The sequence below is a fragment of the Kiloniella sp. genome (genome assembly GCF_048259265.1).
Taxonomy (GTDB): domain Bacteria; phylum Pseudomonadota; class Alphaproteobacteria; order Kiloniellales; family Kiloniellaceae; genus Kiloniella.
Window position 1 is genome coordinate 1 of the sequence record NZ_JBLXHT010000001.1, and the last position, 230686, is coordinate 230686.

Below are 230686 nucleotides of genomic sequence, written 5' to 3' on the forward strand. Positions count from 1 at the left end.
GTTTTAGAAAAATAACAATAATTAATTTAATTTCGATAATTATAAATAAATTTCAAAAATCCAAAAAAAATGATTTTCTCAAAAATCCGACCCTAAGTTTTAAATACGTTAAAACTAAAAGGGATTTTTAAAATGAATACTAACCTAGTTGATACGTTTATTAATACGACCATTTGGGATTTGGTTTGGGAACTACCAAAAAATCTAAATAAAGCCGATAGGGATAAATTAGTACAGGCTGGGGAGTGGATGGAAGAAGCCTTCTCCCTTGCCCGTGGCATTCAAAGCACTCCAGCCAATAATCCTGCCGAAATATTTGCCCGCGAAGATGCCAAACAGATGGTCGTGGATTTAATTGAAGAATTTTATGGGGTGTTAGACCAATTAAATCTTCAGTCTGAGATATATTTGAAAACGTATAAGGTTTCTGATGTTGATTTTGACCTCTGTGGGTCAGAAAATTTCTTTAGAGTTAATTATTTAAATATTTCTATTTCAAAAATAAAAGAAGTTGCTCTTCGAGTAATTAAATAATCGAAAATCCACAGTCAACCTAGGCTGGCTGTGGGTTTTAATTTATTTTTGGGCGTAATTAAATTCGGAATTAAATAAAAAAACATTGAAAATTTCAGTTTTTTTATACCCAGAAAAATTTTTCAAAAAGACCCTAATTATTTTTCAAAGCAATTAACCTTTGGAGAAAATAAATGTTTGGACCTGGTCGTAAAAATATCGTTGTGAAGAAAAAAGCTACTTTTCGTGGTTACTTTCAAAGCAACAAATTGAATCGCAGGATAGCCTTTGAATCAAACAATGAATTTAATGCCTGTAAGCTTATAGAAGTTGATCCCGGCGTAACTGATTATAAAGAGCAGCCAGCCGCGATCCCCTATGAACTCAATGGTCGATCACATACATACTACCCAGATTTTTGGGTTAAGAAATACGGGCAGGAAACTTTTGTTGAAGTTAAGCCCGCTGAAATATTGAAAGACCCAGAAATTCGATCAAAGTATGGAGCGATAGAAGAGGCCCTTAAAGGGCAGGGGTATAAGTTTACATTACTAGCTGATGATGAAGCAGCTAAACAGCCACGCTTAAGAAATTCAGAGCTCTTACTTCGTTATGCTCGTTCTGAATACAGCTACCAAGATGTTGAAGCCATCAAGTCTCTCTTTATTCGAAGTCGTGAAGTCACTCTTCAGTGCTGTTTTCGAGCGCTGAAGTTTGAAAATTCAATTCAGAAAACTTACGCGATGGTCTGCGCTGGAGTGCTCTTAGTGAACACGGGTGAAGAAGACATTAATTCAAACACAATTGTGACGTTAGCAAAATAAGGGGGAATAAATAATGGTACAGGCAAAAAGAAATTCAACAGCTCTAAAATTCTCCGTTGGAGAAGCGATTCAAATTAAGAAAGCTCATTTTAAGGTGCTCCGTTTGGTTGGTGACGAAGTCTATTTGGAACAAGAAGAAACATCACATATCAAGCAATTTAACATGCACGATATTATCGATCTCTATTTTGATGGCCAAATCAGACTTGGAGAGTGGCGTCAGGTTGCTGGAAACGATAATTGGCAACGACCTTTTAGTAGCTTTACTGAGAGAGATCAAAAAGCGGCTCTTCGTACAGAGGCATATCTAAAAGCAGTTCATGAAGCTATGCCTGACAAGTTGAATGATCGTAAAATCGACGTAATTGTTAAATCTGTGAACCCTGCTGACAAGGGGATGTCCTCTCGGCAAATCAGAAGATGGTTGGTACGTTGGCTGAATGCTGGCAAGGATATTAAAGCTGTTGTTCCTGGAAATCGTTTCAAAGGAAATAGGACTGAACGGCACCCATCTCTATTAAATGACTTTATCAAAGAGGCAATTGATGAAGTTTACCTGGACCGCACAAAAGGGACGGTAGAGGCAGCTTATCTTTATGTCCGTAAGTGGATTAAGGCTTACAACAAACCGCTATCAGATTCTGAGCGTATGCCATTTCCATCCAAGTCAACTCTCTACAAAAAGATCAAAAAAATCGATCCATATGAAAAAGCCCTTAAAAGGGAAGGACCAGAGATCGCTGATAAGATCTTTGAGCCAATCTTTTCGATGAAACGTGCAACACGACCCATGCAAATTGTTCAAGTGGATCATACCAAAGTGGACATCATGGTTACAGTTAAAGGGGAAAATACTGTTCAAAGGGTTTGGTTAACGCTTGCAATAGATCAGTATTCCCGAATGGTTGTGGGGTTTCATCTGTCCTTAAAAGACCCTTCTTATAATTCACTTGCATCTTGTTTGAAGCACATGATCCGCCCCAAGACCAATTATAGACAAGAGTGGCCTTGCTTTGGTTGTGCTGAAGAGATCCTTGTTGATAACGGCGCAGATTTTCATTCTACGGCGTTTCAAGATCTTTGTGCCACTCTTGGGTCTAATCTTCGTTATTGTGAGGCGGCCCGTGGACGCCAAAAGCCTCATGTTGAGAGATTTTTTAAATCTCTAAATCATCGTTTATTCCACCTACTTCCTGGAACTACTTTTGAAAGCCCATTGAAACGAGGTGATTATAATTCTGTGGAGCAAGCGGTAATTGATTTTGATGCCATGGTGCAAATTCTCGAAGAACATATTGCCACTGATTATAACAAGAAGTGGCATAGAGGCATTAATGACAGCCCTCTAAATAAGTGGAACAAGGGGGTGGAATTATACCCTGTACATGTTCCATCCAGTGTTGCTGATCTAGATTTAATTTTTGCTCACTCTAGGCAACAAGTTGTTAGCCGAAAAGGTGTTGAGATTAACTGTACGCATTATAATTCGAACAAATTAAACGATCTTTATGCCCGGCATGTTGGTGAAAAGGGCAAAAAATTTGTCATCAAGTATAACCCGGAAGATATGACTAAAGTATGGGTACAGGATCCCGCTAGTGGACTCTACATTGAAGCTTATTGTCTGGATCATGACAGCATTGATGGCATCACTTACGATGATCAGAAGCGAGCAATGGCTCAAGTACAACTTCAGCGTAAAAAAGTTGAAGGACAATATTTTGATGAACTTCCAACGGAAAATCTTTCGGACAAATTCAAGGTTGGAAGACTGCGTGAAAAATCAACAAGAAAACCCCGTCGTCTACCAAACGACAAAGCCGTTCTTGGGCCAAGAAATACCCCTGATAATTTTGATGGGTTTCTAGGTATCGACGGTCCGGTTGAGGATGTCTTTGAAGATCCAGCTGACCCATATGATGACGGAAGTCGAGTTATAACCGAAGACGATGGTTTTGAGGATTTTTACCTCAATCAACCAGATCTAGACGATTAATAACAAAAATAATTTTAAGGAATTTTATAATGGAAAATAATTTTTATCAAAACATCCAAAAGCTTGGAACGTTGACTTCTTTGTACGTCGACAATCAGCAAACATTATTTGCAAAAGAAGATCTGAAGGCATTTTTAATTTCTGAAAAAGCTTCTGAAACCAGTAGTTATTATACGCTTCTGGGTGAGGCCGGGGCTGGAAAAACTATGTTCGTCAAGCAATTCTGCAAAGCGAATAGTCGTATTAATTCTTTATATGTGAAGTTGCCTTCTGCTTGCACAAGGAAGGCCGTTGCTCAAAGTATCCTGTTTGAATTAGAGGATCCAAATTATCTACGAACGGGTGCGACCAGTCACAATATGATGGCACGGACAAAGCATTGGTTACAAAAGAAAAACATTGGACTTATTTTTCTAGATGAAGCCCAGCAACTGATTGAAAGTAAAAATGAGAAAGTCATTTATGATACATCTGAGTGGTTAAAGGATGCGGTAAGCGATTGGGGAATTCCAGTTGTGTTTGTCGGCTTACCAAAGTTTATCGATGTAATAACATCTAACGATCAATTTAGCCGTCGTAGGTGGGGGCATACTGAGTTTCCTGAGGCGATATGGGAAAATATGACTGATCGTAAGGAATGGTGCTCATTCCTTCACGAAGTTGAAGGAGGCTTACCCTTTCCTACAGAAAGTAACTTGTCTTCACCTGCGATTGCACACGCTATATTACAAGCTACCGGGGGCATGAGAGGTATAGCAATTCAGTTGATTATTAGGGCTGCTAAATTCAGCCTTTCTGATGGAGAGTTCTCCCTCAGTGTACGGAAATTTTCCCGGGCATACCAAGATTTAAGTTTGGGTGTTCAAAACCCCTTTAGTGGTCTTCGCGAGAAGGCAGTAGCCTAATGAAATTATTAGAAACCCCTGCCCCGCACACTGATGAAAGCCTGCATGGCTACCTGATGCGGTTATCAGATCTTAGTATGTATGACTCTCTTCATTGGATCAGCGAGCTTGTAGACGCTAATACCTACTCTCCTGCGGGATTGATTAACTTGGCGCAGCATGCTGGTGCTCTAACAAGTTATGTTGGGCAGGATATAAATACCTTGATGGAGATTGGGTATACACGAGGAGCATCAAAGAAAGCCCCAATGCAGGCATTTGGGGGACAGTTGATCCGTCGGGATATTGTGGATCTGAAGGCCTCAAAAGTATGCCCTGAATGCCTAAAACAGTCTAGCCATCATCGTCAGCTCTGGGATTTGGCAATTTTTACACATTGTCCAGATCATGGATGTGCTCTTTTTAGCAACTGCCCATCTTGCAACACAAGGCTGACTTGGAGCCGTCAAACACTGGGACGTTGCAAGTGTGGCTTTGAGTTGCAAACGGCTTGTGATGTTGAAGAAGCCCACTCAGTCAGAGAATTGATGAAGACAATTAAAGTCAGCGCGGGAATACATGTTGATTATAAATTAGCAACTCCATTCCGGGAGCTGAGTGATCTCAGTGTTATGGATTTGAACAAGGTTATTTCTTTACTGGGATTTCTATTAGGTAAGGTAAATAGTTGCGATCTGTCTCGATTGATTGGGCTTTCGACGATAGATCGCAAAGAGTTACTTTTGGAAGCCTCAGAATTATTGGTGGATTGGCCAAATAATTTTTGGAAACAACTCGACAAATTTAAAGAGGGACGAGAAGCCCAGGGCTTCAAAACAGCTGGTCTACGTAAGATGTTTGGTACGGTTTATGTCCGCCTTTACGACTCAGAGAATACGACGGCCTTTAATCTGTTTCGAGATGCTTTCAAAAGTTATTTAACTAGCCGGGGATTGGCGGGGACAATCAAAAATCAAGGTTCTACTTTCGTATGGGGAGCCATTAGAGATAAGAAAACTCTCAATCGAAATGAAGTTGAAAAGCTTTTAAAGATTGGCCCAAAGAAAATTCAATGGCTCGAGGAGACTGGTGTTCTCAATCCAGTCACGTTGGAATCAATAGAGAAGAAATACCGTAACTACACTGCAGAGAATGTTAATCAGGCTAAGAGCTATCTTGATAGCCTGATAAGTTTGGATGACCTCTGTCGAATTATTGGTATCAGCCGTCAGGTCGGAGATGACTTGGCCGCCCATGGGCTGTTAAACGCAGTCCGTGGACCCAATGTGGATGGAAATAGGAACTGGGTCTTTTCTTCTACAGCACCACAGGACTTTCTAAATAGTTTGGCTAAGAAGACTGTAACTAGCAAAGGCATCTCATCTCAAGATTTGGTTAGCCTTAACGAGGCATTTTCAGGGCTGCGGCAATACGGAGTAAGCCACCTGGATGCGATAATGATGGTTCTAGGCGGTGAACTATCGGTCTATTTGCAAAGGGATCCGCCAAAGGTTCTTGGAGATATTCTCGTAAGAAGGGGGGATTTATCTGTCCAAGGCATTCTTCAAATGAAGTCAGGTATCCGGTCGCTTGTAACGACTTAGCTTTCATAACCACAGGAGATGAATTTGATCTGTGTTTTATTCGATAAATGGGGACTTACCGAGCAGGAAGGGTGTGAAATTCTCGGATGTACTCTAGGAGAATACCAAGTGTTGAAAACGGGTGAAGACGAAGGTGTTGAGGCTAAGGTTAAAGAGAGAATAACGGAGGTATCTAGAATAAATAAGGGATTGCGTTTGTTGTTTAAGGATCCAAAAAGAGGAGAGGCCTGGGTCAAGAAACCCAACAAAGCATTTGAAGGACGGTCAGCTTTTGAGATTATGAAATCCGACCTAGTAAGAGTAAGGAAATATCTAGAAGCAGAACTTTGGTAAGTGGGAGAATCATCAAGAGAAATAAATGAATGTTGGTTTTATTGGGAGTGAAGCGAATATGATTTTAGTAAAAATTGATGTGGTATCTGGCGGAGATTATGATCGGCAAAAACAAATCGGTGCCGTTGAAATTGCGAATATTACCGGGTTTGGAACCGGGAGAATAAGTTCCGATTATAAATATAGGCTTTTCTCTGAAGATGGTGAGAAGCAGTTTGAGGGAAAAATCCTTGATTCATATAATACCAACGTATTTCAACTCATTTCAGAATGTTTGAATGCTTGGCGGGATGGGTGGATTGAAACACCGGATCATCATGGATTAGGTGGAACTCGTATCTGAGTATTTATTTTTTATTTAATGGTTGAGTGATGACAAAATAGCTCGGGATTTCCCGGGCTATTTTTTTGTGCTTTTTCTGAGAAAGAAATTTGCTTATTCTTGTCTCGGACACATCTTAAAATAAGGCCCGGCTCCCTGAGCCGTGATTCGCATAATGTGCCTTATGTGGAGTAAATCAGAATAATTTTGTGAAATGACACTATTTGGGTTCAAGATTTAGGCGGGTGACATCTTATGTTTCATTTTTAGGCTTTGTTTAAGGTCTGAAATTGTCTAGAAACCTTAAATTCCGTTTTTTTTCGATGACAACTTATGTGACGGCCTGCAGCGAAAGCAATAAAATCGCCGCGTTATTTTACAAAGCATCAGGTTAAACTTCTCGAATCTCGTATTGCTGATGATTTATCGATGATTGAAGCTTCAAGAATCATGGGCTGCTCATATGCGCATGTAGATGTTTTCGTAAAAGCGGGCATGCTAGTTCGCCACAACAATGGTGCGGGTGCCGAGCACTTGTCGGCTGAGGAAATTCGAGCTTTTGTTGCCCCAATCGGCAAGTTGGAGGCAATAGGAAACAACGCTGATCTAGTGCCAATCACCAAAATCTATTCGCATTGTCAAAGAAGAATTTGTGAAACCTATAGCTGCTTTCTTGATGGCAAGCTTCAGCGCGCATATTCAAATCCTGATGTGAATGGGCTTTCCGGTTTAATGGTCGATGCAACTGAGGTGTTGAACGCATTGTCCGGCGGGGTAGAATGTGAACACACAAGACTCTGTGAGGTGATGACTGCGCAGCACACTGATGCTCGAACATTGCGCAGGCTGGCTGGGCAAAATATCCTGAGACTCTTCAAAGAACAACATCCAAGGACTCGGTTCATGCGCACCTATGTGGATAAGCATACCTTGGAGAAATTTAATGAATCTTACATCACTCTTGGCTGCCTAGCGAAAATTGCTCAAACAACTACCACAGGGCTTTCGAGTAGACTTGACGCAGCTTGGATAAAGCCTGTGTTCCCTATGGGGGTGAAAAACCGGGTTTATCTGAAAAACGATGTAAAAGATTATTACAAACCAAATTGTGAATAAGAGAAGCCTACGGTTTGATTTGGTATGGCAAGCAATGACCTGAATGCGGACTTTTCTGCCGTTGCTTCTTGGTATGTGAATGGCTGCTATCAGCCTATCTGACTCTAGGGAGCAGACAGAACTTTTCTTCGTCCGTCCCAAAAGTGAGGATCTTTTGTTAAACTTGGTTTATTTCAAACGCAGCCAATGGATGCGTCGTTAGCCGTTAAGACAGGTATTCAAAACCTTTAGCATCGACGATTTTTGAGAGTCAGTTGCACCGTCCCACATATCATTATGTTGAATAGCCTTTGCTTTCCAAATCATCATTCCTAGTGCTTCTTGATTTTCAACTGTTGGGAAAACTCCTTGATCTGCTTCATAATCACTAGAACGGAGTGAGCATATCCGCGGGGAACTTGTCCGTGGGACGGGCATACGTCTATGATCGAGAGTAAAAGCGATCTGGACGGCTTCCGGAAATTCAGTTGCATACAACATTGTTGTATCTCCCCCGTTTGAATGGCCAACTAATACAGTCATTGCTTCTGGTTGGACAATCCCCTTTGACTGGAACGATGCCACAACCGCGCGAATATCATCCACACCTGATTGCCAATTGGGTCGACGGGTCACTTTGGGATCACCTTCGATGACCAACGGTGGATCTCCAGGCAATGCATGTTGAATGCTCGCAACGATAAATCCTTGGTTAGCAAGGTGTTCAGCAACGAATGAATATGCCGTGTATTGCCCCCCGTATCCGTGAGAAATAACTGCCAATTTGGTTTTGTCTTGTTGCTGCGGGTTTTGATAAAGCATGACTGGAATAGTTCGATTACGCTGTGCGTCTATAACCTCCGTAGGGTGTAGGTTAACTTGTGCACTTGCAGTTGTGGTTGCGACTACAAGCGACGTAAAAGCCAGATACCAAGAGATTTTTTTCATAAAGTGAGCCTTGTTTTTGATACGCTATAGAATTTTTCAGATTTGGTGAGGTTCAATTAATTAGCAAACATGTCTTTAGGATTCAGTGTGCAAGTTTATTGTTAGGAGTAACATTATGTCGTAATGTAAAATCAGTCATCCATAAAGTTTCGAGTTTTCCCAATCTCCATAGTATCCAATATACATGCGAGAATCTCTGTCATCGATGTGGTGAGCAGTATTCAGCAATAGGGACTCCAAGCGGCCATTTAACGGAGTTACCAATAGTGTTAAATCAGCCTGTCGCCAATGTCGGCTGAGCGGACTAAGTAGCCTTTGGTATTCGATAGTAATCGATTTCATTCCAAATCGAGAGCTAGTGGCTTAACGGCATCCAAAGCGAATTCTGACAAAGCTTTAATCTGATCAGTGGGACAGATTGTCTCATTCATAACTCTGCAGAACCCTGCAACAGAGCAGCAAATCGAAATGTATACAGAATCGTAGTGAGCAATAATATTGTCTTTTTGATCCATGCCACAATTTTGGATTTTATTAAATAAGTCATAGCTATAATACGATCCATGAACGATTTCGGAACTAATGTCGTAAATCACGCCTTCAACGCCACTAAACATAACTCCTGCCGTCGGGGTCTTTGAGTTCAAGTCAATAATCATATCTTCTCGCCCCTCTTTGAAAGCTGATCGGCTCCGGTTTTTACCGGAGAACTCGCTAAGCGCCTCCCGTATAAGAGGGCTCCGCCGATCAAGTTCTAAAGATCGTGAGGCCTTTACCTCATACGAACCGACATTTCGATGTTTTGGTTGCGATTTGAAGGCCTTATACACGGAGTAGAGCTCTGCTCGTTTTGCGCGTTAGTGCACAGTAAGATCCAACCAAACAGGTTTCATAAAATATTCTTGCAAGCGCGATTGATTCACGCACCTGCAACCCAAGTGTCTACCTAGGTTTTAGTATGGAAAACAGAGTACTCACTGCTGATAGTAGGTGCGAGAAAACAACACGATATTGAGTAACACTCAGTTTCTCTGGGTTTAATTTAGATTCCAGAGTAACTAATACAGCGGTCCGATTTAGCTCCACTGCTATCTTTTCGAGAAGTTCATGCTGAACAGAGTGTTCTGGACTAGAAAATTGTTCAACCGATAATTTGATTTCATTTGGCATCGCAACACCAGTTCCGCTTCTTAGATCTTAAAATAGTTCAATAGTGTGTATTGTCGTCCAAGGGTGCCAACTAAGTTGAATTACACACTTCCAAGGAAGGTCCACCAAGGGCTCAAAGCAGCCATCTAATTCTCTCAGCAATTTATTCGCAACTGTTAGAATGGCTATTTTCGATGGGAATAGTGGTTATTTACTATGAGCGCTGATATTCTCAGAGGTTAGATATCATGCGTTTACCAATACTACAGGGCCAAATAACGTGGCATTTCACAGATACTTGAATAAATGGAACACGTTGCTGATTCTAAGTGTTTTAGAATATGATTAAGCTTGATAAATTTGTCAGAGTTTTGCGAGCTTCTTCCTGTAATATCCCCATCTTTAAGGTGCTTTTAAGGCTTGAATAGGTTCTTTTGGTCGGCTTTTTAAACTACGACACCAGCACATTTTGCTGTATTTTTGATATGTAGATTCATTGCTTTTTCTGCAGCATTCGCGTCGCGCTCGTGTAGTGCTTTGATTATTGCGCGATGTTCGGCGATAGATTCTGCCATTCTGTTCACTGCTGTAAAGGGTATCGGCTGGCGTTGCGTTTCTATAAGTAAAGGAACAATTGATTCATATTGCTGAGAAAGTAATACGTTACGGCATTTCCTTGCTATATGTTGATGAAATGCCTGATCTTCCTCTACATTGACAATCAGATCATTGTTTTCCCATGCCGCTTCCATTCTATCTGTCGCAGTTTTTAATATATTAATATCATCTGCTGTCGTTGTTTGGGCTGCATGCTTTGCAAGACGTCCTTCGAGTAACATCCGTACTTCAAATACGTCACTCATGTCATACCGTTTTGCGTAACGCCAATGAGTACTATCCGGGGGCGGATTGGCGTTTGGGTCACAGACAATGGTTCCGCTTCCTGAATACGTTTTGACAAAACCAAGTGTTTCAAGTGTCATTAATGCTTCACGGAGGGATGATCGTGAAACACCGAGTTTTTCTGCCAGTTGACGTTGTGATGGAAGTCGCTGTAATGCCTCTATCTCGCCGGATTGTATCATCTTTTGAATTTGGCGTGCAACGGTTTGTGACACCGGGGTCCGGTCAATCATAGTTTTGTCTAAATCCACTTTTGTGTTCATTCATTTATCCAAACTTTACAGTTTATATCTGTAACGGGAAATTATTTTCTTGACGCGGCATCGGATTGACTCCCTAATTGGTCCGACCGGTATGACCAATTATCGGATTAAAAACAAGTCAAAATTAGGGAGAAGTCGGAAATGCTATTTAAGAAATTAAAAACTGTATTCGCTACTGCTGCACTGGCGAGTGGGATTACAACGACTGTTTATGCCGATACGCTGCAAGTTGGAGCAAATATCGGGAATGTACCTTGGGAATTTCAAGACGAGACAGGCGCAAATGTAGGGTTTGAAGTTGATTTGGTGACAAAAGTTGCATCGCGCCTCGGTCATGATGTGGAAATTGTTAACATTCCTTTCAACGGACTGTTTTCTGCTGTTCAGTCAGGCCGAATAGATGTCGCGATATCTTCAATTACAATTACCAAAGAGCGTTTGGAATCTGTTTCTTTTGCACAGCCTTACTATGACAGTGACCAGTCCCTTACAGTTAAAGCAGGAGGCCCTGAGTCTGTAGCAGAAATGTCAGGTAAAGTTGCCGGTGTTGATACAGGTTCAACGGGTGATGTCTGGGCAACGAAGCACAATGCTGAAGTCGGGTTTTCTGAGATCCGTCGTTATGAAGGTTTGTCATCTGCGATGCTTGATCTTACAGCTGGACGAATAGACGGTTATATCTCTGATATTCCTGCCTTGTTATACTACGTCAAAGACAAGCCTAGCCTGAAAGTTGTCGCCCGTATTGAAACTGGCGAACGATATTCAATGATGTTCAAAAAAGATGCAGCACTTGTAGCGCAGGCGAACGATGTTTTGACCGAATTGAAGGCTGAAGGTTTCCTCGCTAGCTTACATGAAAAGTGGTTTGGTGTGACGCCTGAAGACACAACATCGACTGTAACTGTGATGGATATTCCTTGATCCTGAGAAGCTAAATCATGCCCGATCAGACATCCTGATTGGGCATTACTCTGAGTAATGGGAATATCATGGAACTTATCGAAACCTTTTTTAATTCTGAGGTCCTAATCAGAGCATTTCCAATGCTTATGAAAGGATTGTGGATCACGATAAAACTTGGAACTGTAAGTATTGTTGCAGGTCTGATTTTGGGTCTTCTTTTGTCGCTTGTTCGACTTTATGCACCGTCTTCGGTGCAATTTTTAGCGCGTGTTTATATTGATATATTCCGATCACTGCCGTTATTGGTTTTATTGATTATTGTTTATTACGCATTTCCGTTTATCGGTATTCGCTTGTCGCCGTTTTGGTCAGCGATGCTCGCCTTAACGTTAGTATCTGCTGCTTATACCGCGGAAATTTTCCGTGCAGGAATTCAGGCAATCCCAAATGGTCAGTTCGAAGCTTCACAAGCTCTTGGCCTAAGTTATCGGCATATGATGCTTGATGTAATCTTACCGCAAGCAGTTAAAATCGTTATTCCTCCGCTGACGAACAACTCTATTAATGTTGTCAAGGATACTGCGCTCGCTTCGGTTGTTGCGATGCCTGATTTGCTCAAGCAAGCAACCCAAGCTCAGGCTCTATCAGCAAATCCAAGCCCGCTAATCGGGGCTGCGATTATATATATTTTGTTTCTTTGGCCGTTGGTGGCCGCTGTGTCTCGAATGGAGCGCAGGTTTGGGGCAGGAGAAAGCTGATGACTGGTTTTGTAAGTATAAAAAACCTTGAGAAACACTATGGTGACTTCAAGGCTTTAAAAGGCATTGATCTGGATGTTGCCGAAGGTGAAGTTGTGTGCGTTGTTGGCCCGTCTGGTTCGGGAAAATCAACGCTAATTCGCTGCATAAATTGCCTTGAAAAGTTCGAACGCAGTAGTGAAATAATTGTGGACGAAACCCCTGTAATACCGGGGAAATCACTGGCTAAAATTCGCGCTGAAGTCGGTATGGTCTTTCAATCGTTCAATTTGTTTCCACACCTGAGCGTACGTCGAAATGTTATGCTGGCTCCTATGCGGGTGCGCGGAGCTAGTAAGGTGGATGCTGAAGCGCATGCTGATACGCTTTTGAAGCGTGTCGGAATTTTTGAACAGGCGGATAAATATCCAAAACACTTATCAGGTGGACAACAACAACGTGTAGCTATTGCGCGTGCGTTAGCAATGGAACCTCGCGTAATGCTATTTGACGAGCCAACGTCTGCGTTAGATCCAGAAATGGTGGGCGAGGTTTTGGATGTCATGAAGAGTTTGGCAGATACTGGCGTCACAATGATTGTGGTTACTCACGAGATGGGTTTCGCCCGCCAAGTTGCCGACCGAGTTATTTTTATGGATGGTGGTGAAATTATAGAATCGGGTACCCCTGACGATATATTTTCCAACGCTAAAGAAGTTCGAACACAGAATTTTTTGAGTGCTGTGTTGAACCATTGAGCGGAGAGAGAAGCAAAATGAGTGTAATAAAAAAACAAATAGATCAGGAATTTGTTCAATCACATTTCCCGGGACTAAAAAGTAAATGGACATTCTTTGATAATGCTGGCGGATCACAAACAGTGGCCGGTGCTATTGAAAAAATCACTGATTTTTTAACGCATCGTGATGTGCAGATAGGGGGAACTTACGACGTATCACTGGCTGCTGCCGAAGCACTTATGGATGGGCGTAAGGCTGTTCAGCTGTTAGTAAATGCGGATCGTGCCGAAGAAATTGTCTTTGGTCATTCGACGACCGCGCTGGTTCAAATTCTTGCGAACTCTATGCGTAGCCAGTTTGTTGAAGGTGACGAAATTATTATCTCGGTTGCGGACCATGAATCCAACATTGGGCCATGGGATCGTCTGCGAGAATTTGGTGTAAAGATAAAATTCTGGCCGATTGATCAAGAAACATTTGAACTGCGTCTCGAAGACTTAGCCGCGCTGATGACAGACCGGACAAAGTTAGTTTGCGTGCACCATGTGTCAAACATATTGGGACAAGTAAACCCAGTTGCAGATTATGCTCGGTTTGTTCATGAGCACGGCGCAAAAATTTGTGTAGATGCTGTTGCTTATGCTCCTCACCGCGCAATTGATGTCGTTGCGTGGGATGTCGATTATTATGTTTTTAGCATGTATAAATGCTACGGACCGCACACAGCTGTTATGTATGGTAAATATGACCTACTGTCTGAATTGGACGGGCAATATCACTACTTCTATGGAAAAGATAAAGTGCCGGGGAAGCTAGAGCCGGGCAATCCAAATTATGAATTGGCTTACAGCACAGTAGGCGTTGTCGATTACCTTATTGCTCTTGGGGAGCATGTTGGTGGAACGGGAACCCCACGTGAGAAGCTGGAGACCGCGTATAATGCCATTACAGAGCGTGAAAATGAGTTGACTGATCAGCTGCTGACGTACCTCAATGGGCGCAATGATTGCCGAGTGATTGGACCTGACAAGAATGTTGCTTCCACGCGTGTGCCGACAATATCTTTTAAACTCGACAACCTAGATTCCAATGATGTCTGTAAAAAGATGGACTCATTTGATATTGCAATCAGATTTGGCGACTTTCATGCACGCCGATTGGTGGAAAGTCTGGGTGAGCAAGGTGCCGGTGGTGTCATACGGGTATCGATGGTTCATTATAATACTACCGAGCAAGTCGATAGTCTCTGTAAGGCTCTTGATGAAATTACCAGCAACAATCTAGCGGCATGAGTGTGGTATGGCTAAATGTGATCTGACAATTCGAGGCGGTACAATTGTTACCGCGACTGATCGTTTCGTCGCGGATATTGGCATCCGAGATGGTGTGATCGTTGAGATATCTGAATCTATAACCGATACATCTGAGGTAATCGATGCCACTGGCTTGCATGTTCTTCCTGGCGGTATTGATGCGCATGTTCATTTAGATCAACCGACATCTGACGGTACCAAAATGGCTGACGACTTTGCAACGGGGACACTTTCTGCCGCGGCTGGCGGAAATACAACTGTGTTACCGTTTGCGATGCAGGTTAAAGGTACATCGTTACGACAATGTGTTGAGGATTATCATCGTAAAGCGGAGGGAAAATGTTTCACTGATGTGTCATTTCACCTTGTCATTTCTGACCCGACGCCTTTTGTGTTGGGGCAAGAATTGCCTGCATTGGTTCGTGATGGATATACATCATTCAAAGTATTCATGACGTATGATGATCTTGTACTGAACGATCAGGAGTTACTAGAAGTCTTTGATGTTGCGCGACAGGAAGAAGCCTTGGTTATGGTGCATGCTGAAGGCAATGACGCAATAAAATTCATGACTCAAAAACTTGAATCTGAAGGCCACAATGCGCCATATTATCACGCTGAAGCACATTCACAGATAGCAGAGCGCGAAGCTACTCACCGTGCAATCAGCCATGCCCAGTTAACAGATGTACCTGTTGTTATTGTGCATGTCTCTGGTCGTGACCCTATGGAGCAAATTCAATGGGCGCGACGTCGGGGAATGAAAGTCTTCGCTGAAACTTGCCCTCAATATATCGCCCTGACAAAAGAAGATCTAAAGGGGCTCAATATGGATTTTCAAGGCGCGAAATATGTTTGTTCACCACCACCGCGTGACACTGATAGTCAGAATGCGATTTGGGAAGGATTAAGCGATGGCACGTTTGATTTATTTTCTTCGGATCATTGCCCTTTTTACTTTGATGCTCCGAACGAAACGGGCAAAAATAACAATCGCGCTCGAACTTCATTCAAATGGGTGCCGAACGGAATTCCAGGTGTTGAAACAAGATTGCCAATTCTGTTTTCGGAAGGGGTAAGCAAAGGACGTATTAGTATTGAACGGTTTGTTGCCTTAACATCATCTAACCCTGCGCGGCTCTATGGACTGTATCCTAAAAAGGGAACGCTTACGATTGGTTCTGATGCGGACATTACATTGTGGGATGATTGCCGCGAGGTAACAATCAGACAAGACGATCTTCACCATGGATCTGATTATACACCTTACGAAGGAATGGTGGTGAAAGGTTGGCCGGTACGCACTATTCTTCGTGGTAAGACGATCATGGTAGAAGGAAAAGTCAGCGATGAAAAAGCAACAGGACAGCACCTGAGACGCGGTAAAAGTGAATTAGGTTATTCCAAAAAGTAACGGCTTTATTTAAGTCAATGTCTTTGGTGATCTCTAAAATTGTTTCTCTATTTACTTACTCCATTTGTGTTGTGCGGATGTGAAATAAATAGGTTAAATTTAGATAGTGAACCGATATGCTCCATTTTAAGGCTTGAAGTTAAGTCTTAAAATTGTTTAGAAGCCTTTAGGCTATGTTATTTCGATGACACCTGATTATGCGCTACTGGACACTACAAAGAAGTTATTTTCTATGTAACCTGTGTTTAGGTGCCTCTTATAGCATTTAATTTTGAGGATATTTCTCAATAAATGTTGAAGAGTGATGAGCGGGTCTTTTCAAAAATGGGGCGTAGAAAATGGATAAAATAAAAGTTGAAGGCGCTATTTACTTTGTTGCATTCCTTTTCTGTATACCATTTGCGAATTGGATGATCGGTAATGTTGGTACCGTTTGTGTCGTTGATGGCCCTTGTCTTTTGCCTGTTGGTCCAGACATCATGGCGCCAAGTGGAGTATTGATGATTGGAGCTGCTCTTGTCTTAAGAGATATGGTTCAGCGACGCTTAGGGAAGAAATGGGCCTTGATTGCAATAGTGATCGGAGCTGCACTATCTGCTTATGTTGCTCCCCCAGCGCTTGTTGTTGCTTCTGCTGTCGCGTTTTTGCTTTCAGAACTCGCAGATTTTGCTGTTTATACGCCGTTACAAGAACGCCGATTAGTGCTTGCCGTCTTAGCCAGTAGCGCGGTTGGCCTTGTTATCGATAGTGTCGTTTTTCTACAGCTTGCCTTTGGAAATTTGGATTTTCTTTTGGGCCAAGTGCTGGGCAAGTCATGGATGGTTTTACTTGCCTTGCCGTTAATTTCGTTGCTTCGAAAAAGAGACCAACGTCTCGGGGTGACTTCTGCATAATCCTTAACCTCGTCCCTATGTTTGGTCATTGACTAAGCGCTAATAAAATACGAGGAATGTTTCAGCCTGTTTTCTGCTTAGGTCTCTTTTCCACCAAACAATTTGTTCAGCAAAAACAAGCTAAACGCTACCGACGGTCCTATCAAAACAGCAAACAGCACAGTACCGAGGCCGACAACACCGCCGAGAGACCACCCGATGATTACGGCAGATAGCTCTATACCACTTCTGATCCAGGCAATTGGTAAATTGGTTTGTTGCTGTAGCCCGGTCATCAGGCCATCTCTTGGTCCCGGTCCTAGATTGGCGATCAGGTAAATGCCGCTGCCCAAGCCTGTTACCAGAATACCCAGAATGGTGAGCAAGACCTGGAAGATATAGCCATTGGGTGTGGGGATGTAGGGGAGAACAAATTCCAGAACAAGCGCAATGATAATAGCGTTCAGGATGGTGCCAATGCCCGGCACCTGTTTGAGTGGCCACCACAAAATAAGCACGGTCATGCTGACGATGAAGGTCGATAAACCTATGGTCCAGCCCGTCTGTTGGCTTACACCTTGTGCCAAGACGGTCCAGGGGCTTACGCCTGTTCCTGCTGCGATAAGAAGGGCTTCGCCAAGGCCAAATATTGTCAAGCCAACGATCAACAAGATCATGGTGACAAGGCCGGGCCGCAAATTCAATGGCTTCGGCGAACTCCAAGACAGGGTAGGAACACCCTTGATGGAGAGGAAGGAGAGGCGTGTGAAAATTTTCATAACAGGTCCAGTATCAGAGTGCGCGCATTATGCGTTTTTTATCTTAGATCTCTGATCATAGACTGCGCATAAACGGAGAGCGGCGTAGGTGGGTTTGGTCTTTTGCCGCTGTAATAATTTCCAATAGCTTGTTTTTATCTTTTGGTAAGTTGCCCGCCAGTGGTAAACAATTCGATGCATGGTTAGAACGAAAGATAATCGGCTTTTGCGGGTTCAGAAGTTTGAGCAGTTGTTCTTGTTCCAGAAGAATTGCATCGTCGTCTTGGAACGTAAAACCCTCTTCTTGCTCAGCCATAAACTCATCAACAGTCGCCTCATCAAGGGTGAGTTGCAAGGTTGAGAGATAGGTCGGTGGATGATCGTTGATCAATTGTGCGGTACTTGCGATATGATCTTCCCACCCCGCCTGTCCGGCGAGCCCGAGGATTACCGTGGCGGATACCTTCAACCCAGCCGCATTCGCATTGTCCAGAGCCATACCGTGGGTTTTGTGCGAGGCACCTTTGATCACGCGCTTGAGGACCTGTGTCGAGCCTGATTCTATGCCCATGTATACGAGGCTGAGCTTCATCGCTTTCAATTCGCGTAATTCATCAACAGATTTGTCGATCAGGTTCTTCGGCGTTGCATAGGCTGATACCCTTGTCAGCGCGGGGAATGTTTCGTGGAGCTTGTTTAAGATTGCGCGCAGATTGTCCATTGACAGGGTGAGGGCATCACCATCGGCGAGGAAGACGCGGTTTGCCGTGGGCCACTCTTGCGCAGCGCGGTCGATATCTGCGAAGACCTGATCTAGTGATCTGGCCCGGTATGTTTTTGTCTTATACATAGAACAAAAGGTGCAATAATTTGCAGAGCACCCAAGCGTCGCTTGTATGATCAGGTTGTTCCCTTCACTCGGAGGGCGATAGAGCGGCATATCGTAATAGATGGTTCTTCCTCCTGTTGGGGGACCGTATATGATTTATGCGTCAGTTTTAAATAATGCAATAGACTTTAACGGTAAGGATTATGGTCGCAATTTATGGAACGTCTAGTTGCTATCTCACCATCTTTTGTTGAATGCTGTACAGCATTACAATATTCACCTGTTTCCCGTCTGACGACAGGGGAACAAAAATTGTTTCATCCCTCTCCATAACACCGTTTGAATTTGGGATATTTGAATCGTCGTAGGCTATGCCTTTTTCATTGATGACGTGGCCGTAATTTCCCCACGCGTCTTCCCAGGAATTTGCATGAAAGTTATCTTTCACAGCCTCACCTGTCGGATCTTTCCCCCTCACTGCAACTTCGTTTGTTCCGACGAGGCGATAGGTGAGCTCTTTGGTTTCACTGTTGACGTCTACCAATGTAATGCCGGGTAAAAAGCGAACCATTTCGATTGGGTCAAAATTGCTCCGAGAAGGGACGGCACCATTTTTACACTTTGATTTCCACATTAGGTAAAATGCAGCAATTCTGTTGTCGCACTGATCTAGAAAGCTCTCTTCAAAAACCCGGGCATTAAATTTCATAGGTTTTGTCATGAAGGACTCTTTCGGAAGTGACGCGAATGTGACGTGATGTAGAGTGGAATTAAAGGTAAGCCGAAGTATGTGATAGTCTATATTTAACTAAACCTAAACCGTTTTGTAAGAGGGGAACATTTTGGTCGAGCTCTATTTGCATCCTTCGTTATTTTTTGTGATGACCTTCAATCGGATAATTTACTCCGAAGGTTCTCTTTGTATGCTGTAAAGCATAACAATATTTACGTGTTCTCCGTCAGAGGATAGTGGCAGAAATATCGTTTCATCACCGACGATGATGCCGTTTGAATTTGGTATGTCCAAATCATCAAAAACGATGCCTTGGTTATTGATGGCATGGTTATAATTTTGCCAGGTGTCTTCCCAAGTTGTTGCGTGGAAGTGTTCTTTCACACTATCGCCTGTGGGATCTTTCCCGCGAACAGTGACTTCGTTTGTCCCGACCAAGCGATAAGTTAAATTTTGGGTTTCTTTATCAACATCAACCAACGTAATGCCGGGCAAGAAACGGACCATATCGATTGGATCAAAGTCGCTTCGAGAAGGGATGCGGTCATCTTTACACTTTGATTTCCACATTTGATAAAAGGCAGCTATTCTATCGTCACATCTCTGCAGAAAACTCTCGTCAAAACCCCGGTTATAAAATTTTTTAGGTTTTGTCATTAAAAGTTGCCTTCAAATGTGAAACTCAAGAAAAACGTGTGTGCGGTGTGGCCCTCATAGCAGGAGTGTGATGCAAATAGGTTAAAATTTGTATTCAAAAAAGCCAAACAATTTTTGAGGAATGCTGATTAACTGTTGATGCTTTGCTGACTTCACGCTTTGATATACGTAAGGAATTTTTAGACCGTAATATCTTGAAACGAGGTAATGTTGGGTGATTGATAATGATTGATGAAGAGCTCAAAACAGCTGAAGCCCTGATTGATAAAGGGATTGAATTCGGGGTTGCCTATGGATTTCAGATCATCGGGGCCATCATTGTTCTAATTATCGGTTTGAAAATAGCGGGCTGGATTGGCGGTAAGGTTACCGGGTTGTGCCTGCGTAAAGAGTTTGATCAGACGCTGTCTGGCTTTGTCGGTAACATCGTCAAAGTTGTTTTGATCGTCTTTGTTATCATCATTACTCTTGGTAATTTCGGGATCAGTACAGCTCCGTTGATCGCACTGGCAGGGGCTGGTGCCTTTGGTGCGACCTTGGCAATACAGGGGCCTCTTTCCAATTATGGCGCAGGACTTTCTATTATTCTGACACGGCCCTTTACCATTGGCGATACTATTATTGTTAAGGGGGGCAGTGGGGTCGTGCACGAGGTCAAGTTGGCCTATACCCAATTAATTGGTGAAGACAAGGAACTGATTACGATCCCGAACAAGCGTATTGTTGGTGAAGTTATCACCAACTCACACAGCAACCGAATTGTCGAAACCCGTATCCCTTTGGCCGGATCAGTAGATGCAGACCGGGCCATTGATGTTTTACGAAGGGTTTTGGAGGGGGATGATCTGGTCCCGAATGAACCCCGTGCCCAGATTGGGGTGCACGATTTTACCTATGGCGGTATTGTTATCGGGTTGCGGTACTGGGTGCCTAGCCAGCGTTATTATCAAGAACGCTATCGTGTGAACACGGCTTTGTTGAGCGCCCTTAAGAGGGAGGAGATAGAGCTGCTGTCCGGCGGTGGTGCTGCCATTGCTTTGAACGATACTTCTGCCGATCTGGAAGAGATGTCGTAAGAGGGCTGCGTTTCTATTGGTCAGAAGTTTTTTGCGATCACTTAATCTTTGCGAGAGGACTGTTCTTCAGAATCTGATAATCGGTCGATCTTACTTTCCAGACTCTCAAAACGGTTGATCAGGGTGAGAAGGTCTTCGTGGGTGATGTTTGCCATCTCGGTGATCTTTTCATCTGTTTCATCGTGTGAAGTTTGCATGGCATCCACGATAATACCGATAAAGAGGTTCAGTACCGCAAAACTTGTGATGATGATAAAAGGAATGAAGAAAATCCATGAATGGGGAAAAATTTCCATCGTCGGGCGGACAATTCCCATGGACCAGCTTTCGAGTGTCATGATTTGAAACAGAGTATAGGCAGAGGACGATATCGTGCCAAACCATTCCTGCATATTCGGGTCAGGGTGTTGGCCAAATAGCTTTGTGGTCAGGACTGCGGCAACGTAAAAGACGATGGAAAGCACGCCGACCACTGAAAGCATACCGGGAACGGAGGCAACGATTGCGCCAATGACCCGACGCATTTGAGGGACCACAGAAATTAGTCGCAGTACACGTAGAATACGCAAGGCCCGTAACACCGCAAAAGCGCCGCTGGCAGGAACCCAGGCGATAGTCACGATCAGCAGATCAAAAATGTTCCAGCCGGATTTAAAGAAGTTTAGCCGGAACGCAAAAAATTTGAGTGTAAGCTCTAGAGAAAAGGCAATCAGGATAGCTTTATCGACCCAATAGAGAAGTTCGGTTTGCGGAAGCGTTAGGCTAGAATTTGTTTCCAATCCCAAAGTCACTGCATTAATCAAAATGAGTGAGGTAATTGCCCAGGTAAAGGTGTTGCCTTCTAAAAATGCGCGTAATTTTGTGTTTGATAGGCTTGGCGTATCAGCCTTTGTTTGGGGGGTGTTCTGCGTCATTTTGTCCAAAGTCATCGGATGCGGTGCTTACCTGTTGCTGTGCGGCGATCGTTTGAGTTCATTACTTAACGCAGGAAATCATTAGGTCAAGAGGTGGCTGGATGAAAAGCGGTAATGCTGCTGAGGCTGATAAAGCGATCGACCTGAATTATTTTGCCCACAGTATAAAGTTAAATTTTTAAGCAGATGTATGCTTTTTTAACCAAAGTGTGTTAGGAAAAAGCGCAACAAGAAAAATAACACTATATTTACATTTGTTTGAAATCATCGTTTTATAAGAAATATCACTCCACCATAGATTAAAAGATCTGTTCGATCCGTTGGTGCAAAAGGGTAGTGGGGGTAGTTTCGGTAATGTTGGCGTTCGGTAACCCCGAAGAGAAGCCCGGGGAAGAATTTGGCGCAAAACTTGGAATTGGAGAATTTATTTTAGGTCGGGGGACCGGTAACCAAAGCTTTGTTCTGCGCACGCTTGTGCCACGCTTTGTTGCCACAATCTGTTCGACTGAAAATGATGACTCCTGTGGGCACAAAGCCCGATTTTCTGATGTGATCTGGTGGGATGCGGAGCCTTCCGCCAAAGAGGTTGATGACCTGCTTACAAGGGCTTTGTCCTCTGTTCAAAAAATTGAAAAACATCAAGAAAACCAAATTAAACAAAAGATCAGCGATGCTTTGCTTCTGGCCGAAGAACACTTTGACATCGAACGTCATAATTTCCGTGATATCGGCGAGCGCCTTGAGGCGCAAGCGGAAGAGCTGGCAATTATCGCCGAAGAACAGCAGCTGAATATTGAAAAGAGAGTCGAAGCTGAAAAGGCTCTACGTTTGTCTGAAGAGCGGCTGCAGATTCAGGTCTCTGAATTGATCGATAGTGAAGAGCGGATGGCAGCGCAGGCTCAGGAAATGGTTTGGCTTGCCGAGGATTTACAAGCTGCAGAACAGAAAATGAAATTTCTGGCTAATCATGATGCGTTAACTTTATTACCCAGCCGCCGCCTTTGCTTGAAATATCTCAAGGATATCCTTGCCGAAGAAAGAACAGAGGGCGAGAAAACGGCGGTTTTCTTTATTGATCTTGATGGCTTCAAGGCCATTAATGATACGCTAGGGCACGAGGCTGGAGACGCTATTCTGGTCGGCGTAGCGGATCGTATTCGCGATCTATTGGCACCAGAAGATATGGCTGCACGTATTGGCGGTGATGAATTTATTATACTGTTAAAAGAAGTCACTAGCCGAGATTCGGTAAAGTTATTGGCCGAAACCTTGATTGAACAGGTGAATGTTCCTTTTTCTCTTGATGGCGAAGAAGCCCGTGTGGGGGCTTCAGTCGGTATTGCCTTCTCTCTTGATGATGGCACTACAGCAGAGCAGTTGTTGAATTGTGCAGACAAATCGATGTATGCGATCAAGAAAAAAGGTAAAAATAATTTTGGATTTTTCTCTGACCTTTGAGGGTGATCCTTGCTGTTTTATGAGGCAACGTAAATCAGAGCACAAATTGGTAAACGAACGAAACAGGCCCTGCTTTTGTTGAGCAGGGCCTGTTTGATTGGAGCGATTGTGAGAAGAGGGGATTAACTATCTCGTACTGTGGTTAAGAAGCTCTGTACTTCAGTACGTAGGTTCTCGGCCATGGATTGCATCTCACGAGAAGATTGCAACAGGTTGTTGGCTTCGGCACTGACTTGGGACGATGCCTTTGTCACAACTTCTACGTTGCTGGATACTTCTTGCGTACCCGCAGCTGCTTTTTGCACTGAGTTTGAAATCTCTTGTGTGGCAGCACCCTGTTCTTCAATCGCAGCGGCAATTGCATTAGCAAACTCGTTCATGCGTTCGATTGTTGAACTGATGTTGGTGATCTCTTGCACAGATTGGCTACTTGCGCCTTGAATGCCGTCGACCTGCGTTTGGATATCGCCTGTCGCTTGATCGGTCTGGTTCGCAAGCGTTTTCACTTCGGATGCAACAACGGCAAAGCCTTTGCCTGCATCTCCTGCTCTTGCCGCCTCAATTGTAGCGTTAAGTGCCAACAGGTTGGTTTGGCCGGCAACATCGGAAATCAGCTTCACGACTTCGCCAATACGCTGGGCTGCACCTGCAAGTTCGGTTACGGTTCCATTGGTTCTGTTAACACCATCAACAGCTTCCCCCGTGACTTGAATTGATTGGGTAACCTGAACGCCAATCTCGCGGATGGCCGCAGAAAGCTCTTCGGTTGCAGCTGCAACAGTTTGTACGTTCTGACTGGTTTGAATAGCGGCATTGGACACCGCTTGTGTTCTGGCGTTAGATTCTTCTGCGCTTGCAGTTAGTTGACTGGCGACATCCTGAGTGTTTGTTGATGCCTGTACGACAGCTTCAACAATAGACAGGACGGATTTCTCAAATGAATCAGCCATTTTATTTAACGTTTCCCGGCGGTCACGTGCATGTCGTTCTGTTGATTCCTCGTTTTCTTTTGCCAATCGTCGCATCTCAATCGCGTTGGTTTTGAAGACATCAACGGCAGCCGCCATAGAGCCGATTTCATCGTTTTTATCACTACCAGGAATTTCGACGTCCAAATTTCCACTAGCAAGGTTCGTCATTGCATCTGTCATACCTAGAACAGGCTTGGAAACCCAAAGACGTACAAGAATACCAAGAAGACCCATAATGGCGATCACGGCGACAATTGCTGTTATGATGGCTGTTATGCGGAAATTTGTAAGAGCTTGGAAAGCTGCATCCCGATCAATTGCCAGTCCTAGATACCAGTTGACGGTTGGTAGTCCATCAACCTTGAAGAAGGCAAACATGGTGTCGCCACTGCTTTCTGTGAAGTCAGTTGTTTCGGCACTTACCGTAGGTGTATCTTCCGGGAAAGCTTCTGCAATAGGTTTTAAGGTCCATTCTTTATCCGGGTGTATCAAGATGGTTCCTTGATCATTGACCAGAAAAGCATACCCGATACCACCAAGATCTACGGAACGAACAAGATCACCCAGAACTGTGATTTCAATGTCGCCGCCTGCGACCCCAACAACGTTGCTGCCGTCGATAACAGGGGTGGTGACTGTGACAATCAAATTACCTGTAGAAGCATCTTCATATGGTTCTGTTAGCGTGCTTGATTTTGCGTTAACAGCATCTTTATACCAAGGCCGCTCACGAGGATCATATCCTTCGGGCAAGGGGTCGTTCGGGTACATGGTCATTGTACCATCTTTGCTACCAAAATAGGTAAACATGAAAGTATCGTTCAGTACCTTTCGATCAACAAAGGTATTGATATTTTCAGAGGCAGGATTTGAAAGAATATTTTGTCCCACATTTTCAATAAGGGCTTGGCGTCCACCAATCCAGTTTGAAATCCCCGCTGTGGCTAAGCCACCGGTTTCATTGACATTGGATTTCAAGGATGTGCGAATTTCACTATTCTGATTGAAGTCAAAATACAAAATAAAAGCAGAGAAGGTAACAACAACAATCAGGGCTGCTGCTGCTAAAATTCTACTTCCAATGTTAAAGGACATAGCTCCAGTCTCCTCATGACCAATATTTTCGATCGTCTATCGGTAACTGAAAGCTATTATTTCTTGAATGTATAAAAAAAGTGATAAAATTTTGTAATTAAATCGAAGTTATATTTTTTTGATGAAGAGTAAAGATTGAGGTGGGTTTCGATAATTACTGAGGTTAATTTTTATTTTATTTCTGATGTTTAAGCTGGTTTTGGTATTTACTATTCCTTGTTTGTTATGACTGCGCAAAGATACCAGTTGGAAACGGGTAAATTCATTGTTTTATAAAAAAGTAGTGTTGTTCTTGCCGTTGTTTTCGCGAAAAAGCCCTTTGCAACCAGATCATTCATATCTTTGTTGTGAATTTTTATTAACTATTTGAGGAAATATCGGACTTAGACAATTGGAAAAGAGCAAGCGTTCTGACGGGTCTCTTCAGTGGTCAGGATATGATTTATTATCCTGCCAGCATCACTGTTAAAGAAAATTTTAGGGGCAACAAGCCAATATCCTCTCTCTGATGTCAGAGATTTTGTATGGAGTGGAACAAGGGCGCCACCTTCAATTAAGTCCTGAATAATCTGTGTCCAACCCAGAACAATTCCTTGTCCCTGAAGTGCTTGGTGTATGGCTAGGCCGTGATTTGTAACGGCGATACTATCCGAAGGTAATTTTACATTTGGGGCAAACTCTTTTTGCCAGTCCGACCAATCAAACCACCTTCTTTCAGTATCTTCCAGATGAATAAGGGGGGCGGCCGTTAGTATTTTTTCTGGTGAATAGGGCGCCAGCTGTTCGGCCAAAAGGGGTGCCGTGACGGGTAGCACGTCTTCAGATATTAATTTTTCACATTCATATCCTGGCCAATTGCCCGTTCCGAATAAAATAGCGCAATTGACTTGGTTCCAATTGATATCGCGCTCCTTGTCTATGGTTGTGATTTTTATCGACAGATTTTTTGTTTGTTCTCGACAGTCATGCAAGCGAGGAAAGGCCCAGTAAGCGGCGATGCCGGGATACGTTGCGAGATTAAGTGTCCTTCTGTTACTTCTGTCGCGGAGATTACGACTAATTTCAGCAATTCGTCCCAAAGCCTGAGAAATTTCCTGATAATAGTCATCAGCTTCGGTGGTTGCGGAAATCAATGACCCTTTTTTGATAAAGAGCTTGATGCCCAAGTCTTGTTCTAAAAGCCGAATTTGATGGCTGATCGCGGGTTGTCCGACATTAAGTGTTTCTGCTGCCCGCGTGTAACTTCGAAGACGGTAACAGGCTTCAAAAGCTCTCAAAGCTTTAAGAGGGGGGAGGTCACGCATTTTATTATCGAAATAATTGATGATGGTATGAATCTTATATGCCTTCACAGGTTCGGGCGCATCTGTTTTCTTTCTGGGTAAGAAAATACGCCTTGAAATTTTTTGAGTGTTTTGGATTTCGTATTAGGAATTAAATATTATGACTTCTATACCTGTGCTTTCGCCATTACCGACGCTTTCACCGACAACACGTGTGCGGCGGACCCCGTTTTCCGATCGTGTCGAGGCCTGTGGAGTAACGGCCTATACGGTGTATAATCATATGTTGTTAGCAACAGTTTTCCGCAGTGTTGAAGAAGATTACAGACATCTTTGCGAAGCTGTACAGGTTTGGGATGTGAGTTGTGAACGACAGGTCGAGATCAAAGGTCCTGACGCGGCTTGTCTAACACAATTGATGACTTGTCGTGATTTGTCGAAAGCGAAATATGGTCAGTGTTTTTACGCTCCCCTCGTCGATGAAGACGGCGGAATGGTTAATGATCCAATTATTTTAAAATTGGCGGAAGACAGATTCTGGTTATCCATTGCTGATAGCGATGTCATGCTCTGGGCAAAAGGACTTGCCCGGGGGTACAATCTGGACGTGAAGGTGTTTGAACCGGACGTATATCCCTTAGCAGTTCAGGGACCCAAAGCTGAAGAAGTGATGGCAGAGGTTTTTGGTAATAAGGTTCGTGACATCAGGTTTTTCCGCTTTGAAAAAATGGCGTTTGAGGGCCATGACATGGTGGTTGCGCGTTCAGGCTGGTCAAAACAAGGTGGTTTTGAGATCTATATAGACCGTCAAGAGCTTGCACTTCAGCTCTGGGATCAAATCTGGGCAGCAGGACAGGCATTCGATATTCGTGCAGGCTGTCCAAACGCTATCGAGCGGGTGGAAGGCAGCCTATTGTCTTATGGTAACGATATGACGATGGGAACATCCCCCTTTGAGTGCGGGTTAGAGAAATATGTAAATCTTGAAGCAGATATTGATTTTGTCGCCAGAGACGCTTTGCAAAAAGAAAAAGATCAAGGTTTGCAAAGGAAGGTATGTCATTTGTTGTTTTCTGAGAACCTTAATACAGGCGTTTTTGAAAGCTGGTCCGTGTTCGATAAGGCAGAGCAACAAATTGGTAAACTGACATCAGGGTGTGATTCCATCAGACACGGTGCTTTTCTTGCAATTGCAACGATTGCCAAGGAATACTGGCAAAATAATGAAACGGTTTTTGTGCAGACCCCGTTCGGTTCTCGCGAAGCCCGAATTGCTTCTTTTCCGATGGAATAGGGGGCTCGTCTTTCGCAGGCCTTGTAAAAATTCTCTCTTTCAGTTGTTTACAGGGCACAGTACTCTTTCGTGGTTCAATTATGTTCACGGATCCGGCCGTAAGTTCGGCGTGCAAACAGACCAACTGGCCACAGTAGATTATTAAGGAATGATTATGTTCAAAGCTCTTGTTGTTGATAAGTCCGAAGAAGGGGTTGTTAGTTCCGAAATTAAAGAGCTGGAAAATAGTAGCTTGCCGACCGAGGGGAATGTAACGGTGGCAGTAGAGTATTCCACTTTGAACTATAAAGATGGCCTTTGTATTACAGGTAACGGTGGTTTGGTGCGTAACTACCCCCATATTCCGGGAATAGATTTTGCTGGGACCGTCGAGCAATCGGACGATACGCGTTATAAAGCGGGGGACAAAGTTGTTCTGACCGGGTGGCGTGTTGGTGAAGCCTGGTGGGGCGGCTATGCACAAAAAGCGCGGGTGAAGGCTGATTGGTTGGTGCCATTACCTGATGGTTTGAGCACAAAACAGGCAATGGCCGTTGGAACGGCTGGGTTTACGGCAATGTTGGCTGTTATGGCCCTTGAAGATCATGGTCTGAAACCCGATCAGGGAGAGGTTCTTGTCACGGGGGCAGCGGGTGGTGTTGGTTCTGTCGCCACCTCTATTCTAGCTAATCTTGGCTATGGTGTTGCTGGGGTTACCGGACGTCCAGATACTGCAGATTATCTCAAAGAACTTGGCGCAAGCCGGATTGTGGCCCGGGAAGAATTGAACGAAACAGTGAAGCGTCCGCTTGAAAGCGAAACATGGGCAGGGTGTATTGATGCCGTTGGCGGGGCAATGCTCGCCCGTGTTCTCGGCCAGATGAAATATGGTGCTTCGGTCTCTGCTGTTGGCCTTGCCGGTGGGGCGGCGTTACCAGCAACCGTTATTCCCTTCCTGCTTCGTGGAGTGAATCTTTTGGGCATCGATTCAGTTATGCAGCCCTTTGAAAATCGTCAACGAGCCTGGCAGAGAGTTGTCTCGGATCTACCCATGGGGAAATTGGAAAAGATGGTGCAGCATGCGACCTTGAATGATTTGCCTGATTTGGGGGCTGCGATTTTAAAAGGGGCTGTTCAAGGACGTGTCGTTGTCGATGTTAATGGATAAAACCAAAGCGTTTTCACCCAAAGCGTTTTCATTTGAGGTTTTAACTCTTGATGATGTTCCCGCAATTTTGGATTTAATTGAAAGCCTTGGCTGGACGCATGTAGTGAAAGACCTTGAGGTCATGCTTCAGGTGGGTGTTTTTTTGGGGGCCAAAGATGAGCGAAGGAAGATAATCGCCACTGGTGCTCTTTTCCCATACGGTACTGAATTGGCGTCGATCGGGATGATCATGGTGCATCCGGAAAATCAGAAACAAGGCTATGGACGGGCAGTGATGGATGCCCTGCATGATCACGAAATTGCAAAAGGACGGACACTGTGTTTGATCGCCACTGAAGCGGGCGAGCCACTTTATAAAAAGTGCGGATATGAAGTTGCCGGACGGATACGAAAGTTTTTTGGTTCTCCGGAACAGTTTCTAAAAAAGAGTTCGTTGCCAGATTTTCCTCTAAATCAGCGTCGGGTTTCGCTAAGGGCGATGTATGCAAATGACCTTGAGAATGTTATCGACATGGATGCAAAGGCACTGGGGGCAAATAGACGTAGTTTGTTCGATCTAAGGTATTCTCAGTCTGATTATGCAGTCATTGCCGAGAACAAGCAGGGCGAGGTGGTTGGGTTTGTACTTGCCGTCCCTCAACGGGGACAGCACCATTTGGGGCCAATGGTTGCGCCTGATAGTAAAACAGCCTTGGCAATGATTAGATATATTGCTGAACGGTCCGATAAAGAGCTACGCATTGACGTTCCTGAAGATCAACAAGCCTTGCATGGGCAGTTACCTTCATTAGGGTTTCGTTTGATTGCTAATCCTCCGGCAATGATCCGTAATAATACCTTTCCAGGATGTCGTAAGCACTATTGGTCGATTATGAGCCAAGCCTATGCCTAAGCGATTCTTAATATAGCAGCCTTAAAAGGGTTTATGGATGACGTTGTTTTGCGGAGGTGCTTAGCGGAGGTGCTTAAAGGAGGGGAACACAAAAAAAAGCCAAAGACTGCGAAACGTTAAGTTTACACAGTCTTTGACCTTATTAGGACTTCAGTATGTAATTTAAATATATTCTGTTTCGGTGGGGCTCTGGTCGGTGGACGTGGCGCTGGTCGATCATGAGGGATGTCTGATAGCTCGAACCGATTATCCGCTATAGCAAAACTGGTTTGGTATAGAACGGGATCACTGACAGGTAGAGGAGCAAGGGTTACCGAAGCCAATGAACAAGCCGGACAAGAAATATCCAGCGTACTTTCAATTGGTTCACCATCGTTTGCAGAGTTTAAGGAAAGAACTCTGAGCCCACTTGGTGTGCAGATAACAAAAACATCTTCTGAATTGATATCCAGGTCCTGCGGTGGGTTTGCCCAACTCTGTTCCAGCGGGATGAGAATTTGTAAGCATAGAGACAGTATTGCTGTGAACGCAAAAAAACGACGACGGTACGAAAGGCGGGGTGAGATGCCGCTCTTTCTTTTTGTCGCTTTTTTTGTGTTGTTTAGCACAAGAGCCTCTTTAAGAATGCTTACGTGACAGTTATGAAAATGAACTGGCCAAATATATGACAGTCATTTTCAGCTTCCATCATAAGGAATATCAGACGCCTGACATTGATATTGATCAAAGGAGAGAACATTTTCTGGTATTGTAAGATTGTTTCTGGGTAAAACGGCAACCTGAACAGCCCTAAAGCTTTTTCTCGTGAGTTAATTTGTTGAAAACTAAAATCAAATCAGTGCTTTGTATTGGTGCGGCACATTGGGATGTGCGATCTCAGTGTCACACATCGGTTCAACAAGGCACGTCTAACCCCGTTACTGTTTCCCGATATCCCGGCGGGGTTGCACATAATGTTGCGATGAATCTTAACAGACTGGGCATTGATTCCGGATTGCTCAGCTATTGGGGACAGGATGTGGCTGGCGATGCGCTTGAACAGAAATTTAGCACTGATGGGTTGGATGTATTGTCACTGCCGAGATCGACAAATTTTTCGACGGCAACCTATACAGCTGTTTTGGAGCCAGATGGTGAGTTGGCATTTGGTCTGGCAGATATGGAAATTTATGACCATGTCAGACCCGAGATGTTTAAAAATATGAAAGAGCGTTTGTCTGAGTATCCTATCTGGTTTGTTGATACTAACATGCCTGTTGATGTCCTGCTTGCATTATCTGATCAGCGCGTTCCGGAACAATTCCTCGCGGCTGATGCGGTATCAGTTGCCAAGGCTCGAAAGCTTGAGCGAATCATCAATCGCCTTGATATCTTGTTTTGCAATGTCGATGAGGCAAGCGTTCTGACCGAAAAGGAAATCAAGACTGAAACTGATATTGTGACATCAGGTTTTGAATTGACGTCGAGAGGAGCCAAGTTCGTTGTGATTTCAGCTGGTTTACACGGTGCCTATTTCTTTGAGAAGGAGAATTATAAGCACTTCCCAGCAAGAAAAGTCGATGTCGTGGATGTTACAGGGGCGGGTGATTCATTAATCGCAGGTACTCTTAGCGGAATTTCCATGGGCTATACCCCTGAAGTTGCCTTGAAGAGAGGTCTCGATGCAGCGAGAATTACGCTCAAAGATCAGGGCGCGACATCTGAGAACTTGCGAGATCTCTCTATGGACGTTATTGGCTCTTGAACTCTAAAAATAAGTTATTGGTAAAAGTATGAATCCGAAATTGGAAAAACACCTTAATATTGCCCCTGAAGTTGCGAATGCCCTTGCAGAGGAAAAAGCCGTTGTTGCTTTGGAATCCACAATTATCGCGCACGGCATGCCCTATCCAAAAAATGTGGAAACGGCCCGTGAAGTCGAAGATTTGATTCGAGATCAGGGCGCCGTACCGGCAACGATCGCTGTGCTTGATGGTGTTATCCGGATTGGCCTGGATGAAGCCGCGTTGGAAAAACTAGGTAAAGCCGAGAATGTTGCGAAACTATCACGCAGGGATCTGCCCTTGATCGTAGCTCAAAAAGGTGACGGAGCCACAACTGTGGCGGCAACGATGATTTGTGCGGCAATGGCGGGGATTTTTGTTTTTGCCACGGGGGGCATCGGTGGTGTTCACCGGGGGGCAGAAAACGACTTTGATATTTCTGCGGACTTGGAAGAATTGGCAAAAACGCCTGTCGCTGTTGTTTGTGCCGGGGCAAAATCTATTCTGGATTTGCCAAAAACGCTCGAATTCCTAGAAACTAGAGGTGTTCCTGTTGTTGGTTACCAAACAAATCAATTTCCAGCCTTTTATTGTCGTGATTCCGGTCTGGATGCACCCTTAACGGCAGATACCGCGACTGAAATTGCTGGTATGCTGGCGGTGCAACATGACCTTGGGTATCAAGGGGGCGCCGTGATCGCCAATCCAATTCCCGAAAGCCATGCCATGGAAAGGTCTGAAATGGATAGCGTTATTGCATCTGCTTTGAATAGTGCCACCAAAGACGGGATTTTTGGTAAGGCGATTACGCCCTATCTTCTTGGCAAAATCGTTGAATTGACCAAAGGGCGTAGCTTGGAATCCAATATCGCACTTGTAAAAAATAATGCGGTGCTGGCGGCAAATATTGCTAAAGATTTAAGTCGGTTAAACTGACCATTCCCTAGAATAATATAACGCCACTTGTCTTAAATTGATCTGTGGCGTTATTTTTTTTTTGAATTCTGAACAGTGTTCATTATTGTATGTATAGTTTTAAAAACAAAAAGGCTTACCAGATGGCACGTCGTGTTGATCACAGTCCGGATGAATTGAAAAAAATGATTCTTGATGCTGCTGAGGTGTTGGTTGTGACTGGCGGACTATCGGAACTTTCAGCTAGAAAGATTGCGCAAAAAATCGGTTATGCGCCCGGTACGCTCTATAATGTTTATGCAAACATTGATGCGCTTATTCTTACGTTGAATGGTAGAACACTGGAACATTTATATGACAATCTGTCTAGGCTGCCGATGAATGAGATAGAGGATCTTGGTGCTGTTAACGAAAATATAGAGAAGCTTCTGGTTGGGTATCTGGCGTTTATTGACGATAACAGGAACCTGTGGCGCCTTCTTTTTGATCATGTTCCGGCAAGTGATGAGACATTGCCTGAATGGTATGACCAAAAGGTTTCGATGTTGTTGAACATTGTTGATGAGGCGTTGCGTCCGATTTTACCGGGGATAACGTCTGAAGAGCAAAGAGAAATATCTGCAACACTATGGGCTAGCCTGCATGGGATCATATCGCTTGCCGATAAAAAGAAACTGGGCGTGGTCATAAGTCAGTCTTCACACAAAGTGTGTAGCTTACTGATAACAACTTTCTTAAATGGCCTTAAAGATCACGAGGACTTTTCAGGCAATATTCCAAAAACCATCGGAGGTAAGTCCGATGATTGACAGTATTGAAAAATACCTGCGTCAGGGAATGGAATTCGCGACAGAAAACCTACGGTCGAATGAAGGCATACCGATTAATATTCAGTTGCCAACTTTGGGGGGAAAGCAGTTCTGGCGGGATGAATTCATCTATGCCAGTTGGCGCATACAGTTCAATCTTTACAGCGGTCATTTCCGTTTGTTGGACCCTGATGATAAGCGGCAGGCGTGGGGTACCTTTGAAGATTGTTTCTCTGTCTTTGAGCACTATAAAGTTCAAAAACAAATTATACCGCCTGTTCATCCTGATACTGAAGGCGTTCATTTGCTGGTGATGGTTCATGGCATCACCCGTTCAGGAGATACTTTTCAAAAGATGAAGCGTGTTTTTACGGATCAAGGATATGAAGTCGCCGCGATTACCTACCCTTCTACCAAGGCATTTATTCACGAACATGCTGATCAACTGGCGCGCATCTTATCCCGTCGTAATGATATTAAAGCGGTCTCGTTTGTTACTCATTCCATGGGGGGCTTGGTTGTCAGGCAGCTTTTGGCAAATCTGACATACTGGAAAGCACGTATAAACATTGACCGTTTGTTAATGATTGCTCCGCCAAATCAGGGCTCTGCCATTGCGGTATGGGCCAAACAGTTGGCGTTTTATAAAATCATCTACGGAAAATCGGGACAGGAACTGGTACCTGATTCTGTACAGAAAATACCTATGCCTGAATGTGAGACTGCGATAATCGCCGGGGGAAAGTCAGATGGCGAAGGGTACAATCCGTTTCTACCTGGCGATGATGATGGCGTGGTTTCAGTCGCAGAGGCCAGACTTCATGGGTGCGATCAAGTACTGGTTTTGCCCGGGCTTCATTCATCGTTATGTAATCGTAATGCCGTCGTCGATGCAGCTCTGCGATATTTCAAATCAGGAAAGCTAATTGGCTCAACACTAGAGAATGGAGTTCTTTAATATGACAATCGCTATTCTTCTTTGGTTGATATTTCTGTTTCGTCGCAGTTCGTTCCAAAATCAGCCTGAACTTCGACAGTGGCGTATGATGAAAGACAGGGCTTTGGACAAGCTGTTGACCTTGCCTGTAATGGCCAAGTGTTACGGGACGATCAATTATTTGTTTTTCACGAAGAGTCGAAAAATCAAATAAAAAGGAGCCCGAGAGCCCCTTTTTATCGATTGTAGCTGATAAATATTAAATACCGCCCATACAGAGGTATTTGATTTCAAGGAAGTCTTCCATACCGTATTTGGACCCTTCACGGCCGACACCGCTTTCCTTGACGCCACCAAAGGGGGCAACTTCGTTTGAAATAATGCCTTCGTTAATGCCGACGATACCGTATTCTAGGGCGCGAGAGACACGCCATACCCGCCCGATATCTCGGCTGTAAAAATAAGCGGCAAGACCGAAAGGCGTATCGTTTGCCATTTGAACGGCTTCATCTTCGGTTTTGAATTTATAGAGAGGCGCAACTGGTCCGAAGATTTCTTCGCTGAAAATACGCATGTCATCGGTTACGCCAGTGATGACTGTCGGCTCAAAGAAGGTGCCTCCGAGATCATGCGGGTTTCCGCCGATTTCAGTCTTTGCGCCTTTGCTGATGGCATCCTCGATAAGTTCGCTGACTTTGTTTGATGCCGCTGCATTGATCAGTGGTCCTTGTTGTGCACCATTTTCTGTACCAGGGGCAACTTTGAGCGCAGCAGTCTTTTCAATTAGCTTTTGCGTAAAAGCTTCATAGATACCTTCTTGTACCAGTATACGGTTTGAACAGACACATGTTTGTCCTGCATTGCGGAATTTACTCATCATCGCACCCTCGACAGCAGCATCCAGATCTGCGTCGTCGAAAACGATGAAAGGTGCATTGCCGCCGAGTTCCATAGAAGTCTTTTTGACCGTATCAGCACATTGTTTCATGAGAAGTTTGCCGACAGGTGTCGAACCCGTAAAGGTGAGTTTCCTGACTGCTTTACTTTCGGTCAACGCTTTGCCAATTTGCTGGGGAATGCCGGAAACAATGTTCATGACCCCTTTGGGGACGCCTGCACGTTCGGCGAGTTCCGCCAGCGCGAATGCACTCAAAGGCGTGTCTTCAGCAGGTTTGATGACAACGGTACAGCCCGCAGCAATTGCCGGTGCACACTTGCGGGTGATCATGGCAATTGGAAAGTTCCATGGGGTAATGGCGGCGACAACACCGATTGGTTCTTTTGTCACCACAAGCCGTCTGCCGGGGAGATGTTCTGGGATTGTATCGCCATAGATGCGTTTACATTCTTCGGCAAACCATTCAACAAAGCTTGCGCCATAAGCCACTTCGCCCATGGCTTCGGTCAGTGGTTTTCCCTGTTCAAGTGTCATCAATAGAGCAAGGTCGCTCTGATTTTCCATAATGAGTTCAAACCATTTACGCATGATTTGTGATCGCTCTTTGGCGGTTTTGTCTTTCCAAGGGCCAAAGGCTTCTTCGGCGGCTTGAATGGCGCGCAGAGTTTCTGTTTCACCCATCTTGGGGACCGAGGCCAGAACATCACCATTTGCGGGGTTTGTAACAGCAAAGGTTTCGCCACTGTCAGCATCAGCCCATACACCATTGATGTAGCATTTATCTCGTAACAAAGTGGGATCTTTAAGTTCCATACTGGCCTCGAGGATTTAGAAGGGAATTAGATAAACAAGAAAGCATCATAACCATAGCCATTAGTGGAGGACAACGACCCAGTATGAAATTTTGCTTAGTGCCACAAAACGGAATTGAGACGGTTTGCGCTTGGATAGGATTCTTCGCAGCTTGTCTTTCATATTTTTAATGTTACGGGTGTGTTATTAGGGCGCTTTTAAAGAAAAATGGTGCTTTTGATGCACTCGCATAGGTGATCTTCGATTCAGGAATTGCTCCTGCCCTTTGCTTTTTTCTTCTTCTGGGGTATATCGGGGTGCGCGATTTAAATCGAAACTGGAGCCATCCGCGCAATGTCAGGCTCCCCGGTCGCAGCCTACCCGGTAGAAAAACAAGGATTGGAACGAATGAAAACACTCGTCATCTGTTCAGGTGGCTTGGACTCGGTTACGCTTGCGCACAAGGTTGCTGCGGAGGCTGAGTTAACACGCCTGATATCTTTCGACTACGGTCAACGTCACAAGAAAGAACTCGATTATGCCCGCCGCTGTGCAGAACGTCTTGGTGTTCCGCACAACGTTATTGATATCGCCAATGTTGGGGCCTTGCTGTCTGGCTCTGCCCTTACGGACGATGTTGATGTGCCTGACGGGCATTATGAAGAAGAAAGCATGAAGGTTACGGTTGTGCCGAACCGCAATGCTATTATGTTGGCAATTGCCTTTGGTGCTGCGGCTGCTGAGAATGCAGACGCTGTTGCCGCTGCGGTGCATGGGGGAGATCACTTTATCTATCCCGACTGCCGCCCTGCTTTCATTGATTCTTTCGAAGAAATGCAGCGCCATGCGCTGGATGGCTACGCGGCTGTAAAACTTTACACTCCTTTTGTTCATCTTCCCAAAAGTGACATTGCCGCAGAAGGCAACCGTCTGAAGGTTCCTTTTGAGGATACATGGTCATGTTATAAGGGCTATGAACATCATTGTGGTCGTTGCGGCACCTGTGTGGAACGTCGCGAAGCCTTTCATGTTGCCAAGGTGAATGATCCGACAATTTATCAAGACCCTGACTATTGGCTTGAAGCAGTTGAAAAAGCCAAGGGAGTTTGATGGATGTACCGCATATCAAAACAATTTACCTTTTCAGCATCCCATCAGCTGATGGGGGTTCCCGAAGGGCACCCCTGTTCACGGTTGCACGGTCATAACTATATCGTTGAAATTGAACTCTCAGGCGAGACGTTGAATTCGGCGGGGTTTGTTCGTGATTATCTCGAATTGAGCGACTTAAAACAATATATTGATGATGTCTTGGATCATCGGCATCTCAATGAAGTCCTTGGTGATGATAATGTTACAGCCGAGCGTCTGGCCAAGCACTTGTTTGATTGGTCACTTGAACGCTGGTTAGAAGTCACAGCTCTTCGGGTGAGTGAGACGCCCAAGACCTGGGCTGAGTACAGACCATGATTACCGAAACATCAAACGACAACACATCGAGCATGAAAGTGTTTTCCGATGGGCCCCCTAATGCACGGACAATTCGCGTCAGTGAAATTTTTGGCCCAACCATACAGGGTGAAGGTGCTTTAACAGGCCTGCCCACCGTGTTTGTACGGATGGGTGGCTGTGATTATCGTTGTAGTTGGTGTGATACACTCTATGCCGTGGATTCAAGTTTTCGCGATCAGTGGAAGCCAATGTCTCCGACTGCGATTATGTCGGAAGTTGCGTCACTATCTGGTGGCAAGCCGTTGCTTGTCTCTTTGTCTGGTGGCAATCCGGCTATTCAGCCGCTCGGTGCTTTGATTGATTTGGGGCATGAACAAGGCTATCGCTTCGCTTTGGAAACACAGGGCAGCGTGGTCAAAGACTGGTTTTCAAAGCTGGATAATTTGACGCTAAGTCCGAAGCCGCCGTCGTCTGAAATGGAAACCGATTGGGATCTGTTAGCGAGCTGTGTGGCTGCTGCTGGATCTGATACAGAAACCATTATGAAAGTGGTGGTTTTTGGTGATCGCGACTATGCCTATGCCAAAGAAGTGCACCGACGGTTCCCGAGGTTAAGAATGTATCTACAACCTGGGAACCATACGCCGGGAACCGTGAAAGAAACAGAACCTACAATCGATATGTTGGGTGTTATGGATCGGATGCGGTGGCTCATAGACAAGGTGGTTGAGGACGAGTGGTACGACGCGACTGTTCTGCCGCAACTGCATGTTTTGATATGGGGTAATGAACGCGGCGTTTAATCTCGTCGAGATCTTATTAATAATATGAATTTGGCCACCCATACAAAAAAGGTGGCTGCTCTTAACATTGGAGCTTGAAAAGAAATGACAGAAGAAAGCATCTATTCAAATCTCACTCAACTGGGTGGGGACAGTAAGTTGCCAGATAACCCGGAAAACGCCGTGATGGAACGTGTTGCCAATCCGCAAAAGGGATCAGGCTACGTTGTGCGCTTTACGGCACCTGAGTTTACATCCCTGTGTCCTATTACGGGACAGCCGGACTTTGCACACCTAATGATCGACTATGTACCCGGTGATTGGTTGGTGGAAAGTAAATCGCTCAAGCTTTTCCTGGGATCCTTCCGGAATCACGGTGCTTTCCATGAAGACTGTACTGTTTCCATTGGCAAACGTATTGAAGAGCTTTTGGAACCAAAGTGGTTGCGTATCGGCGGTTATTGGTATCCGCGTGGGGGTATTCCGATTGATGTTTTCTATCAATCAGGCCCGGCGCCAGAAGGCATTTGGATTCCGGATCAGGGGGTTCCCCCTTATCGTGGGCGCGGGTAAACGAAGTTTTATTCGTATCTATAGGCTCTGTACTATTTGTACAGAGCCTTTTTTATTATGATATTAATTGATTATTTTGAGTAAGTGAAGAAAACAGAGGCGAGTTGCTCCATTCTCTATAAGGCCATGTTTTTGACGCGCTAAATTGAGCCGTTTGATCTGCCAAAAGTGAACAATTGACGATATGTTCCCGGCAACACAGTAGCATGTTAATTTTTTCTCCATCGCTTGAAAGAGGCCAAATACAACACATGAAGGGCTGTTTTTTTTCTCCGGTTTTGAAGCAACTGGTATAAGCTAGGGGTTCTTTTGTTTTTAATACCTCTTGGTACGCGATACGCATTTTTCGTAGAGATCCAGCCTCTGGAAACTCTTCAAGATTACGATTGGTATATGAGCCACCAATGCGTTCTTGAATGTTACTGCCGAGTAAACGGATTTTGTATACAGGGCTTTGGCAGCTTTCTGGTTGATCAACGTCAATCAGAGAAACATCACCAAGGGCATAATGGAAATCAATAGGGTCTAAATCGTCTCTAGCAGGAAAGGGGCGACGCTTTTTTTTCTCACTCCAATAGTTATGGAGTTTTTTCAAAGTTGCTATCAATACTGGATCCTGTTTTGTTGGCTCTATTTCCTGCCGCGCCTAGACATGTTCATATATTTTTTATGGTTAGTGCGTGTACTTATACAATTTAACGTAAAACTGAAACACAAAATCTCAATTAACACTCTTTTCTTGTGTGTAGGAAACCACGTGATATGGGAAAGATGTTTTTATGACGAGGTTTAAGCTAATATAGTGCGTTGTTTTTGTGTCCCAAGTCCCTCTATACCAAGTTCCATGGTCATGCCTGGTTTAAGGAAAAGCGGGGCTGGCTTTATCCCCATGCCTACGCCAGAGGGTGTTCCTGTCAAAATAACATCGCCGGGTAGAAGCGTCATGAAATGGCTGAGATGAGAAATTGTTTCCGGGATGCGATGGACAAGATTGCTTGTAGAGCTGTTTTGATGACGTGTGCCATCAACTTCTAGCCAAATTGGGAGTTGGTGTGGATCACCAATTTCATCTGGCGTGACCAGCCATGGGCCAAGAGGGCAAAAGGTGTCATGGCTTTTACCCTTTACCCATTGTCCGGATCGATGCATTTGAAAATCGCGCTCTGACACATCGTTGGCGAGGCAATAGCCAGCGATATGATCCATTGCTTGATCAATTTCGATGTATTTTGCTTTTTTACCGATGATGACGCCAAGTTCGACTTCCCAGTCTGTCTTTCCAGACCCCCTAGGGATTTCAACATTGTCATAGGGGCCGGAAATTGAAGAGCTTGCTTTCATAAAAATACGTGGCTCTGGCGTTGGTTTTGCTCCGACTTCCTTGGCATGGTCATGATAGTTCAAGCCAATACAAATGACTTTCCCCACGTTGGCAACACAAGGGCCTATTCGTGGTGTGCCCTCTACTAAAGGCAGAGAGTTGCTATCCAGTTCCTGTATTTTTGAAATAGCTTGGGAGTTAAGATTTTTACCATTTATATCATCAATGATTCCGGAAAGATCACGGATGTTACCTTGTAGGTCCAATAAGCCCGGTTTTTCCTGATCAATAGGGCCGTAACGCAGTAATTTCATGATCTCTATCCCTGTTTTCTATTAATTGATGACTACAATAGCGTCAGAAATTTAAAGAGACGACAGGAAAATTTGGGAAAAATTGTGAATGTTGATCACAAAAGGAGTTTGTTGACTTACATCTTTGTTGTGCAGAGGTGGTCTTGTTTGGGATCACCTCTGCACAAACCGTGTGCTTAGTTAGAAGTCGATAACGACATCTCCCAATGGGTTCGAGCAACACGCAAGAACGTAACCGTCGTCGATCTGTTCTTGTGTAATACCACCGTTGTGCATCATGTGAACTTCACCAGAGACTTTCTTGACTTTGCAGGTCCCGCAAACACCAAACTGACAAGCGCTTGGAATGTGAAGTCCTGTTTTCTTGGCCGCGGTCAGGATGGTATCGGACTCTTGAACCCGAGTATCTTTTTTAGATCTTTGGAAGCTGACAGATGATTTTGCATCGTCGTCAATAATAACGTCATCATGATCAGGACGGTCTTCTTCATCGGTGATTGGTGCCTCAAAGCTCTCTTCATGGTATTGATCCATGTTGAAGCCAGCTGTGTTGAGAATATCACGGACGGCCTGCATAAAAGGGCCTGGTCCGCAGCAAAAAATTTCTCGGTCCTGATAATCAGGGGAAATCAATTCCAGCATCAATTGATTGAGGCGTCCGGTATATCCGGTCCAGGCTCCGTATGGATCAGGCTCTTCACAGGCATATGCAACCTTGATGTCACTGACGCGCGCGCTCATACTTTCCAGCTCACGCCGTGCAATAATGTCTGAAGGCGTCCGGGCGCAGTGAATAAAATGTACGTCTGTATGGGTGCCTTGGTCAAAAAGCCAGCGAGTCATAGACAGGGTAGGGGTAATACCTGCGCCCCCGGAAATAAACAGGTATTTATCAGCCAGATGGTTATGCAGGGTAAAGAGACCAGCAGGACCATGGGCCTTGATTTTGTCGCCTTCTTTCAAATTATCATGTAGCCATTGAGAGGCATAGCCGTCTTTGTTTGCTTTGACCGTAATGGATATTGACAGGGGACGCGAAGGACTGGAAGACAGGGTGTAAGTCCGTAGAACAGGCTTGCCGTCAATTTCCAGCTCGATGGTGATGAATTGTCCCGGCAGGTAGCGGAACCAGCTGTTGTCCGTGGTTTGAAAGCAAAAGGTTTTGACGTCATGGGTATCTTGAAGAATCATCACGCACTCTAGCATTTGCGAGTGGCTATCCCACGGCGTCGTTGTGTTCAAATCTCTGATAGCCTGCTTAACAGCCATGTCAGCCATTTTAGATTTCCCCAATTATAGTTGCCCTTAATGGGCTTTATTGATTCTCAGAGAGCGCAGTTGTTGCGCCCTCTTCAGTTTGAAAAGTGATGTTTATTCGCTGGCAGCTAGCTTGAGCTTGGCGGGATCAAACAATTTGCCGAGCATGTGGGCGCTATACCAGTTGATGAAATTGATTACCCCAAACTCGGCACTCTCTGCATAGGGACCGGGTTGGTAAGCTTTTGAGTTGATGCCCAGTTGATTATTTTCGGCCAACTCTCTGTCCTGATGATTGGTGGCGTTCCAAACTTTGGTCATTTTCTCAAGATCGTAATCCACACCTTCGACGGCATCTTCGTGGACAATCCATTTGGTTGTCACCAATGTCTCTTGTGGGCCAACAGGCATTACGCGAAAGACGATTGAATGATCCCCCATGAAATGATTCCAAGTATTGGGCAGGTGCAGCAGGCGCATGGACCCCATATCCGGATCGGTAAAATCACCCATAAGCTTTTGACAGGCGACAGAACCATCCATGGTCATGGAATGAATTCCCTCTGCAAGTGGCATGCGCACAGCGCGGTATTCCAGATTGTGGGGAGTGCTTTCGTGGGCGATACCCAAAGAATCCCAGTCGCTGGATTTTTTTGCGACCAGTGCTTTGAATTCCGGGGTCGCACGGGGGTCATCGGTATTGTCGAATTCAAGAAGTGAATTCAGAAGCTCAGGATGTGAACCGTTGCAATGATAACATTCGCGGTTGTTTTCGATCACCAACTTCCAGTTTGCTTTTTCATTGATGGTGACTTCATGCGCAACTTTGGCTTTGTCCAATGCGTGCGGCCTTAAGAATGGTTCAACGGCTTCTTTAAAGTGATCAAAAGCGGGTGGATTTTCGTCAAGGCAGACAAAAATCATGCCGCCTACAATGCCGATATTTGCTTTCCTAAGGGGGAAGTCTGCGGGGTTGAAACCTTCGCCCATGTTGCCTGCAAACAACAGGTTACCATCAAGATTGTAGGTCCATTGGTGATAGGGACAGACCAGCTTTGCGGTATGGCCTTTTTCTTCCAGACAGACTTTGGATCCGCGATGGCGACAAGTGTTGTATATTGCGTGAATTTCGTTGTTATCGTCCCTGACAATAACCAAGGGATCATCACCGATTGACAGGGTGAAGAAATTTCCTGACTTCGGAATGTCGCAAACAAGGCCAGCAAAAACCCATGATTTCCCAAACACATGTTTCATATCAAGTTGAAAGAATTCCGGGTCGTTATAGAACTCTCGCGGCAGGCTATAATTTTGTTTTTTACTGCGAAGCAGATCAAACATTATGTCGTGGGCTGATACAGTCATCTCTCGGTCCTATCCAACAACAAGCGTTTATCTCAGATATTATTTTCTGAGCGATAAATTCTGACGTGCGATGAGGAAGGGAACAGTATTGTCTCTGGCATGCTTTTACACTGCTTAGAGATCAACAGGTCGTTCCAATCGCCCACCGCGACTTTTAGACTTGCCTCAGGCTGGTTTCCGGGCTCGAGAGGGCCATCTAAGATGGCGGAAATCACATCCTTCCCAGAGTTTATCCAGTGGATAGCTTGTGATCTCTATTCCTCTCCTACCGTTGCGGGGGCAGCGTCGGTTTTGCGCTGTGGTACGTAAGTTTGCGCGGACCGACTTCCCAATTATTTTCATGAAAACAAAGTATTAATTTCATGAAACACCTGGAGGAGTTGTCATTATTAAATTTATTTCTAAAGTTGATTTTATGAAACCATGATCCGTGGTCGCCTTGAAAAGCGACAGACAGATCTACGTTTGCGACACTATAATTTATGCTTGTCGAAATAGGTCGTTACTATGGTAAAAGGTGTCGTGAATATTTGAAAACAATGGATTTTTTTTATGAATTCCCGTCATGTTTCTATTACGGATGAGTTGCAGGAATATCTCATAAGCTTTGGCGGGCGCGAAGATTCCCTTTTGGCCCGGTTGAGAGCGGAAACCCTGCAAATGAGATTCGGTCATATGCAGGTGTGCCCCGAGCAAGGACAGTTCCTGTTCTTTCTGGTGAAGATGCTAAAGGCGCGATCCGTTCTAGAAATTGGTGTTTTCACCGGCTATAGCAGTCTGTGTATGGCCAAGGCATTACCTGATGACGGTGTGCTGCTTGGGCTGGATAATCAAAAGAAATTCACCGACATTGCCGAGGCTTTTTGGCTCGAGGCTGGTGTCGAAGACAAAATCGAACTTCGTCTGTGTGATGCCTTGGCTGAAGTCAGCAGATTACAGGATAAGGGACTTGAATTTGACCTTATTTTTCTTGATGCAGATAAAGAACGATATCCGGAATATTACGAGGCTTGCCTCAAGATTTTGAAGCCGAATGGTTTACTGGTGATTGATAATGTTCTTTGGTATGGGAACGTTGCCAAGCCATCGGTGCAAGAGCCGATTACAGATGCCATTCGTCGATTGAATGAAATTGTGGTCAAAGACAAGCGTGTGGAAATGGTCACGCTTCCCTTTTCGGATGGAATGACACTGGTGCGTAAAAAAGACATCTAAGTGCTTATGTAGATAGATCTTTAAGGGCCTGCACTATTCTGGCAAAGGCTTCAGCTGCCCTTGGGCTGCTGTTGCGGGCACGTAGCCAACCATGCATTAAACCGGGTTCGATAATGGACTTTACCTGAACGCCAGCGGCTTTTAATTTATCTGTGTAATCTGGTCCATCATCTGCCAAGGGGTCAAGCGCTGCTGCACTGATGAAAGCGGCGGGAAGCTTTGAAAAATCGTCAGCCTGAGCCGGAAATATTTTAAAATCTTGCTTGTCTTCTTCGGTAGCTTTGTGTCCGAGATAATAATCGATGAAGTTATCTAAATCAGGCGTGCTGAACAGAGGCGCTTGTGCCTGCGTGGTGCGTGAAGGTAGGTTTTCACTTGTCAGAGCCGGATAAATCAGCAACTGACCTTTGAGAGACGGGGAATTGAAGCCAAGAAGGTTTATATCTCGTGCTCTTAGTGCAACGCTCGCAGCCAGCGAAGCGCCAGCTGAATCTCCCCCGATGATTAAGCAATCACTATCCGCGCCAAAAATTTCCGGATTTTCCGTGATGGCCTGATAGACGGCCCAGCAATCATCTAAAGCTGCTGGATAGACATGCTCAGGGGCCAGGCGGTAATCGACGGCGATAACTTGTACTTTTGTCTGGCTGGCAAGATCAGCCGTAATGGCATCGTGGCTATCCAGATCGCCGAGAACCCAACCGCCCCCATGAAAATACAAGAGAGTTGGGTGTTTTTCAGTCGCATATGGAACCGCTTCATTAACCGTGTCGGTGGAGATCGCTTCAATGGGCCGATAAACCCGGATAGGGATGTCACCTTCCGGGCCTTCGACAGCGCCTTCCAAAACCCTAAGGTTATTGGGGTGAGGGGTATTATAATGCTGACACATCAGATTATAGCCGGCTCTGATATCTTGCAGGTCACTTGTTCCTGGTGTGGAAAAGCTTTCTGAGACAGAGACAAATTCCTGAAGCTCTTTATCCAACCCCTCACTCATAGGCATACCTTTGAAAAATTAAAGTGTCTTAGAGAATACAGTGTTTCGCGAAATCAGTTGCTTCATTCGCGGACCAATCGCCTTTTGGTTTTTCTTTCAGCGCATCACACCATTCCGTGCTGCCAACTTCTGGTGAGCAGGCGCTCAAGCCTGTAATGAAAAGAGCCGCAAGAACAAGTTTTAAATAGGTCATAAATTCCCCCAAAAAAGGTAAAGAGTGGGTAAAAGATTAAACTGCAAACATGATAAGTCAGAAAAACGTTTGATGCTACCTCGTGATTTTACTTAAGGAAAAAAGATCTTTCTTTACAGCATTGTATTAACAAAAAGATATCAAAGGTCTAGGGTCAACGTTGGTGTTTTTGCTCTGGAGCAACACACCATGATGTGTTGATTTTTCTGTTTTTCTGCCTCGGTTAATATCATATCGCGATGGTCCGCTTCGCCATCGATAAGGCCGGTTTCACAGGTGCCGCAGATACCTTCGCAACAAGCATGATCAATAAATATACCGTTTTCTTCCAGAACACTCAGGATGCTTTTATCTACGGGAACTTTTAAGACACGTCCCGTGCTTTGGATGATGACTTCAAAACTGCCATCATCGTCTTTAGGGCCAGTGTCTTCACTCACCGAGAAATGTTCAAACCTAACGCTTTCCTCTGGCCAGGAACAGGTGGCTGATTTTACAGCATCCATCAATCCTGTTGGACCGCAGCAATATATTTGTACATTTGGTTCGGGGCGCCCGAACAGAGCTCGTGTATTGAGGGGGCCGTGTACATCATCATAAGAAAGCACCACATGTTTCGATAGTTCTGTGGATCTCAGCTCGTCGATAAAAGCTGCGCGTTGTTCATCGCGACAGGCGTAATAGAGCTGAAAAGGTTTACCGATGGCTTTCAAACGGCGTGCCATGGACATGATCGGAGTGATCCCAATCCCGCCCGCGATAAGTTTGTAACGCTGTGCTGTTTCATCCAGTGGAAAGTGATTACGGGGTGCAGAGATCTCAATTTCATCACCAACTTTAAAATTATCATGGATCAAACGTGATCCCCCACGACCCTGTTCTTCTTTTTGAATGCCAACGATATATTTGTTCCTTTCTCGCGCAGAGTTCGACAAAGAATATTGTCTGATCACATTGTCGGGCAGGAAAAAATCAATATGTGCTCCGGGATTAAAGGGGGGAAGTGGCTCGCCATCAGGGCTGACGAGTTCATAGGTTTTGATATTGAGGGCTTGATCCTTGATTGCATTAATAACAACCTTGATCCTCTTTGCCATAGCCTCACTTGCTCCTGCAATATTCGTAATCTAGTTATATGTCTGTTTATTTAGGTGTGTCTTTTGGCGGTAGAGTACAATATACAATATTGATTGACTGTAACGTGTTCCTAATTAAGTATTTGTTTATATGGATGATTTCGATTTTATCATTATTGTTCACGATTCTAGCGTGCAAATGAATAGAAACTTTCTTCCCGTGCCTCCTGTGTTAATCTGATCGCATGAATACAGGAAAAAATAGATTGAGAACGTGGGGGCGCAGGCTCTTGTGGTTTGGGGCAGTGATGCTTTTGATCATTGGTTCCGCAATCTATTATCGCCTCCCACTTGCTCAGTATCTATTAGATCAAGTTGCAGACAATTTGGCATTACCCGGCTTTTCTGCCGAGGTTTCTGAAGTATCTCATCGTGAAGTGATTATACAGAATGTGGTTGTCGGAATTGAGAACGAGGTTATCCTTGACCGTCTTGTTTTATCCTACGATCTGACTGATTTGTGGCAAGGTGGCGAGCTGGCTGTTGACTTGGATCGTTTATTCCTGTCGCTTGATGTGACAGGACAACAGCCTGTTTTAGGATCTTTAGACAGTTTGTTCGCGGGTGACGAGCAAGGAGAATCTCAATCTTCCCTGCCGATACTCCCCTTTAAGCCTGCGCTTAAAATCAATAACAGTCGACTTCAAATTACGACTGAACTTGGGGTGGCACAGTTACCCTTTGCTGTCGAAGTTATGGGACATTCGGAAGATGATGTTCAAGGATGGATAAGCTTCGAAGGCGGATATCTGGCTGACTATGAACCGGAAGAATTTTATCTAGGGGCGATCTTTTCTAGTTCTGATTTGCAAATAGACTGGGATGTTAAGTGGCAGAAAATCGGTGTTTCAGGCGAAGGCGCCGCCTCTTTCTTTCTGGATGATCCCGGCCTGAACTGGAATGTTTTTGGGGATATAACGGGTAATATACCAAAAGCTTTTTTGCCGCCTGAGGTTGAAGATACTCGGATGACGGTTAATCTGGATGGTGTCGGACAGATTGACGTGGGGGAGAACCAATCTTCAAAGTGGCGTGAAGCAATTAATCCGCTGTTGCTAAATTTGGGTCAGGCAACGGTTGATTTGACGTCAGATGTTTGGGGTGAAGGTCGGCTGGTTTCAGGGGCTGAATTTAATGGAAAGGTGCCGTTGAAGCTTATCCAAAAAGGCCCGGAGACCAAAATTCACCTCAGAGATGTCGGGCAATTTAATGTAGCAAATTTGTCTACAGATGAAATCACGCCCTCTGCAATAAAAAAAATGTTCGGCTCGTCTTTGTCGGGGGAAATCGATCCTGCTGAAACTGAACTCATCTTTATTTTGAATGATGAACGACCTGTCGCAGGTAAAATAGGTGTGGCACTCCGCGGAGAAACACCTGTTGAGGTCACGTCTTTGTCGCAGGTAACGGGGAGTGTCGGCCAAGGGTATGATCAAGTACGACTTGATAACGCGGTTCTTGATGTCAGGGGCAAAGGATTAGAGCTTGCCGGATATAAAATATCTGATGGGTCATTAGCCGCGACTGTATCACAAGATACCACTGAGAGTTGGCGAGGTGATTGGCAAGTCAAAACAGGAGAAGTTGATAATACTCAATCTGAAGGACAGGCTGATTATCTGATCAAGGTGGTGCAAGGGGCAGCACAAGGGAGTTTTGGCTTAGATAAGAGTAAGTTGATCTTTACAGCAGATGGAGGGCAATTTGAGCTTGTAAAGTTCGAAGTTCCGGACGTTATCCAAACTCAGGCCAAAGAGGTTGTCTATTTATCAAACATCGAGAGTGAATTCCAAATTCTTTCAGATGAAACAGAAAATGTTGTGGAACTCAGGAAAGCCTCCGGTGACTTACACCTTAAAGCTCTTAAGCTCAATCTGATCAAAGAAAACAAAGATATCGTTGTTTCTAATTTTTTGACTAAGATTCTAGGAAGTGCGGGGGGCAAGTGGCATATCGGGACAACGATATCTGAAATTAAATTACCAGATCAAAAGCTAAAGATCAGCTCCGTTCGTAATGATGTCTCTACGCCATTTTTCCAACCTGCGAATGACTTTGATGTTCAGGAACTTATCCTTGATAGCCGATCAGAAGCGAACATCAAACAGGAAGATTCTGAACTTGGTTTACCCGCATTGTTCGTTAAGAGTAAGACATCAGGTTCCCTAGCAAAGACGGCTTTATCTGCTGATGTAAAACTTCTTGAGGGAACGCAATTGTTAAATCTTGAAGGCAATCTGGATTTAATCTCTCTTAATGGAAACATTGATATCGTTATCCCACTGATTTCATTTGATGAATATGGTATGCAGCCGAAATTTTTTACCCCCCACTTATCTGATCTGAAGGTTCGTGATGGTTCGGTTTCTGGCGGTGTTGAGGTGGTGATCAAAAAAGGTGTCCCTGAGGGGCAGGGGTATTTGAATGTGGATCTATCTGATGCAGAAATTAACGAACTTCCTTTTAAAGATTTAGTTGGACGGTTTTTCTTTCAGGGTATAACAGAACCCGTTTTACCGCCTGGGCAGAAGCTTGAGATTGCTTCTTTTGATGCCGGGGTTCCAATCTCGGATATTGAACTGGTGTTTGGTGTTGTGCCTGAAGTAGATGATTTTATCGTTGATCTTCGGACTGCCGAGTTAATGATTGCTGGTGGTCATCTTGGTTTTGTTCCTCAAAAAATTCCGGTTCTTGCAGATCAAAAATCAATACGGTTGCAGGTTAATAAGTTGGACTTAAAAGAACTTTTTACATTAATTGGGCGCGAAGATCTTAGTGGTACGGGGCAGTTAACAGGCGAAATCCCAATTAAATTTGAGGGAGAGCAAATTATTATTGAAAAGGGAGCCTTGGCAACAGAAGGGCCAGGTGTATTACAAATACGTTCCCAATTAATTGCGGATGCTTTGGCCGCCGGCGGCGAACAGGTTGAACTATTGGTGAAGGCTTTGCACAACTTTGAATACACTAAGCTCACGCTGGATATTAATAAGCCTATCAATTCCGCCGCTCAGGTGAGCCTTGGCATTAGTGGTGCAAATAAAGATGTTCTCGACGGGCATCCTTTCCAATTGAATATCAATCTTGAAACAAAGGTTGAGCCTTTGCTTGCTGTTCTTTTACAGGGGCAAAAAATTTCGAGGGGTTTGGTCTCTGGGTTGCTTAATAAGTAGGTCGTAAGGCTATTTGAAATGATGCCGAATTTGCAAAGAGGGTTAAAAATGCCTTTCCCTTGCCTTATTTCAGTGACTATTGTTGGGAAGATTTAATGTTTAATGGCAGAGGATAACGCCTTGGGTGGCCTTCTGAATGAAAATATAAACAAGCAGCTTGTTCTTGTTACCGCGGTTGTAATAGGGCTTCAGGCTTGTACGCCAACTGTTAAGGTCGAGGCACCGAGAGAGCCGATTACGATCAACCTTAATATCAAGTTGGATGCTGAAGTACGTGTTCGTCTGGAAGATCAGGCGAAAGATGACATCAATAATAATCCAAATCTCTTCTAGATTGCCGGTGGAGGAAACTGAAACAATGGTTTTGAATAGCATGAAAATGTTGAGAGTTCTGTTTCTGGCTTTTGCGTTTGCATCCGTCATTCCAGCAGCTTGGGCTGCTGATCTTGATAGTTTGCGCAGTTCGGGGGCTGTCGGTGAACGGTATGATGGTATGGCTGTTGCGCGTGATGGCTCCGCATCTGATTTTGTGTCTGCGACAAATGCAAAACGCACGCAGATCTATCAAGAGCGCGCAAACAAAGAAGGTGTTAGTGTCAAACAGGTCGGCATGGTTTATGCCAAGCAGATTATGAGTAAAGCCCCAAGTGGAACCTGGTTCCAGGCAGAAGACGGTTCCTGGGTGCAGAAATAAATGTATCTAGGCTTAAGTATTTAATATCGTTGTAAAATCCCGCTATTTGAGCGGGGTTTTTTCTTTGATTGAACAGGCGTATCCTTTTTAATGTGATTAATTAAGATGGTTCTCTTTGTTTATTTATTAGTTGGAATATCATCGTTCTTTTTGGTGATTGTTCCGATCTCGGGCGGGATAGTTCTTAATCCCTTATTGTCCCTGATCGTTGACCCCCATACGGCGATTAGTGTCACCGTGTTCTTCTTCATGATTAATAGTGGCATCAAAGCCATAATCTTTCGTAATGATATTATGCTGAAATATGTGATTGAAATGCTTCCAGTTTCAATTGTTGCGGCAATTATCGGTACATATGTTGTTGGCTTGTTCTCTGAAATGTTTTTGTATGTGTTGATGTTTTTGATGACATTATTCTTTGCATCAAAAAAATTGTTTCCAGCCTTATTTAAAAGTAGTGGCAGTGTCGAAAAGACTCATAGCGGTTCTATAATAACAAGCTTAATGTCAGGTTTTATGCAGGGTGTCGGTTTGGGGGGCGGTGGTTCTTTAAGAAAGATATATTTCTTATCAAATAATCTGTCACTGCAACAAATGCACGGCACAACGTCTGCTCTTAGCGTCATGTTGGGGACTGTTTCAACGTTTATTCGCTTAGAAACCGATCAGGTCACAACGGAAATATTGTTACCTGTATTATATTTAATACCTATAATGGTGGTCTCAATTATTTATGGGAAAAAAATACTCATTAAATTAAGTGATCGTACATCTGATGTTATTATTAAAATTACGTTGTCTCTAACTCTTTTATTCGTCGCATTTAAATTAATTTAATGGTGATTCGTCTGTCGAATGGGTCTTAAAAATATAATGTCAGATTCCTTTGCTTAATCTGACATGAAACTGAAACCTGGCCTTGTTAAGGCAATCAATCTGATTGTGTAAAAGGTTAGGAATTTACGATGGATGATCTGGCTGTTGACCTTCCGGATGCGACCCCCGAAGACTGTGAAACGAACACTGATCATCCCGGTTGTGATTGGCTGACTACAAAATCACCTAAGCGTTTCATTAATCGTGAACTGTCGTGGCTAGCGTTCAATTTTAGAGTGCTGGAAGAAGCGAGTAATCCGGAACATCCGCTATTAGAGCGCTTACGCTTTGCATCGATTTCTGCAAGTAATCTTGACGAATTTTATATGGTTCGTGTGGCGGGGTTGATGGGGCAGGTTGCTGCGGGTGTTACCAAGCTTAGTCAGGACGGTTTGACGCCTGCTGAACAATTACAGAAAATTTCTATCCAAGCCGGACGCTTGATGCAACAACAGCAGGTTGCGCTAGAAGATGTATTTACAAAGCTTAGATCCAAGAACCTTTTCCTTTTAAATCCAGATGAGTTGAAGGGGGATGAAAAAGAATGGCTGACGTCATGGTTTCAGACCCAGGTTTTCCCCGCGCTGACACCTTTGGCGGTTGATCCTGCCCACCCGTTTCCTTTTATTCCCAATAGGGGACTGGTTCTGGCCCTAGAGCTTTCTAGGCAACAAGATAACCACCTGATTAACGGTCTTGTGCCTATTCCTCACAATATCCAACGGTTTGTTAAGTTACCAGGTATGCAAGATCGTTTCATTGCCTTGGAGAATGTTATCCGAATGTTTATGGATACCTTATTCCCGGGTTTTGAGCTTTTGGGGAATGGTCTTTTCCGTATCTTGCGGGATTCTGATGTTGAGGTCGACGAGGAAGCGGAAGACTTGGTTCGAACGTTTGAAACCATGTTACGCCGTCGGCGTCGTGGTTCTGTGATCAGACTTCAGGTTGATGCTTCAATGCCGGAAAGCTTGCGTGCATTTGTCACAAAGCATCACGTTGTCAATGAGAATGATGTTTTTGTTTTGCCGGGTATGTTGGGTATTTCTGATGTGTCTCAGATGATCGTTTCTTCACGGCATGAATTGTTATTTGAAAGCTATACACCCCGCTTTCCGGAACGAATCAAGGATTTTGGGGGGGATTGTTTTGCTGCGATCCGGGCAAAAGATTTTATTGTTCACCATCCCTATGAAAGTTTTGATGTTGTGGTGCAGTTTGTGAAACAGGCTGCGCGTGATCCAAAGGTTGTTGCCATCAAACAAACACTTTACCGCACATCAAATCAGTCACCGATTGTTCGGGCATTAATTGATGCTGCAGAAGCGGGAAAGTCTGTTACCGCGCTGGTTGAATTGAAGGCACGGTTTGACGAGGCAGCCAATATTCGTTGGGCTCGTGACCTGGAACGTGCAGGTGTTCAAGTGGTTTACGGCTTTGTTGATCTGAAAACCCATTCCAAGTTGTCGATGGTTGTGCGACGTGATGGGGATGGGATGAAAACCTATGTTCATTTTGGAACGGGCAACTACCACCCGATTAATGCAAAAATCTATACTGATCTCAGCTTTTTTACCTGTAATGAAGAGCTGGCACGGGATGCGGCCTGTCTTTTTAATTTTACGACAGGATCGGCCGCACCAAAGGAGATGGAGAAGCTGGAATATGCCCCAAATACCTTGCGCCAGAGGATAAAAAAAGAGATTGCAGCTGAAATAAAACACGCCAATGAAGGAAAACCCGCAGCGATCTGGATCAAGGTTAACAGTCTTGTTGATACAGATATTATTGATGCGCTTTATGTGGCCAGTAACGCCGGAGTACAAATTGAAATTGTGGCCCGGGGTATTTGCTGTTTGAAGGCGGGTATCGCAGGCTTGTCAGAAAATATACAGGTACGCAGTGTCATCGGACGCTTCTTGGAACATAGTCGTATTTTTTGTTTTGGGAATGGTCACGATCTGCCATCACCAGATGCCAAAGTGTATATATCCTCGGCAGATTTAATGCCGCGAAACTTGGATCGTCGGGTCGAGGTGATGGTGCCGATCGAAAATGATACGGTAAAGCGTCAGGTATTGGATCAGGTAATGTTTGCCAATCTACAAGATGAAGCCCAGAGCTGGATTATGCAGGCGGATACAACTTTTAAACGAGTAGAGCCTGCCGGGGTTGGTTTCAGTGCGCATAACTTCTTTATGACGAACCCCAGCTTATCTGGACGTGGTAAGGCGCTTAAAAAGAGTATGGGTAAAAAGCGCCGTAAAAAATAGTGCCTTCAATGCGGTCGGTATTTCACGAGCGCAATATATTAGATTGAAGAAGTCATAACAAAAAACGGAACAATGATGTTCCGTTTTTTGTTGTTTCGTAAATGGTAGATTTATGCCGAGATTAACCATGGTTAAGGCCACAGTTGCACGCTTTATTTTGATATCTGGATTATTGATATCTGGTTTTCTTGATTGCGAGATCCCAACCCTCAAGGTTTTGTTTTCTGGTTGCGCCATCCATTTCTGGTGTAAAGCTTCGATCCAACGTCCAGTTTTCTTTAATATCTTCGAGTGATTTATAAATGCCGTGTTGAAGCCCTGCAAGATAGGCTGCGCCCAGTGCAGTGGTTTCTGGGACGGCAGGTCTGTCCACTTCCAAATTTAGTGTATCGGAAAGGAATTGCATGACCCAGTTGTTGGCAACCATGCCACCATCAACCTTCAGGGCTTTGGGCTTGATCCCGTCGTCTGCCATCGCCTCAAAAAGATCTCTGGTCTGATAACAAACCGCTTCCAATGTTGCTCGGACGATTTCTTCTGGTCCGCTGTCTCTTGTCAGCCCATAGATGGAGCCGCGGGCATGGGGATCCCAATAAGGGGCGCCAAGCCCCGTAAAGGCTGGAACAAGGTAAACGCCTTTGTTATCCGGAAGGCTTTTGGCAATCGCTTCAGTTTCGGATGCTGATTCAATTATTTTAAGGCCGTCGCGAAGCCATTGTACTGCTGCGCCGGACATAAAAATTGCGCCTTCTAAAGCATAGGATGTTTTGCCATTAATCCTATATCCAATAGTGGTGAGTAGCCGATTCTTTGAGGACAGAGGTTTTTCGCCTGTGTTCAGCAAAACAAAACAACCTGTGCCATAGGTGCTTTTGATATCCCCTGCATCATAACAGGTTTGGCCAAAACTTGCAGCTTGTTGATCGCCTGCAATGCCCTGTATTGGAATGGGAACTCCAAATATATCAGCGTTTGTTGTGCCGAAATCGGCTGCAGAATCTTTTACTTCTGGTAGGAGAGAAGCAGGAATATTGAACAATGCCAAAAGTTCATCATCCCATTTGAGGTCATGAATATTATAGAGCATAGTTCTAGAGGCATTTGTCACATCTGTTGCGTGCACTTTACCATTGGTTAAGCGCCAAAGCAGGAAACTATCAACGGTACCAAAGGCGAGTTCGCCACGGTTTGCTTTTTCACGAGCCCCTTCGATATTGTCTAAAACCCAGGCAACTTTTGTTGCAGAAAAATAGGGGTCGAGTAAAAGGCCCGTTTTGGCGGTTACTTTGTCTTCGTGATTTTGCTCTTTCAGTTTTGAACATAGTTCCGCTGTACGACGATCTTGCCAGACGATTGCATTGTAGATCGGCAACCCGGTTGATCTGTCCCAGATAACGGTTGTTTCCCGTTGATTGGTAATGCCGATGGTGACGACGTTTGCACCTTTTTCTTGTGCTGACTTAAGGACCTCGCGCGATACCTCAAGTGTTGAGGTCCAAATAGCCTCGGGATCATGCTCGACCCATCCGTCGTTTGGGAAAATTTGAGGAAATTCCTGTTGCGATGTTGCAAGGTTGTTGCCTTTGACATCAAAGATAATTGCCCGGCTGCTTGTTGTGCCCTGATCTATTGAAAGAATGTGTTGGTTTTCGCTCATTCCGGCTTCCCTTTTGACTCCCCTTGGAATTTGATCTTTACTTTCGTATGTTCGTTTATGAAAGTAAAGTGAACATCGGTTCCTTTTTTGTTAGAAATTGGGTAAAAGGGGCCAAGTGCTGATAAAAGCGCGAATTTGTTAGTGGGGAATGCAGATGAATCTGGAAAAACTTAGCCGTCGTCAAAGGCAGATTCTTGAATTGGCGAAGAATAATGGCTTCGTATCTATTGATTCAATGGCACAGGATTTTTCTGTAACAACCCAAACAATTCGGCGGGATATAAATGAGCTTTGTGATGCGAAGCTGCTGAACCGCTTTCATGGCGGAGCAAGTTTTAGTTCTTCTGTCCTTAATCTCGACTATACACAGCGTCAGGGAATTAACGCGCAGGAAAAAGAAGGTATTGCGCAACTTGTGGCGCGTGAGATTCCGAACAATGCATCGCTATTTATCAATATGGGGACGACAAACGAAAGCGTTGCCCAAGCTTTGATGGGACACACAGGGTTACGTGTCATTACAAACAGCTTGAGTGTTGCGCATATTATGAGTCCGAATCCCAGCTTTGAAATTATTGTTGCTGGCGGCGTGGTCAGAAATGTCGATCGAAGCATCATTGGTGAGGCGACAATTGATTTCTTTCGACAGTTTCGTGCCGATTTTGGCGTAATCGCTGTTGGTGGTATCGATGAAGACGGCAGTCTGCTGGATTACGATTATGGTGGTGTTCGAGTTTCTCAAACAATTATAGAAAACGCACGTCATACTCTGCTTGTTGCTGATAGCAGTAAATACGGTCGTAATGCGTTGGTTCGCTTAGGGCATTTATCTCAGATTGATACATTGGTTACGGATAGTATGCCGACCGAGCCCTTGTCTTCCATTATCAAATCGCTGGATCTGGAAGTTCTTTGTTAGAACCGGATTCTATCGAATTTTTGTAACTGAACATTCATAATTGCTGCTCAATTTTAGCTGATCATTCCTTGTTGTGCTGAAAAATAAATATTCACTTTCTTGGCGGTTTCTTGTAATCCATTGTTTTTAAATAATTATTTTTGATATCTGGTTTCGAGGTAATTAAAATTATCTCTCTTTGCGTTCAAAGTTAGTGTCATAAAATATTCACTTTAGAAAAATATAACTTGCGTTTATGTTCAAAAATGAACATTTTGTCATCAAGAGTTATAGATAATGAAGTCCCTGAGGAGCAAATAATGGCGGTTCGCGTAGCAATTAATGGTTTTGGTCGTATTGGCCGACTTGTGTTGAGGGCCATCGTTGAATCAGGTCGTGATGATATCGAGGTCGTTGCTATCAATGACTTGGCATCTGCTCAGGCCAATGCTCACCTTCTCAAATATGACTCAGTACACGGTACGCTTCGTAAAGATATCAAAGCTGACGACAATGCTTTGATCATTGAGGGAAAACGTATTGCTGCTTTGTCAGAACGTAATCCTGCTGATTTGCCATGGGGTGAGTTGGGGGTTGATGTTGCGCTTGAATGCACCGGACTGTTTACAGATCGCGAAAAAGCCTCTCTTCATCTGAAAGCTGGCGCGAAGAAAGTATTGATTTCTGCGCCAGGCAAAAACGCTGATCTAACCGTCGTTTACGGTGTGAATCACGACAAGATCGCACCGGAACATACCATTGTTTCTAATGCATCCTGTACGACAAACTGTCTGGCACCTGTTGCCCATGTTCTTAACCAGTTGGTTGGCTTGGAAGAAGGTTTTGTTACGACTGTTCACGCCTATACGGGTGATCAGAACACCGTTGATACCATGCATTCTGACCTTCGTCGGGCCAGAGCAGCGGCTCTTTCCATGATCCCGACATCCACGGGTGCGGCCCGTGCTGTTGGTCTTGTTCTACCAGAACTTGATGGCAAGTTAGATGGCACAGCCGTTCGTGTTCCGACAGCAAATGTTTCCATGATTGACCTTGTCTTTACAGCGGGAAGAAAGACAACTGCCGAAGAAATTAATGCAGCAATGATTGCCGCTTCCGAAGGTGCTCTCAAAGGTGTTTTAGAAACTAATGATGAGCCGTTGGTTTCAATAGATTTTAACCACTCTCCTGCCAGTTCGACTTTTGACCTGACGCAAACCCAACTTGTTGGTGATCGTTTGGTCCGTGTCTTGAGCTGGTATGATAACGAGTGGGGGTTCTCCAACCGTATGGTTGACACTGCTGTCGCCCTGGGGCTTAGCCTCTAGGTCTACTTGATCAGGAGAGAGTAGAGGGCTCTCTCCTGATCTTTTTTTGTCCTGATATCTTTTGTTGATGACAAGAAAATCAGTGTTTTGCAGAGAAAAAATAAATAGAAAAAATCGGCACGAATTGGCGTGCCGTTTTCTGTATTCTGGTCCTAAGCTCGGATTTGAGGATACAATGCAAGGGCTTCGTTGATCGAGACAAAACTGTCGTCGTTGAGCCAAGCTTTTGTAATAGAAAACTGATAAGACAGATAAAACAGGATATAATCCTGAAATAAACACAATGAAAAGGTTCCTGACATGAAACGTAAGCGTCTTTGTAAGATTGTAGCGACACTTGGCCCTGCCAGTTCGGATAAGGAGACTATTACGGCGCTGTTCGAAGCAGGTGTTGATACTTTCCGTCTCAATTTCAGCCATGGGACGCACGAAGATCACAAAGAACGTTACGATCTGATCCGCGAAGTTGAAAAAGAAGCAGGTCGTCCAATTGCTGTTTTAATGGATCTTCAGGGGCCAAAATTACGTGTCGGTCGTTTTGTGAATGATTCAGCTGAATTGGTTAATGGCTCGACTTTCAAACTGGATATGAAAGACGAGCTTGGGGATGCCAAGCGCGCAACCCTACCACACAAAGAAATTTTTGATGCACTCGAAGTTGGAACAGATCTGTTGCTGGATGATGGTCGGATCCGGTTACGCGTTACAGGGCTAAGTGGCACAGAGGCAACAACCGAAGTTGTTGTCGGCGGTGTGTTGTCAAACAATAAAGGTGTGAATGTCCCTGGTGTTGTTTTACCTTTGTCAGCCCTTACCGAAAAAGACTTGCTAGATATGGAGTTTGGCCTGGAACTTGGCTGTGACTGGTGTGCCTTGTCCTTTGTTCAGCGTCCAGAAGACGTGATGGAGGCACGCAAGCTTGTTAATGGGCGTGCTGGCGTTATGGCTAAGCTGGAAAAACCATCTGCGATTGAACAACTGGAAGCGATTGTTGAGTTGACCGATGCTGTTATGGTTGCGCGTGGAGATCTGGGGGTCGAGCTACCACCGGAAAATGTGCCTGTTTTACAAAAACGTATCATCGGAACTTGCCGCGAACACGGAAAACCCGTGATTGTGGCAACGCAGATGTTGGAAACAATGGTTTCCGCACCGACACCGACGAGAGCTGAGGCATCTGATGTGGCCACAGCCGTTTATGACGGAGCAGATGCTGTGATGCTTTCAGCAGAATCAGCTAGCGGAGCTTATCCTCTTGAGGCGGTGACGATGATGAACCGCATCATTGAAACAATTGAGCAGGATCCGCTCTACCTTAAACTGGTACATGCAGATGAAATCCTGCCTAATCCAACAGAAGCGGATGCAATCAGTGATGCCGCACGTCATGTTGCCGATTTGGTTGATGCAAAAGCGATTGTCACCTTCACGACAACGGGGAGTACGGCTTTCAGGGCAGCACGTGGGCGCCCTAATACACCTCTGTTAGGATTGACTCCTGATTTACGGGTCGCGAGAAAGATGGCCTTGGTCTGGGGTGTTCATTCTGTGAATACACGTGACGTTAGCAGTTTTGGTGAAATGGTTGGTAAATCAACCCGTATCGCCCGCCGTGAAGGTTTTTGTGAAAATGGTGATAAAGTTGTCGTGACAGCAGGAGTTCCTTTTGGCACGCCTGGCGCGACAAACAATCTTCGTATTGCTACAGTAGGCCAGCATGAAAAGCCTGACCCTACGTCGTGATCTTAATGCTGCATTGATAATGAAAAAGCAGCCTAATGGCTGCTTTTTCATTATGTGCTTATCATCTAGCAGTACAGATGGTTCATTCCTGTTGCAGCCTGATTTGTTTGCAGAGTACTCTTGGCTAAAGCTTGTTAAGGGGGATTTTCAAATATCTATCACCGTCTTCTTCTTGCGGTGGTAGATCCCCGGCACGCATGTTCACCTGGATCGAAGGGATTAAAAGTGCGGGCATGGCGAGTTGTTTGTCGCGTTCAGTGCGCATCTTTATGAACGCGTCTCTTGTAACCCCTTTGTGTACATGTAGGTTCTTGGCCTGTTGTTCTTTGACCGTACTTTCCCATGCAATTTGACGACCATTCGGGGCATAGTCATGACAAGTGTAGAGTTTTGTATTTTCGTCTAGGGATAAAATTTTCTTGATTGAATCGTATAGCTGACCAGCATCGCCCCCCGGAAAATCTGTGCGTGCGGTGCCAAAATCAGGCATGAACAGGGTATCCCCAACAAAGGCATTGTCATCTATTAGATAGGTAACACAAGCTGGTGTGTGGCCAGGGGTGTGGATGACTTTGCAGATAGTGTTGCCAAGTAGAAACTCTTCGTTATCTTCAAACAGATGGTCAAATTGCTGTCCGTCAGTGTTGAAACCTGATTCTGCATTATAGATTGTTTTAAACGTTTTCTGAATTTCAGGGATGTGATTGCCAACAGCAATTTTTCCGCCCACATTTTTTTTAATAAAAGGGGCTGCACTCAAGTGATCTGCATGTACGTGAGTTTCAAGAATCCACTGACAGGTCAGCTTCTGTTTTGTAAGAAAATCAACGATTTTTTGTGCGCTTTGTGTGGATGTTCGTCCAGAGCTGGCATCAAAATCAAGGGCAGTATCTATCACAGCGCATTTTTTTGTTTTTATGTCCCAGACAAGATAGGAAACTGTGTTACTTGCGTCGTGAAAGAAAGCTTCAATTTTTACTGGCATACCTACCTCCATTTTGAAAAAGGATAACATCATCCTTTATAAAATAGGTAGCTCTGTTTATGTTCAAAGTACTTTTTAATAATGAGGCGCCTTCCTGAAGATTAACAGAAAGATATAGGGTTCGAGGCTGTAAGGGGTGTTTTTATCTGAGGCTTTTTAGAGTGTGAAGAATTTAGTCATCGACCGTTAATTTCAGGATGCTAAAAATACTTATTTTTAATGGTTTTATAACCCTCAACGGATATTCTTTGTTTACGAAGGTAATTAGGCTCCTGTCTGGGTATTTGGATAGTTAGCTATTTTGTGGTTCAGGAAGACCTTGTGTTGCAGCATGATATAAAGAAATCGCGAATTATTATTGTTGGTGATGATGAAGTCTTTTGCAAAGATATTTGCGTTTCGCTTAACGATGCTGGCTTTTCTGTCGTCGTTGTATCTGAGGAATTTGATCCTGAAGCTCTGATTAAGCCTGATCTTTTTTTGTTTTCCGCCAGTTCATTGAGCGGAAAACTAAGACAAAAACTTACCAACTATAAATCGTTATCTTGGACTCAACGTTGCCCCATCATCTGTATCTCTGATGATAGCTTGTATGCGGGGGGACAATCGGCATCTTCTTTGTTTGATGATTTGATTATTTTCCCCCGTGATATTGACCGCTTAGGGCTGAGTTGCCAAACTCTGCTCAGTATTTCTTATGAGCGCTCAAAGCTTGAAGCTGAATTAGCTAAGAAAACGCAAAAGGCCGATCTTGCTCTCGTCCTGTTGAAGCAGGCTGAGCGAAAAATCTTAGAGCAAAACCCAGCGCTTCCAGAGGAAACGAAAGAGAACAATAATATTATTGCAGATATGAGCCATGAATTGCGGACGCCATTAAATGCGATTTTAGGGTTTTCTGAAATTATGAAGCAAGAGAGATTTGGGTCCCTTGGGCATGATAAATACCTTGGTTATGCTGATGATATCCATAATGCGAGCAGGCATTTACTAGGTATTGTGAATGATGTCCTAGATCTGGCAAAAAAAGAATCTAGCGAAGAGAATCTCGAGATAACTGAAGTTTCTGCTCGCGATGCTGTGAATGAAACTCTTCGTCTCATGGCGTTACTGGCAGAAGAATCCGGTATTGAACTTTCTGCGAATATCCCGGATGAATTTCCCAATTTGAAAACGGATGAACGACGATTTAAGCAAGTTTTGACAAATTTGCTATCTAACGCCGTTAAGTTTACCCGTCGCGGGGGGCGCGTTAGTGTTGAGGGGCAGTACGACACGAAAAACGGCGCTGTTTTAATGGTTATTCGTGATAATGGTATCGGTATGTCCCCGGAAGAACTGGCCTTGGCTCTGTCGCCTTATGGGCAGGTATTAGAAGCGCAAACGCATACTCATATTCGAGGAACAGGTTTGGGGTTGCCCGTTTCAAAGAGGTCAATCGAGGCGTTGGGGGGCGATTTTTCCATTACCAGTGAGCCCGGCCTTGGAACCGCGATAACGTTGCGTTTCCCACCTGATTTGGTTGTGCACAAATAACTTATTCGTTAATGCTCTTTTTTATTTGCTGCACCAGATATCTTTGATTGTAGCTTGAGATTTTTTAGCTCTTCCTGCTTTCGTTTTTCATCGTGCTCAGCTTTTACTTGAGCAATTGAACGTAAGGGCTTGGCTAAATAGGGACTTGAGGCAACTGATAACGAGCTTTTCATCATGTTATCCACAGAGTTTTCCACAACATGTGGTGTTGAGTATGTGTAGGTATACACAATTTACGGTGATTTGGGAAGGTGTTAAATCTTGAGTAGTTATTTGTTTCAGGGGTATTCGCTTTGAGTGTGTTTTGTGAGGCGTGCGCTTTTAACAAGGCAGATTTTGTCTGTTGGTCTTGACCTGTGGGGCGGAAGACCCCAATTATATTCCTGTGATGCTGCTATAGCGGGTTACTTGATTAGGTCTACTGGTTGCCATTCGGGGCCACAATATGAATGAGCCTTGCTCTTTCGAGGAGGTATAGTTGTCTAGATTATCTTTATTTAATAGTCCGTTGATGCTTGGGTTTGAACAATTTGAGCAGGCTGTGGATATGATTTCCAAAACTGCGTCAGATGGATACCCTCCATACAACGTTGAAAAAGTAAGCGAGAATAAAATACGCATTACGCTTGCTGTTGCAGGGTTTTCCCAAGAAGATATGCTGGTGCAGATTGAAAACAATCAGCTTGTTATTAAAGGGAAAGCAAAATCAGATGATGACAAAGAATATCTTCATCGTGGAATTGCAGCCCGACAGTTCAGGCGCGCATTTGTTTTAGCCGAAGGAATCGAAGTCTTGGATGCAAAGCTTGAAAACGGGCTTTTGCATGTTGATTTGGAACAACCCCTACAAAACATTGCCATTCGTAGTATTGAGATTCAAACAAACAATGAAAAGTCGTCAGCAACCGTAATCGAAGATAAAAAAAGTTAGATTTCTGAAGCAATAAAGAGTGTAAGAAATATTACTGATTGATGGTTCCTTAAGAATAGGGAACTATAGTAGGCATAATTTTGCAGTTCGGGTCATTGAACTGTTGCCGTTAAAGTTGGAAAAGAGTGATGATGATTAAGCAAGTAATATCAGAATTGATGACAGATCAGGATATGACTGCATTAGGACTGGAAATTGTGGCCTATGTAAAGCCCGTTGAAGTCGAGGGTGATGCTTGCTTTGGTATTTACGCAGCTGATGGAACAGAGATTACAGTCGTGAGTGACAGGGATGTCGCTTTTGCCGCTGTTCGTCAGCAAGATCTTGAGCCGTTAAGCGTGCACTAAGACTCTGGGAAAATAACGAATTCGTAAAAAAGGCTCCGAAATTCGGAGCCTTTTATATTTTGTGCTAAAGAACTCTTACCCTTTAGGCTGCATGGCTTGTTGCTGTGGCACTCAGAAGTGCATAAATGCCATCATTACTTTCTGTCCCACGAAGTTTCTCGCATGTCGATGCGTTCCGTAAGAAGCGCGATACACGTGCAAGCGCTTTGAGATGGTCAGCACCAGCTGTCTCCGGAGCAAGAAGAAGGCAGATAAGATCTACGGGCTGCTCGTCAATTGAATCGAAATCAATCGGGCGTTCCAGCTTTACAAAAAAGCCGTAGAGCTTATTCAGATTTGGTAGTTTGCCATGCGGGATGGCAATGCCTTGACCAATACCAGTCGTGCCAAGCTTCTCTCTTTCGATGAGAACTTCGAAAATATCTCGTTCTTCTGTTCCGGTGATCTCAGATGCACGCTTGGCAACTTCTTGAAGAAATTGCTTTTTACTGTTGACTTTCATGTCAGCAGCTACGGCATCTGGGCCGATAAGGTCGGTTAGTTCCATTACATGTAGTCTTTGGTTATTCGCGTCTTAGCTTTTTGATGGGTCAACCCAGCCAATGTTTCCATCCGAGCGACGGTAAATCATATTCAGACCACCGTGTTTGCTGTTACGGAACATCATGGCTGGAAGATCTTCCAAATCCATACGCATAACAGCTAATCCGGCTGTTAGAGTTGGGATTTCTGTTGCCATCTCTGCAACGATCAAAGGACTGTCTTCGACTTCCTCTTGGTGATCTTCTTTTTCTTCTTCGCTCGACAAGATGTAGTGCTGAGCGTGAGTCGCCTCTTTCCCGCCTTCTGCGTGGTCATCGCGAAGTTTACGTTTGTGACGGCGCAGGCGTTTGGATAAACGCTCGGCAGCCAAATCAAATGCAGGATATGGTTCTCCTGCTTCGCCATTTGCTTCTAGGCGAATATTTTTACCTACATGTGCAACAATAGTCGCACGATACAGGTAAGCATTTTTGGACATGGTGACATTTACATCAATGGCATCACCAAAATACTTATCCAAAGTAGCGGAAAGATTCTCTTCTATATGAGTGCGCAGCGCGTCGCCAACGTCGAGCTGCTTGCCTTTAACGGAAAGCTGCATGTGAACAAATTCTCTGAATTGTTAAGGGGGTTAGCGTAATGGCCATATGTGCCAGTCAAGCCCCGCTATCTGGGGCGGCACCATAGTGACGTCGTTTATCGGAGTCAAGGATAGTAGGTTGAACCATATTTTCCTCCCGTAGTGATACACGACATAAGTAGTATACATAGTCTTTTGGAATAAGTCGATTTTGTTACGCGAAAAAAATCAAAAAGAGAGCTTTTTTTCACGCCTTCTTTGCACGGAGGAAGGGATTCCCAAGGCTTCGCGATATTTTGCGACAGTACGTCGCGCGATGTCGATTCCTTCGGCCTTTAGTTTGGTTACCAAGGCATCATCAGACAGGATTTTTTTCGAATCTTCCTGATTAATCAGGTTTTTAATGCGATCCCTAACAGCCTCGGATGAATGGGCGTCGCCGTTTCCACCGCTAATTGATGAGGTAAAGAAGTACTTCATTTCAAAGGTCCCGCGCGGCGTCACCATATATTTATTAGAGGTAACACGGCTGACTGTTGATTCATGCATTTCAATGACTTCAGCTATATCTTTTAGGGTCAGGGGTTTCAGAGCCTGTACACCTTTTTGTAGAAAGCCGTCTTGTTGGCTTACAATTTCGGTCGCGACTTTGAGAACGGTTGTCGCCCGTTGGTGCAGAGCCTTGATAAGCCAGTTTGCGGACTGTAGCTGTTCAGATATATATGATTTATCTTCTTTTGTACGTGCCAGGTCTGAAACCGTTCCGTGATACCTGTTGTTGAGCAAAACTTTAGGTAAAGCATCGTTATTGAGTTCAATACGCCATCCACCAGCGTTATCAGATTTAATGATAACTTCAGGGATCACAGTCTCGACATCGCTGGTGTCAAAGGCGGCGGCGGGGCGAGGATTTAGGGCACGAATCTCCGCGATCATATCGGTTATGTCTTCTTCGTCGACTCCGCAAACTTCTTTCAAGGCTTTAAGGTCACGCTTGGCAAGTAATTCCAAGTTATCAAGCAAGGCCTGTATCGCAGGGTCTAAACGGTTTCGTTCCGCAAGTTGGATTGCAAGGCATTCACCGAGATCTCGCGCGCAGATGCCAACAGGGTCAAATGTTTGTAGTGTTCTTAGGACAGATTCAACTTGATCTAGCGGGCATCCTAGTTGGTCCGCTATTTCATCAAGTGGGGCTTTCATATAGCCTGCTTCATCAACATGATCGATGAGGTGAACGCCGATCAGGCGTTCGGTTGGTTTATTAACTTCCATCTGTAATTGCTCACGTAGATGGCCACGGAGCGTTACATTTTCTTGTAACCTGTTCTCAAGAGAAAATTCTGCGTCATCAAACCGGGTGTTGCCACCTGCCCCCCAACTGGAAAAAGCCGTATCTTGATCGTTCCATTGATTGTCCGGGCTGCTGTCGTAATAATTATCGAAATCATTATCCAGTGGTGTTTGGTTGTTGTCGGGCAAGGTTTCCGCGTTTGAAAGCTCTAAAGAGTCTGGCTGCTGGTTTTCATTTTCAGACGGCGCAGCGGCTGCGGAATGGAGGTCATTGGAATCTGTATCGACGAGGGCTGAGTTTTGGGTGCCGTCATCCCGGTCTAAAAGAGGGTTTTGTTCGACCTCTTGTTGGACGTAGTCAGCGAGCTCTAGGTTTGACAATTGCAGCAGTTTTATTGCCTGTTGCAATTGTGGGGTCATGACGAGGCTTTGACTTTGCCTCAGCTCTAGTCTTTGCGAAATTGCCATAGGTATAACCCTTAAAGGCTAAACCTTTCTCCTAGGTAAACGCGACGAACATCATCATTGTTTACAATTTCGTCTGGTGTACCTTCCATAAGCACCATTCCATCGTGAATAATGTACGCTCGGTCAACAATATCAAGGGTTTCCCGAACATTGTGATCTGTGATTAACACGCCAATACCGCGGTCTTTAAGGTGCATGACAAGATCGCGAATATCACCAACCGCAATTGGATCAATACCAGCTAATGGTTCATCCAGCAGAATGAAGCTTGGGTCTGAGGCAAGGGCGCGGGCAATCTCAACACGTCTTCTTTCGCCCCCAGAAAGAGCAATTGCAGGTGTGTTGCGTAAGTGAGTGATTGAGAATTCAGCAAGCAGGCTGTCCAGTTTTGCTTCTCTTTTGCTGCGAACTGATTCAACAACTTCTAGAACACCGCGAATGTTTTGCTCGACGGTTAGGCCTCTAAAAATAGATGCTTCTTGTGGAAGGTATCCAATTCCCATACGTGACCTGCGATACATAGGAAGATCGGTGATATCTTGATTGTCCAGAGTAACCCAACCGGAATCAGGAGAAAGAAGTCCGGTGATGATGTAGAAACTGGTTGTTTTCCCTGCACCATTAGGGCCAAGCAGTCCGACGACTTCACCGCGTTGTACACGCATTGTAACAGCGCGAAGCACTGGCCGTTTTTTAAAGCTTTTACCAATGTTTGTTGCCATCAAGCCTTGGTTGTCTGCAACAAGAGATGGTTTGGAACCGCTTTCTTTAATAGCGGATTGTTGCTTGTCGGTCATGGTTTTTTCTTTTTGCTTGATGGTAGGATGAGGCCTTGGACAGGTTTACCACTTTTACTGACAAGCTTACTTACGCCTGTTGCCAGATTAAACTGTGCTTCATCCCCATTCATCTGGTTCTCGCCCTGCGTTATTTTTACGTTTCCGATCAGATTGGCTAGTTCTCGTTTAACGAAATAAATGCCTTTGTCGCCAGTAGCGTACTCTGTCTTTGTTGCAACCCGCACATCGCCATGTGCGTCTATACGCTCAATTTCTAGCTGGTTGTCCGCATCACGAACGAAATGAGCTGTTAGAACGTTTCCGTGAACACGTTTATCTTCTCGAATTGCTATTGCGTTGCCGCGTGCGACAGCAAGTTGTTTTGTTTCCCAATACTCAAGGCTGTCTCGGGCTGTAATTGTGTCTGCGCCACTTATCATCCGAAGGTTTTGCCCCGTGAGAACCATGACTTGTTTGTCGATGTCATAGACGCCGTTATCGCCATAGGCGGTTTCGCCAGGGGACACAATCTTGACGTTCCCGACAGCATCGACACGGTAAATTTCTGTGCCACCTTCAGCGCCCTCTCTGTAATGGGCGATAAGTTGGTCACCAAAAACTTCTAACTCACCTTGTGCAGCACGGGCATTTCCGCTTGCGACGTATTGTTTAAGATCTCTGCGCCATTCTATGCCTTCGTCAGCATTGATTTCCAGCGGGACATTACTGTCGCCAAGACCTTCTGTCAGGCCCTGCGCCATGGAAATATTGCTTTGGGAGGTCGATATGCTGAAAATCAAAGCCAGAATTGCTATTAAACGGGTCATTTTTTCAGGGCCTCCTGAGCCCCAGGAAGGATGATCAGCTTGCTTTTGCCAGTAAAGGTTATGCGTTTGCCGCGATCGGTAATGACAAAGCCTTCGGCATTTATTGTGCCGGCTGGTCCGTGACCTTGTACGGGCATTTGCCCGTAAGCAGACCCGGCCTTTGCGTCAAACATGGCTTCTTCTGTCACAATTTCAAAGCCTTGGTCTTGGAAAATATTTACTTGGCCATTCAAGTTCAAGTATTTCGCATCCCTATCGTACATACCTGTTTGTGCCGAAAGGGCAAGCCATGTGCCGTCTTCGAGTGTAATATCGGCTTTGGGGAGGGTTAGGAAAATTTCGCTCTCACGTTCACTGGATTGTTCTGCCAAGTCAGCAATGATCGTGTAGGGTTGATTTTTCTCGTCGAGACCCAGGTACTTGGGGTTCAGTGCGCTTAGGGTATCGGGAGTGCTCGATTCCAAGATGCTGTTACCAATGGCAGTTCCCTCTGTAATTACCTGTTCTTCCAGTTGTGGCCATACAATAACCAGAAGAACGAGAACAACAGCAAAGAAAGGAAGGGTAACTTTCGCAATGCTGACAAAGGCGCTGTAGGCATTACCCCCAGAAAAGCTTGGCGGCTTTACGGGTGTCGCAAGCTCTGTTTCGTTCTGCGGTGCAGTGCTTTTTTCGTTGTTGAATCTGGCGGGCGAGCTCATTCCGTTTCAAGGCCTCAGGCGATTCCTGCGCGGAGGCAGTCGTGGATATGGATAATACCAACCGGCATTTTGTCTTCGGTAACAAAGAGGCTGGTGATTGATCTCTCATTCATTTGCCCCAATGCCTCGGCAGCAAGGGCTGAAGAGCGAATGGTTTTGGGGGCGGGTGTCATGACGCTCTCTGCTGTCATTGACAGTAGGTCCGTATCCATATGGCGCCTTAGGTCACCATCCGTGATGATGCCAGCAAGTTTTCCATCGTTATTTGTTACGCCTATGCATCCAAAGGAACGCTGTGTCATGATCAGAATAGTTTCTGTCATGGACGTGCTTCCAGCACAAAGAGGGAGCTCTTCGCTATGCATAATGTCGGATACTTTTAGGAGTTGATTTCCAAGCGCGCCGCCAGGGTGAAAAACTTTAAAGTCATGTGGTTGGAAGTTTTTTTGTTCCATCAAGGCGATTGCGAGGGCGTCGCCCAGCGCAAGTGACATGGTCGTCGATGTTGTGGGGGCCAGACCGTGGGGACAGGCTTCTGGGAGTGAAGGTAGAATAAGGGCGACGTCCGCAGCTTCGGCCAAGGCAGAATTCTTCCGACTGGTCATAGCAATGAGAGGTATGCCGAAACGCCTTGTGTAGGTGATAAGATCGCTAAGCTCTGAAGTGTTCCCGGAATTTGACATTGCAAGGACGGCATCGTTGCGTGTGATCATGCCGAGATCACCATGGCTGGCCTCACCTGGGTGAACGCAATAAGCGGGTGTTCCTGTGGATGCTAGAGTGGCAGCGATCTTTTTGGCGATATGGCCGCTTTTTCCCATGCCGGATATAATGACGCGACCAGTAACGGTTGTCAGGATCTCTAGGGCCTCGACAAAGCTGCCGTTCAGTTCAGCGCTTAATTGTTGAATACCCCGAGCTTCGAGATCAAGAACTCGACGTGCTGTTTCGATTGCTTGTTTCGTGTTAGCTGGTGTTGTTGTCATATCCGGCTCAGAATTATGAACTGCGTTCGCCATTTTCTAGATTTTTACCCCATTTCCCGGATTCATGTCCCAGGTAAAGTATAAACTGGCACTAATGGTGCATGTCATATTCAATTGGTACACCTTATTTGCTGGGAAGTAAAACCGGCACTTTAAAAAAGTGCCGGAAAATTGATAGCAAAACTGACCGTAAAACGAACAGTGAAAATGTACTTTAAAAATGGCGCGAAGAAGGCGCGTATTTATGAGTGTGCAAAAATATCTGTTTCATCCCATCCGGCAATATCCAGCTTTGCTCTCCATGGTAAAAAGTCAAAGCAGGCCTTTGCCATTTCGCTACGACCTTCTCTGGCGAGCCTTTCATCCAGAATCTTTACCATCCTGTGGAGGTAGAGGACGTCAGATGCTGCGTAGCGGAGTTGATCTTCGCTAAGATCTGGGGAACCCCAGTCAGAGGATTGTTGTTGTTTTGAGATATCAACACTCAAAAGCTCTTTACACAGTTCTTTGAGGCCATGACGATCGGTGTAGGTTCTGATCAGTTTCGAGGCGATTTTCGTGCAGTATACAGGGTTACAGGTTACCCCGAGGTAGCGTTCGATTGCTGCGAGGTCAAACCGGGCAAAGTGGAAAATTTTAGTCACATCCTGATTTGTGAAAAGAGCCCGTAGGTTTGGTGCGTCAAAGTTACCGTCCTTGAATTGAACTAAATGGCACACGCCATCCCCTGCTGAGAGCTGGACGAGGCATAGGCGGTCTCTGGAGAGGTTGAGGCCCATAGTTTCCGAATCAACCGCCACGGACGAGCCGAAATCTATACCGTCTGGCAGGTCAGTTTGATGAAGGTGAATTTTTACGTCGCTCACAATGTGGCTCCTGATCTATCTGTGCCCTGTTGGTTGGGCTGGTGCCAAGGTGGTTCGTCTGGCAATAAAACGTATAGTCTAAGAATAAAACGTCGACTTTGTGTTAATCTCGGCATTCTCACTGCCAAGCTGTTTCTGTCAAGGATGATTGATGGTTTTTGCTGTTGGTGGGGGCTGTGCCGTCAAATTATTAATAATTAGTTCAATGAGGGGTGGAGAATATGAGCGCATCAAAGGTTGTGACTGTTTTTGGAGGTTCCGGTTTTGTCGGCCGACATGTGGTCTCTCGGTTGGCGAAGGCTGGCTGGCACGTACGTATTGCTGTTAGGGATCGTGTTCAATCATCCTTTTTAACCTGCTGTGGTGACGTGGGGAGTGTAACGCCTGTGTCTGTTAATGTGGCGGATAGTGCTTCCTTGGAGCGGGTGGTTGCCGGGTCTACGGCGGTTGTTAATTTGATTGGTATTCTGTTTGAAGGCGGGAGGCAGCGCTTCGATTATTTACACTGTAAATTGCCGGGGTTGATTGCGCAGACCGCGCAAGAGAAGGGTGTTTCGGCATTTGTTCAGATCTCGGCCATCGGGGCTGATATTTCGTCTCCTTCTGCCTATGGGCGCAGTAAAGGCGAGGGGGAGGCGGCGGTCTTTGATGCGTTTCCGATGGCGAGTATTTTGCGGCCTAGTATTGTATTTGGGCCAGAGGATGACTTTTTTAACCGCTTTTCTCGGATGGCTTCTGTGAGTCCCTTCTTGCCTCTGGTTGGTGGTGGAAGTGCAAAGTTTCAACCTGTTTATGTTGGTGATGTGGCTGAAGCTGTTTCTAGGTGTCTTGACCTGCCTGGTGAATGTGGTGGCAAAGTATATGAGCTCGGAGGCCCCAGGGTCTTGTCGTTCCGTGATTGTCTGGACCTTTTGCAAAAATGTTCTGGCTTCTCGCGGCCTTATATTTCCCTGCCGTTCTGGGTTGCATACCTACAGGCACTTTTGATGGAGCTTATGCCGCAACCACCTTTGACCCGTGACCAGCTAAAGATGCTTAAAAAAGATAATGTGGTTGCTTCGTCGTCCTTAAATTTTGGCGCTCTGAATATTAAGCCTGTTGATGTGGAGATTGTTTTGCCAACCTATTTGAGGTGAGATAATTCATTTAGTCCTAAATCGGAACTATATTTTGTTTGTTTTAAAAGATTAAATGCGATTTTGTTGTGTTTTCGATGATGAATTTGACAAATAGGTCAAATATAGTTACCTATATTGCGTATTGATCATTACAATGATTAGCGGGTGCGGCCCAAAGCCCAAAAAGCTGCCAGCAAGCTTCTGTAAATAAACAAGAAAATAGTTGCCCGATTAGGAGAGAGATAATGTCTGAAAAGATGCTGAAATTTGTTCAGCAAGGCAGAGAGATGCCTGAAAAGAGGTCTGCGAATCAGCGGAATGAAGATTTTCGCGAAATCTATGATTCTTTTTCAGAAGCTGCCGCGCAGATACAGGCTAGCCGTTGTTCCCAGTGTGGCGTGCCTTTTTGCCAGATACATTGCCCTGTCTCCAATAACATTCCTGATTGGTTAATGTTAACGGCCAATGGTCGTTTGGAAGAGGCGTACGAGGTCTCTCAAGCAACAAATAATTTCCCGGAAATTTGCGGGCGTATTTGCCCTCAGGACAGGTTGTGTGAGGGTTCCTGTGTTATCCAACAATCTGGGCATGAAACAGTAACAATTGGGGCTGTTGAAAAATATATAACCGATACAGCGTGGGATAATGGTTGGGTTCAGCCTGTTAAGCCTGTGCGCGAACGTGCAGAAACCGTTGGTGTTATCGGCGCTGGCCCTGGTGGATTGGCCGCGGCCGAGCAGCTAAGGCGTAAAGGATATCAGGTTCATGTTTATGATCGTTATGATCGTGCAGGTGGATTGCTTTCCTATGGCATCCCTGGGTTTAAGCTAGAAAAATACGTTGTTGATCGCCGGATAAAGTTATTGGAAGACGCCGGAATCGTATTCCATCTAGGTGTTGATATTGGTGGAACAACATCATTTGCAGAAATTCGAGAGCAGTATGACGCTCTTTTAATCGCGACAGGTGTTTATCAGGCCCGTGATCTCCGTTTGCCCGGGAGTGAGCTCGGTAATATTTTGCCTGCGCTGTATTACCTGACAGAAGCGAACCGCAATGATCTTGGCCTGAAGTCTGACCACATGAGTGATGGTTTGAATGCCAAGGGTAAAGATGTTGTTGTTATTGGGGGTGGCGACACCGCCATGGACTGTGTCCGGACAGCAGTTCGTCAGGGAGCTAAATCAGTTAAGTGTCTTTATCGGCGCGATAAGGAAAACATGCCCGGTTCTGAACGAGAAGTGACGAACGCGGAAGAAGAGGGCGTAGAGTTTGTATGGTTGTCATCACCAGATGCATTTGTTGGTGATGAAAACGTCCGTGAAGTTCTGGTGTCAAAAGTGCATTTGGGTATGCCTGATTCTTCTGGCCGTCAGGTGCCGCAGATTGTGCCTGATTCTCGCGAGGCAATTCCTGCGGATCTGGTTATCAAAGCGCTTGGTTTCTCGCCTGAAAATTTACCTCAACTGTTTAATGAGCAAGGGCTGGAAGTTAGCAGCTATGGTACTTTAAGGGTCGATAATACGACCATGATGACGGCCTTGGACGGCGTCTTTGCAGCGGGGGATATCGTTCGCGGTGCATCGTTGGTGGTTTGGGCGATTAAAGATGCCCGTGATGCCGCTGATCAAATACATACATATATCGAGCGCAGAAAAACTGCAGCCGCCTGAGGAGAGAGCACATGGAACATAAAAAGATAACTCCGGACCCAATTTCTCAATGGGAACAAAAGGCAGCGCATTATCAGAAACATGGTCTTTATAACCCGGAAGATGAGCATTCATCCTGTGGTGTCGGCTTGGTTGCCGCTATTGATGGAAAACCACGTCGTTCTGTTGTTGAGGCGGGTATCGAGGCCCTTAAAGCTGTGTGGCACCGTGGTGCTGTTGATGCTGATGGTAAGACAGGGGATGGATGTGGCATTCATGTTGAAATTCCTAAAAGTTTCTTCGAAGAACAGATCGAGCATCTGGGGCATAACTTAAAGAATGATGATCTTGCCATCGGCATGGTTTTTTTGCCACGGACAGATTTTGGATCACAAGAACGTTGTCGTGTCATTGTTGAGCGTGAGATCCTGAACTTCGGCTATTCGATTTATGGCTGGCGACAGGTTCCGGTTAATACGGCGATATGCGGTGAAAAAGCGAGCTTAAATCGTCCCGAAATCGAGCAGATCATGATCGCCAATAGCAAGGGTGTTGATGCTGAACGATTCGAAACAGATCTCTATATTATCCGGCGTCGGATCGAAGCTGCGGCTGAGCGAGATTCAATCAAAGACTTTTATATCTGTTCACTAAGCTGTCGCTCCATTATCTACAAAGGAATGGTTCTGGCTGAGAAGCTAGCTGATTTTTACCCCGATCTGTTAGACGAACGCTTTGTTTCGAGTTTTGCAATTTTCCATCAGCGTTTTTCAACGAATACTTTCCCGACATGGCATTTGGCTCAACCTTTCCGCGTAATTGCGCATAACGGTGAAATCAATACGCTGCGGGGGAATGTCAATTGGATGAAGTCACACGAGTGCCGTATCGATCACCCAAAATTTGGATCTCATGTTGAGGATTTGAAGCCCGTTATCTCTCCGGGGAGTTCTGATTCTGCGGCATTGGATGCTGTGTTTGAGTTGATGATCAGATCTGATCGTACTCTCCCGATGGCCAAGACGCTTTTGGTGCCGGAATCGTGGAGTAAAAATGACGCTGTGCCCCAGCATCACAAAGAGCTTTATGCCTATTGTAATGCGGTGATGGAGCCTTGGGATGGCCCGGCCGCGGTGTGTGGATTTTCAGGCCCGTGGGCCTTGGCTGGCACCGATCGCAATGGACTGCGTCCTATGCGGTATGCCATCACGCGTGACGGGCTGCTATTTGCCGGGTCAGAAACCGGTATGGTTCATATTGATGTTGAGCGTGTCATTGAAAAAGGGCGGTTAGGCCCAGGGCAAATGATTGCAGTTAACTTTGAAGAAGGCAAAATTTTCAAAGATAAAGAAATCAAAGACCGTCTGGCTGCACAACAGCCATATGGGGATTGGTTGAAAAATATTCTTGTGATCGACGACCTGGTTAAAAAGCACAAATATAGTAGAGAACCCCTTTCTAAGGATGAGTTGCGCCGCCGCCAGTTGGATTTTGGGCTGACCATAGAAGATATGGAACTGATCTTGCATCCAATGGTCGAAACGGCCAAAGAAGCTATGGGGTCAATGGGGGATGATACGCCCTTGGCAGTTCTGTCCGATAATGTTCGACCCATGCACCATTTCTTCCGCCAAAACTTTAGCCAGGTGACCAATCCGCCGATTGACAGTTTGCGTGAAAAACAGGTCATGTCCTTAATTACCCGTATTGGTAATCTGGGTAACGTGCTTGATGAAGAAGAAGGTCAGGTTACGATACTTCAGCTTGATTCGCCCGTTCTGACGAATTCTGAATTTGTTGCGCTTTCCAAACATATGGGCCGCACGGTGGGCGAGGTTGACTGTACTTTTGAAGCGAATGGCAAACCGGGGGCGCTCCGTCATGCTTTGCGCCGTGTTCGCCGGGAAGCTGAAGAACTGGTTCGCGAAGGTTTTGAGCACGTTGTGCTGACAGATGAGGCGCAGTCTGCTGACCGGGTTTCTATCCCGATGATCTTGGCGACAGGTGCTGTTCATACACATCTGGTTGAACATAAACTGCGGTCGTTCTGTTCTATCAATGTGCGTAGCGCCGAATGTCTGGATGTTCATTATTTCGCGGTTCTGATTGGTGTTGGAGCCACAACTGTGAACGCCTATCTAACGGAAGAAGCTATTGCAGATCGCCATCGTCGGGGGCTGTTTGGCGATTTGTCGTTTGATGACTGCATGGAGCGCTATACAAAAGCTGTGGATGATGGCTTGCTCAAGATCATGGGTAAGATGGGGATTTCGGTTATTTCTTCGTATCGTGGTGGCTATAACTTTGAAGCACTTGGCTTGTCGCGAACACTGGTGGATGAGTTTTTCCCGGGTATGCCAAGTCGAATTTCCGGAATTGGTATGACGGGTCTGGAAGAAAAGGCCCTGGAGCTTCACGAAAAGGCATGGGAATCTGATTCCACGGCTTTGCCAATTGGTGGTTTCTATCGCTATCGTGCTGGCGGTGAAGAACATGCGTGGGAAGGTCAGTTGATCCACACCATGCAGACAGCAGTCACTAAGGGGTCCTATTCACTCTTTAAGAAGTACACCAAGGGCTTGGAGAGCCGTCGACCAATTAATTTGAGAGATCTTCTGGATTTCAAGCGGGCGACAGATGGTGGTCTTGATGTTGAAGATACGGAATCAATTACATCGCTGCGAAAGCGCTTTATCACGCCAGCGATGTCGCTTGGGGCGCTGAGCCCGGAAGCACATGGAACGCTTAATATTGCCATGAACCGGATCGGTGCAAAGTCTGATTCTGGCGAAGGTGGTGAGGTACCTGAACGGTATGTGCCGCATCCTAACGGTGACAATGAAAATTCTGCCATTAAGCAGGTAGCATCCGGCCGCTTCGGTGTTACGGCAGAATATTTGAACAAATGCCGTGAGATCGAAATCAAAGTTGCGCAAGGGGCAAAACCGGGTGAAGGCGGCCAGCTTCCAGGATTTAAGGTGACAAAGCTGATTGCGCGTCTGCGTCATTCCACACCGGGGGTGACATTGATTTCACCGCCGCCGCATCACGATATCTATTCTATCGAAGATCTGGCGCAACTTATTTATGATCTGAAACAGATCAATCCAAAGGCCAAAGTTTGTGTGAAGCTTGTTGCACGTTCCGGTATCGGTACGGTTGCTGCGGGTGTGGCCAAGGCCAAGGCAGATATTATTCTAATTTCGGGGAATGTTGGTGGAACGGGGGCATCGCCGCAAACGTCAGTAAAGTTCGCCGGTGTGCCATGGGAAATCGGCTTGAGTGAAGTTCAGCAGGTTCTCACCCTTAATGGCTTGCGGAACAATGTGACGCTCCGGACAGATGGTGGTTTGAAAACCGGACGAGATATCGTTATCGCGGCTCTCTTGGGCGCAGAAGAATACGGCGTTGGGACCGCGTCGCTGATTGCCATGGGCTGTATTATGGTCCGCCAGTGCCATTCCAATACCTGCCCTGTGGGGGTTTGTACGCAGGATGATGATCTGCGGGCGAAATTTGATGGCACACCAGAAAAGGTTGTGAACCTCTTTAGCTTCATCGCAGAAGAAGTACGCGAAATTCTTGCCTCTCTCGGGTATAAAACACTGAATGAAATCATTGGTCGAACTGATCTGTTGAAACAGGTTAGTCGTGGCGCGCCACACCTTGATGATTTGGATCTTAATCCGTTACTTGCTTTGGCTGATAGCGGAACCTCAAAGCGATATTGTACGCTGGAAGAGCGTAACCCGGTTCCAGATACACTTGATGCGCAGATTATCAAAGATGCAAACCCCTTCTTCGAAGTCGGGGAAAAAATGCAGTTGCAGTACAACGTACGTAATACGCACCGCGCTGTTGGAACCCGATTGGCATCAAAAATTACAACGCGCTTTGGAATGAAAGAACTGCAGTCGGGGCATATTACGGTTCGGTTACGTGGTTCTGCCGGGCAGTCGTTAGGTGCTTTTGCCGTTCAAGGCATGAAGCTGGAAGTCTTTGGTGATGCTAATGATTACGTCGGTAAGGGGCTTTCCGGTGGCGAGATCGTCGTTCGGCCTTTGGCTTCGAGTAAGCTGGCGACCCAGCACAATACAATTATCGGGAATACAGTTCTCTACGGTGCTACGGCGGGTAAGCTGTTTGCTGCTGGTCAAGCTGGAGAACGTTTTGCAGTTAGAAATTCTGGAGCCCAAGTTGTGGTCGAAGGCTGTGGCTCAAACGGTTGTGAGTATATGACGGGTGGAACGGCTGTTATTCTTGGTGACGTGGGCATGAACTTTGCTGCTGGGATGTCAGGTGGTATGGCTTTTGTTTATGATCCTAGCCGTATCCTGCCGAGCCGTATCAATGACGAGAGTGTTATCTACCAACAGGTTGAAACCGAGTATTGGGAACAAGTATTGCTGGATCTGGTAAAAGAGCATCATACTGAAACTCAATCGACCTATACTGGGCGTCTTTTAAATGATTGGGCGCATATCAAGGGCGATTTTTGGCAGGTTGTTCCAAAAGAAATGCTTTCCCTGCTCGAGCATCCAGTTACTGGACCGGGGGAACTTAAAACCGCTTAAGTTTTATCGGGTATTGTACCTATCAAGGGGCTGTATTTCTACAGTCCCTTGTTTTTTTAGTGATTATAATATTGCTTATTCTAAGTGAAATAATTTTTCAGCAATGATACCAGCGTGTTTGGTAAGTCGGTTGCCCGGCAAGATTTCAAAACGTGAGAAGTATCAGCGTCATAAAAAGCCTGTATATCATCGAAATGAAGCTTCCCTTCTTTAAACTCTCTTGTTTGGAACTTGTTGTCTTCGGACATGGCGACGAAAGTAAGCTTTTGGATGGAATGATCTTTATTGATGAGAAGCCAATGGAAAAGATCTGATTTTTCTGTGGTTTCCGGAAGATCCAATCGCTTGATTTCAATAACTCTTATGTCATCATTTGAGAAGTGAATGAGAGTTTTAAAAGAAGGTCTGTTCAAGGAAATATTGTCCTCTATTCCTGATTTAAGTCTGGAGGCTTAGATATTGTTGATCAGGCTATGTCTAATCTGATAATGGTGGGAACTGTTCATAAAAAGCTGCTTCACCTTGATGCGAAAATTTAACAACCCTCACGTCCTCAAGGCGTTTTGCCCAGCCCTTTTCATAGATATGGTCCAGTAAGGCAGTGCCAAGTGATCCCGCGAGATGGCTTCTGCGGGCACTCCAGTCCAAGCAGGATTTACATAGAGGACGTTTGGCTTTCTGCAATGGATCAAGATCTATTCCCAGACCCTTGATAAAATCACGACCTGAATCTGTAATTTCAATCTTATCCTGACGCTCGAAAAGGAATCCTCTGCCAAGGAGGCTGTCGAACATATGAACGCCAAACTCTCCGGCAAGATGATTGTAACACACCCTTGCTTTCCTCATTTCGGGGGCCTTGGGGCCTGTCCGTGTCCGGATGTGTCCCTTTTTTGCAGCGAGACCCATCATGGTTTCAAGTAAGGTGGCAACGTCTTCGTCTGCAAGATTGAAATAACGATGACGTCCTTGTTTTCGTTGACGTATCAGGCCACCAGATTCAAGTTTTTTGAGGTGGGCGCTGGTTGTCTGTAGGGTGATGCCAGCTTCGTTTGCCAGCTCACTTGCCGTGAGCGCCCTTCCACTGATTAGGGCGGAGAGCATATTTGCGCGCGCAGGGTCCCCAATAAGGGAGCCAATAAGGGTGATATCTGGTCCTTCTTTCATGCTTCGACATTAAGCGAACTATGGTTTTTGGTAAAGTATGTTCCGTAAATTTATTTTCATATTGCGCGTCATTTTTTTGACAAAATTTAGGAGGATTTATAATTATTCATTTAAAAACAAAGCGTTTTGTTCGTTATTTATTTTGAGCCGAATCTTTCATTTAAACATGTTTTACGTGGTTTTCTCGTTCGCTCAGTAGGGTTATAGTCCAAAAATGAGAAAGCTTCATCACCTTCCACTCGATTCTGGTTGCCGCAAAATTCGCATGTTGTTGCGAGAGAAAAAGCTCGAATTCGAATTGCATGCTGAAAAAGTCTGGGAACGCCGCGAAGCGTTTCTAACACTTAATCCAGCGGGCGAAGTACCTGTGCTTGTTGAAGATGATGGAACGAGCATAACAGGCGGTGCGCAGGTCATTTCTGAGTATCTGGAAGAAGCTTATCCGGACCAGAGCCTTTTGGGAGACAATCCGTTATGCCGTGCCGAAGTTAGACGGTTGATTTCATGGTTTGATGACAAATTCCGGCGTGAAGTCACTGCAAACCTTGTCGAAGAGAAAATGTTAAAGCGTTTTCTTGGGCTGGGAGAGCCAAATTCTCAGGCCATACGGGCCGGACATGCGAATATTCATTATCATCTGGAATACATCAGTTGGCTAACGGACCGTAGAACATGGTTGGCCGGGGATGATTTTTCATTGGCGGATATCACTGCTGCATCCCATATTTCGTCCCTTGATTATATCGGGGATGTTCCGTGGAAAGAGCATCAGGGTGCCAAAGATTGGTATGCGCGTGTTAAGTCTCGCCCTTGTATGCGCGGTGTTCTGACCGATCTAATACCGGGTGTGCCGCCGCCTAAACACTACGCTGATCTAGATTTTTAGACTGATTTTTGGGCTGTCGGAATAGTTACTCGACAGTTACATCCAGCTTTTCAAGGTTTAGCTGGGCCGCGTCTGCAGCTGGTGTTCCTAAGGCAATGTTGACGATTCTCAGCCAATCTTCCCGAGCACCGTTATTATCACCTGCCAAGCGCTTTAATATTCCACGCTCAAGCAGGGCCTCTAGATTATCAGGCTCTAGGTCCAGTGCGAGGGTAATATCTTTTAAGGCTTCTGCGTCATTCCCTAGGAACCTTTTTGCTGTACCGCGCAAGGCAAGTATATCTGCTCTTTCAGGTTCTAAGCTGTGGGCAACCTCCAGATCAATTAAAGCTTCGTCAAATCGACCAAGTTCAGCCAGAATTTCGGCTCGATCGATGTAGTATTCTGTGCCGTCGGGGAAAAGGGTGATTGCTGTGCTTTGTACGGCAAAGGCACGGTCCAGATTGCCATGGTCATACCAAGCCCGTCCGGCTTGATGAAGCAGTTGCGAGCGAAGTTCTACATTATCTGTCTTCATATCGTTCGCCAGCTTTTCCAACCGCGTGGCGGCTGCATCGTATATTTTTAACGCATACAATGCTTGCGTTGCACAATGTTCGGCTGGGAACCCACCACCTTGTGATGCCCAGGAAAGGGCGGATTCAAACGCAGCGTCCGGGCGACGTTCAACCAATTTTATACAGGCGATATATTGTTCTTCGTGATTGATAGGTTCTTTACGCCCTGCAGCTTCACTCGAAAAGGTAAAGCCAATAGCAATGGGCAGCATAAAAAGAGACGCGAAGAGTTTGTTTTTTTGTGTCATAGGCGCATTTGGACCATAAATTTATTACTTTGCAAGCTTTGCTTTTCAGTTTGTAACGGGACCCTATATAAGAAATTAGGCAATTTCGAGATCGAGGAACGTATGTCGCATTATTCTAAACATTTGTTTTGTTTTGGCTTGGGTTTTTCTGCCCTCGTTTTTGCGAGAAGAATGAAGGCCCGCGGTTGGAAGGTGTCGGGCACAATTCGTCCTGATTCTGATAAAGATCTAGGTAAAAGAGACAGGTTAGAGGACGAGGGTATCATCGTTCATAATTTTGATCGTTCTCTGCCTTTGGTGAATGCACCATCTGTGTTGGCGGATGTGACCCATATTCTATCGTCCATTCCGCCAGGCAAGGAAGGGGACTGTGTCCTGCAGTTACATGCTGCGGAAATTGCTCAGTGCAAAAACCTCGAATGGGCTGGATACCTCTCGACGACAGGGGTCTATGGTGATCGCGATGGTGGTGTTGTTTTTGAAGATGATCCGTTGCATCCGTCAAGTCCACGAAGCGAGCAACGTGCTGAGGCTGAAAAGCAATGGCTGGCACTTGCCGAAGCACATGATATTCCGGTGCATATCTTCAGACTGGCGGGGATCTATGGTCCGGGACGCAGCCCGCTGGATTCACTCAGATCCGGCAGGGTAAAGCAGCGGATTGATAAACCGGGACACATTTTCAGTCGCATTCATGTCGAAGACATTGCAAACGTTCTCGAGGCATCTGTTAACCAGCCACGAACGGGACGTATTTACAATGTTTGCGATAACGCACCGGAAGAGCCATCTAAAGTTACGACCTATGCCTGTGAGTTACTTGGAATTTCCCCACCGCCTCTTGTCGCTTTTGATCAGGCAGAAATGAGCCCGATGGCACGTACCTTTTGGCTGGATAATAAGCGGGTGGATAATAGCCGAATTATAACCGAGCTTGGTGTGACGCTGGATTACCCCGACTACCAATCCGGGTTGAAAAGCCTGCTTTAGACCTCGGGTTGCATTTGTTCTTCTAGGCTACGTGTTCTGTCGGTAACGACATTTCCTGTATGTGCAGTAGCGACAGGTTCAACCAACATGATCCAGCATTCTTCTTTGGCAACGGGGTTGTGCATAACGCCTTTGGGAACAACGTGCATATCACCTTCGTTAAGCTCAATGGTTTTATCTTCATACTGCATGAGCAGGTTGCCCTTGATAATGTAGAATAGCTCGTCTTCGTTATCGTGTTTGTGCCAGACAAATTCATTTTTGATTTTGGCTATTTTTACGAACTGATCATTGACTTGGGCGAGCACTTTTGGCGACCAGTGATCTGGTTTAATGCGTTGGGCAAATTCACAACGTTTCTATCAGGCATTTTATATAAATTTCTCTTGTTTATTAGGGCTTGATTTCAAAAATATTGTTGAGTGGCTTTTGTCACAAAAGCCACTTAAAAAGACCGAAAGCGATCATACCAATTACAATGGTCGTCAGCAGATCTTTACGGATCAAACCGACGATCACGGCAACGCAGGCTGCGAGTAGGGACGCATTCTGTAGATTGAATTCGATGCTGTTACCATTTGGCATTAAAACAGCAGGGACAATGATAGCTGTCAAAACGGCTGGGGGAACAAAATCCAGTGCGATTTTGGCCCAGCCCGGAAAGGTAAAATGACCCGCAGAGGCAAGAAGGACATAACGAATGCTAAAGGTTACAACGGCCATGCCCGCGATCATGAGTGCTTCGGTCATTATTTTTTCTTCCTGCTTATGAGGTGATAAGACAGACCAACGGCCAATGCGCTGAGGGCTGAGACCATTAAACCAAGTTTGTGTGGCATATCGGCGGTCCCTAGGGACATGGCCCCTGCAACAAGAACACAGGCCAGCATAGGACGGGTGGTTAGGTACGGTAAAACCATACCTATAAAGGTTGCGGCCATGGCAAAGTCCAGACCCCAGTTGCCGATATCTGGAAAGAGTTCTCCGAGTGTAATGCCAATGATGGTACAGAGTATCCAGTTGCCATACATCGCGCTGAATGATCCAAGGTAGAACCACTGGACATATTTCTTACGCCATTCATCATCTGATTTACGGATTTTGTCGGCAATGGTGGCAAAGCTTTCGTCGGTTAGGCCAAAAGCAATCAACGCACGCCATGGGCCGGACAGGTGTTTGACATCATCAACAAGTGCTGCTGAATAAAGCAAGTGGCGCAGATTAACGATAAAGGTTGTTGCTATGATCATGAGCGGTCCGGTTCCGGCCGCAAGTAATCCCAAGGCGATGAATTGGGAAGAGCCTGCAAAAACAAAAATGGACATGGCGATTGCGCCAAGAGGTGACAGGCCGCTTTGTTCTGCAAGCGTGCCAAATATAATGCCAAATGGAATGGCGCCAACAATCATGGGAATGGTTGCACGAGAGCCCGCGAAGATTTCTCTGATAATTTCTTTTCGGGATAGCTTTTGATCGTGATCTGTTATGGCATGCCCTGCGCCGATGGACTTTGTGCTCATCGGTATTGTTGCGCAGTTATCTGGCGTGGGTACGTTACTCATTATTCTTACTCATAATGTTACGGTCATGTAGATGTTTGCGCGTCTATAATCGGATTTTCCTTTGGGGTGCGGTCCTTCGCAAAATCCTAGCTTACGATAGAGTTTTTGTGCGTTAACCAGCTTGCGATTACTTTCCAGAAACACTTGTTTTGCACCTAGACGACGTGCTTCGTTTAAAGCTGCGACCACGAGACGACGTCCTATGCCTCTGGATTGGGCGGCAGGGGTAACACCTACTTTGGAAATTTCGTAGAGATCATCGGTAACGCGGGCGAGGGCACAGGTTCCTACGGGGTCCCCGCCACAAAGTCCGAAGAAAATTGTGCCGCCGCGGGAAAGGTAATAGCCACCGGGATTATCCAGAGACTCTTTATCCCATTCTTCTTGAAGGTTTAGAAAGTAATAATCTAGCCATTCTTTATTCAGCTCTTTGAACGAGGTGGCGTATTTCGAATCCCAATTGATGATTTCTATATCGCCAGAAAGATACGGGTCCGCCAAATTGTTGAGGACCTTCTGACTAAGTGGAGCTTCATCATTCAGTTTTTCGAGACTACGAAGTTGGTTGAGTAAGTCGCCGGGTTCTGTTTCTGTTAACATGCTATCAAGAGAACGCTCTATCTCATCCCAGATAGGAATGAGCTTTGGTAGGGCATGCTTTGCTTGATCAGCCAAGGTCAAGAGCTGAGTGCGTTCGTCTTTCGGAGACGGCTTTTTTTCAACCCATCCTTCTTCAACCATCTTTCTCGCCATTTTACTAATAGCAGGGTGACTGACACCTGTGGCCGTAGCACAATCAGACACTGAAACAGCTCCTTCTTTGTATAGAAGGTAAAAGAGCGGGAAATAACCAGCCTGAATGGTCAAGCCAGTTTTCTCGTAGATAATATTGACCTCATTGAAAAGTGTGTCGCTCAGGCGTTTGAGGCGACTGGCAAGTGTGAGGCTACCGAGGGAGGCGAGGAAATTCATATTAAACCCATTACGTAACTGGTTACATAAAATTTTATCAAATAGATATCTCTTGGAAAAGAAAAAAAGCAGCCAAGATAAAATCGGGTGCTTTGGAAGGTTATGAGAAAGAAGTCAGAATTTAACTTAGCGACTGATCTCTTTAATGATTTTCTTTAATCGCTGTAGATCTTGTGGTTCAGAGAGGCGATGGTCACCACTTTTTACTAGCACGACTTCCATATCCTCAGTTTCAAGCGACTCGACAATTCTGGGTACGATGTCCCAGGGAACATCGACGTCTCTCATCCCTTGGATCAGGCGGACAGGGCAAGTGATCGGCTGTTTCTTGTCCAGCAAAAGATGCTGTCTACCTTCTTCGATGAGTTTTAGGGTTATGGCATAGGGTTCATCGCCATATTCACTTGGTTCGTAATAAACACCCTCACTTAACAGCGTATCCTTAATCTCTTGCGAAAAGGTGTCCCACATAAGATCTTGCGTGAAATCAGGGGCAGCTGCGATACCAACAAGACCTTTGGTCCGATCTGGTCGTTTCAGAGCTGCGTTAAGCATGATCCACCCCCCCATGGACGACCCGACCAGTATCTGTGGTCCGGTTGTTAGTTCATCGATAACGGCGATGGCATCTTCGGTCCATTGTCCGATTGTTCCATCTGTGAACTTGCCAGAAGACTGCCCATGCCCCATATAGTCAAAACGGACAAAATTTTGCTTACTGGATTTCGCAAACTCTTCCAGTGCAGTAGCTTTCGAACCTGTCATGTCAGACATATAGCCACCAAGAAAGACGATTCCCGGTAAATCATTATCGCCTTCTGTCTTTATATAGGCTATATGCTGCCCATTAGGGCGTTCGAGAAACTCTGGAACTTGTGCAGTGAACTCTGTATCACTATTGGACGCTGTATCTTTATTGGACATGAATTAAATAGGACTCCTTGTAGTACCGACACATGACGGATGGTTCTCACCTTAACACTTTGATATCTGAAGCCGCTACCCCAGAGCTTCCTTCTCTTGTGAAATCTGATGGCACGCCAATGACGGTGCTTCAGGTTGTTCCTGCTATGGATTCTGGCGGTGTCGAACGCGGCACACTGGATATGGCAAAAGCCATCATCGAAGCTGGAGGGAAAGCAATTGTTGCTTCCAAGGGCGGACAGTTGGTTGCGCGTCTGAAGATTGCTGGGGCAGAACATGTTGAGCTTCCCGTACATTCAAAGAACCCTTGGACTATGTGGCGGAACACAGGGCGCCTTACGCGTCTGATTAAAGACAGGGGCGTTGATCTGGTTCACGCCAGATCTCGTGCACCTGCACGTCCGGCGCACAGGGCTGCCCGTAAAACTGGGGTGCCGTTTGTGACGACAGTTCACGCGCCTTATAATATCAACAGTGGATTAAAACGGTATTACAATTCAATTATGACCAAGGGGGATGTTGTCATCTCCATATCTGAATTTGTTGCGGACTATATCCGCAAGAACTATCAGGTCGATGAAAACAAAATCCGCATCGTACACAGGGGCATGGATACGGATAGCTTCTCTCCGCATGCTGTTAGTGCCGAGCGTGTTATCCAATTGTCAACGCAGTGGCGTCTCCCAGATGGTGTTCCACTTATTATGCTGCCCGGTCGATTAACACGCTGGAAAGGACAAAAAGTTCTTCTCGAAGCGCTCACGCACCTTCGTGATATTGATTTATGTTGTGCGCTGGTTGGGTCTGATCAGGGGCGTACATCCTATCGGGATGAGCTGGAAAAGATGATTATGGATAATGATCTTCTGAGCCGTGCCTTTATCATGGACGATTGTAATGACATGCCTTCGGCCTATATGTTGTCAGATGTTGTCGTTTCTGCATCGACGGATCCCGAAGGTTTTGGTCGGGTTGTTTCCGAAGGGCAAGCCATGGGGCGTCCGGTTGTGGCAAGTGACCACGGTGGTGCAAAGGAACAACTGGTCCCGAATGAAACGGGTTTTCTGTTTGAGAACGAGGATGCAGAAAGCTGTGCGCGGGCCATTCGCCGCGCCCTGAGCCTAAATGCACGCGAACGGGAAATTCTCTCGCTCAAAGGGCAAGAACGGGTTCAGGAGTTATTCTCGAAAAAACTGATGTGCGCCAAGACTGTTGGTATTTATCGTGAGTTGATTTCTGAAAAGGCAATTACAGCATAAATCTAATGATTTTAGGTTAGAAAACGTCTTTATTTTTTTAGAGGTATTCTAAGAAAAGCTTTCTATTACATTTTGATGCGCGAAAATTGCCGGGTTTCCACCCGTGTGAATAAAGAGAACCTTTGCCTCTTGGGGAATTGCGTCCGTACGGACCTGATCTATCAATCCTGCCATTGTTCTGGCTGTATAGACGGGATCGAGAAGTATGGCTTCTAGCTGTGCCGTTTTTTCCATGGCTTCTTTGACCTGCTGATTCATTTTACCATATCCCGGTGACAGTGTTTTATCTGATATTATGATATCTTGATCGGTAATTATACCGGGTCGGGATATCATGTGTGCCAATTCGTTTGATCTTTGCCTGATGCGACCCCTTTGGTTCTTCTGATCGCGTCGGACGCAGATGCCGATGATGGGAACATCCCAACCGATGGCGCGTGCACCAACAAGAAAACCCGCATGTGTCAGGCCGCTTCCAGAAGGGACAACAATATAATCGGGCTTGTTACCTAATTCTATGACTTGCGCATAGGTTTCTGCCGCTGCCCTGATATAGCCAAGGCCACCATAGGGTGGTGATCCTAATCCGAGATGAATCACATAAGGACGTCTGCCTTGAGATTTGAGTTGTTCAGCGCGATCATCGAGTGCTCTGTCCGCGCCGGCTTCGTCTTCTCCCTCGGGAAAATAGCTGATTTCTGCACCCAACAAGTTGTTTAAAAAGATATTACCGGATTTCCGGTACAGTTGATCATCACTTGGAACGCGTTCTTCGAGTTGAACATGTGCTTGCCAGCCAAGTTTAGCTGCTGCGGCTGCGGTTAACCGGACAAAGTTTGATTGTAATGCGCCAGTAATCAGAACCGTATCAGCGTTCTTCTCAACGCCGGGGCCAAGGTAATATTCCAGCTGTCGGACCTTGTTGCCGCCAAAGGCCAGACCATTGCAATCATCTCTCTTAACCCAGAGTTCAATACCGAGATCTTGGCCAAGTCTTGTCAGCCGATCAATGGGTGTTGGTTCATGACCAAGAATGATGCGTCGATGCTGTTGGAGTTCTGGTATTAGATCTTCAGGTTTCCTGTTCATGTGCATGATCATTATTCCGAATGTGATTGGCCGGATGTGAAATGAAGAGGTCCAAATTTACTTTAATTATTTGAACATTAATTGTGGTTGCAGGAAAGGGGCTCGAGTTTTTCTGATTGATCATTTATTCCTCAGAATATCTCTGATGAGAGGTTTGAAAAACGGAATAGAGGGATTCTTTCCATTAAAAGCGCGGAATCCTTGGCGGTGTGCTTGACAGACCATGGAATCCTTTTACATTGCTGGAACTCTACAAGAGTCAATTTTCCTAGATGATAAAACAGTAACTGAGAACGATTTCCGATGGTCACAATTACATTGCCTGATGAAAGTCAGCGCAAATTTGATGGTCCTGTAACAGGGCATGAGGTAGCAGAATCTATTGGTCCACGTTTGGCCAAAGATGCTTTAGCTGTGGTGGTAGATGGTGAGTTAAGAGATACGACCTATCCAATCACGACGGACGCGACCTTGGAAATTGTGACCCGCAAGCACCCGCTGGCGCTCGATTTGCTGCGCCATGACTGTGCGCATGTGATGGCGGAAGCTGTTCAGGAGCTTTTCCCCGGTACGCAGGTGACCTTTGGTCCGTCGACGGATGTTGGTTTCTATTACGATTTTGCACGTGATGAGCCATTTTCGACGAACGATCTGGAGAAAATCGAAGCAAAGATGCACGAGATTATCTCGCGTGATGAAGTCTTCGTTCGTGAAGTTTGGGATCGTGAAAAAGCGAAAGAACATTTTGCGTCCAAGGGCGAAAAATACAAAGCCGAGCATGTTGATAATATTCCGGGCGATGAAGATCTAACGATCTACCGTCAGGGGGATTGGCTTGATCTCTGCCGTGGACCGCATGCGCCATCTACAGGAAAGATTGGCAAAGGGTTTAAGTTGATGAAGGTCTCTGGCGCCTATTGGCGTGGGGATAAAGACAATGATCAGCTACAGCGTATTTATGGCACATGCTGGTCAGATGAAAAGCAGTTGAAAAAATATCTGCAGATGCTTGAAGAAGCTGAAAAGCGTGATCACCGCCGCCTTGGAAAAGAGCTGGGTCTTTTCCACATGCAGGAAGAAGCAACTGGTTCTGTTTTTTGGCATCCGAAAGGCTGGGCGCTGTATCGTTCGCTAGAAGAATATATGCGTAAACGTCTTGAAGATGGCGGTTATCAAGAAGTGAAAACGCCACAGTTGATTGATCGCGCGCTTTGGGAAGCTTCTGGTCACTGGGAAAAGTTCCGCGAAGACATGTTTGTGGCAACATCAGAAGATGACCGTACTCTTGCTGTCAAGCCGATGAACTGTCCGGGGCATGTACAGATTTTTAAGCAGGGTCAAACCAGTTACCGTGACTTGCCTTTGCGCATGGCAGAATTTGGTGCCTGTCACCGTAATGAGCCTTCTGGTGCACTACATGGCTTGATGCGTGTGCGTGCCTTTACGCAGGATGATGCGCATATTTTCTGTACTGAAGATCAGATCAACAGTGAAACTGTTATCTTCTGTGATCTTTTGAAAACGGTTTATAAAGATCTGGGCTTTGATGAAATTGTTGTGAAGTTCTCTGATCGTCCGGAACGACGTGCGGGAACGGATGAATCCTGGGATAAAGCCGAAGGTGCGCTGAGAGAAGCTGTTGAAGAAGCCGGACTTGAATACACAATGAACCCCGGTGAAGGTGCCTTCTATGGTCCTAAGCTTGAGTTCGTGCTCAAGGATGCTATTGGCCGTGACTGGCAGTGTGGAACTCTTCAAGTGGATGTCGTTTTACCAGAACGTCTGGATGCGTCCTACATCGGTGAAGATGACAAGCGTCATCGTCCTGTGATGCTGCACCGTGCCATCTTGGGGTCTTTTGAGCGTTTCCTCGCTATTCTTATTGAGCAGCACGCGGGTAAGTTCCCATTGTGGATGTCTCCACAACAGGTCGTTGTGGCGTCAATCACATCTGATGCCAATGATTATGCTGAAGAAGTTCGTGACAAGCTGAAAGCTGCGGGACTCCGGGTGAAAGCTGATTTGCGTAATGAGAAAATTAACTATAAAATCCGCGAACACAGCCTAAGCAAAACACCTGTGATTGCGGTGGTTGGCCGTCGGGAAGCAGAGGAAGGGAAAGTTGCTCTGCGTCGTCTCGGTGGTAAGAACCAAGAAATTATGTCTTTGGAAGAAGCACTTAGCTCTTTGACTGAAGAATCGAAGTCGCCTGCTGAGAAGTAGGCGATTAAAAAATAACTTTGTGGTTGCCGACTGGCATAAGATATTGGCATTATGCGCCCATTGTTTTTATAGGCGTAAACGCAATATAAACGGTTGGTATTTTAGAGTAACAGCCTATTGCAGACTATGAAGTTTGTAATTTTGGGATAACGGAAAAAACGGGAGCACGACAATAGCACGCGCACCAATGACGACACCCCCGCGCATCGACGGTCCGCGGGTAAACGAACGAATTACTATCAACACTGTACGTCTTGTTGACGCAGACGGCGAACAGGTTGGCGTAGTACCTACACGTGATGCAATGAAACGTGCATTTGATGAAGGTCTTGACCTTGTTGAGATTTCTCCAAATGCGGAGCCTCCTGTTTGCAAGATCATGGACTACGGCAGATTTCGTTTTGAATCGCAGAAAAAGAAAAACGAAGCTCGTAAAAAGCAAAAAATTATCGAGCTTAAAGAACTTAAGGTTCGTCCAAATATTGACACGCATGACTATGACGTGAAGATGCGGGCTGCACACAAGTTCATTTCTGCAGGTGACAAGGTGAAAGTGACTATGCGCTTTCGCGGACGTGAAATCACGCACCAAGAAGTCGGTCTGGAAGTTCTTAAGCGTATCGAGACAGATTTGGTCGAAGTCGCTAAGATGGAGCTAAGGCCGAAAATGGAAGGCCGCCAGATGATTATGATCTTGGCGCCAAAATAAGCCTGAAAATATTTAAGGTTAATAGCCTTTTTGAAAAGCCGCTCTTGAACAGAGCGGCTTTTTTGTTGCCTATTTATTATTGTTTTTGCTTATAGAAGGTATCGTTATGGAAAAAGCATCAACCGTTATTATCGGCGGCGGTATTTTGGGGTGTTCTATTGCGTATCACCTTGCAAAACGTGGCGTTGAGGATGTTTTGCTCCTCGAGCGGCTGGATTTAGCTTCAGCTTCGTCGCCTCTTGCTGCGGGGTTGATGTTTCAGATTTCTTCAAAGCCCGCTGTTGATTGCCTTAGTCGCCGGACTTTTACGGTTCTTTCCGAACTTGAAAATATCACGGATGAGCTGCTTGATTTCAAAGCGGTTGGAACACTAAGAATAGCAGAAACTTCTGAGAGTAAAGCCAGTTTAGAGCAACTATGTGATCGTGCTAAGAACGAAGGCATTGCCGCTAAACGGGTAAATGCTGAATGGAGATCCAAGCATCTACCTTGGCTTCAGGTTAAAAGCGATGCCCTTACTGTTCATTTCAGTGAAGAGGGGTATATAGATCCTTATCGTTTGACACATGCTTATGCTAAATCGGCCAGAGTTTATGGGGCAAAAATTCGAACTGGTATTAATGTTGCCGGTATTAGGGTAAATAATGGTGCTGTCATTGGTGTCGAGACTGATCAGGGATTTATTTCCTGTGAAAATGTGGTTGTCTCGGCCGGTTCCTGGGCGAATAATTTAACGCGTCCACTGGATATCGCTTTACCCATGATCCCGACCAGAAGCCATTTTTGGATAACAGCCTCTGAAAACTATTTCAGTGATGAGCAGCCTATGATGGTTCATGCTGATGCGGGGGCTTATACGAGGCCAGAGGTCGGCGGTTTGTTGTTAGGTGTTCAAGAACAGTACTCTCGTACGTTTGATTATAGGGGGTTACCCAAGGACATTACCTCTTTCGCCGTCACAGAAGAAGGTGGGGAATGGGACGCTTTGGTCGAGGCGGAACAAAGAGTGTCTGGCTTTTTTCCAAAGCTTGAAGAAGCGCGTTTCGAAAGTTACATGGCAGGACTTTCTGCCTATACCCCGGATGGTCATTTCCTTCTGGGTGAAGCTCAAGCGGTTAATGGTGTTTTTGTTGCCGCAGGTTGTTGTGGGTCAGGAGTAATGGCTTCTGGTGGTATTGGGGATGCTTTGGCAGAACTGATTACGGGAAGCAGGGCATCTTATGATTTGAGCTCTTTTGATCTCACCCGATTTGGACAGATAGATCCCAGCTCGGAAGATTTTCAGCTTCTCTGCGCAAAGGCGCGGGCAAGAAAGGCGAAATGAGATAGGTAAAAAGAGCCGAAGATACTCGCCTTCGACTCTTTTTTATATTGCTTTTTATTATTGGAAAGCTGCTAGCTTTTTTTTGTTTTCCATAATTTTTTGTTGGTTGTTTCCCGCATGGACTGGAAAGCAACATAAAGTGGTGGAATGAACAGAAGCCCAATGGATGTGGCCGCAACCATACCGCCAAAGACAACAAAACCCACAGCAACACGGCTGGCTGCTCCGGCGCCAGATGCAAAGATCAGCGGCAAGACACCCAGTATAAATGAGAGTGCTGTCATCATCACGGCCCTGAAGCGCAGGCTTGCCGCATCAAGGGCGGCTTCTGTAATGGAAAGGCCTTCTTCGCGTCTGACCTTTGCAAATTCGACAATGAGGATGGCACTTTTACTGGCAAGCCCGATAAGCATCACCATGCCGATCTGAGCGTAGAGATTGTTATCAAGGAATGGTAAGAGCGCCATAGGGACCAAAGCCCCAAAAGCGGCCAGAATAACCGATGTGATGACGGATAGAGGAATGCTCCAGCTTTCGTATTGGGCGACAAGAAAAAGATAGGCAAAGACAAGTGCCAAAGCGAAGATAATGACGATATAGCCACCGGCTTCTTGTTCCTGCTTAGAAGTACCTGTCCACTCAATGCCATATCCGTCCGGTAGGGCATCAGCCGCAGCACGTTCCAGTGCAGCAATGGCATCACCACTGCTATAGCCTGACGCAGGCGATCCGGTTATGGACGCTGATTTAAATTGATTATAACGCGCGACGGATAAGGGACCAAGGATGGGTTCTATCTCGATAAGCGTTCGCAGGGGAATCATATCTCCGTTGTCATTTCGAACATGCAGATTGTCAATGTCTTCCAACCCATTACGGAATTGTGCTTCAGCCTGAATTTGGACCCTGTACACTTTTCCGTAAAGGTTAAAATCATTGATATAGGATGACCCAAGATTAGCTTGCAGTGTCGAGAATATATCAGAGATCTTAACGCCAAGAACGAGGGCTTTTTCTCGATCAACCTCTAGAAAGAGCTGAGGAATATTTGCGGAATAGGTGCTGAATACAGATGCTAATTCGGGCTGTTGGTTGGCAGCGAAGACCAAGCTACGCACCGCAGAAGCAAGCTCTTGAGGTGTTCGGCCAAGGTAATCCTGAACCTGAGCTTCAACGCCACCGCCTGTGCCCAAACCCATAATAGGGGGCAGTGGGAAAGCGAAGGATTCTGCCGAGGCCAGTCCCGCAAGTCGACCGTTTATGCGGCCCAGGATATTAAACCACTTGAGTTCAAATTCAGTTCGTTCTGCCCAATCGCTTAAAACCGGAATTAACAAAGAAGAATTCGAGGCTGCTCCTGATAATAAGCTGAAACCGGAAACCGAGATAACATCTGTGACGCCTTCCTCTTCCAACAGCATATCTGTGACTTTCGCTGTAACTTCGTTTGTTCGCTCCAAAGATGCGCCATCCGGAAGCTGTACGTTCACAAAGAACACGCCTTTGTCTTCCATGGGAATGAATCCTGTGGGGACGGTCTGGAACATATAGACGGTTACGCCAGCGAAAATACCAAGAACGGCCAAGGAAATAGCAAGTCTTCTGATCATAAGGGCAACGACCCTGCTGTAGCCATTGCGTGTTCTATCAACAAGGTTTGCAAACAGCTTTAAGGGTCCACGGGGTTCACCGCTGTCGGGTTTTAACAGAAGTGCACAAAGTGCAGGTGACAGTGTTAATGCATTGATAGAAGAGAGCGAAACCGCCACGCAAATGGTGAGAGAGAACTGCTTGTAAAGCTCGCCTGTAATTCCGGGCATGAAAGATACTGGCACAAAAACGGCGAGGAGAACCAATGTTGTTGCGACGACAGGACCTGTAACCTCTTTCATTGCTAATTTGGTTGAATCCGCAGCTGACTTCCCCGTTTCTTTCATGATTCGCTGCACGTTTTCAACAACGACGATACTGTCATCCACAACGATACCAATGGCAAGAATAATGGCAAAGAGGGTGATCATATTGGCACTGAACCCGACGACATAGAGAACGGCAAAGGTACCGATAAGAGATACCGGAATCGCAAGGCTTGGGATCAGGGTCGATCGCCAGTCGCTCAAAAAGAGAAAGGTTACGCTGACAACAAGAACAAAGGTGATGAGTAGTGTCTCTATAACCTCTTGGACCGAGGCCCTTACTGCGTTGGTGGTGTCGTAAAGAATTTTGTATTCTACACCCTGTGGGAAGCTCTCTGACAGGCGGTCGAGTTCAGTATAGATAGCGTCCGCAACATCGAGAGCATTGGCGCCAGGTGATTGATAAACCGCGATTGCTGCAGAAGGAGCATTGTTGAGTTTTGATACTGAAGAATAACTTTGCGATCCAAGCTCGATCCTTGCGACGTCTTTTAGCCGAACAAAGGAACCGTCTTGGTTTGCACGAATAACAATGTTTTCAAACTCTTCAACCGTTGTCAGGCGACCTTTGGCCTGAAGGGTGTACTGAAATTGGGGGGTGCCTTCAAACGGAGGAGCTCCCAGTTGTCCTGCTGTTGCCTGTATGTTTTGGTTTTCTATTGCCTCGCTCACATCTTTGGTGGTGAGGCCAACGGCAGTCAGACGATCAGGATTAAGCCAGACACGCATTCCGTAATCCAAGGCACCGAACTGGGAGACGTTACCGACACCGTTAATTCGTGCCAGTGAATCCTGAATATAAATAGAGGCATAATTACTCAGGAACAGAGAGTCTTGCGTGTTATCAGGTGAGACCATATTGATCACAAGAAGCATAGACGTTGATTGCTTCTGAGTAATGACGCCCTGCCGAGTAACTTCTGCTGGTAAAGAGGCGTTGGCGGTTGCAACCCGGTTTTGAACGTTAACCGCAGCAATGTCCGGGTCTGTTCCGACAGCAAAAGTGACCGTAAGGTCATAACTGCCGTCGTTACTACTTGTTGAGGACATGTATAACATGCCGTCGACCCCATTGACTTTTGCTTCAATGGGGGCTGCAACAGACTGTTCAACAACAGTTGCATTAGCGCCGGGGTAGTTGGTGGTAACCTTGACCTGTGGCGGGGTAATGTCCGGGTATTCTGCAACAGGAATTGAATTAAGGGCGATGATACCTGCTAGGGAAATGACAATTGAGATGACTAGGGCAAACTTGGGACGATTGATAAAAAGGGCTGAAAACACGATCAGGCTCCTTCTTCAACCGGGTTAACAACCATGTCTGGTTTTACCTTTTGAATACCTTGGACGATGATGCGTTCTCCTTTAAGGAGGCCGTCTTTTATGATCCAATTTGTTTCGACTTGTTCGCCCACTTGAACTCGGCGTATTTCCACTTTGTTGCTGCGATCGACAACTAGGGTAAAATAGCCTTGTTGATCTTTTTGAACCGATGCTTGGGGGACAACCAACTCACTTCGGGTTTCTTTACTGCGAACGTTCACGCTAACGAATTGACCCGGTACCAGAATATGTTTGGGGTTAGGGAAAACGGCCCGGGTTGTGATCGAGTTTGTGCTTTGATTGACTTTAGTATTAATAAAATCAAATTTACCTTCGCTCTCATAGGGTTTCCCGTCAGAGAGAACCAGCGATGGAATGACTGGGGTTTCGCTTGAAAGGCCCTTGCGGCGTTCTTCGAGGATGAGCTTGTCGCTAACCGGAACAGTAACATAAATCGGGTCAAGGCTTGTAATGGTGGCAAGAGGTTCGCTACTGGAATTGACCAAATTGCCCACACTGTACCGAGATCGACTTATTTGCCCATCCAAAGGGCTATGGATTTCGGTATAACTTAAATTTAATTCTGCTTTGCGAAGGGCAGCTTTTGCTTGCATCACTTCTGCCAGAGCAGAAGCTTCGCTCGCTTCTGATGTATCCAGAGAAGCTTCGGAGACAACTTTCTTTTTTCGAAGATCTTTTTTCCGTTTTAGATCTGATCGTGCGTTTTTCAAGGTCGCGTTTGCGCCGGCAAGATCTGCTTTGGCTTGTTCTACAGCGATTTGGTAAGGGGCTTTTTCCAAAACATAAAGCAAATCGCCTTGTTGGATATTTGCACCTTCTTTGAAATGTCGTTCTTCAACAAAGCCTTCAACTCGGGCGCGTAAGTCAACGGTATTTACGGCCTCAACACGACCAACAAACGTTAGCTCTGGCGTAATGTTCTGTTCTTGCACCGTGGTAACAATCACACTTGGCGGGGGAGAAGAATTATCTTGGGCCGTGGCTAACTGGGCACCAAACAGGATTGTTGATGCAAAAAGCAATGCAGGTGTTTTTGTGTGGGGAAACTTCATGGCGTGGTTCTCTTTTGATGTCCAGCAATTAGCGTCGGTAAGGAATGTGAGTTGTGGTGCAAGAAGTATGACTTAATAATTATTGTTCAATACCATGGGGTATGTTTTGTTGTGTTTATACGGAATAATGTATTTAAGCGATATATAACCTAGCATTAATGATAAAAAGATGTGAAAAAAAACGAATGGAGGTGTTTGACATGAAGACTCCATATTTTCTCTATGTTAGCGCTTGCCAAAGAGGGGAAAGAATACTATAACCCCCGCCATTGTCGGGTGGCATGTGCCAAAGGGTATGCCTAGTCACTCTGAAAAAGAACTTTATTTATAAGGAAAGAAAATGCCCAAACTTAAGACCAAATCTGGCGCGAAGAAACGCTTCCGCCTGACCGGAACTGGTAAAGTCGTTGCTGCTCAGGCAGGTAAACGTCACGGTATGCGCAAACGCTCACAAACAATGATTCGTAACGCTCGCGGTACGACAACTCTTTGTGATTCTGATGCGCGTGTCATCAAACGTAATTTCCTAGTTAACGGTTAAGGTTAAGGTAGTAGCAAATGGCTCGTGTTAAACGGGGCGTGACATCACGTGCACGCCACAAAAAAGTTGTTAAACTTGCTAAAGGCTTCCGCGGCCGTGGCAAAAACGTATTCAGTGTAGCCGTACAGCGCCTTGAAAAAGGCTGGCAGTACGCATACCGGGATCGTCGTGTTAAGAAACGTACATTCCGTGGTCTGTGGATTCAGCGTATCAATGCTGGTGCCCGCTTGCACGGTGTTACGTACTCTCAGTTCATGAACGGTGTGAAGAAAGCTGAAATCGGTCTTGACCGTAAAGTGCTTGCTGATCTGGCTGTTCGTGAGCCAGCTGCATTTGCTGCTGTTGTTGAAAAGGCAAAAGCAGCTCTGGCTTAACGCGCACTCGTTTTAGGCTTTATGACAGGGCAGCATCCGGTTTCGGGTGCTGCCTGTTTGTCTTTTAGGGCCTGAACGTATCTGAAAAGACGACTGTATTCTGACTTTTGTATTATCAAAATGTTCTGACGATCAATTTGGGCAGAACCTGTCGATGGTATTTGAGTAACCTCTCGCTTGTAACCGGAACGACGTCCCGTGGTCTCCCTTTCGAAAATCTTCGTACCTGTTATTTTGTGCTTGTCATTATTGTCTGGCTGTTTTGATACTGGCGGGGCGACTGGTGTTAATTATTCTGAAGAAATTGATATAGTTCGCGATCATGTTGTGAATGGCCAAAGTAATTCTGATTTAATCGGTGAATTGGCTGGGCGTCATGGTAAAGTCACTTGGCTGGCGGGACCCTGGAATGATAAACAATCTGATCAACAAGTACTGGTCAGTGCGAGTATTCGGAAAAATCTGGATGATAGAGATCATGAGCTAACGCTTTTGTTCCGTTATGACCGCACGTCCCAAGACGTTATTTTGGATAAAGTCTTACTTGATGGGCAAGTCCAGAGTGTCGTGGGTGGTGCGGTTGCAATGCTGGCAATGAAGTTGGAATAACACAAGATTACTGATTGAGGATTTCCTCATGAACGGGAAGTATAATGGATAATCTGGAAGAACTTCGCAGTGATTTGCTGCAAAGAGTAGAAGCTGCCGCAGATCTGGATGCTTTGGATGCTGTGCGTGTTCAAGCACTGGGAAAGAAAGGTGAAATTACACAGCGTATGAAAACGCTGGGTAATCTGGCCCCTGAAGAACGCAAGGAAGCTGGGCAGGCCTTTAACCTGATTAAGCAAGCTGTTGCCGAAGCAATTGAGACGCGCAAGGCAAACCTACATGCCATCGCATTGGAAGCACGCCTTGCAGAAGAAAAGGTTGATGTCTCTCTGCCACCACGTCCTGCGACAATCGGCAAAATACATCCCATAAGCCAAACGCTGGAAGAGCTGGTTGCTATTTTTGGCGAGATGGGTTTTTCCGTGGCTGAAGGGCACCACATCGAAGATGATTTTCATAACTTCACTGCATTGAACATTCCGCCGGAACATCCTGCACGTCAGGAGCTTGATACCTTCTATATGCCAGAGCGTGAAGACGGGACCCGATCCGTTCTACGGACCCATACTTCCCCTGTGCAAATTCGCGCGATGCAAAACACGACACCGCCTATCCGCATTATTGCGCCTGGTCGGACTTTCCGTGCTGATCACGATGCCACACACTCCCCGATGTTCCATCAGGTTGAAGGGTTGGTTATTGATGAAAAAACAAACATGGGTCACCTTAAAGGCGTTCTTATTGAGTTCTGTCGCGCTTTCTTTGGTGTAAAAGATCTCCCTTTGCGCTTCCGTCCAAGTTATTTCCCGTTTACGGAGCCTTCAGCCGAAGTTGACATCGGATGTTCCCGTTCTGGTGGGCAGCTGAAAATCGGCGCTGGTGAAGATTGGTTGGAAATCTTGGGCAGCGGTATGGTTCACCCAAAAGTTCTCGAGAACTGCGGCATTGATTCTTCCAAGTATCAAGGCTTTGCATTCGGTATCGGGATTGAACGTCTTGCCATGCTCAAATACGGTATTCCTGATTTGAGAACCTTCTATGAAACTGATCTACGCTGGATGAAACATTATGGCTTCTTGCCGATGGAAATGCCCAGCATGGTCCGTGGTCTGTAGAGAGGTTTGGGAAAATGAAATTTACACTTAACTGGTTGAAAGATCACCTCGACACAGATGCTTCTTTGGAAGCAATTGTTGAAAAACTTTCTCTTATCGGTCTCGAAGTCGAAGGCGTTGAAAATAAAGCTGATGAACTCAAGGCTTTTAAAACTGCGAAGGTTATCGAAGCTGTTCAGCATCCCAACGCGGATCGCTTGAGAGTCTGTCAAGTACAGTCAGACGAAGGCATTAGTCAGGTTGTTTGCGGTGCCCCGAATGCCCGAACGGGTATGGTTGGCGTGTTTGCACCTGTTGGATCATATGTCCCAGGCATCGATCTTACCTTGAAGGCCGGGAACCTCCGCGGTGAAGATTCTAACGGTATGTTGGTTTCCGAGCGCGAAATGGGATTGTCTGACGAACATGATGGTATCATCGATCTTCCCGAAGATACCGAAGTTGGGGTGCCGCTGGCTGAAATTCTTGGCCTTGATGATCCGATCATTGAAATTGCGATTACACCAAACCGGGGTGATTGCCTCGGGGTTCGCGGTGTCGCCCGTGATCTCGCTGCTGCCGGTATGGGGACGCTAAAACCACTGAAGCTTGAAACTATCGAAGGATCTTTTGATAGCGCGATTAAGTGGAAAGCTGATGCAGCTGTTGCTGGTGATGTTCCCTATGTGGCTGGACGTTATTTCAAGAACCTGAAAAATGGTCCTAGCCCCAAGTGGTTGCAAGAAAGACTTCTGGCGCTCGGGTTACGCCCAATCTCAGCTTTGGTCGATATTACCAACTACGTTTCCTTTGATCTTGGTCGCCCCCTGCATGTTTTTGATGCGGATAAAGTTAAAGGCGATCTGACCATGCGCTATGCTCGAAATGACGAAGAGTTTATGGCGCTTGACGAAGAAACATATAAGCTGTCTGAGTCCATGGTTGTAATCAGTGATGATAACGGTGTTCAGGGGCTTGGTGGTGTTATGGGCGGGCTTAATTCCGGCTGTAGTAATGAAACCACAAACATGTTTCTGGAAGTTGCTCTGTTTGATCCGACATCAATTGCGATTACCGGTCGTAAATCTGGTATTCTTTCTGATGCACGATACCGTTTTGAGCGTACTGTTGACAGCCAATCTGCGGATTGGGGCGTGGATGTTGCGACACGGATGGTACTTGATCTGTGTGGTGGTGAAGTTAGTAAGGTTACATCTGCGGGATCAATTCCATCAGAAAAACGTGTTATTGAGCTGCGCCCAAATCGTATCAAAGATCTTTGTGGCGTTGCTGTTGAAAAAGACAAACAAATCGAAATCCTGTCCATTCTGGGGTTTGACGTTACAGAAAAAGACGGTTTGATTTTGGCAACGGTGCCGAGCTGGCGTCCGGATGTGGAACTTGAAGCCTGTCTGGTGGAAGAGATTCTACGTATCTATGGGTATGAAAATATCCCTGAGACACAAATGGAAATGCCAAGTTATCTGCCTCAGGGTGTGCTGACCTTGGCACAACGTCGTGTGTCTAACACGCGGTCAGCTCTTTGCTGGCGCGGGCTTGATGAAGCTGTAACCTTCTCATTCGTTTCTTATGCTCAGGCCGAGCTGTTTGGTGGTGTTCCCGATAGTTTGCGTGTTGCCAATCCGATCTCTACGGATCTGGATACTATGCGCCCTTCTATTCTACCGACATTGCTTTCAGCCGCAGCGCGGAACACGGATCGTGGATTTGCCGATAATGCACTCTTCGAAGTTGGACCTCAGTATCAGGACGACACAGCCAAAGGGCAGAAGCAGATGGCAACCGGATTGCGTTCCGGTAACGTGGCAGAACGTCATTGGGACAGCCCAAGCCGCCCTGTTGATCTTTTTGATGCCAAGGGTGATGCACTTGCTGCTTTGTCCGCTGCGGGTGCTCCGGTAGAAAATTTGCAGGTATTTACATCAGCACCATCCTATTTCCATCCCGGACGTTCTGGCGTTCTCGGGTTGGGGCCAAAGAATGTACTGGCCGCGTTTGGTGAACTTCATCCTCGTGTGTTGGAAGCGATGGATATCAAAGGCCCTGTTGTTGCTTTTGAAGTTTTCTTGGAAAACATTCCACAGCCAAAGATCAAAAAAGGTGAATCTGGCAAGATCAAACCTGCGCTGGATCTTTCTCCGTTCCAGTCTGTTGATCGTGACTTTGCTTTCTTGGTTGATGATAGCGTCGAGGCTGGGAAACTTATCCGTGCTGTTAAGGGTGCCGATAAAAACCTGATCACGGATGTCGTCCTTTTTGACGTCTATAAAGGTAAAGGTGTTGAAGACGGGAAGAAATCACTGGCGATTACAGTGACGTTGCAGCCTCGGGACAAAACCCTGACGGATGAGGAAATTGAAGCAGTTTCCCAGAAGGTTATCGCACAGGCCATGAAGGCAACTGGCGGTACACTTCGAAGTTAAGATCAGTAAAAATATACGAAGTAAAAGCCCGATAGAATGCCCGGTAGATACCGTGAGATTTTGCCGGGCTTTTCTTTTGCCAAAGACTTCTCGTTATCCTGATCTCGATTATGTGAAATGCTGTTTGCTGATATTATCTTAGATTTGTGCTAAGTTAATCTAGCAGGGGGAGTGGCGTGTTTTAACGTAACTAAAAGTTCATCCGATAAGAAGTTGATCTTGGGGGATACCTTAGGAGGCACTTATGTCAGAACTTACCCTAGAAAATGACAAAAACATTCAAATGACTGTGCGTGAAGCCGTCGGGGTTTTTCATAGTGCTGCTGAGCTTGAAGCAGCTGTTGACGAACTCCAGAACGCAGGGTTCGATCGATCTGAAATCAGCCTTCTCGCCAGCGAGGACGCGGTGGCTGAAAAGTTGGGGCATCGCTACCATTCCGTTGTTGAGTTGGAAGATGATGTGAATGTCCCTCGTACAGCCTATGTCGAACATGATTCGATTGTTGAAGGAAAAACAACGCTTATTGGTGGTTTGGCTTATATCGGGGCGATTGTGGCAGCCGCACCAATAGTTGCATCGGGTGGGTCACTTGCCGTTGCAATTATAGGTGCTGTCTTAGCTGGCGGATCTGCAGGTATTTTTGGTTCTTTTGTTGCAGAGTGGATTGGTCATAAACATGCACAATCAATTGAGAGCCAGCTCCGGCGAGGCGGTTTATTGTTGTGGGTTACTCTGCGGGATGAAGGGCAAGAGCTAAAAGCATTGGATATATTGAACAAACTTGAAGCTGATGATGTCCATTGCCACGATATTCCCGTTTCTGATGATCCGGCGATCAACCCTGTGCAGGGAACACGAATTGATCCCTTTTTGCCCGGCGCCTCTATATAGAACGGTTTAAAAGCGAATATGTCATTGTATTTAGTATTCGTAGGGCGCTCAGTATACATAGATTTTTGCGTTCAAGGCCTGTTAGTTCCGGGCAATGAATATCCTTGTAAGATGCAGAGGGTACCTTTTTCCCAGAGGTAAAATTGTAAGGGTAAAAAGTTCTGATTTTTGCCCTAAATACTATTTTACCATTGAAAAATAACAATAAAATTTATGGCCTGTTTTTTGCTTCATAAAGCTAAAGAGTTTTATGAGGTGGGAAAACGTGAGCGTTAATCTGGATGTTGTTTCTCTGAGTACTGGCGTCGGGCATGGGTTGCCAAGTCCTGTTGCCCCGGTACCGAGTGAAGAACGTGTAACTTCTGGTAATAAAGCAAAGCAAGAAGAAAACACCAGCTCGGCAGCTTATGAAATTACCTTGTCGGATGAAGCTAAAGAGCTTTTGGCACGGATGGAAGGCTCTGTTCGCCAAGTTGGTGATGTCCGTTTTGAAGATCTTTCCGCCGCAGAACAAAGTCGTATCCGTGATTTGGAAAAACAACTCTCGGAAATATTTGGTGAACAGCCCAGTAAAAAGTTAAGTCCGGATGAGAAAGAGCAGATTACTGTTCTGCGGCAACGGATCGGCGATGTTTTAGGTTTTGTCCCGACTTCTGTCGACCCCATGCATCATAACCTTGTCCAGCGTTTGGAGGATGAGGCAGACCGTATGCTCTCAAACCCTAAAAAAGTCATGAACGAAACCGAAGAACGGCAACTGGCGGTCGTTTTCTCTCATCTTGAAAGTCTTCAAGGGGTTTCATCAGTAAGTTATCAGGTGCCGCCAGAACTATCGGAGCACGTGAATGCTTTGCAGGGGCAGATTGATCAAATTTCGGGTGTTGCAGACATCCAGATGCCAGGCGCGAGTGATATGAAACAGGCAACCCAGATTTTTCAGGATTTAGCGGGCATTTATGATGGCGCTTTCAAGCGTATTATGAAGGTAAACTAAATCACGATTTCCAGATTTCTCCAACGATCCTGCCATCGTTTTTTATCCTGTCGAACTTTAAACTCGAAGAGCTTGTGTTCTTTGAAATACGGGCAAGGGCGCACCTTTTGTTGATAGAGATCATCTAGACCAAAGGGATGCATAATCTCTATATCATTCTTGGGTGTTAGTCTGACCGCGATTGCTGTAACCGTTTCAGGCCAATGCTGTAGGGCGTCATAACAGTCCTGATAAGGGCGATCTCGGTTAACCTGATGCATTCTGGCTTGGTTTTTTACGGACCAATTACCGAAAAAGGGTTCCATTTCTGGCGCTATTGATCGCAGATTTTCTTCATACGTATGTTCTGTTTTTTGTCGGGTGTCTTTTGGATCAAAATAGATAACATCAATGTCACTTTTAACTGGGGGAATCTGAATGTTATTCAAGTGATCCCAAAAGGAATTGCGTATTAAGCCTGCGGCGATCCAGCAATCGGGCAAATCAAGATCTTTGACAACCGCCATACAGTCCATAAGCGGCTTTGAAGAGTGTAAAAAATTCCTAAGGCGTGTGGCGTTGGACACAAAGGGCCCCTTGGTTGTTTTATTTGCACTTATCTCAACAAGAAGTGATCCTGCGATTTCAGAGTTAAGGATAACAGTCCAAATTCAGGTTTTCGTCAAGGTGGCTCGAGGTAAGTTCTTGATCAACTTTCCCGTGATTGGGTGCGCCAGCGTTTAAGGGCATAGTTGATGTGGTTGGCATCAAAGCGGTCTTCAGCCCAGTTTTTGGCGAAGCTTGCGGTGTTACTTTCGGGCAACTCGTTTGCCGAGAGTTCATGGAATCTGATTCGGGTTGGGAAGTTTACGCCCTCACCGACAACAATTGCTTCCTGATTTCGAAGAGAAGGAAGCGATTTCAAAAGGCTGGATGATGACTGTGGCAATGTGCGTTGGACAAACATTTGATCACGCTCGTTACTCATCCGTAGCGAAAACATCGTATTACACTGCGACAGGATGGTTTCAGAAAGTTCGGATGGTCTTTGGGTGATCAATCCTAATGAAACACCATACTTTCGGCCTTCCTTGGCAATTTGCTCAAGAGCTTTGCGCGTCGGAGCAAAGCCTGAATTTCTATCATAAGGCACATAGCGGTGGGCTTCTTCGCAAACAACGAGAATGGGGATAGGGTCATGCCTGTGTCCCCACACGGCAAGATCAAACATGGTCCGACATAGCAGGGATACCATGACATCCACAACTTCGGACGGCACACCGGACAAATCGAAAATTGAAACCGGTTTGCCATCATTGGGAATGCGCATGAGCTGAGACAGGATATAGCTCATGTTATCGCGTAGGGCGACGTTCCCGAACATAAAGGAATAACGACGATCCCCACGAAGGTTTTCCAAGCGGTTTTTCAGGCGTTGAAATGGCGCGAGTTGTTCTGGTTTACCTAGCTGCCCCATCATTTCGTCAATGCGGTGAACCAGGTCAGATAGTTTATAGGGAACAGGTGTATCAACGGTTAGGGTGTTGGCATCTTCGCCCTGTTCACCCCAATTTAACTTTGCCGTTAAAATCGCATCTTTAAGGATACCTGCCTCAATATTGCGCGCTGTTGGTTCTTTACTGCAGAAAATTTCAACAGACTCTTCAAAGTTTAAAAGCCAGTAGGGAAGGCGCAGTGATTCAGGGCTAAGAGATTCTGCCTTATCCTTGAAGGCCGCTGAATATTCATTGTGTGGATCAATAAGAATGATATGTCCGCAAGGGTGACTGTCGAGGATGGATTTCAGGATCACGGTTAGCGAGCAGGATTTTCCGCTACCTGTTGTGCCGAGGATTGCAAAGTGCTTCCCCAAAAGGGCATCGGTCATGATATAGGCAGGAAGTTTCCGTTCTTGAGACAGGGCACCGACAGTAAAACAGGGTTTGTCTGGGCGGGCATAAATTTCCGCAAGTTCATCCGTTTGGACGGGTTCGACCTCTGCCCCCAGTACAGGAAAACGGGAAACGCCACGCTGAAAACCCGGCAGCTCGCCTTTGTCTGGATTGATCAGTTTTTCCCCCAGAAGATCAATGGACATCACCTTGACGTCATTGGGACTTGGCGGATGAGAAGGCTTGGGAATTTCCATGTCACTGATCAAGCCGAAGGCGATAGCAGTTTCCGACTGGATTCTGATCATCTCTCCGATTGTCGGAAGATCGACGTCGGGCGCAACAGAGGCGGATAAATTGTCGCCGCTGATAGATGTGACATAACCGATGGTGTTTGTGGACACGGGTAAAATTCCCTCAAGAAAACCTAACTATTTCAATATTAGCGTGGAAAAGTTTACAGGGGATTTAAAGGGGAGCTATAGGAGCAAATGTTCCATATTTTACTTTGTCTTTTGTTTGTGGGAGTGCGCATCCCCATTATTTTACCGCTGCAACCCCGCTATGATGCAGAGATAGATTGCGCATTCCTGCTTTAGGGCTTATCTTCCGCACGATTATTGATAGGCATGAAGTTAATGGCTGATTTAAAACATATTCGAAATTTTTCAATTGTTGCGCACATCGACCACGGGAAATCTACCCTGGCGGATCGGTTGATTCAGCATTGTGGCGCGCTAAGCGACCGTGAAATGCAGGACCAGGTTCTGGATAACATGGAACTTGAGCGCGAGCGTGGCATCACCATTAAGGCCCAGACCGTGCGTCTGAACTACAAGGCCAAGGATGGTGAGATCTATCAACTCAATCTAATTGATACTCCGGGCCATGTAGATTTCACCTACGAGGTTAGCCGTTCGCTTGCCGCTTGTGAGGGGTCGTTGCTACTGGTCGATGCATCACAGGGTGTTGAGGCCCAAACGCTGGCGAATGTGTATCTGGCGATTGATAATGATCATGATATCATCCCTGTTCTCAACAAGATCGATTTGCCAGCGGCGGAACCTGACCGTGTGCGCGAACAGATCGAAGAAGTTATCGGCATCGACGCGACAGATGCGCTAACCGTTTCCGGGAAAACCGGCGAAGGTATCGAAGCCGTTCTGGATGCTATTGTTGAAAAGCTTCCCGCCCCAATTGGTGATCCCGATGACAAGCTGAAAGCTTTGCTGGTCGATAGCTGGTACGATAGCTATCTCGGCGTGATTACGTTGGTGCGTGTGGTTGATGGTGTGATCAAACCGGGTATGAAAATCCGTATGATGGGAACCGGCACTACGCATCTTGTGGATGCGGTTGGTGCTTTCTCGCCAAAGCTGACCAAGCTCAAAGAACTCCGCGCGGGTGAAATCGGCTATATCACGGCGGGTATCAAACAGATTACCGATACCAAGGTCGGGGATACCATTACTGACGAAAAGAACCTCGCTGTTGAACCGCTGGCTGGCTTTAAGCCTTCTGTACCTGTGGTGTTCTGTGGTCTCTTCCCAATTGATGCTAATGATTATGAAATGCTGCGTGACAGCCTTGGCAAGCTGGCGCTGAATGATGCGTCTTTCCATTTCGAGCCAGAATCTTCTGCTGCGCTTGGTTTTGGTTTCCGCTGTGGTTTCCTTGGTCTTCTCCATCTTGAGATTATTCAAGAGCGTCTGGAACGCGAATTTAACCTAGACCTCATCACGACGGCACCGAGTGTGGTTTATAAAATCCACATGACGGACGGTTCATTGATGGAATTGCACAACCCGGCTGACTTCCCAGATGTGGTCAAGATTGATCACATTGAAGAGCCGTGGATCAAAGCAAATATTCTGGTGCCAGATGATTATCTGGGACAGGTGTTGAAGCTTTGCGAAGATCGCCGTGGCATCCAGCAGGAACTGACCTATGTGGGCAGTCGTGCGATGATTGTTTACAAGCTGCCGTTGAACGAAGTGGTGTTCGATTTTTATGATCGACTGAAATCCATTTCCCGTGGTTATGCCAGCTTCGATTATTCCATCGAAGGCTATGAAGAAAACGAACTGGTGAAGGTTTCCATTTTGGTGAACTCAGAACCTGTGGATTCCCTATCTATTATCGTGCACCGTTCTCAGGCAGAGCCACGCGGCCGTATTCTTTGTGAACGCCTGAAAAGCCTTATCCCTCGTCAGTTGTTTAAAATTGCTGTTCAGGCTGCAATTGGTGGCAAGATCGTGGCGCGTGAGACGATTTCAGCTATGCGTAAGGATGTGACTGCCAAATGTTATGGTGGTGACGTTTCGCGTAAACGTAAGCTTCTGGAAAAACAAAAAGCAGGTAAGAAGCGCATGCGTCAGGTCGGGAATGTTGAAATCCCGCAGACGGCCTTCCTCGCGGCACTTAAGATGGGTGACGATTAAGGTCTTCGCTTTAAAGCGCTGTTATAAATAAAGCTCCGGACGATTTTTCCTGCTTTTAGCAGATTATCGGGCGGAGCTTTTTTTATGTGCCTTCTTTGGGCGGGACTTTTTTTAACGACGCCTTCTTCTACTGCTGCTTTTGAATAAATAGCCGGGTATAAAAAAGATCACAGCGGCGACAAGGCCGACAACAAGGGTCGGGACAAAGAGCAAGGGCGAAAACACATCATCCCACAGCCATAGACCGATATAGCGTTCGATAACCGCCTGCAATAAATTGAGAGAACCGGGGTGCACCGCAAACCAGTTTTCCCCCAACAGCGAAAGCTGAAAGCTGCCTTGTTCCATCAAGGGGAAGAGATCAAAGGCGAGCGAGGCGAGAGCAATTGCCAGAAAGACCCAACCAAGTATCCGCAGGATGAATGTCATACTTTTCCTATTCCAATAAAATTTCAGCTCTAATTATGCTGTTTCTAATGCCAGCATACAGCTTAACAGCATAAGGGCGAGTAAAGAAATTTTGTCTGTCAAAATCAAAACTTAACTGCCTCGGCGCGACTTCAGTAAATGGTGTGCTTATCTGGTGCAAAAAATGGTTGCATCCTCTGCCCATACCCATTAAGTTCCGCCTCGCACCCAAGGGTGCCCTATAATGCTGGAGAGGTGGCCGAGTGGCTGAAGGCGCACGCCTGGAAAGTGTGTATACGTTAACGCGTATCGAGGGTTCGAATCCCTCTCTCTCCGCCATAATGAAAACCCCCAAGGTAACCTGCCTTGGGGGTTTTGTTTTGTCCCAAATAAAAGCTACAGATCCCGTCCCATAGAATAAAACTCGTCATTCGGTCGCATGGAGGTGAAGTTGGCCATGCGGTTGCTGAGGCCGAAGAGGGCGGTTATGGCGGCGATGTCCCAGATGTCTTCATCCGTGAAGCCGTGGGCTTGAAGTTTTACAAAATCTTCGTCGTTGGTTGACTGGGCATCGTTGGATACCTTTAGAGCAAAGTCCAGCATTGCCATTTCCCTTGGGGAGATATCGGCCTTGCGATAGTTGGTGGCGATCTGATCAGCAATAAGCGAATTCTTTGCCCGAATACGCAGAACTGCGCCATGGGCGATAACACAGTACTGACACGCGTTGTCGCTGGAGGTAGCCACGATAATTATTTCCCGGTCGGCTTGGCTCAGGTTGCTTTCTTTATTCATCACGGCGTCATGATAGGCAAAGAAGGCGCGGAATTCTTCTGGTCGGTGGGCAAGCACCAGAAATACATTGGGAATAAAGCCTGCTTTTTCCTGAACCGCCAAAATTTTCTCTTTGATATCATCAGGAAGTGCATTTAATTCTGGCACGGGATAACGGCTAATAGGGCGAGAAGACATCAATAGATTTCCTTATTGGAGTGTGCGTTCGAGCAGATAAGAGAGATTTTGAGAGTGAAGAGGGGCGTGTTGCTGATATCAGATAAAAAAGCCCGACATGAATGCCGGGCTTTCGTGTCGTCACCTAGTCTTAACCTTAATCTCTGAAGTTTTCGAACTGGAGAGGCTGTTCGATGTTTAGTTCCTTGATCATGGTGATGGCACCCTGAAGGTCGTCGCGTTTCTTGCCGGTGATGCGGACTTCCTCGCCCTGAACGGCGGCTTGAACCTTTAGCTTGGATTGTTTGACGGCGGTGGTGATTTTTTTGGCCAGCTCACGGTCGATGCCCTGTTTAAGCGTAACCTGCTGGCGCACCATGTTGCCCGATGCTGCTTCTTCCTTGCCAAAGTCCAATGCGGCGGCGTCGATACCGCGGCGAGTAACGTGGCCTTTCAGGAGTTCCTGCATCTGTGTCAGCTTCAAATTATCGTCGGCAAGAATGGTGATGATCTCGCCCTCAATGGTAATTTCGCAGCTTGATCCTTTGAAGTCATAGCGCTGGGTGACTTCCCGACGCACACCATCAAGCGCATTGTTGACTTCTGGCATATCGGTTTTTGAAACGATATCAAATGATGGCATCGTGAATTCTTCCTTATGTACTTATGTCTGTTGTAGTTGAATAGTTGTGAACGACTAGTGACGGAACGAAATAAAACCCCCGTACCGTCGGTATGTTTAGACTGCTAAGCAGAATAGCCGAACTATACGGGGGTTAAAATATAAAAGTCGTTACTTTCGTGGATCGATTGCCTGATTAAATAACGGCGCGCACAGATTCCAGAAAACGATTAACTTCGCCGTTCAGCATCTCTCCTTGTTTGGAAAGTTCAGACGACGCAATCAATACATCTTTTGATGCATTTCCTGTTTCAACCGATCCAGCTGTTACCTTCTGAATGTTGCTGGTGACTTCGTTTGTTCCTGCAGAAGCTTCGTCAACGTTGCGGGCGATTTCCTGTGTTGCAGCTCCTTGTTCTTCTATCGCGGCTGATATGTTTGTGAAGCTGTCATTGATTTGCTCAATAACTGATTTGATCTTGTCGACAGCAGAAACCGCGTTTTTTGTGGCGTCCTGTACACTGGAAATCTGAAGTGCAATTTCTTCAGTAGCTTTTGCTGACTGATTTGCAAGATTTTTAACCTCTGAGGCAACGACAGCAAAGCCTTTACCTGCTTCTCCGGCGCGGGCGGCTTCAATGGTTGCGTTAAGGGCAAGTAGATTGGTTTGTTCGGCAATGTCTTTAATTAACTTCATGACCTCACTGATCTTTTCAGATGATTCAGACAAGGTGGAAATCATTGCGGCAGTTTCCTGAGCCTCTGCAACAGCCTCAATTGAGATACTTGATGATTGCGAAACTTGTTTGTTTATCTCATTGATTGAGCTTGAAAGCTGATTTGCAGCAGATGCTACTGTTTGTACGTTGACAGAAGCTTCTTCCGATGCAGCGGCGACAACAGTTGCCTGTTCACTGGTTTGACTTGCAGTGGCTGTCATCGTTTCAGATGTGGCATTAAGTTCAGTCGAGGCTGATGAAACGGTTGATACGATTGAGCTCATTGATCCCTGGAAGTCAGTCACAATGTCAGAGAAAGAATGCACTCTGTTTTCCATTGAATCCATAGCTTCATTGATCGTTTGACTGGCAACGCCAAAGGAACCAACCATACCCTTTTCAGCAATCCGGCGATAATATTTATTTTGACTGGCGTATTCCAGCGAAGCGGTTGCCTCGCGCATAAAAGCATCTGTACGGTCGATCATCAGGTTAATCGCATGCATAACCTCTGCGGTCTTGCCTGTGGATTTTATGTTTGTGAGGCGAGCTTCAAAGTCTCCGTTTGATACGGCTTGGCATACATCAAGTATCTGTTGTAATTCTTTGTTTGAGCTGTTTCCGAACATAACGTTACCCCGCTTTTCTCATAAGATTGGCAATAAATTCATCGTAGGCTAGGCCATGGTCATGAAGAATGGTTGTTAGTTTACTGTAGGACTTCTCTAACCCTGCTTTTCGATCCGAGCTTTGTTCAATTTCAAGGAGGCTACGGTAAAGAGGAATAATTATTTCATCTAATATTTGGCGATCTGGAACTCTTCGGTTTGAATGATAACCGATGACTTTTCCTTGTGCATTTTTGCTGGGCGTAACATGGGCAATGACCCAGTAATGATCACCGTTTTTGGCTCTGTTTTTGACGTAAGCGAAAATCTCTTGCCCATTCTGAAGGGTATCCCACAGGAGCTTGAAAACTGATCGCGGCATATCGGGGTGGCGGATCAGACTGTGAGGTTGACCGAGTACTTCCTGTTCCTTGTAATCGGCAATGGCTAAAAAAGTTTGATTGGCGTAGGTGATACGACCTTTCAGGTCAGTTTTGCTGACGATTAAGTCATTGTCGGCAAAAAAACGTTCCCTGTTTGTAATGGGTAAATTCTTCATTTGGACCTCGGCAAGGGGTGGCAAAAATAGAGTAATATTTAGTCGTACAGCGAGCACTAAAATGAACGATTCGTTACGTTCAATTTTCCTGGTTTAACGCACTTAGGTTTTGGTACTGCACATGTTAATTTTTTATGAAAAAATCCATAATTTTACATTTATTTTTATGTATAAATAAGATGCATGTAAAATATGGCTTTTGAAGGGGTAAACGACCCTTATTTTTCAAGAATAGAGTAGCAGGTAATACCTTAATAAATAACTATCCATAGATGATTTTTTGTTGATCGATACTCTTTTTAATTGTTCTGTTTGGTACGTACAGATTTTTACACAAAATCTGGTAGGGTTTTAAAAACTCGAAAAGGGGCTGTTTTGTTGAGGTGTTTATTTCGTGCAAAGCTTTTTCTAAAGCTAATCACTATTCTTGGTGCCTTGGTTTCATTTTCTTTAAATACGGTGATTGCAGCTCCAAGCCTTTTGATCGAATCCAATGAGCGCTATGCCGGGGATCTGAACGTTCTCGTCGAAAAGCGCACCATTCGTGTTCTCGTAAACTACAGCCCGACGAACTTTTTTATAGCTGATGGTAAACCGCGTGGATTTGAATACGATCTGATGGAAGAATTCCGTCAGTCCTTGCAAAAGCAAATCCCCAAAGAAAAATGGCCGATCGTATTTATCTATAAGCCGGTTGCTTTTGGAAAGCTGCTGCCTCTACTCGAAGCAGGGTACGGTGATATTGCAGTCGGCGGATTGACGATTACCGAAGAACGCAAAGAAAATATCGATTTTACGAAACCTTACTTGCGAAATGTTGCCGAAGTTATCGTTGGTCGATCGAATTTACCCGAAATACACAAACTAGAAAGTTTATCAGGGAAGGCAGTTTTTATTAACCCGAAGAGCAGCTTTGCTGAGCATCTTGCCGAAATTAACAAAGGCTTTGATCGGCGTGGCCTTTCACTGATCAAGTTAATCCCGGCGAACACGAAGCTAACTGACGAGGATATCTTGCAGATGGTGAATTCCGGAATTGTCGATCTTACGATTGCTGATTTACATGTCGCTGAAAATTGGGCGCAAATACTTCCTAACCTTCGAGTCTATGATAAAATTAAGATCAACGACAAGGGTAAGCTTGCCTGGGCCATTCGACAGGATAGCCCCCAGTTAATGACGGCGATAAATAAGTCGATGAAATTAGTGAAGAAGGGAAGTTTGCTGGGAAACATCTATTTCAAGAAATATTTCGAACAGACCAAATGGATAGAAAATCCGCTGCATAGTAGAGAGGCAAAAAAGCTGAAAACAAAACGAAAGCTTTTTGAGAAGTATGGACTGGAATACGGAATTGACTGGCTGGCCTTGGCTGCGCTTGGTTATCAGGAATCAAGGCTTGATCAATCCGTCAAGAGTGATGCTGGCGCGGTCGGGATAATGCAGGTTTTACCAACAACAGCGGCAGGTAATCCTATCAATATAGATAATGTTGATGATATCGACGGAAACATACATGCAGGGGCAAAATATCTGGCTCATTTACGGGATACCTATTTTAACGACCCTGAAATTGCTGATGATGATAGATTAGATTTTATGCTCGCTGCTTATAATGCCGGGCCGAACAAAGTTCAGCGTATGCGTAAACAAGCCGGGAAAGATGGCTTGAACCCCAATAAGTGGTTTTCAAATGTTGAACAAGTGGCGCGTAAGGTTATCGGGCGTGAAACCGTGGACTATGTCGCAAACATCACCAAGTACTACAGCGCCTACAGGTTGGCTTTTGACTATCATGTTAGTGATCTGGCTACTGAATAAATTCTCGGGGGATAATCAGTTTTATTTGGCTAGCTAAACCGGTCTGAAGAATGATACGACTTGATATGCGCCTAGTCGTTCAGAACCTTGGGCCAATTTTTATTCCCCTTTTCGATATTCCCCGGGACATCCTTTTCCCATCGTTTTTGAATGTCAGGGCTGTAGTTTAAATAGAGCTTGTTATCGACTATTTTCCAAGCAAAGGGATCTGTTGAAGCTGTATCTCCTTGTGCCACGGCCCATGCGCAATAACCGCCATACTGAGGCGCAAAGGCTTCGGGGGTTGCAACGAAGCTTTCCAGATTTTCTTTACTCGAAAAATACCAGGTTGCCCCCATCCACTCTGTTTTGTGATCGTTTGAACCTTCAATTGGCTTGCCTGCCTTAAAGTAGGCAACTGGATCATATCCATTGATGGCGAGGGAGGAGAGAAAGTTAGTGTAAACAGGGTCTTGTGCAGCGAATGACGTCGTTGGGACAGTTGCCCAGCTACTCGCAATTCCAATAGCTGTGAGCTTTATAAAGTGGCGTCTGTTCATAGAGTGCGGGTAAGTCATTCTTCTCTCCTTTAATCTCTGCCTAACAAGATAAGCGGCAAGAAGATAAAGTGCATATCACATTCTGTTGAGATAAGGGTTTTTCAGCTGTGGGCAGCAGCTCAGACATTTTATCTGCCGGTTTATTTGGTGAGTTATTTAACGGGAAAAGAGAATTTAATCAGGTTCGTCTTTGTACAGTCTGGCCAGACTTGATTTAATGTCCCCGGATTATGATTTAGTAGAAAGATTTCGAATGATTTCCAAAAGAACACGGCTTCGGGAACTCGGGATAAAAGTTGGCGCATTGCCAGTTGGTCCTTGGAATGCAATCACGGATGTGCCGGGTGTCGAGGTTGGGCACGCAACAGTACAAGAAGATACACCAGCGGTGCTTCGTACAGGTGTTACCGCAATTCTTCCATTGGGAAAAAATAAACTCTGGAGTCATGGTGCTTTTGCCGGATCAAGTGTTTTTAACGGCTATGGTGAAATGACGGGCCGCGGTTGGTTGGAAGAAGCCGGGCAACTGTCATCACCAATTCTTTTGACGTCCTATTATGGCGTGGGAGCTGTTCATCGGGGTATCAATCAACTTTGTGATGACAAGGATACGCATAGTGGGACACATCCTATTGTTGCGGAGACTTGGGATGGTTGGTTGAGTGACCCGAATGCTTTTGCGTTGACGACAGAACATGTTGCCGAAGCAATGGAAAATACGGAATCAGGGCCGGTGGAAGAGGGCTGTGTCGGCGGGGGAACAGGAATGGTTTGCCACGATTTCAAAGCGGGGATTGGAACGTCTTCTCGACAGGTGAATGTTCTGGGGGAAACCTATACCGTTGGCGTGTTGGTACAGGCCAATTATGGGGACCGCAAAGATTTTCGTATCAATGGGGTTCACGTTGGGGCGCAGATTACGGAGGAAGAAGTACCTGTGCCAGATCGAAAACGGGTTCCACATGTAGAAGATGGATCAATTATCATTATTGTTGCGACTGATGCGCCTCTGTCATCAAAACAGTGTGACCGACTAGCCCGCCGGGCAACCTTGGGATTGGGGCGTACAGGTGGATTTGGTCATAATGGAAGCGGTGATTATGCGATTGCTTTCTCTACGGGGAATATCCTGAAGCTGCGCGAAGAGGGTGTGCATGAGCATTTAAAAATTGTGCCGGAGAAAGATATCAATCCCCTTTTCCATGGTGTGGTTGAAGCCACGGAAGAAGCCATCGTAAACTCACTATGTATGGCGGTAACGACATGTGGGTATAAAGGACGTGTTGTGCATGAGCTTCCATTAGAGCGTGTGGCAAATATGTTAAGATAATAGCTGATTCTTAAGTGTATGGTTAAAAAGGATATTTATCGAAATAAGGTAATCAAAAATCAGTAAAACTGTCATCATTAATTGATATCGATTCTCACGATAAAAAGTCATTATTTGATTACATTGTGAGAGTGTTATGATTACCGCTATTAAATCTCGAATTGATATCAAACTGATTATCGCGTTGGTAACAGTCCTGGTTCCTCTTATGGCTGGGCTGCTCTTCGGGTTTGAGCTTTTGATGAAAAATATGATGCAAAAAGAAGAAGCCCGGACTCAACTTTTACGCGAAATGAATCAAATGTTGCGGGCAGAAATTACCGATCTGCAAACCCGTTATCTTTCTATCGGGACTCATCTTGAAGTTAATGCCTCTAAAGAAATAGAGACTTGGGCTCTTTCCCAAGGGGCAAGTGTAACCATTCATGACGGTCGGAACGGTATTAAGGCCCGCTATAAAAAAAGAAACCAGCGCAGGGACCTGTCCAAAAACGGTTTTTTTGTGCTGGATGAGGGATCGGGGAAGCCTTCGGTATCTCTTGGTGTGTTTGCGGGCAGTAAATATCAGGACAAGGTAAAGGAGTTTCGCTTTGATAAACTTGTTCTCGCAGACATTGAGCGTGAGGTGGCAAGGATTTCCCAGGAAAATTCTGGTGATGATGCTTTAGGACAAAAAGTCTTGTCTCTTAAAGGTATACTGGCTGACGCGACGCTAGAAGCAGAACAAAAACGTATCGCGATCCTTCAACATGTTGATGTTATTCGCGAAAAGGATGAGGAAGTGAAGGCCTTTGCTGATCTGGCTCTTATGATTTCAATCAGCCTTGGTGGCGTTTCTGTTGTACTCATTCTTGGTGTAATTTTTGGTGTAAATCGCAGTCTGGTGACACGATCATTGGTACGGTTACAAGCGGCGGCCCGTGAAGTTGCTGATGGTGGAAATGTTCAGTTACGGGAAGCAAGTCGTATTGATGAAATAGGTTCTCTTGCCCGTGGGGTCGAGCGATTCCAGCAGGCAAGGGATGAAGCAGCTGTCTTGCGGGAAGAAAACGAGAGAGAACGTTTACGCAATCAAAAAGCTGTCGAAGACAGACTTGTTACTGTGGCATCCCAGCTTGAAAGTGGCATGAATTCCAGTGTGAAAAGCGTTACCTTGCACGCGGATGATTTAGCGATCATGTCTGATCAGCTACAAAATTTTGCAACTAATACCAACCAACAGGCTGGTGAGACGATTGAGTTGGCAGACATTAATGCCAAAATGGCCGGCGAGATCAGAGAACTCTCAGAAGATCTTGTCTCGTGTAGCTCGGAAATGTCAGAAGCCGTAGATCAGCAGATTAAGCTGACGTCTTTGGCTACGAAAGATACCAAAGAGGCACATTCCACTGTTGAAGACCTGTACGAAACGGCTAATCAGGTGGAAGAAATTATTGAGATGATTCAGAAAATTGCTGGTCAAACGCATTTACTGGCTTTGAACGCAACCATTGAAGCTTCCCGGGCCGGGGTTGCCGGGGCTGGTTTTGCTGTTGTTGCTGAAGAAGTAAAAAAGTTGTCTGCGGAAACCTCTCAAGCGACAGATGCCATTGCGGTCAGGGTGAAATCTATCCGAGATGTATCTGAACAGGCAGCGAAAGGTATTACTACCATCGAAGGGCGTATCAATCAGGTGGATCAATCAATGCGCGGTCTGGTGCAGCTGTTTGAAGCTCAGTCAAATGCATCTACCGGGATTGCCCGTTTTGTGAAAGATTCTGTAGAAAATGCGAATAAGGTTTCTGGAAGTACAGCAGCCATGCGGGATGCGTCGCGAACCACAGGTGATGCAACTGATAAGTTGATGAAAACATCTGATATGATTAAGTCAGCGTTGGGCCATATGCAAAATGATCTAAGGCTGATTTTAAATGCTGCGTCATCGCCTGTTTAGGGATTTGCAGATGATGAATTTAACTTAATGTAGAATGGTTCCTCGCCGTCATATATCCTCTCTAAATAAATATGAAATTTAGGGAGCGATATCATGGATCTCAAATTGGGACCGATTTTGAATCTGAGAGCGACGGAAGAAGGCTTTTGGGATCTATCTATATTGGTTGTGTCAAAGACACCAACCTCTGACTTGAACTTCAGGTTGGAAAAAGGGGAATGTATCTCTCGTTCAACTTTATATGAAACCAAAGGCTTTATTACGTCGCGATTTGATGTCCGTGTGGCACGTGAAAAAGAAGCCGTAGAGGTGAAGTATTTCCTTGGGTTTGATTTTTGGATATTCAATGTTCCGGCCCGGGACACTGATCCCCAAATGACTTTCCTTTCCTGTAATGGCTTTTCTGCCCCGAGTGAAATCAAAAAAGTGGATGACAAAAATGCCATGTGGAAGGCTTTGCTCTTCCAGCACAGGGTAATGCCTTATAATTTGATGATTATGGGTGGGGATCAGGTCTATGCAGATGAAATATGGGAACGGTGTTCCGAGATTAAAAAGTGGGTTGAGTTACCGCGTAGCAAGCGACGGGAACGCAAGTTTACAAGCCTGATGCGGGATCAGGTCGATCGCTTTTATTTTGACCTTTATTGCCAGCGCTGGAAACAACCCGTTGTGGCTGAGGCGCTTGCCTCTATTCCTACGATCATGATGTGGGATGACCATGACATCTTCGATGGTTGGGGGTCCTATGCCGCCGAAGATCAGGAGTGTGAGGTCTATCAGGGAATTTTTAACATAGCGCGGAAATATTTTGCTCTGTTCCAGCAGCAGCTTTCGATATCAGAAGATGAAAAACATCCGTCTGCTTTACCGACCAAGGGGTTTTCAACAGCTCTAAGGGTTGGGAATTATCTCGTTTTATCACTGGATACGCGGACGGAAAGAACACAAAAACAAGTGCTTTCCCGGGAAAGCTGGGATTTGATTTGGCATCATCTAGATGATTTGCTGCCAGTCAATGAAGGGGGGCCAAAGCATCTGCTTTTTGTATCGCCAGTGCCTGTTGTTCACGCAGACTTTGGATCTATAGAAAGCTTGATGGGTTGGCTGCCCGGTGAACAGGAACTTGAAGACGATTTAAGAGATCATTGGCAGAGCCCAAATCATCGGGCTGAACGTTTACGGATGATCCATAGATTACTCGGACTTATGTCAGATAAATCCTGCCGCGTGACTATTCTGTCTGGCGATGTCCACGTTGCCTGTCTGGGGGTTATCGAAAGCGAACGCGGCGCACCTGTACATGGCCGATCAAAGGTTATTAATCAACTCACTGCGTCTGGAATTGTTCATCCTTCGCCGCCCAAACTAATGGGGTGGTTGTTGACGCAATTGAGTGATGAAGTCGAGCCGATTGAACAGGGCATTACAGCGCGAATGATGGAATTACCAACTCAGCGGAAAAAATATATACTCGCCCGAAATTTCCTGAGTTTAGAGCCGGATAAGGAAAATCGCTTGTGGGCAAATTGGTATGTCGAAGGTCTGGATACACCTGTTACTAAGGTAATCCATGCGATTGAGTGATATTTAGTTAATTTAGGGGCCTGTAGAGTTTAAACTGAGCGTGTGACGTATTCTTCGATCATGGGGTGTGCTGGACGTTTCTGGTAGCCCTTTTCCGTAATACCGCGAAGGATGAAATCTGCTGTTGTCCGGTTACAGGCCACAGGTGTTTCATAGAGAGTTGAGATTCTGATCAAGGCTTTGACGTCAACATCATGTGGTTGGGGCGTCATAGGGTCGACGAGAAAGAACAGAGCGTCCAGTTCATCGTTTGAAATAAGTGCACCAATTTGTAGGTCACCACCAAGCGGCCCGCTTTTAAAGGCAGTTATGTCATGTTCGGGGAGGTTTTCAGTCAACAGACGTCCGGTGGTTCCGGTGGCAACAATGCGAAACTCTTTTAGTTGTTCTTGATTTTCGTCGGCCCATTCCAGAAGCACAGGCTTCATGCGGTCATGGGCAACCATTGCAATCGTACGTTTGGGGCTATTAGCAGAACTGCTGGACATTATGATCTCCTTGTTAGGTGGGCATAATATCGCGTTAATAGAGGCCATTGTCCAAGGAATTTTGTGACGATATCAGCCAATCTCGTACACGCTCTGCCTGGGGGCTTAATGGTTTGTGGTTTGGCCATAAAACCCAAAAATCCCCACCAAAATGGACTGGTTTGTCATCCAGCTTTACCAAAAGACCATGTTCAACCAAATGATCGACCAGATGCCACCAGCCAAGGGCAACTCCACCGCCGGCCAACGCAGCTTGGATAACAAGGGCATAATCGTTCAGGCGTAATCCTTCGCCATAATCTTTCCAGACCAAGTCCTTAGCTTGAAACCAGTTATGCCAGTTCGGTCGATCCCGGTAAGGTTCTTCCAGATAGATAAGTCGTCGTTTTGAAAGCTCAATGGCGTCTTTTGGGTGACCGTTCTCGGCAAGATATCGGGGGCTGGCAACCGGATAGACTTCTTCACTGGCGATCTGAATGGCATCATGACCGGGCCAGTTGCCTATGCCGCGTCGTATGCCCAGTGGAATTCCTTCTATTGCTGGGTCTATATCCTTGTCGGTCGTTTGCAATCGGAGATCAATTTCTGGGTTCTTAGCTCGGAGAGTCCCCAACCTTGGCACGATCCAATAGTTGGCAAAGGCTGTAGAGCAAGAAAGCGTTATGCTGCCCTCGCTATCCGAGCGAGAGAGTTCTTCGGCAGAACGGTGTATATGACCAAGTCCCATGGTGACGTCGTTGTGAAAGCGTTTACCCACATTTGTCAGTTCAACGGAACGATGCCCTCGATAAAAGAGTTGTACATTCAATGCACTTTCAAGCTGTTTGATGGCATAACTTATGGCGGCCTGACTAACATTGAGTTCTTCTGCGGCCCGGGCAAATGATAAATGTCTGCCCGCCGCTTCAAAAGAGAAGAGGGATGCTGGGGATTGGATAAGTGATTTTAATTTTCGCATAAATTAAACTTAGCCTGAGAATAAGATTTTTAGCCAGTCACAACTATATTGCATAAGTATAGCATATGCCTATTCCTATTATTCTTGGAAGAAAGTAAGGCAATGGAACAGTCGGTTGATCGTGTTGATAGTAATGAACATCGGGTGGGAAGAGCCCGAAACCGTGGTCGTGCTGCCAGACAAGCAAGTCGTATGGATGGGGCAGGACAAAATTTACACCTGCAGACGCCTTTTATAAAACGTAACATTCCAACCTATGATCTTCTTGACGAAGAAAACCTGATCAAGATTGAGAGAGCTGCTGATACCATTCTGGCAGAGATAGGTATTGAGTTCCGTGAAGACCCTGAGACAGTGGAACTATTTCGAAAAGCCGGCGGACAGGTTACAGATATTTCTGCGGAAGCTTGGAATATCAAATTCGAACCGGGAATGATTCGGGAACTTCTTAAGACTGCGCCTGAGCGTTTTACACAGCACGCAAGAAATCCTGCGCAATCAGTTGAAATCGGCGGGGATGCCATGGTTTTCGCCCCGGCCTATGGCTCGCCCTTTGTGATGGATATGGATAAGGGGCGCCGTTATGGAACTCTTGATGATTTCGAAAACTTTGTAAAGTTGGCGCAATCTAGTCCATGGCTGCACCATTCCGGCGGAACAATTTGTGAGCCGACGGATATTCCGGTTAACAAGCGTCACCTGGATATGGTTTACACTCATATCCGTTATTCAGATCGCCCGTTTCTGGGATCTATCACGGCCCCTGAGCGTGCAGAAGATAGCATTGAAATGTGTCGCATTCTTTTTGGTTCCGAGTTTGTTGATCAGAACTGTGTGATCATGGGGAACTTTAACTCTACTTCACCCTTGGTTTGGGACGGTATTTCTACCCAGGGCATTCGTGCTTACGCTGCGGCGGGGCAAGGCTCTATCCACTTACCTTTCTTGCTTGGTGGCGCCGTTTGCCCTGTAACAATGCCAGGGGCTGTTGCGCAAGGCTTGGCTGAATCCATGGTCGGTTGTGCTTTGACGCAACTCGTCAGGCCGGGTGCGCCCGCTATTCTGGCTTCGTTTTTGTCGTCCATGTCTCTTCGATCTGGCAGCCCGACGTTTGGAACGCCTGAACCTGCGTTGGGGAGTTTGGTTATGGGACAGTTGGCGAGGCGATTAAAATTACCCCTGCGTTGTGCGGGCAATTTTGCGACGTCAAAAGTACCGGATGGTCAGGCGATGGTACAGGCCATGATGTCAATGATGTCCGCAGTACAAGGGGGCGTGAATTATGTTTTGCATTCCGCAGGCTTTCTGGATGGTTTGCTTTCAATGTCTTATGAAAAGTTCATTATGGATACCGATCTTTGCGGGGCATTACACGCTTATCTCAAAGGCCTTGAAATCAATGACGATACTTTGGGAATCTCTTCTTTGCGTGAAGGAGGCCCGGGGCAGCACATGTTTGGTACGGCACATACGCTTTCTCATTATGAAACAGCTTATTGGGATAGCGAACTTAATGATGATCAGCCTTTCGAAAGCTGGAACGAGCAGGGCGCGGATGACGCCATGATCCGTGCCAACTGCAGATGGAAAAAGATATTGGCAGATTATCAAGCACCGCATTTGGCCGCAGATACAGACGAAGCCCTGCTTGATTTTATGAATCGACGGAAAACTGAAATGAAAGATGCTTGGTATTAAGAGAATTTGATCGGTTGGATGAAGGTTGAGAGATTGGTGAAGCCTAAGTCATGAAAATTACGGATATTAAAGTCACTCATGTAAATGTACCTTTTGATGCACCTTTCTGGTGGACAGCGGGACTTTATCCCGGCGCATCCAAATCCATCATCGAAGTTTTCACGGATGAAGGTGTTGTTGGACTGGGGGAAGCGCCCTGGTGGCATTTTGGTGAGGTTATCAAAGAAGAGATCGCGCAGGCCCTTATCGGAGCTGATCCTTTGGATATCGCCAATTGCGAGGCACGTTGTGTGCCGCCGTGGCAGATAACAGCAAATACAGGTGAAAATGCAATTTCAATAGCCTTTGGCGCATTGGAACTCGCCCTTTGGGATATTCGGGGTAAGGTGATGAATATGCCGCTCTATAAACTATTGGGTGGCGCCGTTAGAAAGGAAATCCCCTTCACCGAATACTTTGCTTTTCGACCCGAAAACAACGGTGCAGGTGGGGAGATGACCCCCGAGGCGATTGTTGATTATTGCTTGAGAATGAAAGAGGAGCACAGGTCGAGTTATTTTGAAGGCAAGCTTATTCAGGGCGATCCCGGACTTGAGGTCAAAACTGTCCGCCTTTTAAGAGAAGCCCTTGGGGCTGATGCCATGTTGCGTCTTGATTCAAATATGCAGTGGTCTTTGACAACGGCACGTTGGGTTCTGAGAGAACTTGAGCCGTATAACATTCGAAATTACGAAGACCCGGTTGCGACCTTTGAAGAAATGGCCGAACTGCGCAAACACTCGATCATTCCCTTTTCCACGCATGTCCCTGATTTGCGACGTGCTGTGGCCCTTGGCGCACCAGATTATTTTGTCTGTAACTTTGCTGCGCTCGGGGGTATTGGGAAGACAATGAAATTTATTGCGGCCTGTGAAGCAATGGGCAAAGGCTTTTGGTGCTATTCAAATGACCTTGGCATTATGACCGCGGCGTATTTGCACGTTGTTGCCGCAACACCATGGATTACAGAACCTTCGCAATCTTTGTTCCGTTGGCAAATTGGCGATGTCATTAAAAACGGTCCTTTCCGTCAGACAAATAATACCATAGCAGTACCGGAAGGATGTGGTTTGGGGGTCGAGCTAGATCCAGAGGCCATGATACGCTGGCATGATCATTTTGTTGAACATGGACCTATAAGTCATTTCAACGATCCGGCTAACACAGGATTATTCCGTCGGTTGCCCCTTAATTAACCAGCTGCGCTCGATATAAAATCTTCTATTGAGTTTTAGCTTTCGTATAACATTGATGAAAACCTCGGACAGATAAACAGGCAAAAAGCCAGATAAAGAAACTGACCAGGGATAAGAATAAACAGGAGAGAGAAATGGCCAGTAATGATCCTTTGTTACAGCCCTATAAGCTGAAGCATTTGACAATCAAAAACCGGATCATGACCACAAGCCATGAACCTGCCTACCCAGAAGACGGAATGCCTAAGGATCGTTACCGTGCTTATCATGAAGAACGGGCAAAAGCTGGGGTTGGTATGACCATGACTGCGGGGTCTGCCGCCGTATCCCGTGATAGTCCCCCTGTGTTCAACAATGTGTTGGCCTACAAGGACGAGGTTGTACCTTGGATGAAGAAAGTTACGGACGCATGTCATGAACATGGATGTGCCGTGATGATCCAGTTGACTCATCTGGGGCGTAGAACAGGCTGGAACAAAGGGGACTGGTTACCTGCCGTGTCGCCGTCGCACCACCGCGAAGCGTCGCATCGTGCTTTCCCGAAGCAGATGGAAGACTGGGATATTCTTCGAATTATCGAGGATTATGCCGATGCGGCGGAGCGCATGAAAGCTGCTGGGCTGGATGGCATTGAACTGGAAGCCTATGGGCATTTGATGGATCAGTTCTGGTCGCCACGAACCAACACATTGGATGGTGAGTATGGCGGGTCGCTGGAAAACAGAATGCGGTTTTCGTTAAATGTACTCGAAGCTATTCGAAAGCGTGTTGGTGACAAGTTTATTGTTGGTATTCGCTATACTGCCGATGAAGCGGACAAGGATGGAATTTCAGCGTCTGAAGGAATTGAAATCTCAAAGCGGTTGAAACGTTCTGGGTTGGTCGATTTTCTCAACGTCATTCGCGGGCATATTGATACGGATCCTGGCCTCACGGATGTTATTCCAGTGCAGGGAATGAAATCTGCGCCTCATCTGGATTTCGCCGGAGAAGTGAAAAAAGCCACAGGCATGCCAACCTTCCATGCTGCTCGTATTCCCGATGTTGCGACAGCGCGTTATGCGGTTGCCGAAGGGCTTCTGGATATGGTCGGTATGACCAGGGCGCACATGGCTGATCCGCATATTGTGAGAAAAATTATGGCAGGGCGCGAAGATGATATCCGTCCTTGTGTTGGCGCAACCTATTGTCTGGATCGCATTTATCAGGGTGGGGATGCATTGTGCATACACAATGCGGCAACAGGGCGAGAGCTGACAATGCCGCACGATATTCCGGCAGCGGATGAGAAACGTAAAGTTGTCATCGTCGGGGCTGGACCCGCCGGGCTGGAAGCTGCAAGAGTATCTGCTGAACGCGGACATGATGTTGTTGTCTTCGAAGCCGCACCTGAACCCGGGGGGCAAATTCGTCTGTCTGCTCAAAGCCAACGGCGAGCCGAGATGATTTCGATCATTGATTGGCGTATGGCACAGTGTACTACGCGGGGTGTTGAGTTTCGGTTTAATACTTGGGCAGAAGCTGCCGATATTGAAGCGGAAAACCCAGATGCTGTTATTATTGCAACGGGTGGCTTACCCCACACTGAAGTTCTGGAAAATGGTAATGAGTTGGTGGTTTCCAGTTGGGATATCATTGCTGGTGATGTTAAGCCGGGTCAGGACGTTCTGGTTTATGACGATGCGGGAGATCATGCCGGATTACAGGCCGCTGAAATTATTTCAAATATAGGTTCAAAGGTCGAGATTATGACGCCGGACCGTAGTTTTGCCCCTGATGTCATGGCTATGAATTTGGTTCCTTATATGCGTTCAATGCAGGAAAAAGATGTGACCTTTACCGTTACCTATCGACTGAAAGATGTTGAGCGGGATGGAAATCGACTACGGGCTAAAATTGGCACTGATTATAGTAATTTGATCAAAGAGAAAAACTACGATCAGATTGTGGTCAATCACGGTACGATTCCGTTGGATGAAATCTATTTTGATCTCAAACCGATGTCTTTGAATCTTGGCGAATTGGATCACAAAGCCTTTGTTGATGGGCAGCCACAAAGAATTGCCACGAATGTTGATGGTAAGTTTCAGCTTTTCAGAATTGGGGATGCCGTTGCCGCCCGAAATACCCACGCGGCAATCTATGACGCGCTCAGGCTTGCAAAAGATTTATAAGAACGGTTTCTGAAGTTAGGGATCTACAGACTTATCCTGTTTGAGCTTCTCGTGAATAACACTCTGAGCAGATTCCAGATGTTTTACGAGAAGCTCTTTTGCTTTATCTCCATCGCGGGTAATACAGGCTGTTATCAGGTGTTGATGCTCTGCATTACTACGCGTTTGAGAGGATGGCTCTTTTAAGCTTAATCTCAAATAGCGTTCGGATGTGGTAAAAAGAATGGCTTGGAATTTGTACCCGATGGTTTCTTTTGCTCCGGATAGAATGATTTCGTGAAACTGACGGTTAAGTTCGCCCAACTCTTTTTGGTTCGTTGATTGAGCTTCACGGGTGATCAAATTTTGGGCGCCAGTTAGATCTTCATTTGTAAGGTTCGGGATCGAGAGTTGTAGAAGATGCGGTTCGATCACTTTTCTGAGTTCAAAAATTTCAATCATTTCCCGAATTGATCCCGGAAGAACCCGTGCCCCTCTGTTTCGCTCGAAGCTGATAAGGTTCTCACCTTCCAAAGTCCGCAGGGCTTCCCTGACGGGGATTTTACTGACACCCATTGCATCTGCGGCCGTATCTTGTCGGACAAGGCTGTGTGGCGGAAGAGTACCTGAGATAATTGCTTCGCGCAGAACGTTAGCAACAAAGACAGGGGTTGATACCTGCTCGTCAGTAAAGCGAGAGACGATACTTTTAAGGTCACTGTGATCGCTGATCATAGGGAGTTTATCTGGCCTTGTCGTTGGTGATATGTCGAGAGCTTTGCCGTTCATACACGAAGACAAAGCTAGAGCTACTTTAGCTCATATAATAGCCAAGACCCAAGAAGGTAATGCTTAAGAGCTTCGCCATGAGGCTCTTAGGAAGATTGGGGCACTTTTTTTCGATAGATACCCATTCCAATCAAACAGCCTGTAATGATAATGGCAGCACCGGTTCCTGTGGACCAGCTTAGACTTTCGCCAAAGAGAAAGAATCCCAAAAGCGCAGAGAAAAGTATTGAGCTATATGTTAGCGGCGTTAGCAAAACCACATTCGCTTTTCTGAAAGCAAATAGGTTGAGGGTTTGCCCCAAAATGGCAATGGGTCCCATTAAAAGAACAGGCCACCAATTTTCCAGACCATGCCACTGTCCCCAAATCAAAGTAGGAATGAGTAACAAGAGGCTAGCCAGTCCGTTCACGTATAGCAGAGTTACAGGAATAGCTTCTCTTTCACTGACGAATTTGATGACGATGATTTCAACGGCCATGCAGCAAGCGGCAAGAAGTGCAATGAGAGCTGCAGGACTAAAAAAGGCGTTTTGACCACCGTTTGAACTATTAGATGCGACAAGACTTGCCCCAAAGATGGTGATGATAATTGACGCCCAGTGACGAGGCAGAACACGTTCACCTAGAATAACGCCTGCTAAAATAAGGACGATGGCTCCGTTAGAAAAGCTGATGGTTATGACATCTGCAAGTGGGATCAGGGATGCGGCAATGACCACGCAAGCTACGGAACCAATACCAGCAATTGAACGTCCAATATGGAGAAGCCCCAAACTGCTTTTTAGGCTGTTTCCTTTGCAGTGCCATCGCCATACGGTAGGGAGCAGAAAAATCAGCCCACCTGTATAGCGGATAAAAACAATCTGGAACCAAGGTAGATCTGTGCCTGAACCTTTGGGTAACGTAAACATGGCCGAGAAAAGAAAGGCGGCAAACAGTACGGCGAACATTGCCTGAAAGTTTGTTTTATTATGCTCTGTGTACGTAAACATTTTCTGCCTGTAGATCGTTAGTTGGCCGTATTTCTATAAATAGATCTATTCATTAATGTATGGTATGAAAAAAAATGTAACTTTGATATGCGTAAATGAATAGGGGCGTGAATGTTTAAGTCGCCATATGATTGGGATGATATCAGAGTTTTTCTTTCAGTCTATGAAAGGAGATCTTTTTCTGCAGCAGCACGAGAGTTAGGCATGAGCCAACCAACCGTCGGGCGCAGAATAAAATCTTTGGAAAATGGACTGAAGAATCGCCTCTTCGAGCGATTGTCCGAAGGACTATCCCCAACGGAAGCCGGTGTGATGCTGGCTTCAAAGGCCTTTCCCATGGCTGAAGCGGCTGAAACGTTGGATCGTCAAAGCACACTTTTGGCAGCAGATTCAGTTGGGACGGTCAGAGTCTCGATGAATGAACAGATAGGAATGTTACTGGCCAAATATGTTCATCGGATAAGGAAAGCCTTGCCTAGAATTGAGCTTGAATTGATCACAACGCATGTAGAGGCAAGTCTGTCGCGACGAGAAGCCGATTTGGTAATTCGTTTTTGTAAGCCCAAACAGGGAAATCTTTTCACACAAAAATTAAGCGATATGCCTTTTGCTGTTTTTACATCAAAGAACAGTGACATCACACCCTTATCGCAAGGGAATGATCTAGAGGATTGGCTTGGACAGAAAAATTTACCTTGGATCGGATGGGATGAAGAACACAGGTATCAACCGGATGCGACATGGATGCGATCAACGCTTCAAACGGTTGTGCCTACTATTCGAATTAGTAATGCGATGATGATGCAAACGGTTCTGCGAGAGAATTTGGGCGTTGGATTATTGCCTTCTGCCGCGGGAGACCATGATCCTCAACTAAAAAGATTAACACCGGATATTCCAGGGTTGATTTCGAACCTTCATTTAATCGTACACGGTGATTTACGTTTTGTGCCTGCTATCAGATCTGTGATGAACGAGCTATTGATAATTTTCAGGATGATGCAGACGTCACATTAACTGTCGTACACATTTTGATGAAATTCATAAATGGGTCATTTATTTTTCATGTGATTGATATTTCCCTGCCCTATCAATTGTTTGTCTATCAACGTTTGATAATAAATTTTGGTGGACCGAACACGTAGTTGATCAGAAGGGCTATTAATAATGGTGCAAAAACCAGTTCATGTTCTTTTTTTAAGCACAGAGAATTCAGCGAGAAGTCTGATCGGGGAAACGCTTTTGCGGGACTTTGGGGGCGGCCGTGTTCGGTCTTTTAGTGCGGGAATGGAACCGGATGGTCAAATGATACCAATGGTCGAGCAGTTTCTCAAAGCCAAGGGATATGACACAGCTGGGCTTTTTTCAAAAACTCACAAGTTATTTATGGAAGATGGGGCCCCGGATATTGACCTTGTCATCAGTATTAGCGCGCCTGATGAAAATCAGCCTGTTTTGGGGCCTTTGGGTGCTTTGCGAGTCCATTGGCAAATGCCGAGTTTACGCAGGCTGAAAACATCTTCTAACCAAAAAATGTTTATCAAAGCTATTTATAAGCAATTGGAAGATTCAATATGCCAAGCGTTGCAACAATCTTGGGATGGCTTGTCAGTACGCGATGTTCAACGTCTTTTTGAAAGGGTTGGGCCTGTGCCGCTGAAGGGTGTAAAGCCCGATGAAATGATTTTGCCTGAATACTACTTCAATGACATTTTCGGCACCGAGTTGGCGTTAGCCTAAAACAACTTTTAAATTTCAGCGGTCAGGCCTCTGTCAGAAAGCTCTCTTATAAGCACGGTATATTTTCGCTGTTTAATGAGGGACTCATGTTTAAGTGCCGTTCTGTATTTTCTTATATATCTTTATCTGTTTTAGAAGGTGAAGATGGTAAGCTGATTGATATTCGCCCAAGCAAACTGATTAAGTTTGTGTCGTTCTCGTCATTTATTTTTTTCAATCTTGCACCATTGGCTGTGGCTGATGATCAAGTCGTGGCAGGCAGTGGTAAGTCTAGTGACTTTGTTGATGCCGCGCTAAGTGACTGGGATTTTTCTATTGGTGCAGGGGCCGGGTTTGGGCCTGACTATGAAGGCTCTGATGAATATGGTGTGGGGGCGATGCCTATACTCGAAGCCTCTTGGTTAGATGATACGCTCTTTATTTCGCTTGATCGCGGTATTGGGGCGACATTCCTGCGGTCAGAACATTTTTCAGGGGGCGTTTCCCTGAACTATGACTGGGGGAGAGATGAGGGCGATAATTCGGCCCTGAAGGGACTAGGTGATGTTGATGCCGGCCTCGCAGGGACTGCTTTTGCTGAACTTGATTTGGGAATGTACGCATTGGGTTTAGACGTAACCCAGGATCTAAGCGGAGAAGACAAAGGTCTTCTTGCCAGCCTGAATGCTGAATATCGACATAGTTTTCTTGATGAACGTCTTTGGATTTCAGCGGGCCCATCTGTTAGTTGGGCATCAGAAGATTATATGCAGTCTTATTTTGGCGTGAATAGCAAGCAAGCTTCCAGAAGCAAGTATAACCAACATGATGCTGATGCAGGTTTAAAGGATGTCGGATTTAACTTGGGAGCAACGTATAGCTTTGATGAAAATTGGGCAATGAACGGGGCGTTAGGTTATGCGCGTTTGTTGGGAGATGCTGCTGATAGTCCTTTTGTCGAAAGTAAAAACCAGTTCTTTGGTGGTCTTGCGGTTACGTATAGTTTTTAACACTCGTTAAGCGTGCTGGCAGGCTTTTCTAATCCGCCAACTGTCCCGGGAGTCTATATGACTAGGTCTTCCGGGAACTTTTTTGAAACAAAAGTTATGTCCTAAAATTCTTGTGCTATACTCAAAATACAGCAGAACACGAGGAGGATTATAAATGCTATTTTCCGGTGATTTCAGCGCCGCAATCTATCAAAGTGACAGCGGTTCTGGTTCTGGCCAGGCGGGAGGATCTTCTGGGGGTGCTTCCGGTGGTGCGGTTAAAGACATTCTTGCGGATAAAGGCGGGGACATTCACACGATTACGACGAAGCATACTGTTCAAGAAGTCATTGATATGCTCAATTCTTTTAAAATCGGGGCTTTGGTTGTTGCTGATGATGACAATCGTCCTGTCGGTATTGTGTCTGAACGCGATGTTGTGGTCGGGATCGGGCAAAAAGGGAAAGGCCTTTTTACCGATAAAATTGATACGATTATGACGGCTAATCCTATTTGTTGTGCGCCAGATGCAAGAGTACATGATGTCATGCAAAAAATGACTGATGGTCGCTTCCGTCATATGCCGGTTGTTTCAGAAGGCAAGTTGTGTGGAATGATCTCAATCGGCGATGTGGTGCGTAAACGTCTTTTGGAATTAGAGTATGAAAATAAACAGATGATGGCCTATATGTCAGGCTAAGCCTGTACTGTATTCAACAGGTGACAGGATAATCTTTTGTGAATAAGCGGCGGGCTCTGAAATTGAGCCCACCGCTTTGTTGTTTTATAACCTGTTTTATATTGAGGTTATTTCTTCTGGCAATAATTCCGGATCTTGGAAATTCTATTGCGGCATGTCTTGGGTATGTACCCAAATCAAGCCGCCTTCTTCTACCAGTGCCTCTGTACCGTCAGGTGCCAGTAATGTTTTTCCGTTATCCAGAAGAGCAGCAAATCCCCACCACCCGGCTTTTGGCATTGCATAGTGGAAAACACCATTTTTGTCGGTCTGTACAACTTGGGTGATAAAAGGCGTCGCTGGGATAGCGACCTGCCCTTCTCCTCGATATTCAATCTCGATCGTCGCATGTGGTTCAGGCTGCCCATTGTTGAGCACTTGCCCTGTAAACAAATTATTTGTCCATAGGCCATAAGGCCTGCTCAATGGAATAATTTCGACGGGCAATCCAATGGGATCTTTCCAGCCGTTTTCCAAGCCATAGGCGTTTACCACTACTTTTGTGTAGTGGATAATCATGGCTTGTTCTTCTGGTTCCCAATAGGGTTTGGGGACGAGGTAGAAACTATAGTCCCCGGCACGTTTTATTTTGTGGTTTGCAACATAGGATGTTGCATTTGCAGGGTTAAGTTTTCCCTCGATCGTTGTGGATTGAAGGGCTGCTGTTAAATCGTACTTTTCCCCCGCGACTTGCACGCCAAATAAATTTGGCTGTTCCATTTCCATAAGTGGCGCCCCTTCCATCGGATGGGTGAACCGGATATCGAATGAAAAGTCACTCTCAGCACTTTTAGTTATTAGTGAAGATGAAGGGATAAGCTCTATGAAATGTGCTTTAGCCTGTTGAGAAGAAAATATTGTTAAGAAAATAGTTAAGAGGAGAGCCCACGATGATTTTGAGTTTTTTTTGTGTTTCATTCGTAAAAACATGATACGCGCCTTGTCTAAAAAAAGTTATGACAATGGCAGTGCGAGTTTAGACATTGATCTCAAGATCAGCTTAGAACCGCGCCTTGCCAGTATCGACAGGCACGCCACTCGACGGAAAACCGCCCTAATGAACACCCCGTTCATCAGACAGGTGACGTTAAATCGGCAGGTCTCCTGGCTTACAACGTAAGAGCATTGTCCCTTCCCGATACGTTCCAGAAGTTAAAAATTCTGGAAAGTACCAGTGGTAATAACAAGCTTTAAGTCGTTTACAGTTGCGGGGGCAGCCACGGTTCAAGATTCCCTGATGGGTAGATCCTTCCGTGTTCCCTATTATTTCCGGATCAAATTTTCACCCGAAAAACCGATTCCGGGGCAGTGTGTCTTTTTCAAGAGGATAGATCAATTTAATTGTACATAGTGATTACAAATGAAATTCTTCTACCTTGAATTATTTAAGCTTAAATTTTTCCGCCAGTCATTTTACTGTCCGAAAGAAGTGCTCTTGTTTGAATAGAAGCGAGATCACGTGCCCAGCTATCTGGTGCGTCTGGAAACAGGCTGTAGAATCCGATGTATCCTGTGTAATCAATCACGGCGTAATTACGCGCGGTCTCCAAGGATAGGTTAGAGGATTTTTGATACATTTCTGTTAATAAATTGATTCGAATTTCATCAACCTTTGAGACAACTTCTTTGACCTGATTATCTGCCTGTGCCCATGCGCGAATTGCAAGATCAACAGCGAGGTCTTTTTCAAACGCGAGGTTAAAAAGCATTTCATATTGGGCTTCGGGATCTTCTACATCTCTTATTTCGTCAAATATATCTTGTGTATAGTCCTTTTCCCAAAAAGCGAGTAGCTCCTGTTTGAAGGTTGCGAAGCTTTTGAAGTGATGGTAAAAACTGCCTTTGGTTAATTGAAGCTTCAGACATAATCGTGGAATGTTGAGCGCCTGAAAGCCTTCTTCGGATAAGATCTCCATGGCGGGATTAAGCCAGTTCTGACCACTGGGTGTCGTTTTTGATATGCTATTTGAAGAGGGCATCATGTGTACTCGTATCGAATTCATTCAAAGACATACTGATAAGTATGCCGTTTGTTGTGAAATGCCAAGTAGATTACTTCAGTAAAATAATGGATAAAAAATCAGGTAGATTTATTTGAATACGCGATGAATTATTAAGACGCACCTGTCCTTTTGACATCTAGGACTTGCAGGATTTTTTTTCTCCGCATAAACTCGCGCCATGCATGGTTCCCCACGGATGAAGTCGTCCGGGGATTAAAAGGGAACACGGAAGGATCTACCCATCAGGGGATCTTGAACCGTGGCTGCCCCCGCAACTGTAAACGGTGAGTTCTTACCAAGAATAACCACTGGCATGATCGAAAGGTTTAGTGCCGGGAAGGTTTGGTGATTGAGCAACGATCCGTGAGCCAGGAGACCTGCCGGCATAATGTCACTAGACCAAAGGGCGGGGAGCACCATTGGTGACGGACATCCGTTTGTGGCGTGCCTTTGAGCCAAGCTGCTGGAATAAGCTTAAGCAGGAATGCCTGTTCATGCTTTGACGAGATGTCTGATTTTTTTCTCGGATTCCAATCAGCTTATTTTAGGAACGTTGTCTTCAATGGATTGCATTGAAGGTAGGGGATTTTTGAACGCGATGAAAAAAATACTTCTTTGTGGAACGGTTGCTTGTGGTGTCGTTTTTGGCGGACTGGCAACTTTTATTTCTGGTGCGCAAGCACACTTCCAATTGGTTTATACACCAGAGACTATGCTTGAAAAGGGTGGAGAAATAACATTAAAAATGCCATTCACACACCCTGCTGAATCAGGCCATGTGATGGAAATGGGAACACCAGAAGAGTTTTACGTTATTCGTAAAGGTAAAAGGAAAGACCTGATGGATAGCTTGAAAGTCATCGAGTGGACCAGTAATGAAAATACAGGAAAAGCTTACGAAGCTTCTGTGAAGTTACGCGGTCTTGGTGACAACGTTTTTGTCTTAAACCCAGCACCTTTTTACGAAGCAAGTGAAGACATATTTATTCAACAAATTACAAAATCGTATGTGAACGTTGGTGATCTTCCAACTGACTGGGCTGAGCCTCAGGGTTTGAAAACTGAAATCCGCCCCCTGACAAAGCCTTATAACGTTATTGAGGGGGGAACATTTTCCGGGGTTGTTTTATCCGAGGGAAAACCAGTTCCGTTTGCTGAGATTGAAGTTGAGTATCTCAACTATCCTGCAGATCCTGAAAATAATCGCTTTGCAAGTGAAGCCCGGATTTCGTCACCTGCACACGCAATTTTAGCGGATGCGTCTGGTACTTTTACTTTCGGTATTCCCGAAGAAGGATTTTGGGGCTTTGCAGCTCTTGGCGTTGGGCCGGATAAAGAGCACGAAGGTAAAGAGCTTTCTCAGGATGCTGTGATTTGGATTCAAGCCCGAGATATTGATTAAGGATAAATAACGATGCATATCGTTGATGGTGCCTTATCAAATCCAGTTCTCATTGGCGGCGGCGTTATCGCCGCCGCTGGTGTGGCCTATAGTTTGAAAAAGCTGGAACCGGAAGACTTACCACGGGTCGGGGTATTATCGGCTGTCTTTTTCGTGGTCTCTTTGATTCACGTCCCGCTCGGTTTTTCCTCAGTTCATCTTATTTTGAATGGGCTGTTAGGCATTATTCTCGGCTGGGCAGCTTTTCCCGCACTTGTAGTTGCCTTGTTGTTACAAGCTGTTTTCTTCGGTTTTGGGGGGCTGACAGTACTGGGCGTTAATGCAGTAAATATTGCTTTTCCCGCTGTGATGGTTTTCTTTATCTGTCGGTGGGGTATTACTGCTCAACAACAAAATCTGGCCAAACTTGTGGCCGATGCGTTGTTTGCTATCTTCTTTGTCTTATCTATCTGGGCCAGTGTTTCTCTTTACGAAACCTATCAGGTCGAAGGGGCAACATGGCGTGTTTCAGTAAATAGTATCTCTTTGGCACTCTTTGCTGTGGTGATGATTTACGGATACATCCTTTACCGCCGGAAAATTCTTTCTGTTGCTGGTTTCTGGGGGTTTCTGGGCGGATCTCTATCCATCTTTTTTACGGCGATTATGGTTGCGATTTCGCTCGCCTTATCCGGGGATGAATTCGCAAAGGCTGCTGAGTTTGTCATCGTCGCACACTTCCCTGTAATGGCAGTGGAAGGCATCTTAACAGCCGCGACTATTCAATTAATTACAAAGGTTAAACCGGAGCTGATCAATGCTGTACGGTAAATTAAAATTTGCAGCATTTTTGCTCGCATCTCTTCTTACGCTCGGCGTCTATTCGAATGCTTGGGCACATAAAGTTATTTCAGCCGCTTATCCTGATGGAAATATCATCGAAGGTGAAATTGGGTTTTCCAATGGGGATATGGCAAAAAACCTTCTTGTTGAAGTTTTTGATCCGGAAGATAACAAGCTGGGTGAGACAACAACGGACGAGGAAGGATTTTTTATCTTCACGGCGACCAAGAAGGTCGATCATATTTTTCGTGCGAATTTGAGCGCGGGACATATTGCAACACTGACTGTTACTGCAGAGGAGTTGCCTAATAATCTCGAAGGTGGAAGTGTTCCTGAGATATCATCGAGTCAGGAAGTTGTCTCTTCTGATAATGATGTCGCTCAGCCCATTGTCTCAGACACAGGTGGCAATCTTGTGATTATTGATCAGGTCGCTTTGGAGAAGCTTGTTTCAAAAACGTCCAAAGAAGTACGGTCTTTGCGAAAAGAGCTGGCGCAATACAAAGAAGAACGTCGCATGCAGGATATCCTGGGGGGTATTGGTTATATCCTTGGAATCTTTGGTATAGCATCTTTCCTTCTCGGTCGCAGACAGACCAAGAAGAACGATATGGTTAAGGGCGCGTAATATGACACAGGTACTGGGCGAAGTTTCGCAATCTTGGGCCGTTAAGAATGATCAGAGCCGATCTGAAGCATTTTTAAAAAGCCTAGACCCGCGTGTTCGCCTTGTTTCTTGTGTACTGCTCGCCTTTCTTATTTCAGCAATGCATGATCTGAGTGCTTTGACCCTTGCTCTTGGTGTTGGGGTAGGGCTCTCACTGTCATCACGTTTGCCGTTATGGACAACGGTCCGAAAGGTTATTGTTGTCGACTCATTCATTGTGGTTTTGATGCTGACACTTCCCTTTACAATGGAGGGGGAGGCCCTTTTCTCTGTCTGGGGATGGGATGCCAGTAAAGAAGGGCTTTACCGTGCGGCAGAGGTTGGACTGAAGGCGAACGCCATACTCTTTTCCCTCATGGGATTAGTCGGTATTATGGAGCCATCAGTCTTGGGGCACGCACTTTATCGCCTGAAAGTTCCGGCAAAGCTGGTGCATTTATTCCTTTTCACTGTGCGTTATATTGATGTTTTCTACAAAGAATACAAAACCATGCGCATGGCGATGAAAGCCCGTGGTTTTGTTCCCCGGACGAATATACATACGTTGCGTTCTATTGGGTATCTAATTGGTATGATGCTAGTTAGAAGTCTTGAGAGATCTGATCGGATTATGGAAGCAATGAAATGTCGAGGCTTCGACGGGCGATTCCATATTTTGAATAATATGAAGATAGAAACGCGCGACCGTATTTTTTCAGTCTGTGCGGCTGTTGTTATTTTAGGCCTGTTGGCTGTGGAGTATTTTTGATGGCGTCGCTGATTTCGCTACGTGGTCTGCATTTTTCCTACGCAAGTGGATTGGATGTTCTCAAAGGGGTGAATTTTGAACTTAATGCCGGGGATCGTGTGGCTTTAACTGGCAGTAATGGTGCCGGTAAGAGTACCCTTCTTCGCTTGATAAACGGTTTGGAAACACCCAATAGCGGTGAAATTCATGCTTTTGGGGCTGTGCGACAACAGGAAAAAGATTTTCGTGATGTCCGGGTGCGTGCCGGATTGGTTTTCCAGGATCCTGATGATCAGCTTTTTTGCCCAACGGTTGCCGAAGACCTAGCTTTTGGCCCCTTGAATTTAGGCAAGTCATCCGAAGAAGTTGCTGAAATCGTCGGACGTACCCTTGAGCTTTTAAGGTTAGAACATCTGGCCGATAGAATTACGCATAAATTATCTGGCGGCCAAAAAAGGCTTGTTGCCTTGGCAACAGTTATGGCGTTAGAGCCCGAAGTTCTTTTACTTGATGAACCGACAAATGATCTGGATCGGGATACAAAGCAACATTTGATTTCGTTGCTGACAGAGCTTCCGCAAGCCATGATCATTGTATCGCACAATCATCATTTTCTGAACAGGGTGGCAACCCGACAAGTCGAACTGTCTGATGGCGTGCTTATGGAGCAGGCCGCTTAATTTTACCGCCTTTTATTAGCCCGGCTAATTACGGCCATAAATATACCCACACTCTGTCACTATTCATTGCTAAATTCTGCGTTAAAGCTAAAAACGGATGAAATCGACTAGACTTTTCCGTTGGTTTACTAAAGAGGTAATGCCTTGTGTCGTAAAATTTTTAAGTAATAAAAAAATTGTTATAATGGCAAGGTTGTAATTAACTTTTAACCAGTTGTGTCGTAGGATAAGAAAAGCTTCCCAGCGACTAATCTGTTATAAGAGAAAGGCAGTCGGTTGTTTTCGACGTCCTCTAGGTACCGTTTCTTTCAAAAGAGCATCCAAAACTTCGTTATTGTCGCTTCTATTTTCTGTATATCGATACTTTCGAATATTAGTTTGGCCCAAGATACGCCTGTGTTTCGAATTGGAACCGGGGCGACAATAGGAAATTATTTTCCGTTGGGTGGCATTATTGCCAGTTCTATCAGCAAGCCAGTGGGGTCTCGCGCCTGTGAAAAAGGTGGTAGTTGCGGTGTTGACGGCCTTTTGTCTGTGAGTGTCTCGACGCAAGGGTCTGTTTCTAATGTGATTGGTATTTCTAATGGCACGCTTGAGGGGGGCTTTGCGCAAGCTGATGTTGTCTTCTGGGCATTGCGGGGCGAGCATGTTTTCCGCACTCGCGGTGCTATTGGCAACCTTAGAAGTGTTGCGAACCTATATCCGGAAGCAATGCATCTTGTGGTTGGTATCAATAGTGGTATTCGATCTCTTGAAGATCTTGAAAAGAAAAAAGTCTCTATTGGACCAGCAGGTTCTGGTACAAATGCAGCTGCGCAGTTACTCTTGGAAACCCGGGGTGTCAGGGTTTCGAAAGAAAATATGTTCACTTTGTCAGACAGTGAATCATACGAAGCCATTGCAAGTGGTGAAATCGATGCCTTTTTCATGATTGCGGGGGCGCCAGCAAGGTTGGTCTCGGTTCTGACTGATCGACACAAAGCAAGACTTTTGTCTCTCAGTCAAACTGACGTTGAAATCCTGCAAGAAATATATCCTTTCTTTTCTGGGGGGACGATTGGTGTTGGCACCTATAAAAATACATCTGATACACTGGCCCTGATGGTTCCAGCCCAGTTTTTGGTGCGAGATGACTTGGATAACGATTTGGTTTATGGAATTACCAAGGCATTGTGGCATGAAACCACTGCAGAAAACCTGACAAAAGGGCATGCACTTGGCCAGTATATAACCCGGGAAACCGCTTTGGATGGTCTGATCTTACCTCTACACCCTGGGGCTGAACGATTTTACCGTGAAATTGGCATGATCCCGGAAGTAGAAGAAACCTTTATGGATGAAGACCTAGAAGAAGGTCAGGATGTGTCCGAAGACGGCGATCAGGTCGTGATTGACGATGAAACATCAAATGAAATTAATTCTACTGATGCTGAAAAAGGTGTTGAAGAGTAGTTTGATGGTTTTAACGGTTTGACGCGCTACCCAAAGCTCAATAGCTAGGATCGATACGGATTTCTCTATGCTCAAATTTATTTTCCACGCCCATCTTTCAGAATAACTTTGCCATAGTATTATATTGTTTTGAGCCTAAAAAAGACTGTGCACTGTACTTATCTGGTTGTAACATCAGCAGCATTCATTTCTATGTGGGCACTGTTTTGTTTCTCACGATCTGGTAATTTGTAGGAAAAACATGAGTTTTCAACTAATTGATTCTGCTCCAAAGCAGGCTATACCTTTAATCTTTTTAAACAAAAAACAATTTGATGAGCAGCTACAAGAAAATGCCAAGGGCATATCATGGATGACTGCAAACGGGTTTAAAGCTGATGAGGGGGCGACCTGTTCACTACCGGATCAGAATGATGGTGTTAAAGCCATCGTCGTCGGGTTTGGAGATCAGGATGTTCCCGGTCTATGGACCGCTGCGGGGTTAAGTCAAAACCTTCCAGAGGGTACTTACTACCTCAAAGATGAGCTTTCTCAGGAAGCTGCAACACAGGTTGCTCTGGGATGGGCGATTGGGACGTACCAGTTCACACGCTACAAGAAGAACAACAAGATTCAAGCGACACTTGTTTGGCCTAAAGGGGCGGATCAAACACAGGTTCACGCCCTTGCAAGTGGTGTTCACCTGACACGTGATTTGATTAATACGCCGAGTAACGACATGGGGCCAGAAGAGCTTGCTACCGCAGCTTCACAATTGGCTGGTGAATACGAAGCCGATTGTAATGTCATCGTCGGTGACAAGCTTATCGAAGCTAACTATCCGGCGATTTACGAGGTTGGTAAGGCTTCTGTCCGTGCCCCCCGATTGATTGATTTCAGATGGGGAGATGCAGGTCCCAAAATTACACTTGTGGGCAAGGGTGTTTGTTTTGATACCGGTGGTCTGGATCTCAAATCTGCGGCTGGTATGTTACTTATGAAAAAGGATATGGGCGGTGCTGCTCATGTACTGGGGATTGCTGCGGCAATAATGCAAAGTAACCTGCCTTGCCAGTTACGAGTTCTTATTCCTGCTGTTGAAAACGCAGTTTCCGGAAATGCATTCAGACCATCCGATATCATTAAAACTCGTAAAGGTCTTACAGTCGAAATCGGAAATACAGATGCTGAAGGGCGCTTGGTTCTGTGTGATGCCCTTGCCGAAGCAAGTCGGGCGAAACCGGATCTGATTATTGATTTTGCGACGTTAACGGGTGCTGCGCGTGTTGCCTTAGGTACTGATTTACCTGCTATGTTCTGTAATGATGACGAGACAGCAGAGAAGCTGCGTCAACATTCCATAACGACAGGTGATGAAGTTTGGCGCATGCCGTTGTACCAACCTTATCGAAAACTACTGGATAGCAAGATTGCTGATCTGAACAATATATCTGGTGGCCCCTATGCCGGCGCGATCACGGCAGCGTTGTATTTGCAGGAATTTGTTGAGAAAGATATTCCGTGGGCGCATTTTGACGTCATGGCTTATAACAATTCGTCTTCGCCAGGGAAGCCAGAAGGTGGTGAAGCTCTTGGCCTGAGAGCTGTTTATTCTATGGTTAAAGAAATGGTCGGACAATAAGCTTTTACTTTCCCGGATCTACAGAAAAACGTAATGGATTGCTTTTTTGCATTTCAGGGTTGTTCATAGAGATTGGGAAAATTCTCTTATTTTATGCTAATGTTCTTTTGAATTTGGTTTTAATAACTGTCTTACAGATGGAGTATGACAATGTTCAATAAAATCCTTTGTGCGGTTGATGGTTCCGAGCATAGTATGCGGGCCGTTCAAAAAGCCGCAGCCCTGGCCCTTAAGTTTGAAGGTGAGCTTGTTTTTTTGACAGTTGCAAAAGCTGTCAAAATGAACGAAGGGTTGCGCCGCTTTATGGAGGTTGAACACGTTTCTGGTCAGGACGCACAATATGTTCTTGATTCCTTTAGCCAAGAAGTTCTCAACGAAGCAAAAGAAATTGCTAAAAAAGTTGGTGTTGAGAATATCAAGACTGAAGTAAAAGTTGGCCCACCTGCGAGATCGATTGTTGAATTTGCCGACAAAAACAAAGTCGATGCGATTGTGATGGGGAGCCGTGGTCACGGTGATTTGGAATCCCTTCTTCTGGGATCTGTTTCTCATAAAGTGGCAAGTTTGAGTAAAGTTACCTGTGTTACCGTTCGGTAATATATAGCTGTTTGACTTATATTGGCTTTATTGCTTGTGCCGAAAAAATGCATGAGTTTTTAAGCCAACTTGAGCAAGAAAGTTAAACGGCTATGATGCTCCTGTAACGTATTGAAGGAATATCTTGAGTTTGGTCCTGTTTGTGTTCTAGAATCATTGCGATTGCGGAACGTTTGGGATTGATCGTGGATATACCAGCGAAACAGGCTTTAGAATTATGGCGAGGCGTTATGGTCACAGCTCTGCAAAAAGGGCTGCCAGATCTGACGTCTCGCCAATTTACTTTATTGCTTCATGTATATCTCAAAGATCAGGAACATACTGTTCGTGGGTTGGCAGAAGAGCTGAATATGTCAAAACCAGCCGTGACGCGTGCTCTTGATCGTCTAGGAAAGTATGACTTTGTTCGCCGGAAAACGGATGAGAATGACCGCCGCTCGATCCTTGTGCAACGAACAATCAAAGGTTCCGTTTATTTACGAGAGTTTGGGGATATGGTCGAACAATATGCCGAAGAAGTCTAAGGCCCATCGCATCTGAACCCTCAAGTTTCGGCAGAGGATTTCCAGTCATTAAATATCTGTTTTTGATAGAGTGAATTTGGTGTCTCATGGAATACACCGTGACAGGCCTAATACCCTCGTTTCATATCGACAACATTTAATAGCTCTTCTCCGCTTTCAAAGCGCCGGATACCATCGGCTACATTACGGGCGCTAGAGCTTGGGTGTGTTGTGCTGGCAGCATGCGGCGTAATCGTGATTTTGGGATGATCCCAAAAGGGATGGCTTTGATCCAGTGGTTCGGACTTGAACACATCCAGAGTTGCCTCGGACAGATGGCCTGAATCCAGTGCTTTTATTAAGTCCTCTTCAACCAGGTGGCCGCCTCTTGCCGCATTGATAATACTCGCATCTTTGGGCAGCATGGCGAAAAGATCTCTATTAAGAATATCTTCTGTTTCGTAAGTCAGAGGCAGCAGGCAGACCAATATTTCGGTTGTTTTTAGAAAGTCTTCAAGCTGATCTGCACCCGCATAGGTTTTTATGCCTGGTCGTTCCCGGTGGGTCCGGCTCCACCCTGCGACATCAAAGCCGAGATAGCTTAGCTTACCTGCGACATCTGAACCCAAGACTCCCATACCCATAATACCAACCCGCCTATCCCAGGTTACTGGCGGGACATGCAACGCCCACTCCTTACGGTTCTGCTGTTCGCGATACAACCGCATACTTTTGTGGTGGTTTAGGACCGCCATGACAACATATTCTGTCATGCCTGACGTCAAAGACGAATCAACCATTCGCACAACGGGGACGTTTTCGGGTAAATCCGGGTCCGAGGCCAGATGGTCTATCCCGGCACCTAGGGAAAAAATAACTTTTAAATTTGGTAGGGATTTGAGCAGTCCCTTGGGGGGCTGCCAGACAAGGGCGTACTCTATGTCTTCTTTATTTCCAATCTCTGGCAACAGACGCATATCGAGATCAGGGATTTCATCGCGCAGATATTTACGCCACAAATCCAACTTGTCCGTTTCAGAAATAAAAAGAAGTGCCATCAAGAGCCCCTAATGATCGGTCATCGAATAGACAGTGTAGGGGATGCAGGAAAGGTATGGCAATCCGGCAACAAAAGTTTTTTATTTCGCAGTGGTTTACCTTCAGAAATTGTTTTTCTAGATCTCTTAGATTCCAGCGAGTTTAATGTCTGTGGTGAAGCTTTTTAAGCACTTATCGCGTCTTGGTTAACAACTTCCAGATCAAAAGCCGCTTTGATCAAGGCTTGAGTATAGGCAGTTTTCGGAGCTTCAAAGATTTCTTTGGCTGTCCCCGTTTCAACTGCTTTGCCATCTTTCATGACGATGACATTATCCGCCAGTGTGCGAACTACTTTCAGGTCATGGCTTATGAAAAGGTAGGTGAGCTTATGTTTGACCTGTAAGTCACGAAGTAAATCGACGATCTGGGCCTGAACGGACATATCAAGTGCCGAAGTTGGTTCGTCCAGTACCAGAAAACGGGGCTTTAAAACCATGGCACGGGCAATGGCAACTCTTTGGCGCTGTCCACCTGAAAACTCATGCGGATAACGATGGCGGTTTTCCGGATTAAGGCCAACCTCGTTTAAGGCCTCTATAATGAGTGCTTCTCTTTCTTTGGCATTGCCACTTAGTCCGTGAACCTTGAGGCCCTCTTCGATGATCTGTCCTATAGAGAGGCGAGGACTGAGTGATCCATAGGGGTCCTGGAAAACAATTTGCATTTCTTGCCGAAGTGATCTGAGTTGCGATCCTTTTGTGTTGGCAATGGATTTCCCATCAAAACGGATTGCACCTTTACTTGATATCAAACGCAAGAGGGCGAGGCCTAGGGTTGTCTTTCCCGATCCTGACTCGCCGACAATGCCAATTGTATGGCCCTGTTGCAGGGTGAGGGATATGCCATCAACGGCCTTGATATGACTAACGGTTCTACGCAGCAAGCCTCGCTTAACCGGGAAGTGAACCTTGATATCTTCACAGGCCATTATTTCTGGTGCATCAGAATTGGTTTCGACAGGTTTTCCTTGAGGTTCGGCCGCGAGTAACTTTTGAGTGTAAGGGTGCTCTGGTTGCGAGAAAATTTTTTCTGTCGGCCCCTGTTCGACAATTTGTCCTTCTGTCATGACGCAAACCCGATCGGCCATTTTTCTGACGATGCCAAGATCGTGTGTGATCAGCAGAATAGACATGCCAAGTTTTTCTTGAAGCTCTTTAAGTAGTTCAAGAATTTGCGCCTGAATGGTGACATCCAGTGCTGTCGTTGGTTCATCCGCGATCAAAAGGTCCGGCTCATTGGCGAGTGCCATGGCAATCATGACACGTTGTCGCTGTCCACCAGACAGTTCGTGTGGGTAGGATTTTAGGCGACCAGCAGGATCTTTAATGCCGACCAGTTTTAAAAGTTCGAGAGTACGTTTCCGTGCTTCGATCTTGCTCATGCCTTTATGCACAAAAAGGACTTCGTTGATTTGCTTTTCGATCGTATGCAGCGGGTTCAATGATGTCATGGGTTCTTGAAAGATGATCGAAATCTTATTTCCACGGATATCCCGCATGGTGGCATCATCGGCACCAATGATTTCCTTACCTCTATACTTTATCGAGCTTCCTTGTGGGTGGTGTGCTTGTGGGTAAGGGAGCAGCTGCAAAATAGATAGGGCGCTGACAGATTTTCCTGATCCGGACTCTCCAACCAGAGCAACTGTTTGCCCCTCCATCAGCTTGTAGGTAATACCCGCGACGGCATCGACAGTCTCTTCGTCGCCACGAAACTGGACAGAAAGACTGGTGATATCCAAAAGAGCTTGCTCTTCTTTAGTGGAATGGTCGACGAGAACACTCATGAGCGACCTCCGTTAAAAAGCTTTCTGGGGTCAAAGGCATCACGGACTGCTTCACCAATAAACACCAAAAGGCTGAGCATTACCGCGAGGGAAACAAAGGCTGTTAATCCTAACCACGGAGCTTGAAGGTTTGCTTTGCCCTGAGCAAGAAGCTCACCAAGTGATGCTGATCCTGCGGGAAGACCTAGCCCAAGAAAATCAAGAGAGGTCAGCCCCGTAATTGCTGCCGTTAACGTGAAGGGGAGAAAGGTAAGCGTTGCAACAATCGCATTGGGTAGGATATGGCGATACATGATCATTCTATCGCTGACCCCCAGCGCTTTTGCTGATCTGATGTAATCATAGTTTCGTACCTTTAGAAACTCGGCCCTGACGACACCGACAAAGCCGACCCAACTAAAGAGCATGAGGATCCCCAGAAGCGTCCAGAAACTTGGTACGAGAACGGAACTGACAATAATGAGGATATAGAGGGTTGGTAGGCCACTCCATATTTCAATAAAACGCTGCGCAACGAGATCAAGCACGCCACCAAAATAACCTTGGATTGCACCGGCTGTCACACCGATAACGGCGCTGATTGCTGTTAATAACAGGCCAAATAAAATTGATATTCGCATACCATAGAGCAGACGGGCGACAACATCCCGCGCCTGATCATCTGTGCCGAGCCAATGATCAAAATCGGGTGGTGTGGGGGCTGGCGCAGGCAGCTTATAGGCTACAGTTTTATAATTGTATTGAATTAACGGCCAGATCATCCAACCCTTTGCAGAAATCAAGCTCTGAACATAAGGGTCGTGGTAATCTGTTTCTGTTTTGAATTCTCCGCCGAAGTGGGTTTCTGGGAGAGCTTGCACAATCGGAAAGTATGCTTGGTCGTCATAGAAAACGACAATAGGTTTATCATTAGCAATCACTTCGGCGAGCAGGCTCAGGCCGAAAAGAACAATAAAAATCCAAAGTGACCAGTATCCCCGGCGATTTTTTTTGAAGTTTTGTAACCGCCGCTGATTCATCGGGGCGAGAGTCACGCCGAATAGTTTTTGTGTATCACCTCTCATAGATCAACCCTCCCGACTTTCAAAGTCAATTCTGGGGTCGATGAGCATGTAAGCGAGATCACCAATGATATTCATAAGCAGTCCAACAAGGGTGAAAAAATACAGGGTGCCAAAAATAATAGGATAATCACGATTGAATACGGCTTCAAAGCCGAGACGACCTAGTCCATCCAAGGAGAAAATAACCTCGATGAGTACAGAGCCTGTAAACAACACGCCGATGAAACTGGCGGGGAAGGCTGCGATGACGATGAGCATAGCATTTCGGAATACATGACCGTAAAGCACACGACTTTCTGTTAGGCCTTTTGCCCGTGCCGTTGTGACGTATTGTTGGCCAATTTGATCTAGAAATGAATTCTTGGTCAGCATTGTTAAGCTGGCGAAACCGCCGATCACCATCGCTGTGACGGGTAAAATGATATGGTGCAGGTAGTCGAGTATCTTATTGGGTGTTGATAGCTCATCCCAGTTATCTGATGTTAGTCCGCTAAGAGGGAAAATTGTGAGATAGCTGCCTCCGGCAAACACGACAAGCAGGAGAACGGCAAAGATAAATCCAGGAATAGCATACCCGACGATAATGATGCCACTGGTCCATATATCAAAAGAGGATCCATCGCGAATGGCCTTCTTTATGCCAAGGGGAATAGAGATCAAATAAACAAGTAATGTGGTCCAGAGTCCCAGAGAAATAGAAACAGGCATTTTGTCTATAACAAGGTCAATAACTTGCCGATCCCGAAAGAAACTTTCACCAAAATCGAAGGTTAAATAGTTACCCATCATGACGATAAACTGTTCATGAAGGGGCTTATCCAGACCAAATTGAACTTCAAGCTCTTTGATAAGTTCAGGGTCGAGCCCTTGTGCGCCTTTATACTTGCTGGTGTTTGATGCTTCTGTATCACTGATCGGGGCCAGATCATCTTTGTTCTGAGTTATACGTTCTGATATCTCCGCGCCTTGCCCTGACAGTTTGGCGAGGACCTGTTCCACAGGGCCGCCCGGGGCAAGCTGAATGATGGCAAAATTTAAAACCATGATCCCAAGAAGTGTTGGGATCATCAGTAAAAGTCTGCGAACAATATAGGCCAGCATCAGATTTGCCCCCTGTTGCGTCGACGTCTTCGAATGAACCAGCGGCCAATAATCAACAAGCTGATACCGAGTGCATAGGGGCGCCAGTTATCTTTTTTAAAAAAAGCGTCAGGATCGACAAAGATCTGAAAGGTGAAAAAGTCTTTTAGTGTTTCCGGATTAAGGCCCAGATTTTCAAAGTTATTCAAAAAGGTATCAATAATTAATGGATCAAAAAACGGTTCATTGTTCCCAGAGGTTTTGACAAGGGATGTTTCATTGTCGTTTGTTGTGTCACTGGTTTGTGCCTGTTCATTTTTTGCCATTGAAGCCATCAATGCTGCTTCTTTGTCGCTATCAAACCACCAATAGGATGTGCTGGTTCCTCGCCACGGGGTAACTTTTGGTCGTGAAAATTTATCCCAGTAAAGCACACGATCATCTTCGGTATGGAACTGTGGGATAACATAATATCCCCAAAGTAATACTCGATCTAATGCACGGACCGTGGCAACCAATTCTTCACGATCATTTGCATTGGCGATGGCTTCTACTAGCTCATCGATAACAGGATCCTTTATGCCTGCAAAGTTGCCGCTTCCCTTTTTATCTGCGGTTTGACTCGTCCAGAAACCGCGTTGTTCTGTACCGGGTGTGATGCTAGCAGGAAGTTTAATAATGACGATGTCATAGTCAAAATCTCTAATACGGTTGATGTATTGGGATCGATCAACGAGGCGAATTCGGGCATCAATACCAAGCTTGCTTAAGCTTGTCACAAAGGGAAGTATCGTTCTTTCCATACCTTTGGATGAAACAAGCATCTCAAAAGACATTTGCTCCCCGGTTTTTTCGTTCACCAATTTCAGATCTTTCACGACCCAGCCTGCATCGGCAAGAAGCTCGAAAGCTTTGCGATAGTTGTGTCGAGGCCAACCACTTCCATCAGATGTAGGGACATGAAATGCTTCTGTAAAAAGACGATCAGGAATCTTGCCGCGATACTTTTCTAGTATTTCTAACTCGCGACCCTTGGGAACTCCTGTTGAGGATAAATCAGAGTTTCCAAAGAAGTTGGTTGTTCGCGTCAGCAGCCCAAAAGATAAGTTTTTATTTGTCCACTCGAAGTCATAGGCATAGCCAATCGCTTCTCTGACTTTTGGGTCCTTGAAAATGTCTCGCCGCGTGTTGTAAAAAAAACCCTGAATTCCTTGGGGACGTTTGTGTGGGATTGATTCTTTTTTTAGCCATCCTTTTGTAATGGCAGGGACATCATAATCTTGTGCCCAGGCACTGGATGAGCGTTCGTTCCGATAATCTATTTCGCCTGATTTGATCGCAAGCTTGATGACATCGTCATCATGGTAGTAGGTGGTTTTTATCTTATCGAAATTATCTTGCCCTTTGTTTACGGGCAGATCTTTTCCCCAGTAATCTTTCACTCTTTCTTGAACTACATAACGACCAGCTTCAAAGTCCGTTACTTTGTAAGGACCACTTCCCAAAGGAGGTTCCAGTGTGCTTTTAGAGAAATCTCTGCTTTCCCAGTAATGTTTGGCAAAAATCGGCAATGATCCAGCGCGAATGGGGAATTCTTTGTTACCCGGTTCGTCTGAAGTGAACTTAACCTGATTATCCCCGGCCTTTTCGACATTCTTCAAGATTGCGTAATAGTTTTTTACGTAAGGTCCGGCGTCATTACGTATGGTTTCCCAAGAAAAAATAATATCGTCGACGGTTATGGGGACGCCGTCGTGCCATCTGGCTTCTGGGCGCAGGGTGAAGATGACCCAGGATCTGTCTTCCGGCCATTCAAGATCTTCAGCGATTAACCCATATGCGCTGGCAGCTTCGTCCGCGCTAGACACCAAAAGAGTTTCTGGCGTGAAACCCGGGCCGGGAACACCCTTGATGATATAGGGGTTAAAGCTGTCAAAGGTGCCTTCGCTTGCAATGCGAATTTCGCCGCCTTTGGGTGCATCAGGATTGACATAGTTGAAGTGAGTGAAGTCCGCAGGGTAACCCGGTTCGCCATGAATTGCGATGCCGTGGGATTTTGTCGTTTGTGCGGTAACTGAAAACGGCAAGAAGACGCAGAGGACAAAGTTGACCAGAAAGAGTGTGCGCATCGTCTTGTCATAACCTCCGAAATGTCTGTTTAACAGGCAAAAGCCTCTATTTGGAGAGTTTGAGGTGTTTTTGTTTTATGATCAAGGACTTCGTTAACCATTTTTCGCACCTCAACCAAAGTCGAATGAGGATAGTGGCAGGTGAGTAATGAAAAATGGTTAACATGATAGCTTAAATAGCCAACTTTGTTTTGGTACTGATAAGAGTTATTGATTGATGAGGTTGCAAACCTCTTGGTGTACGCGGGCATCTCCAGCAGCGATGACTTTTCCATCAGAATGCATGCCAAGGGCATTGCCTTCCCAATCTGTCATGGTCCCCCCTGCACCAGTGAGGATAGGGACTTGCGCCAGAAAATCATAAACACCCATACCAGCTTCAACGGTTAGGTCAATTAATCCACTACTGACAAGGCCATAGTTATAACAGTCTCCACCATAGAGGGGCATTTTGGTATTTTGGCGAACTCGATCGAACTTTGGAAACTCATCTTCTTTAAATAGATGGGGAGAAGTGGTGGCAATTGTGGCATCAGATAGTTTGGCACAATCACGAGTGGTCGCCTGGGTGATGCCTCTAAAGTCCTTAAAAAGGGTTTTGTGTCCTGTTGCGCCGACCCAACGCTCGCCGAGCACAGGCATTGCAAGTATGCCCATGACAGGCTGATTATTACGTAAAAGAGCAACGAGAGTACCAAAAATGGCGTGGCCAGAAATAAAACTCCGGGTGCCATCTATTGGATCTAGGGCCCAGACAAATTCTGCATCCAGATTCTCAGAGCCATGTTCCTCGCCGACTATTCCATGATCAGGATAGGCTGTGTTGATGAGATCACGCATGGCGCTTTCTGCATTTCTGTCGGCAATGGTGACGGGCGAGTCATCGCTTTTTCCTTCGACATCAAGCGATTGTCGAAAATGGTTGAGGATAACGTCCTGTGCAGCGTCGCAAAGCTTTTCGCCAAGCTGTATAAATTCGTTGGGACAAAGAAAATCGGAACTTATCATGAGGAACCCTGCTTAAAATCTAGCTCAAATTGTTGTTAGCAGATTTGTTTTACAATTGTGATGCATAAAAAAGGCGACCCGGTGGGTCGCCTTTTTTAGATGCTTGTTTTTCTGCTTACTCTGGCAGAGCCGCCGGATTGTCGCTTTGCTCGCGCAAGTAAGCGATCAGGTCCGCACGGGCACCAACTTTCTTGAGACCAGCAAAACCCATCTTCGTTCCTGGGGCAAAAGCTTTTGGCTTGGTCAGGAACTCGTTGAGAGCTTCGTAATCCCAAGTTTCACCATTCATGGCAGTTAGAGCGTCAGAATAGGAGTATCCATCAGCTGAAGCACGTTGAGAGCCAACAACCCCCCAAAGCGCCGGGCCTAATTTGTTCGCGCCACCACTTTCTACGGTGTGACAGGCAGCACATTTCTTAAATCCTTTTGCACCTGCCGCAACATCAGCAGAAGCAAGAAGGGCACTTACTGGTTCAATAACTGGGCCAGCAGGGGCTGTCGATGCCGTTTCAGCACCGCTATCAGCGACTTCAACCTTATAGGCATTTTCTTCCAAGTCTTTTGGTTGGTAGAGCATGTTTGCTGCAAAACCAGATGCCATTAAGATGATGCCGGCAGTTAGTACTGAGGCAAAAGCCTTATTATTCTCTAAAGACATTCTTCCTGACCCTTTGGGCTTTTATTTGAATTTCCGGCAGACAATAGCGTTCTGACGCCGAGCATTCAATAGTTTCCATTGATTTTTGCCAAGCTTAAGCGGATTTTTTGAATAGTTATAGTGAAAAAAGCGCAAAGCACTTTGTTTAGAAGCGGTTTCTTAACTATGTTAGAGCGAAGAAAAGGATTCTCTCAGTAAGTAATACTCAGGTGAATCCATTAACTAAATTTATTTGTTAAAGGCCTTTCATGTCCAGTCCTCAAAATCCTGTTGTGTTGATTCCTGCGCGAATGGCTTCTTCGCGTTTGCCAAATAAACCCTTGGCGGATATCGCAGGCTTGCCAATGATTGCCCAGTGTTACAATCGGGCTGTCGAAGCCAAGTTGGGGCCTGTTGTGGTTGCCTGTGCTGAACAGGAAATCGCGGATGCAATTAAAAAGATTGGTGGGCATGCCGTTTTAACAGACCCTGATCATCCTTCTGGTTCTGACCGTATCCATGAGGCGTTGCAAAAATTCGATCCGGAAAATAAATATGACGCCATCATTAATGTGCAGGGGGATTTGCCAACTGTTGAGCCAAGATTGATCAAGCAAACGTTTGAACTTTTGGCGACGGATGGTGTCGATATAGGCACTCTGGCAGTAGAAATATCCGACTTGGCTGAACGAGATAATCCAAATGTGGTAAAGGCCGTCGCTGGTTTTATACCGGGACAAACAGTTTCTCGTGCTCTTTATTTTACAAGAAGCAAAGCGCCTTGGGATGAGGGTAATAATGATCAACCTCTCTATCATCACATTGGCATGTATGCCTATCGTCGCGAAGCATTGGAGAAATTTGTCTCTTTACCTGCATCGCCTTTGGAAAAACGCGAACGATTAGAGCAGCTTCGGGCTTTGGAATCAGGTATGCGCATTGATGTTGCTCTCGTTGACACTGTTCCGCTTGGGGTTGATACTCCTGCGGACCTTGAAAAGGCGAGACAGATTCTCGCTGGATCCTGAGGTCTTCTGTATTGATATGGTCAAAGCTAAATGGCCGAATTAATACGAGAAGCCAAAATTGATTAACAATATAACTAAGGCCTAAACCAATGACCGATGCTGATAATCTGATCGCTTTTCAGGGCGTCAAGGGTGCAAACTCTGACATAGCTTGTCGAGCGGTATTTCCAGACATGGAAACGCTGCCCTGCTATTCGTTTGAGGATACCTTTGCAGCAGTTCGGAATGGTAAAGCCCGTCTTGCGATGATTCCGATTGAGAATTCAAGCGCGGGACGCGTGGCCGATAATCATCACCTGATGCCAGAATCGGGATTACATATTATTGGTGAGCATTATCAAAAAATTGAACATCAGTTGCTTGCCCCCAAAGGTGCGACTCTGAAGGGTTTACGCCAGGTTCATTCCCATGTTCAGGCTTTGGCGCAGTGCCGTGAGTTCTTGCGTGAACATGATATAGAGCCGATTGTCGCGGCTGATACAGCAGGGGCCGCCGAGCAGGTATCCTTATGGAATAATAAGGATGTCGGTGCGATCGCGACCTCTATGGCGGGTGAAATATATGGCCTTGAGACGTTGGGGACGGATGTAAATGATAACGCAGATAATACGACCCGTTTTTTGATTATGGCGAGGGACCCGATTGATCCCGATCCCAAAGACGGTATGGTTGTGACGACATTCGTTTTTAAGGTGCGGTCGGTTCCGGCGGCGCTATACAAAGCATTGGGTGGCTTTGCGACAAATGGTGTGAACATTACAAAGCTGGAAAGTTATATCACAGACGGTAGCTTTTCTGTCGCGCAGTTCTATGCAGATGTGGAAGGCCATCCTTCGGAACGTCTGGTTCGTCTGGCACTAGAAGAGCTGAGTTTCTTCTCGAAAGAAGTTAAAATTCTTGGGGTTTATCCCGCCAATTCTTTCAGGACACCATCCTGATTAGAAAGCCACAGGACGATTGATGATAAAAGAAAAGCTGGGTTCGTCGCCCAGCTTTTCTTGTTTGAATAGAGGTTATTTTTCTTTTAGCCAGTCATCGACAAGAACGCGCGAAATTGAGTCTTTACGCGGAAGATTGAAGGTTTCGTCCTCGGGAGAAGCCAAGAGTTCGTCACGGTGGAACCACTTGGCAGATTCAATTTCATTTGAATCCAGAACTAGGGGATCATGACGAGACCCTTCTGCGGTAAAGCCCACCATTAACGAAGCTGGGAAAGGCCAAGGTTGGGAAGAATGATAACGGACATTTTGGACCGTGATTCCAACTTCTTCTTTTACTTCCCGGATAACAGTCTGTTCAAGGCTTTCACCAATTTCAAGGAAGCCAGCCAAAACAGAGTGTCCCCCCGGGCGCCATCCTGCATTTCGGGCAAGCAGGCACCAGTCGCCATCGGTGACACGCATGATTACTGCGGGATCAGTACGGGGATAGTGTAGCTTGCCACAATTGCTACCTGTGCATTCCAGAACGTGTCCGCCTTCTGTTGAACGCGTTGGGTTTCCGCAATGTCCGCAAAAACGATGGTGTTTATGCCAGTGGTTTAGGCCACGTGCATAGGCCATGATGGCGGCGTCTTCTTTGTTTAGAAGTGACCAATGATCCCGTAAATCCAAAAAGGTACCCTGAGAAAATTCCAGAGGCGAAAGCTCCGGGGCTGTTTCACTGTGGGGGAGCATTGCGGCCAAGATGGGTCTGTTGTGCCGAAGGCCAAGAAAAATTACCTCTTCTGCCAGATCAAAAATCTCTCCGGCATGACTGGCGGGAATGAAATAGGGTCCGATGTCATCGCTAGTACTGGTGCCTGTATTAGACGTAAAGAGCCCCATGTGGCGCCAGACGATTGTGACGAGACTATCGGGTGAGTTGCGATAGCTTTGCAAGGTGTCGGGATGAACACGCAGGTGAGCTGCACGATCAAGTTCGGACGAAGAATAGATATGTAATTTTGTGGTCATGGTCAGAGGGTGTACCAGAGATGTCGATCTGTAAACATTTAGAGCGTTCGAAAATTAATTTCCTGCAAAAGGGCTTGCGTTCGTGGCGGAGAAGTCCGATATAGGGGGCGAGAGGTTGGCTATGGGCGTAGCGCTCGCCAACCCGGTCAGATCCGGAAGGAAGCAGCCGTAACGAGTTAGCCGCGGGTCGTGGTTCAGCCTCTCACCTTCTATTTTTATGATAAGTAACTGTATTAACGAGCTTTTGGCTCGTTTTTTTGTGCCTGATCATCTCTTTTTCAAGAACTTTGCTGTGGATGATTGCCTTGATGCTTCAATGGGGTAAAGTGGAGTTATTCGACACAAATCAAGCAGTAGTATGAGCGATATTTCTACAGAACCCGCTGAACCGGAAAACGAATCCAACGCGGCTTATCAGGTCTTGGCGCGAAAGTATCGCCCTGCCTCTTTCAGTGATCTATATGGGCAGAATGCCCTTGTCCAAACGATAACAAATGCGATTGATACTGATCGTCTGGCCCATGCTTTTATTTTAACCGGTGTTCGTGGTGTGGGTAAGACAACATCAGCCCGTATCATTGCTAAAGCGCTGAACTGTGTTGGTGTTGATGGGCAAGGCGGTCCAACCGCTGATCCTTGTGGTGTGTGCGAGAGTTGTACATCTATTGCTCAAGATCGCCATGTCGATGTGATGGAAATGGATGCGGCGAGCCGTACGGGCGTGGGTGACATTCGAGAGTTAATCGAATCTGTGCGCTATCGCCCGGTATCTGCCCGCAAAAAAGTGTACATCATCGATGAGGTGCACATGCTTTCCAACAGTGCCTTTAATGCGCTGTTGAAAACACTGGAAGAGCCGCCAGAGCACGTTGTCTTTATCTTTGCGACGACAGAAATTCGCAAAGTACCGGTAACCGTTCTGTCCCGTTGTCAACGTTTTGATCTCAGGCGTTTGGAACATGAAGAGCTCATCAAGCTGTTCACGATGATCCTCGGCAAAGAAAAAATTGAGTTTGAGGACGAAGCAATCGGTCTTCTTGCGCGTGCTGCTGATGGATCTGCGCGTGACGGTTTGTCTCTTTTGGATCAGGCTATTGCCTTGGGCGGTGGTGAAAAAATAGAAAGCGAGCCAATTCGTCATATGCTTGGTATGGCGGATCGAACCCGGATTTTCGATCTCTATGATGCGTTGATGCAGGGGGATTGCCCTGAATCATTGAGTATCTTGTCTGATCTCTATAACGGGGGGGCAGAACCTCTTGTTGTGATGAAAGATCTTTTGGAACTAAGCCACCTTCTAACACGGGCTAAACTAGTTCCTCAAACGTTGGAAGCACCGGGGATTCCCGAAGCTGAACGCGTTCGTGGTGGCGAGATGTGCACAAAGCTCTCAATGCCTCTACTTGCGCGAACCTGGCAAATGTTGCTGAAAGGATTGGGGGAAATTCAAATTGCGCCTCATCCTTTGCAGGCAACTGAGATGGTAATTATTCGTCTGGCTTATGCGAGTAATCTTCCCACACCGGGGGATCTCATAAAAAAGCTCCAGGACGCTCCAGCGGGTAACGCCCCTGCTGGCGGCGTCCAAAATAGAGCTGGCGGCGAAGGCAATAGAATAACATCAAATTCACAGACATCCGTTCGTGGAATGGCAAATGGTGGGCAAGCCGTGGCCATGGACCCGAATGTTGTTGCTTCATCTGGAGCAACAACAAAACCAGAATTGGTTGTGGATAATACTTCCCCAGACGTTGAGTTTGAAGAAGAGGTTTACGCATCCCCGAAAACATTCCGGGATGTGATTAATCTTGCACGGGATAGGGGCGAGAGAATTCTGTCCGCTTATCTTGGGAATGATGTCCATCTGATTCGGTTTAGTCCGGGTGAAATAGAGTATAAGCCTGCCGAGAATGCGCCTCGTGATTTATCTGCAAAAATCCAACGCCATCTGAGCGAGTGGACAGGGGCGAAGTGGAAAGTCATCGAGAGAGCAAAAGACGGTGTTGATACCATCCGGGCGCAGGAAAAACAGATTAATCAAGCGCTTGATGATAAAGCGATGCAAGATCCGCTTGTTTTATCTGTTCTTAAATTGTTTCCGGGAACAAAATTAATCAGCCGAAAAGGCTTGATGCCTGATAACTATGTAGTAGAAGGCGTGGATGAAAAGTCCTTGATTGATCAGATCATGGACCCAGATATGGAAGACCCGGATCTTGATGATGCGGAGTTGCTACAACGCCTTAATAACGGAGATGAAATCTGATGAAAAATCTGGCCGGCTTAATGAAGCAAGCTCAGCAGATGCAGAGCAAAATGGCGGAAATGCAAGAAGCTTTGGCTGACTTGGAAATCGAAGGCGCTGCGGGCGCAGGCATGGTCAAAGTGGTTATGAGTGGCAAATACAATCTTCGGTCTATCAAAATTGACCCGTCATTGATTAATGCAGATGATGTTGAAGTTCTTGAAGACTTGATCCTTGCGGCCGTGAACGACGCAAGCTCAAAAGTTGAAGTGACGACACAGGAAAAAATGCAAGACGTAACTGGTGGCCTTAATCTTCCGGCTGGCATGAAGTTACCGTTCTAGGCCGACATACATGGCTAAAACCGAGATTGACCGTCTGACACAACTTCTTTCGCGTTTACCAGGGCTAGGTCCCCGGTCGGCGCGAAGGGCGGTGCTTTTTTTAATGAAAAAGCGCGAAAGTCTGATGCTGCCGCTTGCCAAAGCAATGACTGACGCAGCCGCGAGCATTACAAATTGTCGGACATGCGGTAATCTTGATACTGAAAACCCCTGTGCTATTTGCCAGAGTCCCAAAAGAGATCATAGTAAAATCTGTGTTGTTGAAGAGGTTGGTGATCTCTGGGCGTTGGAGCGAAGTGGCGCATTTAAAGGCCTGTACCACGTTTTGGGCGGCACGCTGTCTGCGCTTGATGGACGAGGGCCGGCCCAGTTGAATGTTAATCAGTTGCTGGATCGAGCAGGTGAAACACATGTGCAGGAAATTATTCTTGCTCTGAGTGCAACCGTTGACGGACAAACAACAGGGCACTATCTCACAGAATGTCTCGCAGGATATGAAGTTGATGTCTCCAAACTAGCCCATGGCGTTCCCGTTGGGGGAAGCTTGGACTATCTGGATGATGGAACGCTTACCGCTGCTCTGAAAGCACGTCGATCAACCAACTAAGTTATTGATTAAAATATGTGCTGATGAATAATTTTTCAATTTTTGATTGCAAGGGGCTTTAATTCTCATTACGAAATAGATGCCGAATTTTATCTATTACATTATATTTGTGGGGGAATATGTCTAAATTTGCTGTTTTGTTTTCAACGGCTTCATTGTTTATTTTAAGTGCTTGTCAAACAACGAATAGTGGATGGACTGACTGGGAGGGAATTCCCAAAAATGAAGCTGTTCTTAGTTGGAAGCAAACTAAAGATACATCTCTTTATGCACGAAAAGTAACCTATAGCGGTACCTATCAGGAAGAATGGGTGTGGGATGGTGGTAGTATGTTAATCACCAAGGCTGGCCATGCTCGTCATTACAGAATTAAGATAGACCAAAAAGAATTTGGCAAGTTAATGTCTGACTGGAATGACTTTGAGAAAAGTGCCCCAAAACTCAACCCTGCTGAGGTTAATATTCTGACTAATCAGTATGGTAAGTTTTACTATGCTGAACTTGAAAATGATAAAAGCGCAGAGTGTATCACCTTTATGCAAGCTGTAAGATCGTCGACACCTGCTGGCTATAATCACACCCCTCACCCGACAGGCTTCTTTATGGGGTACGACTGTGGCGACGAACGTTTTACCGTTACTGATATCGCTGATTTTGCCAATACTCTTAATTACAGAAAAGGTCATGTAAAGACCATAAACTAGATCTTGTTTATGATAAATCGCTCGTAATCAGAGTTGTTTCTTGCATGCTAAGGCAAGGTTTATGTCTTATTACTGACATGCTTTTGTCGTAATGCAATAGCATCTTGGCAATCAATCGCAATAACGTCAAAGCTGAGGAGCTGACATAATGACCGCCTCAAGATTATTTTCTGCTAATTATTTAGCGGTTGCTTTGTTGGGTGCATTCTCTTTGAGTACTCTCGCAAGTGCTCAAGAGATCCCCATTGGAGCAGATGCTAATCAATCTACTGAGCTAGTGTTCTACAGTAATAATTTGGGGCAGGTTAGCCAGACGCGCCGTAGTAAACTGTCAGCAGGCGGGAGTACCTTAGCGCTGGAGGATGTTAGTCCTCATCTTTTGATTGATAGTCTTTTTATTGCGGGAGAGGGGCTTCGTGTTCGAGAACAGCGCCTTGATCAGCAAGTTCTCTCTCCGCAGCGATTGTTAGAAGCTTCTCTAGGTAAAACCGTAACCTTGATTCGGACTAATCCGGAAACCGGTGAAGAACGCGCGCTAAAAGCAGATATTTTGGCTGTTCGTGAGGGCGTGGTTCTGAGGGTTGAAGATAAAATTGAGACCGGAATTTTGGGTCGTCTCGTTTATGATTCGATACCTGAAGGATTAAGAGCGGGTCCAACACTACTTGCTGTTGTGGAAAGCGCAAAAGCCGGTGACAAGGATCTTAAGCTGACCTACCTCACAGGTGGTTTGGACTGGCGCGTGACTTATGTCGCGGATTTAGATCCCAGTGGTGAAAAGTTATCATTGAAAGCAATGGCAACTTTGACCAACCAAACAGGTGTTGAGTTTGTTGATGCAGATGTTCGATTGGTGGCGGGTAATGTAAAGCGTGTTCAGCCTGCCCCGGCTCCACGAATGGCGATGATGGGTGCTGAAAGCGATGTGATGTTTTCTAAAGCAGAATCATCAATGCCGCAACGTCAGTCTGTGGCCGATCGGGATGTCTATCGACTGCCGGGCAAGATTGATATCGGTGGTGTCGAAACGAAACAGGTGACCTTGCTTGAAAATGATGCCGTTGAAATTGAAAAACGCTATCGCTTTCAACAATTGGTCCAACCTTACCCTGGTGCTGATGAAACAGGTCGTCAACAAGCTGACATTGTTTTAAAGGTTGAAAACATCGAAGACAAAGGTCTTGGTCAACCGCTTCCTGGGGGCACTATCCGTGTTTATCAGCAAGTTAAAGATGCCAATTCATCGATCTTTATGGGGGAAGAGCACATGCAGGCTGTTCCGAAAGGAGAAGAGTTTGAATTGGTGATCGGTTCTGCCAACCAAGTCACAGGGAACGGTAAACAGCTTTCTTATGAAAACCTCTCGCGAAACAGTTATCAACTGACCCAAGAAATTACCTTGAGAAATAGTGGCGACAAAGCTGTGTCCGTTGACGTTGTCGGAAACATGCCACGAAATTGGAATATTCTGAACGAAAGCGTCAAGCACGAGAAAAAGTCGGCGAACAAGGTTATCTGGACGCTTGAGATCCCTGCTGAAGGTAAAGTCTCTTTTGATTACAAACTCAGGGTTTCCAACGAATAAGCGATAACGGATTCACTTATGTATCAGAAAGAAGAGGCGATTCTTTATTCTGAGGTTCATCTGATTCGTCATTATCCAAAAACTCTGTCAGATTCCCTGGCAGAGTTTTACTGGCTTTGGCCCCCATTTTCTGTAGTTGGTCAACCTGCTTGACGATGTTGCCTCGGCCATTTGAGAGCTTTTTGAAAGCCTCATCGTGGCTCAGCTGTGCTTTTGTCAGAAAGTCCCCAACCTTGTTCAAATCTTCTGCAAAGCCAACAAACTTGTCGTATAATTTTCCAGCTCTTTCGGCAATTTTCTGGGCATTTTGATTTTGGTCTTCATAACGCCAGATGTTTTCGACCGTTCTCAGGGCGAGTAATAAGGTAGAGGGTGTCACAATAACAACATTCTTTTCTAAGGCTTGCCCAACAAGGTCCGGTTGGTGTTGGACTGCCGTGCTGAAGGCCCCTTCGATGGGCATAAACAATAGGACATAATCCAATGACCGAATAGTTTCTAGGTCTTGGTAGGATTTCTGCGACAGATCTTTTACGTGATTTTGGATCGATGTGACATGTTCGGCAAGGGCGATGCTTTTTTGATCGTCCTCTTCCGAAGAATGAAAGCGTTCGTAGGCCGTCAGGGACACTTTTGAATCAATTACGATGTCTTTGCCATTGGGTAGGTGAACAATGACATCCGGGCGATAGCGCTTGCCTTCTTCGGTATTCATTGACTGCTGGACGTCATATTCGCGCCCTTTGCTCAAGCCTGATTTTTCCAGAACCATTTCCAGAACCATTTCACCCCAGGCACCTTGTGTTTGGCTTTGTCCTTTCAGGGCTTTGGTCAGGTTATTGGTGTCTTCGCTGACTTGTTTGTTAAGATCGGCCAACCTTTGTACTTCTTTATGGAGAGAGAAACGTTCTTTTGATTCCTTGTCATAGGTTTCTTCAACGCGTTTTTGAAATCCCTGAATGTTTTCTTTCAAGGGATTTAAAAGCATTTCCAGGCCTTTTTTGTTCTGCTCGGTGAACTTTTGCGATTTTTCATCCAAAATGCGATTGGCAAGGTTTTCAAACTGCTCTGTAAGCTTTATCCGGGCCTCATCTAGAATTTGTAACTTCTCTGTTTGCGCTTCACGTTCCTTATTGAGCGTTGTTCGCATTTCAGCCTTTTCAGCCTCTAGACGTGCCATGAGGTTCCGCAAATTCAGATTGTCCTGTTCAAGAGTTTTTGTTTGATCAATTAGCTCTGGAATGCGGGATGCTTTTTGTTCTTCTGTGGCGGCGCGTGTGATGGCGTCAGTATAGGCTTCATGCAGCTCTTCGCGCTCTGTGCGTAACTTTATGTATTCTGCCTGTTGCTTTTCCAACTCTAGAGAGAGTTCTTGTTTCCTATCTACAAGGCTTTGGTTTAACGCACTTAATTCAGAATTTTGTCCTCTTGTTTTAAGGTTGATAAGCAGGCCAATAATAAGTGCGATACCGAAACCAGCCGTGGCGCCAGTCAGGAGAACAGTGAGATCCATAGGTTATCCAATTGGGTGTAAAAAGAACATTTTGCGATTCGAAACTAAGTCTAGCATGGGCTAGACGGCTTCGTCAGTAGAGGCTTTTGTGTCAGGCTTTGCTTGACCTGACGGCTATGAGGCAATACCTAAGAGAAAAGAGCTGAATCTTATTAATTTTAAGACGTCAGTGTATCAAATTTAATATGTAAAAATAGCGAGTAATCATGGCTATTCTTGATATCGTCATCGCCCCGGACCCGGTCCTCAAAGTCGTTTGTGAACCCGTTAAAGAAGTGAACGATGAAATTCGTGAGCTGCTGACTAGTATGCTTGAAACGATGTATAAGGCGCCTGGGATTGGCCTTGCTGCTTGTCAGGTTGGTGTGACCAAGCGGGTTATTGTTGTCGATGTTAGTGATGATAAAGAAGAAAATCAGCCCTATTGTATGGTAAACCCGGAAATTACTTGGGAATCAGACGAGTATTCGGTTTATCAAGAAGGCTGTCTTTCTTTGCCAGAACAGTACGCTGATGTCGAACGCCCGACTGCGATCAAAATGACTTATCTTGATGAGGCAGGGAAGAAGATCGAACTTGAGGCTGATGGTCTTTTGGCAACCTGTATCCAACATGAAATTGATCATCTTGATGGTGTGCTTTTTGTCGATCATATCTCAAAGCTAAAGCGCGGCATGATTATGAAGAAGCTGAAGAAAGTCGTCGCGGCAAAGGAAGCGGGATAATCGCTTGGTTTGCCTGCGGCTCTGAGGACGCGGAATTAAGCAAACAGCATGATAAATAACGAAACAAGGAACATGGGATGAAACCGTTACGTATCGTTTTTATGGGAACCCCGGATTTTTCCGTTCCTTGTTTGCAGTCCCTGGCGAAAAACGGGCACGAGATTGTCGCTGTCTATAGCCAGCCACCGCGTCCGGCTGGGCGGGGACAGAAAGAAAAGCTGTCGCCAGTTCACGCCTATGCAGCTGATCAGGGGTGGCCGGTTTTTACACCCAAGACCTTCAGAAATTCCGATGTTCAGGATATATTCAGAGAACATAAGGCTGATGTGGCTGTGGTGGTTGCCTATGGGCTGATCTTACCTACAGAAGCCCTTTATGCACCGAAAATGGGGTGCGTGAATGTACATGCTTCGCTGTTACCACGTTGGCGTGGGGCTGCCCCTATTCAGCGGGCGATCGAAGCTGGTGATGCTGAAAGTGGCGTTTGTATTATGCAAATGGTTGAAGAGCTTGATGCAGGCGATGTCATTCTCGAAGGTAGGATCGATATTACATCAACAACAACAGCATCCTCGTTGCATGATGCGCTTTCGGCACTTGGTGGCAAATTGATTGTTGAAGCTCTTGACGGGCTTGTGGGTGGTTCCTTGGTGCCAACACCCCAACCCGAAGAAGGCGTAACTTATGCTAAAAAATTATCTCGTGATGAAAGTGAATTAGACTGGACGCAGTCAGCTCAAAACCTTGAACGCAAGGTGCGGGCCTTAACTCCATGGCCGGGCGTACATTTCACTTACCAAGGGGATCGCTTTAAAGTTCAGGCAGTTTCTTTTGTTGAAAATCTTCACAATGCTGTACCGGGAACTTTACTTGATGATGAGCTGTTGGTCGCCTGTGGCGAGGATGCGCTGCGGATTGAGAAACTACAGCGTCCGGGAAAAGGTGTTATGGACCGCAAAGCATTCTTGAATGGATTCCCACTGAAAAAAGGGACAAATTTGATGCAGGCTCACGAAACTAAAGGCGTATAATGCCTCGTTATAAACTCACCATTGAATATGACGGGACAGATTTTTTTGGTTGGCAACGCCAAAAGGAGCAAATTTCTGTTCAGGAAGTATTGGAAGAAGCAATTTTCAAGTTCAGTGGAGAGCGGGCACAGGTTTTTGCCTCGGGACGGACGGATAGTGGTGTGCACGCCCTGGGGCAGGTTGCATCTGTCGATCTGGAAAAGGATTTTCCTGCTCACAAAGTCAGAGAAGCGATTAATTTTCATATCCGCCCCGCTAAGGTAGCCGTGCTGGATGCAGAGGTTGTGGATGATGATTTTCATGCAAGGTTTTCTGCAACGGAACGCAGTTACCTCTACCGTATCATAAACCGTCGGGCACATCTTGTTCTTGATCATAACAAAGCGTGGTTCGTTCCCCAGAAACTGGACGTACATGCGATGCATGAAGCGGCACAGGTTTTAGTTGGCGTTCACGACTTTACATCTTTCCGTGCCAAGGATTGTCAGGCGAAATCCCCGATAAAATCCATTAACCGGATTTCAGTCACCCAACAGGCGGATGAAATACGTATCGAGTTATCTGCTCGTTCATTCCTCTACCACCAAGTGCGAAACATCACGGGATCTTTAAAAAAGGTAGGCATGGGTAAGTGGACAAAAGAAGATCTGAAACGGGTGTTGGAAGCAAAAGATCGTGGTCAAGCTGGTGAGATGGCTCCGGCTTGGGGGCTTTATTTTGTATCGGTTGGTTTTGATCCTCTATCTGAAGACCATGTTGCTCATGATCCTACTGTTGGGAAAAATTCTACGGTGCAGTGATTTAGCTCCGTCAAACTTAGTTCATAGATATACTCTTCTTGAAATTTGACCTGTTATTCCTTTCAACTAAACCAAAACTTATGCCTTTTAGGCTCCGTCTTTCTCAATGTGATTATACTCAGCCTATTTACTGAGTATTTAAATATATGTATTCAGATAAATCTCTTCAGGTTACTGTTCTATTTGAATAAATCCAAAAGGCGCAATTAATGAAATTTAACCTTCTCAAAACAGTTATCATTTTCTTTAGTGTGATTTTTACTGAAGTGGTTCATGCGCAAGATCCAAGGTCCTTCGAAATACCGCGTTCAGAAATTCATGAAGTAAAGTCAACAATTTTGGGGCGTACCTATGATGTTTTTATCCAATTACCAAGGGGATATCATGAAAATATCCAGCAATATTACCCTGTAATATATAGTAACGACGGGCCATACCCTTTTCAAATCGCTGCAGGTGTTATGCGTCTGGCTGCGCCAGATAAAGCAATTCTTGTTGGTATTTCTTTTGCCAAAAACGAAAACGGTATGTCCAGTCGAGTAAGGGATTTGACACCTGTTGAGGATAAAAGCTGGGTAAAATATCAAACGGGTGGTGCAAAAAAATATCTACAGTTTTTAGAAGCAGAAGTGATTTCGTTGGTGGAAGAAAATTACAGAACGAGCAGCACTCGAATATTTACAGGGCAATCATTGGGTGGTTCCTTTGGTACGTGGGTTTTATTTACAAAACCAGAATTGTTTTCCCATTACATTCTCACAAGCCCGTCACTCTGGTTTAAAGATAATATGATCCTTGGCGTAGAGAACAATTATGCAAAAGAAAATAAAGATTTGGCCGCTAAGGTTTATTTTGCTGTTGGGGAACTCGAAACTTTAAAAAAGGGAATGAGGAATGACATGGTCCAGGATTTAAACAATTTTACTGACCAATTATCCTCAAGAAATTATGAAAGCTTCGAAATGAAGAGTGAAGTCATTGATGGAACAACACATGAGACGACTTACCCCATAGGCTTTATTAAAGGATTACTGTGGTTTTTAGATGATCTTTAGCTTAAAGAGCATTGGACACAATTAGGTTTTGTGTCGATTGCTACAAATACATCATGTCCTGATTAAGAGTGAGTATTGCCTGCCCTAGGATGATATAAAAAAGGACGAAGGCTGTAGCTGAAAACCAACCAGTTTCTAGTGTTGTTTTTGTCATATAAGCTTGTGCCATAAGCACGTACAATAAGATGGTCAGGTATAAAAAGGCCCCTAAAGAATCTGGTAGGTAATTTGTTTGTAAAACAAAGAACAATAACGTGAAAGCTAGTAATTGCCACACTTGTAGCCAATTGAAATGGATTATAAATTGGCCAAACAAGTTTTCTTTTTTATGCAGAATTAACAGTAGATGCATCATTATTGGATAGGCAATCCAGCTTATGACATAAAAAAGTGAATCAATAAGGAATAGAGCAAAAAGATCGACAGTTGGCTCTGGTTCCAGCGGTTGGGCAATCGTTAAATAGATTGTGCCGGGGATACAAAGAACCGCTGCAAAAAATGATTTCCAAAAGACCTCTGTATTCACAGTTGTCTGCGTTATCTGTGCGCCGTTAAAACGCATATACTGCAAAGCGTCGCCTAGGTTGGTTTTTATTTCTGCGAGAGTTGGGATCACGCTTTGAAATATCCCCTAAGCATTGTTTCATAGATCTTGGATAAACTCTCGAGTTCTTGGACTGTACAGTGTTCATCTACTTTATGAGCAGTATCGTTTAAGAGGCCAAATTCAGCAACTGTCGCGTAATCTTTGATAAAACGCGCATCCGACGTTCCGCCGGATGTGCCCAGCTCAGTTTTAACACCTGTTACATCTTGAATAGATGTGCCGATCAGATCGCTGAAAGGACCTGGGGGACACAAAAACGATTCCCCGGATACGCGAATTTTTAGATCATAGTCAAAATCAGCCCGGTGTAGGCGTTCGCGTACCCAAGCTTCAATGTGGTCTGAGGTATAGAGGTCGTTAAAGCGAACATTGAAATTTGCCGTGATATCTGCCGGAATCACGTTTGTCGCCGGATTACCAACGTCAACGGTTGTTAATTGAAGGCTTGAAGGCGGGAAGTGTTCTGTTCCGCTATCCAATGGCTCTTGCAACAGATTGTGCAGCATGTTGATGGCGGGATGTAGCGGGTTGCTAGCCAGCTGCGGATAGGCCGTATGTCCCTGCACACCACGGACGGTTAAGGCGAAGTTCATAGATCCACGACGACCAATTTTGACCATATCACCAAGAACAGTATTGCTTGTTGGTTCCCCGACAAGACAGACGTCCATCTTCTCACCCTTATCAGTCATCCAGTCGAGAACTCTGCGTGTTCCGTTTAGGCCAACGCCTTCCTCGTCCCCTGTAATAATCAGGTTTAGTGAACCATTTAGGTTTTGACCTTGAGGTGATTTTATAAAACGGGTTAATGCAGCGACGTAGGCCCCGATAGAGCCTTTCATGTCGACAGTGCCACGCCCAATTAGTTTGTCATCAACAATAGTGCCGCCAAAGGGATCAACACTCCAGGCGTTAGCATCACCAACAGGGACGACATCGGTGTGTCCCCCGTACCCGAACACGGGGCCGCTATTTCCTAATCGGGCATAGAGGTTATCAACGTCATAGGTTTCTGCGCAACTAAATGGCAGACGCTGACATTCAAAACCCAAGGGCTTTAAAAGCGATTCCATGAGGTCGAGAGCCCCGCCTTCTGTAGGCGTGACAGAGGGGCATCTGATAAGTGCCTGACTGACTTCTAAGGCAGAGTCGGGGTTCTCGACGGTCATTTATTTTCGCTCCGGTCTTCGTTAGTCACGTAAAAGATCGTTGATTGATGTTTTTGAACGAGTCCGTTCATCAACACGCTTCACAATAACGGCACAATATAGGTTCGGCCCCGGTGTTCCATCGGCAAGAGGCTTGCCAGGAAGTGTACCAGAAACAACCACGGAATAGGCTGGAACACGACCCATGAAAATTTCACCGGTTTCACGGTCAATAATTTTGGTGGATGCGCCGATATAAACGCCCATGGAAAGAACGGAACCTTCTTCAACAATAACGCCTTCGGCAACTTCGGCACGGGCACCAATGAAGCAGTTGTCTTCGATAATAACTGGACCAGCCTGTAACGGTTCCAAAACGCCACCGATACCAGTGCCGCCGGATAGGTGAACGTTCTTGCCGATCTGCGCGCAAGAGCCAACAGTTGCCCAAGTATCAACCATGGTACCGCTATCAACATAAGCGCCTAGATTAACAAAGCTTGGCATCAGGACAGCACCGGGAGCAATATAAGCTGAACGGCGCACGATGCTGCCGGGAACAGCACGGAACCCCGCGGATGCAAATTGATCGCCGGACCAACCTTCAAATTTTGAGGGAACTTTATCCCACCAGTTTGTGGCTTCGCCGGGGCCACCAGCGATGAGAGACATATCGTTGAGGCGGAATGACAAGAGGACAGCTTTTTTCAGCCATTGATTGACGATCCAACCGTCAGGACCTTTCTCTGCAACCCGACGCTGACCTGAATCCATAAGCATAAGTGCTTCGTCTACGGCTTCGCGAACTTCACCTGTTGTTGCTGCGCTTACCTGGTCTCTGTTTTCCCAGGCACTTTCAATGCTATTCTGGATATCAGTATTCATAATGACACGTCCCATCGTCGACTGTTATCTGATTGAGCCCTCGCGGCTTTGGTGGGGACAATGCGGCAGAGGTTATTCTCTTGTCAAACGCTTACAGGCCCTGAAGCCGATGTTATACGATTTATGGCTTTTGGGGCGGGTTTATTCCCAATTTGAAGCAGGTTTCATAGATTATTCAGCCAACTCACGAGATCGTCTGTGTGGTGATGAATAAAATCAGCAATCTGCCCTTTATCATCGGTTGCCCCCACGGATGCCCAATCTATATCTGTCTTGACCCAGACTGTTGTCATTCCCATTTCAGCCGCAGGCTTTAAGTTTTTGGCAGAATCTTCGAAAAATACAGCTCGGGTGGGGTCGATACCATGTTTCTTGATGATGTCGTCATAAGGGAATTGTGATGGTTTTGGTATGTAATCTGCATCTGCAATGTCGTAAATTTCTTCGAAATGATGACTAACCCCTAAACGATCCATTACATTTGATGCGTGAATGTTGGATGCATTGGTGAAGATCAGCTTTCGGCCGGGTAGATTTGTAAGTGCTTTATTGAGTGCCTCGTTCGGTGAAATCACACCAAAATCGATATCGTGTACGTAATTCAGATACCGGTTGGGTGTCAGATCATGATTGACCATAAGGCCTTTCAGTGTTGTGCCATATTGATGGAAATAATCCTTTTGAACTTTTTTGGCTTCAATTGGATCGAGATTAAGAAATTCTTGTATAAAACTTCCCATCCGCTGTTCAATCTGCCCGAACAAATTGGACGAAGCTGGGTAGAGTGTATTATCCAGATCAAATAACCAGACATCTCTGTCGTCTAAGCTCGCCATTTTTCACTTTCCAATCGTCGAACATTCATCTGCGTAATAAGAATGCCTAGTCAGATTTTTATGATTAGCCAAGAAAGAATCGCTTTTACAATATTTAATTATGCAAAATAACAAGTTTAAGTCGGTGTTAACTGTGGTGATTTAAACTTGACCCAGAACAGTATCTGTGAGGTGCCGCGAAGGTTCCAACAGGAAAGATGAAAATGAATAAGAGTGTTGATTTGCCAAATAAAACCGACAAGGAACTATGGGGCGTTACCATTCCAGGCGGACCCTTTGCAGATTTTCCTGGGGCGGTTCTTTTCGTTGAAAGAAACGGTCGTGTTTCCAGTGCAAATGAACAGGCTGATTTACTGTGTACCTTTATTAAACGCGGGGGATCTGAAGAGTACCGCGATGCTCTGCAATCGGCATTAAGTGGGCGAGCTGCACAAGTTAATCCTTTGCTCGTGCGAGAAGGGAAGGATGAGGATAGCCGTGTCCTTGGTGCTTTTGATCTTGCCTTGTTGCCTTGGTCTGACGGGGCATCCGCGCTTTTGCTTGGGCGTAATATTTCCCTTGAACGTAACTTGCGCGCAGCGTTGATTGAATCCAGACAACGTTATCGTGATCTTCTTGAGGCCGCGTGTGATTTCGCGTGGGAGACTGATAAAAAAGGAAAAATCAGTTTTATTACCCCCGAAGGAGGTTTGGGATTTTCTTCTACTGAGTTGTCAGGTTCAGATGCAGAAACCCTGTTTGCTGATCCATCGTCAATTGTTACTAACCCCTTTTCTTGCAAGGTTCCTTGCGAGGAGGAAGAAATTTGGGTCAAAGATAGCTTTGGTGATGAGCGGTGCCTGTTAGTAACGTCGATGCCTCTTTGGGGAGATCGTAGAATATGGCACGGGAATCGAGGGTTTTGTCGTGATATCACAGAACTACGTCATGATGAATTATTGCGGGCTAACGAGATTCATCGTGAACGTGTCTATAATAGAATTTTGGAAATTGCGCGCAGTGAAATGGTGCCAATCAGAATGCTGGTATCTGTCGCAAATTGTCTGATCCCGGCATTACCCGTAGATTCTGTGATGATTAGTCATTTTGACGGCGATATATGGCAGGCTGTTGCAGAGGAAGGTGAAGCACTACAACTGGACGCGATTGCGCGGGTACAAGCTGCAATGGAAATGGGCGAAACCGTTTATCAGGAAACCAGTTCAGATGGTATTCTTGTTGCTGTTTGTACTAAATTTCGTGGTCAGTTAAACGGATTTACTTGTCTGTGGCGTAAGGGGAACCGAGCCTCTTGGTCTCCTGGGGAAGGTGAACTTCTTGAGCGTGTACAAGTTCAAATTGGTATTTCGCTGCAACAATACGGCCATCATAAAGAACTCCAAGCTCTATCGAGTACAGACCCGTTAACAGGGCTTTTGAACAGGCGGCACTTTGAACACCTGTTAGATGGTTTCCTCGAGGATAATCTGGGGGATGAAAAAACACATTTATTGCTCTATCTTGATCTGGATAATTTCAAGTATGTAAACGATGCTTATGGGCATCAAGAAGGAGACAAGGTTCTTAAGGACTTTGCGGAAATTTTAAAAAGTAAAACAAGGCGGAATGATTGGATCTCGCGGTTGGGTGGGGATGAATTTGTCTTGTTTTTACCGGCTGTTCCCGAAGGAGAGGCACAAGGCAAAGCGCAAGATCTTTTGGATGCGCTTATTCCTGCGTTTTCCAGAAAAGATGACCCCAAGTGGTCTTTGAGTGCTTCTGTTGGTGGATATCTTTTTTCGGCGCAGAATGATACAAATCTGTCCGATTTGTTATTACATGCAGATGAGGCCATGTACCGAGTGAAAAGATCTGGCAAAAATGGCGTTTATGTCGTCAAAGAAAATAATGATGAGGTTGATTAATGAGTAAATCAGCTGATTCGTCAAAGGGTGGTAAAAGAATGCAAGCAGCGTTGGCGTATGAAGACGCAAAAGAAATGGCTGAAAGCAAAGATAGCGAAGTCAGGTTGTCATTGGCCAGTCACAAGGATATCCAGCCGGAAATCCTCTATTATTTAGCTGATGATGATAATGCCAACGTACGTCAGGCAATTGCCTCTAACGCCTTAACACCGAAACGAGCTGATTTGTTGCTCGCAAAGGATAATGATAGTCAGGTTCGTATGGAACTTGCCGAGAAAATCGGTAAGCTGGCACCTGAGCTGGATCGGAAAACACAAAGAAAAGCATATGACTTTGTAATAAAAACCCTCGAAATACTAGTTGAAGATCAGCAAGATAAAGTTAGAGAAATTATTTCTGACGCTGTCAAAGAGTTAGACACAATCCCTGTTGCTATCGTCCGTAGACTTGCCTGTGATGAGATCGATAGTGTGGCATCTCCTGTTCTGCAATCCTCGCCGATTTTAACCGACGAAGACTTGTTGAAAATAATCTGGGATGGCGTGAGAGGCTCACGGCTAAAAGCTATTTCCCGGCGTTCCAATCTCGGTGAAAAAATTACAGATGCTATTGTTGAAACCAAAGATTACGACGCGATTGCTACGATGCTTGATAACCAATCGGCGCAAATACGTGAGGAAACGCTGGATCTATTGGTTGAACAAGCCCCTGGGGTTCAGGCTTGGCACGAACCTCTTGTGAAACGTCCTAAACTTTCGCCTCTTTCTTTGAAGCGCTTGGCTGGTTTTGTTGCTGAAACTTTGTTGGAGAACTTATTAGACAGGCCAGATATGGATCCAGAAGTCTCTACGGCAATTGGTTTGGAAGTTCGTAAACGGATGGAGGTTGATAATGTTCTCCAGGAAAGCATCGATTCTGAAGATGAGAAAGCAATAGAGGGCGAAGTTGAAAAGCTGTATAAATCGGGAAAGTTGACAGAAGACCTTATAACAACGCGGTTACATTGTGGTGACCGTGAATTTGCTATTCAGGCTCTTGCCAAAGCTGCGGATTTACCGCCTTTAGTCGCGCGCAGAATGGTTCTTTCTAGGGCCGCAAAAACAGTCGTTGCCTTGGTTTGGAAAGCTGGATTTTCTATGGAGTTGGCAAATATTGTTCAGTTACGGTTAGCAGGTATTCCACCACAACAGTCGATTAAAGCTGATGAGAATGGCGAAGCTCCGATCTCTGATAAAGAGTTGGATTGGCAAGTTACTCTATATCTTGATGATGCCGAATAGCCAGTCAGTAACTACCAATCTTGACTTCCTGCCTGAGACTTCTCTCGGTGGATTTTTTGTCAGGGGGCTGATACCCCCCCCCAAAAAAAAGTATTTGATTAAGAAGCCTTACTGATTTCTAGGCCTTTTTGATCATCGTGCCTATGCCGCAATCGGTGAATATTTCTAACAGCATGGAATGCGCAACTCGACCGTCAAGGATGACGGCCGCATCAACGCCACCACGAACTGTTTCCAGGCAGGTTTCAAGCTTTGGAATCATGCCGCCGCTAATTGTTCCGTCTTGTGTTAACTCTTCAGCTTTTGACATTGTGAGCTCTGAAATAAGCGTTCCTTGCTTGTCCAAGACACCCGCAACGTCAGTCATTAATAATAGGCGTGACGCACCAACGGCAGCGGCAATGGCACCAGCTGCTGTATCGGCATTGATATTATAGGTTTCACCATTCGGTCCGTAGCCAATAGGAGCGATCACAGGAATCATACCTGATCTATCTAACTCGAGAAGGAAGTTAGGGTTAATTTCTTCGGGTTCACCAACAAATCCGAGATCAAGAACCTTCTCGATATTTGAATCCTGATCTTTAATTGTTCGCTGTAGTTTTTTTGCTTTAATAAGGCTTCCATCTTTTCCTGAAACCCCAACAGCAGTTCCACCAGCTTTGTTAATTGCTGCGGTGATGCTTTTGTTGATCTTACCAGACAGAACCATTTCAACGATTTCAACAGTCTCGGCATCGGTTACTCGCAATCCATCGATAAATTCGCTGTTTACTGCAAGTCGTTTTAACATCTCACCAATTTGCGGCCCCCCCCCATGAACGACAATGGGGCTTATACCAACTTGCTTTAACAGAACGATGTCGTGGGCGAATTTGTCGGCTAGATCTGCATCACCCATGGCATGGCCACCGTACTTGATGACAACTTTTCTGCCAGAATAACGTCGCATAAATGGCAAGGCCTCTGAAATTGTCTGGGCTGTTCTAAGCCACTTTCTGGGGTCCTTGGCATGTTTGGTTGTCATCTTGGTGACCTTTGAATTCGTTATGTTAAGTATGGAATAAGGTGCTTGATAGGAATGTGATTAACAGCTTATAGCGAAATATTTCGCAGGTGAAAACACGGACGTTTATCAACCTTGTTCCGTAAGTGCGGCGATGCTTGCTCTGAGTTCGGCAATGCCCAGTGATTTAGCGGATGAAGTTTTCATAATTTGCGGATGTGCTGCTGGACGCTTGGCCAGTTCGGCGGTGAGTTTCTTTTCAACTTCTGCAAGTGGTGTTGGTTTGATCTTGTCTGTTTTTGTCATGACGATCTGATAGGAAACAGCACAGGTGTCGAGCTCATCCATGATTTGGCGATCGCTGTCTTTTGCACCATGCCGTGAATCGATCAAAAGCAAAATACGCTTGAGTTCAGCCCGTCCACGTAAGTAGTTACGGGTAAGGTTTGTCCAATAGGCAATGTCAGATTTAGAAGCCTGTGCATAACCGTACCCAGGAAGATCAACCAACATAAGCTTCTGACCAAGATCAAAGAAGTTCAATTGGCGGGTTCGCCCCGGAGTGTTCGAGGTACGCGCCAGTGTTTTCTGTCCTGTCAGCGCATTTACCAGACTTGATTTTCCCACATTGGACCGCCCGGCAAAGGCTATTTCTGGCAGGTTATAGCTTCCAATGTGTTCATCTTTTGTGGCACCTAGGATAAAGTCACAGGGCTTTGCGAAAAGCAATCGACCAGCTTCCAGCATCGCGGGATCCTCTTCGGGTTTATCGAAGCGGTTGCCGGAATTTTGAATATCGTCAGTCATTTTTCTTTCCTTTGGCCCTATATCTCAGGCCCAGCATTCTATCGTGGGCAAAATATACTATTACATTTGAGAGCGGGGTGATGAATAGTCTTTGTTCTTGCTTTCAGCAAGGAATAACGGAAAAGGCCCTGACTTAGTGTCAGGGCCTTTCAAGATCGATTTTGCAAAAACGGGGGTTAACTTTTTGTTTCTGCAGGCGTGCGTCCCAAAGGAACACCAGCTTTTTTCATAATCACAGCTTGCTGAATAATGGAAAGCAGGTTGTTCCATGTCCAGTAAATCACAAGTCCGGCTGGGAATGTTCCGAGAAGGAAAGTGAAGAACAGTGGCATAAACAGGAACACTTTTGCCTGTACAGGATCTGTTGGTTGTGGGTTTAGCTGTTGCTGTAAGAACATGGAAATACCCATGAGCACAGGCCAGATACCGATATTCAGGAAGGCAATCAGCGTATCTGCTTCTGGAATTCCCCATGGCAACAGGCCAAAGCCGTTCACAAGCGAGGTTGGATCTGGAACAGACAGATCATGAATCCAGCCGTAGAATGGTGCCTGACGCATCTCCAGAGTTACAAAGAGAACTTTGTAGAGAGAGAAGAAGATCGGGATCTGGATAACGATGGGCAAACACCCAGCCATCGGATTGACCTTCTCTTGCTTGTAGAGGGTCATCATTTCCTGATTTAATTTCTGGCGATCATCGCCAAACTTTTCACGTAGAGTAACCAACTTAGGTTGTAGCTTACGCATTTTCGCCATGGAAACATAAGACTTGTTTGCCAAGGGGAAAAGGAAAAGCTTGATGATAACTGTCAGAGCCATAATAGACAGACCAACATTGCCGATAATGCTTGTTAGCCAGTGAAGGGCGTAGAAGAAAGGCTTGGTGATGTAGTAAAACCAACCAAAATCCACAGCAAGATCAAGATCTTGAATGCCGAGGTCATCAGTGTACTGATCAATTAAAGGAACTTCCTTGGCTCCAGCAAAGAGATTACTGCTGAATTCAAGTGTTCCGCCAGCAGGGACAGCTTCTACATTGTAAAAATAGTCAGTCTGATAACGATCAGGACCGTTCTTGCCACTGTAAATAAACCGTGTGCTGATTTCTTTGCTTTGATCGGGGATCAGGGCTGTAAGCCAGTATTTATCTGTGATGCCAAGCCATCCGCCTGTGCTCGGCAAAGTAACGTTACCATCTTCTTTCAGATCCGAATAATCGACTTCTGTCAGGCTTCCGCCTAGAACACCGATTGGACCTTCGTGGAGAATATAGTATCCCAGAGTTTCTGGTGTATTTGTTCGCGAAACAAGGCTGTAGGGAGCTAAATCAACGATGTCGTTTGATGTGTTTACGACACGTTGTTTGATGCTGATCATGTAGCCGTCGTCAATGGAAAGCTCTCGCTCAAACTTTAGCCCTGAACCATTGTTCCATGTCAGGATAACTGGGTTTACTGGTGTCAGACTTGTGTTTGTTGTCGTCCAGGTTGTTTTGTTGTCTGGAACGGCAAGATTTCTGTCGGAAGAAATCCACCCGAAATCCGCGTAATAAGGATTCTTTGTCTGTGCTGGCGAGAGAAGAACAACGTTCGGGCTGTCTTCTTCAAGACTTGTTTGGTAGTTTTTGAGAACCAAATCATCAATCCGACCACCTGTGAGGGAAATACTACCCTCAACAGTTGGTGTGTCTATTGTGATCCGCTTTGCATCTGCCAAAGCTTCTTCTCTTGGACGGCCTTCGATGAGTTTCAAAAGGTTATTCGTTCCACCTGGTACTTCGGGGATAGAGCTATCAGAAGCGATGTTTGCTTGTGATTGTTGCTGCTGTTGTGCAGCTTCTCTGGCAGCAATTTGCTCAGGGCTTGGCGGGAAGAAGTATTCTTGTGCAAAGGTCCAGCCAAAAAGAATGACGGCGGACAAGACGACAGCAAGAAGAATATTACGTTGATCTTCGTTTTGCATCAGTGATCGGCTCAACGGTTGTTCGTGACATGACAATCATCGCAATGATTGCTGTCAGATGGTTCTGGTACAGGATCATAACCGTAACCACCCCAAGGATGGCAACGAGAAAGACGTTTCAGGGCTAACCAACCACCCCGTAATGCGCCATGCGTGACAATTGCCTCGCTTGCATATTCAGAGCATGTGGGATGGTAACGGCAGCTTGCGGGAGTATAGGGAGAGATTCCGTATTGGTACAGCTTTACGAACCCTAAAAGGAGTGCACGTAATATTTTCAATACTGTGTCCTCTCGTTAATCGGGTATCAGCTCTGTGGTCTTTGGGGACCTGATGCTTTCTTTCGATCTGTTTTAACCCGTTGTAGGGATATCTTTAGATCGTTTTTAAGATCATCATATGGGCGAAACAATGTTGTTTTTCGTCCGATCAGAACGTAATCGTGTTCAGCTTTCCCATATTCGGAAAGTATTTCTGCTGCAGCGGCACGTAAACGACGTTTCACCCGGTTTCTGATTACAGCATTACCAACTTTCTTGGTAACCGTGAAACCAATGCGAATAGCGCCAGACCTATAAAGCTCTTCTGAGTTAGAAGAGCTTTCAGGTTGACGCCGCATGGCTTGAAGAATCAAGCCGGGTGTGACCCATTTATTATGCGTCGCTGCTACCCGAAGAAATTCGGATCGCCTTTTGAGCTTTCCGACCTCGAGCATCATAGTCTTAAGCGGATAGACGCTTACGACCTCTTGAGCGACGGTTAGCTAGGACGCGGCGACCGCCGACGGTAGCTTTACGGGCGCGAAAGCCATGGCGGCGTTTACGAACCAATACGCTCGGCTGAAAAGTGCGCTTCACTGTAATTCTCCGTTATCCGGAAGGTTATTGAAAATAGTGGTCGGTGTATAAGCGGGCACTGAGCATCTGTCAACGCCTGTCAGTCAGATTCAATGGATTCCCTCAAAAAACAAAAACTTTTTCCTGAATTATGTCTGGGAAACACTGTGAACGAAGACTGTTGCTAACCACCGTTGAGCAGGTTCTATCAATGTTTTAAGGTAATTCACAGTACTTTTTATCGTTCTAAAGATAAAAGTAGGAAGTTTCGTTCTAAACTTGGGGTTTAGCTGCTCTCGTTTGATCACATCCCTGTGTGAATGGCTTGATAGGCTTGTATTTTGAGTTATTACATCAAAAATGTATTCCCATGATAGATACCGATACCAGTATGACTGAAACAAACGATGATAATAAACAACGGGCTTCTTTGCTCAAACGTATCCTGCCATTACTTATACTCGTGGCGGGATTGGTTATCGTTTATGCATTAGGATGGCACCAATATCTCAGTTTCGATGCGCTGAAAGAGAATAGAGAAGCGCTGAATGGATTCGTTCAAGAGCGTACTTTTGTTGCTATTGTTTCTTTTGTTGTTGTTTATACCATCGCTATTGCGTTTTCGATTCCCGGCGGTTCATTTCTTACCATCGCAGGGGGATTTCTTTTTGGAACATGGTTTGGCGGTACCTATGCGGTTGTTGCTGCCACTATTGGTTCTACCCTGGTGTTTCTTGCCGCAAAGACGGCATTTCGGGATATCCTCCGCGAGAAAGCGCAGGGGTATCTGAAAAAAATGGAACAAGGTTTTCATGAAAATGAATTGAATTATTTGCTAATCCTTAGGCTGGTTCCTCTTTTTCCTTTTTGGTTGGTAAACCTCGTTCCAGCATTTGTGGGTGTTTCGCTTCGAAACTATGTTGTCGCAACATTCATTGGCATTATTCCTGGAACCTTTGTTTACGCGTCTGTCGGTAATGGTTTGGATTCTTTGTTCCGTAGCGGCGGTACCCCTGATTTAGGCATTATTCTGAAACCAGAAATACTACTTCCTATACTGGGGCTTGCGTTACTGTCGTTCATTCCCGTCCTTTATAAAGAAATCGGCAAGAATAACAGACTTAATCTCCGCTTATCCATGGGGAATACCATAATTAAAACAGATATCTGCGTAATTGGTGGAGGGTCAGCTGGCTTGTCTATCGCTGCTGGTGCTGTTCAGATGGGCGCTGATACCGTTCTTGTCGAGGCGGGTAAAATGGGTGGGGATTGTCTTAATTACGGCTGTATTCCCTCTAAGTCATTGCTCACAGCAGGGAAAATAGCGCGTAGTTGGAAGAAATCACCTGAATTTGGTGTGAGCTATGATCCGCCAGAAGTGAATTTTCAAAAAGTCCATGATCATGTGAAAGCTGTGATTGCTGGTATTGAACCCCATGATTCTGTCGAACGTTTTGAATCGTTAGGTGTTAATGTTGTTCAAGCGTCGGGTCAGTTCATTGATGCGAAAACATTGAAGGCTGGCGATACGATAATTCAGGCGCGACGTTTTGTTATTGCGACGGGATCTCGTGCAATGGTTCCGCCAATCAAAGGCATTGAAGAGGTCCCGTTTCTGACCAACGAATCTGTTTTTGATCTGACGGATTTACCAAAAAAAATCATTATTGTTGGTGGCGGCCCAATTGGGTGCGAGCTGGGGCAGGCTTTCCACAATTTGGGAAGTGAGGTCTCTATTGTTGAGATGGCAAGTATAATGCCAAAAGACGATCCCGATCTGGTATCTGTTATTCGTGATCGCTTAGCCGGTGATGGGATCTCTCTCTTGGAAAAGACGAAAGTTCTTTCCGCGAGTAAAAGTCCTGATGGTGTGAGCCTTCGTGTTGAGGCCGACGGTGAAGAGCGTGAAATTAACGGTACACACCTTTTGTTGGCAGCGGGACGTATTCCCAATCTTGAAAAGCTTAACCTTGAATCTGCTGGCGTCAAATATGAACGACAGGGTATCACTGTTGATAAAGGCCTTCGAACTTCTAACCGTAAGATTTATGCGGCCGGGGATGTAACTGGTGGCTATCAGTTTACGCACATGGCGGCCTATGATGCGGGTATTATTATTCGAAGCGCCTTGTTTCGGTTACCGGCAAAGGTCTCATACAATGCTGTGCCGTGGGTAACCTATACAGACCCCGAGTTGGCGCAAGTTGGTCTATCTGAGGCTGATGTAAAAAAGCAGGGCGTTCAGCACAAAATTCTTAACTGGTCTTTCGCGGATAATGATCGTGCTCGGGCGGAACGTCGAACCGAAGGAAAGATCAAGGTGATCACGAGCCAGAAAGGTAAAATTCTGGGGGCGTCTATTGTTGGAATTCAGGCCGGTGAATTGATACTGCCTTGGGGACTTGCCTTGTCCAAAGGCTTGAAAATCGGCGACATGGCAAATGTGATTGCCCCCTATCCAACGCTTTCTGAAGTCAGTAAACGTGTGGCGGGCAGCTACTATACAGAATCGTTGTTTAGTGATCGTGTGAAGAAGATTGTTCGTTTTCTTGCCAAGTTTGGATAAGCTTCACTTAATCTTTGAAAATGAAATAGTGAGCTCATGGCCGGAAAAATTCAACTGCCACCCTTTATCACCAGTTTGTCAGCGAAGCTATTGGTGCTGACGGCTATCTTTGTGTTGTTGGCAGAAATTCTGATCTTTGCGCCTTCCATAGCTCGGTTCCGGTTTGTCTATCTTCAAGAACATCTCGCGGATGCCCACCTAGCCATACTTGCTCTAGATGCAACCGATGACATGATGGTGAGTGAAGACCTTGAAAAAGAGCTTCTGAGCCACGTGAATGCTTTGGCAGTTGCCCTGCAAAGGCCCGGGCAGGGCAAGCTGAAGCTTATGAGTAGTGCAGAGGTCGAAATTGATGAGACTTACGACTTGAGAGAGGAAAGTTTCTTTGGCCTGATAAAGGATGCTTTTGTTGCTCTTGGTCAAACACGGCATCGTATTCTTAGAATCGTCGGTCCTTCGCCAAAAAATGACGAGGTTCTTGTTGAGGTGGTAATGAGCGAAACACCTATGCGTTGGGATATGTATGAATATTCTTGGCGGATTCTGGCGCTTTCTTTGGGGATTGCGTTGATGACGGCGGCGCTTGTTTTTATCAGTCTACATTGGTTAATGGTCCAGCCTTTACGACGGATCACACGCAGTATGATTAAATTCATAGATGCCCCAGAAGATGCTACTCGTATCATCAGGCCATCCTCTCGAACTGATGAAGTCGGGATCGCTGAATCCGAACTGGCATCAATGCAGGTTTCGTTACAATCCTCTTTGGGGCAGAAAACCCGGCTGGCGGCGATAGGCACTGCTGCGGCCAAGATTAACCATGACCTGCGAAATGGGCTGGCTACGGCTCGGTTGATTTCTGATCGTTTAAACCGAAGCGAAGACCCCGAGGTTCGAGAGGTGGCGCCTGTTTTACTGGCGGCGATTGACCGAGCTGTTCATATCTGTGGACAGATGCTTAACTTTTCCAAAGAAGGTACACCACAGCTCGATATTATGGACTTTGATCTTCACGAACTGGCTGGTGAGGTCGCGGATACGCTTCAAGTCGCCGAATCTGTTGATATCACTGTCCAGAATCATATACCGCCGGGCACGAATGTTTCAGGTGACTGGGAGCAGCTTTACAGGGTTTTTGAAAACCTTGCTCGAAATGCAGAACAAGCTGGTGCCAAGACCGCAGAGATTCGACTGCAAACCGAGCTGGATTGTTTGATTGTCTCAATCGCTGATGATGGGCCGGGAATCCCGCCGGAAACCCGATCAAACCTTTTTAAACCGTTTAAAGGTTCGACACGTAAAAACGGGTCTGGCTTGGGGCTCGCAATAACCCGGGATTTAATGCGGGCACACGGCGGGGATATCTGGCTAGATGTTTCCGAACTTGGCGGGGCTTGCTTCTGTTTAGAGCTCCCGATCAAGTCCAGTGTGTCGAACTCTAAGTCACAGTTGTTTGGTTAATTTACAGCTTTCAAAACTCAATATTCATAAGAAATTTATTGTCGCCAAATTGCTCGATAACTTTCCATCCCATAGCGCGGTAAATTTCTGGAGTCAGGGTATAAAGAAATAATTGTTTTTCTTCCCGATCACGTGCGACCTCTTCAACGAATGCGACTAGCTTTCGAGCAACACCTTTACGTCGATGGGCAGGAGCGACATACAGAGCTGCCAATCATGGACGGTAATTCTTATAATCTTCGTGATCGTTTTCAATTAAGAGAGCCGTCCCGATAGGCTTGTTCTTGGATTACGCGACAAAAGTTTGCTCAGGATTAGCGTCCTCTGTCATTCGTTGATAACTTTTGAGAACGTTTTCTTTTGCCCAGCCGTAACTCTTTCCCCAAGTTATGTATTCCCAATCAACGCAGATTTCGATGCAATCAGGATGATTGCGAAGGAAATCTACGTTGATTATCATGAGGGCTAGTCCAGTGTGTAGAGTTGAAGTTTTAGGTACTCAGATTCGGGTAAGAATGGATGTACGGGATGGTCTGGTCCTGCCCCCCGGGTGAAGAGCAGGCGGGATTTTCTGGTTGCATCCAAAAGACCTTTGCGAGTCTGATCTGCAAAATTGTCGATATCCATGTGATGAGAACATGATGCCACAACAAGGTAACCACCGGGCTTAACAAGCTTGGCGGCGAGTCTGGCGAGTTTTCTATAACCTTTTGATCCTTGTTGAATATCTTTTTTGCTTTTTACAAAGGCTGGCGGATCAACAATAACGAGATCAAAGCTCTCACCGTCATTTGCCAATTTGGCAAGATGATTAAAGACTTCAGCTTTTACAAAAGTACATTTATCTGCAACGCCGTTTTCTTCGGCAGCTTTGGCAGCCAAATCCAGTGCAGTTTGGCTGCGATCAACTGTTGTGACTGATTTGGCACCTGCTAGTGCGGATTGAACTGTGAAGCCACCAGCAAAGGAGTAACAATCGAGAACATCCGCGTCTTTGGCAAAACGAGCAGCGAGTGTTCTGTTGTCACGTTGATCAAAGAACCAACCAGTTTTTTGGCCTTCTTGAAGTTCAGCAAAGAATGTTGCATCGTGCTCAATGACCTTGATGGGGCCGTCCAGCGCGCCTTTGGCAACCTTGTCATAGCATTCGAGGCCTTCAAGTAAACGCGAAGGTGTGTCATTTCGAAGAACAACGGTTTTGGGATCCAGTACTTGATCCAGAGCGGAAAGCAATGCGGGCAGAAGGTTTTCAATACCTGCAGTATTAACTTGTAGGACTAAAGTATCACCGTAACGATCAATAATCGTCCCCGGAATACCATCTGCTTCAGCGTGAATTAGACGGTAGTAAGGAACACTAAACAAGGTTTCACGTAGCGATAGAGCTTTTCGCAAAATTTCCGCAAAAAAATCTTCGTCAATAATTGTTTTGGCGCTAGAACTAAGCAAGCGAGCAGAGATTAGTGGCTGACGGTTGTATATTGCTGTGCCTAATGGTTGACCATCGTTGGCTTCGATCCTAACGACCGTTCCTGCCGGGATTTGTTTGGTTTCTGCGCTGACCTCAATTTCGTTGGAAAAGACCCACGGATAACCATTCAACAGTCTTTTCTGTGCCTTTGGTCTCAGGCGAATGGTCGGGCGTTGTTTGAGATCGAGAGCAGCGCTCATAATAGTTCTTTCGTTAAGGATGAATTTGACGGCAGTCTAGTGAAATCTGCGGCCCCTGCAAGCTTAGGCTTGCAGGTTAGTATAACGAAGAAAAAAGGAGAGGGCGAATTGTTGCGGTGCAATAAGTGCTTTGTTAGGATTTTCTCTAAAGCTGTTTGTATCGTGATTGGCGTTTGTTTATAACGGCGCGCAAGTATTTCGTTTCAAGATAATGCTCCCTTATCAGGGGTTAATAGGAAAAGTAATGCGTATTGTAAAATCCAAACGGGATCTTCGCGCCCTTGTTTCCGGCTGGAAGGCTGATAAACAAGAAGTTGGCGTGGTGATGACCATGGGAGCATTGCACGAGGGGCATCTATCGCTTGTGGGCGCCGCCAAGACAGATAATGATCGCGTTATTGCTACTATTTTTGTTAATCCCAAGCAGTTCGATAATAAGGCTGATCTGGATACCTATCCGGTGGATACTGATGCGGATCTGAAAAAGCTTGAGGACGCAGGTGTAGATCTTGTTTACCTCCCCCAAGCAGATGAGGTTTATCCAAAAGGATACAGTACCACTGTTGCCGTGGGGACGATGCAGGATTGCCTTTGCGGGGCAACACGCCCTGGGCATATGGACGGGGTTACAACAGTTGTTTCCAAGCTGCTCATTCAAACGTCGCCGGATCGAGCCTATTTTGGACAAAAAGATTTTCAGCAGTATCTATTGATCCAGCGTGTCGCCAGTGACCTCGACTTGGATGTCGATGTTATCGGGGTCCCGACAGTTCGCGAAGGTGATCATCTTGCTTTGTCTTCCCGAAATCGTCGGCTATCAGCAGACCAACGTGCCATTGCACCGACTTTATATAAGGTGGAAAGCACGATTGCAGATTTGATTCGTCAAGGCGAAGCCATTGATCACGTCTTGGAATGGGGGCGAAAAGTTATTCTGGATAGCGGATTTGATCGAATCGACTACCTTGAGGTTCGATCAGAAGAAGATCTTGAGCTTTTCAGTGATGTTGCTGATCGGGATAATTTGTTAAGTGGGCGTATTTTTGTTGCTGCCTGGCTTGGCAATACCCGGCTGATTGATAACTATCCAATCAGCCGGTAGAGCCGAATACTTTACGACGTTTAGTTAGTCGTATTTACCCTGAACCAATGGTGGGACAGTTTGTAGGGCAAGGTCCCAAGGGAAGTAAATCCAAGTATCTTGGCTGACTTCTGTAATGAAACTGTCAACGATATCGCGGCCAGCTGGTTTGGCGTAGAGTGTTGCGAAGTGAGCATCTGGCATCATCTCACGCACGGCGCGAGCTGTCTTTCCTGTGTCTACCAAATCGTCAACAATCAGCCAGCCTTTACTTTCTTTTGGTGACTCTTTGAGAACTTTGAGCTCACCTTGTTTGTTCTCGCTGGAATAGCTAACGATACAAACGGTGTCGATAAGGCGGATATCCAGTTCGCGCGCGATAATAGCAGCAGGTACCAGGCCACCACGTGTAACAGCAAGAATCCCTTCAAAAGGACCCTCGTTCATCAGGCGCCATGACAAGGCCTTGGCATCACGATGTAATTGTTCCCAAGATACGGGAAAAGTTTTTGGTTGTTCGGACACGGTTTTCGACTCCAATTTTAAATGATGCCGGAATAAAGCAGAACTGGCGAAAAATCTCAACCTTTAGAAGGGCAAACCTTGCCTGCCCTGATTGCAACGCTATAAATTTAGTTTAGCAGGGGTGCTGCGATGGATGAAAGAGAGCTTATGGCAAGGATGGAAAAAGCAATTGTTCGAAGCTTTTCAGGAGAAAACGCGTGGCCGAGTTTAACGCCTAAGTGTGAGCCCAGCGCGATCAATGGAGAAAAAGCAAGGCCGTAAAGCATAGGTGAAAAGACGCTATCACCCAGAACGAAGTACAGAACGACTGCATTTATCGGCGCTGAGGCAAGAAAGCTGGCAAAAAGAAAACTTCTTATCTGTCCGTTTGTCCATTTGTGGGCCATGACCCACAAAACAATCGGTGGGCCTCCAACAGCAATTAGTCCTGCTGTGTAGCCGCTGGCCCCAAATGCAATAAATGTCCAGAAGGGATGAAGCTTTTCTCGGGGGTGGGGCCTGACGATAAGCTGTAGAACCACAATTCCAAGAATGAGAAGGCCGACCAGTTGTTCAATTTGGTCTTTGTCTATGGTTGTGGTGATGTACCCAAGAGAAAGAATACCCAAAGGCAATGTGATGTACCTGATCACAGATCCTTTTATCAAAGGCTCATACTGGATGTGCTTATGTAGCTTGTATACCCCGACAAGAAGCTGAGCGAGGCCGGCAGTTAAAAGTAGTGGTACAATTGCGGTTAGTTCGATGCCGAGCAAGGTCAGGAAGGTTAAGGCAATTAGCCCAAAGGCAAAACCGACGGCCCCTTGAACCAAACTGGATATAAATAGAATAAAAGCGATGATGGGTATTAGGTCCGCTGACAAGGGGAGATCCAAGCTAAAAAATGAGTGAGGTGACAGAGCATGCTCTGAAGTATTTTTGCGAACGGGTCAATAGACTATAGGGGGTAAGAGATGAGCGTTTATGGAGGGGCTTGTATTGTTCTATGTTGTTCTCGCTCGGAAGATATTTCGAGACACAAAAAAAGCGGTATCAAAAATGATACCGCTTTTTTATAATTATTTAGATCCTGTTACCGTAAGTAAACATGAACCTCTGGAACCTGAGCGCCCGGATTACTGGTTGATGATAGCGATACGTGAGAGGCTGGTAAACCAAGCTTCGTCAATGAGCGCATAACATCTTCACCGTATTTGCGGGATTTGCTCGTTGCCAAGGCAACTTGAGCTGAATTCCCACGAGCTGGGGCAACCGTTACCAAGTCAAAAGCTGAACTCGGGCGACGATCCAATGCGCGACTAACGGCAGTGAAAAGTGCTTGTTCGTAATTCACATTTGGCTGATCAAAACGAATGATTGCCAAAGGTGGTTGACGTCCGACAAGGCCAGCAGTCCCGCCTGGTGGTGGAGGTACAGGAAGACCAAAAGTTCTGCTGCCAAGGTTGCCACCGATAAACTCACCGTTATCAACTGCAACCTGAAGGGCAGTCAGATTTGTACGTTCAGCAGAGAAGTAGTTCTGTGTACGCGCAATATCTTCGGTCAATTCATTCATCAGGCGGTCAAGAATAACAACCGTCTGGTTGGCTTCGTCTTCCAGAACAGCGAGCTGTCTGTGATCTTCATCCAAAGCACCACGTAATTCATACGTCGACTTTGCTGAATCCAGAACGAAGGCGGCAAGGGCAGAAGTTGATCCTGCTTCGTTGGAAAGGCTGTTTAAATTGGTGATACTCGCACCAACAGCTTCCAGTTCTTGCTGTGCTTTGTTCCAGCCGTTCACCATCTGTGGGTTACCGGGCGTGGTCCCAACCTGAAGACGCGTATTCATCGCAGCAATAATGGAATGGTAAGTTCCGGCACTACCGCGTGCGTTGTTACGCTGTGTCTGTAAGTTGTTATTATGATGTATCAAACGAGCTTGAAGCCTCGAAAGATCACCGCGTAGCTCTTCAACCTTTTTGCCAACATGCGTTCCTGTTGGTTGTCCCGGCGTTACCCCCGGAGATTCAAAAATGGTTGAGCCCAGCAAAGGCAAGCCAGAGATGTTATCGGTTACAACTGTATCAGGAACGACAGGTGCCTCTGCAGCAGTCGTCGTTGCATCTTCTACAGTTTCTTCCCCGACAATAGAAGGCCACAAGGCTTCTTCGGTAAAAGAACAACCATTTAATAACATCACCGCAGCCAAAGCTGTAACGGTATTACGCAAAACAGAGGATTTAATGGATCCCATTGACAAGTCCGCACTGTTGATTGTGATCAGCCAAATATATCATCTCTCAAATCTAGTATTATTACTATAATTGATACGGGAAAAACGCCCGAAAAGATACACGAGTTGACCAACCCCCCAAAATACTTAGGCCAGATACTACTTGAAGGGAGTCTCAGGGACAAGAGTTTTCCCACCAACTAATTGATAGTTAGGCATGAGATTAAAAAAAAATACGAATCTGCGATTTAGGGCTTGCATCCTTACAGAAGCAAGAGTAACTTCCGCCTCGTTTTCAGGGATCTACTCTGGAGACGCTTTGAAACGCACCCGTAGCTCAATTGGATAGAGCACTTGACTACGAATCAAGAGGTTTCAGGTTCGAGTCCTGACGGGTGCGCCATTCTGATAAAGCTCGGCCTAAAGCCGGGCTTTTTTCTTGTCCGATTTCTGCGTCCTGTTTCGGTTTTTGTTTTTTGTGAATCCGTTGGCGCACTTCTCCTAAATAAAAATTATTGTTTGCTTATGTGTATCGCTGCTTTTGTTTGTCGCTGGCTTCGGGCTATAAGTTTGTCATCTCACAATAAGGCGGATAATTCTGCTATTATTTTGTAAAAGACAGCTTTGGAATATTTGCGAGGGTATTTTGTCCGCCTACGATTTGTCAGGATTGAATGTGATGGTTGTTGATGATAGTGCGCATATGCTGCGTATTGTTAAGACAATTTTCACTGCAATGGGAATCTTTGATGTTCAATATATTCGCGATGTCGAAGCTGCTAGGGTAGAGCTGAAGTTTAAAAAGCCTGATATTATTATTACGGACTGGGAAATGGAGCCTGTGGATGGTTTGGAATTTACCCGGGGCCTCAGAAAAGAAGGCGGTTTTTTTAGTCGTGTTCCGATAATTCTTTTGACGGGACATACTGAATACGATCGAGTGATGGAGGCCATCCAGTCAGGCGTTAGTGACGTTTTGGCAAAGCCTGTTTCTATTGAAATCTTTCACCGTCGCCTGTGCCGTATTATTGATATTTCGTCCATGTCTGTCGCGGATAATTCTGAAGATGATGAGTATTTGGAAATCGGGTAACGTATAGGGCGCTTTTTTAGCGAGCGACTTCACTATCAAGTCTTTGTTCTTTTCATTAGTTTATACCGTCAAACTTTAGGTGAGGCCTTTAATGAGTGCAGAGCATTTTTGGAAAGACAAACGGGTTCTTGTAACTGGCGGCGCTGGTTTTATTGGTGCAGAGATTGTTCGACAGTTAAGCCGTTTAGATGCCGACAAAATTATTGTTCTGGATAAGTTGACCTATGCCGCTGATCTTAGGCGGTTAGATGGCTTTCAGAAATATTTTTCTGTCAACAAAGTTGCTCTTGAAGATAATGAAGCGGTCAGAAGTACTTTCAAAGATGCCCAGCCAGACATTGTGATCCATGCAGCAGCTGAAAGCCATGTTGATCGATCAATTGACGGACCAGGTGATTTTATAAGCAGTAATATTGTCGGAACTTTTAATTTACTGCAGAATACCCTAAATTTTTGGAAGGAAAAGGGAGCCCCCGCGCAATTTCGATTCCTGCATATCTCTACTGATGAAGTTTACGGTTCTCTTGGGGCAAGTGGCTTTTTCAATGAAGAGAGTTCCTACGATCCCCGGTCACCCTATTCAGCATCGAAAGCGGCCTCAGATCATATCGTAAAAGCTTGGTGGCATACTTATGGTCTGCCAGCAATGATTACGAACTGTGGTAATAATTATGGTCCATGGCAGTTTCCCGAAAAGCTTATTCCCTTAATGATTGCGAACGCGATTGATGGGAAAGCTTTGCCGCTTTATGGGGATGGAAGCCAAGTGAGAGAGTGGATACATGTGTCAGATCATGTCCAAGCTCTTCTTCTAACCCTGGAAAAGGGAGATGTTGGTGAAACATATCTCATTGGGTCTGGAGAGGAGCGCACAAACTGTTCGGTTGTCGAAGGGGTCTGTGACCATATGAATCAATGTTATCCGGCCAGAGAGAATTTTTCTGATTTGATTGTAAATGTTCAGGATCGTCCGGGGCACGATAAACGGTATGCTCTAGATGTCTCGAAGTTTAAGTCTAAAACAGATTGGTCGCCAAAAGTTAGCTTTGAACAAGGACTTGTTGATACTGTTGATTGGTATCTTGAAAACCAATCTTGGTGGCGCGAGATCCAAACCGAAAAGTATAATCAAGAAAGGCTAGGGGTTCTTTAGGAATAGAGCTTTCGTCAGTAACCCGATGAATTCTAGATATTGATAAGCCCGGTTAATGTATCTGAGGCATTTGACTCGATTTGATGTTCTGGCTTGTTTGTGATTCAGGCTGTTTCAGGATCAGTCAGTGATTGCTCTGATAATACCCTGCAAAGCATACTTAAAGCGTCCTGATGTTTTTCATTTTTGATATTGGTGAAGTTCCGCGCGAGATCCAAACACATTCGTTGACGTTCGCTCACGGTACCTTGAGTGTCATGAAGCCCTTCGTAAAAGAAACTTATCTCTACCCCCAGGGCTTGTGAGATTTCATACAAACGACCAGCAGAAACCCTGTTTATGCCGCGTTCATACTTATGAGCTTGTTGGTAAGTTACCCCGATTAAATCGGCTAGTTGCTGTTGAGTTAGGCCCAGCATAGTTCTGCGTTCACGTATTTTCTGACCTACATGGTTCTCAATACGGTATGTGTCGGAAGGTTTTTTTGTTGCACGAGTCACGAAATTTACTCACTTAATACGGATGCTTACATAGCAAAGTGTTTACATTATTTTTAGTGTGAAATAGACCGTTTGAGGGTGAGTTTCAATAGAAATTGTATAAAATGTTTTGAAAATTATATTTTGTACTTAGGCGGTGTGTGTATTAACTTTTTATTAACCAATATCGAGTGTGTATTCCATGGTAGATATTAAAAGAAATAGTTTTTGTATTTTCGCTTATTTTGAAACTTGATTTGGATATTTAATTTGTTCTAGACACTTTGCTTAATATTTTGTTCTCAAAGCGAAAATAAGTTTCTTGCAACTGAATTGATAAAGCCTTTATACAAAACCCATTATTTATTTATTGCGATTAATTATGAACTGGATTCAGTATTCGTTAATGACTTAATCGCTATTATTCATTTGAATTTAACGTGAATATCAGTGTCTTGTGCGGGTATTTATAGTTGTCCATCTTCAGGTAGGAGTAGACAGACCGTGCTCCGGTCCGCTCGTGATAATAATATAGATCTTTCTCTTCTGGACCAGATGACAACCGCATTGGAGTCATCAGGCGATGTCATGTACGAATGGGACTTGGCAACAGATAGCCTTATGTGGTTGGGCAGAGCTGCGTCTCTTTTTGGTTTGGATGATAATTTGATCCCAGCCACAGGTGAAACCTTTCACAATCGTATTAACCCCGAAGATCTTCCAGCAAGAATGCGTAATTTAACAGATCATTTTTCTGGTGAGGCCCTCTACGATTGCGAATATCGCATTCGGGATGGCGCGGGTAATTTTCAATGGGTCCACGATAGAGGGTCGGTTGATGTTTCGACCACAGGGGCACCAACAAGGTTGACTGGCGTGCTACGCCCCGTAACCGTCAAGAAACAGGCAGAGGCAAGGCTTGAATATCTTGCCAGCTACGATGAGCTTTCTGGGCATTTTAATAAGTTGAGGTTAAGGGAATCTCTGGATTTCTCTCTTGAGCAGGCTATCCGATACAGTAATGTGGGCACTTTCTTGGCCGTTGGTGTCGATCATCTCGGTATGATTAACACCGCTTATGGCTTTGAAGCGGGTGATGCCGTTTTGGTCGAGGTTGGTGAACGCCTGGATAAAAGCATTCGGGGGGCTGATATTGTTGGTCGCCTTGGGGGCGATCGATTCGGTGTAATCATGAGTGTCGCTTCGCATGAGGAAGCAGACACCATTGCTGATCGCATTTTACAAACCGTTCGTGAAATACCGTTTGAGATAAACAATGAACGTATTTACGTGACGGTCTCTGTTGGTTTTGTCGACTTTCCTGAACAGACAAAAACCAGTTTTGATGCTTTTGCAAAAGCTGAAAGCGCTTTGTTGGACGCAAAGTCAAATGGCCGTGATTGTGTTAAGCCTTACAAGTTAACTGTAGAGCAGTGTGAAAACTATCGAACCAGTATGATCATTGGTGAGGAAGTCAAGCTAGCCCTGAAAGAAGACAGGATTGCCTTGGCTTATCAGCCGATTGTCGATTCTGAAAGTCATGAGCTTATTTTGGTTGAAGCTCTTTTGCGCATGTTTGATCGCGATGGAAAGACCGTTCCGGCAGGGCGGTTCATACCTGTTGTCGAACAGTTGGGCATGATGCGGGTTATTGATCGTAGAGTTTTGGAGTTGGCCTTAGAGGACTTGGTCCGGTATCCGAACATTACGATGTCCTTGAATATATCTGGGCTGACAGCATCAGATCGCAGCTGGCTGAGGGCGTTGTCTTCGCGTGTGAAGTCGAGGCCAGATATTGCCAGTCGGTTGATTGTTGAAATCACAGAAACAGCGGCGCTTCATGACTTGGAAGAGTCAGCGCGTTTTGTCTCTGCTGTAAGGCAACTTGGTTGTAAGGTTGCTATTGATGATTTCGGAGCAGGCTATACAACGTTTAGGCATCTTAAAACGCTTACAGTAGATATTATCAAGATAGATGGTTCATTTATTGCTGGTATTCTTGATAATGAGGAAAATCAGATTTTTGTTAGAAATCTTCTGGGTTTAGCCAAAGCGCTAAATCACACAACAATTGCTGAATTTGTTGAAACGGCTGAAGAAGCTGAGTTCCTCTCTCGTGAAGGGATTGACTTGCTTCAGGGTTTTTATTTTGGGAAGCCGGAAATTAAACCTGATTGGCTTATCGAAAATGTTGGGGTTAAAGACGCAATTGTTTTCCCAATATAAGTAACCAGTTCAAAATTTTGTCAATAATAGCTTATTCAAAAGTGGCTCCCGATTTATTGGGAGCCACTTTGTTGTTGGGTTTTTCCTACCTAGTCTGTTGACGCGGCGGTTTTGTTGTCGTGCTGGGAACTATTTTTTTTTGCTTAGGGCGTCGAGTTGTTTTTGCAACTGTTCAACCTGTGTTTTCAGGTCGTCGAACCCACCATTATCAGTCTTAGCAGCGGATTGTTTTTCCTCTGGTTCCTCGGTATTTGGTGTTGAGGACGGTTGCGGGTTCTGAAAGGGGGACAGCATTTGCATGGCGTTTTCAAAAAGAGCCATGTTTTGTTTGTTCATTTCATCCAGATTGCCAAAAGGAAAAATGCCGCCAAAGGTTTCTTGCATTGACTGGCGCATTTTATCCTGATTTTCGGAAAACCCTTCCATCATGTGTTCCAGATATTTGGGAACAACCCATTGCATGGAATCGCCATAAAGGCTGATCAATTGACGCAAGAAGGAAATAGGCAACAAGTTTTGCCCTTTTGCTTCTTCTTCGACAATGATTTGGGTTAGGACGGATCGTGTGATGTCATTTCCAGACTTCGCATCATAGACAACGAACTCTACGTCATCTTTAACCATCTGGCATAGATGATCCAATGTCACATAACTGCTTGTCGCTGTGTTGTACAAACGTCGGTTTGCGTATTTTTTTATAACGATAGTATCGTCATTATTCCCTGATTTTGAGGTCGCCAAGATCCTCGCCTCCAATGCTTATTATGTTTACCAGTTTCTGTTGCTGGCTCATTGCTGTTTGTGCACTGCTTCTTAAATATTGCTGCGCTGCGATGCTCTCTGTCAATGAATTGGATGTAAAAGCCTTAAAAAAAGAGAATTTTTTGTCTGTTTTTCTCATTGCTTGTGCGAATATAGCCATTAGGCAACGCAATACGAATACGTATACTATGGGAGAGGGGCCTTTTTGGACAGGGAAAAAGATATCGATCAGCTTGCTGATGAATATTTGGATCTATGGATCAGCCATCTTTCCAAATTGCAGCTGACTCCATGGCATTTGATGGCGGATATGTCTGCAGATCTCGATCCTGCAACAATTGATCTGTACAGAAAGTGGGAAGCTTTTTACCATAGCACCTATCATCCTGATACAGCAGGAGAGGTAAATCCGCTTTTGTCCGTATTGAGAAAAGATATGGGGCATTCAGAAAGGGCTGGGACGGGTGGAAAGCAATCGCAAGAAAAGTCCAATTCCGCTACCAATGCACATGATGTCGGCGTTGATGACGTTGCAGAGCTCAAAGCTCGGCTTGGGGTTCTTGCAAGGCGAATTGCCGAACTCGAAGCTGGCTCTGGAAATACCGGAGACGATGAAAGCAAGGATAGCAGCTGAAGTATTAGGTGATGACCCTCTAAAACTTTCTACGGCAATTGATGGCGCTATAGCTAGACGTTTTTCTTTTTATCAAGAGGGAATCCAAAAATATCAAAATGCTGAGTTCGTTAACAAACGGAAGGCACTGCCGACAGTCTGGACCAAAGGTTCAGCCTCTCTTTTGAGTTATAGAAAAGAGATCGATGATTATCCTCTTTTTGTTATCCCTTCGTTGGTTAACCGCTATTACATTCTTGATTTACTAAAGGAGAACAGTTTTCTCCGATGGCTGACCAATGAAGGTTGGGGGCCTTACGTAATGGATTGGGGGCATCCTGGCCCGGCCGAGAGCAACTTTGGTCTTGAAGACTATATTGTCCAATATTTATTACCGGCTTTGAAAGAAGTGGAAAAAAGAAGCGGAAAAAAACCGATCGTAATCGGCTATTGTATGGGGGGGACCTTAGCAACCGCTTTGTCCGTTTTGGCTCAACCGTTGGTCAAGTCCCTCGTACTTATCGCGAGCCCATGGGATTTTCACGAAAAAGAAGATCAAAGAGCAATTCAACAAGGGCGTTGGCTTCAAAGTCTTTTACCGTGGATAAATACTGTGGGGCACTTTTCTGGCGAGGGGCTGCAAAGTTTGTTTGCGTCTTTGGATCCGACATTGTCGTTACGGAAATTTTTGAACTTCAGGCAACTTGATGTGGATACGGAGCAAGAAAAAGTCTTTATATCTTTGGAAGACTGGTTGAATGATGGGGTGTCTCTTACACAGAAAGTTGCCTGTGAGTGTCTTCAGGAATGGTATGGTGAAAACCTGACTGAAAAAGGTCATTGGGTAGTTTCGGGTGAGAAGATTGCTTTAAATAAGGTGCGAGTGCCAACCTTGTCTGTTGTGTCTGATAATGACCGGATTGTGCCGAAGGCGTCATCTCTTGCGCTGTCTGCCGGTATTGATCGCAGTACGTTGATTGAAACCCCATTGGGGCACATTGGTATTATGGTTAGTCGCAATGCACAATCAAAAGTCTGGAAGCCAATTGTAGATTGGATGGAACAATTTGGATCATAAAAATGCAATATAATTTCAATATTTGAGGGTATAAATAAATTTTTATGTCACGATAGTGCAATAATGTCTTGATTTTTGATGGCTAGCCTCGTTATGGTTTATGTAATAATTTTGCAGTGCAGCATTGCGCTGGCAATGAATAGGATAAGGTAACTGGTTGTTCAGGGGAATACGAGCTTCTGGTTTTATGGAAATTATTTTTTGAGATACAGCTTTTCTGAAAGGTATCTGTAATGTCTGGTGTTGTTATTGTTGGGGCGGCGAGAACCCCGGTTGGCGCGTTTGGCGGGGGTCTCTCAACGGTTCCTGCCGCGGAACTTGGAACGATTGCTATTCGCGAAGCGCTTGCACGCGCAGGTGTTTCACCTGAAAGTGTCGATGAAGTTATCCTTGGTCAAATTTTGACGGCAGGGGATGGCCAGAATCCTGCTCGTCAAGCCGCGTTGGGCGCTGGTATTCCAAACGAAAAGACTGCCTATATCATTAATCAGATTTGCGGATCAGGGTTGCGGACGGTGGCGTTAGGGTATCAATCCATTGCCTTGGGTGATGCCGATGTCGTCGTTGCTGGCGGTCAAGAGAACATGAGCTTAGCTCCGCATGTCTCGCACATGCGTACGGGAACCAAAATGGGTGATGTCAAACTTGTTGATACGATGATCAAGGACGGATTGTGGTGCGCAATGAATGATTACCACATGGGAAAAACAGCAGAAAATATCGCAACAAAATTTAATATATCCCGTGAAGATCAAGATGCTTTTGCTGCCGGGTCCCAGCAAAAAGCTGCGATTGCGCAGGAAGCTGGATACTTCAAGGATGAGATTGTTCCTGTCACAGTTAAAACCCGACGCAGTGAAGTTGTTGTCGCGACAGACGAACATCCAAAGCCTGATACAACGGCTGAAGGGCTTGCCAAGTTAAGAGCCGCATTTGATCGTGAAGGCACTGTAACGGCAGGAAATGCATCAGGCATTAATGATGGTGCGGCCGCGGTTGTGATGATGTCTGAAAGCAAGGCGCAAGCTGATGGCATTAAGCCGCTGGCGAAAATTGTATCTTGGGCAACGGCTGGTGTGGACCCCGCCATTATGGGGACTGGTCCTATTCCGGCCAGCCGTAAGGCATTAGAAAAAGCCGGGTGGACGATTGACGATGTCGAGTTGGTTGAAGCCAACGAAGCATTTGCTGCGCAAGCCATCGCTGTTAACCGGGAACTTGGCTGGAATGAGGATATTGTGAACGTAAACGGTGGTGCAATTGCTCTGGGACACCCAATTGGGGCTTCAGGTGCGCGTGTCCTTGTGACGCTGCTTCATGAAATGCAGCGACGTGATGTTAAAAAAGGATTAGCGACCCTTTGTATCGGCGGCGGACAGGGAATTGCTCTCTGTGTTGAGCGCGATTAAGAAAATCAGGGAGACTGTTGATGAAACAAAAAATAAAAATATCATCGACAGCAACTCTTTGTGGAAAGGCTGCCTTTGTTCTGGGCGGCCTTTTTTTGTAGATGCCTCGCGATTTTGTCCAAAAATCCTAGGTTAAATTACAGAAATTTAGGGTTCTGCCCTGAGACAGCAAATAACGAAGGGAAATAAAAAATGTCTCGTGTTGCTCTTGTAACCGGAGGTACCAGAGGAATTGGTGCGGCCATTTCAATTGCCTTGAAAAAGGCTGGGTACAGTGTTGCAGCCAGTTATGCTGGAAATGACGAAGCTGCGCAAAAGTTCCGGGATGAAAATAAAATCGCAGTTTTTAAATGGGATGTTGGCGATTTCGATGCCTGCCAAGAAGGCATTGCCCACGTAGTAAAAGAGTTGGGTGCAATAGACGTTCTTGTGAACAATGCGGGTATTACAAGGGACACAACGTTGCATAAAATGGATCAGTCCAAGTGGCAGGCCGTGATAGACACTAATCTCAACTCTCTGTTTAATATGACGCGCGGTGTGATTGATGGCATGCGAGAGCGCAATTATGGGCGCGTTATTAGTATTTCATCGATCAATGGCCAAAAGGGACAGTTTGGCCAAGCAAACTACGCTGCGGCGAAAGCGGGTGTGATTGGGTTTACCAAGTCAGTGGCACAGGAAAATGCAAGTAAGGGCATCACAGCAAATGTTGTCGCGCCGGGGTATATCGGTACAGAAATGGTGCGGGCTGTTCCCGAGGAAATTCTCAATAGCAAAATTATCTCACAGATACCTGTTGGACGGTTGGGAGAGCCAGAAGAAGTGGCGGATTGTGTTGTCTTTCTGGCATCCGAAAAGTCTGGCTTTGTGACGGGTTCTACCTTGAGTGTGAATGGCGGCCAGTATATGGACTAAGCGTAATTGAGACGCGATTTCTTAAGAAAACCAAGAATGCTTGGTTCATGATTGAAACCCTGTTACCTCAGCCCTCTACTGAGATAACAGGGTTTTCTTTTATCTGTCTTGATTGTGCCATAAGCCACAGGTAATTCTCTGGAATATTAGAACTTTATTAGAAGTGATAAGAGATCTATGACGATTTTTCCTGAACTTATTATTTTCGATTGTGATGGTGTCTTGGTTGATAGTGAAGCGCTGGCGGCTCGAATTGTATCGCAGACACTTGCCAATTATAACATTATGTTAGGCCCACAAGATGTTGCCAATCAATTCGCAGGATATACCGATGACGCCATAAGGGATCATTTCAATAAAATCTCTGACGCGAAATTACCGGAAGACTTTGCGCAGATTGTTGAACGCGCAACGATTGATCAGATGGCAGATGAACTTGTAACACTTCCCTTTATCAAAGAAACACTTTCAACACTTGAATACCCCTTTTGCGTCGCCTCTAACAGTAGAACTGATCGGCTGAATAGTGCGCTCGATGAAACCGGATTGGGAAATTTTTTCGTCAAAGAAAGGCGATTCAGCTCTTCTATGGTCAAACACCCAAAGCCTGCACCTGATTTACATCTGATGGCTTGTGAAATGATGAAGGTTAAGCCAGAACAGGCTTTGATTATCGAAGATACGGTTACTGGTGTTACGGGGGCCAAGAATGCGGAAATAGCTGTTCTTGGTTTTGTCGGAGCAGAACATATTGTGGACAAAGAAGGTCAAGGGCAAAAGCTGATAGAAGCTGGCGCCTATGCTGTTTTTGACGATATGCGCCAGCTTTCAGTGATGTTAAAGGATTATGCTGTTGCGTAATAACTTTTCTTTTGATTGTCTGGGTTAGCATGATTCCCCTGGCGTCCAATCGGGCGGAGCTAGCTCAAACCCATCAAAATCAAAAGCCGGTGCGACGGTACAGCCGACAAGTACCCATCCCTGATCCGCACAGGCTGCTTGCCAGTGGTCTTTAGGAATGATGTGTTGTGGTGTTTGTCCTGCAATAACATCGGGCCCTAAAGTAACGGTCGTTTCAGTTTTCTCGTCATGAGACTTCAAAGTAAGGGCGCTACCCGCGTACCAATGCCACATTTCGACAGCATCTACTTTGTGCCAATGAGAGCTTTGGCCCTTTTCCAGTAAAAAGAAAATTGCAGTTTGGTCCCCTCTGCCGCCATCAGAAGGCTGGTGGCGATAGGTTTCTTTGTACCACCCCCCTTCTGGGTGAGGTTGAAGATCAAGATGTTTGATTATTTCTTGTGCAGAGTAGCTCTTCATATTTTTATGAGCCTGTCGGCGGGGATGTTTTTACAAAGGAGGAGCGCTCTGAAGCTTGCTTGAACCAGCCAGAGAGATTTGGGTGGCTTGCACGCCAGTCTTCATCTGCATATCTGAAATCAAGATAAGCCAGTGCACAGGCGAGACTTATTTCTGCGAGGCCAAAATTTTCGCCAAGAGTTTTGTCTATAACGGCTTGCTCAAATACATCCAATGTGGTGTCGATTTTGAATTTTTGGGCTTCGTGCACAGAATCAAGTTGATGTTCGCTTGGGCGTTGACGTCGCTCCATTGTTCTCAATAGGCTGGCATCCATAATGCCATCTGCTAGAGCATGGAAATTCAGGGCTTTCCAGCGAGCATCGCCCGATGCTGGAATAAGTGCAGGAGATTGGTTCAGGCTTTCCAGATATTCACAGATCAGGGGTGAATCGCATAGGATTGTTCCTTCACGTGTTTCAAGCGCGGGAACCTTCCCCAAGGGATTTTTTTGCCAAATTTCTGATTCTTTAGTGAAGGTTCCCATGGGGACGAGATTGATTTCACTCTCCAATCCTTTTTCCACGGCGAGCATAAGCACTTTACGGACGTAGGGGGAGGTGGGCGAAAAACATAAATACATTGATGGCTCCGATATTAGGGTACGATTAAATGCCTGATTGGCTTCGTATGGAGGGTGTTAAAAATTGTCTTTGCGGTTACGGATTTCCCTGAACACATCTGCATCTGTCGCGGAAAGCATGTTCAATTTTTCCCGAATGCCGATATCGTCGGGTCTAAGGAAAGGGTTGGTTTTTAACTCTTCACTTAACAAGCTTGGTACTGTTGGTTGGTTATCTTTTCGCAAACTCTTTATCTTTTTAACCCTGTTTTCGAGATCCGGGTTATCCGGGTCTATTGTTAGCGAAAACTCTGCATTTGAGAGAGTATATTCATGTGCGGAATAGATAAGTGTTTTTTCTGGAAGGGTGAGGTATTGCTGAAGAGACTGCCACATCATTTCTGGTGTGCCTTCGAACAGGCGACCGCACCCCAATGAAAACAGGCTGTCGCCGGGAAAGAGGATGTTATCATCTTCAAACCAATAGGCAATGTGACCCAAAGTATGACCTGGAACATAAAATACTTTTGCTGTTTTTGATCCAAACTGAATGCTGTCCCCACCATCAACCATAAGATCCATGCCATCAATACGGTGTTGATCCCTTTGTGGGCCGGTGACCTTTGCGTTGGTTTTGTGTTTGATATCTGCCAGACCGCCAATGTGGTCATCATGATGATGGGTCAGGATTACATCTGTGATCGTCCAACCAAGTTCACCTGCTTTTTCAAGAATTACGTCTGAAACACCAGGGTCTATGACAGCAACGGCGCCTGTGTCTGTATCTTTAATTAGGTAGCTGTAGTTATCGCTCAGTATAGGGATTTGTCTGACATCAAGCATATTCATTTCCAATTGGAGGAGCTTAAAGATATAAAATGTAACAGCCTTTTTGGCTTTTCATTTGTTAAGGTGATCTTAGCAACCTATGTTTTAAAGATCGACGATCGATTTTTTTTTTGATTATGATTTTCGCTACTGGTTTATGGCGACACAAATTTCTAGTGAGAAGCAGATAAAAGAATGTGGACTGACGTTGTTGATCTTCAGGGATTTTACGGCACCCGTTTGGGGGAAACTGCCGCGCACGTCATTCGTGGGAGTATTCGCGAACACTGGAGAAACTTAAAAGGTAAATCTGTTTTAGGGCTTGGATATACCACGCCGTACCTTACACAGTTCGAAGATGAAGCCGATCGTGTCCTGGCATTTATGCCTGCATCGCAAGGTGTTTGCCACTGGCCCCGCGGGGGGCCGGGGAAAACATCTCTAGTCGATGAAACAAAGCTGCCTCTACCAGATTATTCTATTGATAGAGTCCTGTTGGTTCATGGTCTGGAAAGCAGTGAATATCTACGAGATATGTTGCGAGAAATATGGCGCGTCCTGACCAGTGACGGTCGATTGCTTATTGTTGCCCCGAACCGACGGGGTATCTGGGCACGGGTAGATAAAACCCCTTTTGGCTGGGGGCGCCCTTTTAGTCGGTCACAGATCTCGCAGCTTTTGAATGATGCATTGTTTGTGCCGATAACGACCAACAGATCTCTTTACGTCCCACCCAGCCAACGGTTGACCTTTTTGCAATCGGCACCTGCGTGGGAACGAATGGGGAAAAGATTTTTCCCGACGTTTGCAGGTGTTTTAACTGTTGAGGCTGGTAAGCAGTTATATGCCCCTGGAACCCCTAAAAAGGTTCAGAATATACGCCGTTCAAGCCTGGTGGGCGCCCCACAAGCCTATCAAAATACATCAAAAATCTATCATATTTCGAAGCCATCAAAGCATTCCTGATTATAATCTTAATCCGAATTAAGTTTAAAGTTTATCCCTTGGGTTGTTTTGAGACGGCAGTTATTAGAGTGTGTATGAGGTAAGTTAACTTATGTGAGAGAAGAATTTATTGCTGGTTTGTCCTTATCCGGAATCGTTCAGCTAGATACGGTCATTTATTCGCAAAACCTGATGTGCTGAGGCAACTTGTCAGCTGTCAGGTATTTGAAGTTAATTAAGGCGTCTGTCTTACTCTATGCATGAATCTTTCCTTTTACTTTTCGCCCCCTCTATGTCTATCTCTTCTCTGGAATAGCGAATCACAGGCCTTTAAAAATTATGTCTGAAAAAGATAAATTTTCTTCTTTGCGAAGCCAGATTGATGAAATCGACAATCAAATCCATGACCTTTTGATGAAAAGGGCGGGTGTTGTCCAATCGATCGTGAAAGAAAAAGGGCAATCTTCGACAAGTCTTGATGCTGGTAGAGAAGCAGAAGTGTTGCGCTGCCTTATTAAGCGGCATGACGGTATCTTGCCTAAATCAGCGATTGTTCGTCTGTGGAGAGAGATCTTTGCAAGTACACTACAGCTGGAAAACAGGTTTTCCGTATCTGTATGTGTCCCTGAAGGCGACAATACCTACTACGATCTGTCTCGGGAACATTTTGGCATGGAGACGCCGATCTCTAGCCGTCAGACAGTGATGAGTGTTTTGCGTGAAGTCACGGACGGCGCAGCAACTGCGGCTGTTCTTCCTCTACCACAAGCAGGAGAAGGTAATCCTTGGTGGCTTTCTCTTGCACAGGGAGAAGGCGCAACAAACGCCAGAATTATCGCGCGCTTACCTTTTTATCAGATGTCCAACACTGATGGCCCCGAAGGGGTTATCGTTGGATTGGGTGCTCAGGAAAAAACAGGCCATGATCGCAGTTATATTGTGGTCGAATCTGCTGAGCCTTTGTCTCGTACAACTCTGACGAATTTGTTGGAAAAATCTGACTTGAAACCCGTTAATATTCAAATCCACACGCCTGATCCGTCTGTATGGTTACAGTTGATCGAAGTGGATGATTATGTGGCACTAGGTGATGAGCGCTTGGCCAAACTAGCCGAATTGTCAGATCAAAGGATTACACATGCCTGGACAATCGGTGGTTATGCGGTTCCATTGACGGACGCATAATTTCATCAGGACATTGCCGATAACTATTCAGTAAAATAAGAGAGTTTTTACAATGGCTTTAAAACCGCAACCCGGAATTATGGATGTATCCCCTTATGTTGGCGGAGAATCTAAAGTTGAAGGTGTCGATCGGATTTGCCGCTTGGCTTCGAATGAAAACCCATTAGGTGCTTCTGACGCGGCTAAAAAGGCTTATCTCGCAATCGCAGAGGACCTTCATCGATATCCGGACGGTGGCTCTTATTTACTGAGAACAGGTATCGCCGAAGCAGAAAATCTGGATGCAGACAGAATTGTGTGTGGGGCTGGTTCTGATGAACTGTTAGGCCTTCTGATTAACGCATACGTTGGCGTTGAAGATGAAGTTGTTTATAACGAGCACGGCTTTTTGATGTACCCGATTGGTACCAAGATTGCCGGCGGTGTACCTGTTAAAGCCCGAGAAAAAGATCTGCGTATTGACGTCGATGCGATGTTGGCAGCCGTGAGCGATAAAACGCGTATCATGTTCTTGGCGAACCCGAATAATCCAACCGGAAGCTATGTCACTGAAACTGAATTGCGAAAATTGCGCACTGAGTTACGGGACGATGTGCTGCTGGTTATTGATGCGGCCTATTGTGAATATGTCGATAACGGGAATTATATCAGTGGTGCGACCTTGGTCGAAGAAAATGACAATGTGGTTATGACACGGACATTTTCAAAGATACACGGTCTTGCGTCGCTTCGCTTGGGATGGGCCTATTGTTCAGCAGAAGTCGCTGACGTTCTCAACCGTGTTCGCGGTCCGTTTAATGTCAGCTTGGCTGCGCAGGCGGCGGGTGTTGCTGCAATCAAAGATAAAGAACACATTACCCGGTCAAAAGAACTTAATAGTCGTCTGCTTAACTGGTTCCGCCAACAGGTGTCTGAACTTGGTTTGGAAACGCATGATTCTGTCGGTAACTTTGTTCTGGTGAACTTTGGTTCCGGTGAACGCGCAGCAGCAGCTCTGACATTCCTGAAAAACAAAGGTGTTCTGGTGCGTGGTATGTCTGCCTATGGATTGGCAGAACATATTCGTATTTCAATCGGAACCGAAGATGAGATGAGGGTGGTGGTCGATAGTCTCACCGCATTTATCAATGACTGAAAAAAAAGACCCACTTTTTAATAAAATCGCTTTGGTTGGAATTGGGCTGATCGGCTCGTCTCTGGCTCTTGCAACGCGTAAAAATGGTTTGGCAAAAGAAATTGTTGCCTGTGCTCGCAGCCAGGGCACCCGCGATACAGCCATGAGATTAGGTTTGGTTGACGCGATCTATGAAACGCCTGCCGAAGCTGTGGTTGATGCTGATCTGGTGATCCTTTGCACGCCGGTTAGTACTTATGATGACTTGGCCTGTGCAATGGCACCGTCTTTGAAGGAAGGCGCTATTGTCACAGATGTCGGATCTGTCAAAGAATCGGTTATTCGGGATGTGGGGCCGCATTTGCCTGATGGCGTACATTTTGTTCCGGGGCACCCGATTGCAGGTACAGAACATTCAGGTCCAGAGGCAGGCTTTGCAGAATTGTTTGAAGGGCGTTGGTGTATTTTAACACCTGTTCCCGGTACCAACAGCAAAACGCTTGATCTTATCACGGATTACTGGGCTTCCTTGGGCAGTATGGTTGAAATCATGACGGCTCACCATCATGATAAAGTTTTGGCGATTACATCTCATTTGCCTCATTTGATCGCATATACAATCGTGGGGACGGCAACAGACCTAGAGGAAACCCAACAGGCCGATGTTGTGAAGTTCTCAGCGGGTGGTTTTCGTGATTTTACACGAATTGCAGCCTCTGATCCCATTATGTGGCGTGATGTGTTCTTGAACAATCGCGAAGCCGTTTTGGAAATGCTGCAAAGATTTTCCGAAGACTTGTCCGTGCTTCAAAGAGCGGTAAGGTGGGGCGAAGGCGATGTTCTGGAAGATCGCTTCCGGAAAACCCGGGATATTCGCCGCGGTATTGTGGATGCGCATCAGGCGGGTACGTTTGATGCTCGAGAACCAGATAGCACTCAGGATTAATTGTAAAAAAGCTCACTTCTTCGGAAGTGAGCTTTTTTTATTGATACTGTTACTTTGCGATGGGCGGTAGCTTAAGTAGCGTAACCTGGCCAATAGAGAGCCATCCGTCTTTCATAATAAGTGGGACTTCTATTTCATGGCGTCCGCGCTCGTTTGTTTTTCCCAAGGCAGCCAAGGATAACTTTATGCCAAAGCTTTGCCCTTTGTTTATAAGGCCGGTCTTTTCTAGCTTTTTAACAACGGCTCCAGCTCCTTCAATTCTGCTGTCTAGGTTCCCCGAAGGCCTGAGCAAATTGTCCACGGCTATTTTGCCCCTGGCATCCAGTAGTAGTGGGCCCCAGCGTAAGCTCATATCGTGCAGGGATAGAAAACCACCTGTATCCCGCCAGATATGAAGGGCTTTCTTAAGCTTGGCTTTTGGGACTGTACCATACAACGTCCCGTCCAGATTTAACTGAGATATCGGACCCTTTAGAGGCGTTTTATCCAATTCAGGGTGATTTATATCCTGCGCTTTAATGAGGATATTGAACTCTTGAAGCGGGTTTTGGGCCGACGCTGATTTCAGAGGGCCAAGAGTTGTATCCAGTGTTGTTATTGTAAGGGGATGATGGTTCTCACGGGTTACGACGAGTTTGTCGGCCTGAAGCCGAGCATTGAGTAACTCACCTTCAAGGGTTAGCTGTGCGGTGGATTTTGCCAACTCGCTTTCGATTGTTATCGGGGGATGGTTATTGGGAAGACCGCCAATAAAATGTTCTGTACTCAGATCTACGACCATGCTGAGTGGCGACCAAGGTGTTGCTTCAGCGCTTAGGTGAGGCGTCTGCCAGTACCATCCCTCGGGGGATTTAATGCGAGGTTCTTTGAGGTCTACCCGAACTAAAAAGGGGAACCCACTTATGAATAGTGGGCCATGAGAAATTTCAAACCCTCGGGATCGTTGTTTTTCGCTCCATCTGTTCAGGCTTGTTTCCATTTGGCTTGCGGCCCAAAACCAAAAAGCAATAGAGAATGAGATGAAGAGTATGCATAGTGTCAGGCCGGATATGACCAACTTCTTTGCTATGCCAGACGATTGATTGACGTTTTTGTCCGCATCTACAGACATTTTATATCGCCCCTTGGTTTCTATAGAACTAAATCATTTTAATTGAGGGCGTTGCTTTTCGTTTGGCAAAGCAATCGTTACACTCATCTTTCTTTAGCCATAGACGATTCGGAGAACCAGAGCAATGTCGACCCCTGAATTAAGGGCCTTCTATGATTCGAAATTACCGCTCAAAGAGGGCCAGGATTTTTGGGTGTTTGGCTATGGTTCTTTAATGTGGAACCCTGGTTTCCCGCATGTTGAGGTCCAACCAGCGGTGTTGGATGGCTTTCATCGACATTTTTGTATCTATTCTTTCTTTTACCGTGGAACGCCTGAATGCCCGGGGCTTGTTCTTGGGTTGGACCAAGGTGGTTCCTGTGTTGGAATGGCTTATAAAGTTCCTGCGGCAGAACGCGCTGTGGTGATGGATTATCTTTTTGAGCGAGAAATGATTTCTGGCGTATACCACCCGGGTTGGTACGATATCTCGCTGAAGTCAGGTGAGAAAGTTATAGCTGCAACTTTTGTGGCGGATACGAAGCACAATCAATATGCAGGTCGCTTAAATAATCAGGAACTGATTTCACATATTCTTCAAGGCGTGGGTAGTAGCGGTCAATGCTTTGAATATCTCGACAACACTGTGTCACACCTCAAGGCACTGAATATTGATGATCCTGGGCTGGAAGAACTTCTTGATAACGTAGTTGAGGCTCAAAAGCATCTTCCCTGAACTTGGGTTCGTTTTTCCTCAAGGAAGGCGGGTTAGTAAAAGCGGAAATCAATGTCACTATTCCAGAGAAATATGTCTTGGAATGCCCGGGGGTGATTTGGCAGGCTAGATTTGTAAGACTTTATTTGTCTGGTATGCTTTGAGCCACATATTGGATCAAGGCGTCAAAGTCGGTCAAAAGCCAAAATAAGCCGAGAACGATAATTCCCCCTAGCGGCATTATGTACCAAGGATGATTGAAGGGGACATTCTCGCCACAGGCATAACAGATATCTTCGTCGATGCCGATTTCTGTTGAACACTTTGGACATTTACGAGGCTTAGACATTTATGCCTCTTTTTTCTGCTCAGCTTCATTCATAAGACGATTACTGGCTTTTTCTATGGTGTCTTGCATTGTTTTCATAAACACTTTTCTGTCGAGGCCCGCAGGGATAACGGGTAGATATTCAAGTATAATATTGCCGGGTTTTTTAACGAAAGCATCTTTGCCCCAGAACAGACCAGAATTAACAGCCGCTGGGCAAACGGGCACATTTAACCCGCTATAGAGCGCAACAATTCCTGTTTGATAGTTTGGTTTCTGATGTGGGGTTGCCCTTGTCCCTTCTGGGAAAATGATGACTGGGCGACCGTTGTCTAACGGTTCTTTTGCCTCTTTGATCATTTGCCGAAGAGCTTTCATCCCTGCTTTGCGGTTAATGGCAACTACACCACTTTTCCAAAGATACCACCCGAAAAAGGGTATCATCAAAAGTTCTTTTTTTAGGATGAAACAAGGATTGTTTGAAAAAGCCATCAAAGCGATAGTTTCCCAAGCAGATTGATGTTTACTGACCAATAGGAACCCCCCCTCTTTGGGGATATTTTCTTGCCCACGAATTTCATAGGTCGTGCCGCATATGACTTTGAGGAGCCAAAAAATTACCCGTGCCCAATAGTGCCCGGCGTGTAGCATAAAGCGCTGAGGGAATACCATGAGTATAAGGCATGGGGTGAAAAAAATTGCACACCAAATTAAATAGCAAATATTGAACGTCAGGGATCTTAAAAAAATCATCGGGTTTTTATCCAATCAATATCGCCTGTATATCTTCGAACCAGATCCTGATATGAGCCATCAGAAACTTAACATATTCTGATAAAATCAAAGTCATACTACCCGGCCAGAGCCACCAGTCTTTCTGTTTCACATGTTGTGGAAAGACAGGGTGAGGCAGAATTTGTATCTCTGGCATCGCATTTCTGAATTCCAGAAGACTTCTTGGCATATGGTAGGCCGCTGTGACAAGCCGTAATGAACTGTAGCCTTCTTCTTCTATCCAGTTTTGACTTTCAAGTGCATTCCCTCGTGTGTCGTCGGCCTGATACCCCAGCTTGACGCAACATTCCAGATTTTTAGGTGATCGCTGTGATAATCTTAAAAGCTCTTGTACCTCAACGCCCTTGTATACGCCTGAAATAAAAAGTTTTTTTGCTATGCCCTGTTCTAACAGATCTAGCCCGGTGTTTATACGGTCACTCCCCCCGGTCAGGACGACAATGACATCGGCATCTTCTGTGTTGTTTGTGACTTCTTCTGGCAGGTTCGTTGCAAACCAAAAAAAACCAAGTACCCAGGATAATAACGCGGCGACAGTTAGGAAGGACCCAAGTTTTAAAAGAAGGAATCTTCTGCGCATTGGTTTATGAAACAACGATCAACTCTTCTCTGTTGGTCATGGCATCCCTTCCTTATGGCATCAGGGCCAAGCTTCTTAAAACGGTCAACCTTGCGGTCATCATCGCAATTAAAGAAGCAGATAATGGCATTAATAAGAGTAATCCCCATTCGCCAGCGCTAAAGGTAAGTGTCGGAAGAACGGCACTATTCGCCTGCCCCAATAAAGAGCTGAAGCTGGCGATTGTGATCCCGGCAAGAAGTAACCCTGACAGGCCGCCAACAATGCTGAGTTTCAAGGCATGAAACTGAAAACGAGAAGCAATATATGAATCGTGTGCGCCCATGTGGTGAAATAACTCAACGACTTGTCGATGAATTGCGAGTCCCATTCGGGTGACAAGAATAACCATTAAGGCTGCGGCACCGCCTACGAGAACGACAACAAGCAAAGCAATAATTTGAATGATTTTGGTCAGGCCCAATAAATTACCAAGCCAGCGTTGATGGTCATCTACGCTGGCTTGGGGGATATCTTGGGCAAGAAGAGCTTTGATTTCATCAATTGTTTTGGCGCTGGAATTATCAAGTTCGACGGAGATTAGATAAGGAATGGGCAAGTCATGAAGCAATATATCTTTGCCCAGCCAAGGTTCCATAAGCTTGTTTAGTTCTGTGTCGTTAAGTTGTTCAACTTTGGAGATATTATCCAGCTTTTCAATCTTTGATATGAAAAGCTTAAGCTGTTTTTCGATGGCAGATCGCTTTGATTCTGATGATTCTGAAGGGATTTGTATCGTTAAGCTACTTGAAAGACCTTGATCCCACCTATTGGCCAGCTTGTTCATTGTAAGGGCAATGACAAGTGACATCGTTGCGAGATAAACCATCATCGCAATTAGCCATGGTAAAAACCTGCTGGATGCATCTCTGTCGAGAGGCACATCGTTTCTGTTGCCAAACATCACGCACCATCCGTTGTTATTGACGCGGTCGCGTTTTGTTCGTTGCGGATCAGTCTGACTTCGCCATTGACGATTTTAAAAACGGGATGGTTGAAACGGTTCACGAGGCCTTCGTTGTGGGAGGCGACAACGATGGTCGTGCCACGTTTATTAAGCTCTTCAAACAGAAAAAGTAAACGTTCTGCAATTTTATCGTCTAGGTTCCCTGTAGGCTCATCAGCTAACAATAAACTTGGGCGAGCAATGACGGCACGGGCAATCGCAACGCGTTGTTGTTGCCCACCAGAAAGTGTTGGCGGTTTTGCGTCGAGGTAATCAGCCAGACCAACCCAAGACAGTAGCTCACTTACATTCCGTCGGACCTTATCAAGGGATTGCCCGGTAATCGTAAGAGGAAGGGCGACGTTCTCCAAAGCGGTCAGATGATCAAGTAAGCGAAAGTCCTGAAAGATAATGCCAATGCGTCGTCTAAGCATCGTTAACTCTTTACGATCTTGCTGGGACACATCCCGTCCAAAAATACTCAGCCGCCCCGAAGATGGGCGATGGGCCAGATACATAAGTCGCAAAAGGGATGATTTGCCTGCGCCACTGGGACCAACCATAAAATGAAAGGACCCTGGGGCAAGCGTCAGGTTGACCTGATGAAGGACATCCGGGCCAGACCCATAACGCAAATGAACATCTTGAAAGCGGACCAAAAGTTTGAAATCCATAGTGGTGAGTGACGACAAAACAATGACATATTTAGTCTGCTAGCGTAAAGCCTTGTGCCTTGATTAATCATCGAACGTAAAACAAAAATAGCTGCTGGGTAAGGCCTTACTTGCCATCGTATTTTCTGGACCGTATAAATTAAGGCCAATTTAGTTTCTTCGCTGGTGAAAAATCGAATGATTGTTTCTTGTCCTGAATGCAGTAGCAAATTCCGAATTGCCTCTGATGCCCTAGGTGATTCCGGGCGCAAGGTCCGTTGCAGTAGCTGTCGACATATTTGGTTTCAGGAACCTGATTTGGAGTTTACATCTGCTAACGCGGACATTCCTGAAGAAACAAACGATGCTCCAAAGATGGAAAGTGATGCGGCTTCTTCACAAGAAGCGCCTTCGCCAGTTCCACCAGAACCGGCACCACTGGATGATGACTTTGTTGAGCCAGGAAATGTACGCACCAAGCGGCCAAAAGGCTTTGCTCCAGACAAAAAGAAAGAAAAGAAAAAAGGAAAAGGGGGACTTATCGCCTGGCTTCTCCTTTTGATTATGGTGGGGGGAGGTGCTTATGCTCTTGCTGATCGCCCCACGAGGGCCAAGATTGTCGATACTGTTCCTGAAGCTATGAAAGTGTATGACCTTTTGGGGTTACAGGTTTATTTAGTAGGGCACGGTCTTAAAATTGAAGATCAGGAAACTGAACGAGGATCTCGTGATGGTATCAAGGTTATTGTTTTAACAGGTAAAATTAAGAATACTCTGGACAAGAAGGTTGTCGTTCCCAAGCTAATAGGCTGGCTGTCAGATAATCGCGGTGCGGCGGTTTCTCGTAAAACCATTACATTGGATGTTCCTTATTTAGAACCGAAAGAAGAAATAGAGTTTTTTATTGAACTTCTAAGCAGCTCAAAAGCTGCGGGGGTTAATACAAGTTTTATTTCGGATGATGATGCTCTGAAAAACCCTGATTTTGACCCTGTCGATGAATAGCCCTGTAGCCTGATAGTTTTCGTCGGTTCTTTCAAACGTGGCATCATTCGCAACGACGTGATATTCTTCGTATTAACGAATTATTAACTATAAGTTTAGCGTGAGAGCGGTGACCCTGTATGGCGAAGATTTTGATAGCTGAAGATGATAAGGCTGTACGTAGTTTTGTTGCGCGGGCTTTGACGCATAAAAATCATGAAGTAAAAGCCGTTGGCGATGGCATGCAGGCACTAGAAGCGCTTGGTGAAGACAAATATGATCTTTTGATTACAGATATTGTCATGCCGGGGCTGGACGGTATCGGGCTGGCGCTTAAGGTGGCAAAAGATGCCCCAGAAATGCCTGTGCTACTCATGACGGGGTATTCAGCTGAAAAGCAACGAGCACATAACTTGGAAGAGCTGATTTTCAAGGTCGTGACAAAGCCATTTAGCTTGCAAGAAATTTGTGATGCAGCAGAAGAAGCTTTAGGCCTACAGACAAGCTAAATAATAATGACGCTCCCACGCCAGAATGTTACCTGATTTAGGTTTAATTAACCTGAAGGTATCGCGCCTCAAGCTGTTCAGTAAAGCCTTCTTTGTGGAGATCTCGGATTACTTTGTTGATGTCGTCCAGAAGGTAGTAACAAGGGGAAGCTCTGCTCATCATTAAATGGACATTGTTTGAAGCCACGGGCCAGGGAAGGTCTTTGATGCGATTTGAATTTCCGGTTTTCCGAAGGTCGGCTATACCATCGTATCGGCTCAATACGGCATAGTTGGCGCGTCCGGTAAGTAATAAGTCAAGGGTACCACCTTCCTTGACACCGTGAATATCGAGGTGTTTTTTGGCATAGTGATCAAAATTTTCACCATATGATCCTCCCATAGGACGGAGGCCTACAAGCCCAACCAAGTCCTTAAGGTTATTCAAGGGAAACTCTTCTCCCTTACGGACAAAAATGGCGACCTCATCTTTAATGAGAGGTTCAGTGTAGCCATAAATTTGGGCGCGTTCGTTGGTCCAGTATGCACCGAGTAAAAGATCAAGCTCTCCCTTGTCCAATTGCCGCAGCATTCGTTTCCAAGGAAGAGCGGGTTCATCTACGACTGCAACATCAAGGCGCCGAAAGACTTCACGGACTATATCGATTGCGATTCCATGATGTATCTTCGCTTCCTCGGAATACATTAACACAGGGTACCAATCAGTTGTCCCATTAACCCGTATCACATTGCAGGATTTTTCATCAGATAGAGCAACAGATCCCATCATCCATAGTGAGGTAAACAAAACATACAAAAACAAGATGATGTATTTTGATAAACGCTTTCCATTCATTAAGGACTCCACCGTTGGCAAAAGACAACCATAGGTGATTGTACACGAAATTGAACTACACGTCTTTAATTTGTGAATTACCCAGCTGTATCAACTTGTATTGGAAAGATTTTTCCTAGATTACCACTATTTTTCTGGTTTTTATCTGTATTACGAAGGTATTTCGAGGTTTGGGAATCCTGAGTTTATAGCGGTTAATTATGTTGTTATTTCTCTACATGAGAGCAAGCCGATATCAAGTTAGAACTCATATTCTTTAAAAGCGTTCCAGTAATTTTTGAATATAGGTTCTCTCTTCTATAGACCGCTTTCTATCATTCCTTCGGTTTCTCAATTCCTCAAGAATTGATCTACTTTTGATAACGTCATTTTCGCTAGGCAATGGAACGCCTTGTTTGGCGATATTTCCACCCTTGCTCCCAATGTTTCGTCCAAACGGATCGCGTCCTGATCCATCTTTGCCTCTGACCCAGCCGCTACCACGTTCTGGGGCTTGGTTGAGCATTTTTAAATACTTTTCAGCGGCTTGTTCTGTACCATTTTGCAGTTTTCTCAGGCTTCTGGTTTGGGCGCGTACAGCTTGTTCGTTCTCTTTTCCTTCGCCGGTTTGTCCTTGTAAAGCATCGCGTGCGATGCCCATAGATTGCTCGGCCTGATCAAAATCTTCTGGAAGATTACCAAGAAGCTCCTGAATATTCTCCATCATCTGTTCAAGCTCTTGCCTGATGCGTTCTTGGCTTTTTGCATCACGATATCGTTCTTGGCTCTGCTCTTGCCCTTGTTCTCCGGGGCGTCCATCGCCGGGCATTGTTTGTGGCGAGGATTTTGCTCCGTTCCCTTCGCGTTGACTTTGGGCTTCTTGTTGGCGCTTGTAGCTATTTTCCAGAAGTTCTTCCTGTCTCTTAGTCAGATCTTGGAGCTTTTCAAATGTTTCTCGCCCTACGTCATTGGCATTGTTGCCTGGTTGCTGGCCTTTTTGGAAAGCGAGATTCTCTAACATGTTTTGAAGCTGTGAAAGTAGCTCCATTGCTTCTTCTATAGAACCATTCTCAGCAAGCATTCTTGCTTGTTCGATCATGCTTTGCAGATCTTTACTTTCAATTGTTTGAGCATTTTCGGATGGTTGGGCAGGGGTGTTTTTGTCTGGGTTGTCCAGAAAATCTTTCAACATATCTGATAGAAGCTGATCGACAGCTTGTTCTAACTGATCCATAAGACGAGAGATTTCGTCTTGGTCGGCATTGGAACTCAATGCGTCACGGAGTTGTTGTTGAATACTTCTTAGTTCTCTTTGCGCGGTGCTGATGCGACCATCTTCAAGGTGGAGAGCCGTTTTCCAAAGAATATTCTGGCTCTCTGAAACGCCGGGTTGTGTCGGCTCAAAAAGAAGATGCTTGCCGACAATGCTCATGGCCAGAGCAACCAGACTATCATGATCGTATGTATCAGGTTTTTTTACTAACATGCCAAGTATCGCGATAACTTCAAGCTTGTTGCTTGGCGTCTTTAGGTCCTTGCGAAGTTGCACGAGATGTTGGGCTAAAGGATGGGTGAAACTGCGTTCAGGTATAACGATTTTAATTGGTTCTATTTGCCCCAATTGCCCTATCCCATCCTGTACAGTCAATTTAAACCATACTTCTTCACCAGCGAGAATATTGTCGGTAAGGTCGAGGTATTGTTGACCTTTGTAAGTCTTGACCTTGCTTGCGGGCAGGGGGGTTTCTATCTTTGTACTTTCGGGATTTTCTGGCCCGTATTGTGTATTCTGTGGCCAAAATTCTATGGTCAGTAAGGTGGTACCGTAGTCATCCTGCGCTTCGTAATTGAGCCAGAGTAATCCAAGATCATTTGCTTGGGGGGGCTCCGTTAAAGATATTTGGGGCGGATTATCCTCGATGAGGTTAATCGTGGTATTTACAACGGATGTAAATGATCCACCAATTTGTAGGTTTCCCCCCTGTTCAATAATGAACTCGCTTTGATGGTTTAGCGAACCTGTTTGTTCTGTTTGATATGTCCGATCACCAAGAAGAATATCGGGTGGTGTTTCTTCCCCATTAAATTGAGTAATTACTTTACTGCCGCTTGGTAGGCTTATTTCAGGTGGTGGGCTAAAGCTCTGGTCATAAAAGAGGGGGGGCATCCCGGTGTAATCTGGAGGGGTCAACCACAAACTGAATGTCACGTCTTGTTGCTTGGAAAGTGATGATAGTTTGCTTAATTCAAAAGCAGAAGACAGGCGATCCGACCATTGATGAAATGAAAAGGATGCAATGAATAGTCCTATGACGATCAATGACCGTAATCCATAAGGGTCCAATTTAAATAACTGTGGTTTCGGTGCTGTTAGTTTGAGCGAATTGAATGAGTCAGCTAAACGCTTCTTGTTGTCGAGCCATAGAGCAAGGCCAGTTTTTGAGGCTTTTACGGGGCGATCATCAAGACTACTTAAGGGGCGGTGAGGAAGTTGGTTGTCTTGCTCTAGGCGTCGCAAGGCCTGATGACGAGTTGGCATCTTTGTTGATAAAAAGGCCTTGATTCCTCCGTAAATGAGCAGGCCACCAGATAAAACGAGGAATGCGATATGCCCCCAAGAAGGGATTTGTGCTGGAAAGTCAAGAAGGATCAGGGTAACAAAAGCGCAAAGTGTTCCCCAAAAAAAGCAGGATGCTTGCCAGAAACTTTCCCAAAAGAGGATCATTTTGGTCAGTGTGGTTTTAGCTTGAATTTTCCATGGTAACCCAAGCTCGGGCCTTGCGGGCTGTTTTTTTAACAGTGATCTTCGTCGGGCGGTACTATCCATCGGTCCATATGTTCCTTTGGTAGGCTCATTTGGACATACCGCCCCATAATACGACGAATAAAGTCGGTTATATTATTCTGACAACCACTCGGGCAGAATGTCCTGGTTTATCAGTGTATCATAATCAATACGCTTACGTACAATCGCATATTGATCTGCTTTGACTAAAACTTCAGGAGCATTCAGCCGGGTATTGTAGCTAGAGGCCATAACAGCGCCATAGGCACCAGCTGATTCCATGGCGAGGAAATCACCCGCTGCAATTTCGGGCAGGGGTCTTTGGGTCGCGAAGGTATCGCCTGACTCACAGATTGGACCAACGATGTCACACGGTTTCAGCGGCGTCTCTTGATCGGGTTGCTTCAAGGGCGTGACGTCATGCCAAGCATCGTAAAGGGATGGTCTGATTAAATCGTTCATGGCTGCGTCGATGATGAGGAAACGACGATTTGTGCCATCTTTTACGTATATAGTTTCTGTCACCAAAACACCGGCATTCCCAACCAGAAAACGGCCGGGTTCAAAGATACATTCCGCATCTAATCCGTGCATGGCTTCGCTGACGGCCTGTGCGTATTCGGTCAGATCAGGCGGTGTCTCATCATTGTATTGAATGCCGAGGCCGCCGCCAAAGTCGATCCGTTTCAGCGGTAGACCCGCACTCTGTAGTTCACGATAGAGGCTCGCCAATCGTGCAAATGCATCTTTGAACGGGCTTGCGTCTGTTAACTGTGATCCGATGTGAACGGCCAAGCTTTCAACAGCGATGTTTGGAAGAGCTTTGGCTTGTTCAACGAAATTTCGAACACTTGGAATATCAATACCGAATTTGTTTTCAGCTTTTCCTGTTGAAATCTTTGCATGGGTTTTTGCATCGACATCAGGGTTTATTCTAAAAGCAACAGGTGCAGTAACGCCCATTTTTTGTGCGACTGCAGAAAGGGCTTCTAATTCGGGCAAAGATTCAACGTTGAACTGTAGGATACCAGCTTTTAGACCAACGACCATCTCGGATGGTTTTTTACCAACGCCTGCAAAGACAATCTTCTTTGGGTCGACACCAGCTTGCAACGCGCGGCGCAGCTCTCCCTCAGAAACGACATCTGCTCCTGCACCTGCTTTGGCAAGGGTTTGGATCACAGATTGGTTAGAGTTTGCCTTGAGTGCGTAACAGATTGTGCCTTTGACGCCTGCTTTTGCGAGAGCATCAGAAAAAGAGTTGTATGCATTCACCATGGCTTGGGTGGAATAGCAAAAGAAGGGCGTCCCAACTTCTTGGGCAATTTCTGCCAGTGACAGATCTTCGACATGAAGTTGACCATGGCGGTATTCAAAGGCACTCATAATTTTTACTGTCCGTATATCTTTGTCTTGACCTTCGAATTTTTACGTATCTGCAAACTCTCGGGTATAGCGTTTTGTTGTTCAGCGGTCGGTATACCTGTTGAAGAGGAGTTGGGCGTTACAGCAGGGGGATATGGATACTGTTGTGGATAATCCCAATCTCCGCTGGGGCGTTCTAGCCCCCCAACCTTACCACAGGCGGCGAGTAGCAAACCTGCGCCAATAAGAGTTGCTGTTGCAAGAGATCTTTTCCCGGAAATGTGTTGTCCTAGTACAATCCAGATTTGTTTTATGGTTCCGGCTTGTTTCATGACAAAAATCTCTCTCTGGCAGCTTTCGCAGCGGCCTTAACATTTTCAGGTGCTGTTCCGCCAAAACTTGTTCTGCTTTGGGCGGACTGTTCAACGGTGAGAACTCTGAATATATCCTGAGAAATGCGTGCTTCGACACTTTGCATTTCTTCTAAGTTCAAGTCACTTATATCACAGCCTTTGTCTTCGGCCAGTTTTACAATGGTACCCGTAACATGATGGGCATCCCGGAAGGGAAGGTTAAGTTCTTTGACCAACCAGTCGGCAAGGTCGGTTGCCGTCAGGAACCCATGGGCTGTTGCGGCATGAAGTTTGTCGCGATTAGCAACCATGTCACTGATCATTCCTGTCATAGCCGTCACGCTTAGAATCAGTGTATCAGCAGCATCAAATACGGGCTCTTTGTCTTCTTGCATATCTTTGCCGTAGGTCAGGGGCAGGCCCTTCATCACAACAAAAAGAGTGTTCATTGAACCGATAACCCGGCCAACTTTACCGCGAATGAGCTCTGCTGCATCCGGGTTTTTCTTTTGTGGCATAATAGAGCTGCCGGTTGTGAAGGCGTCGGAAAGAGTGACAAAACCGAAACCTTGAGAACACCAAATCACAAGTTCTTCTGCAAAGCGAGAGAGATGGGTCGCGAGGATCGCGCCAGAGGACATAAACTCAAGCGCGTGATCTCTGTCAGAAACGGAGTCCAGCGAGTTTGCTGTTGGGCGATCAAAGCCAAGGGCTTCGGCAGTCATGTGCCGGTCGATTGAGAAAGATGTCCCTGCCAGTGCTGCAGCCCCCAGAGGGCATTCGTTCAATCTTTTGCGACAATCCCGTAGTCGGCTTCTGTCGCGTCCAAACATCTCAACATAGGCAAGCATGTGGTGACCAAATGTCACAGGTTGGGCTGCTTGTAGGTGGGTATAGCCGGGCATAATGACGTCAAAATTATCTTCAGCTTGCTTGATCAAGGCTTCGATCAAAAGGCCAGTTTGCTTATCAAGTTCATCAATCGCACTTCGAACCCAAAGCTTGAAATCCGTTGCTACCTGGTCGTTTCGAGAACGCGCAGTATGTAATCTACCCGCTGCATCCCCGATGAGTTCTCGCAATCTATTCTCGATATTCATGTGAATATCTTCCAGAGCAGCAGAGAAGGTGAAGGTTCCGTTTTCAATCTCTCGCGAAATTGTGTCTAGACCTTGGAGTATTGCATTGCCATCTTCTGTGCTGATAATACCTTGCTTAACCAACATACTGCAGTGAGCTTTTGACCCAGCAATATCCTGTGCGGACATGCGTTTGTCGAAATCGATGGAAGCGTTGATTTTTTCCATAACTTCGGAAGGTCCAACGCTAAAACGTCCGCCCCACATTGCATTGGCAGATGTCTCACTGGGTGTTTTTGGTTCTGACACGGTATTCTCTTTCGCCTTATTCGGTCTTACGACTTTATGGACTTGTACAAATGATCCAAATTAAAGCCCTTCGCCTGTCCGGTCTTTTTCACATGCTCATTGCAGCATCTGTAACGCTTTTGATGAGCGTGTCATTTGCTGGCGCTGTGGATAAACCTCCACTCGAAGGGCGACTCGAAGGGAACTTTACTCTGTTCGATCCACCTATTCCAGTGCCGATCGAAACCTTTCAGGATGAAGAGGGAAAACTACGCTCGTTCGCGGAAATGGAGGGGCAGGTTGTTCTTTTGAATTTCTGGGCAACATGGTGCGCACCTTGCGTAAAGGAAATGCCCGATCTAGACAGATTACAGGCGGAATTGGGAAGTGATCTCTTTCGTGTTGTCACGCTCTCAGAAGACAGAGCAGGTCTTAAAAAGGTTCTTCCTTTTTTTGAGGATAAAGATCTGAAAAATTTACCGGCCTATGTTGACCCCAAAGGCCGCGTTTCTCGTGCTTTTGGGTTACGGGGATTGCCATCAACCTATTTGATTAACAAAGAAGGTATGATTGTCGGGGCGCTCATCGGTCCTTTTGAATGGGATGCGCCGGAAGTAAAGACACTGGTTGATTTTTATACAGCGAAATAGAAAGCGCAAATCAGTCCAGATTACAGGCTGAGGTTAAACTGGATCTGACTGAAATATTGCTGAAAATAAAAAGAGCCATCTGTGAAAACACGATGGCTCTTTTACATTGGTAATTAAATTCGTTTTACCGTGTAGGCACAGGCGTATCGCCGCCATAATCATAGAAGCCGCGACCGGATTTTTTACCAACCCAACCTGCTTCAACATACTTCACCAATAGCGGGCAAGGGCGATATTTAGTGTCGGCAAGTCCGTCGTACAGTACAGACATAATGGCAAGGCAAGTATCCAGACCGATAAAATCGGCCAGCTCTAAGGGGCCCATTGGATGATTAGCGCCAAGCTTCATCGCAGTATCAATTGAATCAACCGTACCGACCCCTTCGTAAAGGGTGTAAACCGCCTCGTTGATCATGGGTAAAAGGATACGGTTTACGATAAAAGCCGGAAAGTCTTCGGATGAAGCTGATGTTTTGCCCAACTTGTGGGTCATATCCTTAATTGCTTGGTAGGTATCTGCTTCCGTCGCAATGCCACGGATTAACTCTACAAGCTGCATGATTGGGACTGGGTTCATGAAGTGCATGCCCATGAACTGTCCCGGACGATTTGTCACGGCCGCCAAGCGTGTGATGGAAATTGACGAAGTGTTAGAGCAGAGAATGGCTTCTGGCTTCATCAAAGGACAAACTTTGCGGAAGATATCTTTTTTTATTTCTTCGTTTTCTGTGGCGGCTTCAATAACCACATCACACTCGGAAAGGCTTTCCAGTTCCTGTGAGTTTTTGATTCTTCCCAAGGCTGTGGCAATGTCAGATTCGGATATCTTTCCCTTGGATGCCTGGCGCTGCATGTTCTTTTTGATGGTGGCGAGTGCTGAATCAAGCTGATCTTGATTGACATCGACCATGTGAACATCAAAGCCAGCAATGGAGCTAACGTGTGCAATGCCACTACCCATCTGCCCTGCGCCAATAATGCCAACGGATTTAATATCCTGAATAGTCATACTCTTCACGAGCCTTTCCGCTACACTGTAATTTAAAACAAGACGCTATCATGTTTGATAGCGTCTTGTCGTAGGGTATCATTGCAGATCGGTCTTTGAAATATCAAGTCTCAATAAGTGAGAGAGATAAAACAAAAGATCTATCCAAGCTCAGCTTCAAGCTCGGGAACTGCATCGAAGAGATCCGCAACCAGGCCATAGTCAGCAACCTGGAAGATTGGGGCTTCTTCGTCTTTATTGATAGCAACGATGACTTTTGAGTCTTTCATTCCGGCAAGGTGCTGAATAGCCCCGGAGATCCCTACAGCAATGTAGAGGTCTGGTGCCACAACTTTACCCGTTTGACCGACTTGGTAGTCATTTGGTACATAGCCAGCATCAACAGCAGCACGTGACGCACCAACAGCTGCGCCAAGCTTATCTGCAACGCGTTCCAGCATGGCGAAGTTTTCGCCGTTCTGCATGCCACGACCACCTGAAATAACAACGCCAGCGGTTGTCAGTTCAGGGCGCTCGGATTTTGTCAGCTCTTGACCTTCGAAAGTGGAAAGACCGGCATCACCTGTTGCATCAACAGTTTCTACTGCAGCTGAACCGCCTTCTTCTGCTGCGGCATCAAAAGCTGTACCGCGAACGGTAATAAGTTTGATTGCATCTGAAGATTGAACCGTTGCCAAGGCATTACCGGCATAGATCGGACGGACAAACGTATCTGCAGCTTCAATTGCTGTGATCTCTGAGATCTGCTGAACATCTAACAGAGCAGAAGCACGTGGAAGGATATTCTTGCCATAGGTCGTTGCTGGTGCCAGCACGTGACTGTAACCAGAAGCAAGATTAACGATCAATGGTGCAATGTTTTCTGCAATGTCCTGAGCATATTCAGACGCGTCAGAAACAAGAACCTTGGAAACACCTGCAATTTTTGCGGCAGCTTCACCAGCTGCGGCACAGCCAGAGCCCGCGACAAGAACGTGAACATCATCACCGAGCTGTGTCGCTGCGGTAACAGTGTTTAGGGTAGCAGGCTTGATGCTTGCATTGTCGTGTTCGGCGATAACAAGAATAGACATCGTTAGATCACCTTTGCTTCGTTCTTGAGTTTGTCGACTAGTTCAGCAACGGAACCAACAATTACACCTGCATCACGCGCAGGAGGCTCTGTGACCTTCAGTGTGCTGACACGCGGTGTCACATCTACGTTAAGATCAGCCGGTGATGTTGCATCAATAGGTTTTTTCTTCGCCTTCATGATGTTTGGAAGCGACGCATAACGTGGCTCGTTCAAACGAAGATCAACGGTCAGAACAGCTGGCATTGGAAGGCTTACGTTTTGCAAACCGCCATCGACTTCACGTGTGATGTTCAACTTGTCACCTGCTACTTCAACGGCAGAGATGAAGGTGCCTTGCGACCAACCAAGAAGGGCAGAAAGCATCTGGCCAGTCTGATTGTTGTCACCATCGATCGCCTGTTTTCCAAGGATAACGAGACCGGGTTCTTCATTGGCGACAACAGCTTTTAGCAACTTGGCAATTGCCAGTGGCTGCAGATCTTCATCGCTCTGAATGTGAATGCCACGATCTGCACCCATTGCAAGGCCAGTACGGAGAGTTTCTTGAGCCTGGGCTGGTCCAGCTGAAACCACAATGATTTCACTGACAATGCCAGCTTCTTTCATGCGTACAGCTTGCTCAACCGCAATCTCACAGAACGGGTTCATCGCCATTTTGACGTTTGTTAATTCAACGCCAGTCTGGTCAGATTTAACCCGAACCTGCACGTTCGCGTCTATAACGCGTTTGATTGGGACGAGTACTTTCATCTAGAAGTATCCTTAATATTCGCGCTTTACCTAAGTAAAATGACAGGAATCTATATACCTGTCGCTTTACTCTCTAACAGCCAGTCGCCGGGAACCTTAGGCTCGCCAACATACACTGTCAATGATCCGCTGAAGACTTTCTCCCGAAGATCATCGGTTTGCCCCAGGTACCCAGAGCACGTCCTTGGCTCCCTTGTCGTTGACATGGCGGGCCAGAACAAAAAACAAATCGGAAAGACGGTTTATATATTTCAATCCTTCGGGGTTGATGTCCTCTGTTTGACTCAGGGCTGATACAAAGCGTTCAGCTCTGCGTGAAACGGTTCTGGCCTGGTGCAGGTAGGCTGCAATTTCACTTCCCCCGGGAAGAATAAATGACTTCAAAGGCGCTAGATCAGCATTTAAATCATCTATTTCCTGTTCAAGCCTCTCCACCTGTTCGGCAGTGATTCTTAGGGGAGGGTATTCCGGGTCTTTTTCTTCCGGGCAACAGAGATCTGCGCCAAGATCGAAAAGATCGTTTTGAATACGTGCCAGAATGTCATCAACAAGATCTTTGCTGTGTAATCGTGCAATACCTACGATGGCGTTTGTTTCGTCAACGGTGCCATAAGCTTCAACACGAAGGTCGTGTTTATGAACGCGTTTTCCTGAACCAAGCGATGTTTTACCTTTATCGCCGCCTCTTGTGTAAATACGTGTCAGCTGGACCATTACAGCAAGCTCTCTTTCTAAAGGGTTGAGTTTGTCGTCTTACCTTTTTCTATAACAGTTGGCTTTTTCCTTTAACAGGTGGAAAGAATACCTTGGAAGGACTTCTAGGATATATCACCGATGCGACTGACTTTTGACGAATAAAGCTGAAATTTTTCTTATCAAGGAGTGTTCAGCAGCTTTAATCTGTTCTTATTGGTTCTTGGCCCAAAATGCGATCAGGAAAATAATAAGTGCAATTCCTTGCGCTAAAACACGATACCGCATGAATTTATTGGCGTGTTGTTTGTTGTATTCACCGCCGCGGGCCATGCTGATAAGTCCGGCAAAGAGGATGACAACGACAGCAACAAGTGAAAGCACCATCAAGATATTTAAAAAACTGTCCATAATTATGTTTCCGAATTATTTTTTTGGAATTATTTCTGTGTCTTGTATTCGTTCGTCTGGTTTTACGAATTATCACGCAATGTCTTGACGGTGCATGCCTTTGATCAGATCTGAATAGGTGTCGTCATCGGGGGTGAGGTAACCTTCTCTGATCAAAAAGTGGATCAAAACAAGGCTGACGTTGTATTTGAAATCATCCGTATTTGTGATGCGGTCAATAACCTTTTCTATGGGCCATAGATAAAATTCCTCTACCTCTCCGTCCATGTTTTGCGGGGTAAAGCTTTCATCCAAATATAGGTCATAGGTATAAAGGTGATCATTTTTCAAGCCGTCCGGGCGTTCGCAGCGATAGGTAACCATACCTGTTGCTTTGGCTGTTGCTGCTATAGCGCGTGGGATGTTGGCTTCTTCTTCAGCTTCTTTGATCAGGTTTTCCATTATGGTTAAACCATAGGGTTGTCCCCCAGCTACGATATGGTCCAATTCTCCGGGTGCGTTTGGCTTAGATAACGCGCGCTTCCCAATCCAAATCTTCAGGCCGTCTCTTGTATGAACAAGGCCGTTGACGTGTACACCGTAACTTCGAATACCAAAGTGACCAGAAGCCCCGCGATCCATTTTAAAAAGGGGGGGCAAATGCCAGCTATTGGTTACGGCATATTCTTCATCTCGCCACCTGGGGATGATGCCATCTTTTACCAAAGCCTTAATAACGCTTTCGACTTCGCTGGTGCGGTTTTCAAATGTTGTGAGCTTGGTTGAAAGAGCGACGCTTTGCGACGATACATCAAAGACAGAAGTGAAATCTTTTAGTCTTGTCGCTAAATCATGTGTGATGTGCCCATGAACTTCATTGTTGATAATGAAGGGGCGATAATTTTCCGGTTGCCAGAAATGACAGGCTTTGACGCGCTCTAACAGAGACAAGGAGGACTCCTGAATTATTTGCTGCGGGGAGGCATTATTTCAGGAGTATATTGCGATTTCCCAGATTTATTGGCAATGAGATTTATGTGTAATAATTAAAAACAAAGCACTCGGTTCGGATTAAAATCCGTTTTGAAAATCTATATTAGCCGTGTTGTATTGAGGTTGGCTTTTTTAATTCCATTATTTTTTGAGGAGATTCAAGAGAGCTTTTTGATTCAAGTATAGCTGCGGGTTGAACGCTAGGTGCGTGAGACCGTCCAAGGAACATGACACCAAAGACGAGAAGGGCGGCTGAAAAAGCGATGCGAAATATAAGGTTCATTTTGATCTCGTTGCTCATAAATTGAGCTAAAAAGTACTGACAAAACAAAAGTCTAAGTACGTAAAATTGAATTTGATGATCTATTTATGGATGGCACTAAACATTACAAGGGCCATGCTTAAACTTTCTTAAGATTAAATGGGAGCAGCTTTTGAAATTAAAACTCACTTTTTAGTGAGGACTCTTAAGCTCCCGAATAACCTCTTTTCTTTGAAAATTGCTTTTTCCGGGGTGTCGAGGATGCAAAATATTACTCCGCGGCCGTTTTGTAGGGTGCTGATAATATGTTGGTTATATCGCTAAGGATGGAGCCAAGGTCGAAGTCCTTTGGTGTGTAGACGGCAGAAACGCCTAGTTCCAAAAGGCGTTCCGCATCGTCTTTTGGGATGATGCCGCCGACGACAACAGGAATGTCTGAAATTCCAGCGGCCTTCATCTTTAATATGATCTCTTTCACCAAGGGAACGTGAGATCCGGAAAGGATAGAGAGGCCAATAATGTGGACACCTTCTTCCAAGGCGGCGTTTACAATTTGTGACGGTGTTAAGCGAATGCCTTCGTAGACGACTTCGTATCCTGCTTCTTTGGCGCGAACTGCGATTTGTTCTGCGCCGTTTGAATGACCATCAAGACCTGGCTTGCCAACAAGAATCTTGGGGCGGCGTCCTATCTTCGTTGTTAACTCATCAAGCTCAGCCCGTATTTTTACGAGGTGGTCCTGACCTCCTTCGTTCAAAGAACTTTGGCCAACACCTGTCGGGGCGCGAAATTCTCCAAAAATTTCTCTGAGTGTTTGCGCCCATTCACCCGTTGTAACCCCAGCATGTGCGCAAGCGATAGAGCTCTCCATGATATTGCCATTTGTCAAGGCTGCGGTTTTAAGTTGGGAAAGGGCGTGTTCAACGTCATGGGCATTTCTGTTCTGACGCCAGAGTTTTAATTTCTCAATTTGCTGGGCTTCAGCGGCGTCATCCGTTTTTAAGAAGCCATTATCTTCGCCCGTTGTCAGGGGAGAAGGCTCTGTTTCTGTATGTTTGTTGACGCCGATGACTGTGAGATCTCCACTTTCGATATCCCTGAATCTTTGCGCCGCTGATTCTACCAATTTGCCTTTCATATAAGAACTCTCTACAGCGGCGATCGCGCCGCCCATTTCTTCAATGCGAGCAAGCTCTTCTTTTGCTTCTTTCATGAGCGCCTGAACTTTGTTTTCTATTTCTGTAGAGCCGTTAAAAATATCGCCATATTCAAGGAGATCGGTTTCAAAGGCGACTATCTGCTGCAACCTGAGAGACCACTGTTGATCCCAAGGGCGCGGTAGACCCATAGCTTCGTTCCAGGCCGGAAGTTGGACGGCGCGGGCTCTGGCGTCTTTGGAGAGGACAACAGCCAGCATTTCAATCAGAATACGGTAGACGTTATTTTCAGGTTGTTGTTCGGTTAGTCCGAGAGAATTGACCTGAACACCATACCTGAACCGCCTATATTTTTCTTCTGTTACGCCGTAACGTTCTTGACAGATTTCATCCCAAAGTCTTGTAAAAGCCCGCATTTTACAAAGCTCGGTCACAAAGCGTACGCCGGCGTTTACGAAAAACGAAATCCTGCCGACGACCTTTGAGAAATCGTGATCCGGTACTTGCCCGGAATCCTTTACAGCATCAAGGACAGATATGGCTGTCGCTAATGCATAGGCAAGCTCTTGAACGGGTGTCGCCCCCGCTTCTTGAAGGTGGTAAGAGCAAACATTCATAGGATTCCATTTGGGAACTTGATTGTAGGTAAACGAGATCACATCGGTGATAAGGCGCATAGATTGCTGTGGTGGGAAGATATAAGTGCCGCGAGACAGGTATTCCTTGATCAGGTCGTTTTGGGTTGTGCCTGACAGTTTGCTACGGTCTAGGCCCTGTTTTTCGGCGCAGGCAATATAGAGTGCCAATAACCACGGGGCCGTCGCATTTATCGTCATGGATGTATTCATCTGATCCAGAGGAATTTCGTGAAACAGTGTTTCCATATCTCCTAGATGAGAGATGGGAACGCCGACTTTCCCCACTTCACCCTGTGCAAGGATATGATCCGAATCGTAGCCCGTCTGGGTTGGAAGGTCGAAGGCGACAGACAGGCCTGTTTGACCTTTTTTCAGATTCGTTTTGTAGAGTTCATTGGATGCCTTGGCATTTGAATGGCCAGCATAGGTTCTGAATAACCAAGGGCGATCAGCTGCTTTTGCTGCATGTGCGTTGTTGATTGTCTTTTTTGATCCCTCAGACATCCGAAATTTCCCTGAATTTTTCGTTATTGTCGTTATTTTGTTAAAATATAGACATAAAATTACTATATTATCTAGTGTTTAGTAAAAATATAATAATTGTGCGTTGCAAAAAAAACAACTCGAGCTAAACTGATTTTCAACAGAGAGAAAGTTTTTGCCGCTCCGGGCGACATGTAAAGACCACCAGAAAGGTGGCATGAATGGGGATAAGGCTAAGATGAGTGAAACAGCAAAAATCGTGGATATTACAGCGCATCAGGAAAAGAAAGATCTGTATGAAGTTGGGGAAATTCCCCCGATGGGACATGTCCCCAAGCAGATGTATGCTTGGGCTATTCGCCGGGAACGCCAGGGCAATCCGGAACAGGCAATGCAGGTTGAAGTTGTCGATATACCAAAGTTAGAAAATAACGAGGTTCTTGTCCTCGTGATGGCGGCGGGTGTTAATTACAACGGGGTTTGGGCAGGCCTTGGTAAACCGATTTCTGTGTTTGATGTTCATAAAGAGCCTTATCACATTGCCGGATCTGATGCGTCCGGAATTGTTTGGGCTGTCGGGTCAAAAGTTACCCGTTGGAAAGTTGGTGACGAAGTTATTGTACATTGTAATCAGGATGACGGGGATGATGAAGAGTGCAATGGTGGTGACCCCATGTTTTCTACCTCCCAACGTATTTGGGGTTACGAGACACCTGATGGATCTTTCGCGCAATTCACGAGAGTCCAGTCCCAGCAGCTTATGCATCGCCCCCGTCACCTGACTTGGGAAGAGTCCGCTTGTTACACCCTGACCTTGGCAACGGCCTATCGCATGTTATTTGGCCATCGCCCTCATATCCTGAGACCGGGACATAACGTTCTGGTCTGGGGGGCTTCCGGTGGTTTGGGTTCTATGGCTATTCAGTTAATTGCCACGGCTGGTGCGAATGCGATCGGTGTTATTTCTGATGAAACCAAACGAGATTTCGTTATGTCCCTTGGTGCCAAGGGTGTTTTGAACCGTCGGGATTTCGATTGTTGGGGACGTCTGCCCGAGGTGAATGATGTCGACGGCTATAAGGAATATATGAAGGAAGTTCGGAAGTTTGGTAAGGCAATTTGGGATATTACGGGCAAGGGCAATGATGTTGATTTTGTCTTTGAACATCCGGGCGAACAAACCTTCCCTGTGAGCTGTAACATCGTTAAACGTGGCGGTATGGTTGTTTTTTGCGCCGGGACAACGGGCTTTAATTTGACGTTTGATGCGCGATTTGTCTGGATGCGCCAAAAGCGAATTCAGGGCAGCCACTTTGCCAATTTGAAACAGGCGTCGCAGGCAAATCAGCTGGTAATAGAACAACGTCTTGACCCCTGTATGTCAGAAGTCTTTTCGTGGGATGACATACCAAGGGCCCATACCAAGATGATGAATAATGAACACAAGCCCGGGAATATGGCTGTGCTCGTTCAATCAACACGCCCGGGGTTACGTACCTTGGAAGATGTGATTGACGCTTAAGTTTCCTGCTGCCGATAAGCGCGATGGTAATGCTTATACGGGTGCATGCCTCTGTTACGTCATGTCGTAGAGGGCTGTTGCGCTTATCGGTCTTTTTATTGTTCGATTTTATTTTAATAGACTTTTCATCAGACGGTTACTCTTGTTTTCAAGCAGGTACACTGAAAAATCTATGGCTGAGTAATTCCATTGAGGCAAAAAATGTCAGAAAACAAAGAGCTTTTTTCCCGTTGCGGAAAAGCGATATCCTCATCCAAATCACTGCAGGAAAAAGCACGTGATTATCTGCTTGAACAAACAATAGATAATGGGCGTGTTTCAGCCGATTTAATTGAGGAAAATCAGTTCGCAGCCCATGGCTATGCATGGATGGCGACGTATGTTTCTGCTTTGGAAAACATGCTTCTTTGGGCACAAAGGCTGGATAGCGGAAATGAGTTTCGCGAACTAGAACGGCTCATCCTCAAAATAGCCTTTGGCGAATATCTGTCCCAGCTATCTGGTGGAATTGCAATCAGCCAGGTTGAAATCCTGCGTCCTCAGGATTTGGGTGTAGAAGAAACTGATGTGTTCAATTTCCATACGGACGAGGTTCGTGCGTTGATTGGTGATGGGAATACAAAAGAAAATAGAAAAGCTTTGGCTGATCTTTTGGTGAATAGCCTTGAAAGTAAAAATTTTGGGGCTTTAGGACTTGGTGATGAGACGCTGGAAATGGTCCGGGATCAGTTCGGAAGAGTTGCCGATGATTACAGTGATGCTGCCCACGAATGGCATTTGAAGGATGAACTCATCCCGATAGAAGTTGTGGAACAGTTAGCCGAATTGGGTATTTTCGGGCTTACGGTTCCCGAAGAATATGGCGGCCTCGGGATGGGGAAAACGGCTATGTGTGTCGTGACCGAAGAACTTTCCCGTGGTTACATCGGTTTGGGGTCTTTGGGGACGCGCTCAGAAATCGCCGCAGAGCTCATTCGCTTGGGCGGAACGGAAGAGCAAAAGCAAAAGTGGCTCCCCCAAATTTCATCAGGTGAAATTTTACCGACGGCTGTCTTTACCGAACCCAATACCGGGTCAGATTTGGGGGCTTTAAAAACAAGGGCGGTGTTATCCGGGAATTGTTATAAAATCACGGGTAACAAGACCTGGATCACGCATGCCTCGCGAAGTGATATCATGACCTTGCTGGCTAGAACCAATCCAGATGAGCCCGGCTATAAAGGTCTCTCAATGTTTATCGCGGAAAAGCCCCGAGGAAATGATGATGACGATTTTCCGGCTGAAGGCATGACCGGTGGTGAAATCAAGGTGCTTGGCTATCGCGGTATGAAAGAATACGAACTTGGTTTTGACGGTTTTGAAGTCAAAAAAGAGAACTTGCTTGGGGCGGAAGAGGGGCAAGGGTTCAAGCAATTAATGGCGACCTTTGAATCGGCAAGGATTCAAACAGCCGCAAGAGCTGTCGGGGTGGCGCAGTGTGCGATGGAACTCGGGATGCAATATGCGCACGATCGCATCCAATTTGATAAATCGCTATACAACTTCCCCAGAGTTTATGGGAAACTGGTTTGGATGGTTGTCGAAACCATGATCGCTCGACAGCTAACCTACGCGTCGGCGCGGGAGAAAGATTCGGATCGACGCTGTGATATTGAAGCCGGCATGGCTAAGTTGTTAGGGGCGCGTGTTGCATGGTCAAATGCTGATAATGCTCTGCAAATTCACGGTGGTAATGGTTATGCGGAAGAATATAAAATCAGCCGTGTACTGTGTGATGCACGTATCTTGAATATTTTTGAAGGCGCAGCAGAGATACAAGCACAGGTTATTGCACGCGGTCTTTTATCCGGGCGTAATTAAGTTGTTCATCAGATCTGCCGGACTTTATTTTTGATCTAATAAACCAACCATCGTTCTGATGTCGTCAGGATTTTTCCCCTGTTTTCTGAGTTCTCTTATGGCAAGAGCGTTATGTCGCTTGGCCAGCCGATTACCTTCTTCATCGTGAAGCAGATCGTGGTGGTGCCAGGTTGGAACAGGCAATTTTAGTAACGCTTGCAAAAGCCTGTGAATATGAGTGGCTTCAAAGAGATCGGTGCCTCTGGTAATGCAGGAAATATTTTGAAGGGCATCATCAACGGTTACGGATAGGTGATAACTGGTATGAATGTCTTTTCTGGCAAGAACAACATCACCAAAAATTTCTGGTGTTGCTCTGACCTTTCCCTTTCTTTCATCATGCCAATATAGCTCTCCTGCTAAAGCGCACGCCTGCGCTGTGTTCAAGCGCAGGGCATAGCTGTCCCCTTGTGCGATGCGTTTTTTTCTTTCAGTGGCAGACAGGCTTCTACAGGTGCCGGGGTAGATTAAACCATCTGGTCCGTGCGGAGCACGACCAGATTGCTGGACTTCGTTTTGAATTTCTTTGCGCGTGCAAAAACAAGGGTAGAGAAGATCTTGGTCTTCTAGTTTTTTGAGTGCCCTCTGATAATCGTCCATGTGTTCAGACTGATTACGCGGGGTATCACGCCACTCCAAGCCGAGCCATGAAAGATCTTCGTATATCGCCTCAGTGAATTCCTTGCGGCATCGCGTAGTGTCTATATCTTCGATTCTCAGAATGAACTGGGCATCGTGTTTTTGCGCTTGTGTCCAGCTAAAGAGAGCGGAATAAGCGTGTCCAAGATGGAGATATCCGCTGGGTGAGGGTGCGAAACGAAAGATTTGTGTTGGCAATGTTGTCATTAAATGGGTTTTCATCAAATAGAATGTGCAATGGGAACAAGGGGGAAGTCCAGTCGTGAGTGATCAAAAAATATCGGATGAAGCTTTACGTGCCCCTTTGGAGGCACTTTCAGGGCAAGATACGGATGTAGCACGGGCATATCTTGATTGTGGTTTGCCGCCCATCCGATCTCAAGATGCCGGGTTTAACGGTTTGGTCGGAATGATTATTTCTCAACAGGTTTCTGTTCAGTCTGCAAAAGCAATCCTTGGTAGATTAGTGGAACAAGTTGGGGAGATCACCCCGGAAAATATTTTAGCGTTGGATGACGACGGAATGAAGGCGGCAGGTTTGAGTCGCCCAAAACAACGTTACACACGTGGATTGGCTGAAGATGTTTTGGCGGGGCGCCTGCAGTTGGAACATCTACCGGATATGTCAGATGATGAAGTTATTGATCATCTGATCCAAGTAAAAGGTATAGGACGTTGGACGTGTGAAGTATATCTTTTGTTTGCTTTGAAACGACCTGATATCATGCCCGCTGCTGATTTGGCCTTGCAAGAGGCGATGAAGCATTTAAAGGGTTTGGAACATCGTCCAACACCGAAAGAAATGTATGAACTTTCCGAAAATTGGCGACCCCATCGTAGTGCTGGCGCCCGTTTTTTATGGCACTATTATCGCCATGCTGGTATCGCCTGATTTTCCAAAATTTTGCCCCCTTTTATGGCCCAATAGTTGAGAATTTGTTAACTATTTGGCTAAAATTGATGACCTGTGTTAAAAAGTCGTGTAAAAGTAGATAGTTATTCATGGGGGGCATGGAAATGTCAGAGGTAACATTAACTGGACCTCGTCACGAGCCGAGCTCGGGTGGGCCAGCAAAAGAACTCATAATCATGCTGCATGGTCTTGGTGCAGATGGGCAGGATCTGATTGGTCTTGCGCCTTTTTTTGCCAATGCTCTTCCGCATGCTGCTATCGTTTCTCCGGATGCGCATCAGCCTTGTGATATGGCCCCGATGGGGCGGCAGTGGTTTAGCTTGATGAGCAGGGATCGGGATCTTATTCTCGATGGCATTCAAAAAGCAGCGCCTGTTGTGCAAGCTTTTATTAATCAAGAAATGGCGCATTATAATTTGACGCCGGAGCGTGTTTTTCTGATGGGCTTTTCCCAAGGGGCTATGATGGCATACCATCTTGGTTTCCGCCAAAAGTCACCTTTCGCAGGCATGATGTGTTATTCCGGCATGCTGGTTGCGCCTGATTTGCTCAAAGATGAACTATCTAGCAAGTGCCCTGTGCTCGCGATCCATGGTGATAAGGATGAAGTTGTTCCCCCTGAGGCGCTTCCCGCGGCAGTACAGGCGATGACAGAACACGATATAACTGTATATCAGGAAATGATTTCCGAACTTGGACACGGTATTGATGAAAACGGTATTCGCATGGGTGTTGGGTTTGTGACTGAATTGCTTGGTTATGCTGTTAAAGATGAATAGGCTAGGAAAAACGCGCTTATTGCGATGTTGAACAGGGGCTCTTTTTCGTGTGGAAAAGAGCCTTTTTTGCATCTAACGCTCGTGTCGTGGAATGAGCTGAATTGTGACAGTTAAACCTGAGTTTTGTGTTTCTTTTATTACTTTGGCACAAAATGTTGTATGTTTATAAAAAGAGCATTACTTTTTAGTAGATACTTCAGTATCGTTCAGTTTTGGTGCTTTGGTATCATTCGCCCTGGTGTTTTGAGATCCCACGGAGGAAAAACGTGGTTTCCTTTTCTGCTAATCCGGCGTTGGTCCTAAACGCGGACTTTCGTCCACTCAGTTATTTCCCTCTCTCTGTCTTGTCTTGGCAAGATGCAATTAAAGCTGTGTTTCTCGATCGTGTTCAAATCGTTTCTGAGTACGAGAGCGAGGTTCATTCGCCGTCTTTCCAAATGCGTATTCCAAGTGTTGTTGCCCTTCGAAGTTATGTTGAGATGGATCGGCGTCCGGCATTTACCCGGTTTAATGTATTCTTACGGGATGCTTTTACTTGCCAATATTGCGGTGTGAGAGAGGCGTCTGAATACCTGACCTTTGATCATGTCATTCCCCGATGCCAGGGGGGAGGCACGTCGTGGGAGAATATTATTACAGCCTGTCAGTCATGTAATTTGTCCAAGGGGGGGCGGTCACCTTCAGAAGCGAGAATGATGTTAAAGTCCTGGCCGCGCTGTCCAACAGTTCATGAGCTTAATCAGAACGGCCGCGGTTTCCCGCCAAATTACCTTCACGAAAGCTGGCATGATTTTCTTTATTGGGATGCTGAACTAGAACGAGATGGGGAGACTTAATATTTTGGTCCGAACCCGTGGATAAAAGATAAGAATTTATTTCGGTCAGGTAAGTAACGATCGTAATGAAAAGATCTGGAAGGATTAGACTTCCTTGCTGGTTTTAATTGTCCATAGACAGACAAGGGCAAGTACTAAAGATATGATGATGTTATAGCCAGCCATTGAAATCCCAAAAAGATCCCATGGCACGACATCGCACCGAACAATCGGCTGGTCCATCAATTGGCTGGTCAGGTCTTCTACCGAAGCTGAAAGATCCAGTGCGCCTCCTTGGCATTCACTGGTTCCTTCCCACCAACGTTTTTCTACGCCGACATGAAACCCAGCGATAGCGGCGCCTGCAAAAAATGACAAGCTGCTTGCGCCCAATGTTATTTTCGCCACTGCTGGGTTTTTTCTTAAGGTCCAAGCCAGCACAGCAAAGCCTGTTGCCGTAACATAGGCCCAGCGTTGATACATACAGAGAACGCAGGGGTGTAGACCTCCAATATATTGAAAGGCCAAGGCGCCCCCCAGAACGACTGCACTGGATAGAATAGCGATTAACGCCATCCATCCAGACTTGATATTCGTTATTGTCTTAACTAGTGCAGCCATTATATTTCGCCTGTTTGTGACCTCTAGATCAGGTATTTAAGAGCGACAAAGCCCCCGATTAGGAGTATACAGAAGATTGAGGCAAGAATATTGAGGTACTTTTCAATAAATATTCTGATCGGCTGTCCAAAATACCATAGTAGTCCCGCAACAAAAAAGAACCGAAGCCCGCGTGCACCCAATGAAGAAATGCTGAAGACGGTAAAGTTAAGTTCAAAAAATCCGGAAGCAATCGTGATCACTTTATAGGGGAAAGGCGTCACCCCGGCGATAAATACAATCCAGGCGCCCCAGTCATTATATTGGGTTCTGAAATCTTCCAGATATTCTGTTTTGCCGTAAAATTCTATGACGGGTTGGCCGATAGATTCGAATAAGAAGGCCCCGATTCCATAGCCAAACATACCGCCCAAAACGGAAGCAATAGTTGCGATAAGGGCTATTTTCCATGCTTGGTCTCGTGCAGCCAACACCATTGGGATAATCAATATATCCGGCGGAATTGGGAAAACTGAACTCTCTATAAAGGCGATAAGGCCGAGAGCTAATAGCGCATGAGGATGTGCGGCTAGACTCATGGTCCAGTTATAAAGGCTACGAAACACGGTGAGCTTCCTTATGTTGATTAGGAAGCGAAGAAAACAGGACTCTTCCCCGAAGGTCAAGCAGAGATACAAGGCAAAGAGTTTGGCATGTATCTCTGCTTGGTTATTTCGAGTTCAGCACTGCGTTACTGATAACGGTGAGGTTTCTCTCTATTCAAGGAGCTGGACAATTGTAGCCAAAGGACCTTTATCACCATCCTCGGTTTCCATTTTGATCCGCTGATTCTGGGTTACCCGGTATATCCCAGACCGTTCCAAAATGCGAGCAGAGATAAAGATATCCCTGCTGCCATCATCAGGGGAAACAAAGCCATAGCCCTTGTCGGCATTGAAAAATTTAACAATACCTTCGATGGTTGGCTCACCACTCTCGCTTCCAGGAGGTGGGGGCGGTTCCGGTATAGATTCTACGCGATGAATATTTTTGACTTGTAGCCCTTTGTCTCCGTTTGTCAGGTCGCAAATTAGCTCTGCGCCTTCGGGCAGGGAACGATGACCTGCTCTTTCTAAAACGGATATATGAAGGAATGCATCGGGGAGTTTTTCCCCAGCCTGGACAAATCCAAACCCTTTGGTGGCATTGAACCACTTTACGCGTGCCTGTATGTCAGGCATCTCATTTTCAGTTTGATCTACTATTACACTGGTATCTAACATGGCGCACGATTGCTCCAGACTAACCTGAATGTAGAACTCATATAGAACCCCTCCCGAGGGTGCGATTTGAGCTTCTGAGGGGATTATTATGATTAACGACGGCCATTTATTGTGAATCTCTTCCCCCCAAGAAAGAAGCCGTTTAAACTTAAAGTAACCTTACTTTGGAATTAAGTTCTAGCGATAGTTTACTAGAAATATTAGGGAAAAGCAAAAACCCCGAACCTTTGTGTTATTTTTGTGCTTAATTTTAGATGAATTATAAATCTAGTTTTAGATAAATTATAAAAATGAAATCGAGGCTTGCCAAAGGCGAAACCATCAGTAATATGCGCATCCACAAGTGCCCCCGTGGCGGAATTGGTAGACGCGCGTGACTCAAAATCTCGTATCTTCGGATGTGCCTGTTCGACTCAGGCCGGGGGCACCATTTATTTTCCGCAAAACGCCGTTGAATAAGCGATTATATTCGTTAATTTGATAGCGGCTTTTCCCAGCCAGACATTAAGATGCTCCCTCGTGGCGATGGGAAAGTATTCCCTTTGTTTCCGTGGCATTGGGAGAAATAAAATGTCCAAGATTGATCGTGTAAAAGCACATGTTCTGGCAGAGCTTGCTAAGGAGCAAGGAGAACAGCTCCGGTTTATGGCGAATCTGGATCTTCGTCTTGTCTTTGGATATTTGACCGCGCAATTTA

General features: G+C 45.6%; 223 protein-coding genes, 3 tRNA genes, 1 other RNA gene and 3 riboswitches (1 of these 230 cut by a window edge). Of the genes, 119 read left to right on the forward strand and 108 right to left on the reverse strand.

What is annotated here, in order from left to right:
- Positions 1 to 132 precede the first annotated feature (132 nt).
- The 8 genes from ACN0QW_RS00005 (at position 133) to ACN0QW_RS00040 (ending at position 7592) form a co-directional block, all read left to right on the forward strand.
- Positions 133 to 534, forward strand: coding sequence for a hypothetical protein (locus tag ACN0QW_RS00005; protein WP_417427627.1), 402 nt, complete (start codon positions 133 to 135; stop codon positions 532 to 534).
- 173 nt (positions 535 to 707) lie between these two features.
- Positions 708 to 1337, forward strand: coding sequence for a Tn7 transposase TnsA N-terminal domain-containing protein (locus tag ACN0QW_RS00010; protein ID WP_417427629.1), 630 nt, complete (start codon positions 708 to 710; stop codon positions 1335 to 1337).
- 13 nt (positions 1338 to 1350) lie between these two features.
- On the forward strand, positions 1351 to 3333 hold the full coding sequence (locus ACN0QW_RS00015) for a Mu transposase C-terminal domain-containing protein (protein WP_417427631.1): 1983 nt from the start codon (positions 1351 to 1353) through the stop codon (positions 3331 to 3333).
- 29 nt (positions 3334 to 3362) lie between these two features.
- The gene (locus ACN0QW_RS00020; RefSeq protein ID WP_417427633.1) at positions 3363 to 4238 is read left to right on the forward strand and encodes an AAA family ATPase; all 876 of its coding nucleotides are present in this window, start codon (positions 3363 to 3365) and stop codon (positions 4236 to 4238) included.
- On the forward strand, positions 4238 to 5821 hold the full coding sequence (locus ACN0QW_RS00025; RefSeq protein ID WP_417427635.1) for a TniQ family protein: 1584 nt from the start codon (positions 4238 to 4240) through the stop codon (positions 5819 to 5821). Before ACN0QW_RS00020 ends, ACN0QW_RS00025 begins: the two co-directional genes overlap by 1 nt.
- Before the next feature lie 24 nt (positions 5822 to 5845).
- Positions 5846 to 6154, forward strand: a complete 309-nt coding sequence (locus ACN0QW_RS00030) for an MbcA/ParS/Xre antitoxin family protein (protein ID WP_417427637.1) — start codon at positions 5846 to 5848, stop codon at positions 6152 to 6154.
- Positions 6155 to 6179: 25 nt separating this feature from the next.
- Positions 6180 to 6497 (forward strand): hypothetical protein, encoded by a 318-nt coding sequence (locus tag ACN0QW_RS00035; protein WP_417427639.1) that lies wholly within the window; start codon positions 6180 to 6182, stop codon positions 6495 to 6497.
- 408 nt (positions 6498 to 6905) lie between these two features.
- Complete coding sequence (locus tag ACN0QW_RS00040) at positions 6906 to 7592, forward strand: hypothetical protein (RefSeq protein ID WP_417427641.1); 687 nt, start codon at positions 6906 to 6908, stop codon at positions 7590 to 7592.
- Between the two features lie 198 nt (positions 7593 to 7790).
- Here the strand turns inward: ACN0QW_RS00040 and ACN0QW_RS00045 are convergent, their stop codons facing one another.
- The 3 genes from ACN0QW_RS00045 to ACN0QW_RS00055 form a co-directional block, all read right to left on the reverse strand.
- A complete protein-coding gene (locus ACN0QW_RS00045; protein WP_417427643.1) occupies positions 7791 to 8519 on the reverse strand; it encodes a serine aminopeptidase domain-containing protein in 729 nt (242 codons plus the stop codon).
- Positions 8520 to 8857: 338 nt separating this feature from the next.
- Positions 8858 to 9178, reverse strand: a complete 321-nt coding sequence (locus ACN0QW_RS00050) for a hypothetical protein (protein WP_417427645.1) — start codon at positions 9176 to 9178, stop codon at positions 8858 to 8860.
- A 936-nt stretch (positions 9179 to 10114) separates the two neighbouring features.
- Positions 10115 to 10834, reverse strand: coding sequence for a FadR/GntR family transcriptional regulator (locus ACN0QW_RS00055; protein ID WP_417427647.1), 720 nt, complete (start codon positions 10832 to 10834; stop codon positions 10115 to 10117).
- Between the two features lie 141 nt (positions 10835 to 10975).
- On the opposite strand from ACN0QW_RS00055, the gene ACN0QW_RS00060 reads away from it, so the two are divergent.
- From ACN0QW_RS00060 to ACN0QW_RS00085, 6 genes are all read left to right on the forward strand, one after another.
- The gene (locus tag ACN0QW_RS00060) at positions 10976 to 11758 is read left to right on the forward strand and encodes an ABC transporter substrate-binding protein (protein ID WP_417427649.1); all 783 of its coding nucleotides are present in this window, start codon (positions 10976 to 10978) and stop codon (positions 11756 to 11758) included.
- A 68-nt stretch (positions 11759 to 11826) separates the two neighbouring features.
- On the forward strand, positions 11827 to 12498 hold the full coding sequence (locus ACN0QW_RS00065) for an amino acid ABC transporter permease (protein WP_299372976.1): 672 nt from the start codon (positions 11827 to 11829) through the stop codon (positions 12496 to 12498).
- Complete coding sequence (locus ACN0QW_RS00070; RefSeq protein WP_417427652.1) at positions 12498 to 13235, forward strand: amino acid ABC transporter ATP-binding protein; 738 nt, start codon at positions 12498 to 12500, stop codon at positions 13233 to 13235. Before ACN0QW_RS00065 ends, ACN0QW_RS00070 begins: the two co-directional genes overlap by 1 nt.
- 17 nt (positions 13236 to 13252) lie before the next feature.
- Positions 13253 to 14509, forward strand: a complete 1257-nt coding sequence (locus ACN0QW_RS00075; RefSeq protein ID WP_417427654.1) for an aminotransferase class V-fold PLP-dependent enzyme — start codon at positions 13253 to 13255, stop codon at positions 14507 to 14509.
- Positions 14510 to 14516: 7 nt separating this feature from the next.
- Positions 14517 to 15944: a dihydropyrimidinase gene (hydA, locus tag ACN0QW_RS00080; protein ID WP_417427656.1), complete on the forward strand. Its 1428-nt coding sequence runs from the start codon at positions 14517 to 14519 to the stop codon at positions 15942 to 15944.
- 338 nt (positions 15945 to 16282) lie between these two features.
- Complete coding sequence (locus tag ACN0QW_RS00085) at positions 16283 to 16837, forward strand: VUT family protein (RefSeq protein ID WP_417427658.1); 555 nt, start codon at positions 16283 to 16285, stop codon at positions 16835 to 16837.
- Positions 16838 to 16914: 77 nt separating this feature from the next.
- Here the strand turns inward: ACN0QW_RS00085 and ACN0QW_RS00090 are convergent, their stop codons facing one another.
- From ACN0QW_RS00090 to ACN0QW_RS00105, 4 genes are all read right to left on the reverse strand, one after another.
- Positions 16915 to 17595, reverse strand: a complete 681-nt coding sequence (locus tag ACN0QW_RS00090) for a YczE/YyaS/YitT family protein (RefSeq protein WP_417427660.1) — start codon at positions 17593 to 17595, stop codon at positions 16915 to 16917.
- A 55-nt stretch (positions 17596 to 17650) separates the two neighbouring features.
- Positions 17651 to 18514, reverse strand: a complete 864-nt coding sequence (locus ACN0QW_RS00095) for a radical SAM protein (RefSeq protein WP_417427662.1) — start codon at positions 18512 to 18514, stop codon at positions 17651 to 17653.
- Between the two features lie 121 nt (positions 18515 to 18635).
- Complete coding sequence (locus ACN0QW_RS00100) at positions 18636 to 19124, reverse strand: PAS domain-containing protein (protein WP_417427664.1); 489 nt, start codon at positions 19122 to 19124, stop codon at positions 18636 to 18638.
- A gap of 180 nt (positions 19125 to 19304) precedes the next feature.
- Positions 19305 to 19793: a PAS domain-containing protein gene (locus ACN0QW_RS00105; protein ID WP_417427666.1), complete on the reverse strand. Its 489-nt coding sequence runs from the start codon at positions 19791 to 19793 to the stop codon at positions 19305 to 19307.
- Between the two features lie 224 nt (positions 19794 to 20017).
- Here ACN0QW_RS00105 and ACN0QW_RS00110 point away from each other — a divergent pair, with 224 nt between their 5' ends.
- Complete coding sequence (locus ACN0QW_RS00110; RefSeq protein ID WP_417427668.1) at positions 20018 to 20869, forward strand: mechanosensitive ion channel family protein; 852 nt, start codon at positions 20018 to 20020, stop codon at positions 20867 to 20869.
- A gap of 41 nt (positions 20870 to 20910) precedes the next feature.
- Here ACN0QW_RS00110 and ACN0QW_RS00115 read toward each other — a convergent pair whose 3' ends face one another.
- Positions 20911 to 21783, reverse strand: a complete 873-nt coding sequence (locus ACN0QW_RS00115; protein WP_417427670.1) for an ion transporter — start codon at positions 21781 to 21783, stop codon at positions 20911 to 20913.
- A gap of 354 nt (positions 21784 to 22137) precedes the next feature.
- On the opposite strand from ACN0QW_RS00115, the gene ACN0QW_RS00120 reads away from it, so the two are divergent.
- Positions 22138 to 23241 (forward strand): diguanylate cyclase domain-containing protein, encoded by a 1104-nt coding sequence (locus ACN0QW_RS00120; protein ID WP_417427672.1) that lies wholly within the window; start codon positions 22138 to 22140, stop codon positions 23239 to 23241.
- A gap of 122 nt (positions 23242 to 23363) precedes the next feature.
- Here the strand turns inward: ACN0QW_RS00120 and ACN0QW_RS00125 are convergent, their stop codons facing one another.
- Positions 23364 to 25307: a methyl-accepting chemotaxis protein gene (locus tag ACN0QW_RS00125; protein ID WP_417427674.1), complete on the reverse strand. Its 1944-nt coding sequence runs from the start codon at positions 25305 to 25307 to the stop codon at positions 23364 to 23366.
- Between the two features lie 383 nt (positions 25308 to 25690).
- Complete coding sequence (locus tag ACN0QW_RS00130; protein WP_417427676.1) at positions 25691 to 26611, reverse strand: LysR substrate-binding domain-containing protein; 921 nt, start codon at positions 26609 to 26611, stop codon at positions 25691 to 25693.
- Between the two features lie 139 nt (positions 26612 to 26750).
- Between ACN0QW_RS00130 and ACN0QW_RS00135 the strand changes: the two genes are divergently transcribed.
- The 3 genes from ACN0QW_RS00135 (at position 26751) to ACN0QW_RS00145 (ending at position 29923) form a co-directional block, all read left to right on the forward strand.
- Positions 26751 to 27884 (forward strand): dimethylsulfoniopropionate demethylase, encoded by a 1134-nt coding sequence (locus ACN0QW_RS00135; RefSeq protein WP_417427678.1) that lies wholly within the window; start codon positions 26751 to 26753, stop codon positions 27882 to 27884.
- A 154-nt stretch (positions 27885 to 28038) separates the two neighbouring features.
- A complete protein-coding gene (locus ACN0QW_RS00140; protein ID WP_417427680.1) occupies positions 28039 to 29031 on the forward strand; it encodes an MDR family oxidoreductase in 993 nt (330 codons plus the stop codon).
- Complete coding sequence (locus ACN0QW_RS00145; RefSeq protein WP_417427682.1) at positions 29018 to 29923, forward strand: GNAT family N-acetyltransferase; 906 nt, start codon at positions 29018 to 29020, stop codon at positions 29921 to 29923. Before ACN0QW_RS00140 ends, ACN0QW_RS00145 begins: the two co-directional genes overlap by 14 nt.
- 122 nt (positions 29924 to 30045) lie before the next feature.
- On the opposite strand, the gene ACN0QW_RS00150 is transcribed toward ACN0QW_RS00145, so the two are convergent.
- On the reverse strand, positions 30046 to 30531 hold the full coding sequence (locus tag ACN0QW_RS00150) for a DUF2946 family protein (protein ID WP_299373196.1): 486 nt from the start codon (positions 30529 to 30531) through the stop codon (positions 30046 to 30048).
- 209 nt (positions 30532 to 30740) lie between these two features.
- Between ACN0QW_RS00150 and ACN0QW_RS00155 the strand changes: the two genes are divergently transcribed.
- From ACN0QW_RS00155 to ACN0QW_RS00175, 5 genes are all read left to right on the forward strand, one after another.
- Complete coding sequence (locus ACN0QW_RS00155; RefSeq protein WP_417427685.1) at positions 30741 to 31667, forward strand: carbohydrate kinase family protein; 927 nt, start codon at positions 30741 to 30743, stop codon at positions 31665 to 31667.
- A gap of 40 nt (positions 31668 to 31707) precedes the next feature.
- Positions 31708 to 32622, forward strand: a complete 915-nt coding sequence (locus tag ACN0QW_RS00160) for a pseudouridine-5'-phosphate glycosidase (RefSeq protein ID WP_417428705.1) — start codon at positions 31708 to 31710, stop codon at positions 32620 to 32622.
- A gap of 122 nt (positions 32623 to 32744) precedes the next feature.
- Positions 32745 to 33410, forward strand: coding sequence for a TetR/AcrR family transcriptional regulator (locus ACN0QW_RS00165; RefSeq protein WP_417427687.1), 666 nt, complete (start codon positions 32745 to 32747; stop codon positions 33408 to 33410).
- The gene (locus ACN0QW_RS00170) at positions 33403 to 34368 is read left to right on the forward strand and encodes an esterase/lipase family protein (RefSeq protein WP_417427689.1); all 966 of its coding nucleotides are present in this window, start codon (positions 33403 to 33405) and stop codon (positions 34366 to 34368) included. The genes ACN0QW_RS00165 and ACN0QW_RS00170 overlap by 8 nt, the downstream gene beginning before the upstream one ends.
- A 1-nt stretch (position 34369) precedes the next feature.
- Positions 34370 to 34561 carry a hypothetical protein gene (locus ACN0QW_RS00175; RefSeq protein ID WP_417427691.1) on the forward strand — a complete coding sequence of 64 codons (192 nt, stop codon included), beginning with the start codon at positions 34370 to 34372 and terminating at the stop codon, positions 34559 to 34561.
- Positions 34562 to 34606: 45 nt separating this feature from the next.
- Here ACN0QW_RS00175 and ACN0QW_RS00180 read toward each other — a convergent pair whose 3' ends face one another.
- On the reverse strand, positions 34607 to 36058 hold the full coding sequence (locus ACN0QW_RS00180) for an NAD-dependent succinate-semialdehyde dehydrogenase (RefSeq protein WP_417427693.1): 1452 nt from the start codon (positions 36056 to 36058) through the stop codon (positions 34607 to 34609).
- Between the two features lie 333 nt (positions 36059 to 36391).
- Here ACN0QW_RS00180 and queC point away from each other — a divergent pair, with 333 nt between their 5' ends.
- The 4 genes from queC (at position 36392) to queF (ending at position 38844) form a co-directional block, all read left to right on the forward strand.
- A complete protein-coding gene (gene queC / locus ACN0QW_RS00185) occupies positions 36392 to 37147 on the forward strand; it encodes a 7-cyano-7-deazaguanine synthase QueC (protein ID WP_417427695.1) in 756 nt (251 codons plus the stop codon).
- Positions 37148 to 37150: 3 nt separating this feature from the next.
- Positions 37151 to 37507, forward strand: a complete 357-nt coding sequence (gene queD, locus ACN0QW_RS00190; protein ID WP_299377306.1) for a 6-carboxytetrahydropterin synthase QueD — start codon at positions 37151 to 37153, stop codon at positions 37505 to 37507.
- Positions 37504 to 38292 (forward strand): 7-carboxy-7-deazaguanine synthase QueE, encoded by a 789-nt coding sequence (gene queE / locus ACN0QW_RS00195; RefSeq protein ID WP_417427698.1) that lies wholly within the window; start codon positions 37504 to 37506, stop codon positions 38290 to 38292. Before queD ends, queE begins: the two co-directional genes overlap by 4 nt.
- Positions 38293 to 38376: 84 nt before the next feature.
- Positions 38377 to 38844 carry a preQ(1) synthase gene (gene queF / locus ACN0QW_RS00200; protein ID WP_417427700.1) on the forward strand — a complete coding sequence of 156 codons (468 nt, stop codon included), beginning with the start codon at positions 38377 to 38379 and terminating at the stop codon, positions 38842 to 38844.
- Between the two features lie 55 nt (positions 38845 to 38899).
- Here queF and ACN0QW_RS00205 read toward each other — a convergent pair whose 3' ends face one another.
- The 4 genes from ACN0QW_RS00205 to ACN0QW_RS00220 all read right to left on the reverse strand — a co-directional run bounded on the left by ACN0QW_RS00205 (position 38900) and on the right by ACN0QW_RS00220 (position 43101).
- Complete coding sequence (locus ACN0QW_RS00205) at positions 38900 to 39451, reverse strand: PAS domain-containing protein (protein WP_299380499.1); 552 nt, start codon at positions 39449 to 39451, stop codon at positions 38900 to 38902.
- Between the two features lie 182 nt (positions 39452 to 39633).
- Positions 39634 to 40479, reverse strand: coding sequence for a fumarylacetoacetate hydrolase family protein (locus ACN0QW_RS00210; RefSeq protein WP_417427702.1), 846 nt, complete (start codon positions 40477 to 40479; stop codon positions 39634 to 39636).
- Positions 40480 to 40659: 180 nt separating this feature from the next.
- Positions 40660 to 41757, reverse strand: coding sequence for an FAD-binding oxidoreductase (locus ACN0QW_RS00215; RefSeq protein ID WP_417427704.1), 1098 nt, complete (start codon positions 41755 to 41757; stop codon positions 40660 to 40662).
- A gap of 93 nt (positions 41758 to 41850) precedes the next feature.
- Positions 41851 to 43101, reverse strand: a complete 1251-nt coding sequence (locus ACN0QW_RS00220) for an aromatic ring-hydroxylating oxygenase subunit alpha (RefSeq protein ID WP_417427706.1) — start codon at positions 43099 to 43101, stop codon at positions 41851 to 41853.
- A 150-nt stretch (positions 43102 to 43251) separates the two neighbouring features.
- Positions 43252 to 43491, reverse strand: a riboswitch (cobalamin riboswitch).
- A gap of 162 nt (positions 43492 to 43653) precedes the next feature.
- Between ACN0QW_RS00220 and ACN0QW_RS00225 the strand changes: the two genes are divergently transcribed.
- A complete protein-coding gene (locus ACN0QW_RS00225; RefSeq protein ID WP_417427708.1) occupies positions 43654 to 44316 on the forward strand; it encodes an O-methyltransferase in 663 nt (220 codons plus the stop codon).
- Between the two features lie 4 nt (positions 44317 to 44320).
- On the opposite strand, the gene ACN0QW_RS00230 is transcribed toward ACN0QW_RS00225, so the two are convergent.
- The 3 genes from ACN0QW_RS00230 to ACN0QW_RS00240 all read right to left on the reverse strand — a co-directional run bounded on the left by ACN0QW_RS00230 (position 44321) and on the right by ACN0QW_RS00240 (position 46606).
- Entirely contained in the window at positions 44321 to 45316 is a 996-nt protein-coding gene (locus ACN0QW_RS00230) for an alpha/beta hydrolase (protein ID WP_417427710.1), read from the reverse strand.
- Between the two features lie 28 nt (positions 45317 to 45344).
- On the reverse strand, positions 45345 to 45509 hold the full coding sequence (locus tag ACN0QW_RS00235; protein WP_082130294.1) for a DUF3012 domain-containing protein: 165 nt from the start codon (positions 45507 to 45509) through the stop codon (positions 45345 to 45347).
- 140 nt (positions 45510 to 45649) lie between these two features.
- Positions 45650 to 46606, reverse strand: coding sequence for a PDR/VanB family oxidoreductase (locus ACN0QW_RS00240; protein WP_417427713.1), 957 nt, complete (start codon positions 46604 to 46606; stop codon positions 45650 to 45652).
- Positions 46607 to 46893: 287 nt separating this feature from the next.
- Here ACN0QW_RS00240 and ACN0QW_RS00245 point away from each other — a divergent pair, with 287 nt between their 5' ends.
- The 5 genes from ACN0QW_RS00245 (at position 46894) to ACN0QW_RS00265 (ending at position 53661) form a co-directional block, all read left to right on the forward strand.
- A complete protein-coding gene (locus ACN0QW_RS00245; protein ID WP_417427715.1) occupies positions 46894 to 49818 on the forward strand; it encodes an intermembrane phospholipid transport protein YdbH family protein in 2925 nt (974 codons plus the stop codon).
- A gap of 102 nt (positions 49819 to 49920) precedes the next feature.
- Positions 49921 to 50151, forward strand: coding sequence for a YnbE family lipoprotein (locus tag ACN0QW_RS00250; RefSeq protein WP_417427717.1), 231 nt, complete (start codon positions 49921 to 49923; stop codon positions 50149 to 50151).
- Between the two features lie 25 nt (positions 50152 to 50176).
- Positions 50177 to 50512, forward strand: coding sequence for a YdbL family protein (locus ACN0QW_RS00255; protein WP_417427719.1), 336 nt, complete (start codon positions 50177 to 50179; stop codon positions 50510 to 50512).
- A 105-nt stretch (positions 50513 to 50617) separates the two neighbouring features.
- Positions 50618 to 51349 (forward strand): TSUP family transporter, encoded by a 732-nt coding sequence (locus tag ACN0QW_RS00260; protein WP_417427721.1) that lies wholly within the window; start codon positions 50618 to 50620, stop codon positions 51347 to 51349.
- A gap of 128 nt (positions 51350 to 51477) precedes the next feature.
- A complete protein-coding gene (locus ACN0QW_RS00265) occupies positions 51478 to 53661 on the forward strand; it encodes an RNA degradosome polyphosphate kinase (protein ID WP_417427723.1) in 2184 nt (727 codons plus the stop codon).
- 169 nt (positions 53662 to 53830) lie between these two features.
- Here ACN0QW_RS00265 and glpK read toward each other — a convergent pair whose 3' ends face one another.
- On the reverse strand, positions 53831 to 55318 hold the full coding sequence (gene glpK, locus ACN0QW_RS00270) for a glycerol kinase GlpK (RefSeq protein ID WP_417427725.1): 1488 nt from the start codon (positions 55316 to 55318) through the stop codon (positions 53831 to 53833).
- A 154-nt stretch (positions 55319 to 55472) separates the two neighbouring features.
- Between glpK and ACN0QW_RS00275 the strand changes: the two genes are divergently transcribed.
- The 3 genes from ACN0QW_RS00275 (at position 55473) to pyk (ending at position 59287) form a co-directional block, all read left to right on the forward strand.
- Positions 55473 to 56237 (forward strand): DeoR/GlpR family DNA-binding transcription regulator, encoded by a 765-nt coding sequence (locus tag ACN0QW_RS00275; protein ID WP_417427727.1) that lies wholly within the window; start codon positions 55473 to 55475, stop codon positions 56235 to 56237.
- A 299-nt stretch (positions 56238 to 56536) separates the two neighbouring features.
- Positions 56537 to 57544 (forward strand): type I glyceraldehyde-3-phosphate dehydrogenase, encoded by a 1008-nt coding sequence (gap, locus tag ACN0QW_RS00280; RefSeq protein WP_417427729.1) that lies wholly within the window; start codon positions 56537 to 56539, stop codon positions 57542 to 57544.
- Between the two features lie 300 nt (positions 57545 to 57844).
- A complete protein-coding gene (pyk, locus tag ACN0QW_RS00285) occupies positions 57845 to 59287 on the forward strand; it encodes a pyruvate kinase (RefSeq protein WP_299371795.1) in 1443 nt (480 codons plus the stop codon).
- 124 nt (positions 59288 to 59411) lie between these two features.
- Here the strand turns inward: pyk and ACN0QW_RS00290 are convergent, their stop codons facing one another.
- Complete coding sequence (locus ACN0QW_RS00290; RefSeq protein WP_417427731.1) at positions 59412 to 60272, reverse strand: MBL fold metallo-hydrolase; 861 nt, start codon at positions 60270 to 60272, stop codon at positions 59412 to 59414.
- Between the two features lie 321 nt (positions 60273 to 60593).
- Between ACN0QW_RS00290 and ACN0QW_RS00295 the strand changes: the two genes are divergently transcribed.
- The gene (locus ACN0QW_RS00295) at positions 60594 to 61805 is read left to right on the forward strand and encodes a sensor histidine kinase (RefSeq protein WP_417427733.1); all 1212 of its coding nucleotides are present in this window, start codon (positions 60594 to 60596) and stop codon (positions 61803 to 61805) included.
- A gap of 8 nt (positions 61806 to 61813) precedes the next feature.
- Here ACN0QW_RS00295 and ACN0QW_RS00300 read toward each other — a convergent pair whose 3' ends face one another.
- A complete protein-coding gene (locus ACN0QW_RS00300; protein ID WP_417427735.1) occupies positions 61814 to 61990 on the reverse strand; it encodes a hypothetical protein in 177 nt (58 codons plus the stop codon).
- Between the two features lie 293 nt (positions 61991 to 62283).
- On the opposite strand from ACN0QW_RS00300, the gene ACN0QW_RS00305 reads away from it, so the two are divergent.
- Both ACN0QW_RS00305 and ACN0QW_RS00310 read left to right on the forward strand, forming a co-directional pair.
- Positions 62284 to 62736, forward strand: coding sequence for an Hsp20 family protein (locus ACN0QW_RS00305; protein WP_417427737.1), 453 nt, complete (start codon positions 62284 to 62286; stop codon positions 62734 to 62736).
- A 128-nt stretch (positions 62737 to 62864) separates the two neighbouring features.
- On the forward strand, positions 62865 to 63083 hold the full coding sequence (locus tag ACN0QW_RS00310; protein ID WP_046504281.1) for a DUF1150 family protein: 219 nt from the start codon (positions 62865 to 62867) through the stop codon (positions 63081 to 63083).
- Between the two features lie 82 nt (positions 63084 to 63165).
- Here ACN0QW_RS00310 and ptsN read toward each other — a convergent pair whose 3' ends face one another.
- From ptsN to ACN0QW_RS00350, 8 genes are all read right to left on the reverse strand, one after another.
- Complete coding sequence (ptsN, locus tag ACN0QW_RS00315; protein WP_417427739.1) at positions 63166 to 63630, reverse strand: PTS IIA-like nitrogen regulatory protein PtsN; 465 nt, start codon at positions 63628 to 63630, stop codon at positions 63166 to 63168.
- A 27-nt stretch (positions 63631 to 63657) separates the two neighbouring features.
- Entirely contained in the window at positions 63658 to 64227 is a 570-nt protein-coding gene (hpf, locus tag ACN0QW_RS00320) for a ribosome hibernation-promoting factor, HPF/YfiA family (RefSeq protein WP_299375078.1), read from the reverse strand.
- Positions 64228 to 64434: 207 nt separating this feature from the next.
- Complete coding sequence (rpoN, locus tag ACN0QW_RS00325) at positions 64435 to 65964, reverse strand: RNA polymerase factor sigma-54 (RefSeq protein ID WP_417427742.1); 1530 nt, start codon at positions 65962 to 65964, stop codon at positions 64435 to 64437.
- An 11-nt stretch (positions 65965 to 65975) separates the two neighbouring features.
- The gene (gene lptB / locus ACN0QW_RS00330) at positions 65976 to 66761 is read right to left on the reverse strand and encodes an LPS export ABC transporter ATP-binding protein (RefSeq protein ID WP_417427744.1); all 786 of its coding nucleotides are present in this window, start codon (positions 66759 to 66761) and stop codon (positions 65976 to 65978) included.
- Positions 66758 to 67570 (reverse strand): LptA/OstA family protein, encoded by an 813-nt coding sequence (locus ACN0QW_RS00335; RefSeq protein WP_417427746.1) that lies wholly within the window; start codon positions 67568 to 67570, stop codon positions 66758 to 66760. The genes lptB and ACN0QW_RS00335 overlap by 4 nt, the downstream gene beginning before the upstream one ends.
- Complete coding sequence (gene lptC, locus ACN0QW_RS00340) at positions 67567 to 68271, reverse strand: LPS export ABC transporter periplasmic protein LptC (RefSeq protein WP_417427748.1); 705 nt, start codon at positions 68269 to 68271, stop codon at positions 67567 to 67569. The genes ACN0QW_RS00335 and lptC overlap by 4 nt, the downstream gene beginning before the upstream one ends.
- A 14-nt stretch (positions 68272 to 68285) precedes the next feature.
- The gene (locus ACN0QW_RS00345; RefSeq protein ID WP_417427750.1) at positions 68286 to 69290 is read right to left on the reverse strand and encodes a KpsF/GutQ family sugar-phosphate isomerase; all 1005 of its coding nucleotides are present in this window, start codon (positions 69288 to 69290) and stop codon (positions 68286 to 68288) included.
- 209 nt (positions 69291 to 69499) lie between these two features.
- Complete coding sequence (locus ACN0QW_RS00350; protein WP_417427752.1) at positions 69500 to 70123, reverse strand: ribonuclease D; 624 nt, start codon at positions 70121 to 70123, stop codon at positions 69500 to 69502.
- 221 nt (positions 70124 to 70344) lie between these two features.
- Here ACN0QW_RS00350 and ACN0QW_RS00355 point away from each other — a divergent pair, with 221 nt between their 5' ends.
- The 3 genes from ACN0QW_RS00355 to gltB all read left to right on the forward strand — a co-directional run bounded on the left by ACN0QW_RS00355 (position 70345) and on the right by gltB (position 77467).
- Positions 70345 to 71259 (forward strand): complex I NDUFA9 subunit family protein, encoded by a 915-nt coding sequence (locus ACN0QW_RS00355; RefSeq protein WP_417427754.1) that lies wholly within the window; start codon positions 70345 to 70347, stop codon positions 71257 to 71259.
- Positions 71260 to 71486: 227 nt separating this feature from the next.
- Entirely contained in the window at positions 71487 to 72914 is a 1428-nt protein-coding gene (locus ACN0QW_RS00360; RefSeq protein ID WP_417427756.1) for an NAD(P)-dependent oxidoreductase, read from the forward strand.
- Positions 72915 to 72925: 11 nt separating this feature from the next.
- Positions 72926 to 77467, forward strand: coding sequence for a glutamate synthase large subunit (gene gltB / locus ACN0QW_RS00365; RefSeq protein ID WP_417427758.1), 4542 nt, complete (start codon positions 72926 to 72928; stop codon positions 77465 to 77467).
- Positions 77468 to 77547: 80 nt separating this feature from the next.
- Here the strand turns inward: gltB and ACN0QW_RS00370 are convergent, their stop codons facing one another.
- Complete coding sequence (locus tag ACN0QW_RS00370) at positions 77548 to 77880, reverse strand: hypothetical protein (protein ID WP_417427760.1); 333 nt, start codon at positions 77878 to 77880, stop codon at positions 77548 to 77550.
- Between the two features lie 64 nt (positions 77881 to 77944).
- On the reverse strand, positions 77945 to 78634 hold the full coding sequence (locus ACN0QW_RS00375) for an ArsR/SmtB family transcription factor (RefSeq protein ID WP_417427762.1): 690 nt from the start codon (positions 78632 to 78634) through the stop codon (positions 77945 to 77947).
- Positions 78635 to 78848: 214 nt separating this feature from the next.
- On the opposite strand from ACN0QW_RS00375, the gene ACN0QW_RS00380 reads away from it, so the two are divergent.
- Complete coding sequence (locus ACN0QW_RS00380) at positions 78849 to 79520, forward strand: glutathione S-transferase family protein (protein WP_299375114.1); 672 nt, start codon at positions 78849 to 78851, stop codon at positions 79518 to 79520.
- A gap of 25 nt (positions 79521 to 79545) precedes the next feature.
- On the opposite strand, the gene ACN0QW_RS00385 is transcribed toward ACN0QW_RS00380, so the two are convergent.
- Positions 79546 to 80325 carry a tetratricopeptide repeat protein gene (locus tag ACN0QW_RS00385; protein WP_417427764.1) on the reverse strand — a complete coding sequence of 260 codons (780 nt, stop codon included), beginning with the start codon at positions 80323 to 80325 and terminating at the stop codon, positions 79546 to 79548.
- A gap of 102 nt (positions 80326 to 80427) precedes the next feature.
- On the opposite strand from ACN0QW_RS00385, the gene ACN0QW_RS00390 reads away from it, so the two are divergent.
- Positions 80428 to 81315, forward strand: a complete 888-nt coding sequence (locus tag ACN0QW_RS00390; protein WP_417427766.1) for an SDR family oxidoreductase — start codon at positions 80428 to 80430, stop codon at positions 81313 to 81315.
- Here the strand turns inward: ACN0QW_RS00390 and ACN0QW_RS00395 are convergent.
- From ACN0QW_RS00395 to ACN0QW_RS00415, 5 genes are all read right to left on the reverse strand, one after another.
- Positions 81312 to 81623, reverse strand: a complete 312-nt coding sequence (locus ACN0QW_RS00395; RefSeq protein ID WP_417427768.1) for a cupin domain-containing protein — start codon at positions 81621 to 81623, stop codon at positions 81312 to 81314. The two genes, ACN0QW_RS00390 and ACN0QW_RS00395, sit on opposite strands and share 4 nt — an antisense overlap.
- 124 nt (positions 81624 to 81747) lie before the next feature.
- On the reverse strand, positions 81748 to 82065 hold the full coding sequence (locus tag ACN0QW_RS00400) for an AzlD domain-containing protein (protein WP_417427770.1): 318 nt from the start codon (positions 82063 to 82065) through the stop codon (positions 81748 to 81750).
- Positions 82065 to 82877 carry an AzlC family ABC transporter permease gene (locus ACN0QW_RS00405; protein WP_417427772.1) on the reverse strand — a complete coding sequence of 271 codons (813 nt, stop codon included), beginning with the start codon at positions 82875 to 82877 and terminating at the stop codon, positions 82065 to 82067. Before ACN0QW_RS00405 ends, ACN0QW_RS00400 begins: the two co-directional genes overlap by 1 nt.
- Positions 82878 to 82886: 9 nt before the next feature.
- On the reverse strand, positions 82887 to 83849 hold the full coding sequence (locus tag ACN0QW_RS00410) for a bifunctional helix-turn-helix transcriptional regulator/GNAT family N-acetyltransferase (protein WP_417427774.1): 963 nt from the start codon (positions 83847 to 83849) through the stop codon (positions 82887 to 82889).
- A 126-nt stretch (positions 83850 to 83975) separates the two neighbouring features.
- A complete protein-coding gene (locus ACN0QW_RS00415; RefSeq protein WP_417427776.1) occupies positions 83976 to 84773 on the reverse strand; it encodes an alpha/beta fold hydrolase in 798 nt (265 codons plus the stop codon).
- Between the two features lie 32 nt (positions 84774 to 84805).
- On the opposite strand from ACN0QW_RS00415, the gene ACN0QW_RS00420 reads away from it, so the two are divergent.
- Positions 84806 to 86032 carry a glycosyltransferase family 4 protein gene (locus ACN0QW_RS00420; protein WP_417427778.1) on the forward strand — a complete coding sequence of 409 codons (1227 nt, stop codon included), beginning with the start codon at positions 84806 to 84808 and terminating at the stop codon, positions 86030 to 86032.
- Positions 86033 to 86080: 48 nt separating this feature from the next.
- Here the strand turns inward: ACN0QW_RS00420 and ACN0QW_RS00425 are convergent, their stop codons facing one another.
- Positions 86081 to 87121, reverse strand: a complete 1041-nt coding sequence (locus tag ACN0QW_RS00425; protein WP_417427780.1) for a D-cysteine desulfhydrase family protein — start codon at positions 87119 to 87121, stop codon at positions 86081 to 86083.
- A gap of 303 nt (positions 87122 to 87424) precedes the next feature.
- On the opposite strand from ACN0QW_RS00425, the gene thrS reads away from it, so the two are divergent.
- The 3 genes from thrS (at position 87425) to ACN0QW_RS00440 (ending at position 91377) form a co-directional block, all read left to right on the forward strand.
- The gene (gene thrS / locus ACN0QW_RS00430) at positions 87425 to 89344 is read left to right on the forward strand and encodes a threonine--tRNA ligase (RefSeq protein ID WP_299375144.1); all 1920 of its coding nucleotides are present in this window, start codon (positions 87425 to 87427) and stop codon (positions 89342 to 89344) included.
- Positions 89345 to 89531: 187 nt separating this feature from the next.
- The gene (infC, locus tag ACN0QW_RS00435; protein WP_299375147.1) at positions 89532 to 90053 is read left to right on the forward strand and encodes a translation initiation factor IF-3; all 522 of its coding nucleotides are present in this window, start codon (positions 89532 to 89534) and stop codon (positions 90051 to 90053) included.
- A 106-nt stretch (positions 90054 to 90159) separates the two neighbouring features.
- Positions 90160 to 91377: an NAD(P)/FAD-dependent oxidoreductase gene (locus ACN0QW_RS00440; RefSeq protein ID WP_417427783.1), complete on the forward strand. Its 1218-nt coding sequence runs from the start codon at positions 90160 to 90162 to the stop codon at positions 91375 to 91377.
- A gap of 71 nt (positions 91378 to 91448) precedes the next feature.
- Here the strand turns inward: ACN0QW_RS00440 and ACN0QW_RS00445 are convergent, their stop codons facing one another.
- The gene (locus ACN0QW_RS00445) at positions 91449 to 94577 is read right to left on the reverse strand and encodes an efflux RND transporter permease subunit (RefSeq protein WP_417427785.1); all 3129 of its coding nucleotides are present in this window, start codon (positions 94575 to 94577) and stop codon (positions 91449 to 91451) included.
- 2 nt (positions 94578 to 94579) lie between these two features.
- A complete protein-coding gene (locus ACN0QW_RS00450) occupies positions 94580 to 95689 on the reverse strand; it encodes an efflux RND transporter periplasmic adaptor subunit (RefSeq protein ID WP_417427787.1) in 1110 nt (369 codons plus the stop codon).
- Positions 95690 to 96029: 340 nt separating this feature from the next.
- Between ACN0QW_RS00450 and rpmI the strand changes: the two genes are divergently transcribed.
- The 7 genes from rpmI (at position 96030) to ACN0QW_RS00485 (ending at position 102637) form a co-directional block, all read left to right on the forward strand.
- Positions 96030 to 96230: a 50S ribosomal protein L35 gene (gene rpmI, locus ACN0QW_RS00455; RefSeq protein WP_047762593.1), complete on the forward strand. Its 201-nt coding sequence runs from the start codon at positions 96030 to 96032 to the stop codon at positions 96228 to 96230.
- Between the two features lie 17 nt (positions 96231 to 96247).
- Positions 96248 to 96604 (forward strand): 50S ribosomal protein L20, encoded by a 357-nt coding sequence (rplT, locus tag ACN0QW_RS00460; protein WP_299375163.1) that lies wholly within the window; start codon positions 96248 to 96250, stop codon positions 96602 to 96604.
- 198 nt (positions 96605 to 96802) lie between these two features.
- Positions 96803 to 97213, forward strand: coding sequence for a hypothetical protein (locus ACN0QW_RS00465; protein WP_417427790.1), 411 nt, complete (start codon positions 96803 to 96805; stop codon positions 97211 to 97213).
- Between the two features lie 44 nt (positions 97214 to 97257).
- On the forward strand, positions 97258 to 98328 hold the full coding sequence (gene pheS / locus ACN0QW_RS00470; protein WP_417427792.1) for a phenylalanine--tRNA ligase subunit alpha: 1071 nt from the start codon (positions 97258 to 97260) through the stop codon (positions 98326 to 98328).
- 14 nt (positions 98329 to 98342) lie between these two features.
- Positions 98343 to 100751, forward strand: a complete 2409-nt coding sequence (gene pheT, locus ACN0QW_RS00475) for a phenylalanine--tRNA ligase subunit beta (protein ID WP_417427794.1) — start codon at positions 98343 to 98345, stop codon at positions 100749 to 100751.
- 244 nt (positions 100752 to 100995) lie between these two features.
- Entirely contained in the window at positions 100996 to 101643 is a 648-nt protein-coding gene (locus tag ACN0QW_RS00480) for a hypothetical protein (RefSeq protein WP_417427796.1), read from the forward strand.
- Positions 101644 to 101908: 265 nt separating this feature from the next.
- Complete coding sequence (locus ACN0QW_RS00485) at positions 101909 to 102637, forward strand: hypothetical protein (RefSeq protein WP_417427798.1); 729 nt, start codon at positions 101909 to 101911, stop codon at positions 102635 to 102637.
- Here ACN0QW_RS00485 and ACN0QW_RS00490 read toward each other — a convergent pair.
- Positions 102634 to 103203, reverse strand: a complete 570-nt coding sequence (locus tag ACN0QW_RS00490) for a nucleotidyltransferase family protein (RefSeq protein WP_417427800.1) — start codon at positions 103201 to 103203, stop codon at positions 102634 to 102636. The two genes, ACN0QW_RS00485 and ACN0QW_RS00490, sit on opposite strands and share 4 nt — an antisense overlap.
- A 122-nt stretch (positions 103204 to 103325) precedes the next feature.
- On the reverse strand, positions 103326 to 104912 hold the full coding sequence (locus ACN0QW_RS00495; protein WP_417427802.1) for an ATP-binding protein: 1587 nt from the start codon (positions 104910 to 104912) through the stop codon (positions 103326 to 103328).
- 234 nt (positions 104913 to 105146) lie between these two features.
- On the opposite strand from ACN0QW_RS00495, the gene lepA reads away from it, so the two are divergent.
- Positions 105147 to 106949, forward strand: coding sequence for a translation elongation factor 4 (gene lepA, locus ACN0QW_RS00500; RefSeq protein WP_417427804.1), 1803 nt, complete (start codon positions 105147 to 105149; stop codon positions 106947 to 106949).
- Between the two features lie 111 nt (positions 106950 to 107060).
- Here lepA and ACN0QW_RS00505 read toward each other — a convergent pair whose 3' ends face one another.
- Positions 107061 to 107378, reverse strand: a complete 318-nt coding sequence (locus ACN0QW_RS00505; RefSeq protein ID WP_417427806.1) for a hypothetical protein — start codon at positions 107376 to 107378, stop codon at positions 107061 to 107063.
- A 228-nt stretch (positions 107379 to 107606) separates the two neighbouring features.
- Here ACN0QW_RS00505 and ACN0QW_RS00510 point away from each other — a divergent pair.
- Positions 107607 to 107696: transfer RNA gene (locus tag ACN0QW_RS00510), tRNA-Ser, on the forward strand.
- Positions 107697 to 107753: 57 nt separating this feature from the next.
- Here ACN0QW_RS00510 and ACN0QW_RS00515 read toward each other — a convergent pair.
- The 4 genes from ACN0QW_RS00515 to ACN0QW_RS00530 all read right to left on the reverse strand — a co-directional run bounded on the left by ACN0QW_RS00515 (position 107754) and on the right by ACN0QW_RS00530 (position 110816).
- Positions 107754 to 108329, reverse strand: coding sequence for a peroxidase-related enzyme (locus ACN0QW_RS00515; RefSeq protein WP_417427808.1), 576 nt, complete (start codon positions 108327 to 108329; stop codon positions 107754 to 107756).
- A 136-nt stretch (positions 108330 to 108465) separates the two neighbouring features.
- A complete protein-coding gene (locus tag ACN0QW_RS00520) occupies positions 108466 to 108951 on the reverse strand; it encodes a YajQ family cyclic di-GMP-binding protein (protein WP_299374943.1) in 486 nt (161 codons plus the stop codon).
- Between the two features lie 175 nt (positions 108952 to 109126).
- Positions 109127 to 110278 carry a methyl-accepting chemotaxis protein gene (locus tag ACN0QW_RS00525; RefSeq protein WP_417427810.1) on the reverse strand — a complete coding sequence of 384 codons (1152 nt, stop codon included), beginning with the start codon at positions 110276 to 110278 and terminating at the stop codon, positions 109127 to 109129.
- A 4-nt stretch (positions 110279 to 110282) separates the two neighbouring features.
- On the reverse strand, positions 110283 to 110816 hold the full coding sequence (locus ACN0QW_RS00530; RefSeq protein ID WP_417427812.1) for a PAS domain-containing protein: 534 nt from the start codon (positions 110814 to 110816) through the stop codon (positions 110283 to 110285).
- Between the two features lie 378 nt (positions 110817 to 111194).
- On the opposite strand from ACN0QW_RS00530, the gene ACN0QW_RS00535 reads away from it, so the two are divergent.
- Complete coding sequence (locus ACN0QW_RS00535; protein WP_417427814.1) at positions 111195 to 112637, forward strand: transporter substrate-binding domain-containing protein; 1443 nt, start codon at positions 111195 to 111197, stop codon at positions 112635 to 112637.
- Positions 112638 to 112708: 71 nt separating this feature from the next.
- Here ACN0QW_RS00535 and ACN0QW_RS00540 read toward each other — a convergent pair whose 3' ends face one another.
- The gene (locus tag ACN0QW_RS00540) at positions 112709 to 113194 is read right to left on the reverse strand and encodes a YHS domain-containing (seleno)protein (protein ID WP_417427816.1); all 486 of its coding nucleotides are present in this window, start codon (positions 113192 to 113194) and stop codon (positions 112709 to 112711) included.
- Positions 113195 to 113429: 235 nt separating this feature from the next.
- Here ACN0QW_RS00540 and ACN0QW_RS00545 point away from each other — a divergent pair, with 235 nt between their 5' ends.
- From ACN0QW_RS00545 to ACN0QW_RS00555, 3 genes are all read left to right on the forward strand, one after another.
- Positions 113430 to 114506: a P1 family peptidase gene (locus ACN0QW_RS00545; RefSeq protein ID WP_417427818.1), complete on the forward strand. Its 1077-nt coding sequence runs from the start codon at positions 113430 to 113432 to the stop codon at positions 114504 to 114506.
- 136 nt (positions 114507 to 114642) lie between these two features.
- The gene (locus tag ACN0QW_RS00550; protein WP_417427820.1) at positions 114643 to 116439 is read left to right on the forward strand and encodes a methyl-accepting chemotaxis protein; all 1797 of its coding nucleotides are present in this window, start codon (positions 114643 to 114645) and stop codon (positions 116437 to 116439) included.
- A 93-nt stretch (positions 116440 to 116532) separates the two neighbouring features.
- Entirely contained in the window at positions 116533 to 118026 is a 1494-nt protein-coding gene (locus ACN0QW_RS00555) for an alkaline phosphatase D family protein (protein WP_417427822.1), read from the forward strand.
- A 29-nt stretch (positions 118027 to 118055) separates the two neighbouring features.
- On the opposite strand, the gene ACN0QW_RS00560 is transcribed toward ACN0QW_RS00555, so the two are convergent.
- Together ACN0QW_RS00560 and ACN0QW_RS00565 are read right to left on the reverse strand one after the other, a co-directional pair.
- Positions 118056 to 118514, reverse strand: coding sequence for a methylglyoxal synthase (locus tag ACN0QW_RS00560; RefSeq protein WP_417427824.1), 459 nt, complete (start codon positions 118512 to 118514; stop codon positions 118056 to 118058).
- A gap of 34 nt (positions 118515 to 118548) precedes the next feature.
- Positions 118549 to 119472, reverse strand: coding sequence for a LysR substrate-binding domain-containing protein (locus tag ACN0QW_RS00565; protein WP_417427826.1), 924 nt, complete (start codon positions 119470 to 119472; stop codon positions 118549 to 118551).
- Between the two features lie 102 nt (positions 119473 to 119574).
- On the opposite strand from ACN0QW_RS00565, the gene ACN0QW_RS00570 reads away from it, so the two are divergent.
- The 3 genes from ACN0QW_RS00570 (at position 119575) to ACN0QW_RS00580 (ending at position 124579) form a co-directional block, all read left to right on the forward strand.
- Entirely contained in the window at positions 119575 to 121170 is a 1596-nt protein-coding gene (locus ACN0QW_RS00570) for a trimethylamine methyltransferase family protein (protein WP_417427828.1), read from the forward strand.
- Between the two features lie 50 nt (positions 121171 to 121220).
- The gene (locus ACN0QW_RS00575) at positions 121221 to 122405 is read left to right on the forward strand and encodes a mandelate racemase/muconate lactonizing enzyme family protein (protein ID WP_417427830.1); all 1185 of its coding nucleotides are present in this window, start codon (positions 121221 to 121223) and stop codon (positions 122403 to 122405) included.
- A gap of 134 nt (positions 122406 to 122539) precedes the next feature.
- The gene (locus ACN0QW_RS00580; protein WP_417427832.1) at positions 122540 to 124579 is read left to right on the forward strand and encodes an FAD-dependent oxidoreductase; all 2040 of its coding nucleotides are present in this window, start codon (positions 122540 to 122542) and stop codon (positions 124577 to 124579) included.
- A 15-nt stretch (positions 124580 to 124594) separates the two neighbouring features.
- On the opposite strand, the gene ACN0QW_RS00585 is transcribed toward ACN0QW_RS00580, so the two are convergent.
- Both ACN0QW_RS00585 and ACN0QW_RS00590 read right to left on the reverse strand, forming a co-directional pair.
- A complete protein-coding gene (locus ACN0QW_RS00585; RefSeq protein WP_417427834.1) occupies positions 124595 to 125293 on the reverse strand; it encodes a GntR family transcriptional regulator in 699 nt (232 codons plus the stop codon).
- A gap of 140 nt (positions 125294 to 125433) precedes the next feature.
- Entirely contained in the window at positions 125434 to 126339 is a 906-nt protein-coding gene (locus ACN0QW_RS00590; RefSeq protein ID WP_417427836.1) for a DMT family transporter, read from the reverse strand.
- 111 nt (positions 126340 to 126450) lie between these two features.
- On the opposite strand from ACN0QW_RS00590, the gene ACN0QW_RS00595 reads away from it, so the two are divergent.
- From ACN0QW_RS00595 to ACN0QW_RS00610, 4 genes are all read left to right on the forward strand, one after another.
- Positions 126451 to 127356 (forward strand): LysR family transcriptional regulator, encoded by a 906-nt coding sequence (locus ACN0QW_RS00595; RefSeq protein ID WP_417427838.1) that lies wholly within the window; start codon positions 126451 to 126453, stop codon positions 127354 to 127356.
- 150 nt (positions 127357 to 127506) lie between these two features.
- On the forward strand, positions 127507 to 128079 hold the full coding sequence (locus ACN0QW_RS00600) for a hypothetical protein (protein WP_417427840.1): 573 nt from the start codon (positions 127507 to 127509) through the stop codon (positions 128077 to 128079).
- A gap of 86 nt (positions 128080 to 128165) precedes the next feature.
- Entirely contained in the window at positions 128166 to 129068 is a 903-nt protein-coding gene (locus ACN0QW_RS00605; protein ID WP_417427842.1) for a MipA/OmpV family protein, read from the forward strand.
- 154 nt (positions 129069 to 129222) lie between these two features.
- A complete protein-coding gene (locus ACN0QW_RS00610; RefSeq protein WP_417427844.1) occupies positions 129223 to 129747 on the forward strand; it encodes a CBS domain-containing protein in 525 nt (174 codons plus the stop codon).
- A 144-nt stretch (positions 129748 to 129891) separates the two neighbouring features.
- Here ACN0QW_RS00610 and ACN0QW_RS00615 read toward each other — a convergent pair whose 3' ends face one another.
- The gene (locus tag ACN0QW_RS00615) at positions 129892 to 130716 is read right to left on the reverse strand and encodes a DUF4198 domain-containing protein (RefSeq protein WP_417427846.1); all 825 of its coding nucleotides are present in this window, start codon (positions 130714 to 130716) and stop codon (positions 129892 to 129894) included.
- A 146-nt stretch (positions 130717 to 130862) separates the two neighbouring features.
- Positions 130863 to 131100: riboswitch (cobalamin riboswitch) on the reverse strand.
- A gap of 77 nt (positions 131101 to 131177) precedes the next feature.
- Entirely contained in the window at positions 131178 to 131768 is a 591-nt protein-coding gene (locus ACN0QW_RS00620) for a TetR/AcrR family transcriptional regulator (protein WP_417427848.1), read from the reverse strand.
- Positions 131769 to 131955: 187 nt separating this feature from the next.
- Positions 131956 to 132189, forward strand: a riboswitch (cobalamin riboswitch).
- Positions 132190 to 132387: 198 nt separating this feature from the next.
- Between ACN0QW_RS00620 and ACN0QW_RS00625 the strand changes: the two genes are divergently transcribed.
- The 9 genes from ACN0QW_RS00625 (at position 132388) to ACN0QW_RS00665 (ending at position 140281) form a co-directional block, all read left to right on the forward strand.
- Positions 132388 to 133191 carry a DUF4198 domain-containing protein gene (locus ACN0QW_RS00625; RefSeq protein ID WP_417427850.1) on the forward strand — a complete coding sequence of 268 codons (804 nt, stop codon included), beginning with the start codon at positions 132388 to 132390 and terminating at the stop codon, positions 133189 to 133191.
- Between the two features lie 12 nt (positions 133192 to 133203).
- Positions 133204 to 134001, forward strand: a complete 798-nt coding sequence (gene cbiM, locus ACN0QW_RS00630; RefSeq protein ID WP_299378667.1) for a cobalt transporter CbiM — start codon at positions 133204 to 133206, stop codon at positions 133999 to 134001.
- The gene (locus tag ACN0QW_RS00635) at positions 133988 to 134641 is read left to right on the forward strand and encodes a cobalt ABC transporter permease (RefSeq protein WP_417427852.1); all 654 of its coding nucleotides are present in this window, start codon (positions 133988 to 133990) and stop codon (positions 134639 to 134641) included. The genes cbiM and ACN0QW_RS00635 overlap by 14 nt, the downstream gene beginning before the upstream one ends.
- Before the next feature lies 1 nt (position 134642).
- Positions 134643 to 135428, forward strand: coding sequence for a cobalt ECF transporter T component CbiQ (gene cbiQ / locus ACN0QW_RS00640; protein ID WP_417427854.1), 786 nt, complete (start codon positions 134643 to 134645; stop codon positions 135426 to 135428).
- Complete coding sequence (locus ACN0QW_RS00645) at positions 135428 to 136087, forward strand: energy-coupling factor ABC transporter ATP-binding protein (protein WP_417427856.1); 660 nt, start codon at positions 135428 to 135430, stop codon at positions 136085 to 136087. Before cbiQ ends, ACN0QW_RS00645 begins: the two co-directional genes overlap by 1 nt.
- Before the next feature lie 276 nt (positions 136088 to 136363).
- Positions 136364 to 137539 (forward strand): TAXI family TRAP transporter solute-binding subunit, encoded by a 1176-nt coding sequence (locus ACN0QW_RS00650; RefSeq protein ID WP_417427858.1) that lies wholly within the window; start codon positions 136364 to 136366, stop codon positions 137537 to 137539.
- A gap of 241 nt (positions 137540 to 137780) precedes the next feature.
- Positions 137781 to 139160: a leucyl aminopeptidase family protein gene (locus ACN0QW_RS00655; RefSeq protein ID WP_417427860.1), complete on the forward strand. Its 1380-nt coding sequence runs from the start codon at positions 137781 to 137783 to the stop codon at positions 139158 to 139160.
- A gap of 150 nt (positions 139161 to 139310) precedes the next feature.
- On the forward strand, positions 139311 to 139757 hold the full coding sequence (locus ACN0QW_RS00660) for a universal stress protein (RefSeq protein ID WP_299378679.1): 447 nt from the start codon (positions 139311 to 139313) through the stop codon (positions 139755 to 139757).
- 185 nt (positions 139758 to 139942) lie between these two features.
- The gene (locus ACN0QW_RS00665) at positions 139943 to 140281 is read left to right on the forward strand and encodes a MarR family winged helix-turn-helix transcriptional regulator (protein ID WP_417427863.1); all 339 of its coding nucleotides are present in this window, start codon (positions 139943 to 139945) and stop codon (positions 140279 to 140281) included.
- Between the two features lie 107 nt (positions 140282 to 140388).
- Here the strand turns inward: ACN0QW_RS00665 and ACN0QW_RS00670 are convergent, their stop codons facing one another.
- From ACN0QW_RS00670 to ACN0QW_RS00700, 7 genes are all read right to left on the reverse strand, one after another.
- Entirely contained in the window at positions 140389 to 141318 is a 930-nt protein-coding gene (locus ACN0QW_RS00670) for a 2-hydroxyacid dehydrogenase (protein WP_417427865.1), read from the reverse strand.
- 164 nt (positions 141319 to 141482) lie between these two features.
- A complete protein-coding gene (locus tag ACN0QW_RS00675; protein ID WP_417427867.1) occupies positions 141483 to 143144 on the reverse strand; it encodes an ABC transporter ATP-binding protein in 1662 nt (553 codons plus the stop codon).
- The gene (locus ACN0QW_RS00680; protein WP_417427869.1) at positions 143141 to 144208 is read right to left on the reverse strand and encodes an ABC transporter permease; all 1068 of its coding nucleotides are present in this window, start codon (positions 144206 to 144208) and stop codon (positions 143141 to 143143) included. The genes ACN0QW_RS00675 and ACN0QW_RS00680 overlap by 4 nt, the downstream gene beginning before the upstream one ends.
- A gap of 3 nt (positions 144209 to 144211) precedes the next feature.
- Positions 144212 to 145309 carry a microcin C ABC transporter permease YejB gene (locus ACN0QW_RS00685; RefSeq protein ID WP_417427871.1) on the reverse strand — a complete coding sequence of 366 codons (1098 nt, stop codon included), beginning with the start codon at positions 145307 to 145309 and terminating at the stop codon, positions 144212 to 144214.
- Complete coding sequence (locus ACN0QW_RS00690) at positions 145309 to 147417, reverse strand: extracellular solute-binding protein (RefSeq protein ID WP_417427873.1); 2109 nt, start codon at positions 147415 to 147417, stop codon at positions 145309 to 145311. The genes ACN0QW_RS00685 and ACN0QW_RS00690 overlap by 1 nt, the downstream gene beginning before the upstream one ends.
- A gap of 207 nt (positions 147418 to 147624) precedes the next feature.
- A complete protein-coding gene (gene hisN / locus ACN0QW_RS00695) occupies positions 147625 to 148425 on the reverse strand; it encodes a histidinol-phosphatase (RefSeq protein WP_417427875.1) in 801 nt (266 codons plus the stop codon).
- Between the two features lie 115 nt (positions 148426 to 148540).
- Positions 148541 to 149083: a c-type cytochrome gene (locus ACN0QW_RS00700; RefSeq protein WP_299378694.1), complete on the reverse strand. Its 543-nt coding sequence runs from the start codon at positions 149081 to 149083 to the stop codon at positions 148541 to 148543.
- Positions 149084 to 149331: 248 nt separating this feature from the next.
- Between ACN0QW_RS00700 and ACN0QW_RS00705 the strand changes: the two genes are divergently transcribed.
- Both ACN0QW_RS00705 and ACN0QW_RS00710 read left to right on the forward strand, forming a co-directional pair.
- Entirely contained in the window at positions 149332 to 150090 is a 759-nt protein-coding gene (locus ACN0QW_RS00705) for a 3-deoxy-manno-octulosonate cytidylyltransferase (protein WP_417427877.1), read from the forward strand.
- An 89-nt stretch (positions 150091 to 150179) separates the two neighbouring features.
- Positions 150180 to 151028 carry a prephenate dehydratase gene (locus ACN0QW_RS00710; protein WP_299378698.1) on the forward strand — a complete coding sequence of 283 codons (849 nt, stop codon included), beginning with the start codon at positions 150180 to 150182 and terminating at the stop codon, positions 151026 to 151028.
- A gap of 75 nt (positions 151029 to 151103) precedes the next feature.
- On the opposite strand, the gene nudC is transcribed toward ACN0QW_RS00710, so the two are convergent.
- Positions 151104 to 152045 (reverse strand): NAD(+) diphosphatase, encoded by a 942-nt coding sequence (gene nudC, locus ACN0QW_RS00715; RefSeq protein ID WP_417427879.1) that lies wholly within the window; start codon positions 152043 to 152045, stop codon positions 151104 to 151106.
- Positions 152046 to 152154: 109 nt separating this feature from the next.
- Between nudC and ffs the strand changes: the two genes are divergently transcribed.
- From ffs to ACN0QW_RS00745, 6 genes are all read left to right on the forward strand, one after another.
- An RNA gene (gene ffs, locus ACN0QW_RS00720) (signal recognition particle sRNA small type) lies at positions 152155 to 152252 on the forward strand.
- Positions 152253 to 152403: 151 nt separating this feature from the next.
- Entirely contained in the window at positions 152404 to 154311 is a 1908-nt protein-coding gene (locus tag ACN0QW_RS00725) for a DNA polymerase III subunit gamma/tau (RefSeq protein WP_417427881.1), read from the forward strand.
- A complete protein-coding gene (locus ACN0QW_RS00730) occupies positions 154311 to 154634 on the forward strand; it encodes a YbaB/EbfC family nucleoid-associated protein (RefSeq protein ID WP_299378704.1) in 324 nt (107 codons plus the stop codon). Before ACN0QW_RS00725 ends, ACN0QW_RS00730 begins: the two co-directional genes overlap by 1 nt.
- A 10-nt stretch (positions 154635 to 154644) precedes the next feature.
- Complete coding sequence (gene recR / locus ACN0QW_RS00735) at positions 154645 to 155241, forward strand: recombination mediator RecR (RefSeq protein WP_417427883.1); 597 nt, start codon at positions 154645 to 154647, stop codon at positions 155239 to 155241.
- Positions 155242 to 155360: 119 nt separating this feature from the next.
- Entirely contained in the window at positions 155361 to 155945 is a 585-nt protein-coding gene (locus ACN0QW_RS00740; protein WP_417427885.1) for a hypothetical protein, read from the forward strand.
- A gap of 148 nt (positions 155946 to 156093) precedes the next feature.
- Positions 156094 to 157530, forward strand: a complete 1437-nt coding sequence (locus ACN0QW_RS00745) for a DUF4139 domain-containing protein (RefSeq protein ID WP_417427887.1) — start codon at positions 156094 to 156096, stop codon at positions 157528 to 157530.
- 16 nt (positions 157531 to 157546) lie between these two features.
- Here ACN0QW_RS00745 and rmuC read toward each other — a convergent pair whose 3' ends face one another.
- Positions 157547 to 159043: a DNA recombination protein RmuC gene (rmuC, locus tag ACN0QW_RS00750; protein WP_417427889.1), complete on the reverse strand. Its 1497-nt coding sequence runs from the start codon at positions 159041 to 159043 to the stop codon at positions 157547 to 157549.
- 206 nt (positions 159044 to 159249) lie between these two features.
- On the opposite strand from rmuC, the gene def reads away from it, so the two are divergent.
- From def to ACN0QW_RS00770, 4 genes are all read left to right on the forward strand, one after another.
- Positions 159250 to 159768 (forward strand): peptide deformylase, encoded by a 519-nt coding sequence (gene def / locus ACN0QW_RS00755; RefSeq protein ID WP_417427891.1) that lies wholly within the window; start codon positions 159250 to 159252, stop codon positions 159766 to 159768.
- Between the two features lie 77 nt (positions 159769 to 159845).
- A complete protein-coding gene (gene fmt / locus ACN0QW_RS00760) occupies positions 159846 to 160799 on the forward strand; it encodes a methionyl-tRNA formyltransferase (protein WP_417427893.1) in 954 nt (317 codons plus the stop codon).
- Positions 160799 to 161599, forward strand: coding sequence for a tRNA pseudouridine(38-40) synthase TruA (gene truA / locus ACN0QW_RS00765; protein ID WP_417427895.1), 801 nt, complete (start codon positions 160799 to 160801; stop codon positions 161597 to 161599). The genes fmt and truA overlap by 1 nt, the downstream gene beginning before the upstream one ends.
- Positions 161600 to 161808: 209 nt before the next feature.
- A complete protein-coding gene (locus ACN0QW_RS00770; RefSeq protein ID WP_417427897.1) occupies positions 161809 to 162654 on the forward strand; it encodes an alpha/beta hydrolase in 846 nt (281 codons plus the stop codon).
- A gap of 40 nt (positions 162655 to 162694) precedes the next feature.
- On the opposite strand, the gene ACN0QW_RS00775 is transcribed toward ACN0QW_RS00770, so the two are convergent.
- The 4 genes from ACN0QW_RS00775 to ACN0QW_RS00790 form a co-directional block, all read right to left on the reverse strand.
- On the reverse strand, positions 162695 to 163270 hold the full coding sequence (locus ACN0QW_RS00775) for a hypothetical protein (protein WP_417427899.1): 576 nt from the start codon (positions 163268 to 163270) through the stop codon (positions 162695 to 162697).
- Positions 163267 to 164430 (reverse strand): succinyl-diaminopimelate desuccinylase, encoded by a 1164-nt coding sequence (gene dapE, locus ACN0QW_RS00780; protein ID WP_417427901.1) that lies wholly within the window; start codon positions 164428 to 164430, stop codon positions 163267 to 163269. The genes ACN0QW_RS00775 and dapE overlap by 4 nt, the downstream gene beginning before the upstream one ends.
- Before the next feature lie 21 nt (positions 164431 to 164451).
- Positions 164452 to 165294 (reverse strand): 2,3,4,5-tetrahydropyridine-2,6-dicarboxylate N-succinyltransferase, encoded by an 843-nt coding sequence (gene dapD, locus ACN0QW_RS00785; protein ID WP_299372714.1) that lies wholly within the window; start codon positions 165292 to 165294, stop codon positions 164452 to 164454.
- 164 nt (positions 165295 to 165458) lie between these two features.
- Positions 165459 to 166130: a pyrimidine 5'-nucleotidase gene (locus tag ACN0QW_RS00790; RefSeq protein WP_417427904.1), complete on the reverse strand. Its 672-nt coding sequence runs from the start codon at positions 166128 to 166130 to the stop codon at positions 165459 to 165461.
- Between the two features lie 203 nt (positions 166131 to 166333).
- Between ACN0QW_RS00790 and ACN0QW_RS00795 the strand changes: the two genes are divergently transcribed.
- Positions 166334 to 168034: a diguanylate cyclase gene (locus ACN0QW_RS00795; protein ID WP_417427906.1), complete on the forward strand. Its 1701-nt coding sequence runs from the start codon at positions 166334 to 166336 to the stop codon at positions 168032 to 168034.
- On the forward strand, positions 168034 to 169314 hold the full coding sequence (locus ACN0QW_RS00800; protein ID WP_417427908.1) for a DUF2336 domain-containing protein: 1281 nt from the start codon (positions 168034 to 168036) through the stop codon (positions 169312 to 169314). The genes ACN0QW_RS00795 and ACN0QW_RS00800 overlap by 1 nt, the downstream gene beginning before the upstream one ends.
- A gap of 118 nt (positions 169315 to 169432) precedes the next feature.
- Here ACN0QW_RS00800 and argB read toward each other — a convergent pair whose 3' ends face one another.
- The 6 genes from argB to rpmH all read right to left on the reverse strand — a co-directional run bounded on the left by argB (position 169433) and on the right by rpmH (position 173948).
- Positions 169433 to 170341 carry an acetylglutamate kinase gene (gene argB / locus ACN0QW_RS00805; RefSeq protein ID WP_417427910.1) on the reverse strand — a complete coding sequence of 303 codons (909 nt, stop codon included), beginning with the start codon at positions 170339 to 170341 and terminating at the stop codon, positions 169433 to 169435.
- Between the two features lie 108 nt (positions 170342 to 170449).
- Positions 170450 to 171127: a ribosome biogenesis GTP-binding protein YihA/YsxC gene (gene yihA / locus ACN0QW_RS00810; protein WP_417427912.1), complete on the reverse strand. Its 678-nt coding sequence runs from the start codon at positions 171125 to 171127 to the stop codon at positions 170450 to 170452.
- Between the two features lie 176 nt (positions 171128 to 171303).
- Complete coding sequence (gene yidC / locus ACN0QW_RS00815) at positions 171304 to 173106, reverse strand: membrane protein insertase YidC (protein ID WP_417427914.1); 1803 nt, start codon at positions 173104 to 173106, stop codon at positions 171304 to 171306.
- Entirely contained in the window at positions 173103 to 173372 is a 270-nt protein-coding gene (gene yidD / locus ACN0QW_RS00820) for a membrane protein insertion efficiency factor YidD (RefSeq protein WP_417427916.1), read from the reverse strand. Before yidD ends, yidC begins: the two co-directional genes overlap by 4 nt.
- A gap of 26 nt (positions 173373 to 173398) precedes the next feature.
- Positions 173399 to 173809, reverse strand: a complete 411-nt coding sequence (gene rnpA, locus ACN0QW_RS00825; protein ID WP_417427918.1) for a ribonuclease P protein component — start codon at positions 173807 to 173809, stop codon at positions 173399 to 173401.
- 4 nt (positions 173810 to 173813) lie between these two features.
- Complete coding sequence (gene rpmH / locus ACN0QW_RS00830; RefSeq protein ID WP_082113995.1) at positions 173814 to 173948, reverse strand: 50S ribosomal protein L34; 135 nt, start codon at positions 173946 to 173948, stop codon at positions 173814 to 173816.
- Positions 173949 to 174318: 370 nt separating this feature from the next.
- On the opposite strand from rpmH, the gene ACN0QW_RS00835 reads away from it, so the two are divergent.
- Positions 174319 to 176493 (forward strand): FAD-dependent oxidoreductase, encoded by a 2175-nt coding sequence (locus ACN0QW_RS00835; RefSeq protein ID WP_417427921.1) that lies wholly within the window; start codon positions 174319 to 174321, stop codon positions 176491 to 176493.
- A gap of 36 nt (positions 176494 to 176529) precedes the next feature.
- Positions 176530 to 177954: an ATP-binding protein gene (locus ACN0QW_RS00840; protein ID WP_417427923.1), complete on the forward strand. Its 1425-nt coding sequence runs from the start codon at positions 176530 to 176532 to the stop codon at positions 177952 to 177954.
- Between the two features lie 10 nt (positions 177955 to 177964).
- On the opposite strand, the gene ACN0QW_RS00845 is transcribed toward ACN0QW_RS00840, so the two are convergent.
- From ACN0QW_RS00845 to ACN0QW_RS00855, 3 genes are all read right to left on the reverse strand, one after another.
- Complete coding sequence (locus ACN0QW_RS00845; RefSeq protein WP_417427925.1) at positions 177965 to 178168, reverse strand: GNAT family N-acetyltransferase; 204 nt, start codon at positions 178166 to 178168, stop codon at positions 177965 to 177967.
- A gap of 75 nt (positions 178169 to 178243) precedes the next feature.
- Positions 178244 to 178414 carry a hypothetical protein gene (locus ACN0QW_RS00850; RefSeq protein WP_417427927.1) on the reverse strand — a complete coding sequence of 57 codons (171 nt, stop codon included), beginning with the start codon at positions 178412 to 178414 and terminating at the stop codon, positions 178244 to 178246.
- 5 nt (positions 178415 to 178419) lie between these two features.
- The gene (locus tag ACN0QW_RS00855; protein ID WP_417427929.1) at positions 178420 to 179625 is read right to left on the reverse strand and encodes a class I SAM-dependent rRNA methyltransferase; all 1206 of its coding nucleotides are present in this window, start codon (positions 179623 to 179625) and stop codon (positions 178420 to 178422) included.
- Positions 179626 to 179869: 244 nt separating this feature from the next.
- Here ACN0QW_RS00855 and panC point away from each other — a divergent pair, with 244 nt between their 5' ends.
- The gene (gene panC, locus ACN0QW_RS00860; RefSeq protein WP_417427931.1) at positions 179870 to 180727 is read left to right on the forward strand and encodes a pantoate--beta-alanine ligase; all 858 of its coding nucleotides are present in this window, start codon (positions 179870 to 179872) and stop codon (positions 180725 to 180727) included.
- 24 nt (positions 180728 to 180751) lie between these two features.
- Here the strand turns inward: panC and gpt are convergent, their stop codons facing one another.
- The 3 genes from gpt to ACN0QW_RS00875 all read right to left on the reverse strand — a co-directional run bounded on the left by gpt (position 180752) and on the right by ACN0QW_RS00875 (position 183467).
- Positions 180752 to 181231 carry a xanthine phosphoribosyltransferase gene (gene gpt, locus ACN0QW_RS00865; protein WP_299376667.1) on the reverse strand — a complete coding sequence of 160 codons (480 nt, stop codon included), beginning with the start codon at positions 181229 to 181231 and terminating at the stop codon, positions 180752 to 180754.
- A 107-nt stretch (positions 181232 to 181338) separates the two neighbouring features.
- Entirely contained in the window at positions 181339 to 182094 is a 756-nt protein-coding gene (locus tag ACN0QW_RS00870) for a TSUP family transporter (RefSeq protein WP_417427934.1), read from the reverse strand.
- A 209-nt stretch (positions 182095 to 182303) separates the two neighbouring features.
- Positions 182304 to 183467, reverse strand: coding sequence for a hypothetical protein (locus ACN0QW_RS00875; RefSeq protein WP_417427936.1), 1164 nt, complete (start codon positions 183465 to 183467; stop codon positions 182304 to 182306).
- Positions 183468 to 183772: 305 nt separating this feature from the next.
- On the opposite strand from ACN0QW_RS00875, the gene ACN0QW_RS00880 reads away from it, so the two are divergent.
- From ACN0QW_RS00880 to rfbB, 3 genes are all read left to right on the forward strand, one after another.
- A tRNA-Arg gene (locus ACN0QW_RS00880) sits at positions 183773 to 183849 on the forward strand.
- A 243-nt stretch (positions 183850 to 184092) separates the two neighbouring features.
- Positions 184093 to 184539 (forward strand): response regulator, encoded by a 447-nt coding sequence (locus ACN0QW_RS00885; protein ID WP_417427938.1) that lies wholly within the window; start codon positions 184093 to 184095, stop codon positions 184537 to 184539.
- Positions 184540 to 184630: 91 nt separating this feature from the next.
- Positions 184631 to 185692, forward strand: coding sequence for a dTDP-glucose 4,6-dehydratase (gene rfbB / locus ACN0QW_RS00890; RefSeq protein WP_417427940.1), 1062 nt, complete (start codon positions 184631 to 184633; stop codon positions 185690 to 185692).
- 104 nt (positions 185693 to 185796) lie between these two features.
- On the opposite strand, the gene ACN0QW_RS00895 is transcribed toward rfbB, so the two are convergent.
- Positions 185797 to 186192, reverse strand: a complete 396-nt coding sequence (locus tag ACN0QW_RS00895; protein ID WP_417427942.1) for a helix-turn-helix domain-containing protein — start codon at positions 186190 to 186192, stop codon at positions 185797 to 185799.
- A gap of 483 nt (positions 186193 to 186675) precedes the next feature.
- Here ACN0QW_RS00895 and ACN0QW_RS00900 point away from each other — a divergent pair, with 483 nt between their 5' ends.
- Positions 186676 to 188397, forward strand: a complete 1722-nt coding sequence (locus ACN0QW_RS00900; protein ID WP_417427944.1) for a putative bifunctional diguanylate cyclase/phosphodiesterase — start codon at positions 186676 to 186678, stop codon at positions 188395 to 188397.
- Between the two features lie 129 nt (positions 188398 to 188526).
- Here ACN0QW_RS00900 and phaR read toward each other — a convergent pair whose 3' ends face one another.
- On the reverse strand, positions 188527 to 189138 hold the full coding sequence (gene phaR, locus ACN0QW_RS00905; RefSeq protein ID WP_417427946.1) for a polyhydroxyalkanoate synthesis repressor PhaR: 612 nt from the start codon (positions 189136 to 189138) through the stop codon (positions 188527 to 188529).
- Between the two features lie 226 nt (positions 189139 to 189364).
- On the opposite strand from phaR, the gene ACN0QW_RS00910 reads away from it, so the two are divergent.
- From ACN0QW_RS00910 to ACN0QW_RS00930, 5 genes are all read left to right on the forward strand, one after another.
- Positions 189365 to 189793 carry a hypothetical protein gene (locus ACN0QW_RS00910; protein WP_417427948.1) on the forward strand — a complete coding sequence of 143 codons (429 nt, stop codon included), beginning with the start codon at positions 189365 to 189367 and terminating at the stop codon, positions 189791 to 189793.
- Complete coding sequence (locus ACN0QW_RS00915; protein WP_417427950.1) at positions 189771 to 190850, forward strand: alpha/beta fold hydrolase; 1080 nt, start codon at positions 189771 to 189773, stop codon at positions 190848 to 190850. Before ACN0QW_RS00910 ends, ACN0QW_RS00915 begins: the two co-directional genes overlap by 23 nt.
- Positions 190851 to 191083: 233 nt before the next feature.
- Positions 191084 to 192259 carry an acetyl-CoA C-acetyltransferase gene (locus ACN0QW_RS00920; protein WP_417427952.1) on the forward strand — a complete coding sequence of 392 codons (1176 nt, stop codon included), beginning with the start codon at positions 191084 to 191086 and terminating at the stop codon, positions 192257 to 192259.
- Between the two features lie 192 nt (positions 192260 to 192451).
- Positions 192452 to 193177, forward strand: a complete 726-nt coding sequence (gene phbB / locus ACN0QW_RS00925) for an acetoacetyl-CoA reductase (protein WP_417427954.1) — start codon at positions 192452 to 192454, stop codon at positions 193175 to 193177.
- Between the two features lie 177 nt (positions 193178 to 193354).
- On the forward strand, positions 193355 to 194038 hold the full coding sequence (locus ACN0QW_RS00930) for an HAD family hydrolase (protein ID WP_417427956.1): 684 nt from the start codon (positions 193355 to 193357) through the stop codon (positions 194036 to 194038).
- Between the two features lie 24 nt (positions 194039 to 194062).
- Here the strand turns inward: ACN0QW_RS00930 and ACN0QW_RS00935 are convergent, their stop codons facing one another.
- From ACN0QW_RS00935 to gloB, 3 genes are read right to left on the reverse strand one after another with little or no spacing between them, the layout of a single operon-like run.
- The gene (locus ACN0QW_RS00935; protein ID WP_417427958.1) at positions 194063 to 194497 is read right to left on the reverse strand and encodes a cupin domain-containing protein; all 435 of its coding nucleotides are present in this window, start codon (positions 194495 to 194497) and stop codon (positions 194063 to 194065) included.
- 4 nt (positions 194498 to 194501) lie between these two features.
- Positions 194502 to 195119, reverse strand: a complete 618-nt coding sequence (locus ACN0QW_RS00940; RefSeq protein ID WP_417427960.1) for a glutathione S-transferase N-terminal domain-containing protein — start codon at positions 195117 to 195119, stop codon at positions 194502 to 194504.
- A gap of 57 nt (positions 195120 to 195176) precedes the next feature.
- Complete coding sequence (gene gloB, locus ACN0QW_RS00945) at positions 195177 to 195941, reverse strand: hydroxyacylglutathione hydrolase (protein WP_417427962.1); 765 nt, start codon at positions 195939 to 195941, stop codon at positions 195177 to 195179.
- Between the two features lie 180 nt (positions 195942 to 196121).
- On the opposite strand from gloB, the gene ACN0QW_RS00950 reads away from it, so the two are divergent.
- The 4 genes from ACN0QW_RS00950 to ACN0QW_RS00965 all read left to right on the forward strand — a co-directional run bounded on the left by ACN0QW_RS00950 (position 196122) and on the right by ACN0QW_RS00965 (position 200116).
- Positions 196122 to 196892 carry a class I SAM-dependent methyltransferase gene (locus ACN0QW_RS00950; RefSeq protein ID WP_417427964.1) on the forward strand — a complete coding sequence of 257 codons (771 nt, stop codon included), beginning with the start codon at positions 196122 to 196124 and terminating at the stop codon, positions 196890 to 196892.
- 318 nt (positions 196893 to 197210) lie between these two features.
- The gene (locus ACN0QW_RS00955) at positions 197211 to 198056 is read left to right on the forward strand and encodes a chorismate mutase (RefSeq protein ID WP_417427966.1); all 846 of its coding nucleotides are present in this window, start codon (positions 197211 to 197213) and stop codon (positions 198054 to 198056) included.
- Between the two features lie 52 nt (positions 198057 to 198108).
- A complete protein-coding gene (gene hisC / locus ACN0QW_RS00960; protein ID WP_417427968.1) occupies positions 198109 to 199191 on the forward strand; it encodes a histidinol-phosphate transaminase in 1083 nt (360 codons plus the stop codon).
- Positions 199184 to 200116, forward strand: a complete 933-nt coding sequence (locus ACN0QW_RS00965; protein ID WP_417427970.1) for a prephenate/arogenate dehydrogenase family protein — start codon at positions 199184 to 199186, stop codon at positions 200114 to 200116. Before hisC ends, ACN0QW_RS00965 begins: the two co-directional genes overlap by 8 nt.
- A gap of 49 nt (positions 200117 to 200165) precedes the next feature.
- Here ACN0QW_RS00965 and ACN0QW_RS00970 read toward each other — a convergent pair whose 3' ends face one another.
- Entirely contained in the window at positions 200166 to 201227 is a 1062-nt protein-coding gene (locus ACN0QW_RS00970; protein WP_417427972.1) for a DUF2125 domain-containing protein, read from the reverse strand.
- A gap of 124 nt (positions 201228 to 201351) precedes the next feature.
- Here ACN0QW_RS00970 and ACN0QW_RS00975 point away from each other — a divergent pair, with 124 nt between their 5' ends.
- Entirely contained in the window at positions 201352 to 201942 is a 591-nt protein-coding gene (locus ACN0QW_RS00975; RefSeq protein ID WP_417427974.1) for a gamma-glutamylcyclotransferase, read from the forward strand.
- Between the two features lie 121 nt (positions 201943 to 202063).
- On the opposite strand, the gene ACN0QW_RS00980 is transcribed toward ACN0QW_RS00975, so the two are convergent.
- The 5 genes from ACN0QW_RS00980 to ftsE all read right to left on the reverse strand — a co-directional run bounded on the left by ACN0QW_RS00980 (position 202064) and on the right by ftsE (position 205283).
- On the reverse strand, positions 202064 to 202270 hold the full coding sequence (locus ACN0QW_RS00980; RefSeq protein WP_417427976.1) for a hypothetical protein: 207 nt from the start codon (positions 202268 to 202270) through the stop codon (positions 202064 to 202066).
- The gene (locus tag ACN0QW_RS00985; protein ID WP_417427978.1) at positions 202271 to 202921 is read right to left on the reverse strand and encodes a lysophospholipid acyltransferase family protein; all 651 of its coding nucleotides are present in this window, start codon (positions 202919 to 202921) and stop codon (positions 202271 to 202273) included.
- 88 nt (positions 202922 to 203009) lie between these two features.
- On the reverse strand, positions 203010 to 203639 hold the full coding sequence (locus tag ACN0QW_RS00990; RefSeq protein ID WP_417427980.1) for a YdcF family protein: 630 nt from the start codon (positions 203637 to 203639) through the stop codon (positions 203010 to 203012).
- Between the two features lie 37 nt (positions 203640 to 203676).
- Complete coding sequence (locus ACN0QW_RS00995; RefSeq protein ID WP_417427982.1) at positions 203677 to 204567, reverse strand: cell division protein FtsX; 891 nt, start codon at positions 204565 to 204567, stop codon at positions 203677 to 203679.
- Positions 204567 to 205283, reverse strand: a complete 717-nt coding sequence (gene ftsE / locus ACN0QW_RS01000; RefSeq protein WP_299371147.1) for a cell division ATP-binding protein FtsE — start codon at positions 205281 to 205283, stop codon at positions 204567 to 204569. Before ftsE ends, ACN0QW_RS00995 begins: the two co-directional genes overlap by 1 nt.
- Positions 205284 to 205460: 177 nt before the next feature.
- Between ftsE and ACN0QW_RS01005 the strand changes: the two genes are divergently transcribed.
- Positions 205461 to 206267, forward strand: coding sequence for a zinc-ribbon domain-containing protein (locus ACN0QW_RS01005; RefSeq protein WP_417427984.1), 807 nt, complete (start codon positions 205461 to 205463; stop codon positions 206265 to 206267).
- A gap of 119 nt (positions 206268 to 206386) precedes the next feature.
- Positions 206387 to 206755, forward strand: a complete 369-nt coding sequence (locus ACN0QW_RS01010; protein WP_299371141.1) for a response regulator — start codon at positions 206387 to 206389, stop codon at positions 206753 to 206755.
- A gap of 43 nt (positions 206756 to 206798) precedes the next feature.
- On the opposite strand, the gene ACN0QW_RS01015 is transcribed toward ACN0QW_RS01010, so the two are convergent.
- The 5 genes from ACN0QW_RS01015 to argH all read right to left on the reverse strand — a co-directional run bounded on the left by ACN0QW_RS01015 (position 206799) and on the right by argH (position 213418).
- On the reverse strand, positions 206799 to 207590 hold the full coding sequence (locus ACN0QW_RS01015; RefSeq protein WP_417427986.1) for a substrate-binding periplasmic protein: 792 nt from the start codon (positions 207588 to 207590) through the stop codon (positions 206799 to 206801).
- Between the two features lie 256 nt (positions 207591 to 207846).
- Positions 207847 to 210396, reverse strand: a complete 2550-nt coding sequence (locus ACN0QW_RS01020) for a DUF4175 domain-containing protein (RefSeq protein WP_417427988.1) — start codon at positions 210394 to 210396, stop codon at positions 207847 to 207849.
- Between the two features lie 72 nt (positions 210397 to 210468).
- Positions 210469 to 211740: a diaminopimelate decarboxylase gene (gene lysA, locus ACN0QW_RS01025; RefSeq protein ID WP_417427990.1), complete on the reverse strand. Its 1272-nt coding sequence runs from the start codon at positions 211738 to 211740 to the stop codon at positions 210469 to 210471.
- Between the two features lie 5 nt (positions 211741 to 211745).
- The gene (locus ACN0QW_RS01030; protein WP_299371129.1) at positions 211746 to 212051 is read right to left on the reverse strand and encodes a hypothetical protein; all 306 of its coding nucleotides are present in this window, start codon (positions 212049 to 212051) and stop codon (positions 211746 to 211748) included.
- A complete protein-coding gene (argH, locus tag ACN0QW_RS01035; protein WP_417428708.1) occupies positions 212048 to 213418 on the reverse strand; it encodes an argininosuccinate lyase in 1371 nt (456 codons plus the stop codon). Before argH ends, ACN0QW_RS01030 begins: the two co-directional genes overlap by 4 nt.
- Before the next feature lie 92 nt (positions 213419 to 213510).
- On the opposite strand from argH, the gene ACN0QW_RS01040 reads away from it, so the two are divergent.
- Positions 213511 to 214089 carry a TlpA disulfide reductase family protein gene (locus ACN0QW_RS01040; protein ID WP_417427993.1) on the forward strand — a complete coding sequence of 193 codons (579 nt, stop codon included), beginning with the start codon at positions 213511 to 213513 and terminating at the stop codon, positions 214087 to 214089.
- 124 nt (positions 214090 to 214213) lie between these two features.
- Here ACN0QW_RS01040 and ACN0QW_RS01045 read toward each other — a convergent pair whose 3' ends face one another.
- The 8 genes from ACN0QW_RS01045 to ACN0QW_RS01080 form a co-directional block, all read right to left on the reverse strand.
- A complete protein-coding gene (locus ACN0QW_RS01045; RefSeq protein WP_417428710.1) occupies positions 214214 to 215098 on the reverse strand; it encodes a 3-hydroxybutyryl-CoA dehydrogenase in 885 nt (294 codons plus the stop codon).
- Positions 215099 to 215238: 140 nt separating this feature from the next.
- A complete protein-coding gene (locus tag ACN0QW_RS01050; protein ID WP_417427995.1) occupies positions 215239 to 216171 on the reverse strand; it encodes an FAD-binding protein in 933 nt (310 codons plus the stop codon).
- A 2-nt stretch (positions 216172 to 216173) separates the two neighbouring features.
- Entirely contained in the window at positions 216174 to 216923 is a 750-nt protein-coding gene (locus ACN0QW_RS01055; protein WP_417427997.1) for an electron transfer flavoprotein subunit beta/FixA family protein, read from the reverse strand.
- Between the two features lie 150 nt (positions 216924 to 217073).
- Positions 217074 to 217637, reverse strand: coding sequence for a cob(I)yrinic acid a,c-diamide adenosyltransferase (locus ACN0QW_RS01060; RefSeq protein ID WP_417427999.1), 564 nt, complete (start codon positions 217635 to 217637; stop codon positions 217074 to 217076).
- A gap of 192 nt (positions 217638 to 217829) precedes the next feature.
- The gene (locus ACN0QW_RS01065) at positions 217830 to 218027 is read right to left on the reverse strand and encodes a twin transmembrane helix small protein (protein WP_085900978.1); all 198 of its coding nucleotides are present in this window, start codon (positions 218025 to 218027) and stop codon (positions 217830 to 217832) included.
- A gap of 72 nt (positions 218028 to 218099) precedes the next feature.
- A complete protein-coding gene (locus ACN0QW_RS01070; RefSeq protein WP_417428001.1) occupies positions 218100 to 218957 on the reverse strand; it encodes a DUF4743 domain-containing protein in 858 nt (285 codons plus the stop codon).
- 145 nt (positions 218958 to 219102) lie between these two features.
- A complete protein-coding gene (locus tag ACN0QW_RS01075; RefSeq protein ID WP_417428003.1) occupies positions 219103 to 219282 on the reverse strand; it encodes a hypothetical protein in 180 nt (59 codons plus the stop codon).
- A gap of 250 nt (positions 219283 to 219532) precedes the next feature.
- Entirely contained in the window at positions 219533 to 221587 is a 2055-nt protein-coding gene (locus ACN0QW_RS01080; RefSeq protein ID WP_417428712.1) for a methylmalonyl-CoA mutase family protein, read from the reverse strand.
- Positions 221588 to 221777: 190 nt separating this feature from the next.
- Here ACN0QW_RS01080 and ccrA point away from each other — a divergent pair, with 190 nt between their 5' ends.
- Entirely contained in the window at positions 221778 to 223061 is a 1284-nt protein-coding gene (gene ccrA / locus ACN0QW_RS01085) for a crotonyl-CoA carboxylase/reductase (protein ID WP_299371100.1), read from the forward strand.
- Between the two features lie 201 nt (positions 223062 to 223262).
- Complete coding sequence (locus tag ACN0QW_RS01090; RefSeq protein WP_417428006.1) at positions 223263 to 224921, forward strand: acyl-CoA dehydrogenase family protein; 1659 nt, start codon at positions 223263 to 223265, stop codon at positions 224919 to 224921.
- Between the two features lie 24 nt (positions 224922 to 224945).
- Here the strand turns inward: ACN0QW_RS01090 and gluQRS are convergent, their stop codons facing one another.
- Complete coding sequence (gene gluQRS / locus ACN0QW_RS01095; RefSeq protein WP_417428008.1) at positions 224946 to 225806, reverse strand: tRNA glutamyl-Q(34) synthetase GluQRS; 861 nt, start codon at positions 225804 to 225806, stop codon at positions 224946 to 224948.
- Positions 225807 to 225861: 55 nt separating this feature from the next.
- Here gluQRS and ACN0QW_RS01100 point away from each other — a divergent pair, with 55 nt between their 5' ends.
- The 3 genes from ACN0QW_RS01100 to ACN0QW_RS01110 all read left to right on the forward strand — a co-directional run bounded on the left by ACN0QW_RS01100 (position 225862) and on the right by ACN0QW_RS01110 (position 228127).
- Positions 225862 to 226491, forward strand: coding sequence for a DNA-3-methyladenine glycosylase family protein (locus tag ACN0QW_RS01100; protein ID WP_417428010.1), 630 nt, complete (start codon positions 225862 to 225864; stop codon positions 226489 to 226491).
- Between the two features lie 125 nt (positions 226492 to 226616).
- Positions 226617 to 227291, forward strand: a complete 675-nt coding sequence (locus ACN0QW_RS01105) for an alpha/beta hydrolase (protein WP_417428012.1) — start codon at positions 226617 to 226619, stop codon at positions 227289 to 227291.
- Positions 227292 to 227557: 266 nt separating this feature from the next.
- Entirely contained in the window at positions 227558 to 228127 is a 570-nt protein-coding gene (locus ACN0QW_RS01110; RefSeq protein ID WP_299371447.1) for an HNH endonuclease, read from the forward strand.
- A gap of 84 nt (positions 228128 to 228211) precedes the next feature.
- On the opposite strand, the gene ACN0QW_RS01115 is transcribed toward ACN0QW_RS01110, so the two are convergent.
- The 3 genes from ACN0QW_RS01115 to ACN0QW_RS01125 form a co-directional block, all read right to left on the reverse strand.
- Positions 228212 to 228727 carry a disulfide bond formation protein B gene (locus ACN0QW_RS01115; RefSeq protein ID WP_417428014.1) on the reverse strand — a complete coding sequence of 172 codons (516 nt, stop codon included), beginning with the start codon at positions 228725 to 228727 and terminating at the stop codon, positions 228212 to 228214.
- A 23-nt stretch (positions 228728 to 228750) separates the two neighbouring features.
- Positions 228751 to 229332, reverse strand: coding sequence for a YqaA family protein (locus ACN0QW_RS01120; protein ID WP_417428016.1), 582 nt, complete (start codon positions 229330 to 229332; stop codon positions 228751 to 228753).
- Between the two features lie 150 nt (positions 229333 to 229482).
- On the reverse strand, positions 229483 to 229989 hold the full coding sequence (locus ACN0QW_RS01125; RefSeq protein WP_299371456.1) for a cold-shock protein: 507 nt from the start codon (positions 229987 to 229989) through the stop codon (positions 229483 to 229485).
- A gap of 345 nt (positions 229990 to 230334) precedes the next feature.
- Between ACN0QW_RS01125 and ACN0QW_RS01130 the strand changes: the two genes are divergently transcribed.
- A tRNA-Leu gene (locus ACN0QW_RS01130) sits at positions 230335 to 230419 on the forward strand.
- Positions 230420 to 230559: 140 nt separating this feature from the next.
- Positions 230560 to 230686 carry the start of a hypothetical protein gene (locus ACN0QW_RS01135; protein WP_417428018.1) on the forward strand. It continues 332 nt past the right edge of the window, so only the first 127 of its 459 coding nucleotides appear in the window; it begins with the start codon at positions 230560 to 230562; its stop codon lies beyond the right edge, outside the window.

Excerpts from the sequence above, each read along its gene's own strand:
- ACN0QW_RS00600 (WP_417427840.1), top strand. The coding sequence starts at position 127,507 with ATGGTGCAAAAACCAGTTCATGTTCTTTTTTTAAGCACAGAGAATTCA.
- ACN0QW_RS00590 (WP_417427836.1), bottom strand. The coding sequence starts at position 126,339 with ATGTTTACGTACACAGAGCATAATAAAACAAACTTTCAGGCAATGTTC.
- ACN0QW_RS01020 (WP_417427988.1), bottom strand. The coding sequence starts at position 210,396 with ATGGATAGTACCGCCCGACGAAGATCACTGTTAAAAAAACAGCCCGCA.
- phbB (WP_417427954.1), top strand. The coding sequence starts at position 192,452 with ATGTCTCGTGTTGCTCTTGTAACCGGAGGTACCAGAGGAATTGGTGCG.
- def (WP_417427891.1), top strand. The coding sequence starts at position 159,250 with ATGGCTATTCTTGATATCGTCATCGCCCCGGACCCGGTCCTCAAAGTC.
- ACN0QW_RS00730 (WP_299378704.1), top strand. The coding sequence starts at position 154,311 with ATGAAAAATCTGGCCGGCTTAATGAAGCAAGCTCAGCAGATGCAGAGC.
- ACN0QW_RS01005 (WP_417427984.1), top strand. The coding sequence starts at position 205,461 with ATGATTGTTTCTTGTCCTGAATGCAGTAGCAAATTCCGAATTGCCTCT.
- ACN0QW_RS00055 (WP_417427647.1), bottom strand. The coding sequence starts at position 10,834 with ATGAACACAAAAGTGGATTTAGACAAAACTATGATTGACCGGACCCCG.
- ACN0QW_RS00635 (WP_417427852.1), top strand. The coding sequence starts at position 133,988 with ATGCTGTACGGTAAATTAAAATTTGCAGCATTTTTGCTCGCATCTCTT.
- ACN0QW_RS00565 (WP_417427826.1), bottom strand. The coding sequence starts at position 119,472 with ATGCGAAAATTAAAATCACTTATCCAATCCCCAGCATCCCTCTTCTCT.
- ACN0QW_RS00585 (WP_417427834.1), bottom strand. The coding sequence starts at position 125,293 with ATGATCAGCGATCACAGTGACCTTAAAAGTATCGTCTCTCGCTTTACT.
- ACN0QW_RS00360 (WP_417427756.1), top strand. The coding sequence starts at position 71,487 with ATGTCTGAAAAGATGCTGAAATTTGTTCAGCAAGGCAGAGAGATGCCT.
- ACN0QW_RS00250 (WP_417427717.1), top strand. The coding sequence starts at position 49,921 with ATGGCAGAGGATAACGCCTTGGGTGGCCTTCTGAATGAAAATATAAAC.
- ACN0QW_RS00995 (WP_417427982.1), bottom strand. The coding sequence starts at position 204,567 with ATGTTTGGCAACAGAAACGATGTGCCTCTCGACAGAGATGCATCCAGC.
- ACN0QW_RS00550 (WP_417427820.1), top strand. The coding sequence starts at position 114,643 with ATGATTACCGCTATTAAATCTCGAATTGATATCAAACTGATTATCGCG.
- ACN0QW_RS00935 (WP_417427958.1), bottom strand. The coding sequence starts at position 194,497 with ATGAAGAGCTACTCTGCACAAGAAATAATCAAACATCTTGATCTTCAA.
- ACN0QW_RS00075 (WP_417427654.1), top strand. The coding sequence starts at position 13,253 with ATGAGTGTAATAAAAAAACAAATAGATCAGGAATTTGTTCAATCACAT.
- ACN0QW_RS00970 (WP_417427972.1), bottom strand. The coding sequence starts at position 201,227 with ATGTCTGTAGATGCGGACAAAAACGTCAATCAATCGTCTGGCATAGCA.
- ACN0QW_RS00415 (WP_417427776.1), bottom strand. The coding sequence starts at position 84,773 with ATGTCCAATAAAGATACAGCGTCCAATAGTGATACAGAGTTCACTGCA.
- ACN0QW_RS00290 (WP_417427731.1), bottom strand. The coding sequence starts at position 60,272 with ATGCCAGTAAAAATTGAAGCTTTCTTTCACGACGCAAGTAACACAGTT.
- pyk (WP_299371795.1), top strand. The coding sequence starts at position 57,845 with ATGAAACGTAAGCGTCTTTGTAAGATTGTAGCGACACTTGGCCCTGCC.
- ACN0QW_RS00405 (WP_417427772.1), bottom strand. The coding sequence starts at position 82,877 with ATGAGTAACGTACCCACGCCAGATAACTGCGCAACAATACCGATGAGC.
- pheS (WP_417427792.1), top strand. The coding sequence starts at position 97,258 with ATGGATAATCTGGAAGAACTTCGCAGTGATTTGCTGCAAAGAGTAGAA.
- ACN0QW_RS01115 (WP_417428014.1), bottom strand. The coding sequence starts at position 228,727 with ATGGCTGCACTAGTTAAGACAATAACGAATATCAAGTCTGGATGGATG.
- ACN0QW_RS00275 (WP_417427727.1), top strand. The coding sequence starts at position 55,473 with ATGAATCTGGAAAAACTTAGCCGTCGTCAAAGGCAGATTCTTGAATTG.
- ACN0QW_RS00215 (WP_417427704.1), bottom strand. The coding sequence starts at position 41,757 with ATGGCTGACATGGCTGTTAAGCAGGCTATCAGAGATTTGAACACAACG.
- ACN0QW_RS00400 (WP_417427770.1), bottom strand. The coding sequence starts at position 82,065 with ATGACCGAAGCACTCATGATCGCGGGCATGGCCGTTGTAACCTTTAGC.
- ACN0QW_RS01040 (WP_417427993.1), top strand. The coding sequence starts at position 213,511 with ATGATCCAAATTAAAGCCCTTCGCCTGTCCGGTCTTTTTCACATGCTC.
- ACN0QW_RS00855 (WP_417427929.1), bottom strand. The coding sequence starts at position 179,625 with ATGAGCGCTGCTCTCGATCTCAAACAACGCCCGACCATTCGCCTGAGA.
- ACN0QW_RS00950 (WP_417427964.1), top strand. The coding sequence starts at position 196,122 with ATGTGGACTGACGTTGTTGATCTTCAGGGATTTTACGGCACCCGTTTG.
- ACN0QW_RS00655 (WP_417427860.1), top strand. The coding sequence starts at position 137,781 with ATGAGTTTTCAACTAATTGATTCTGCTCCAAAGCAGGCTATACCTTTA.
- ACN0QW_RS00210 (WP_417427702.1), bottom strand. The coding sequence starts at position 40,479 with ATGAAATTACTGCGTTACGGCCCTATTGATCAGGAAAAACCGGGCTTA.
- hydA (WP_417427656.1), top strand. The coding sequence starts at position 14,517 with ATGGCTAAATGTGATCTGACAATTCGAGGCGGTACAATTGTTACCGCG.
- ACN0QW_RS00235 (WP_082130294.1), bottom strand. The coding sequence starts at position 45,509 with ATGACCTATTTAAAACTTGTTCTTGCGGCTCTTTTCATTACAGGCTTG.
- ACN0QW_RS00520 (WP_299374943.1), bottom strand. The coding sequence starts at position 108,951 with ATGCCATCATTTGATATCGTTTCAAAAACCGATATGCCAGAAGTCAAC.
- ACN0QW_RS00260 (WP_417427721.1), top strand. The coding sequence starts at position 50,618 with ATGGTTCTCTTTGTTTATTTATTAGTTGGAATATCATCGTTCTTTTTG.
- thrS (WP_299375144.1), top strand. The coding sequence starts at position 87,425 with ATGGTCACAATTACATTGCCTGATGAAAGTCAGCGCAAATTTGATGGT.
- ACN0QW_RS00240 (WP_417427713.1), bottom strand. The coding sequence starts at position 46,606 with ATGGCAAAGAGGATCAAGGTTGTTATTAATGCAATCAAGGATCAAGCC.
- ACN0QW_RS00745 (WP_417427887.1), top strand. The coding sequence starts at position 156,094 with ATGACCGCCTCAAGATTATTTTCTGCTAATTATTTAGCGGTTGCTTTG.
- ACN0QW_RS00065 (WP_299372976.1), top strand. The coding sequence starts at position 11,827 with ATGGAACTTATCGAAACCTTTTTTAATTCTGAGGTCCTAATCAGAGCA.
- ACN0QW_RS00660 (WP_299378679.1), top strand. The coding sequence starts at position 139,311 with ATGTTCAATAAAATCCTTTGTGCGGTTGATGGTTCCGAGCATAGTATG.
- ACN0QW_RS00410 (WP_417427774.1), bottom strand. The coding sequence starts at position 83,849 with ATGAATTTCCTCGCCTCCCTCGGTAGCCTCACACTTGCCAGTCGCCTC.
- gluQRS (WP_417428008.1), bottom strand. The coding sequence starts at position 225,806 with ATGACAACATTGCCAACACAAATCTTTCGTTTCGCACCCTCACCCAGC.
- lptC (WP_417427748.1), bottom strand. The coding sequence starts at position 68,271 with ATGAGCTCGCCCGCCAGATTCAACAACGAAAAAAGCACTGCACCGCAG.
- ACN0QW_RS00875 (WP_417427936.1), bottom strand. The coding sequence starts at position 183,467 with ATGGGATCCATTAAATCCTCTGTTTTGCGTAATACCGTTACAGCTTTG.
- ACN0QW_RS00255 (WP_417427719.1), top strand. The coding sequence starts at position 50,177 with ATGGTTTTGAATAGCATGAAAATGTTGAGAGTTCTGTTTCTGGCTTTT.
- ACN0QW_RS00450 (WP_417427787.1), bottom strand. The coding sequence starts at position 95,689 with ATGAAGTTTCCCCACACAAAAACACCTGCATTGCTTTTTGCATCAACA.
- ACN0QW_RS00515 (WP_417427808.1), bottom strand. The coding sequence starts at position 108,329 with ATGTCTTCTCGCCCTATTAGCCGTTATCCCGTGCCAGAATTAAATGCA.
- ftsE (WP_299371147.1), bottom strand. The coding sequence starts at position 205,283 with ATGGATTTCAAACTTTTGGTCCGCTTTCAAGATGTTCATTTGCGTTAT.
- ACN0QW_RS00575 (WP_417427830.1), top strand. The coding sequence starts at position 121,221 with ATGAAAATTACGGATATTAAAGTCACTCATGTAAATGTACCTTTTGAT.
- ACN0QW_RS00685 (WP_417427871.1), bottom strand. The coding sequence starts at position 145,309 with ATGCTGGCCTATATTGTTCGCAGACTTTTACTGATGATCCCAACACTT.
- rfbB (WP_417427940.1), top strand. The coding sequence starts at position 184,631 with ATGAGTGCAGAGCATTTTTGGAAAGACAAACGGGTTCTTGTAACTGGC.
- ACN0QW_RS00115 (WP_417427670.1), bottom strand. The coding sequence starts at position 21,783 with ATGACGCAGAACACCCCCCAAACAAAGGCTGATACGCCAAGCCTATCA.
- ACN0QW_RS00545 (WP_417427818.1), top strand. The coding sequence starts at position 113,430 with ATGATTTCCAAAAGAACACGGCTTCGGGAACTCGGGATAAAAGTTGGC.
- ACN0QW_RS00060 (WP_417427649.1), top strand. The coding sequence starts at position 10,976 with ATGCTATTTAAGAAATTAAAAACTGTATTCGCTACTGCTGCACTGGCG.
- ACN0QW_RS00725 (WP_417427881.1), top strand. The coding sequence starts at position 152,404 with ATGAGCGATATTTCTACAGAACCCGCTGAACCGGAAAACGAATCCAAC.
- cbiM (WP_299378667.1), top strand. The coding sequence starts at position 133,204 with ATGCATATCGTTGATGGTGCCTTATCAAATCCAGTTCTCATTGGCGGC.
- panC (WP_417427931.1), top strand. The coding sequence starts at position 179,870 with ATGCGTATTGTAAAATCCAAACGGGATCTTCGCGCCCTTGTTTCCGGC.
- gltB (WP_417427758.1), top strand. The coding sequence starts at position 72,926 with ATGGAACATAAAAAGATAACTCCGGACCCAATTTCTCAATGGGAACAA.
- rpoN (WP_417427742.1), bottom strand. The coding sequence starts at position 65,964 with ATGGCAATTTCGCAAAGACTAGAGCTGAGGCAAAGTCAAAGCCTCGTC.
- ACN0QW_RS00770 (WP_417427897.1), top strand. The coding sequence starts at position 161,809 with ATGAAATTTAACCTTCTCAAAACAGTTATCATTTTCTTTAGTGTGATT.
- ACN0QW_RS01055 (WP_417427997.1), bottom strand. The coding sequence starts at position 216,923 with ATGAAAGTACTCGTCCCAATCAAACGCGTTATAGACGCGAACGTGCAG.
- ACN0QW_RS00140 (WP_417427680.1), top strand. The coding sequence starts at position 28,039 with ATGTTCAAAGCTCTTGTTGTTGATAAGTCCGAAGAAGGGGTTGTTAGT.
- queD (WP_299377306.1), top strand. The coding sequence starts at position 37,151 with ATGTACCGCATATCAAAACAATTTACCTTTTCAGCATCCCATCAGCTG.
- ACN0QW_RS01015 (WP_417427986.1), bottom strand. The coding sequence starts at position 207,590 with ATGAATGGAAAGCGTTTATCAAAATACATCATCTTGTTTTTGTATGTT.
- ACN0QW_RS00125 (WP_417427674.1), bottom strand. The coding sequence starts at position 25,307 with ATGTCCTTTAACATTGGAAGTAGAATTTTAGCAGCAGCAGCCCTGATT.
- ACN0QW_RS00595 (WP_417427838.1), top strand. The coding sequence starts at position 126,451 with ATGTTTAAGTCGCCATATGATTGGGATGATATCAGAGTTTTTCTTTCA.
- ACN0QW_RS00025 (WP_417427635.1), top strand. The coding sequence starts at position 4,238 with ATGAAATTATTAGAAACCCCTGCCCCGCACACTGATGAAAGCCTGCAT.
- ACN0QW_RS00710 (WP_299378698.1), top strand. The coding sequence starts at position 150,180 with ATGACCGATGCTGATAATCTGATCGCTTTTCAGGGCGTCAAGGGTGCA.
- ACN0QW_RS00020 (WP_417427633.1), top strand. The coding sequence starts at position 3,363 with ATGGAAAATAATTTTTATCAAAACATCCAAAAGCTTGGAACGTTGACT.
- ACN0QW_RS00035 (WP_417427639.1), top strand. The coding sequence starts at position 6,180 with ATGAATGTTGGTTTTATTGGGAGTGAAGCGAATATGATTTTAGTAAAA.
- ACN0QW_RS00560 (WP_417427824.1), bottom strand. The coding sequence starts at position 118,514 with ATGTCCAGCAGTTCTGCTAATAGCCCCAAACGTACGATTGCAATGGTT.
- ACN0QW_RS00790 (WP_417427904.1), bottom strand. The coding sequence starts at position 166,130 with ATGGCGAGCTTAGACGACAGAGATGTCTGGTTATTTGATCTGGATAAT.
- ACN0QW_RS00345 (WP_417427750.1), bottom strand. The coding sequence starts at position 69,290 with ATGGCGAACGCAGTTCATAATTCTGAGCCGGATATGACAACAACACCA.
- ptsN (WP_417427739.1), bottom strand. The coding sequence starts at position 63,630 with ATGGAACTAACCGACCTTATCGGCCCAGATGCCGTAGCTGCTGACATG.
- recR (WP_417427883.1), top strand. The coding sequence starts at position 154,645 with ATGGCTAAAACCGAGATTGACCGTCTGACACAACTTCTTTCGCGTTTA.
- ACN0QW_RS00265 (WP_417427723.1), top strand. The coding sequence starts at position 51,478 with ATGGATGATCTGGCTGTTGACCTTCCGGATGCGACCCCCGAAGACTGT.
- ACN0QW_RS00980 (WP_417427976.1), bottom strand. The coding sequence starts at position 202,270 with ATGTCTAAGCCTCGTAAATGTCCAAAGTGTTCAACAGAAATCGGCATC.
- ACN0QW_RS00700 (WP_299378694.1), bottom strand. The coding sequence starts at position 149,083 with ATGTCTTTAGAGAATAATAAGGCTTTTGCCTCAGTACTAACTGCCGGC.
- ACN0QW_RS00050 (WP_417427645.1), bottom strand. The coding sequence starts at position 9,178 with ATGATTATTGACTTGAACTCAAAGACCCCGACGGCAGGAGTTATGTTT.
- lptB (WP_417427744.1), bottom strand. The coding sequence starts at position 66,761 with ATGACCGACAAGCAACAATCCGCTATTAAAGAAAGCGGTTCCAAACCA.
- ACN0QW_RS00605 (WP_417427842.1), top strand. The coding sequence starts at position 128,166 with ATGTTTAAGTGCCGTTCTGTATTTTCTTATATATCTTTATCTGTTTTA.
- ACN0QW_RS00010 (WP_417427629.1), top strand. The coding sequence starts at position 708 with ATGTTTGGACCTGGTCGTAAAAATATCGTTGTGAAGAAAAAAGCTACT.
- ACN0QW_RS00645 (WP_417427856.1), top strand. The coding sequence starts at position 135,428 with ATGGCGTCGCTGATTTCGCTACGTGGTCTGCATTTTTCCTACGCAAGT.
- ACN0QW_RS00675 (WP_417427867.1), bottom strand. The coding sequence starts at position 143,144 with ATGAGTGTTCTCGTCGACCATTCCACTAAAGAAGAGCAAGCTCTTTTG.
- ACN0QW_RS00135 (WP_417427678.1), top strand. The coding sequence starts at position 26,751 with ATGACTTCTATACCTGTGCTTTCGCCATTACCGACGCTTTCACCGACA.
- ACN0QW_RS00525 (WP_417427810.1), bottom strand. The coding sequence starts at position 110,278 with ATGTTCGGAAACAGCTCAAACAAAGAATTACAACAGATACTTGATGTA.
- lysA (WP_417427990.1), bottom strand. The coding sequence starts at position 211,740 with ATGAGTGCCTTTGAATACCGCCATGGTCAACTTCATGTCGAAGATCTG.
- cbiQ (WP_417427854.1), top strand. The coding sequence starts at position 134,643 with ATGACACAGGTACTGGGCGAAGTTTCGCAATCTTGGGCCGTTAAGAAT.
- ACN0QW_RS00310 (WP_046504281.1), top strand. The coding sequence starts at position 62,865 with ATGATGATTAAGCAAGTAATATCAGAATTGATGACAGATCAGGATATG.
- ACN0QW_RS00220 (WP_417427706.1), bottom strand. The coding sequence starts at position 43,101 with ATGACTGTATCAGCCCACGACATAATGTTTGATCTGCTTCGCAGTAAA.
- argB (WP_417427910.1), bottom strand. The coding sequence starts at position 170,341 with ATGACAACCAAACATGCCAAGGACCCCAGAAAGTGGCTTAGAACAGCC.
- ACN0QW_RS00040 (WP_417427641.1), top strand. The coding sequence starts at position 6,906 with ATGATTGAAGCTTCAAGAATCATGGGCTGCTCATATGCGCATGTAGAT.
- queC (WP_417427695.1), top strand. The coding sequence starts at position 36,392 with ATGTCAGGCTCCCCGGTCGCAGCCTACCCGGTAGAAAAACAAGGATTG.
- ACN0QW_RS00440 (WP_417427783.1), top strand. The coding sequence starts at position 90,160 with ATGGAAAAAGCATCAACCGTTATTATCGGCGGCGGTATTTTGGGGTGT.
- ACN0QW_RS00580 (WP_417427832.1), top strand. The coding sequence starts at position 122,540 with ATGGCCAGTAATGATCCTTTGTTACAGCCCTATAAGCTGAAGCATTTG.
- ACN0QW_RS00245 (WP_417427715.1), top strand. The coding sequence starts at position 46,894 with ATGCTTTTGATCATTGGTTCCGCAATCTATTATCGCCTCCCACTTGCT.
- yihA (WP_417427912.1), bottom strand. The coding sequence starts at position 171,127 with ATGACTGACGATATTCAAAATTCCGGCAACCGCTTCGATAAACCCGAA.
- ACN0QW_RS00740 (WP_417427885.1), top strand. The coding sequence starts at position 155,361 with ATGTCTAAATTTGCTGTTTTGTTTTCAACGGCTTCATTGTTTATTTTA.
- ACN0QW_RS00705 (WP_417427877.1), top strand. The coding sequence starts at position 149,332 with ATGTCCAGTCCTCAAAATCCTGTTGTGTTGATTCCTGCGCGAATGGCT.
- ACN0QW_RS00420 (WP_417427778.1), top strand. The coding sequence starts at position 84,806 with ATGACGGATGGTTCTCACCTTAACACTTTGATATCTGAAGCCGCTACC.
- hisC (WP_417427968.1), top strand. The coding sequence starts at position 198,109 with ATGGCTTTAAAACCGCAACCCGGAATTATGGATGTATCCCCTTATGTT.
- hisN (WP_417427875.1), bottom strand. The coding sequence starts at position 148,425 with ATGATAAGTTCCGATTTTCTTTGTCCCAACGAATTTATACAGCTTGGC.
- ACN0QW_RS00625 (WP_417427850.1), top strand. The coding sequence starts at position 132,388 with ATGAAAAAAATACTTCTTTGTGGAACGGTTGCTTGTGGTGTCGTTTTT.
- glpK (WP_417427725.1), bottom strand. The coding sequence starts at position 55,318 with ATGAGCGAAAACCAACACATTCTTTCAATAGATCAGGGCACAACAAGC.
- ACN0QW_RS00095 (WP_417427662.1), bottom strand. The coding sequence starts at position 18,514 with ATGCCGCTCTATCGCCCTCCGAGTGAAGGGAACAACCTGATCATACAA.
- ACN0QW_RS00615 (WP_417427846.1), bottom strand. The coding sequence starts at position 130,716 with ATGTTTTTACGAATGAAACACAAAAAAAACTCAAAATCATCGTGGGCT.
- ACN0QW_RS00800 (WP_417427908.1), top strand. The coding sequence starts at position 168,034 with ATGAGTAAATCAGCTGATTCGTCAAAGGGTGGTAAAAGAATGCAAGCA.
- ACN0QW_RS00840 (WP_417427923.1), top strand. The coding sequence starts at position 176,530 with ATGGCCGGAAAAATTCAACTGCCACCCTTTATCACCAGTTTGTCAGCG.
- ACN0QW_RS00610 (WP_417427844.1), top strand. The coding sequence starts at position 129,223 with ATGCTATTTTCCGGTGATTTCAGCGCCGCAATCTATCAAAGTGACAGC.
- ACN0QW_RS00690 (WP_417427873.1), bottom strand. The coding sequence starts at position 147,417 with ATGCGCACACTCTTTCTGGTCAACTTTGTCCTCTGCGTCTTCTTGCCG.
- ACN0QW_RS00985 (WP_417427978.1), bottom strand. The coding sequence starts at position 202,921 with ATGGTATTCCCTCAGCGCTTTATGCTACACGCCGGGCACTATTGGGCA.
- ACN0QW_RS01125 (WP_299371456.1), bottom strand. The coding sequence starts at position 229,989 with ATGTTAGATACCAGTGTAATAGTAGATCAAACTGAAAATGAGATGCCT.
- ACN0QW_RS00130 (WP_417427676.1), bottom strand. The coding sequence starts at position 26,611 with ATGCGTGACCTCCCCCCTCTTAAAGCTTTGAGAGCTTTTGAAGCCTGT.
- ACN0QW_RS01090 (WP_417428006.1), top strand. The coding sequence starts at position 223,263 with ATGTCAGAAAACAAAGAGCTTTTTTCCCGTTGCGGAAAAGCGATATCC.
- ACN0QW_RS00380 (WP_299375114.1), top strand. The coding sequence starts at position 78,849 with ATGAGAAAGCTTCATCACCTTCCACTCGATTCTGGTTGCCGCAAAATT.
- ACN0QW_RS00355 (WP_417427754.1), top strand. The coding sequence starts at position 70,345 with ATGAGCGCATCAAAGGTTGTGACTGTTTTTGGAGGTTCCGGTTTTGTC.
- ACN0QW_RS00570 (WP_417427828.1), top strand. The coding sequence starts at position 119,575 with ATGGAACAGTCGGTTGATCGTGTTGATAGTAATGAACATCGGGTGGGA.
- ACN0QW_RS00555 (WP_417427822.1), top strand. The coding sequence starts at position 116,533 with ATGGATCTCAAATTGGGACCGATTTTGAATCTGAGAGCGACGGAAGAA.
- ACN0QW_RS00170 (WP_417427689.1), top strand. The coding sequence starts at position 33,403 with ATGATTGACAGTATTGAAAAATACCTGCGTCAGGGAATGGAATTCGCG.
- ACN0QW_RS00385 (WP_417427764.1), bottom strand. The coding sequence starts at position 80,325 with ATGACACAAAAAAACAAACTCTTCGCGTCTCTTTTTATGCTGCCCATT.
- pheT (WP_417427794.1), top strand. The coding sequence starts at position 98,343 with ATGAAATTTACACTTAACTGGTTGAAAGATCACCTCGACACAGATGCT.
- rnpA (WP_417427918.1), bottom strand. The coding sequence starts at position 173,809 with ATGATGCTCGAGGTCGGAAAGCTCAAAAGGCGATCCGAATTTCTTCGG.
- ACN0QW_RS00375 (WP_417427762.1), bottom strand. The coding sequence starts at position 78,634 with ATGAAAGAAGGACCAGATATCACCCTTATTGGCTCCCTTATTGGGGAC.
- ACN0QW_RS00090 (WP_417427660.1), bottom strand. The coding sequence starts at position 17,595 with ATGAAAATTTTCACACGCCTCTCCTTCCTCTCCATCAAGGGTGTTCCT.
- ACN0QW_RS00175 (WP_417427691.1), top strand. The coding sequence starts at position 34,370 with ATGACAATCGCTATTCTTCTTTGGTTGATATTTCTGTTTCGTCGCAGT.
- ACN0QW_RS00850 (WP_417427927.1), bottom strand. The coding sequence starts at position 178,414 with ATGATAATCAACGTAGATTTCCTTCGCAATCATCCTGATTGCATCGAA.
- ACN0QW_RS00145 (WP_417427682.1), top strand. The coding sequence starts at position 29,018 with ATGTTAATGGATAAAACCAAAGCGTTTTCACCCAAAGCGTTTTCATTT.
- ACN0QW_RS00680 (WP_417427869.1), bottom strand. The coding sequence starts at position 144,208 with ATGAGAGGTGATACACAAAAACTATTCGGCGTGACTCTCGCCCCGATG.
- rpmI (WP_047762593.1), top strand. The coding sequence starts at position 96,030 with ATGCCCAAACTTAAGACCAAATCTGGCGCGAAGAAACGCTTCCGCCTG.
- ACN0QW_RS01030 (WP_299371129.1), bottom strand. The coding sequence starts at position 212,051 with ATGAAACAAGCCGGAACCATAAAACAAATCTGGATTGTACTAGGACAA.
- ACN0QW_RS00110 (WP_417427668.1), top strand. The coding sequence starts at position 20,018 with ATGATTGATGAAGAGCTCAAAACAGCTGAAGCCCTGATTGATAAAGGG.
- ACN0QW_RS00015 (WP_417427631.1), top strand. The coding sequence starts at position 1,351 with ATGGTACAGGCAAAAAGAAATTCAACAGCTCTAAAATTCTCCGTTGGA.
- dapD (WP_299372714.1), bottom strand. The coding sequence starts at position 165,294 with ATGAATACTGATATCCAGAATAGCATTGAAAGTGCCTGGGAAAACAGA.
- hpf (WP_299375078.1), bottom strand. The coding sequence starts at position 64,227 with ATGCAGCTTTCCGTTAAAGGCAAGCAGCTCGACGTTGGCGACGCGCTG.
- infC (WP_299375147.1), top strand. The coding sequence starts at position 89,532 with ATGACGACACCCCCGCGCATCGACGGTCCGCGGGTAAACGAACGAATT.
- ACN0QW_RS00335 (WP_417427746.1), bottom strand. The coding sequence starts at position 67,570 with ATGACCCGTTTAATAGCAATTCTGGCTTTGATTTTCAGCATATCGACC.
- argH (WP_417428708.1), bottom strand. The coding sequence starts at position 213,418 with ATGTGGGGCGGACGTTTTAGCGTTGGACCTTCCGAAGTTATGGAAAAA.
- ACN0QW_RS00670 (WP_417427865.1), bottom strand. The coding sequence starts at position 141,318 with ATGGCACTTCTTTTTATTTCTGAAACGGACAAGTTGGATTTGTGGCGT.
- ACN0QW_RS00105 (WP_417427666.1), bottom strand. The coding sequence starts at position 19,793 with ATGACAAAACCTAAAAAATTTTATAACCGGGGTTTTGACGAGAGTTTT.
- ACN0QW_RS00005 (WP_417427627.1), top strand. The coding sequence starts at position 133 with ATGAATACTAACCTAGTTGATACGTTTATTAATACGACCATTTGGGAT.
- ACN0QW_RS00070 (WP_417427652.1), top strand. The coding sequence starts at position 12,498 with ATGACTGGTTTTGTAAGTATAAAAAACCTTGAGAAACACTATGGTGAC.
- rmuC (WP_417427889.1), bottom strand. The coding sequence starts at position 159,043 with ATGGATCTCACTGTTCTCCTGACTGGCGCCACGGCTGGTTTCGGTATC.
- ACN0QW_RS01075 (WP_417428003.1), bottom strand. The coding sequence starts at position 219,282 with ATGAACCTTATATTTCGCATCGCTTTTTCAGCCGCCCTTCTCGTCTTT.
- ACN0QW_RS00930 (WP_417427956.1), top strand. The coding sequence starts at position 193,355 with ATGACGATTTTTCCTGAACTTATTATTTTCGATTGTGATGGTGTCTTG.
- ACN0QW_RS00940 (WP_417427960.1), bottom strand. The coding sequence starts at position 195,119 with ATGTATTTATGTTTTTCGCCCACCTCCCCCTACGTCCGTAAAGTGCTT.
- ACN0QW_RS00965 (WP_417427970.1), top strand. The coding sequence starts at position 199,184 with ATGACTGAAAAAAAAGACCCACTTTTTAATAAAATCGCTTTGGTTGGA.
- ACN0QW_RS01105 (WP_417428012.1), top strand. The coding sequence starts at position 226,617 with ATGTCAGAGGTAACATTAACTGGACCTCGTCACGAGCCGAGCTCGGGT.
- ACN0QW_RS01050 (WP_417427995.1), bottom strand. The coding sequence starts at position 216,171 with ATGTCTATTCTTGTTATCGCCGAACACGACAATGCAAGCATCAAGCCT.
- ACN0QW_RS00505 (WP_417427806.1), bottom strand. The coding sequence starts at position 107,378 with ATGACATTCATCCTGCGGATACTTGGTTGGGTCTTTCTGGCAATTGCT.
- ccrA (WP_299371100.1), top strand. The coding sequence starts at position 221,778 with ATGAGTGAAACAGCAAAAATCGTGGATATTACAGCGCATCAGGAAAAG.
- gap (WP_417427729.1), top strand. The coding sequence starts at position 56,537 with ATGGCGGTTCGCGTAGCAATTAATGGTTTTGGTCGTATTGGCCGACTT.
- rplT (WP_299375163.1), top strand. The coding sequence starts at position 96,248 with ATGGCTCGTGTTAAACGGGGCGTGACATCACGTGCACGCCACAAAAAA.
- ACN0QW_RS00915 (WP_417427950.1), top strand. The coding sequence starts at position 189,771 with ATGAAAGCAAGGATAGCAGCTGAAGTATTAGGTGATGACCCTCTAAAA.
- ACN0QW_RS00975 (WP_417427974.1), top strand. The coding sequence starts at position 201,352 with ATGTCGACCCCTGAATTAAGGGCCTTCTATGATTCGAAATTACCGCTC.
- ACN0QW_RS00540 (WP_417427816.1), bottom strand. The coding sequence starts at position 113,194 with ATGACTTACCCGCACTCTATGAACAGACGCCACTTTATAAAGCTCACA.
- ACN0QW_RS00955 (WP_417427966.1), top strand. The coding sequence starts at position 197,211 with ATGTCTGAAAAAGATAAATTTTCTTCTTTGCGAAGCCAGATTGATGAA.
- queF (WP_417427700.1), top strand. The coding sequence starts at position 38,377 with ATGACAGAAGAAAGCATCTATTCAAATCTCACTCAACTGGGTGGGGAC.
- ACN0QW_RS00620 (WP_417427848.1), bottom strand. The coding sequence starts at position 131,768 with ATGATGCCCTCTTCAAATAGCATATCAAAAACGACACCCAGTGGTCAG.
- nudC (WP_417427879.1), bottom strand. The coding sequence starts at position 152,045 with ATGACCACAAAATTACATATCTATTCTTCGTCCGAACTTGATCGTGCA.
- truA (WP_417427895.1), top strand. The coding sequence starts at position 160,799 with ATGCCTCGTTATAAACTCACCATTGAATATGACGGGACAGATTTTTTT.
- ACN0QW_RS00230 (WP_417427710.1), bottom strand. The coding sequence starts at position 45,316 with ATGAGTGAGGGGTTGGATAAAGAGCTTCAGGAATTTGTCTCTGTCTCA.
- fmt (WP_417427893.1), top strand. The coding sequence starts at position 159,846 with ATGAAACCGTTACGTATCGTTTTTATGGGAACCCCGGATTTTTCCGTT.
- ACN0QW_RS00920 (WP_417427952.1), top strand. The coding sequence starts at position 191,084 with ATGTCTGGTGTTGTTATTGTTGGGGCGGCGAGAACCCCGGTTGGCGCG.
- ACN0QW_RS00120 (WP_417427672.1), top strand. The coding sequence starts at position 22,138 with ATGTTGGCGTTCGGTAACCCCGAAGAGAAGCCCGGGGAAGAATTTGGC.
- lepA (WP_417427804.1), top strand. The coding sequence starts at position 105,147 with ATGGCTGATTTAAAACATATTCGAAATTTTTCAATTGTTGCGCACATC.
- ACN0QW_RS01045 (WP_417428710.1), bottom strand. The coding sequence starts at position 215,098 with ATGACTATTCAGGATATTAAATCCGTTGGCATTATTGGCGCAGGGCAG.
- dapE (WP_417427901.1), bottom strand. The coding sequence starts at position 164,430 with ATGACCGTCGAGAACCCCGACTCTGCCTTAGAAGTCAGTCAGGCACTT.
- ACN0QW_RS00425 (WP_417427780.1), bottom strand. The coding sequence starts at position 87,121 with ATGAACAGGAAACCTGAAGATCTAATACCAGAACTCCAACAGCATCGA.
- ACN0QW_RS00835 (WP_417427921.1), top strand. The coding sequence starts at position 174,319 with ATGACTGAAACAAACGATGATAATAAACAACGGGCTTCTTTGCTCAAA.
- ACN0QW_RS00795 (WP_417427906.1), top strand. The coding sequence starts at position 166,334 with ATGAATAAGAGTGTTGATTTGCCAAATAAAACCGACAAGGAACTATGG.
- ACN0QW_RS01010 (WP_299371141.1), top strand. The coding sequence starts at position 206,387 with ATGGCGAAGATTTTGATAGCTGAAGATGATAAGGCTGTACGTAGTTTT.
- ACN0QW_RS00100 (WP_417427664.1), bottom strand. The coding sequence starts at position 19,124 with ATGACAAAACCTATGAAATTTAATGCCCGGGTTTTTGAAGAGAGCTTT.
- ACN0QW_RS00390 (WP_417427766.1), top strand. The coding sequence starts at position 80,428 with ATGTCGCATTATTCTAAACATTTGTTTTGTTTTGGCTTGGGTTTTTCT.
- queE (WP_417427698.1), top strand. The coding sequence starts at position 37,504 with ATGATTACCGAAACATCAAACGACAACACATCGAGCATGAAAGTGTTT.
- ACN0QW_RS00225 (WP_417427708.1), top strand. The coding sequence starts at position 43,654 with ATGAATTCCCGTCATGTTTCTATTACGGATGAGTTGCAGGAATATCTC.
- ACN0QW_RS00045 (WP_417427643.1), bottom strand. The coding sequence starts at position 8,519 with ATGAAAAAAATCTCTTGGTATCTGGCTTTTACGTCGCTTGTAGTCGCA.
- ACN0QW_RS01060 (WP_417427999.1), bottom strand. The coding sequence starts at position 217,637 with ATGGTCCAGCTGACACGTATTTACACAAGAGGCGGCGATAAAGGTAAA.
- ACN0QW_RS00180 (WP_417427693.1), bottom strand. The coding sequence starts at position 36,058 with ATGGAACTTAAAGATCCCACTTTGTTACGAGATAAATGCTACATCAAT.
- gloB (WP_417427962.1), bottom strand. The coding sequence starts at position 195,941 with ATGCTTGATGTCAGACAAATCCCTATACTGAGCGATAACTACAGCTAC.
- ACN0QW_RS00480 (WP_417427796.1), top strand. The coding sequence starts at position 100,996 with ATGTCAGAACTTACCCTAGAAAATGACAAAAACATTCAAATGACTGTG.
- ACN0QW_RS01065 (WP_085900978.1), bottom strand. The coding sequence starts at position 218,027 with ATGGACAGTTTTTTAAATATCTTGATGGTGCTTTCACTTGTTGCTGTC.
- ACN0QW_RS00085 (WP_417427658.1), top strand. The coding sequence starts at position 16,283 with ATGGATAAAATAAAAGTTGAAGGCGCTATTTACTTTGTTGCATTCCTT.
- ACN0QW_RS00530 (WP_417427812.1), bottom strand. The coding sequence starts at position 110,816 with ATGAAGAATTTACCCATTACAAACAGGGAACGTTTTTTTGCCGACAAT.
- ACN0QW_RS00165 (WP_417427687.1), top strand. The coding sequence starts at position 32,745 with ATGGCACGTCGTGTTGATCACAGTCCGGATGAATTGAAAAAAATGATT.